Consider the following 230,686-nt stretch of genomic DNA (forward strand, 5'->3'; position numbering starts at 1 on the left):
CCCCTTCCACGGTCAAGGTTTCCGACGACACGGTCATCGTCGGCAACCAGACCGAGGAGGGCAAGCCGCCGATGGCCATGGCCATGGATATCGATGTCGAGGTAGGCCGAGGCAAACTGTCGTTCAGTGGTTTCGGCCTGACTGCCAACCTGTTGGGGCACGTGCATATCGGTGACAACCTCGATACGCGCGGCGAGTTGAGCCTGGCCGATGGTCGCTACCGCGCCTACGGCCAGCGGCTGACCATCCGCCGCGCCCGGCTGCTGTTTGCCGGGCCGATCGACCAGCCCTACCTGGACATCGAAGCGATCCGTCAAGTCGATGACGTGATCGCCGGCATCCGCTTGAGCGGCAACGCCGAGCAACCGACCAGTACGGTGTTTTCCGAGCCTGCCATGAGCCAGGAACAAGCGTTGTCCTACCTGGTGCTTGGCCGTCCGTTGGGGGCATCGGGTGAGGATAGCAACATGTTGGCCGAGGCCGCCTTGGGCCTGGGGCTAGCCGGCAGCGCAGGGATCACGGGTAATGTGGCATCGCGCCTGGGTATCGATGACTTCCAGCTCGATACCGAGGGCTCAGGCAACACCACCAGTGTGGTGGCCAGTGGCAACCTGACCGAGAAACTCAGCCTGCGCTATGGAGTAGGGGTGTTCGAGCCGGCCAACACCATCGCCCTGCGCTACAAGCTCAGCAAGAAGGTGTATGTCGAGGCTGCCAGTGGAGTGGCAAGCTCCCTGGACGTCTTCTACAAACGCGACTTCTAGTCGCCACCGAAGGTTGCCGGCTTGGTCCGACCGAGAGTCGGGTTAAGCAGGTGATTTGGGAATCAACGTACCGTCGCCGCCTCGATGAATTCGTTGGTGGGCGAAGGTGGTGGCGCTGGAGCCGGAGCCGGAGCCGGGGCGCGAACTGGGATGATCAAGTTGGTGTATTCCTCGATCAGCCGGTTTAGGGCCTCGGGCGGTTCGCTTGCCTGGAACTGCATCCGGATCTGCACCTCGTCGGGGTCGCGGCTATCCCCTTGGCGCCCCTGGCCACCGATGGTTACCTTGAAACTGGCCGAGCGGCTTGCGTCGGCTGGGGTCAATGCTCGTTGTGCTTCGGTATTCTGGACGCGAACCGACAGGTCGACCTGCATCCGTTCCAGTGCCAACCCTTTAGGCGACACTAGCGCGAAAAGGGGCACGCGCATCAGGTGCTGCCCATCCATGGCCACCTCGACCATCTTCGCGGTCATCGGCGCGCCCAGCTCTTGGTGATTGCAGTCGAAAAAACGATCGAACAGTTCAATGTACTGTTGCGCGATCATGCTGTTGGCGGCGCTCGCAGCTTCCTGCAGGCCGCGAGTGATTTCGCGCAGGTCAATGGAGGTCATGGGGACAGGGCTCTTGTCCATGGGTTCGACTCATTGGGCCAAGTGGGTCCCCTGAAGAGCATTCAGGGGGATATTTCGCGCCGCGCCGTGACTGCGCTGACAGTAGTCATGCCGTTGGGCTATCGAGCTCTTTCTGAGCCTGAGACGGCGCACTCAAGGCGGGCGATTGCTGCGTGACATCCTTTGCAATAATGGGCTTGGTAGCCGCCTCCGTGAGGAAGTCGATCACCCTCATCATTGCCTCTGGTGGGTCCTGTCGCTTGAGGGTCGTGTTGAAGGCGTAGCGTGCCCGGGTGTCGGTCTTGCGCGTTTGCGAGGACTTATGGCTTACGCTGCCCTTGACGTTGAGCTTGAAGGGGCCCCAGCCCAAGGAGGCGGCGCCTTCTGCGTTCATGTCCCTGGCCGATGTGTCTTCGGACATCTGATTGATGACCAGCTCGAATTCGACGGTGCCGTTTTCGATGGCGATGTTGGGGTGGGTGATCGCCGCCATTAGCGGCACTTGCAGCGTCTTCTTCACCACGCCTTGTGGTTGGCCCTGCTCGTCGACGATGGTTTCGTCATAGTCGAACTGGATGGCGACCGCCTTGCCGTCCTGTACGCAGACTTGCATGAGGAAGTCTGCGTAGGATTTGCTGGCGGTGACCTGAGCCTGAACCATGGCCTGCAACGGGCCCGCGATCATGCGGTCCATGGGCAAGGCATTGATGACAGATCCTATGAGGCTATTGTCTATGGACATGCTGGGTTCTCTTTTTACATTTCAGGTTAAGGGTGGGTATGGGTTGATGAGGCTTCGCTCATCGCAATGGCAAATCCTGGCGACGGATGTTGCCGATCTGGCGCAGGCTCAGACCGTACTTGTCGGCCAACAAGCTGCGCGAGAAGCCGCTGGCGCTTTCTTTCTGAATCTGTTGGTTGCGCAATTGGCGGATAAAATGATCAACCTTGGGGATCTCAAGCGCGACACCTGCAAAGCGCTTGATCAGGGCGTCGAGTGCCTCAGCCGGTAACACGTCAGCAAGCTTGGTTCGATCGCGGTGTTTTGGAATGTACTTAGGCCTACCGCCAAATGCGTAGGTCAGCTGGTACGCGTTTTCTATGCCTATGCACTCAATCAGCGCCTGTAGCGATTGCGGCAATTGGCTGACGTCGATGTGGCTCAAGTCTGGCGTTTCCATATGACGCTCCTTCGAAAATGGTAGGGGTCACCAGCGGCATAACGTCGAGGTGTGGCTAAATTTTCTGTGATAGCCGGCGGGACCCGCTAGGCGCCATTAGGGGTGAGGGTTGTAGTTTCGATTACTAGCTTATGCAGGCAGCGCAGTCTCACCGTGTAGGAAAAACACATGCAAGCGCTCGAGACGTGAGTCTTCCCGGGGAATGAGCGCAACATATGGCACTTTGGGTATTAGCACCTCAGTCGCAGGGGTAGGCACTGAGTAGACTGGCACTGCCCAGGTGTGCCTCTTGAAGACTTCTCAGCCCGGATGGCACGGACCTCCAGTCCACCTGCACGCAGAGCGCGTGCAGAGTCTGCCCGTTACGGGATCCGATAATCCGGTCATCGAAGGTCCGGCGGTAGATCGCCTGGGTTTCGGACACCGGCCGGACCTGGTCGGCGCGCGCCAGGGTCTGCTGCGCAAGTGCTGGCAATGCAGTGGAGGGCACCTCGAATCGCAACGAGGTGTTGCCAGGATTCAGATAGCCAGCCTTTCGAACCCGTTGCCACAACTGTTGCCACTGGCTGCTGCCTGCTTTCTGGCTCAGCGTGTGACCAAGATCAAGCAGTCTTGCGCAAGGCACCTCAGTGGTATTGAAAGCATGCAGTGGCGTGGCGGCCAAGCACAGTATGAGTGTTAGCAGGCGTTTGTTCATGGGGCTCCCCACACGTGTGATGAAGCCATATATTTTCAGCTTGGGGTGCTACCAGGCAGCAGGAAATGCAGCGCCGGGGCGGGCGAACGTTGTATCATCTGCGCGGCTTGAGCTAAGCCATCTGTCCCGGATGTAGCAAGGAACCGTCGATGACACACGTGCAGCGCCTCAAATATTCCCTCCTGATCATTCTGGTGGTCCTTGGGCTGATGATCGGTCTTTCCCATTTGCAAAAAGCGGGTACGATCAGCGAGCAGACCTTTCAGATGCTGGCTATCGCCATTGCCGTGGTCGTGGTGGTGATCAACGGCATACTCCGACGTAAAGTCAGGCGATGACGCTTGCCGGTTCAGTGGCCAGCCCAGCTGCTCAGGCCGAGGTGGATCGCTCCAGTACTGCACGCGCCTGCGGATCAAGGCTGTAGCATTTGTCAGCACCTAGCTGGATCACGCCTTCGGCACATAACCGCTTGAGCACTTCTCGTACGCTGAGAAATGACAACGGTATGTCCAACTGCTCCAGTTGCGCATGCACACCTCGCACGCCAATGCTTCTTCCATTTCGCTCTGCCGCGTGCAGGGCGTCTATCACTTTCAGCCGTATCAGGCTGGTACGCAGCCCGAAGCTGCGCAGCAACTCCCGTATCTGCTCGTTGCCGGTTCGTTCGTCGACCTGCGCGTCCTGCCCAGTCGGGGTGTTGGCTTGCGCCGTGTTGGCTTGCACTGGAGTTGGCGGGTTGTACATGTGAATGCTCCTTTTCTTGGACGAACCCGAACGATGGGTGCCTCTTTGAATAAGACGAATGAGCGCCTGTAATCTGCAATGCAAAGCGAAAAAACCTTCATCAGTTGTTGTGGGCTGAGATAAAGCGGCTTCTTTTCCAGTTCCGCTTGGTCCCTGTACATGAGCGTCAGGCCTGAGCGTAAAGGCCGCCTAAACTCTTCTTGCGTTCGTTCGTTTCACCGGGATGAACCGTATTCGAGGAGTGTCCGTGTCCCCATTTACCTGCTCAAGCCGTTGTGCCGGTCTGGCTGCAGCGCTCATGGTTGCGGCCTTAACCGCACACGCTCGTCCCGTAGCGCCAGATGCCAGCGCCCAGATCCGTCGCACTACCTATGGCGTGCCGCATATCGTGGCCAAGGATGAAAGAGGTCTCGGTTATGGCATTGGCTATGCCTATGCCCAGGACAATCTTTGTCTGCTGGCTGACCAGGTCCTGACGGTCAGCGGTGAGCGCTCGCGCTATTTTGGTGGTCAAGGTCAGACCGTGGACCAGCGCGAGAACCTGGCCAGTGATGTGTTCTTCACCTGGCTCAACGGGCCGGTGCAGGTGCAGGCTTTTCTGGACGCACAGCCCGCTGCCATCCAGGCCCTTTTGGCGGGTTATGCCAGTGGGTTCAATCGAGCACTGGCCGAGCGTCGTCAGCAGGGCCTGCCACCGGAATGTGGAGGGGGGGAGTGGGTGCGCGCCATCACCAGCCAGGACCTGGTCAAGCTTACACGGCGGTTACTTGCAGAAGGTGGGGTCGGGCAGTTCGTCGAAGCCCTGGCCGGCGCGCAGCCGCCCAAGAACGATGCCCGGCAACCCGCCGTCGCTTATGGGAAAGCGCTGGAACAGCAGCAACGGTTTGCCACCCAGCGTGGCAGCAACGCCATTGCAGTGGGTGCCCAGCGTTCGGTCAATGGCCGTGGTTTGCTGTTGGCCAACCCGCATTTCCCATGGGTGGGAGGCATGCGGTTCTACCAGATGCAATTGACCATCCCCGGTAAGCTCGATGTGATGGGTGCAGCATTACCTGGCTTGCCGATGATCAACATCGGCTTCAATCGCCACCTTGCGTGGACCCATACCGTCGACACTTCCAGGCATTTCACCTTGTTTCGCCTGCAACTCGACCCCAAGGACCCAACCCGGTATGTGCTCGACGGCAAGTCACTGCCGCTGACCCGCCAAAGCGTCAGCATCATGGTCAAGGCCCCCGATGGCCGACTGCAAAAAGTCGAGCGTGTTCTGTATAGCTCGTCATTTGGTCCGGTCGTTCAGTGGCCTGGGCGGTTGGACTGGGACAGGCATACGGCTTACAGCTTGCGCGATGCCAACAGTGATAACGCCCGCGTGCTGCAACAGTGGTACCAGATCAATCGTGCCGACAGCGTGGCGGCGCTGACGCGTTCCGTTGAGCAGCTGCATGGTATTCCATGGGTCAACACCGTCGCCGTGGATGAACGTGGCAAGACGACCTACCTGAACCAGTCAGTGGTGCCTTACGTCGACCAGGCATTGCTCGATGCCTGCGGTGGCGAACAGGCAGGCCCGCTGGTAGTGCTCGATGGTTCCCGCAGCCTGTGCAACTGGAAAGTCGACAGCCGCGCAGCCCAACCCGGTACGTTTCCGGCTGAGCTGATGCCCCGTCTGGAGCGCGATGATTTCGTGCAGAACTCCAACGATCCAGCCTGGATGACCAACCCTGCGCAGCCGATGACAGGCTACTCGCCCTTGGTCAGCCGCAGCGATCAGCCTCTGGGCATGCGTGGGCGCTTCGCGTTGGAACGTCTGCAAGGCAGGGCGCTGCTTGGTGTGGAAGATCTGCAGCGCTTGGTGACCGATGACGAAGTCTACCTTGCGCGTTTGCTGCTGCCAGATTTGCTGAGCTGGTGCAAGCGTGCCCCCACTGATGTCCAGCCCGTGTGCCGCAGCCTGGCCAGCTGGAACGGCAAGGCCAACCAGCAGAGCAACATGGGGCTGGTCCACTTTGAAAACATCTACAACGCAATCGAGCAACAACCGCAGGTATGGCGAGTGGCGTTCGATCCCAACGATCCTGTGCATACCCCGCGTGGTCTGGCGGTTGAGCAGGCATCGGTGAGCAAGGTGGTTCATCAGGCGGCCCTTGCCTCACTCCGGCAAGTGGCCGAGGAGGGCATCGACCCGAAGGCGCACTGGGGGCAGGTACAACAGGCCCAAGATGGCACGCCAGTGCCGGGCGGGCCCCAGGCACTTGGCGTGTACAACGCCATGTACAGTGTGCCGATGGGGCAGGGCAAGCGCTTGGTTGTCAGCGGCACCAGCTACCTACAGTTGGTCAGCTTCACCGATGAAGGCCCCAAGGCACGCGGCCTGCTGGCGTTCTCCCAATCGAGCGAGGCGGCCTCGCCCCATGCCAGTGATCAGACCAAGGCGTTCGCCGCCGGTCGGTTGCATGATATCCCGTTCACAGAGAAGCAGATAAAGGCCGATCCAGCGTACCGGGAGGTGATTATCCGTGAGCGAGATGAGCGGCTAGGCGTTCAGTGAGTGTCGGAATGGGAGACAAGCCTTGCTCGTCTCCCGCATAAGCATCAGCCCGGCGCCCGATATTGCGCTCAGGCGGGCTAGCCACTATCGAGCAAATAGCGCTCAAGCACTTAGGGAAATTCGAACGGCGCCAGCTGAAACCCTTGCGCGTCCACTTGCAAGGCCCAGGCACGCTTGTCCCAGTCGCCCAGGACAATACGCCGGGCCGGCTCCCCGTCCACCATCAGCTTGTGAATCGCCGGGCGATGGGTATGGCCGTGCACCAGTGTGCGCACGTCGTGCGCCGCCATGACCTTGGGCACTTCTTCGGGCGTGACGTCAACGATCTCCGTGGATTTCATTCGCGTCTGAGCGCGGCTTTCGCTGCGCAGCTTGCGTGCCAATTTCAGGCGAACTGACAAGGGGAGGTGCCTAAGCAACCAAAGACTCACGGGATTGCGCAGCAATCGCCGCATTTTCATGTAGCCCAGGTCTCGGGTGCACAAGGTGTCGCCGTGCATCAGCAGCACCCGTTCCGCTCCCAGCTCCACCACACAAGGATCGCTCAGCAGCGTGCAACCTGCAGCCTCGCAAAAGGCCTGGCCGATCAGGAAGTCCCGGTTGCCGTGCATCAGGTAGAGCGCAGTGCCGCTGTCGCTGAGCCGTCGCATGGCTTGGCAGATCGACTGCTGAAAGGCGGTCATGGCATCGTCGCCGATCCACGCTTCGAAAAAGTCGCCCAATATGTACAGCGCCTTGGCCTGGCGAGCCCGACCTTCGAGCAAATCAAGAAACGCCCGGGTAATGTCCGGGCGTTCTTCTTGCAGGTGCAGATCGGAGATCAGCAGTATCACTCAATGATCTCGGCTTTCTCGATGATCACGTCGTCCTTTGGTACGTCCTGGTGGCCAGCGCTCGAGCCGGTGGCAACTTTTTCGATGGCGTCGACGACTTCACGGCCTTCGATCACTTCACCGAACACGGCGTAGCCCCAGCCCTGGGTGTTTTTGCCGCTGTGGTTGAGGAAATCGTTGTCAGACGCGTTGATGAAGAATTGTGCCGAGGCAGAGTGCGGGTCCATGGTGCGGGCCATGGCGATGCTGTACTTCTTGTTCTTCAGGCCGTTGTCGGCTTCGTTCTGGATGCTGGCGCGGGTTTTCTTCTGGGACATGCCAGCTTCGAAGCCGCCGCCCTGAATCATGAAGCCTTTAATGACGCGGTGAAAAACGGTGCCGTCGTAGTGGCCGTCCTTGACGTACTGAACGAAGTTTTCGGTCGTCTGCGGCGCTTTCTCGGCGTCCAGCTGCAGGACGATGTCGCCGTGGTTGGTGCTAAGTTTGACTTTGGACATGCTGAAACTCGCTTTTTCAAGGCAATCGAAAATAGGATGCGCTGGGCGCTGATTACTACCAGACGCGGCGTCAGGCGTTGAGGACACATGGCGCGCTTGCGCCATTTTGCCAAGGCTGCGGCAAAAAGGCGTTAGAAATCACGCGAGTTTGGCGGAGCCCGACTGTCGGCAGCTTGACTGCTTCGGCTATGATAGGCCCTTTGATTCATTCGGCCTACCCAGGCCGGCTACGTGCATTCAAGGATCCTATGAGCAAGCCCACTGCCGACAACGCGCCCAACGCCGCTGCCAAAGGCGCCCCCGCTGTCCCTGCGAACTTCCTGCGGCCGATCATCCAGGCCGACCTGGACTCGGGCAAGCACGCCAGCATCGTCACCCGCTTCCCGCCCGAGCCCAATGGCTACCTGCACATCGGCCATGCCAAGTCGATCTGCGTCAATTTCGGCCTGGCCAAGGAGTTTGGAGGTGTCTGTCACCTGCGCTTTGACGACACCAACCCTGCCAAGGAAGACCAGGAGTACATCGATGCCATCCAGCGCGATGTAAAGTGGCTGGGCTTCGACTGGGCCGGCGACGTTCGCTACGCCTCGAGCTACTTCGACCAACTGCACGCCTGGGCCGTCGAGCTGATCAAGCAGGGCAAGGCCTACGTGTGCGACCTCACGCCGGAGCAGGCCAAGGAATACCGCGGCAACCTCAAGGAACCAGGCAAGAACAGCCCGTACCGCGAGCGCAGCGTGGAGGAGAACCTCGACCTGTTCGCGCGCATGAAGGCCGGCGAGTTCAAGGATGGTGAGCGCGTGCTGCGCGCCAAGATCGACATGGCTTCGCCCAACATGAACCTGCGTGACCCGATCCTCTACCGGATTCGCCATGCCCATCACCACCAGACGGGCGATACCTGGTGCATCTACCCGAACTACGACTTCACTCACGGCCAGTCGGATGCCATCGAAGGCATCACCCATTCCATCTGCACGCTGGAGTTCGAAGGACACCGGCCGCTGTACGAGTGGTTCCTGGACAACCTGCCGGTGCCTGCGCATCCGCGCCAGTACGAGTTCAGCCGTCTTAACCTCAACTACACCATCACCTCCAAGCGCAAGCTCAAGCAACTGGTGGACGAGCAACACGTCGAGGGCTGGGACGACCCGCGCATGTCCACCTTGTCGGGCTTCCGCCGCCGTGGCTACACACCGGCGTCGATCCGCAACTTCTGCGAAATGATCGGTACCAACCGCTCGGACGGTGTGGTCGATATGTCCATGCTGGAGTTCTGCATCCGCGACGATCTGGACCGTACTGCACCCCGCGCGATGTGCGTGCTGCGCCCATTGAAGGTGGTGATCACCAACTATCCCGAAGGCCAGACCGAACAGCTCGAACTGCCGCGCCATCCCAAGGAAGACATGGGCGTGCGCGTGCTGCCATTCGCACGTGAGCTGTACATCGACCGCGACGACTTCATGGAAGAGCCGCCCAAGGGTTACAAACGTCTTGAGCCTAACGGCGAAGTGCGCCTGCGCGGTAGCTACGTCATCCGCGCCGATGAGGCGATCAAGGACGCCGAGGGCACCATCGTCGAGCTGCGCTGCTCCTACGATCCGGACACCCTGGGCAAGAACCCCGAAGGCCGCAAGGTCAAGGGGGTGATCCATTGGGTGCCGGCTGAAGGCAGCGTGGAATGCGAAGTCCGGCTGTACGACCGTCTGTTCCGTTCGGCGAACCCTGAGAAGACCGAGGAGGGTGGCACTTTCCTCGACAACATCAACCCTGATTCGCTGCAAGTGCTCAGCGGCTGCCGTGCCGAGCCCTCCCTGGCCCAGGCGCAGCCGGAAGATCGCTTCCAGTTCGAACGCGAAGGCTACTTCTGTGCTGACCTCAAGGACAGCCAGCCGGGCCGCCCGGTATTCAACCGCACCGTCACCCTGCGTGACTCCTGGGGCAGCTGAGGAACCACCGTGCTCACGATCTACAACACCCTGACCAAGACCAAGGAGCCGTTCAAACCGTTGGACGGCAACAACGTGCGCATGTACGTCTGCGGCATGACCGTCTACGACTACTGCCACCTGGGCCATGGTCGCAGCATGGTGGCTTTCGACCTGGCCACCCGCTGGTTGCGCAAGAGCGGCTACAACCTGACGTACGTGCGCAACATCACTGACATCGATGACAAGATCATCAACCGGGCCAACGAGAACGGCGAAACCTTCGACGCACTCACCGCCCGTATGATCGATGCGATGCACGAGGACGAACGCCGTCTCAACATCCTGCCTCCGGACCAGGAACCGCGCGCCACCGATCACATTGCCGGCATGCATGCCATGATCCAGACCTTGATCGACAAAGGTTATGCGTATGCGCCTGGCAACGGTGATGTCTACTACCGCGTCGGCAAGTTCGTGGGTTACGGCAAGCTCTCGCGCAAAAAGATCGAAGACTTGCGTATTGGTGCGCGAATCGAGGTTGGCGAGGCCAAGCAGGATCCGCTGGACTTCGTCCTGTGGAAAGGCGTCAAGCCGGGCGAGCCCAGCTGGGAGTCGCCCTGGGGGCCTGGCCGCCCTGGTTGGCACATCGAATGCTCGGTCATGTCCACGTGCTGCCTGGGTGAGAGTTTCGACATCCATGGCGGCGGCAGCGACCTTGAGTTCCCGCATCATGAGAACGAAATTGCCCAGAGCGAAGCTGCAACAGGCAAGCCGTACGCCAACGCCTGGATGCACTGCGGCATGATCCGCATCAACGGCGAGAAGATGTCCAAGTCGCTGAACAACTTCTTCACCATTCGCGACGTGTTGGAAAAGTATCACCCTGAAGTGGTGCGCTATCTGCTGGTGGCCAGCCACTACCGCAGCGCGATCAACTACTCAGAGGACAGTCTTCGCGACGCCAAGGGTGCACTGGAGCGGTTCTACCATGCTTTGCGTGGCTTGCCTCGTGTACCGGCCAGCGGCGGGGAGGCCTTCGTCGAGCGTTTCACTGCTGCGATGAACGACGACTTCGGTACGCCTGAAGCCTGCGCCGTGTTGTTCGATCTGGTTCGCGAGATCAACCGCCTGCGCGAGAGCGACGTGTCGGCCGCGGCTGGCTTGGCGGGGCGTTTGCGTGAGCTGGGTGACGTGCTGGGTGTGTTGCAGCTGGAGGCCGATGACTTCCTGCGTGCAGGCGCTGAAGGGAAGGTGGACGCTGCTCAGGTCGAGGGTTTGATCCAGGCGCGCTTGCAGGCGCGGGCGGACAAGAACTGGGGTGAGTCCGATCGCATTCGTGACCAGTTGACGGCCATGGGTGTGGTGCTTGAAGACAGCAAGGGCGGGACAACCTGGCGGTTGGCGGACTGATCTGGGGGGAGGGCGAGCGGATTGGGTTGCTTGCAACCCATGTCCAGCCCGCCTGTAACTCGGCGATGGCCAAGCGATTACCGTCGTCCCTGTCCTTGCCCTTACCGCAATATGCTTTCTGCGTTTGCTTCTAAGCGCGCGTTAGTTCAGGCGCCGCAGATCGCGACTTCAGGAGGCCGAGCGCAGGGCTTGCGGAGGGAGGTGACAGGCATGGATGCCTGTCAAGCGCTGGGCCCCAGGATGGGGCCTGCAGCGCGGTCCTCCCGGGAGCAAGCCCGGAGCGAGGGGACCCCGGAGCGCAGCGCAGGGGCCGGATGATAGGAGCAGGCGGTTTTTGCTCACTTTTTGACAAGACAAAAAGTGAGCCGCCGTAAGGGCGGAAAGGTGACTGCGCGCCACCCGCGCCAATGAATACCAACTTGCTGTATGCGCCCACGCTCTTGAGTTTGAAGTTTGAAGTTTGAAGTTTGAAGTTTGAAGTTTTAAGTTTGAAGTTTTATTGCTGAGTGTGGGTATTGAAAGAGAGCATACTCTATTTGCGATGGCGACGCTTAATCACCTTTTCGCCATTACGTGAACTGACCCCCGAATGTTGGACACCTATCTCACCGGAGGGTGTTCCATGACGAAATACAACCTGGCGCTCAAACAGGCACTCATCGAAGAGTGCCTTTCTGCTCCTAGCATTCATGAAGTGGCGCTAAAGCATGACCTCAGTCCATCGATGCTACGTCGGTGGGTAAAGGGCTATGAAAAACACGGCGCAGCCGGTTTAAGTGCCAAGTACAGCCGCTACGATGCCCAGTTCAAATTGAAGGTTTTGCAGTGCATTGAGCAAGAAGGATTGTCTGCCCAGCAAGCCTGCATCCAGTTTGATATTCGTGGTCCAAGTAGCATCAGGCAGTGGAAAAGGTTGTATGATCAAGGCGGAGTTGAAGCACTTCATCCGCATCATACCCGAGAGTTGAGCATGCCCCGTAAGCCATCGAAAAAAACCAGCGCAAGTCCTCCTACCGCTTCGGATAGCGACCTGACACCCGAGCAAATGCTCGAAGAGCTGGAATATCTGCGTGCGGAGAATGCTTATCTAAAAAAGCTCGATGCCTTGATCCAAGCGGACCCTCGCACTGCGCAGGCGAGAAAACGAAGGCTGTCCAGGGATTGAGGCACGGGCATCGACTCGCTCTGCTGTTACGTGCTGCCGGGCTTGCACGTAGTACCTTTTATTACCAAAGCAAGGTGTTGTTGACTGACAAGCATGCAGCTTTGAAAGAGAGTATCAACAACGTCTATCACGAGCATAAAGGACGGTATGGCTATCGCCGGATCACTGAGACCCTCAAGCACAACGGTCGGATGATTAATCACAAGAAGGTGCAGCGACTGATGCAGCTGATGGGTCTCCAGTCGCTGGTCAGGGCGAAGAAATATCGCTCGTACCGAGGCTCAGAGGGACTGGTTGCGCCTGATCTGCTCAGGCGAGAATTCAAGGCAGGAGCCCCTAATCAGAAATGGGCAACCGACGTGACAGAGTTCAAAGTGAAGGGGCAGAAGCTGTTTCTTTCGCCGTTGATGGACCTGTATAACGGCGAAATCCTCGCTTATCAGATTAACCGGCGCCCGGAGTTCAAGATGGTCTCGGCAATGCTTGAGCAAGCCTTTGAGCGGCTGAATCCAGGTGATAAACCGATATTGCACTCCGATCAAGGATGGCAGTACAGGCAGCCCACTTACCGGCATATGCTGGCCGAGAAGAACATTGAGCAGAGTATGTCGCGTAAGGGCAACTGCCTAGACAACGCCGCAATGGAAAGCTTTTTCGGCACACTCAAGAGCGAATATTTTTACCTGGAGTCGTTTGAAAATGTCGAGCAGTTGGCTTCAGGACTTGATGATTACATCGCTTACTACAACCAAAAACGCATCAGCCTCAGACTTAATGGCCTGAGTCCGATACAATTTCGGACCCACGCGCTGGCCCCATAGCGCTCACTGTCCAACTTTTGGGGGTCAGTTCAACGGCGAGTCACTTTTTGTCAAACGCGACAAAAAGTAACCAAAAAACGCTGTGCTCCATTCATACGGCCCCTACGCTACGCTTCGGGGTTCCCTCACTCCGGTCTTGCTCCCGGGAGGACCGCGCTGTAGGCCCCATCCTGGGGCCCAGCGCTTGACAGGCATCCATGCCTGTCACCTCCCTCCGCAAGACCTGCGTTCGGCCTTCTGAAGTCGCGAAGATCAAGATCAAGATCAAGATCAAGATCAACAGAAGCACAAACAGAAACAGTAACCTGTTTTAACTTTGAATAGAGGTGTCTGGTTACGCTTGATAGTTATAGTCGGAACAGTATTCACGATATCTGCTGACGTATATAGCACTTAAGTGCGACATTGCCAGGGCGCCTGACAGGCCGCAATGGGTTGCGAGACAGCCCCGGCAATCTATGCTGCGAAGCTAAATTCCAGAGGCCGCACCGCAGCCCACCGTTGCTCTTTGTACCGGGAAAAACACCGACAGCCACCTTGTCAGTCCTCAAGCCACTGCGGGCTGTTGAAATTATTCAACCGGCAATCCTCTTCAGCGCAATCAACCGCCGCCACGGGCGAGCCGAGCAAGGCTCTCTGCAAACTGCGCTCCCCAGCGTTCCAGGCTTGCTCAAGCAGTGGCAGGATGGCGCGGGGCAGCACGCTGAACATCGGTTGCCAATACCCACCTTGGCGGACCATGGCGGCACTGTTGGCCGTCAAAGCGGCGCGCCGCAGGTCGTTGACTAACATCTGATCGATCCGTGGCGCATCGCAGGCGAGCACCACCACCCATCCGTGCCGCGCTACCGCCAACCCGGCAAGCACGCCAGCCAGTGGGCCAGGGAAGCCGGCCTCGGTATCACTCACGCATTGCTCGGCGTACCGCTGGTACACCTGCTGATTGCGATTGCACGAAACGATCAGGTCATCACTGAGCCCCCGAGCCACCGCGTGAACGTGAGCAATCAGAGGACGGCCTTGCCAGTCGATCAGCCCTTTGTCACGGCCACCCATGCGTTGGCCACGGCCACCGGCGAGCATGAGGACAGAGCAAGGGGGCAGTGTAGCAGGCATGAAAAAGGGTTCCGGGCAGTCAATGCCCGAAACCCTCCCACTTCACGCTCCGCTTGTCCAGTCAGTGACTGCGCGTGGCTGGCTCGTGGCCAGGCTCCAGTGGCCGTCGGCGCCCGGACAAACGCATCACCACGACGAAGAACACCGGTACGAAGACCACCGCCAGTGTGGCACTCAACATACCGCCAATGACCCCCGTACCGATGGCCTGCTGGCTTGCCGAGCTGGCACCGGTGGCGATGGCCAGCGGCACCACCCCAAGGATGAAAGCCAGGGACGTCATCACGATGGGCCGCAGGCGCAGACGTGCAGCCTCGATGGCTGCCTGGGTGGCATCCATTCCCTGGTCCACCAGGCCCTTGGCGAACTCGATGATCAGGATGGCGTTCTTTGCCGAAAGCCCGATCAAGGTGATCAAACCCACCTTGAAAAACACGTCGTTGGGCATGCCGCGTAACGTGACGGCCAGGACTGCACCCAGAATGCCCAGGGGCACCACCAGTAGTACGGCTGTGGGGATCGACCAACTTTCATACAATGCCGCCAGGCACAGGAACACCACCAACAGCGACAGGGCCATGAGTAGCGGCGCCTGGCTGCCCGAGAGCCTTTCCTGCAGCGACAATCCGGTCCATTCCAGCCCCACGCCGGGCGGCAGCTGCGCCACGATTCGCTCGATCTCGGCCATGGCCTGACCGGAGCTTTGTCCGGCTGCCGGCTCACCCGAAATGGACACCGCTGGGTAACCGTTGTAACGCGTCAACTGGACTGGACCGCTGACCCATCGGGGCTGGACGAAGGCGCCAAGCGGCACCATCTTGCCGGCGCTGTTGCGCACGTGAATCTTCAGCAAGTCTTCCACCTGGCTGCGCTGATCGCCCTCAGCTTGCACCACCACCCGCTGCATGCGGCCTTGGTTTGGAAAGTCATTGACGTAGCTCGAACCCACGGCTACGTCCAGCACCGAGCCGATATCGGCGAACGAGACCCCCAGCGCGTTGGCCTGACGGCGGTCGATCTCCAGCTCCACTTGCGGGCTTTCGGCCAGGGACGCCTCGCGCACGTTGGTCAGTAGCGGGCTCTTGCTCGCCTTGGCCAGCAGCTCGTCACGTGCAGCCATCAGTTGGGCATGACCCAGCCCACCCCGGTCCTGCAGGCGGAACTCGAAGCCGGTGGACTCGCCCAGGCCGTCAATCGGCGGCGGCAGTACGGCGAAGGCGATGGCGTCCTTGAGCTGTGTGAATGCCATGTTCGCGCGATCGGCAATGGACTGAGCACTGTCATCGGCGCCACGTTCAGACCAGTCCTTCAGGGTCGTGAAGGCCAACGCCGCATTCTGGCCACTGCCGGAGAAACTGAAACCCAGAATTACCGTGGTATTGCCCACGCCAGCTTCACCGCCGTTGTGCGCTTCGATCTGAGCCGCCACCTGCTCGGTCCGCATGCGGCTAGCGCCTGGCGGCAGTTGGATATCGGTGAGGGTGTAACCCTGATCTTCGGTGGGCAGGAAGGCAGTGGGCAACTGACTGAAGCCGTAGCCCAACACGCCCAGCAGCACGGCGTACACCAGCAGGTAGATCCCGCTGCGGCGAAGTGCTTGGGACACCCAGCCCTCATAGCCCTTGCTCATGCCCTCGAAGCGCCGATTGAACCAGCCGAAGAAACCGCCGCGCTGATGATGCTCGCCTTGGTTCACAGGCTTGAGCAACGTCGCGCACAGCGCCGGCGTCAGGCTCAGGGCAAGGAAGGCCGAGAACAGAATGGAAACTGCCATGGACACCGAAAACTGCTGGTAGATCACGCCGACCGAGCCCTTCATGAAGGCCATGGGCAGGAACACGGCTACCAGCACCAGCGTGATGCCGATGATCGCCCCGCTGATCTGGCCCATGGCCTTGCGTGTGGCTTCCCGGGGCGCCAGGCCTTCTTCAGCCATGATTCGCTCAACGTTCTCGACCACCACAATGGCGTCATCCACCAGAATGCCAATGGCCAGAACCATGCCGAACAGGGTCAGCACGTTGACCGAAAAGCCCAGTAACAGCATCACGCCGAACGTACCCATCAGCGCCACGGGCACCACGAGTGTGGGAATCAAGGTATAACGCAGGTTCTGCAGGAACAGGAACATCACCGCGAACACCAGCACCATCGCTTCGAACAGCGTGCTGATGACCTGCTGTATGGAGACCTTGACGAACGGCGAGGTGTCGTAGGGAATATCGTACTTCACACCCTCCGGGAAGTAGCGCGCCAGATCCTTCATCTTGGCGCGCACCAGTGTGGCCGTCTCCATGGCGTTGGCACCCGGGGCCAGCTGCACGCTGAATGCGGTGGCCGGCTTGCCATTCAGGCGCGTGCCGTACTGATACTCCTGGGCACCGATTTCTACCCGTGCTACATCACCGATGGTCACCACCGAACCGTCGGCATTGGCCCGCAGTACAATGGCGGCAAACGCTTCTGGTGTGGTCAGTTGGCCCTTGACCACCACGTTGGCGGTGATCTCCTGGGTAGCGGGGCTGGGCAGGTCGCCGATGCTGCCGGGCGCTACCTGCGCATTCTGGGCGCTGATGGCTTCGGCCACGTCGTTGGGAGTGAGGTTCAGGCCGACCAGCTTGGCTGGGTCGATCCAGATGCGCATGGCGCGCTCGGAGCCATACAGCTGCGCCTTGCCGACCCCCTTGATGCGCCGGATCTCGTTCATCACGTTGCGCGCCAGGATGTCGGACAACGCGGTCTCGTCGAATTTCCCGTCCTCGGAGGTGAGCGTGCCCAGCAGCAGGAAGCCAGTGGACACCTTTTCCACCTGCAACCCTTGTTGGGTAACCGGGCGTGGCAGGCGCGACTCGACCACTTTCAAGCGGTTCTGCACGTCGACCTGGGCCAGGTCGGGCACGGTGCCCGGCTCGAAGGTGGCGGTGATGGTGGCGCTGCCCAGGCTGCTCTGCGACTCGAAGTACAGCAGGTTGTCGGCGCCGTTGAGCTCCTGCTCGATCAGGCTGACCACGCTTTCATCCATGGTTGCCGCCGAGGCGCCAGGGTATACGGCGTAGATCTCTACCTGCGGTGGCGCAACGTTGGGGTACTGCGCCACAGGCAACTGAGGAATGGCCAGGGCGCCAGCCAGCAGGATGAACAGCGCCACCACCCAAGCGAAAATAGGGCGGTCAATGAAGAATTGCGGCATCGATCAAGCCCTCACTGGCCAGTGTGCTGGGTGACGGAGGTGGCCTGGGGCGCGGGGTCGATCTGCACGCGTTCGCCTGCCTTGGCATGTTGCAGGCCTTCGACCACCACCTGGTCACCGGCAGCCAGGCCGTCGCGTACTACCCAGCGGTCGCCCTGTACGCTGCCTAGGACCACCTGCCGCTCGCTGACTTGCGACTGAGCATCCACGACCAGCACCTTCGGCACGCCTGCACTGTCACGCAGGATCGCCCGTTGCGGGACACTCAGGCCTTGCGCTTGCACGGCCTGGGCCAGGCGCACGCGCACATAGCTGCCTGGCAGCAAGTCGAGGTTGGGGTTGGGGAACTCGCTGCGCAGGGTGATCTGATTGGTCGAAGGGTCGACCTGGATGTCGGAAAACAACAGCTTGCCTGGCAGCGGGTAGGCACTGCCGTCGTCCTCGATCAAGGTGACACTGGCCTGGTCTGCGTCGACCCGTTGAAGCTGGCCGGCACGCAAGGCCTTGCGCAGCGCCGTGATCTCACGGGTCGACTGGGTGACGTCGACATGAATGGGGTCCAGTTGCTCGATGGTCGCCAGCGGCGTGGCTTCGTTCTGCCCGACCAATGCGCCTTCGGTCACCTGGGCGCGGCCAATGCGGCCAGCGATGGGGGCGGTGACGGTGGCGTATCCCAGGTTCAGAAGGGCTCGTTGTACGGCTGCCTTGGCCTCGGCCACCGCTGCGTTGGCTTGCAGCAGGCTGGCCTTGGCGTTGTCGTATTCCTGGCCGCTGACGGCCTTGTCGTTGACCAACTCGCGGTATCGCTGCTCTTGCAGGCGAGCCTGATAACGGGTGGCGTCGGCTCTGGCCAGTGCCGCCTGAGCGCTGTCCAGGTCGGCCTTGAAGGGTGCCGGATCGATCTGGAACAACACATCGCCCTGCTTGACGTCGCTACCTTCGCGGTAGACCCGTTTGAGCACCACGCCGGCCACCCGAGCCCGTACCTGAGCGGTACGCGGCGCCAGAATGCGGCCGTTTAGCTCGCTGGTAATGGCCAACTGTTGCAGTTGCAGCGTCTCGACGCGCACATGCGGGACCGGGGCTTGCTGTTCGGGTTCGTCGCTAGCGCTACAGCCGCCAAGGCTCGAGCCTACAAGCGCCAGAAGCGCCATGCGGCGCAGGGTAACAGTGAGTGTGTCGGACATTGGGATCTTCCGCTGATGATCTGCGCTATGCTACGGCACCCGGGTCATGGTTGGCTGTTAACAGCTGTACGGGGAGTGTGAAAAAGTGTGAAGCGATGGGTTGTGCACCGTGATGTTTCTATAAGCTTGGGCCACTATAACGCAGCGCTCACCTGGCCATGCCGAGCCGGCGTGCTGCAAGTCCCTATATCTGCCTGCCAAGCGACCCATGCCCACTATACTTCTGGTCGAAGACGACAGCGCCCTGGCCGAGCTCATCGCCAGTTACCTGCAACGCAACGAATTCGTGGTCCGGGTCATCGCCCGGGGTGACCGCGTGCTGGACGAATATCGCCGGGACAAACCCGACCTGGTGATTCTCGACCTGATGCTCCCAGGCCTGGACGGCCTGCAGGTGTGTCGCCAATTGCGTCAGCAGTCCCAATGCCTGCCGATCCTGATGCTCACCGCCCGCGATGACAGCCATGACCAGGTGCTGGGGCTGGAAATGGGTGCTGACGACTACGTCACCAAGCCGTGCGAGCCACGGGTGTTGCTGGCACGAGTGCGCACCTTGCTGCGCCGCAGCGGTAACGAACCCAGGCTGGACCATGACCTGATCGTGGTGGGTGGGTTGTGCATCGACCTGGCCGAGCGCACCGTCACCTGGCGCGGCGAGCCTGTCGACCTGTCGGCCGGGGAATTCAACCTGCTGGTCGTGCTGGCGCGCAATGCCGGGGTGGTGCTCAATCGCGACCGCATTCTTCAACAGCTGCGCGGTATCGAGTTCAACGGCACCGACCGTTCGGTGGACGTGGCCATTTCCAAACTGCGTCGCAAGTTCGACGACAACGCAGGCGAAGCACGCAAGATCAAGACGGTCTGGGGCAAAGGCTATCTGTTCAGCCGTGTCGAGTGGGAGTAAGCCGCGATGTTCAAGATCCTGGTGCGGCTGTATCTGCTGATCATCGTGGCCTATGCCGGAGCCTTGCTGTTCATACCCGACACCATCGTGGGGCTGTTTCAGGAACGCTTCATGGCCTACAACCTCAGCCAGACCAAAGGTGTGCAGACGCTGATCGTGAGTCAGTTTCACCAGGCGCCCCAGTCCCAGTGGCCTGCCGTGGCACAGGCGCTTGCCGACGATTTCGCGCCCTTGCAGGTACAGCTGCTGCGTATTGACCAGGCCCGCTTGGATGAAACGGAGCGCGCACGACTGGCACAGGGGGAGTCGGCAGTGCGCCTGGCCCAATGGGGCTACTACGAAACCCTGCTGGCGCCATTGGACAGCCATTGGCTGGTACGCCTGGATTCGCCGCCCGATCCTTTGGACATCAACGTCCTGTCCTGGGGCGTGACGGTGTTGATCGGGGCCGCGATGCTCGGTTGCCTGTTGCTCTGGGTATGGCCGCACTGGCGTGACTTGGAGCGCTTGAAGGAAACTGCCCGGCGCCTGGGCCAAGGGCAGATGTCCGAACGCACGCATATCTCGGCGCATTCGAACATTGGCGAACTGGCCAGGGTGTTCGACACCATGGCAAGCGACCTTGAACGCCATGTCAATCAGCAGCGCGAGTTGCTCAATGCCGTGTCCCACGAGCTGCGCACGCCTCTGACGCGCCTGGATTTCGGTTTGGTGCTGCTATTTGACGAAGTGCCGCCGGCCAGCCGCAAGCGTTTGCTGGAGCTGGTCGGGCATGTGCGAGAGCTGGACGAACTGGTGTTGGAGTTGCTGTCTTACAGCCGTTTGTACAATGCCGACCAGGCGCGCGAGCGGGTGGAGGTGTCGTTGCTCGAGCTGGTGGACAGCGTGCTAGGCAGCTTTGCCGAGGAGTTGGACGGGCGTGGCATCCAGTGGGAGGTGCATGCCGACGCCGAGTTGCCACGCTTTGTGCTCGATCCGCGTCTGACGGCCCGAGCGGTGCAGAACCTGGTGCGCAATGCCATGCGCTACTGCGAGCAGCGCCTGGTGCTGCGCTTGCGCCTGGAGCCCGACGGAGCATGCCTGCTGACGGTAGAGGATGACGGCATTGGCATCCCCATCGAGGAGCGTGAGCGAATCTTCCAGCCGTTCTATCGCCTGGACCGCAGCCGTGACCGCAGCACGGGTGGGTTCGGCTTGGGGTTGGCGATCAGCAGGCGGGCCATTGAGGGGCAGGGCGGGACCTTGACGGTTGCCCAGTCCCCATTGGGCGGAGCGCAGTTCCGTATTCGCTTGCCCGCCGGGACGGTGACCTGATGCCTGATAGTAAGCCTCTTCTTTTAACCGGCGGGATCTTGTAGCGTGTCGGGTCGTCATTCAGGGAGCTGAACATGCAAGGCAAGGCCCGCAAGATCGTCCAGGCCATTCTCTACGAGGCCATCGCCGTGGCGTGCGTCGCTCCCGCCCTGGAACTGGCGTTCGGGGCGGGGATGGCGCAGTCAACCGTGCTGTCGGTACTGATGTCAGGCGTCGCCATGAGCTGGAACATGCTCTACAACTGGGTGTTCGAGCGCTGGGAGGCGCGCCAGCCTCAGCGCAAGCGCACGCTCTTGCGCCGCTTGCTGCATGCGCTTGGCTTCGAGGGTGGCCTGGTGGTGATACTGCTGCCGCTGGTGGCTTATTGGTTGCAAGTCAGCCTGCTGGCAGCGCTTTTGACCAATCTGGCCCTGTTCGCCTTTTTCTTCGTCTACGCCTTCGTGTTCCAGTGGGGCTTCGACAAGGTTTTCGACGTGCCGTTGTCGGCGCAGCAGGCCAAGTGTTGACGTGCGGCCAGCCCTCGGGCTACCGTTCGGCGCATGAACCGCTATCAGCCTGCCTTCGCCAGCATTATTACCGCCATCATTGGATTGGCGGGCTAGCGCGAGCATGCACCGAACCCGCCCTGGAGGCGGGTTTTTTTCATCTGACTCCTGGGCACCGTTAACCGGCCAAGGAGTCGACGATGTCCAACCTGTGTTCCGCCCCGCGAGCAATCACCCCTCAGCAACTGCTGTCCGAGCAGGTTCGGCGTATCTTGGCCGCGCCCGTCTATGACCTGGCCATCGAAACGCCGCTGCAAGAGGCCGCAGGGTTGTCCGACAGGCTGGGTAATCGGGTACTGCTCAAACGCGAAGACCTGCAACCCACATTCTCGTTCAAGATCCGTGGGGCGTACACGCGACTATCGAGGTTGACAACCCGCCAGCGTCAGGCCGGCGTAGTGACCGCTTCGGCGGGCAATCACGCTCAGGGCGTGGCCATGGCCGCCGCGCACCTGGGCATGACGGCCACGATCGTCATGCCGTCCACGACGCCTTCGCTCAAAGTACAGGGCGTGCGCGCCCGCGGGGGACGGGTGGTGCTGCACGGTGACAGCTTCCCCCATGCCCTGGCCCATGCCTTGAAGCTGGCCGACCTGGAAGGAGCCACATTCGTGCCACCTTTCGATGACCCGGATGTGATCGCGGGTCAAGGCACGGTCGGCATGGAGATTCTTCGGCAGTGCCCTGGGCCGCTGCATGCCGTTTTCGTGCCGGTTGGCGGGGGTGGCTTGATTGCCGGAATCGCAGCCTATATCAAATACCTGCGCCCCGAAGTCAAGCTGATCGGGGTAGAACCGGAAGATGCCAACTGCCTGCAGGCCGCCCTGCAAGCTGGCGAGCGAGTGGTGCTCCCGCATGTGGGCACCTTCGCCGATGGTGTGGCCGTGGCCCAGGTGGGCGCCCACTGCTTCGAGCTATGCCAGCATTTTGTGGACGAGGTGCTGACGGTCAGCAGCGACGCGCTGTGTGCCGCGATCAAGGACATCTACGATGACACCCGCTCGATCACCGAGCCGTCGGGCGCTCTGGCAGTTGCCGGCATGAAGCAGTACGTGGACCGCGAGGGTATTGGCGGGCAGACACTGGTGGCTATCGATTCAGGAGCCAACATCAACTTCGATCGGTTGAGGCATGTGGCAGAGCGCGCCGAACTGGGTGAACAACGCGAAGCGGTGATTGCGGTGACCATCCCTGATCAGCCCGGTAGCTTCCGGGCGTTCTGCCAAGCATTGGGCAAGCGCCAGATCACGGAATTCAACTACCGCTGCCAGCCGGGCAAACCTGCGCGTCTGTTTGTTGGAATGCAGACGCACCCCGTGCAGGACCCGCGCGATCAGCTGTTGAGCGGTTTAAAAGCACAAGGCTATGACGTTGTGGACCTGACTGACAATGAACTGGCCAAGCTGCACGTGCGCCACACCGTGGGTGGGCCTTTGGCGCCTGGCAGTCACGAGCAGGTGCTGCGTTACGAGTTTCCAGAGCGCCCCGGGGCATTGCTGGCGTTTCTAGAGCGCCTGGGCCAGCGCTGGAACATCAGCCTGTTCCATTACCGCAACCACGGTGCAGCCCATGCGCGGGTGTTCGCTGCGCTGCAAGTGCCTGCCGATGAGCGTGCCGGGTTATTCGTGGCGCTCGACCAGATGGATTATCGCTACTGGGACGAAACGGATAACCCGGCTTATCGGCTGTTCCTCGGCTGAGGCGGCGGTTCATCGCTCGCGCATGAAGAAACCGGCCACGAACTTGCGGAAGGTTTCAGGGCTCTTGAAGTCGGCATACCGTTTGAAGTTCTCGGTATCCGGCTCGGGCCCGATGGGTTGTTCAAGCAGCGATATGGACAGAACACGGTCTTGGTCGGACGTCATCACCAGTTCATCCATGAGCTGCCCGCCAACCACCGGGCGGCGCATCTGCACCTTGACGCCCTTGCTGGCCATCCAGTCCACCAGCGATACCAGTGCCTTGAGCGGTTCGCGTTCTTCATCGCGATAGACCGGAAACAGATGGCCCCGCGACAGCACCGGTACGCTGGCCACGTGGATCAGCTCAAAGAAGTGACTGCCGGGAGTCGTAGGTGAATAGAGTGCCAGCGTCAGCAGCGGGCCGCAGGTGCGCTGACCACCCCAGTACAGATGGTGGCCCTGGAAATCGAAACCGTCTTCGCTTCGGTAGTGAAAGACCTTGCGGCCCTTGATCTGGTCGATGCAGTCGAGCAGTAGCCCATGACGCCGGTGGTTGCCAAAGATCGTGGCCTCACGCAGACGCGCCTTGAGCATCATCATGTGCTTCATGTCCAGGCGCGTTTCCAGGTAGTTGCTGGCCGGTACCCGTTCCACCAGCGGATAGCGACTGGCCACAGCACGCAGTTGAGCGAATTGCCCGGTCAGGTCCTGCTTCAAATGCGTGGCGTAAAGGTTCAGGCCGCTGGTCTCGATCCACGTCAGCAACAAGGCCAGCAACCGCTGTTGTTCGCGGCGCTCACCTGTCCCGTTAGTGCTTGTGCTTGCGCCCGTGCGAAAATCGCCGATCAGCCGCAACGGCGTATCGGGGGGCAGCCAGGCCACCGGCTGGACAGGTGCCTGTGCACGCTCGGCCGCTTCCTGTTCATCCTTGGTAAAGGGGCAGCCTGGGGCATGTTCGGCCGTGCCAGGGTTGTTCTTGAGAAACAACGTACCGGTGTTGCCATTGAGGGTGACATTGAGCACAGGCAGGGCATCGGTGCGGCAATCGCAGGCCAGCCACTGGTTAGCGTTGCGCACCTTCATCAGCATCTGGTTGGCCTGCAGCAGGCGGGGCCCGGTCAAGCCGCCGGTGGCAAAGTCCACCAGCAGCGCGTCTTCGGCGGGCGTCAGGCTGCGCACCTGGGCGGCGGTCTTGTCGATGATACGCATTGAGCGGCTCCGTGCTATGAGCTTCAAGCTTCCAGCAAAGCGGTGCCGCTTTCAACCGTCAGAAGATGTAGTCGGTGGTCAGGAAACTCGACCGCCGATTGCGGATGATGTCACTGAACAAGGCCTTGTTGTCGTCCTCAAAGCGCGTGGCCACCAGGGTGCGTATGGAAAAGACCCTCAAGGCATCGTGCACCGAAAGAGTACCCTCGGCGCTGTTCTTGCGGCCATTGAACGGATAGGTGTCCGGGCCTCGCTGGCATTGGGTATTGATGTTGATGCGACCGACCTGGTTGGCGAAGATGTCGATCAGGCTGCCGACGGTGGCAGGATCGTTGCCGAACAGGCTCAGCTGCTGGCCATAGTCCGAGTCCAGAACGTAGTCGATGACCGTCTGCAGATCGCGGTAAGGGACGATCGGCACAACCGGCCCGAACTGTTCTTCCTGGTACACGCGCATCTGCGCCGACACCGGATACAGCAGGGCTGGATAGAAGAACGAACCCCGGCTGCGTCCCCCGTGTTCGTTGATCACCCGTGCTCCCTTGTCGGTCGCATCGTGCACCAGGCCGTCCAGGTAATCGATCTTGCCGGGTTCGGGCAGCGGTGTCAGGGCCACGCCAGCCTCCCAGGGCATGCCCGGCTTGAGTGTGGTGAGCTTGCGCGTGAACTTGTCGAGAAATGCATCGACCACATCTTCATGGACGAACAGAATCTTGAGCGCCGTGCAACGCTGGCCGTTGAACGACAACGCGCCGGTCAGGGCCTGCTCGACGGCGTTGTCCAGATCCACCTGGGGCAGCACGATGCCGGGGTTCTTCGCATCCAGGCCCAGTGCCGCGCGCAGCCGATGTGGCCGTGGGTGCAGCTTCTTGAGATCGCTGGCAGCCTTGTGGGTGCCGATGAAGGCGAAGACGTCGACCTTGCCGCTGGCCATCACTGCGCTGACGGTCTCGCGGCCCTTGCCGTAGATGACATTGATGACACCAGGCGGGAAGCTGTCGCGGAAGGCTTCGAGCAGCGGGCGGATCAGCAGCACGCCAAACTTGGCGGGCTTGAACACCACGGTGTTGCCCATGATCAAGGCCGGAATCAGGGTGGTGAAGGTTTCGTTGAGGGGGTAGTTGTACGGACCCATGCACAGCGCCACGCCCAAAGGCGCGCGGCGTATCTGGCCCAGGGTGCCCTGTTCGAGCTCGAAGCGGCTGGAGCGTCTGTCCAGGTCCTTCAGGGCATTGATGGTTTCATTGATGTAGTCGCAGGTGCGGTCGAATTCCTTTTCCGAATCCGCGAGGTTCTTGCCGATTTCCCACATCAGTAGCTTGACCACGGCCTGACGCTGCTCGCGCATGCGCGCCAGGAACGCTTCCACATGGCCAATGCGCTCTGCCACCCGCATGTTCGGCCATGCTCCGCGCCCCTTGTCATAGGCTTGAACTGCAGCGTCCAGTGCGGTCATGGCCGTGTCGGCGTCGAGCAGCGGAGCATGGCCCAGCACCACTTGTTGCTCCTGGCCGTTGTCCTTGAGCCAAACGGGGCTACGGACTGTAGCCAACGGCCCGTCCCAATGGCGCAGTTCACCGCCCACAAGGTAGTCACGTTGTTCAAGCGGAGCTCCCAGTTGCCACGCTTGCGGTACGTCGGCGACGTTGGGGTAAAGGTTGTCGAGCAAGGATTCCATGAAACTGCACCTCACAGTGGCCGAGAAGGGTCTAGCACAGTGAAACGGTTCAGCGACGAGCATGCGCCTGACACGGTCAGAATACCAGCGCACAGCAAGCGCTTTAGCAGTGCGCCGGTCGCCCGGCGCGTGATCATGGTGTCACAGGTCGAGCTCGAATAGACCCTCTGCAGGTTGTTCCAACAAGGCTTGCCGGCCTGGCCCTGCATTATCGATCACGGCCAACCGGCGCCAGAACTCCCGGCGCGCTCGCTCGGGGTAGGTGAGGAACGGCTCAGCCTCCAGCAGCGCCCTGAGGTCGCGCCGGTATTGCAATGGCAAGCGGCGCCACAGCGCAAATTCAGCTGGGCCGGCCTGTTCGAAGAAGTCGGTGTAGTCGGCCTCATTCACCAACAGGTCCACGTCGTGGATTTCGTTGTACGCTTCGATCTGGCTCAGTATCGGCCCTGCCAGCCATCTGCTTTCCATAGACAGCGGGTCGGCTACCTGAACGGGCAGGGCGAAGCCGTCGGGTAGCTGCACGAACTGGTTATCCGTCAGGTCGACGGTGAGCGGCTCCGTCAATTGCGCTAACCCCTGTGGCAACTCGGTCAGCGAGCATCCCGACAGGAAAAGCGATCTGATACCGGGATGCAGGCGCAGGTCGGGTGCCACCAGCAGCGGATTTTCACTCAGATCGAGTACAGCCAGACCGGGGTACCGTTGTAGGGTGGTCTGGTCCGTAGCGTCCCACGTGATGCGGTTGCGGTCCACGTCCAGCCAACGCAGGCGCTGGCCGAAGGCCAGGCGAGGCAGGTGGTCGAAGCGGCAATCGCCGAGCAGTAACCGCCTGAGATTCGGGAACCGCTGGTGGAAGGCCGCAGGCAGCTGGCTGAGTGCGGGGTTCCCGCGCAGAGACAGGTGCTCGATGTGATTGAAATCATCGGTCAGGGGCAAGCTGGCCAAGTCTTCATGCGTCAGGTCCAGCTCGGAGAGTTCGAGGCTGTATAGACGACCGCCGCCATCGAGCACCGTGCGCGAGACCCGTCGCCAGGCGTTGATGACAGGGCGCACGGCAAGGTGGCGCTGATGTGGGCGCAGGGGGTTGGGGGCGGCCCATTGGGCCAGATCACGGCGCAAGTTCTCAAGACGGGCTTGCAGGTCGCGCAGGCGCTGGGTGGGAGTGCTTATGTCATGCAGGTTGTCCTCGTCCTCCCCTTCATTGAGCCAGTCGGCAAACTCTGCGTCGGTCGCAGTGGGATAAAGACGCCGGTAGGCTGCGCTCAATGAGCTGGTCTGGCGTGGCGCTGCCGGCAGTGGCTCAAGCGGCTGCCCGCCACGCAACCAGCCTCGTGTGGCCAGGCGCTGGCTGCGCTGCCCATAAAGCCTGGGTGCGAGGTTGGCACGGTTTGCCTTGGCCCATGTCATCACCCGGTGGCGAAGATGGGCGCCATCCGTATGTTCGATACCCAGCAGTTCGCGACGGCCGCGAGGCAGTGCCTGTTCGATGGCCTGGCAAATATCGATACTCACCACCCCGGGCGCAGGACGCTCTCCAAGGAATCCTTCATAGCCCTGGCTTGATTTGATCACACGAACGAGCTGACCTACGCCGGTATGAGCCAGGATCGGGCCGTCAGGGTTACCGGCGCGCAATTCCAGACGTATATCGGCGGCCCAGTCCGGCATGGCATCAAGCGCGCTGAATAGCAGACGCTGGGTGTCGGCATTGGCCAGCGCCGGCTGGACCAGCCCCTCCAGCGCCCGCACCAGGGGTAGCTCGCTGTGCACCTGTTCGACCGACTGGCGAATGCTGGCAGGCAGTGCCCCTTCCTGCTCCCAGACCAGCGCTTGGCCAGCCTCCAACCGGCCCAGCAGTTGCCTGGCCAACGGCGGCGTGAGGCGCGGGTAGGTCGATAGCAAGCGGTCCACGCCAGGGGCGTGCGACATGCTTGGGCTGTAGCGCTGCTCGAACCACTGCGACGCGTCTTGTGCGTTCATCGAAGGGCATTCGGCGCTAATGCGCAGCCGTTGCAGAACATCCAGCAGCAACGGCGGCGCCGGTTGCCCGCGAAGGTGCAGGTCTCGCAGGCTGTCGGCGTCAATGCCAGTCACATCGCACGCTTGCTGGATGTGCTCTGCTGTAAATGCCTCGAACGGCTCACCCAGGCGCTTTACCAGCGTTGCCAGCGGCCAATCGCCTGGCTGCTCGTGCTGGGCGCGCCAGGCGCCTTGACCATTGTGCTCAAGGGGTGGCTGCCAGGCATCTGCCCGCTCGGGGTGGACGATCTGCCAACGCGACAGTGAAGGCTCCAGCCGCTGCTCATAGAGGTGTCCGTCCATCTTGATGAAGTACCGGCCGTCATGCAGGTACTGGCCCAGCGCGTTGGGCCGCAACTGCGTTGGCAGCGCTTCATTGGAACGGTAGGGGGCCAAGTCCTGGTTCCAGAGCCTGAATGTGCCATCGCTGCCACGTACCTCTTGCAGCGCCTTACCGCGCAGTTTGCCGAACAGTCGTGGCAACGCGTGTCCTGCTGCGGCGAAACCGCCTAGCAACGCAAGGTTGATCCCAACCGATTCGATGTGCTCTAGCGCCAGATGACGATCGCCGGCTTCCCAGGCTTCATAACCTTCGAACGCTTCGTCCAGGAGCTGGCAAGCAGTGACGGCCAACATGAAGGTGCCCACCGCAGGTACGAAAAAGCTGGCGATGTTGAGCAGGTCCCAGCCGCGACCTTCCCACGTCGCCAGACGTTGGGCCCTGGCGTTGGCGTCAAACTGTGCGGTGGGAACGGCAAGCAGACTGGCTTCGTGCTGCAGACGTGCCCAGTGCCGGGCATAGCAGTCGCTAAATGGGTCCCCCTCGATGGCTTGACGGGCCGGGCGCAGGTCAGCGTCCACGCCGCGTTCCCAGGGGCTATCGATTGGGGTATTGCCAGTCGCGTCCAGGTTTTGCTGGAGCATATCGAAGAAGTGGCCGCGTTGGTCTTGGGCTACATATCCTGCAAACGCTTCACGCGCTGCTGGCTCGAGCAGCAAGATGACCAGCGCTTCATGCACGGCTGCGAGGTCCTTGCAGCTGCGCAACGCAGGCTCGTGGCTGGGCAGGTACACACCTAGACCGGCCTGGCCCAGGTCGATCAGCATGACTTCGTACAGGACGGTGCCGAACAGGCTCAGCCGCCAGCATGGCAAAGGCTCGCCCTGCAACAGGCGGTCAAGGTCATCGCGGGCGCTGCCGCTGATCAAGTGCCTAAGCACGGCCAGATCCGCCGCCATCTGCAGGCGAGCTTTGAACACCTGCAACATGTGCGTTTTTACCGCCGGGCTGTCGAAATACCTTTGCAGATGAGCCTGGTAGGCACTTCCCAAATCCAGCGCTCGCATCATGACGGCGAAAGCGGCTGGCGTGAGGGGCAACGGAGTTACTTGGTAGCGCTCCGAGTCAATGGGAAATTGTGCATTCGGCACTTGCATGCCAATCGGCGCGGTGCCTGTCACCGTGACGGGCGTGATGTGAATATCCTTGCTCAGGGCGATTGCACTCTGGGAAGAGAAAACTTCATCCTCGGCAAAGTTCTGCAGTGCAGTCCTTACGATGTTTTCCCGTTGGTGGCTATAGACATAGCGCAGGCCGACCCATTGCCAGGTTTGCTCGACGCGCAGCAACTCGCAGGCTTTCAAGTCCACATTCAAACCTTGCGCCTGCAAGCCCTGCTGCACGGCACGCTCTGCGAATTCTGCAACTTGTTCCAGACCGCGCATCGCTCGACCCAGCGCTGCCTGCGCGCTGACCAATCGCCGATGACTGGCGGCAACGGTTTCCCTCAGATCCGGTGGGGCATTGCAGAACCAGTCTTGGGTTTCCCAAGGGGGTTGTTGCGAGTGCTTGAGGGCCTGCCATTGACGCGCGGTGGCCCGTGCCGCCCAATGTGGCAAAGTTTTCGGTGACACTGAGTTGCTTTCAGACATGTGGCGCGAGCTCCTTTTTTTGAGGGGCTATCACACGTCATGGGTATTTGATGCGGTGGTACTCGGTTATTACCAGGCGCTATAACTCATAGCTTGGCCCAATCGGGATCAGGCTGCGCCATGGATTATTGGCGCCATAAAACATATGGCTTTTATGGAGGCTCGCTGCTTGCCAAACACTTTGATAGCACCTTAAATTGTTACTGAATATGAAACCTCGAGTAATGCAATGCTCTATTAATCAATAGGTTGGTCGTGCTTCGGCTTTTTTATATGTCTGCAAGAATGCAAAACTTACAGTGGACGTCGAATCTGATGAAACAGACGCTCTGGGCAGTGGCTCGTCGCTCACTGTCACCCTCCCAGCGATATCGGTTACGGCACTTGGCAACCCAGGCACGTGAGATTGCCGCCCGTGCCTGCGTCTGGCGTTGGGAAATCAGTCGGTTTCGCCTGCAACACGAAAGTGCCCATGACATCCTTTATGTAGGCCGCAAACAGCAGCGCGACATGGCCAAGTTGCTGATGAGCGGACTGTCCAGCCCCCGCTCTTCAGTGATCAGCCCTGTACCAAACGCCCGACGTCCAGTGGTAATGGTCAGCGAAGTTCCTACCGCAGGTGCTCTGACGGTGCCTCACTACGTGAGTGCCGTCGTGCCGTTGGGGCGCCCCCTAGAAGACATAACCGCGCGCTATGACAGCGAGTTGCGCCGCAGCATTCGCAAACACCGGCCCCTTTATCACATGCGCCAGGCGGTGTCTGACGAGGACATCGAGATGGCGGACCGGGAGTTCCTGCGCCCCTATGCCACAGCCCGCAAGGGCCTTCTTGCGTCGCAAATACCGACCGATGAAGTCTTCAGGATCGCCAAGCAGGTCGGCAGGCTCGACCTCATCGTGCAGGGTGAACACGTGATCGGTTGTCACCTGGGTTGTGAAGTGGTTCGCGCCGGCAAGCGCTACTGGAGCACTTTGCGTTTCGGCTATTGCGAGGCGGTGTTCTCCGATGCCAAGCGTCTGCGTGAAGTCAACTCGATTACGACTTACATGGCGCTGGAGTGGGCGCTTGGGCAGGGCTTCGATTACTACGACATTGGCCTGTGTCTGGCGCGGCCCGACGACGGGCTGTTGAGGTGGAAGCGTCGCAGAGGCGGCGACATCGACTCGTTGGGTAACCATGCCCACCTCTTCGTGCGCCTGCCCAAATCCGGCATCGCCCACTTTCTATGGGAGACGCCATTGTTCGCAGTCGAAAGTGACAAGCTTACGCTGCACCTTGGCGTGCCTGACGACGCGAGCGTGCAGGCGCTGGCCAGCCGTTATCACGAAATGGTCTTTGGCGGGCTCAGCAAGATCTACTTGTATGGTGCCGCGGGGGCGGGCGATCAGCTGGTCACGGCGCTCAAGCAGCGTTATGCAGGCCTGCCATCAGCGCCGGCAATGGAGATCATCACCTGTACCTGAGTGCGGTACAGGCAACGCACGGGCCAAGCGGCCACCTTAATCGACAATTTCGCGTGGAGACGTTCAATGGCAGGTGATAGCTTGCAGCCCAGCACTTTGCCCGCGGCCCCGTCGTCGCGCTCATGGACCCTGGCTGCTTATCAGTACATGTTGCGAAAGCGCCTGCTCAGGCAGGCCTCGCCAGATATCAGGAGCATTGCCGAGCGTTCGTGGGACATTGCGCCGGGTGAAATGTCCATTACCCCGCCCGCGATATTTTTGCCAGGCCAGCTCGAGCGCGTCACGGGTTGGGAAGGCAAGCGGTTCTATCCCTTCGTGCACCCGCGCTCGACCATGGAAGGCGGCATCCGGACCGCGCATGGGCCGACCCGCGGCTATTTGTGCAGGGACGTGTGGTTGATCGACGGCGCGTTGTACAAGGGCAAGGCTGCCCAGTGGCTGTCGCACCGGCATAGCGCGTTTGCGCCCCTGAGCGTTGAGCATGAGATCGATCGCGGGGCCATCTACTGCACGCATAACGGCAATGCGTGGTTCGGCACCTGGTTGATGGAGGATTGCCCGACCTACGCGCTGGCCTGCAACGAGGGCATGCCCGTCACCACCGCGCCCTCCGTGAAATACCCGATCTTCACCCAGGCCCCTGCCTATGAAGCATGGCTTGGCATGCAGCCGCATCGCCTGCGCACGGCGTTCTTCCGCGAACTGGTGCTGTTCGATGACCAGAGCAATAACCGTGACCGTCATGCCCGGTATCGGGCAATGGGCGACAAGCTTCGTGCGCATGTGGCCCACGCCTCGCACCCAGGTGTATTTCTGCTGCGCGGCGGCGATGGCGACCTGCGCTTGCTGCGCAACGAACTGGCACTGGCTGAACACTTGCGCCTCACCCGGGGGTTTCGCGTCGTCGATCCGTTGAAAAGCGACGTGCCTTCGATCGTCGCAGCCTGCGCCGGGGCGCATGTGGTCATCGGGGTGGAGGGGAGCCAATTGGTTCACGGCGTGAACGTGCTGGAGGCGGGCGGGTGCCTGCTGACCCTTCAGCCGCCGAACCGCTTCGTCAGCTACTACAAGTACCTCACCGACCGCGACCATCAGCACTTCGGTTTCGTGGTTGGCTTGCCCGACGGGGACGGCTTTCGTATCGACATCCAGGAAGTGGAGCGAACGCTGGACCTGTTCCCGTCTCCGGCGGTGTAATATCGGCCGATTCCAAGGAATGGGGGCAAAGCGACGATGCTTGAGGTATCTCGGTTCTGGCGTGATCCGGCACTGCCCTTCGTCGAGGCGCGTGTGGTGGGAGACGGGCGCCAGGTGTGCCACGCATCCCACTCCCACGAGAGCTTTTCGCTCGGGGTGATCACCGGCGGGCGCAGTACTTACGTCAGCGGTAACCAACAGTTCGAGGTTGCGGCCGGCAGCACCGTGTTAATCAATCCGGGCGTGATTCACGCGTGCAATCATGTGTCGGGTCTGCCGTGGTCGTACATCATGCTGTTCATCGACACGCCGTGGCTGGCATCGGTAGGTTTTACCTGGCCGAGCCAACGATACAGCGCAGCCCCGGGCCTGTATCAGCAGGTGCTATCGGTGTGCGCCACGCTGTTTGACCCTGATGCGGCCGAGCGTGAGCAAGGCCTTATATCGATGCTGTGCGACCTGCCCAGCTTCCTTGACCATGAACCGGCGCCCGAGGCTGCGCTCAACCCGCGCCTTGAGGCGGCCGCAGCGTTCATTCGCGCCCACCGGAGCGATCCGCTAACGCTGCAAGACATTGCCACGGCCTGCGGGTTGTCGCGTGCCTACCTGATCCGTGCCTTTGGCAAGCGCTTCGGCCTGACGCCGCACAGTTACCTGCTCGATCAGCGTGTGCAATTGGCCCGGTCGCACTTGCGCCACGGACAATCGATCGCCGAGGCTGCCCAGCACGCGGGCTTTGCCGACCAGTCCCACTTGCAGCGGGCATTCAAGCGGCATCTGGCGGCCACCCCCGGGCATTATCGGTAAACCGCAGAGTCTATATGACCAGCCCTACTGCGCTGGCGACCAACAACGCAGCAAGCGTACGATTCAATAGGCGCAGCGGGCGCGGGCTCTGCAGGTGCCGGCCTGCAACGCTTCCCGCCCAAGCCCAGCAGGCCACGGACACGAAGCATATCGGTGCGTATATCCCTGTAAAGACCCACAGCGCCTGTTGCTCGCCTGCTGTATAGGCGCCCACCCCGGCCACTGCGGCAAGCCACGCCTTGGGGTTCAACCACTGCATGGTTGCCCCGCACCAGGCTGAAGGGGGCGCGCAGGTATGAGTGGCGCCCAGTGCGCCGTCGTCGCTGGCGAGTCGCAAGGCCATGTAAAGCAGAAACAGCACGCCCCCGGCCTGGAGCACGCCCTGTAGCGGCGCCCAATGTGCCAGTAGCTGATGCAGGCCGTTGCCCACCAGCAGCAGGAGCGCGCAAAAACCCAGTGTCGCGCCTGCTGCGTGGCCCAGGCTTGCGGGTAGGCCGTGTCGAACGCCGCTGGCCAGGGCCACTACATTAACCGGGCCTGGCGAAATGGAGGCCGCCAGTGCGAAGGCTGCCATGGACAATGCTAGATTCATGGGAAAGTACTCACGGGTGATGTGCCGGGCATCATCCAGCCACAACGTCAGTCCGGTATTGAACAAAAGTGCCCACCCGGCGCCGGGGAACGCACCGGCTGCACGCGGGGATAGGCTGCTAACGGTTTGTAATAGTTTTGCGCTTACCGGAAAACCTGCTGTGCTTGTAGGATCATCTTCCCTAATTGTTATTCAGGTCACTATGAGCACCTTCGCGGAGCCTCCCAGTCCCCGGCCTTGCTGGCCACATCGTTCAATCCCCTCAATCTCTACGAGTATTCGCTGATGGAATGGCTGGCTGATCCGACGGCCTGGCTAGGCCTGCTCACGCTTATCGTCCTGGAATTGGTGCTGGGTATCGACAACCTAGTGTTCATCGCGATCCTGGCTGACAAGCTTCCCCCTCATCAGCGCGACCGCGCCCGCATCATCGGCCTGAGCCTGGCGCTGATCATGCGCCTGGGTCTGCTGGCGAGTATTTCCTGGATGGTCACGCTTACGGCGCCTTTGTTCGAGGTGTTCGACAAGAGTTTCTCGGGGCGTGACCTGATCATGCTCTTTGGTGGTGTGTTCCTGCTGTTCAAAGCGACCATGGAATTGCATGAGCGGCTCGAGGGCCATGTCGCCCAGACCAGCGGCCCCGTACGTCACGCGGCCTTCTGGCCAATCGTTGCGCAGATCGTGGTGCTCGATGCGGTCTTCTCCCTGGATGCGGTGATCACCGCCGTGGGCATGGTCGAACACCTGTCCATCATGATGATCGCGGTGATTTTCTCCATCGGTATCATGATCGTGGCCAGCAAGCCGCTGACCCGGTTCGTCAATGCCCACCCGACGGTCATCATGTTGTGCCTGGGCTTTTTGATGATGATCGGTTTCAGCCTGACCGCAGAAGGCCTGGGCTTCCACATCCCCAAAGGCTATCTGTATGCAGCGATCGGCTTCTCGATTCTGATCGAGCTGTTCAACCAGCTGGCCAGGGCGCGGCGCAAGCGCAGCCTGCAGCAGCATCGGCCTTTGCGTGAGCGTACGGCGCATGCGGTATTGCGTCTACTCGGCGGTCGTCGCGTCGAAGCTGACGAAGTCGGGGAAGAGATCGCCGACATGGTAGAGGGCAATGGCGAACAGGTGCTGTTCGATCGCCGCGAGCGGGTCATGATCAGCGGCGTGCTGAACTTGGCCGAGCGCCCGATCCGGACAGTCATGACCGTGCGCTCGGAAGTCGACGTGATTGATCTGGCTCAACCGCCCGACGCCATCACACACGCCTTGATCAGTTCGCCTTACTCGCGACTGCCGCTGATTCGTGATGGTCGGGTGGACGAGCCATTAGGCTTCGTGCACAAGAAAGAGATGCTCAAGGAACTGCTGTCGGGCAATCAGCCTGACCTGGAGGGCATGGCCCGCGCCCCGTTGAACCTGCTGGACAGTTTCAGCATCCTCAATGCCCTCGAACAGATGCGTAGCCAGTCCACCCACATTGCTTTCGTGGTCAACGAGTTCGGGGATTTCACAGGCGTGCTGACCATGACCGATATTCTCGAATCCATCGCTGGTGAGCTACCTGACGCCAGTGAAGTCGAAGGGCCTGGGATCATTCAGGACAGCGAGGGCTTTGTCGTCAGTGGCGCAGTGAACCTGACCCAGGTGCAGGCTCGAACGGGCTTCGCTGCTCGTGCGACCGAGGACTACCAGACCCTGGCGGGCCTGGTGATGAGCTTGCTCGATCGCCTTCCGGTGGTAGGCGATCGTATTGCCTGGAACGGCTGGACGCTGATCGTCGAGGCTGTGGAAGAGCGCCGGGTACGTCAGGTGCGGCTTAAACCGAACGCCGACGGTGACGCAGCATGTGCTTGAACCCTTCGATGACCAGCACTACCACGGCAGCCCAGATGGGCAGGTAAGTGAGCCATTGGTCTGGACCGATGGTTTCGCCCAACAGCAAGGCTACGCCGACCAGCAGGACCGGCTCGACGTAGCTGAGCAGTCCAAACAGGCTAAACGGCAATAGCCTGCTGGCCAGGACATAAGCGATCAACGCAGACGCGCTGATCGCTCCCAGCACGGGGATCAGTACATAAAGGCCTGGATGGGCCTGCATGTCGGCGCTGGAGAGCGGCCCTTGCACCACGAAATAGATGGCCCAAGGCAACAGCAGGCACATGTCGCACCACAGCCCGCCTAGATGATCCGTGCCGCAGCGGCGCCTTAGCACGAAATAGATCGGGTAGCCGATAACCACCACCAGGGTTTCCCAGGCGAAACTGCCGTGCTGATACAGTTCATGGCCCACCCCAAGTGCTGCACAGCCCACTGCAATCTTCTGCAAGTGCGACAATCGTTCGCCGTAGACCAATCGGCCCGTGAGCACCATGGCCAGGGGCAACATGAAGTAACCCATCGACACTTCCAGGCTGCGTCCATGCAGCGGCGCCCACAGGAACAGCCACAGTTGCACGCCCATCAGCCAGGACGTACCCACCATACCCAGCAGCAGCTGGGGTGTACGGCTGACCCTGCGCAGCAATTCGCCCACCTTTGCCCAGTCCTTGGACACCAGCATGAACAGCGTCAGGCAAGGCAGTGTGAGCAGCGTGCGCCAACCGAAGATTTCCTCGCCGTCCAGTGGCTTGAGCAGCGATGTATAAAAGTACATCACGGCGAACAGGCAGGACGCCGTGACCGATGTAACAATCCCTTTTGACACAAGTGCCTCGTATACAGGAGATGAGCGTTGAGATCAGCCGCGCATGATCTCAGGGGGCGTGCGTTGCGGCAACCGCGAAGCGGCAGGCTGCGCCGCCAGCGTCTGCAGAAACTCGGCGGCAGGCATTGGCTTGGCGTAAAGATAACCCTGCTGGAAGTGAACCCCGTGCTGCTCGAGGTAATCGCGCTGAACTAGCGTTTCGACGCCTTCGGCCACGATGCCGAGCCCCAACTTGACCGATAGTTCGATGATGGTTTCGAGAACGGCAACGGACAACGCGTCCCCGCCGATCAGGGCAACGAAGCTCTGATCTATCTTCAGGTAATCCACCTTGAATTGCCTGAGGTAATTGAGGCTCGACTGGCCCGTGCCGAAATCATCGAGGGCGATCATTACACCGATCTCATGCAACTGCTCAAACAACTCAAGCGTCGTGGGCGAGGGTTCGAGCAACTTGCGTTCGGTCAACTCCAGCGTGAGGATGACCCGACCCGGTGGGAAGTGGGCCAGGAATGCGCGGCAATCATCCAAAAGCTCAAGGCTGCGGCAGTGGTCGGCCGTGATTTTGATGCCGATGTGGAATCCGTCATCCATCAGGGCGGCGTAGGGCGCCAGGCTGCTCGCCGTTTGCTTGATCAACGAATGGGTCATCGCCACGATCTGGCCGCTGTGCTCGGCATAGGGAATGAACAGGTCGGGCCTTACCAGGCCTTCGCTCGGGTGATTCCAGCGCATAAGCACTTCCACACCGGCCCAGCGGTAGTCCCCTCGACGAACCACCGGTTGGAAATAGGGCAGGAACTCGTCGGCTTCCAGCGCCCTGCGCAGTTCGGCACGCGGCGAGGTAGCCCGCCGGATCTGCCAGTGGCAGGCAACGCCGGCAAGAACGCCCAGCACCGCCAGCAAGCCTAGAAGCGCCAGATAGTGACTGCGCCAAAGCCGGCTCGACTGGGGCGCCATGTAGCCGCCTTCAACGCTGAACGGATAGTGTGCAGACGCGATGAACACAGGGGCGCTTATCGCAACCGGGGCTGGCCCCTGGTGAACAATGCCGTCTCGGCCCATCCAGGCGTTTCCCACGCGCAGGTACAGCGCATGGCCTGCACCGAGCAGTCGCAGCGCCATCAGCAGATGATCGCCATCGACCGTGGTGATCGCCGCACGGTCTTTGTCACTGGCGCGATAGACCAGCAGCGGGTGCCCAGGTGTAACGGAATTACCGTCCATCAACCACAGGTGCCCATCGACATAGTCGCTGGCTGTCACTGGTTCATCGAACGCGCCGAACAATGAACTGCAGTACAGCCGATCTTGCTTGACCAGGTTGGTCGAGCGAATGAAGGCGTTACGGGTGACTTCGCCACGTAACAGCAGCTGCGCCTCGGCGCAAGGTGTACCCGCCGAGGGCAGCAACGCGATTGCAGTACGTGAGGCCCCATCGAGGATGCGCTCGACGTGCTCGATGACCTGCTGGGCAGACGCTCGGCTGCCAGCTTGCAGATCACGCTCGATCTGCCAGTTCATCACGGCGATGCCGCATGCGATAGGGAATGCGCCGACCATCCAGGGCAGCAGGGTTCGCCAGCCGAAGCCTGAGCGCGATTTTCTAGAAAGGGGCATAGTGGCAACTGATCGAGGGAGACGCTACAAAGCATAGCCCTGTGCCCAGGGGCGAGGAACAAATGCGGGACAAAACAAATTACGCTGTGTAGAATCGATTTACGAAAAAAACAATAAGGCTCCTTTGTTTCGGAGGAGTCACACCTGCTGAGTACGGGTCCTATGACATACCCTGGCTTCAGATTGATCATCGGCGACTTCCTCGCGCGCAGTGTGCGGGGCATTCCGTGCTCCCCGCCAGCGCTGTTCGACATCCCAGGCAAACATTGAATTCGCTGCAGATGAGGACACGCACATGGCTGATATTTTCGACAATCCTATGGGCTTGATGGGCTTCGAGTTCATCGAACTGGCTTCGCCTACCCCCGGTGTTCTGGAGCCTGTATTCCAGATGTTGGGCTTCACCAAGGTGGCCACCCACCGCTCCAAGGATGTGCACCTGTATCGACAGGGCGACATCAACCTGATCCTGAACAATGAACCCAGAAGCGTAGCGTCGTATTTCGCCGCCGAACATGGCCCGTCTATCTGCGGTATGGCGTTCCGTGTGCGCAACGCTCACGACGCTTACGCCCGCGCTCTCGAGCTGGGCGCTCAGCCGGTCGATATCGAAACAGGTCCCATGGAATTACGTCTTCCGGCGATCAAGGGCATTGGCGGTGCACCGCTTTATCTGATCGACCGTTTCGAGGAAGGCAGCTCGATCTATGACATCGACTTCAATTTCATTGACGGCGTGGATCGCCACCCGACCGGTGCGGGCCTGAAGGTCATCGACCACCTGACCCATAACGTGTATCGCGGGCGCATGGCCTATTGGGCCGGCTTCTACGAGAAGTTGTTCAACTTCCGCGAAATACGCTACTTCGACATCAAGGGCGAATACACGGGTTTGACCTCAAAGGCCATGACTGCGCCCGACGGCATGATCCGGATTCCGCTCAATGAAGAATCCTCCAAGGGAGCGGGGCAAATCGAAGAGTTCCTGATGCAGTTCAACGGTGAAGGCATCCAGCATGTCGCATTTTCGACCGACGACCTGGTCAAGACCTGGGATGCTCTCAAGGGTCTGGGTATGCGTTTCATGACCCCGCCACCGCAGACCTACTACGAAATGCTTCCCGAGCGCCTGCCAGATCATGGTGAGCCGGTGGATCAGCTTCAGGCACGTGGCATTTTGCTGGACGGAGCAGCACAAGCCGGGGACAAGCGACTGTTGTTGCAGATTTTCTCTGAAACGCTGCTGGGGCCGGTGTTCTTCGAGTTCATCCAGCGCAAGGGTGACGATGGTTTCGGCGAAGGCAACTTCAAGGCGCTGTTCGAGTCCATCGAGCGTGACCAGGTGCGCCGGGGCGTGCTGAGCGTGGAGTAATGGCCGGCTGTGCCGTCATCGTCCTGGGCGATCGACGGCACCGTCTCGCTGCCTGACGCGCATCTTGCCCAACACCACGTAAATCACCGACCCCGTCATGAGCCCCACCAGCATCAAGGAAGGGAGCACGTTGAACGCGGCCGTGCGGATTTCCTGGGCGATGTAACCCTCGGGATAGCCACCCACCACCCGGTAAGGGTAATGAGTGGATGCCAGTTCATGGGTGAATTCGGCGACAGAAGGCCTTTCACCGTGCAGGCTATCGCCATCCTTCCATACGGCGTGCTTGTCAAACTCCAGCACGAGTGTGAGTCCGTCTTTGAAAGCGTCAAGTTCAGAGCGTAATTGCATCGGATAGCTTGTTGCGATCACGCCTGTTTTCTCACCTTGCAAGTGCATGTTCATCAACAGATAGCCCTGCGCATCCAGCATTTGGTGATCGAATGTCAAGAACTCCCCCGTCGAGGCGATTTCAGTCAGCACTTCAAGCGAGTCCGATGCGGAGTTGCAATAGGCCTTGCCGTCCTCGATAACTGCGAGCGACCTGAGCATTGAACGGCTGGTCACTTGGTCGACCAGGGCGCCTTTGATCCTACTGCAAGGCTGACCTGCTAGTGGCAGCGTGCTCATGGCGACTTCATGTACACGGTCCAGGGCTTGATCGACGCTGAAAACCGCCTCGCGCACCGACACTTCAGCGTTCTCTTCTAGCTTGGCCTCCTGCTGATAGTTAATGACCAGCAGTCCCGAAAAGACAGGTACCAGACCTACTGCCATCAGCAGTACCAACTCAAGCAGGCTACGTCCCGCATGCACGAACTTGTCCATTGATAACCGTTCCTCAAGCCTCGCGCTGCCCAGGATGGGCGGCTGGTTTGATCCTAGGTCGTTGTTAAAAGCGGCACTGTAGGGGGAGAGCCGTGAAAGTGTGGGATTTGGTTAGGCTTGGCGTAGCTGTCATCCGTTTATCTAAACGGTATCGCAGCCGATCGACGCGCTCGCATCGGCGCATCCGGGGCAGGGAGGTCATCGTGTGGCGTTGGCCTATGCTAACGTGACACGGCGCATGAGCCCTGTGCGTAGGCCCACATCCAGACCACAGCCTTTGCTTTATGACGGAGAATCACATTGGTCGGCAAAAAAGGATCTAGAGCCCCAACCGCATCGGTCGCAAGGGAGCTGTCCAAACGCACACTCTCGGGCGATTTGAAGGAACAGGTGATCCGCTTCGATTGGTCGCAAACGGCGCTAGGGGCCTTGCCACACTGGCCTGCCTGCCTGCGCATCGCCGTTGACACCATGTGTCACTCACCGTTTCCGTGTGCCGTGGTGTGGGGCAATCAGCTAACGGTCATCCCCAATGACGCCTACGTGGCGCTTAAGGGATCGCCAGGCACGTTGGGTGCGCGTTTCGATACGCTGTGGCACGACCAGTGGGAGAGTCTGGGCCCGTATGTGTTCGACGCGCTAGCGGGCCGTTCCAGTTTTATCGAAGATCCGCCAGTGCGCATCGATCACGCTGAAGGACCTTGGTGCGCCTTGGGTTATACCCCCTTGAACGATGAGCTAGGGGAGGTTGCAGGGTTTGTCCATACGATCATCGAGACCGCTGCGAACAAGGAGGGGCGTGAGCATTGGCGAAGCCAGGCCAAGTCTTTGGAGAGACAGATTGCATCTCATGTCAGTGAGCTGGAAAGAATCTGGCAGCTGTCAAACGACGCCATGATGACGGTCACCCCCGACTTCAAGCTACATAATGCCAATCCCACCTGGCTACGCATTCTAGGATGGGAGCTGGAGCAGGTGCAGCTCTTGCCCATCCTGTCCCTGGTCCATCCTGCAGACCTTGCGCAGGTCCAGCGAGCGATTGAATCGCTGCTGCGTTGCAACGACACCAGCCAGATCGAGACACGCCTGCGGCACCGTGAGGGTCACTACCACTGGTTCAGCTGGAGTGCGCGAGTAGGTGCAAGGTTGGTGACCATCGTAGGGCGAGACATTACCGGCGCACGCGAAGACGCCATGCGCCAGTCCCGCATGTTGATGCGTAACACCGAGCGCATGGAGGCGGTGGGCCAGCTGGCCGGCGGGATGGGCAACGAGATGAACAATCTGCTGGCAGGCATTGGGGGTGGGCTTGAGTTACTGCAGCTGCGGCTCCAGGAAGGGCGCCTGGAACGTATCGAGGAGTATGTGAAGCTTTCTCGTGATTCGGTGCTGCGCGCCATGGAACTAACCCATCGCCTACTTGCTTTCTCTCGTGATCGGCCGTCGGCGCCGAGGCCGTTTCACCTCAATCGTCAACTGCGCCTGAGCGAGCCGCTGCTGCTGAGTGCTCTGGGCCCCGAGATGCACATTGACTGGCAACTGGACGTCGCATCCTGGGTCGTGTCCTTGGACGTTGCGGCGTTGGAAAACGCATTGCTGTGCCTGTGCGCCAATGCGCGCGAGGCATGCCTTGGCAAGGGCACCGTGACAGTTCGGAGCGTCAACGAACGGCTAAGCGTGCCTTTTCCGGATGAAACAGGGCTGCCTGCGGGTGACTATGTGGCCGTGCATGTCGTCGATGAAGGTCATGGCATGCCGGCCAGCGACGTGGCCAGGGCTTTCGAACCTTTCTTCACCAGCAAGCCTCCAGGTCGGGGTGCTGGGCTGGGGCTGTCGATGGTCTATGGTTTCGTACGTCAATCGGGTGGCTATGTGTGGATCGAGTCTGCGGTGGGCGAGGGGACCAGGGTTAGCATGCTGTTCCCCCGCTGTTTTGAGGCCGTTCACGAAGCGCCCGTCGGCCGCAAAAGCCCGGGTCGGGTAGGGAGCGGTGAGCGTGTATTGCTTGTAGACGATGAATTGAACCTGCGTACGGTGATGCGCGAATATTTGCTTGAATCTGGCTTCGATGTAACCGAGGCCGCAGATGCCAATAGCGCTCTGCAGCGCTTTCGCCAGGATGAGCCGTTCGATCTGGTGGTTACCGACATCGGGTTACCCGGCAGCTTCAGTGGCAGGCAAGTGGCCAGGGCCATGCGCATGCTCAAGCCAGAACAAAAAATCCTGTTCATCACAGGCTATGCCCTGCAAGAGATCGAATCCGAATCCATTCAACTGCCCGGAACAGCGCTTCTGCGCAAGCCCTTCCAGCTGGCGCAGCTGGTGGAGCAGGTACTGGAGATGATCGACAGCTGACACAGGGCCGCCGCATGCCTAAAGGTCTTTCTGCAGATAAGGATCATCCGGGTTCTGACGCTCGAGTTCGGCGAGCAGCACCTGCACATTCTGCAACTGCCCGGACTCTTTCCAGTACTCGATCAGCAGGACTCTGGCTTGCCGATTGGCGGGCGTCCTGCTCAGAATGGCTTCCAACTGCCTTTGGGCCGCATCCAGTTGCTCAAGATCATGCAGGGTCTTGGCAAGGCTCAGACGATACTCGGCATTGTCCGGCTCCAGTTCCACCGCCCGTGACAGCGCCAACAGTGCGTATTCCTGCTGGTCGTGACGAATCAGCCAACGGCCGAGCTCATGCTGCAAGAACGCCGAATCGGGGGTTACTGCCAGCGCATCGGCCAGCACCTGACGTGAAGCATCCTGCGCCCCTTGGCGCTCAAGCAAGGTCACCTTCAACGCCACGGCATCAAGGTTACTGTCATCGCCTGCCAATGCCCGCTCGATGGCAGCGCCCGCCTTGACATACTCGTCCTCGTGCAGGTACAGGCGGGCAAGCTGGACCTGAGCATCGACGTCCTGGGGCTGGGCGAGCAGAACCTGTTCCTGCGCTTGAATGGCTTCGTGCAAGGCGCGGATGTAAAGGCCCATGCTGTCAGGGGCCACGTCCAGCAGCGCCCCTACGGCTGCAAAACGAACGCTCTGCTCGCTGTCTTCGAGCAGGGGGCCAAGTATCAGGCTCCGCTGAGGCCCAGGCAGCAGGCGGCTGATCGCGGACACGGCGGCGCGGCGTACAATGGCATCGGCATGATTCAGGTCTGCCTCGGCCAGCTTGAAGGCCTGCGCAGATGGGTAATTGGGCAGTTCGGCATACAGGGCCGCTCGGCGGATGGCCGGTAGGTCACGGCGCTGCAGCTGTTGGTACAAGACCCGTGCAGCGCCGGGCTGACCGTCATGGGCCTGGCGCAGTGCCTTCACGTAGCTGTGCGGGGGCAGGGCTGGCTGTTCAGGCTCCACGTCGCGCCACAGATAGCCGAACAGCGCTGACAGCATCATCAACGGCAGCAGTGCAATCAGGTAGCGGGTACGTCTTGGCATCGGACGGTCCGTGTGTCAGGAGTGGCAAAGCTTGGGCCAGCCTACGGGCAAATGCAACCGAGGCTGGGCACGCACGTGGCGGGCTGGGCTTGAAACCCCCAGGCTTGAGAAAAAAAACCCCGCAGAACTGAATCGGCGGGGCAAACGGTCGGTCATGGACCCACCAAAGGAGCCTGTGGTGCTGCTCAGTGCGAACTGGCCACCGTGTCGGGTTGCCAGCCGCCACCGAGTGCCTTGTAGATCGAAACGATTCCTCGATAGAGGTCCACCTCGCCAAGCGCCTGCGCATCTTCCGCACTGAGGCGCTCGCGCTCGGCATCGAGCAGCACCAGGTAATCGACTGACCCCTCGCGGTAGCGGATCGACGCCAGGTCGGCCGCCTTGCGGCTGGCTTCGCTCTGACGCATCAGCGACAGCAGGCGCTGCTGGATCTTGTCGTAGTCGCTGAACGCGTTGGCCGACTCTTCCAGCGCCAACAGCACCTGCTGCTCATAATTGGCCAGCGCGCCTTGCGCGTCGGCCTTGGCGCCGCGCAGGCGTGCCCTCACGCTACCCAGGTCAAACGCCGCCCAGGTAATGCTGGGGCCCAAGCCCCAGGCGCCCGCTGCCGAGGAGCCGAGCTGAGAGCCGCGCGCTGCGGTGAAGCCCAGGAAACCGCTCAGGCTCACCCGGGGAAACAGATCTGCCGTCGCCACCCCGACGTTGGCGGTGGCCGCAGCAAGCTGGCGTTCGGCGCTGCGGATGTCCGGGCGGCGGCGCAGCAGTTCACCCGGATCGCCTACAGGCAGGGCCTTGGCGATGGCGGGCAGGGCCCTGGGCGAAAGGTCCACACCGATTGCGTCAGGCCGACGGCCCAGCAAGGTGGCGATGCGATGCCGCGACCTGGCCTGTTGAGCCTGCAACTGCGGCACACTGGCTTCAACCCCTGCCAGGCGCGCGTCGGCCCGCACCACGTCCAGTTCATTACCCACCCCGGCATCGCGCAACGTTTCAGTGATGGTACGTGACTGTTGCTGCGTCTTGAGGTTCGCCAAGGCAATGTGTTCACGCAGTTGTGCGCCGCGCAGCTGGCCATAAGCGTCGACCAGCTCGGCGATGAGACTGACCTGAAGTTGCTGAAGGTCGGCCACCGCTGCTGCTTCCTGAGCCTGGCTGGCTTCGATCTGTCGGGAAATTCGCCCGAACAAGTCGACTTCCCACGCCATGTCCAGGCCCAGGTCATAGCGCTCGGCATTGACCCGGTGGTCGGTCTGGCCAGGCACCTGGCCTTTGCCCACTTCACTGCTGGCACGGCTTGTCACGACCGGGAACTGATCGTTTTCGGCATCGTCCCGAATTGCCCTAGCGGACTTAAGCCGTGCGAAAGCGACCTGTAGATCTCGGTTGCCCTCTAACGAGGCCTGCACCAGTTGGTTCAGGGTCGGGTCGTCGAACTGTTTCCACCACAGGCTCTCGAAACGGGTGCGGTCATAGGCCTTGGCCTGGGCGTCGACCTCCAGCTGGGCTGGGGCAGTGGCCGGAGCCTGGTAATCGGGTCCCACCGCGCAAGCCGCCAGGGCCAGGCTGAGCAGGCTCGGTGTCAGGTGTTTGAACAGGTTCATGCAGGGTTCTCCAGCGGATGGACGCGCTCGGCTTTGCGGGCCTGGCGTCGCTCGACAAAACGGCGGATCAGGAAGAAGAACACCGGCGTCAGGAACAGCCCGAACACCGTGACGCCGATCATTCCGGAGAACACCGCCACGCCCATGGCATGTCGCATCTCCGAGCCCGCGCCCGAGCTGAACACCAGTGGTACGACACCCATGATGAACGCGATGGACGTCATCAGGATGGGGCGCAAGCGCAGACGGCAGGCTTCGAGCACCGCAGCCAGGGGATCGAGGCCTTTGGCCTGCTCGTCCTTGGCGAACTCGACGATCAGGATGGCGTTCTTGCAGGCAAGCCCCACCAGGACGATGAGCCCGATCTGGGTGAAGATGTTGTTGTCGCCTCCCGAGACAATGACCCCGGTGATGGCCGAGAGCAGCGTCATCGGCACGATCAGGATCACGGCCAAGGGCAGGCTCCAGCTCTCGTACTGGGCGGCCAGTACCAGGAACGCCAACAGCACGCACAGCGGGAACACGAACAGCGCAGTGTTGCCCGAGAGGATCTGCTGGTAGGTCAGGTCCGTCCACTCGAAGGTCATGCCGTTGGGCAGTTCCTGCTTCAGAAGTTTCTCGATGGCCGCTTCCGCCTGGCCTGAACTGTACCCAGGCGCCGCTGCGCCATTGATTTCCGCGGTGATGAAGCCGTTATAGTGCATCACGCGGTCGGGCCCGGAGGTGTCGGTAACCTTGAGGAACGTGGCCAGTGGGATCATCTCGCCCCGGTTGTTGCGCACCTTCAGTTGGCCGATCTGCTCGGCGTCGAGTCGGAACTGCTGCTCGGCCTGCACGTTGACCTGGTAGGTACGTCCGAACCGGTTGAAGTCGTTGGTGTACAGCGACCCCAGGTACACCTGCAGGGTGTCGAAGATATCGTTGATGGCCACGCCGTGGGTCTTGGCTTTCTCGCGATCAATGGCCGCGTCGACCTGCGGCACATTGACCTGGTAGCTGGTGAACAGCCCCGCAAGCTCAGGCACCTCATGGCTCTTGGCAATGATGTTCTGGGTTTCCTTGTACAGCGCTTCGTAACCCAGGTTGCCACGGTCCTCAATCTGCAGGCGGAAGCCACCGATGGTACCCAGACCTTGCACGGGCGGCGGCGGGAAGATCGCGATGTAAGCGTCCTGAATGTCCGCGAACTGGGCGTTCAACGCCGCGGCGATGGCAGCTGCCGACTGGCTGGGGTCCTTGCGTTCGTCGAAGGGCTTGAGGGGAGTGAACACGATGCCGCTGTTGGGGCTGTTGGTGAAGCCGTTGATCGAAAGGCCCGGGAACGCGACAGAGTCCGCCACGCCCGGTTGCTTGAGGGCAATCTCGCTCATGCGCTTGATTACCGCTTCGGTGCGGTCAAGGCTGGCGGCATCTGGCAGCTGGGCGAAAGCCACCAGGTATTGCTTGTCCTGGGCAGGTACGAAACCCGTTGGCGTGGAGGAGAACCCCAGGTAGGTCAGGCCCATCAAACCGGCATAGACGAACAAGGCGATGCCACTGGAGCGGATCACTCGGCGAACGCCGCCTACGTAGCGATGGCTGGCGCGGTCGAAGAAGCGGTTGAACGGGGCAAAAAGCCAGCTGCCCAGCAACTTGTCCAGCAGCCGCGAGAACGTGTCCCGGGGTGCATGGTGGTCTTTGAGCAACACCGCTGCCAAGGCAGGGGACAGTGTCAGCGAGTTGAACGCCGAAATCACCGTAGAGATCGCAATGGTCAGGGCAAACTGCTTGTAGAACTGCCCGGTCAGCCCCGAGATGAACGCTGCAGGGACGAACACCGCGCACAACACCAAGGCGGTGGCGATAATCGGGCCTGTCACCTCGCTCATGGCTTTTTGCGTGGCCTCGAGCGGTTTGAGGCCCAGCCCGATGTTGCGCTCGACGTTTTCCACCACCACGATGGCGTCATCGACCACGATGCCGATTGCCAACACCAACCCGAACAAGGAAAGGGCGTTGAGCGAGAAGCCGAACAGGTGCATCACGGCAAAGGTGCCGATCAGCGATACCGGCACGGCCAGCAACGGAATGATCGATGCACGCCAGGTCTGCAGGAACAGGATGACCACCAGCACGACTAACACCAGTGCTTCGAACAGCGTGTGCACCACCGCCTCGATCGAGCCGCGCACGAACACGGTGGGGTCGTAGACGATGCTGTAGTCCATGCCTTCGGGGAAGTCTTTCTTCAATTCCGCCATCTTCGCGCGCACTTCATCGGAGATGTCGATGGCGTTCGAGCCTGGGCGCTGGAAGATCGGGATGGCCACGGCGGGCTGGTTGTTGAGCAGCGAACGCAGGGCATACTGGCTGGAACCCAGTTCGACGCGAGCGATATCCTTCAGGCGCGTGATTTCACCGTCCGCACCGGCCCGGATGATGATGTTCTCGAATTCTTCCTCATTGACCAGGCGACCCTGGGTGTTGATCGAGAGCTGGAAGCTGGTGGAGCCTGGTGCGGGCGGAGCGCCCAGCTGTCCCGCAGCCACCTGGCGGTTCTGCTCGCGAATCGCGGTCACCACATCGGTGGCCGTCAGGTTGCGCGAGGCGGTCTTGTTAGGGTCCAGCCACACGCGCAAGGAATAGTCGCCCATGCCAAACAGTTGCACATCACCCACACCGCCCAGCCGCGCCAGCTCGTCCTTGATGTTCAAGATGGCGTAGTTGGACAGGTAGAGCATGTCATAACGGTTGTCCGGTGAGGTCAGGTGCACGACCATGGTCAGGTCGGGCGAGGCCTTGTCCACCGTGATACCGATACGGGTCACTTCCTCGGGCAGCTTGGGCTGCGTGCGGGTCACACGGTTCTGCACCTGTACCTGGGCATTGTCCAGATCGGTCCCCAGGGCGAAGGTGATGGTCAGGGTCAGCTTGCCATCGGCGGTGGACTGCGAAGACATGTAGAGCATGTTCTCGACCCCGGTGATGGCTTGCTCCAGGGGCGCGGCGACGGTTTCGCCGATGACCTTGGGGTTGGCACCCGGGAAGTTGGCGCGCACGACGACCGTGGGCGGTACGACTTCGGGGTATTCGCTAATGGGCAACTGGAACAGCGATATGGAGCCGGCGATCAGCAGCACCAGTGACAGCACCGCCGCGAAGATGGGCCGGGTGATGAAGAATTTGGAGAAGTTCATCGGTGGGGTTCCTCAACCGCGCGGCGCAGGGGCGCTGGCGCCCTGGTTGGTGGTGCCGGCCACTTTGGCCGTGCCGGTGCTCGCTTCCAGCGCCTGACGTTGCTGGGCGAGTGCGGCCAGTGTCTGCTCGCTGGCCATGGGCGCTTCTTCAGGGGTGACCTGGGAGCCTGGGCGCACCCGCTGCAGGCCCCTGACGACGATGCGATCGTCCTTGGCTAGCCCGCTGCGCACGATGCGCAAGCCCTCGAGCTTTGGCCCCAGCTCGACAGCGCGGTAAGCCGCCTTGTTGTCCTTGTCCATGACCAGCACGAACTTCTTGCCAAGATCGGTGCCCACCGCTTCATCGTTGATCAGCACAGCATCGTACTGTGCGCTGCCGACCAGTTTCAGGCGTGCATACAGGCCAGGGGTGAATTCACCGCGCTTGTTGTCGAACACGGCCCGTCCACGAATGGTGCCGGTGCGTGGGTTGACCTGGTTGTCGACGAAGTTCATCTGCCCCAGGTGCGGGTTGCCAGTCTCGTTGGTCAGGCCCAGGTAGACCGGTGTGCTTTGCCCGCGCTGGCCTTGGCGGGCCAGCTGCGTGTACTTGAGGTAAACGCGTTCGTCAGCATCGAAATAGGCGTACACCTTGTCGGTGGAGACCACGCTGGTCAGAGGCGTGACATCGGCAGTGACGATGTTGCCGGCGGTGAACTGCGCGCGGCTCACGCGGCCGTTGATAGGGGAGGTGACCCGGGTGAAGCTCAGGTTCAGACGTGCCAGGTCAAGTTGCGCCTGGATGGCATCTACGCCGGCGCGTGCTTCGGCCGCAGCGCTGTTGCGTGATTCTGCCAGTTCGGCGGAGATGGCATTGCTGTCTCGTAGCCGCTCGCCCCGGCGGGCTTCGTTGGCGCTTCGGATGGCACTGGCCTTGGCTTGTTGCAGCTGGGCCTCAAGGCGGCGGACCTCGGCCTGGAACGGCCGTGGGTCGATCTGGAACAGCAGGTCACCTTTGCGCACCTGGGCGCCTTCGGTGAACGCCACCTGGTCGATCTGACCCGAGACACGGGGGCGCACCTCGACGGTTTCCGGCGCTTCCAAGCGCCCGGTGAACTCGTCCCATTCGTTGATCGGCTGCTCGATCACCTTGGCCACGGTGACCTTTGGAGCCGCCGGGGCCTGCGCGGCATCGGGGGTTTTGCTGCAAGCGCCGAGCGCTACCACTGCAAGGGCTGCAAGTGGGACGCCGAAAGGTTTGAGTGACTGCTCCATGGAGAACTCCGCCAATATATTAGGAATGGGCGGAGTGTGAGTGTGTTGCGCGCGGGGAACGAATCGAATGGGCTGAAGGTTAATATCATGGCGAATGATATGAACCCGTCGCTTATCGCCTTCTGGCGATAAGACAGCTGCTCAGCGATGGGGCGCTACAGGCGCCCCCAACAGCTCAGGGCTGGCTTGCACCCTTGCCGGTTGTGCCTTCCGAGCCAGTGCCGTCCATGCCTGGTAAATCCTGGTTGTCGTTCTGCTGGGCTGGCGGGCTGTCTGGATCGTTGCCCTGTAGCCTTGGATCCGTATCACGGGGCATAGGCTTTTCAATCGGGTTGAGCGTGCTGTCTGCGCCTGGCTTGGGTGCCTGGTTGTGTGGGTCATCCGGGTAAGTAGGCCCGGTCCCGGCAGCGAGGGCCAGGGGTGAGGCGAGCAGGGCAAGCAGCAGGATGCAGGGGCGATTCATGGCAATCTCCTTAGCGACGGGCAGGGCAGGTTCGTAACCTTTTGGCCTTGCCCGGCAGTTCAAAGTGCCAGCACCCCGATCAACGGTCACACCACCAGCGACAGCGCCATGATGAACACGATGCCGACCACTGACAGCAGGGTCTCCATCATGCTCCAGGTTTTGAAGGTCTCGGCCACGGTCATGTTGAAGTACTGCTTGACCAGCCAGAACCCGGCATCGTTGACATGGGACAGGATCAGCGACCCGGCACCGGTCGCCAGCACCAGCAGTTCACGGTTCACCCCAGGCACCAGGTCGATTACAGGTGCCACGATCCCTGCGCCGGTGATGGTCGCCACTGTGGCAGACCCTGTGGCGATTCGAATGACCGCAGCGACCAGCCAGGCCAGCAGAATCGGCGAGATCTCGGCTTGCACAGCCATTTGCCCGATCACGTTGCCAACGCCAGTATCGACCAGCATTTGCTTGAAGCCGCCGCCGGCGCCAACAATCAGGACGATCGCAGCCGTGGGCGCGAGGCTGTGATCGAGCATCTTCATGATCTGTTGGCGATTGAAACCGCGCGCCGAGCCAAAGGTGTAGAACGCCAGCAGCAAGGCGGCGAGCAATGCAGTGATAGGGTGCCCGATCAGGTCCATCCATTGGCGCACGATGTGCTCGGCAGGCAGCACCACGTCGGCGAAGGTCTTGAGCAGCATCAGTACCACCGGCAGCAACACGGTAATCAAGGTGACGCTGAAGCTCGGCAGGTTGGCCTGGTCCGATTCCTTGGCGATCTGGTCCATCAGCTCCTGGGAAGGGTGCCCGGGGATGTAGCGCGAGATGAAGTTGCCAAACAGGGGGCCGGCGATGATGGCCGTGGGCAGGGCCACGATCAGGCCATAGAAGATGGTCTTGCCGATGTCGGCGTGGAAGATGCCGATGGCCAGCAACGGCCCTGGGTGCGGCGGTACCAGGCCGTGCACGACCGACAGGCCTGCCAGCAAGGGGATGCCGATCTTGATGAGCGAAACCCCGGAACGCCGCGCGACGATGAAGACCAGAGGGATGAGCAGGACGAAACCGATCTCGAAGAACAGCGGAATGCCCACCAGGAAGGCAGCGAACATCATCGCCCAGTGCACGTTCTTCTTGCCAAAGGCCCTGATCAGGGTTTGAGCGATCTGGTCAGCCCCGCCCGAATCGGCCATCAGCTTGCCCAGCATCGTCCCCAGTGCGAGCACGATGCCGACGAACCCCAGCACGCCTCCGAAGCCGTCCTGGAACGACTTCATGACCTTGGCTACCGGCATGCCAGAGGTCAGGCCAAGGAAACCGGCAGCCAGGGTGAGGGCGACGAAGGGGTGCACCTTGAAATGGGTGATAAGCAGAATCAGCCCGACGATGGTAACCAACGCGTCGAGGAGCAGGAAGGTATCAGTAGCCAGTCCGAACATGGTGTGTAGGCCTCGGTCTTATCGTTGTTTTTGGCGGAGCTTGGTGGGTAAGTCGTTGGTAAGACAGCGCTGTCTTGGCGATGCGAAGTGCGAGCAGGCTCAGGCAGTCTGCGCAACACTGTGCTCGGCGCAGCGCTTGAGCCAGCCGTCTACCGCCTCGGCGAGCGCAACGATCGGCTGGGTGGCATCCAGTGTCAGGGTAAGCGGTTCATCGTAGGGTGGCTCAAGGGCGGCGAACTGGCTCTGGATGAGGCTGGCCGGCATGAAATGCCCTGGTCGCGCCAGAACCCGTTGCTTAGCCTGGTCAGGGGTGAGCTCAAGAAAGACGAACATCAGCCCAGGCATCGCGCAACGCAGCGTGTCGCGGTAGCTGCGCTTGAGTGCGGAACAGGTGAGAATCGGTCGAGTGCCGGCCTGACTTATCGCTTGCATTTCCTCGCCCAGACGGACCAGCCAACCAGCACGGTCATTGTCATCCAGCGGAATACCGGCGCTCATCTTGTCGATATTGGCCTGCGGGTGAAAAGCGTCACCTTCGATCAGGTGCCCGCCGCTGGAAGCGGCGATGGCCGATGCGATGCAGCTCTTGCCGCAGCCGGCCACACCCATGACCACGATGGCGGGCAGTGGAGAATTCATCTGTACCTCCTGCAGGGTGGGACAGCGCTGTCTTAAGCTCGGGCAGCGCGATCTCCCCAATGTTATTGATCTTGTGCTTACGCAGTATGGACGCCGTGCGGCAATCACCTGAGGGCAACGTGCAAACAGCCGTTGCCTACGTCCTGAGACAGCGCTACCTTAGAGGCCGTTCCCAGTCCTTGCAAGTAGTAAAATTACAACATTATGGCCCGCATTGGTTCGCGCACTACTGGTCGTCCCACCCTGGCTGAAGTCGCCAGAATGTCCGGGGTTTCCCCCATAACTGCATCCCGAGCCTTGCGCGGCGTCACGACCGTGGCCCCTGAACTCGCTGCCAAGGTCATGGCTGCGGCCACGACCCTTGGCTACGTGGCCAATCCCGCCGCCCGGGCGTTGGCGTCTGCCCGCAGCCACTCGGTCGTGGTGCTCATACCGTCACTGTCCAACCAATTGTTCATCGACACCCTCGAAGCCATCCATGATGTGATGCGCCCACGTGGGCTGGAGGTGCTGATCGGCAACTACCACTACGATACCGCCGAGGAAGAAAACCTCATCCGCAACTATCTGGCCTATCAGCCCTGTGGGATGCTGCTGACGGGTTTCGAACGCACTGACGCTTCACGTCAGATGCTCGCGGCCAGTGGCGTCCCCTGCGTTCACATGATGGAACTGGATGGGGATGCCGACGCGTTGGCGGTAGGCTTTTCCCAGCACCAAGCGGGCCGGGCCGCGGCTCAACACCTGATCGAACGTGGTTGCACACGGCCTGGATTCATTGCGGCACAGCTCGATCCCCGGGTCATGCAGCGGGCCGAGGGCTTTCGCCAAGCGCTGGCAGAAGCTGGGTTGCATGCGGCCGAGCGAGAGGTCCTGACCCCAGCACCGTCGTCCATTGCACTTGGCGGTGAGCTGTTCAGCCGTCTGATCAGGCAGGCGCCGGCGGTGGACGGCATCTTCTTTTGCAACGATGACCTCGCCCAGGGTGCGGTGCTTCAAGCGCTGCGCCAGGGCATCAATGTCCCGCAGCAGGTTGCCATGGTTGGCTTCAACGATCTGCCGGCTTCGGCGCACATGGTGCCCAGGCTTACTTCCATTCGCACGCCAAGGGCTGCGGTGGGGCGGGTCGCCGCCCAGGCATTGTTGACGCTGCTCGATGGCAAAGCCGTGACGCCAGCCCGGCAGGACCTGGGGTTTGAGTTGATGGTGCGAGAAAGCTCCTGAGATTCAACACCCAAGTGATGCAACCGCTTCAGTTCCGCTCTGGTGGTTTGGGCATCGTCTCCAAAGTGGCAATCAGGTCTTGCAGCAGCACTTGCAGGGTGTCCTGGAGTACGCGACGCAAGTCGTCTACAGGACCACCTGCTGCAAGCGCCTGCTCGAGCGCTTCGCAGTCGGCAACCAGGTGACGTACCTTGAGCATTTTGGCCCCACCCTTGATACGGTGAGCCAACGCCTTGAGTGCGCCATCCGGGGCTTGCCCGTCAAGCGTACGCAGCGTTGCAAGGTCTTCGGCCACGCTTTGCGACAACTGCTCGATCAGATGCCGGATCAAATCGTCGTCGTCGCGGGTCAGGTGACGTAATTCGGCCAGGTTCAAGCCAACGGGCCGGGCAGGTGCAGGGGCCGCTTGCGGCTTGCCAGCTGACTGGGGCAGGTGTGCCTTGAGGCCGTGCAGGCCGATAGGCTTGAACAGGCAGTCATTCATTCCGCTGGCCAGGCATCGCTCCCGCTCCTCGGCCTGGGCATTGGCGGTCACCCCCAGAATCATTACGGGCGACAATCCTTGCCGGCGTTCTTGAGCACGGATACGGCGGGCCAGTTCGTGACCGTCCATCACAGGCATGCTGCAGTCGGTGATCACCACGTCAAAGTGCGCTTCACGCCACAGTTGCAGCGCGATTTCGCCGTTCTGCGCCTGGGTCACCCGATGTCCCAGTGCGCGCAACTGGCGGTCAAGCAACAGCAGGTTGGCCGGATAGTCGTCCACGACCAGAATGTTCATCGTGCAAACGTCAAGGTCCGTGCCTGAGTCCTGCTTGTCGGCACTGAGCTCAGGGGCGCACTGGGGCAGGGCCATCACGATCTGTACCTTGGTGCCCACGCCTTCGACACTTTGCAGCGTCAGCGTACCGCCCATGAGCTCGGCAAGAGCCCGGCTAATGACAAGACCCAGCCCGGTGCCCTGGCGCGCACGGGGCCCGTCGACCTGAACGAATGCATTGAACAGACGCGCCTGGTCCGCAGAACTTATGCCAATACCCGAGTCGCGCACACAAAGCTCGACGCACTGGCGTTCTCCTTGCAACGACGTGTGCATCGAGGTGTGGACTTCACCACGGTCGGTGAACTTGATCGCATTGCTGATCAAATTCGACAGCACCTGCTTCAGGCGCGCAGCATCTACCTGAACCCACACCGGTTCGGTGGGTAGGTCACAGGCAAGCTCAAGGCCCTTGGCCCTCGCATTGCCCTCGAAGACGCGAACGGTAGCGCGCACCAGGTCCACCAGGTCGGTGGGGGTCGGCTGCAAACTGATGTGGCCTGATTCGATCCTGGAAATATCAAGAATATCGCCTATCAGCGCTAGCAGACCCAGTGCTGACTCATGCGCGGTCTCGAGCATGTGGGTATCGCATCGACCGTCGCGACTGTCCTCGAGTGCCAATTCCAACAAGCCGATCACGGCATTCATGGGGGTGCGTATCTCGTGGCTCATGGTGGTCAGGAACGTGCTTTTCATGAGGCTGGCCTGCTCGGCTTCATCCTTGGCATGGCGAAGCTGCTCCAGCAAGCCACGACTCAGCGCCAGTTGTGTCTGCAGGGCGCGCTCGGCTTCGACTCGCTTCTGGATCAGTTTGCGCAGGTAGCTGTTCCAGAAGACGACACCTGCGATCAGCAACGCCGCAAGGACCAATACCTGTAGCGCCAGTTCTCGGTAGTTGCGCCATGGGCTGTCGCTGACCACGGTGCTGGTCCTCCAGCGATTGATCAACTGCTCGAGTTCTTCGGGCGCTATGCTCAGTAAGGCTTTGTCCAGGATCGATTGCAATTGTGGCTGATCGGCCGCGACGGCAAACGCCGCAACGGCCGGATCTTCGTCAAGGATGCTTGCGATCTGAAGTCGGTTCTTGAAGACGTGACTGATGTAGTACGCCGCATTGATATGGCTGCTCAAAGCGGCATCGGCACTGCGATTGACCACAGCCTCCATCAGGTCCAGGGGGTTGTCGACTTCGACAAGCCGGGCCTGGGGGTAGCGATGTTGCAGCATGGCGCGCTGCGGAGAGCTGCGAATCAACGCGATTCGTTGCGGTTCAAAGCGCTGGATACCGGCCTGCAACGGGTAATCGGTGCGGGTAACGAGCACGCGCGGGCTGATCAGGTAGGGCCGTGTGTAGCGCACGTGCTTGGACCGTTCGGCGCCGTAACCCAACGCGCCGATCATCATTGCGTCGCCTTGGTCCAGGCGGTCGATCATGGACTGGGCGGACTCGGCTTGCCTGGCATGAAATTGCAGCCCGGTCCTCAGGGTAATTTGTTTGAGCAGGTCCAGGGTTATGCCACTGGGCCGCTGCTGGTCATCGTAGAACGTCAAGGGCGCCAAGGCCGGATTGATCAACACGTCTACGACCGGGTGAGCCGTGATCCAGGCTTGCTCCTCGTCGGTCAGTACACTCAGGTGGCGCTGTAACAAAAGACTGGTGTTGCTGTTGCTCCAGCGCTTGAGGATGGCCAGGCGCTCGCTTTCGCCAATCCGGCGCAGTGCCTTATCGAGCAGTTGACGCAGTGCATCGTTATCGCGTGCCACTGCAAAGGCAAACGCTTCAGGAACAATCGGTGAGAAGTGATCGATCCGCAGTGCGCCTCTGAATGTCTTGCCAATCAGATAGTCCGTGCTGATAGCATCGCCCAGGTAGGCGTCGGCTTCGCCCATTGCCACGGCGGCCAGACCCGCCTGGGTGGAGCGATACAAATTCAGCTGCGCTGCCGGATAAAGGGCGCGGGCACGATTGGCGGGCAGATAATGGTCAACCATGGCCAGACGCAGCCCTGCAAGGTCGTGGGCAGGTGCAAGGCGCTGGCCTTCCCGGGTCACGATCACCGGCAGGTCATCGGCGTACGCTGTAGTCAAGCTCAACCCGGCGTCTGCAGCTTCAAAGCTGTTGGAGCTGCCCAGCACGTCCACGCGTCCTTCATGCAGCGCCTCTATGGCCTGATAGCGGCTATCGAAACGTTTGACTTCAACGGCTATACCCAACAACTCTGCGATGATGCCGACGTAATCTGCCGTCAGGCCTTCGTAGTCATTGGGACTGACATTGATATCGAATGGCGGATAGTCGGGCCGGGAGGTGCCCAACACCAAGCGCTTGCGGGCGTCCAGCCACTGGCGCTCGGCCGTTTGCAGATTCAAAGGCTGCGTGGCACTTACCGAACGGGCCAGCAAACTGCGCGTCTCGCTGGCCAGCGACTGCGCGACGGCGCACGCCAGCATCATCAGCAGGACGGTGCTCGTCAGCACGCGTTTGATCGTCATGCGCCGCTCAGTAGACGTGGTTACGCTTGGCGAGATCGACCATCTCCACCAGTGACTCGGTCTTGAGCCTTTCCATGATCCGGCCGCGGTAGGTGCTGATGGTTTTGGCGCTGAGGTTCATGCAGCTGCCGATGTTCTTGTTGCTTTCTCCACGCGCCAGGCGCCTGAGGACTTCCATTTCGCGGTTGGAAAGGCTCGCCAAGCGCACCGGCTCGCTTTCCAGCGAATTGCTGTTGACCGACATCTGCGGGAACGTCGAATAGCCTTTTACAAGGGCCTTGAGCGCGAACAGCAAGGCTTCGTGATCTTCCTCCTTGGTCACGAATGCGCCGATGCCTGCGTCCAGACAGCGGCGTACATACAAGTCAGTTGCCTGGCCGGTGAGGACCATGATTTTGGGCACCTGATCGAGCGATTGCAGGCGTTTGATGACTTCCATCCCATCCAGCCCAGGCAAACCGATGTCCAGAATCACCACGTCCGGTTTCAGCTCGCGTGCCACTTGCGCGACTTCACTGCCATTGCCCACTTCTGCGATCACATTGAAACGTTCATGTTCGAGCAGCATGCGCAAAGATAAGCGGACGATGGGGTGGTCCTCCACGATCAGCACGTTGGTCATTAGGAAAACTCCTGTTCAGATGTGGTCCAGCTCCTGAGGTACTCAGGAATACTTCTGTAAGCGGGTTGTCATAAGCGCAGCACGATACGACCATTACCGAACTTTGGTAATGCCGAGTATATGAGGTGTTGAATTACCCTCAAGGGGCTGTTGAGAATTCCTACAAAAAGGAGGCCGATTCAGCGGCGTTTGGCCTATTGTTGGCCGCCGAACCGTAAGATCAGCTACACGCTGTGTGTACTTTACTTACGCGTAGTGACGATGCAGGGTGCTCTGCCAACGACTTGCCAACCCGTGCGGGTCGAGCTGCAAGCATGCCCTGGCAGTTGGGGCATCGGCCTTGCAAACGTTCCTGCGCACACTCTCGGCAATAGGTGCACTCGAAGGAGCAGATGAAAGCATCGAGGCTGTCACCGGGCAGAGCGGCATCACAGCACTCGCAGTTGGGGCGCAATTCCAGCATAAGCGTGATTCCTGTCGGTACTGTCTGTACGCAGTGTGTTCCGACCAGAACTGGCTTGCAAGCTAGACGCGGTACAGGTGCGCATGCCCCGCACGGTAAAGGGCCGATTCGGCGAACGGCGTATCGCCCAGTACTCGGCCCACCAGAATCAACGCGGTGCGGCGATAACCTTTGACAGTGGCGCGCTCGACGATGTCGTCCAGTGTGCCTCGCACCCAATCCTGGTCCGGCCAAGTGGCGCGGTAAACCACGGCAATGGGGCAGTCGCCACCGTAGTGAGGCAGTAGCTGTTCGACGATGCGTGCCAGGTGCTTCACCCCCAGGTGAATGACTAGCGTCGTGCCATGGCGCGCAAGCGCCTCCAGCTGCTCGCCGGCTGGCATGGGCGAGCTGTCTGCGAAGCGGGTCAGGATCACGCTCTGGGCGACGTCGGGCAAGGTCAGTTCGCATCCCAGTAACGCGGCGCTGGCAGCCACGGCGGTGACGCCTGGCACAATCTGATAGTCGATGCCAAGACGCTGCAGATGGCGGATCTGTTCACCGATGGCGCCATAAAGGCTCGGATCACCGCTGTGCACACGCGCGACATCCTTGCCCTGCGCATGGGCGCACTCGATGGCGTCGATGATCTGCTCGAGGTGCAGTTCTGCGCTGTTGATCAGGGTATCGGCGCAGTGGCCTTCCAGAACGGCAAGGGGGACCAGAGAGCCGGCATAGATGATGACAGGGCAGGTGCGAATCAGGCGCTGCCCCTTGACCGTGATCAGCTCGGGGTCGCCGGGGCCGGCGCCGATGAAGTAAACCGTCATGGTATTCCTGAATGATTGACAAAGGTGAGCGGGATCAGTGAGCGATGGCCAGGGTCGCAGGGCCCAGCGTTCGACGCGTGACCAGCAGTTGCGGGTCGCCATTGTACTGGTCAGCCATGGCCAGCGCTGCACTCTCTGCCACGCCCCAGCACCCGCTGTGCGCATAGGCGACGGCTGAGCGATGGCTCAGATGCGTTTCGAAGCGATTCAAGTGCGGTGCAGGGTAGAACACCAAGGGCAGCGCCAGGTGGCTGGCCAGTGCATGCAGCCCTGGCTCGTACGCCTTGAGATCGATGCTGGCGATACCGTGAAGGTGCGTAGGGTCCAGGCCTCGCTGGGCGAGGCCTTGTTCGAGCAAGGTCAACAAGCTGTCCATCGGGCAACCCCTGCGGCAGCCAAACCCTGCGTAGAACGGCTTCACTCTGGTCGGCTGAAGCGGCGATACAGCGCTGCGCTGATCAGGCCAAGGGCAAGCCAGAATGCTGCATTGGTGAGCCAGGACGCCAGCTGGAACTGAGTCTCCAGCGCCGCTGGAGCCAAACTCTGGTGCATTTCAGGCTGAGGAGCACCCATCACGTGCGGCAGCAGCAGGACGATGACGCCCACCCCCTTCAAGGCCCAGTGGCGGGCAAATACCAGCAGTGCCAGGCCCACGGCCGTGGCACCCGCAGCGCCAGCCCACCAGACCTGGCGTTGCGCCAGGTCCGCCGCAGCGGTGCCCGGCAGCTCCGGCGGCAGCCCGAGCGTGGGCGCCAGGCAGAACACGGCGAAACCGGCCAGGCCCCAGGCAGCACCACTGGCCGTGGTGCGCGGTTGGCGCAGGCTGTACAAGCCAGCCAGTATCAAAGCGAACCCCACCGCCACGACCAGGTTGCCGCCGGTGGTCGAGAGCGTGCGCTGCCAACCCTCTTCGGGTGACCAGGCCTCGTCACTGTGCTCATGGGCAGCCTCGGTACCTTGGGCATGGGCATGTGCCGGGGCCGATGCCTCGTATGTCTCCGCTTCCAGGATCAGCGGGCTGACCCACAAACTTTGCAGCACGGTCAGCAGCAGTGCCGCCAGCAGTCCGCTGAAGCCCGCCGTACGGGCAATGTGCGTGATCATGGGCGGCAACTCAGTGGCAGGGGAAGGCGGCGCTGTGACGGGTGTCATGCGCAGCGTTGTGAACGGCTTCGATGTGCGAGAAACCGGCAAAGTAGACCAGGCACAAGCCCAGCAGGGTGGCGCTTACAGCGACGACAATGCGCTGGCTGAGAGATACGGGGGCAACGATGCTGGTAACGTGCGGGCGGGTTGGGACGGGCATTGGCGCCTTCCTCTGCGTGTTGGGGACGGGCAGGCGCGGCAGCTGCAGGCGATACCCGCAGGAATGCGACAGCGCCCGCCCACCGCGGGGTGTTGATGGACGCCAGGCCGGTCTCCGGGCTTGCGAGGAGGAGTGTATCTCCTGGGCAGCGTCACCTTCCCATGCCGAATTTCCTGGCACAGTGGTAAAGACGCCTCACTCGCTTACCGTTGCGGGGGCAGCACCGGAATAGTCAAAGCCTGCCTGACAGGCCTGTGACGCACCGATTTCCCGTTTCACCCTCTTGGGGCACCTGACGCAATGCGATAGAAAAGCACGAGCGCTGCGCTGCGTCAAATGCACAGGCGAGGCGGCCAAGCGCTCGATCATTGCTGAGCGAAGGCGATTAGCCGCTCACCATCGAGCCGATACCGCAGCCACTCGTTCTGCGGTTGCGCCCCTAGTGCGTCATAAAACCCAATGGCCGGCTCGTTCCAATCCAGCACACTCCATTCCAGACGGCCGCAGCCTTGGGCAACCGCCTGCTTGGCAATGTGCCTGAGCAACTGACGTCCGGCGCCATCGCCACGGTCGTTTGGGGTGATGTAGAGGTCTTCCAGGTAGATGCCATTGCGCCCAAGCCAGGTCGAGTAACTGTAGAAGTAAATGGCAAAACCAATCGCACGGCCCTCACGTTCGGCCATCAGGCAATGAACGGTGCTGCCTGCGTCGAACAGGCTGCGCTCGATGTCCTGGGGAGTGGCCAGCACTTCGTCGCGGGCGCGCTCGTACTCGGCCAATTCGGTAATGAAATCCAGGATCTGTTGGGCGTCAGTGCGTAGGGCAGGGCGAATTACAAGACTCATCGAGCGCTTATCCTTTATCGGCTGCGAGTGGTACAGCTATGTGTATCTGCAAAATTCTCTGTATCTGTACTGCAAGGGTGAAGCGTGCACTGGGCTAGTGTGAACCCTTTCCTGAACCCAGTGGAATACCCGTCATGCTCGCCTCGCTCGACCTGCTGATCGCCTTCGTCCTGTTCGCATTCGTTTCTTCCATCACTCCTGGGCCCAACAACACCATGCTATTGGCTTCGGGCGTGAATTTCGGTGTGCGCCGCTCGGTGCCACATGCGCTGGGCGTCAGCGTAGGGTTCATGGTCATGGTGCTTGCCGTCGGCCTGGGCCTGGGAGAGGTGTTCAAGGCTTGGCCTGCGCTCTACACCGTACTGCGCTATGCCGGAGCGGGCTATCTGCTGTACCTGGCTTGGAAAATCGCCACCTCAGGGCCGGTTGGCACCGCTTCTACGGCAGAGCCCAAGCCTATTGGCTTCTGGGCCGCGGCTGCTTTCCAATGGGTCAACCCGAAGGCCTGGGTCATGGCCATCGGCGCAATAACGACCTATACCCCGGCGCAAGGCTACGTCGCTAACGTGCTGGTCATCTCCGCCTTGTTCGCTTTGGTGAACCTACCCAGCGTGGGGGTATGGGTCATGTTCGGCAGTGCGCTGCGCGGCCTGCTGCAGAACCCGCGCTGGCTGATGCTGTTCAATGTCCTGATGGCTGCACTGCTGGTCATTTCTCTCTACCCGCTGCTGTTTGTAGAATCGGCGTTTCACCCTTGATGCAGAAGGCAGCGCCCATCATGCAACTGACACCGTGGTCCCACGACTGTAGCGAAGGGTTCACCCTGCGCGGCTGGCGCAGCGAGCCTACAGGGCGACCCCTGCTGCACGTTCTGCACGGCAACGGGTTCTGCTCGCTGGCCTATCAACCGTTGCTGATGCACCTGGGCCAGCACTTCGATCTTTGGCTCAGCGACGTCCAGGGGCACGGGGACAGTGACCACGGCGGCCCATTCCGTGGCTGGAACCGCACGGCAGCGCTGGCCGCCGAAGCCTTCAGCGCACAGGTGGCTGAGTATGGCAACGTACCCCGGCTTGCCATCGGTCATAGCTTCGGTGGAGTGCTCACCGGGTTGCTGCTGGCCAATGAGCCGCAGCTGTTCGAGCGCGCGGTGCTACTCGACCCGGTGATCTTCAGCCGGCGCATGCTGTTTTCGATGAAGCTGGCCGCCTGCTTCGGGTTGAATCGGCACCATGCGCTGGCGCGCAAAACGGCTCGCAGGCGCAGCACCTGGCCGGACCGCCCCTCAGCCATGACTTCCTTGCAAGGGCGGGGCATTTTCAAAGGCTGGACCGACGCGGCATTGCAGGCCTACGTGGCGCACGCGATCGCCGAAGGCGAAGGGGGTGTAATGCTCAAGTGCCGTCCAAGCCGCGAAGTGGACATTTTCAGTACCTATCCGTCCCACCTGTGGTCGAGCCTGGCGCGTATCAGCGTGCCGACGCGTGTGGTGTACGGCAGCCAGACCTACCCTTATGTACAGGCCTCGGCGATCCGGCTGGCAGCGCTCAACCCTCATGTCAGTGCGCAGCAGGTCGCTGGCGGACACTGTTTCATGCAGGAAAATCCTGAGGCTGCGGCGCAGGAGGTGCTGGCTTTCCTCCGATCCAGCGTCCTACCCATAGAACACGCTGGACCGTTCCAGGTAGCTAGCCCGTGAGTCGATGCAACGTTATGGTGGCACCCGCACGTTGAGGAGCGCACGATGAAGGCGATTTTGAATACCCATTCCAACCCTGCCGGGCACTGGGTCGGCGATGGCTTTCCGGTCCGCAGCCTGTTCACCTATGACAACGACGTCAGTCGCACCAGCCCGTTTCTGCTTCTCGATTACGCCGGCCCCCACACCTTTGCCTCCACCTCGGCGCGCCGCGGGGTCGGAGCTCACCCACACCGGGGTTTCGAGACGGTCACGATCGTTTACCAGGGCGAACTCGAGCACCGCGACTCCACTGGCGCTGGCGGGGTCATAGGACCGGGTGACGTTCAGTGGATGACCGCTGCAGACGGCATCGTTCATGAAGAGTTTCATTCACCTGGGTTCGCCCGCAGCGGCGGCGTGCTGGAGTCGGTGCAACTATGGGTGAACCTTCCGGCCCGGTTCAAGCGCGCGCCGGCCGGCTATCAGACTCTGGCCAGCGCCGATATCCCCACGGTGGACTTGGGTGCGGGCGTGGGCAGCCTGCGTGTGATCGCAGGAGAGTATCAAGGCGCGAGCGGCCCGGCTCGCACTTTTACGGCAATGGACGTGTGGGACCTGGACCTTGAGGCCGGCGCCAAACTGGTGCTGCCCGTCCCGGCAGGCCGCACGGCTGCAGTGGTGAGCCTCCAAGGCGGTGTGCGGCTGAACCAGGTCTGTGAGGCTGGCCCGTGCTCGGTGACGATATTGGCCCGTGAAGGCGCCGACGTGCTGCTTGAAGCCCCGCAGCACGCTCGTGTGCTGGTGCTGAGCGGCGAGCCTATCGACGAGCCGGTGGTGGCATACGGCCCCTTCGTGATGAACACGCGGGATGAAATCATCGAGTCCATCGAAGGGTTCAAGTCAGGTAAGTTTGGCCGGATGCCCTGAACGCGCACCGTCCCAGTGCGCTGACCACCATCCGTCGCACCGATTCGATACGACTCGAACTACCCAGCACTCGGCGTGTTCTTCAACTAAGGTGCAGATGGAACCCAGCACTTCGATACCGCATCGTTGCATGCGCCCCGACAGGTTCCTCTTCCTGTGATCCTGTGCCTGACACCCAGGCCTATTCACCCACAGCTAATCCAAAGAGGGCTCTGCCATGTCTCTGATAGGCGTATCGACACTGGAACTGCGACAGATGATCGAGCAGGCCTGCTTGCCAGATCGGTGTGAAATCAGCTGCGCCGACGGCGCACACCTGACCATCCGCCTTGGAAATGGTCAGGATCTGACACAGGCCGTCACGCTTTGTGATGTCCCGCTCAGCAGCCTCAACAGCAGCAGGGACCTGGTCAATCTGGTCGGCCAATTACACGCAATGCGCGACGGCGCTCCCGTGTACTCGAAGAAGTTGGCCTGACAGCGCGGCGCAACCGACGCTTCTAACCGGCCGTCACTGCAGTTCGAGCAGAAGGTTGAGCCCGCCGTCGCCGCACTTGCCCTGGTCTCTGACAACGCCATGGTAACTGCGTCCGTCCCAGATGAATGCGACACTGTGCGCTCGGTGTACCTTGTTGGGCAGGGGTGGGCAGATGTGCAGGCGCAGTGCAGGCCGCCCTTGAAGGTTGAGCGGTGCGAGCTGGCACTGGCACTCGACACTTTGCGCCACGGGTCCGAACAGGGTATCGCGGACGTAGTCAAGTTGTACCGATGCATTAGGAGCGCGGCCTGGCATTCTCATGGTCGCTGCTCTCTGACCGTGGTACGTGCTGGGGCATGTCGATTTGTCATGACGATCTCCTTTAGGGAAGAAACTTGAGGAGGCTGCAGGCTGCATGGGAGTTCAATCCTGCTTCATGCGTTCAATTCGATTGCGTTGGTGTTCAGGCGCCTGCCTTGCGAAACGTCAGGTTGATGCGGCGCGGGCCCATGCGCGGATGCACGCCAGGCTTGATGGGCAGTACACCATGAAAGCGTAGACGGTCTTCACCACCCCACACCAGCACATCGCCATGATTCAAGGCAATACGCTGGGTTCTGTCTGAACGTTGCAATCCACCCATCAGGAATACGGCAGGCAAACCCAGCGAGAGGGACACGATGGGTTGGCTGAAATCCTTTTCGTCGCGGTCCTGATGCAGGCTCAGGCGAATACCTGGTTGGTAATGATTGATCAGGCACGCATCCGGTACGAAGCCCTCGAATCCTGCACGCGCAGCGCACTGCGTGGCCAAGGTCAGCAGTACGGGCGGCATCGCCGGCCAGGGTCTACCAGACAGCGGGTCCACGGGGCTGTATCGGTAACCGCGTTCGTCACTGATCCAACCCAGTGCGCCGCAGTTGGTCAGGCCCACGGCCATGTTCAACCCGCCAGGGGTACGCATGTGCCGCCAGGGCGCGCAACGCAGTATCGGGCGAAGCGCATCCAGCACATGCTCGACATCTTCCAGCGCGACACCAGGCAACAGTACTGTGCAGGGTGCCAGGTGCTGCGGTTGGGCCCCGAACAGGTCCAGATCGGATTGGATCATCAGTCTGAGTATTCCAGTTGGCCTGTTACCCAGCAGAGGAAAGCTGGAGTTCATGGGTGTTCACTATCAGTGAGCCACCAATTAATTCAAAACGTTTCTGAACGCCATCCGTCTGTTAATGGTCTTCATCGTGCCGTTGCCGCGGTAGCCGATTGATGATGAGGATTACACATGTCTGAGCACGTACCGGACAACCCCCGCAGGGACTTCCTGCGCAAGACTCTGACCTTGATACCAGTGGTAACGGTGGCCAGTACCGGCATTGGCCTGGGCAGTGCCACCGCACTGGCCGAGCCGGTACGCCAGCCTGAGCAGCCCGAATCCAAGCCCGCTGGCACTGCCTACCATCCTGTGTTCTTCACCCCAGAGGAGTTCGCTTTTGTCCAAGCAGCGGTCAGCCGTCTCATTCCAGCCGACGAGCTGGGGCCTGGGGCCCTCGAGGCCGGCGCTGCGCAGTATATCGACCGCCAGATGGGCACTGCTTACGCCAGTGGCGGGCTGTGGTACATGCAAGGTCCGTTCAAGGCCGATGCGGCGCCAGAGCTTGGCTATCAATTGCAACTGACCCCGCAACAAATTTACCGCCTAGGTATCGCGGGTGTTCACCAATGGTGCCTGGCCAACGGTAACAAAGCCTTCCACGCGCGCAGCCCCGAGCAGCAGGACAAGGTGCTGGCGCAGCTGGAATCTGGCGAGCTGACTTTGCAGGACGTGCCGGCCAAGGCCTTTTTCAGCCTGCTGCTGCAGAACACGCGCGAAGGCTTTTTCTGCGATCCGGTGCACGGCGGCAACCAGGGCATGGTCGGCTGGAAGCTCATCGGCTTTCCCGGAGCGCGCGCCGACTTCATGGATTGGGCCGAGCGCAACGAGCGCTACCCGTTCCCCCCTGTATCCATTCGCGGCGAGAGGGCCTGAGCCATGGCCAATGCATTGAAGAAGGTCGACGCCGTGATCGTCGGCTTTGGCTGGACGGGGGCCATCATGGCCAAGGAGCTGACCGAGGCCGGCCTGCACGTGGTTGCGCTGGAGCGCGGGCCCATGCAGGACACGTACCCTGACGGCAGTTATCCGCAAGTCATCGACGAGCTGACCTACAGCGTGCGCAAGAAACTGTTCGTGGACCTTTCCAAGGAAACGGTGACCATACGCCATACCGTCAACGATGTAGCGCTGCCGTACCGCCAGCTGGGCGCGTTCTTGCCTGGCAAGGGGGTGGGCGGTGCCGGTTTGCACTGGTCGGGGGTGCACTTTCGTGTCGACCCGATGGAGCTGCGCATGCGCAGCCACTACGAAGAGCGCTACGGCAAATCGTTCATTCCCCAGGACATGACCATTCAGGATTTCGGCGTCAGCTACGAAGAACTGGAACCCTACTTCGACTTTGCCGAGAAGGTGTTCGGCACCTCTGGCCAGGCCTGGACGGTCAAGGGTGAGCTGGTCGGGCAGGGCAAGGGCGGCAACCCGTTTGCCCCAGACCGCTCCAATCCGTTCCCGCTGCCCTCGCAGAAGAACGTGGTGTCGGCCCAGGTTTTCCAGAAGGCCACCGCGTCGTTGGGCTATCACCCTTACAACCTGCCCTCGGCCAACACATCCGGCCCTTACACCAACCCGTATGGCGCTCAGATGGGACCGTGCAATTTCTGCGGCTTCTGCAGCGGCTACGTGTGCTACATGTATTCCAAAGCGTCGCCCAACGTGAACATCCTGCCAGCGTTGCGCCAGGTGGAGCACTTCGAGCTAAGGCCCAATGCCCATGTGCTGAAGGTGAACCTGGACGACAGCAAGCAGCGTGCGACCGGCGTGACCTATATCGACGCCCAGGGCCGTGAAGTCGAACAGCCGGCTGACCTGGTGATCCTGTCGGCCTTTCAGTTCAACAATGTCCGCCTGATGCTGCTTTCTGGCATCGGCAAGCCCTACGACCCGGTCAAGAATGAGGGTGTGGTCGGGCGCAATTTCGCCTATCAGAACATGGGCACCGTCAAGGCCTTCTTCGACAGGGACTTGCACACCAACAACTTCATCGGCGCCGGTGGCAATGGCGTGGCGATCGACGACTTCAACGCCGACAATTTCGACCATGGCCCCCACGGCTTCGTCGGTGGCTCGCCGATGTGGGTCAACCAGGCAGGGACGCGGCCCATCGCAGGTGTAGGCAACCCCCCGGGCACCCCCGCCTGGGGCAGCGCCTGGAAAAAGGCCACGGCCGACTACTACACCCACCAGATCTCCATGGATGCGCACGGCGCACACCAGTCTTACCGCGGCAATTACCTGGACCTGGACCCAACCTACCGTGATGCCTATGGCCTGCCGCTGCTGCGCATGACCTTCGATTGGCAGGAAAACGACATCCGCATGAATCAGTTCATGGTCGGCAAGCTCAGCGCCATCGCCAAGGCCATGAACCCCAAGGCCATTGCGGTGCTGGGCAAGCAAGTGAACGAGCATTTCAATACTGCCACCTACCAGACCACTCACCTCAACGGTGGGGCGATCATGGGGACTGACCCTAAAACCAGCGCCTTGAACCGCTATTTGCAGTGCTGGGATGTGCACAACGTGTTCGTGCCTGGGGCCTCGGCATTCCCGCAGGGGCTTGGCTACAACCCGACCGGCCTGGTCGCTGCGCTGACCTACTGGTCGGCGCGGGCCATTCGTGAACGGTACCTGAAGAACCCCGGCCCCCTGGTGGCGGTGTAAGGAGCGATGAGCATGAACAGAATGTTAATCGCCACCGTCCTGATCGGTGTAGGCATGACGGCGCAGGCAGCGCAGGACGAGCCGGCGCTGGTCAGCCAGGGTGAGTACCTGGCGCGGGCAGGAGACTGTGTGGCGTGCCACACGGCCAAAGACGGCAAGCCGTTCGCAGGTGGACTGCCGATGGAAACGCCGATCGGCACGATTTACTCGACCAACATCACCCCTTCATCCGAGGGCATTGGTCATTACAGTTTCGAAGATTTCGACCGTGCCCTGCGCCATGGGGTCCGCAAGGATGGCAGTACGCTGTACCCGGCCATGCCATACCCGTCCTATGCCCGGTTGACCGAACCCGACATGCAGGCGTTGTACGCCTACTTCATGAAAGGCGTGGCCCCCGTGCAGGAGCCGAACAAGGACACGGACATTCCTTGGCCCTTGAGCATGCGTTGGCCGTTGTCGATCTGGCGCGGTGTATTCGCCCCGGACCCTGAACCCTGGCAGCCATTGCCCGAGCGGGATCCGGTGGTTGATCGCGGAGCTTACCTGGTCGAAGGCCTGGGCCACTGCGGTGCCTGCCATACCCCAAGGGCACTGACCATGCAGGAAAAAGCGTTAAGTGCAGAGGAGGGCGATGCCTTCCTGGCCGGCAGCGCGCCGCTCGAAGGTTGGGTGGCGAAGAATCTGCGAGGCGATCACAAGGATGGCCTGGGCAGTTGGAGCGAGGCGCAACTGGTGCAGTTTCTCAAGACTGGCCGCAGCGACACCAGTGCCGTGTTCGGTGGCATGAGCGATGTGGTGGAGCACAGCATGCAGTACATGAGCGACGCCGACCTGACGGCCATCGCGCGCTACTTGAAGACCTTGCCGCCCAGCAATCCGAATGACACGCCCCACGTCTATGACCGGCAAGTAGCGGATGCGCTGTGGAAGGGCGACGACAGCAAGCCTGGGGCTGGGGCGTATATCGACAATTGCGCCGCCTGCCACCGTACCGATGGCAAGGGATACACGCGCGTCTTTCCAGCGCTTGCCGGTAACCCGGTGGTGCAGACCCAGGATGCTACCTCGTTGATCCATTTGATCCTCAAGGGCGGGACCCTGCCTGCGACCCGCACTGCGCCCTCGACCTTCACCATGCCGGCCTATGGCTGGCGCCTGAGCGATCAGGAGGTGACTGACGTGGTCAACTTCATCCGCACCAGTTGGGGTAACCAGGGGGAGCCTATCGAGGTCAAGGCGGTGAAAAAGCTGCGCACAAGCGACATGAAGCAGACATCGGGTGATGATCTGGGGCAGGTGACTGAGCATTAAAATCCGGCAAGCCGGTCGACCCTCAAATCGCGCTTGCGAGGTGAGGGTCAAGACGGTATCTACCCGGAAACAAGCGGCACGGAGGATTCCCGATCAACGGTGGATTGACGCGCAAAGGTGTTTTTGTTCTAGTGAAACCGGTTTCATCATGATCACAACAACCATAAGGTCCCATCATGAGCCCAGCACCCGCGCCAGTGCGCGACCGTGTCACCATCAGCGAGGTGGCCCGTGTCGCAGGCGTCTCGAAGGCCACCGTTTCCCGGTACATCGGGGGCGATCGCCAATTGCTGGCCGATGCCACTGCCCAGCGCCTGGGCGAGGTGATCGAGCAGCTTGGCTATCGGCCGAACCAGATGGCGCGCGGGCTCAAGCGCGGGCAGACACGGCTGATCGGCATGTTGGTCGCCGATATTCTCAACCCCTATTCGGTCGCCGTTATGCACGGCGTGGAGACGGCGTGCCGCCAGCATGGCTACAGCCTGGTCGTGTGCAACACCAACCGCGATGACGAGCAAGAGCGCCACCACCTGCGCGCCTTGCAGTCTTACAACGTGGAAGGACTGATCGTGAACACCCTGGGCCACCACCCGGGTGAGTTGCTTACCGTCATGCGCGACCTGCCCATCGTGCTGGTCGACCGGCAGTTGCCTGAGCTCAACGCCGACCTGGTCGGCCTGGACAATGCGCACGCGATGCAGCAGGGTATCGAGCATCTACACGCCCGTGGTTACCGAAACATTCTCGCCGTTACCGAGCCGTTGGACGGTACCAGCTCGCGAGCCGAGCGCGTCCAGGCGTTGACAGCCCTTGTCCAAACCCGTGCTGACATGCAGTGCCAGGTGGTGCCAACCGACCCTGGATTGACGCAAGCGCTCACCCGCTTCCTGGGGAGCGACGGCACCCGTCCCAAGGCACTTTTCACCCTCAATGGCGTTGCGACGCTGGCGGTGACCACCGCATTGCGCGAGGCCGGGCATGCGCTGTTCGGTGAGGTCGGGGTGATCGCATTGGACGACCTTGACTGGTACCCCTTGGTTGGCAACGGCATCACGGCCCTGGCGCAGCCCACCGAACGCATCGGTATGGCAGCCTTCGAACACTTGCTCAGTCGCCTGCACGGTGAACAAGGCGCCGCCCGGCGCATCGATTTCAAAGCGTCGCTGATCATACGAGGTTCCACCCACCCACGCTGAACACAACGGCGGCCTGCGGCTTGCCCGCGATGCCTGCCGTTTAAAAATGAAACCGGTTTCATAGGACAATAACAATGCATGCAAATCCTGTTTCCATCAGCCTGTCCAGCTACGGCGCAGACTTCGTCCGACAACGCGGTCAGGAGCAGTTCATCGATCTGCTGGCCAGCGCCGGGGCAAGCCGCGTGGAGTTACGTGAGGAGTTGTTCTCATGTCAGCCCGACCCGACTGCCCTGGGTGCATTCATCGCCGGTGCAGGGCTGCAGTGTCTGTACTCCACGCCGCTGGAGCTCTGGTGCGCCCAAGGGGTCCTCGCGCCCGAGTTGAAGGCCAAGCTGCGCATCGCCAAGGCACTTGGAGCTGTGGCGGTGAAGGTGTCCCTGGGGCATTACCGGGGTGACGTCGACATGCGGGCATTGCGGGCGCTGCTGACCGAGGACGGCCCGGTATTGCTGGTCGAGAACGACCAGACTGAGCACGGTGGGCGGATAACGCCGCTCGTGGGTTTCTTCGAACAGGCACAGGCGTGCGGTGTGCGGGTCGGCATGACGTTCGACATCGGCAACTGGCAGTGGCTGGACGAGCCTGTGCTGGAGGCCGCCAACCGGCTTGGACGTTGGGTGGAGTACGTGCATTGCAAGGCAGTGATACGCCATGCCACCGGGCGCCTGGCTGCCGCGGCACCTCAGGCGCCCGACCTTGGGCACTGGCAGCAGATACTGGCCCATTTCACACCTGGGGTGGTACGCACGGTCGAATACCCGCTGCTCGGCGAAGACTTGTTGACCGTAACGCGCAGCCATGTACGTCAACTGTCCGCACTGGGTGCGCGCCATGACACACGGGAGCTGAGCCATGCCTGATCATGACGTGTTGTGCTTCGGCGAGACCATGGCCATGTTCGTGGCCGATGATGTGGGGGATCTCGCACAGGTCGAGCGGTTCGGCAAACGCATCGCCGGCGCCGACAGCAATGTCGCCATCGGGTTGTCGCGCCTTGGCTTTGGCGTGCGCTGGATCAGCCGGGTAGGCAACGACTCGCTGGGGCGCTTCGTGCTCGACAGCTTGCGTGCAGAAGGGCTCGACTGCGCGGATGTGCAGGTTGACCCCACTCACCCTACGGGTTTTCAACTGAAGGCGCGCTGCGATGATGGCAGTGATCCGGTCGTCGAGTATTTCCGGCGTGGCTCGGCAGCCAGCCACATGAGTGCTTCGATGCTGGATCCTGCCTGGCTGAGCGCGGGCCACCTGCATGTAACCGGCATTCCGCTGGCGCTGTCGGATGGCTGTCGGACGCTGGCCCAGGCGTTGGTCAGCCAGATGCGCACAGCCGGTCGCACCATCTCATTCGACCCCAACCTGCGCCCGACGCTATGGCCCGACAAGCAGCGCATGATCGAGGAGATCAACGCCATTGCTGCCCAGGCCAACTGGGTGTTGCCGGGGCTGGAGGAGGGGCGTCTGCTCACGGGTCGTCAGACACCTGCCGAGATCGCCGGCTTTTACCTGGACCTTGGTGTGGACCTGGTGGTGATCAAGCTGGGCGAGGCGGGCGCCTATTACCGCAGCGCCAACGACGAGGGCCAGGTCGCGGCCGTACCCGCGCCATGGGTGGTCGACACCGTGGGCGCTGGCGATGCCTTCGCCGTCGGTGTGCTCAGCGCCTTGCTCGAAGGCCAGCCCGTCGAGCACGCCGTTGCCCGTGGCAATTGGTGCGGCAGCCGCGCCGTGCAGTCGCGCGGTGACATGGAGGGCTTGCCGCGCCGGCAGGACCTGACGGCATACGAATTCCCACATAACCCTGAAATATGCACGGCCTGAATCACCTGTCGCACAAAAACAACAAGCTCAGGAGAAACTCACCATGAAACGTACAAGCCTGGCGCCACGCCGCTGGTGGTACATCATCCCCATCGTGTTCATCACCTACAGCCTTGCCTACCTGGACCGTGCCAACTACGGCTTCGCAGCAGCATCGGGCATGGCCGAAGACCTGCACATCACCCCTGTGCTGTCCTCCCTACTGGGTGCGCTGTTCTTTCTGGGCTACTTCTTCTTCCAGGTGCCGGGTGCTATCTATGCCGAAAAGCGCAGCGTCAAGAAGCTTATCTTCGTCTGCCTGATCCTGTGGGGTGGGCTGGCCACGCTGACCGGCATGGTCAGCAACGTGTACATGTTGATCGGCATCCGTTTTCTGCTGGGCGTGGTGGAGGCGGCGGTGATGCCGGCCATGCTGGTCTACCTGTGCCATTGGTTCACCCGTGCGGAACGCTCGCGTGCCAACACCTTCCTGATGCTGGGCAACCCAGTGACCATCCTGTGGATGTCGGTGGTATCGGGCTACCTGATCAAGCATTTCGACTGGCGCTGGATGTTCATCATCGAAGGCTTGCCGGCGGTGATCTGGGCGTTTTGCTGGTGGCGCCTGGTCGATGACCGGCCTGCGCAGGTTTCCTGGCTGAGCGAGCAGGAGAAAAATGATCTGCAACAGGCACTGGCAGCAGAGCAGCAGGGCATCAAGCCGGTCAAGAACTATCGTGAGGCGTTTCGCTCGCCGCAGGTGATCATCCTGTCACTGCAGTATTTCTGCTGGAGCATTGGCGTATATGGCTTCGTGCTGTGGCTGCCCTCGATCCTCAAACAGGCGGCCAACGTCGACATCGTCGAGGCCGGCTGGCTGGCCTCGGTGCCTTACCTGGCGGCGGTGATTGCCATGGTGGGCGTCTCCTGGGCCTCTGATCGGATGCAACGGCGCAAGCGCTTCGTGTGGCCACCGCTGCTGGTGGCAGCGCTCGCTTTCTACGGTTCCTACGCATTGGGGACCGAGCACTTCTGGTTGTCGTACGCCCTGCTGGTGGTCGCCGGGGCCTGCATGTATGCCCCCTACGGTCCGTTCTTCGCAATCGTGCCCGAGATTCTGCCGGCCAACGTGGCCGGTGGCGCCATGGCCTTGATCAACAGCATGGGCGCGCTGGGCTCATTCGGTGGCTCGTGGCTGGTGGGATACCTCAACGGCGCCACGGGTAGCCCCGCAGCGTCGTACCTGTTCATGTGTGGCGCGCTGCTGTGTGCCGTCGCCCTGACCGCAGCGCTGAACAACTCAACCACCTCCGGGCGCGCCAAGACGCCTTGCCTGCGTCCGGCCACCCCCTTCAGGAACCCAACATGAAAAAACGCATCGTGTTGTACAAGGCGTTGTCCCACGACTTGCTCGCGCGCCTTCAGGCCGCGGCAGAGGTCACCACCGTCGACCTGGCCCGCCCCGATGGGATGGCGCGCTTGCGTGATGCGCTGCCCGGCGCCCACGGCCTGCTAGGCGCCAGTTTGCGCCTGGATGCCAGCCTGCTCGACCTGGCGCCCGAGCTTGAGGTCATTTCCAGTGTGTCGGTGGGCGTGGACAACTACGACATCACCGACCTTGATCGACGCGGCATCGTGCTCACCAACACGCCCGATGTGTTGACCGAAACCACGGCCGACACTGGCTTCGCACTGATCCTGGCCACGGCCAGGCGGGTGGTGGAACTGGCCAACTGGGTGCGCGATGGTCATTGGCAATCAAGCCTTGGCCCTGCGCAGTTCGGCAGCGACGTACACGGCAAGACGCTGGGCATCGTCGGCATGGGGCGTATCGGCGAAGCACTGGCGCGGCGGGCGGCCGCGGGTTTCGGCATGCAGGTGATCTACCACAGCCAGCGACCCAAGCCTGACGTCGAGGCCCGCTACGGGGCCAGACGCGTTGCGCTGGACGCGCTATTGGCACAGGCAGATTTCGTCTGCCTCACCGTCCCGTTGAGCGCAGCTACCGAGGGGCTGATCGGGCGCAAGGAACTGGCGCTGATGAAACCTGCGGCCATCCTGATCAATATCTCCCGAGGGCGTGTCGTGGACGAACAGGCGCTGATCGATGCCCTCGAAACACGGCGCATCCGCGGCGCGGGCCTGGATGTGTTCGTTCAGGAGCCATTGGCGGTCGACTCGCCTTTGCTGCGGCTGGCTAACGTGGTGGCCACCCCGCACATAGGTTCGGCCACCGAAGAAACCCGGCAAGCGATGGCGCGTTGCGCCGTGGACAACATGCTCGCCGCGCTGGCGGGTAGACGCCCAGCCAACGCGGTCAACGGCTGATGCGCCGCCGCTGAGGATGGTCGATCAGCGGCAGTTGCCGGCTTTGCGGTAGCCCGCTGCCTGGGCTTCTACCTCGGTCGCGAAAGCGACCTGGTTCTTGGGCGCGACCTGGTGATAGCCCGGGCACCCGGCAGACAAGTGATACACGTGGCTGTTGCGGTTGCCCAGCACGGCGCCCACGGGGGCTTGGCTTGCTACGGTGGTACGGGCAGGCGCCGCCAGCGACGGCTGCACGCCATCGCCCGTGGGGGTGTAGTTCAGGGTCCACTTGCGTTCGCCCGTGACGAACGGGTTGGCGTGGCCCATGATGGCGGAAATGCGTCTGTCGCGCTCTTTTTCCCAGGCTGAAACGGGGTGCTGGCGGTCCCATGCCATCAGCAGCTGTTGCTGTTGGCGCGACATGTTCAGGCGGTAGCGATCGAACATGTAGAACGTGGTACGGGCGACCAGGCCCTTGACTTCATCTCTGGGCTCGGCCGCGCGCTGGGCAAAATCCACCTTGGTCGTGCACTGGCCATATTCGCCCTGGTTGCCACTGACCATGCCGTAGTTGAAATTGCTGCGGTCACCGTTGACCTCCCCGACGGCAGGGTAGAGGTTGAAGAGGTCGGCCTCCATGGCGCGGAATACCGGGTCGCTGTCCACGCAGTGTTCCCGGCCGCCGTTTTTCCAGCACTGGCGTTGGTTGCCGAAGGTATGGGCCGGCACGATGTGCTCCCACTCGGTGCGCTCGGCGCGGTTTTGCTGTTTGCGGGTCTGGTAGCCGCACGAAGCCGCGTCGATCCGTCCGCCTGACTTGCCTACCCATGTCCATTGGCAGCCGCAATACAGCTCGCCCATGGCGCTCTTGCCCTGGTCCATGTAGACCTGCTGCTTTGCCACGACCTTGGCTTCAGCAAAAGTGGAGGGCGGGTTTGCCCAAACAGGACAACTTAGAATCAGAAGCAGATAAAGGGCGTAACGCAATGATTTCATGGGTAAACAACACGCAGATTACAGGGGCGTGCATTGTAGTACTTCTACCCAGAGCAGACAGCACGCATTGACCACCACGCGTAGGAAAACGGGTGGCCAATGGTCGCAGGGAAGGCGTGATGCTATTTGTAACCCGTGACTGCATGGGGCACGTAGGGTGCCTCGAGTCGAGCGGTCTCCTCAGCCGTCAGGCGCAGGTCGATGGCGGCCAAGGCGTCGTCCAGGTGGGCAGGCTTGGACGCACCGACGATGGGTGAGCTGACCCCTTGCTTGCCCAGTACCCAGGCAAGCGCCACTTGGGCCATCGGCACGCCACGCTCCTGGGCAATCTGTTCGACCACGTCGATGACGCGTCCGTCTTGCGCCTCGGTTTTCTCGAAGAATGACTGCCCGGACAGATCGGTACGGGTCCGTTCGGTCTGCTGCCCGTTGGGGCGGGTCAGGCGACCACGTGCCATGGGGCTCCAAGGCATGAGCCCGACGCCCTGATCCAGGCACAGGGGAATCATTTCGCGCTCTTCTTCACGGTACAGCAGGTTCAGGAAGTTCTGCATCGACACGAAACGGCTCCAGCCGTTGCTGGCGGCTACCTGCTGCGCCTTGGCAAATTGCCAGGCATACATTGACGAAGCGCCGATATAGCGGGCCTTGCCCGCCCTGACCACGTCATTGAGCGCTTCCATGGTCTCTTCGATGGGTGTGGTGTAGTCCCAGCGGTGGATCTGGTACAGGTCGACGTAGTCGGTGCCCAAACGCGACAGGCTGGCGTCGATACTGGTCATGATCGCCTTGCGCGACAACCCTTGCTCATTGGGGCGGCTGCCGCCCTGCCACATGTTGGCCGGGTAGAAAACCTTGGTGGCGATCACCGTCTCGTCACGCCGGGTGAATTCCTTGAGCAGTTTGCCGAGGATCACCTCTGAGGTGCCCGCGGAATAGCTATTGGCCGTGTCGAAAAAATTGATGCCCTGCTCGACGGCATGGCGAATGATGGGCCTGCTCGCGTCTTCGCCCAGTGTCCAGGGGTGCGTGCCGGCATCCGGCTCGCCGAAGGTCATGCAGCCCAGGCACAACCTGGAAATGTCCAACCCGGTGGTACCCAATTTCACGTATTGCATCAGTGTGTCCTCGTCAGCCTTTGAATAGGTGCAGCGTACCCGCGTTGGCCATGCGGGCAAATTCCGTGTTGCTGCAAGTGGGACCTGCAGGAATTCACAAGCGCAACAGGGGCTTGATCTGCTGCTGCAGGAAATCGGTCACTGCCTTTATCCGCGGCGTGGCGCGCACGTCTTCATGCACCGCCAGCCAGATCTCGATACTCATGGTCTGCTCAGGCTGGCCAGCGACGGTCAACCCGTGCTCTTGGGCCATGAAGGCGGGCAGGCAAGCGATGCCTATGCTTCCGGCACACGCCTGGGCCTGGATGCGCAAGTCGTTGCTCAGCAAGGCGAAGGGTTGCTCGCCCGCCTGGCGGTTGAGCCACTGTTGCTGCGGTGAATGGGCCTGGGAGGCGTCATAGCCAATGTACCGGCGTGCCGAACCGCTGGCTTGGTAATCGGCACTGGCATACAAACGATAGTCCAGGTGCCCGAGCAGGCTGACCACCAGGGTCGGCTCGGTGGGCCGTGACAGGACGATGCTGATGTCGGCCTCGCGCCTGGCCAGGGATGCCCGAGATTTGCTGCCCACCAGCCGCAGGCGCAGTTGGGGGTAGTGCTTGTAAAGGTCCCCCAGGCGCCTTGCGATGATGCTGCCCAGCAAGGCGGGCGGTGCCGAGAGGATCACTTCACCTTCTACCGTTTGTTGACCGGCGCTGGCAAAGTGTTCGAGGGCGAAGGACGATGCGGCCATCTGACCGGCCAACTCGCCCACGCGCTCGCCATCCTCGGTGAGCACATAGGCCCGTGCGCGGCGGTCGACCAGCTTCAGGTTGAGCGAAGCCTCGAGGGATGCGATCCGCCGAGCGACGGTAGCGTGGTCGACTGACAGTACCCTGGCGGCGGCAGACAGCGACCCGGTCGCGCAGAAGGTCGAGAAATGGCGTAAGTCTTCCCAATCGAACATGAGCGGGCTCGGCAGTTATAGGTCTGAGAGGGCCAGACACCGTCTTGGATACCAGCCCGTGCGGGAATGTAGCCTTGGCTCAAGCGCCGCCTTTCATGCGCCGTGCGACAACATAGAGCCCCAGCCCCAGCAGCGCCATGGCGGCGCCGATGTAACCTGTACTGGTCCAGCCCAACCCCGCCGTGATCGCCATGCCTCCCAACCATGGGCCCAGGGCGTTGGCCAAGTTGAAGGCGGCATGGTTCGAGGCCGCTGCAAGGCTTGGGGCTTCGTGAGCGATGTCCATCAGGCGGATTTGCAAGGGCGCTGCCAGGGCGATCATGGTACCCACCAGGCCGATGCCCAGCAGCAGGCTCCACAGGTTCGCGGCGGCAAAGGTGAAGAACAGCAGGACCAACACCGACCACGCCAGCACCAGCCCCACGGCGCGGAACTGCAAGCGGTCGAACAATTTGCCGCCGACGATATTGCCGACAATGCCGCCCACGCCGAAGGCTGCCAGGCCAAACGGAATCCACTGCGGCGCCACGCGGGTCACTTCGAGCATGGTCGGGGCCAGGTAGCTGAACACGCAGAACATCCCGGCAAAGCCGATGGACGCAATGCCCAGCGCCATCCAGACCTGGGGCAAGGTGAAGGCCTTGAGCTCCTTGCGCGGGTCACTGCGCACCTCATCATGACGCTGGGGCACGAAGCGCCACACCATGGCGATGGTGCACACGGCGATCAGCCCGACCAGCACGAATGCCGAACGCCAGCCAAAGTACTGGCCCAGAAAGGTGGCGATCGGGTTGCCCAGCAACATGGCCAAGGTAAGCCCCATCATGACCCGAGCCACGGCGCCTGCGCGCTGGTTGTTGGCCACCATGCTCGAGGCCACGACTGCGGCAATGCCAAAGTACGCACCGTGGGGCAGGCCGCTGATGAAGCGAAACGCGATCAGCCCGCCAAATGAAGGTGCGAAGGCGGTGGCCAGGTTACCCAGCGCGTACAGGCCCATCAGCAACAGCAGCATGTGCTTGCGCAGGATCTTGGCGCCAAGGATGGCCAAGGTGGGTGCGCCCACCATGACCCCCAGCGCGTAGGCGCTGATGGCATGTCCGACCTGGGGTTCGCTCAGGTTCAGGTTACTGGCGATATCCGGCATCAGGCCCATGATGGCGAACTCACCGGTGCCAATGGCGAAGCTGCCCAGCGCCATGGCGGCTTCCATTTTTACGACCGTGCTTTTGCTGGGCAACGGGGAGGGTTCTAAAACTGACATCTGGCTCCTTGAAACATGCTGAAACGTTCAAGGGATGATAATGGCAACGCGAACGGTGCGTCGAGCCGCGCCGACTCGCTCGCCGACGCAATCAGCGGTCTTCTAACGGGCGCAAAAGTAGGGCGAATGCGAGGTGGAGTACAGATGTACTCCCTAGCGTTAGCGATCTAGATATTGACTCTGTCCGGCAAAGTCGATGAAGCGCTGGCTGGCCAGCGATAGGTACTCACCCGACCGCCAGCACAGCCGGAAACTCATCTGCTGGGCAGGCTCGAACGGCACACCGACGATACCTGGCGTTCGTAATTGCACGGAGCGCAACAATGTGGCCACGCCCATGTTGTCCAGTGCAGCCTGGACCACCAACGAGACGAAATTGCTCTGCAATGCCACTTGGTAGGTAATGCCGTGTTCGGCAAAGAAGGCGTCGAGCAACTGGCGCTGCACGAATGTACGGTCGAACACCACCATGTCGGTGCTGCGCAGGTCTTCGGCAGTCAGGCTTGCCTTGCCGGCGTAGGGGTGATCCGGGTGCATGCAGGCCAGCATCTCGTCGCTGCCCAACAGGATCGATTCCTTATCCGCGGGCACGCGGCGGGACTCGAGCAGCGCCAGGTCGATTTCTCGTTGCTCTAGGCGCTGGCCAATGTCTTCGGCGCTGCCCTCGAACACGGTCATGGCGATGCCGGGATAAAGCCTGCGAAAGGCGTTCATCAACCCGGGCACATAGTGCAGGCCGAACATGGGCGGGATCCCCAGCCGCACTTCGCCGCGTTTGAGGTCGGCCATGTCACGCAGTGCCTGGCGGGCCACGTCCATCTCCCGCAAGGCTGATGCGATGCGGGGCAAAAATTGCTCGCCTTCCACGGTCAGTACCACCTTGCGCGTGGTGCGGTTGAACAAACTGACGCCCAGTTCTTCTTCAAGGCGGGTCACGGCCATGCTCAGCGCAGGCTGGGCGATATGCAGGTGCTGAGCGGCCTTGGTGAAGCTGCCTTGGCGGACTATTTCGACGCAACAACGCAGCGCCTTGAGATTCATTTAGGGCATTCCAGGATTGATAACGTTCTGTGATGCTCAGCATCATAACAATATATTTACTATTATTAACGCCAAGGCCTACGATGCGCGGCACTGAGACATCCTGCAACATCTCAGTCACGCAGCCAGCCGGCTGCATCCTCCCTGGATCTTGAGGTAGTACATTAAATGGCCAAGGCCGCCGATGTCGTTGTGCAATGCCTGGAAAACGAAGGTGTCGAGTATGTGTTCGGCATTCCCGGTGAAGAAAACCTCGACCTGCTCGAATCCCTGCGCAAGTCGAAGATCAAGCTGGTACTGACCCGCCATGAACAGTCTGCAGGCTTCATGGCTGCCACCTACGGTCGCCTGACCGGCAAGACCGGCGTCAGCCTTTCCACCCTGGGCCCCGGTGCCACCAACCTGGTCACCGCCAGCGCCTATGCCTACCTGGGCGGCATGCCGATGATGATGATCACCGGGCAGAAGCCGATCAAGAAGTCCAAGCAGGGCCGTTTCCAGATCATCGACGTATGCGGCATGATGGACCCCATCACCAAGTACACCCATCAGTTCGCCTCGGCCGACAACATCCCGGCCCGCATGCGCGAAGCCTTCCGCCTGGCCGAGGAAGAAAAGCCGGGTGCCGTGCACCTGGAACTGCCTGAAGACATCGCCGCCGAGCAGACCGACGCCCTGCCTATTCCGCGCAGCCTGCACCGTCGTCCGCTGGCCGAGCACGTGGCCATCGAAGCGGCTGTGGAAAAACTGCAAAAGGCTCGCAGCCCGATTCTGGTGATCGGTGCCGGTGCCAACCGCAAGATGACGGCCAAGGTGCTCAAGCAGCTGATCGACAAGACCGGCATCCCGTTCATCACCACCCAGATGGGCAAGGGCGTGGTCGACGAGCGTCACCCGCGCTTCCTGGGCAACGCGGCGTTGTCGTCCGGTGATTTCGTGCACCGTGCGATCGAAGCGGCCGACCTGATCATCAACATCGGCCACGACGTGATCGAGAAGCCGCCGTTCTTCATGGTCCGTGGCGGCACCGAAGTCATCCACATCAGCTTCCGCTCCGCCGAAGTCGATGCCGTGTACTTCCCTCAGGTCGAAGTGATCGGCGACATCGCCAACGCCGTGTGGCAGATCAGCGAACAACTGACCGACACCGCGCACTGGGACTTCACCCGCCTGATGGCCATTCGTGAAGCCAACGAGGCGCAGATTGCCGAAGGCGGCGACGACGACCGCTTCCCGGTCTATCCACAGCGCCTGGTGGCCGATATCCGCCGTGTACTGCCTTCCGAGGGCATCGTGGCCCTGGACAACGGCATCTACAAGATCTGGTTTGCCCGCAATTACAAGGCGCACAAGCCCAACACCGTGTTGCTGGACAACGCCCTGGCGACCATGGGTGCCGGCTTGCCGTCGGCCATGGCCTCGCACCTGGTCTATCCGGACCGCCCGGTGATTTCGGTGTGCGGCGACGGCGGCTTCATGATGAACAGCCAGGAACTGGAAACCGCTGTGCGTCTGGGCATGCACATCACCGTGGTGATTCTGCGTGACGATGGCTACGGCATGATCCGCTGGAAGCAGGCCAACATGGGCTTCACCGACTTCGGCCTGGACTATGGCAACCCAGACTTCGTCAAGTACGCCGAAGCCTACGGCGCCACCGGCCACCGTGTCGAAAGCGCTGAGGGCCTGTTGCCACTGCTGGAGCACTGCATCACTACCCCAGGCGTTCATGTGATCGACTGCCCGGTCGACTACAGCGAAAACGACCGCATTCTCAACAGCGAGCTGCGTGAGCGAGCGCTGGCGATCTGAAGCGTACCCACACGCTGTGGCTGATCGCTGAGTCGTTCATCCTGTTGCATCGACCAGATGCAACAGGCGGTGTAGATGTAATCTCCCGCTGTATGCGGCGGCCGCAATGGCCGCCGTGCTTTGAGCGTCTTCAGTCCTGGGGTTCAAGCAGGCCACGAAGGCTCATCACGATGGTACTCATGTCATAGGGTTTGCGCGTGACCGGAATGTGCTTCAAGTGCGCGGGAATACTGATGCCATCGCCATAACCGGTTGCGAACAGGAAAGGGATGCGCCGACGTACCAATGCCTCGGCCACGGCAATGGACGTACCTCTTCCCAGGTTCACATCGAGAATGGCGGCGTCGGGTGAGTGCCGCTCCAATATCTGCAAGGCTTCCTGTTCGGAACTGGCCGTGATGACGTGCTCGATTTGGGCATCGTTGAGGATTTGCTCGAGGCCGATGGCAATGACCAACTGATCCTCCAGAATCATCACGCTCAGGCCAGGTCGTGCGGCGAATGCGTCTGTCGAATCGATCAGGGGCGAGGCAGCAGCAGGCGCAGGCTCGGATTCCGCGACCGCCAGGTGCCGGGCTGGCAGCGTGAACAAGCCCTGAACCCCTTCAGGATAGTATTCCACGCTACTGGTACCGCCTAGATCGAACGGGATGCTGCGCTCGATGAGGACCGACCCGAAACCTCGACGCCTGGGCACCTGCACCGGCGGGCCACCGCTTTCCTGCCAGATAATGGCGCAGGCGCCCGCAGCGTCGATTGCCCAGCTGACGCACAGCCGCCCTCCTGGGCATGACAGCGCACCGTACTTGGCGGCGTTGGTCGCCAGTTCGTGCAGCACCAGGGCCATTACCGAGTAGGCCCTGGCATCGAGAATTACGTTGGGGCCTTGCATGACGATGTCGGCGATCGCCGTGCGATAAGGCGACAGTTCGGCATCGAGCAACATCGCCAGGCGCCCACCACCGTCACCCCGCACGACCTGGTCGTGGGCCAGCGACAGGGCCTGGATGCGGCCTTGCAGGGTGCTCACGTAACCCTTGAGCGTCTGGCCCTCGGCCGTGGGATGGGCGACCAGTGCACCAATCAGTGACAGAATATTCTTGACCCTGTGGTTGAGCTCCTCATTGAGTACCCGCTGGCGAACCTCGGCCTTGGAGCGCTCGCTGGCCAGCAGTTCGCTGTTGTGCAGCAACACCTCGACGATGGCAGTCCGAATGGCGTCTCCGAACTGCCGATCCTGCTCCGACCAGGGCGCAGATTGCTGGTGCACGGTCTGTTTCCATATGGAAAAACTCGTGCGCGGCGTCAACCGATCGCCCATCGCGCCACTGGTATAGGTCTTGTTAGGGTCGCCCGCCCAGTCGAGGGTCTGCACCACTTCCTTGCGAAAGAACATGATGTAGTCCTGCGGGCGCTGCGAAATGGGGATGAGCAGCACGCCCGATACGTCGCTGAAGTAGGCCTGGGCCGCCGGATGGGCCTGGGACAGGCTGTTCGATGCCCATGTTCTGCCCTCGGCCACGCTCTCGGCAAAGCGCAACAATTCAGGCACGCAGGTTCGGGGCGGAACGCTACCGGCACTCGACCAACGCCCTTGCAGCGAGATGCCGATGCCATCGCACGGGATCAGCGACATCAGCCTTGGCAGCCGGTCTTCGAAGAAGCTGTGCATGTCGGCGGCATGGTTGGCATCGCGCAGCATGAGGTCGAGCGTGTCGTGCACCTGCACGGCCGCTTCGAGTTGTTGCCGGCTGCGCAATGTTTCGATGTGCAGGGCAAAGAACTCGCCGAACATCTCGGCCGCCACTCGCCGGCCCATGGTCAGGTTGCGCGGCGAATAGTGGTGGCAGGCAATCAACCCCCACAGCGCGCCATTGACAATGATCGAGATGGACATGGTGGCACCCACGCCCATGTTCTGCAGGTATTCGCAGTGGATTGGGGAGACGCTGCGCAGGTGCGCATAGGACAGGTCCAATGGCTCGCCCGAAGGGTCCAGCACAGGCTCCAGGGCCACTGCCTCGAACTGCACGTCAGGGATGACACGGATCGGGTTGCGCAGGTACAAGGCGCGTGCCTGCTGCGGGATGTCCGAAGCGGGAAAATACTGCCCCAGGAAGCTCTCCAGCGTACTGCGCTTGGCCTCGGCAATCACTTTGCCGGCGCCATCGGTGCCCAGTTGGTAGATCATCACCCGGTCGTAGCCCAGTACTGCACGGACAAACCGTGCGGCATCGCGGAACAGGCGGTCGGTCTGGTCGATTTCACGCAACTGCGCGATCAATGTGCGCGCAAGTTCGATGGGTTCTGCAACGTTTTGGCCGGCAGGCTCGAATTCCAGGATGGTGCTGCCCTTGAAGCGGTGCGCCGATACATCCACACGCCTGCCATCGGGCAGGGCGACTGCAAAGCTCAACGCCGGGCGCGAGCCTTCGCGTATCCGGGCCAGGGCATTACGCAAGGTATGGGCGAGCTCCCCGCCAATTACCTCATCGAGTTTAAGGCCATTGAACGGCAGCGCCGCCCCCAGTAACTGCGGCGCATTGACCGAGTGGCGCAAGATCACGGTTGCGGTGGCGTCGCAGGCCAGCAAGCAGCCATGGGGCTGGATGCTGCCAGGAATCTGAATGGGTTCGCGGTCGCAATTACTCAGGTTTACCTGTGGGTCGAGGGTCATTAGCCATGCCTGTAGATGATGTAGAGGCTGCCTGCGCGGCCGCCGCCGTCAGCCTAGCAGCACACCCGCGTACGGCATAGCCGGTGAGTGCCCCGGATAGCAGTTTTGTGGGTGCCGGTCGTCTGCACCAGGTGCCCGCCCTTGTGCATGACAGGCTTCGGTGGTTTCATGCGGCCCGTGATTGTGAAGGTAAACGCGCATGAGTCGTCCGCTTTTCATCGCCATGGATGGGCCCAAGGGCACTGGCAAGACCACGCTGCTCGAAGCACTCACCCAGGCGTTGCGAGCCCAGGGCAACAAGGTGGTCAGGCTGTGTGAGCGCAACAATGATCCACAACGCGCGCAGACCATGGCATTGGTCAATCAGCTGGCCAGGCAGCCTTCGCCAGCGCTTGAGTGGCAGGTCTGCGAACAACTGGCTGAAAGTCGCGCCTGGATCACCCGGCACGTACTGCCGCGTCAACCTGGCGACAGCATTGTCCTGATCGACCGTTGGTACCCCTCGGACGCAGCGTTTCGCCGAACCGTGCCGTTCGATCAGGTGTTGCGGTTGAACATCGAACACGGCGTGCAGGTGCCTGACCTGCACATTGCGGTGCTCACCACGGCGCAAACGTCCTGGGCGAGGGCGGCGGCACGCCGCCGGGGCCTGGGCAGCACGGTGATGCATACCTTGCAGGAGCAGATCGCAAGCACCCAGGCGTTCAGCCGTGCTGCAAACGAGCACGGCTGGTTGCTCTGTCTGAATGAAGGCACCGTGACGGCTGCAGTAGAGCAGTTGATGGAGGCCGTCACCCCGCTGTTGCACGCTTGAACGCGACATTCAAGCCGCCGTGCTCAGAAGCCTTCCAACACGATCTTGCCCCTGGCCTTGCCGCTCTCGATGACCGCGTGCGCCCGTTTCAGGTTGCTTGCATTGATGGCACCGAAATGTTCACCCAACGTTGTCTTGAGCACACCGCTGTCGACCATCTGGCTGATGCGGGTAAGCAGTTGGTGCTGCTTGATCATGTCGGGCGTCTGATAGAGCGAGCGGGTGAACATCAGCTCCCAGTGCAGCGACAAGGATTTGCGCTTGAGTGGGACCACATCCAGCTGGGCTGGGTCATCGATCAAGGCAAGCTGCCCTTGCGGGCGCAGGACCTCGATCAGTTGCTCAAGGTAGGTGTCGGTATGGGTCAGGCTGATGACGTGATCGACCGCTTCGATACCGTGTGCGCTGAGCTGGGCGGCCAGTGGGGCCGTGTGGTCGATGACCAGGTGCGCGCCCAGGTCTTTCACCCAGGCTTGGGTCTGGGCCCTGGATGCGGTAGCGATCACGGTCAACCCGGTCAATTGGCGGGCCAATTGCACCAGGACCGAACCCACCCCACCAGCAGCGCCGATGATCAGCAGGTGCTGACCCTGACCGCCGTTTTCTTCGAGGCGCAGGCGGTCGAACAGCAGCTCCCACGCCGTGATGGACGTCAGTGGCAGCGCGGCGGCGCTGGCAGCATCCAGGCTGGACGGCTTGCGCCCGACGATGCGCTCGTCTACCAGATGGAATTCGCTGTAGCAGCCGGGGCGGTCGATGGCGCCGGCGTAGAACACCTCATCCCCTGGCTGGAACAGCGTCACCTGCTCACCTACCTCGCGGACAATGCCGACCGCATCCCAGCCCAGCACTTGTGGCTGATCACCGCCACGGCTGGCGCGAATCTTGGTATCGACCGGGTTGACTGCGATGGCCTTGACTTCGACCAGCAGGTCTCGCGCACCGGGGGACGGTTTGGGCAGGTCTGCATCATAGAGCGATTGAGGGTCTTGCAGCGGCAAGCCGGGCTGCGAGTAAACGACAGATTTCATGGGGCAGGGCCTTGAGTGAAAAGGTACCTGCCTAGGCTATTCCTATCGTTTGCGAAGAAAAACAGGCGTAGAGGATTAATACTTTCTTTTCAGGAGTGAAAACGGGAGGGTAGTCGATGCGCGAAGATTCAAACCTGAGGCCTGCATTGGCTCTAAGTTGTGAGGGGCCCGGCCTGACGGCGACGGGCTGCGAAGCAGCCCTGAAGCGGTGCATGGCACAACGCTTGCCGTCGGGGGGGGGCTAGGTCGTGCGACGTGCGCGGTCAGAAATCGACCGACGCACTTAGAGACAGCGTACGTGGCGCACCGAGTACCAGATAGTTCGAGCCTGGATACCCGCCAGCGGAAGCCCAATAGTCACGACCGGCCACGTTGTCCAGACGCGCACGCAGGGTCACGTCCTTCTCGTCGACTTTGAAGCCATAGCGGGCCCCCAGGTCCAGCCGCGTCCATGAAGGGATCTCGAGGTTATTGGCATTGTTGATGTACTGACGGCCGGTGTAGACCACTCGGCTGGTCAGGGTCAGGCCGTTCACACCTGGCACGTCCCATTCGCCACCGATGTTGGCCTGGGTCTTGGGCACGCCGATGGCCTGGTTGCCGTCGTCCTGACCGTTCTGGGTCTTGGTGAGCTCAGCATCGAGGAGGGTGACGCCGCCGAGCAGACGCACGCCGGGCGTCGGCTCGCCGAACACCGACAACTCGATCCCGCGGTTGCGTTGTTCGCCGCCTTCTTTGAAGACCTGGTCCTCGACGATGCCGACCGGCTTGCGCGTCTCGAACACCGCCAGGCTGCCACCGAGGCCACCACCGTCATACTTCACGCCCACTTCGGTCTGTTTGGCCACGTAGGGCGCCAGGGAGGCGCCGGCATTGAGCACCGGCGCTCTGGAGCCGTCAGGCAGGGTAGTGGTGGCGCCGGCGGTATCGCCCTTGGTCAAGCCCTCGATGTAGTTGGCGTATACCGAGAACTGCTCGTTGATTTGATACACCGCGCCGGCAACCGGCGTGGTTTCATAGCGTTTGTACTTGGATGTCTTGTCGCCGGAATTGTAGTCGTAACCTGTCACGTCCAGCCCTTGCCGACGAGCCCCCAGAGTGATCAGCAACTGATCATTGAAGAACCCTAGAGTGTCAGCGATGGCCAGGCTTTGGGTACGGGTTCTCGCGGTCACATGTGGGTCGGACATGTCGCCACTGAAACTGGTGTTGTCGGGCTTGGCGACATACACCGGGTCATAGAGATCGTTGGCAAAACCACCGAAATTACCCGCCCAGGCATTGCGGTCCTTGTTGTCGAACATCGAGCCGGACAGCACCCACTGATGCGATACCGGACCTGTTTGCAGGGTGTAGCGCATGCCTACCTCACCGGTGGCCACGGTCTCTTCCCGGTAGTTGTCGAAGCGCGTCGAACGGGTCACGCCATTGGCGTCGGAGGAGGGGTTGGCCAGCACGTTCTTCTCTTCCCCCTTGCGCATGCCGATGGCAGCCCAGGTGGTGAGTGCATCGGAGAGGTCATACTCGGCACGGAAGGTGCCGAATGTTTGCTTCTCCTTGGAGTACGTCCAGGGCTGGCCGTAGTTTTTGTCGGCATCCGGCGGGCTGGGTACGCGGCCTGTAGGGGTGACGCTGGGCAGCGGGTTGTCGATGAAATGGTACTGGTGGCCGATGTCGGCCGAAAGCCGCAGACGCTCGCCTTGGTAGTCCAGGCCCAGGGCGAACATGTCCAGGGAGCGGTCCTGGTCCTGTACCGCCGTCTCCCCGTCGCGCTTGGCCACGTTCACGCGAACGCCAAAACGGTCTTGCTCCCCGAAGCGCCGCGCCACGTCGGCCGAAACGGTACCGAAGTCCCGGTTTTCAACGCCAGCGGTCAGCCGGGTGAGGGGCTCGTTCGGGGCGCGCTTGGGCAGGATGTTGATGGCGCCGCCGATGCCGGTGCCGCCGGGGGCAGCGCCGTTGAGGAAGGCATTGGCCCCGCGGAATACCTCGACCCGCTCGATGAACTCCGCCGCCACATATTGACGCGGCAGCAGGCCATAGAGGCCGTTGTAGGCGATGTCATCGGAATACAGCGGGAAGCCGCGCATGACATAGAGTTCCTGGAAGTTGCCGAAGCCACGGGCGACTCTCACGGAAGGGTCGTTCTGCAGAATGTCTGCGACGCTGTGCGCCTGCTGGTCCTGGATCAGTTGATTGGTATAGGAGGTGGATGTGAAGGGCGTCTCCATGTAGTCCTTGTTGCCCAGGATGCCAACGCGCCCACCGCGGGCTACCTGGCCCCCTTCATATTCGGGTACCAAGCCATCCCTGGAGGCGTCGGCGCTGGCCGAGACTGCGGTTTCTTCAAGCTCCAGAACCGTACCGGTGGCGCCGGCCGCATTCACGGGCTGTGCGACCGGCACCGGTATTTCCAGTGCGTTCTGGGCAAAAGCGAGCGGTGACGCCACGCTCGCGACCAACCCCAGGGGCAACCAGACGACAGTGTGCAACGCAGGCTTGCGGGCAAAATTCGGGAAGGGCATGTGAGAACCTGATCAAGGAATTGGGACGACAGGAAGTGGCCTTGCAGCAAAGCGCAAAATTATAGCGAGTGGGAATCGTTATCGCTAAGCTTTTGTTTGCAACTCCGGAATCAAGTTGTAACTCGATGATTGCTCACGGATCTCGTGGGTGCCGGCCACTACCGGGTGCGGGTGGTCGTCAGGGCGGGTGACCAACTGCGATGGCCACAGCGCGGGCAGGCAATGACGTCATGAAGTTGGTGCTGTACCGGCAGACCACAACTGACGCAGCAATACAAACCTGCTGAAGGTGGGGCGTCGAATTCCAGGCGGTGTTCAGGTGGCAGCACTGACAGTCCCGGCTGAGTGTCTTCGGCTTCGTAGAAGTAGAGGCTCAGTTCGCCGTCGGTCTCAAGCAAACCCAACCGCACCTGGCCCAGGTGCTCCACCCCTTGCTGGCGCAGCTCCATGAACAACTCGTTGGAGGATATGTTTAGGTTGCGCAACGAGTGAATTTCGTACTGCCCGTCCTTGACGACAGTGATCGGGAGGCCGTCGATCCAGGCTTCGCACGTCTTACTCCGGCGCATCAGGTAGATCGTACCGCGATACAGGAGCAGTAGCGTGACGAACACCAGGGCCACTGGCAGCAATGGCACATCTTCGTAGAAGGTCACGTCGCCAGCGGCCGAACCCAGGGTGAGGATAACGACCAGTTCGAAGCGCGAAAGCTGCTTGATGCCACGCCTGCCGCTGAACTTCAGAAACAGAAACACGGCGAGAAAGGCCGCAACCACGCGCATCATCACTTCCATTAGAAACGTGACGGGCAAGTCACCCAGCAGCATCCTGTGCAGATCGAATGACTCCATCAAGCGCCCTCCATCGCCACCTTGTGATCAATTGACCTGAGGGTAATACCCACGGTTCAGCTTGGGCGTCGCCATGGGCCGAGCAAGGGAGGGTGGCATTTAAAGGAGGGGGATTTTCGAGCGGGCAAAAGAAAGCCCGCTGCTAGTCGGGCTTAAGTCTTTCTCATGGGGATGAGTTGATAATCCACTTGGCAACGTGAAAATTCGGTGAAATAAAAGTCCCCATTGTGTAGAGCGCTAATTTTTGCGGCAAAGCCGATGAACGGTCAGATTGTGAGATGACCCTCAAGGCAGTTGCGCCCGTGGCCATTCCAGATTCTGGACCAACGTCCGCAATCGCTGCTTGTCCTCTTCCAACGACAATGCCTGCTCCGCCCGCTTGAGCAACAAATCCACATGCGCGATGCATGCTTGGCCAAAACGATCAGGCGCGATGCGAGCCAGGCTCCCCAGGGCTTTTACCAAACGGATGTCCACTTCCAGCAAGCCAGCACCGTCCCGTGCAATCAGGGTGAAGAAGTCATCAAACATGTCGTCGACCGTTAAACCGCGCACATGCACGTTCTGAAACTGGCCATCGGTCGTAGTATTCGGCGCTTGCCGTGCCCATGTGGAAAAGCAGCGTACTCCACGGCCTATGACGTCGATAACCGTGCCAGAGTCGTTGGTCGCAGGAGACAGCGCGCGTGAAGCTATCTCTGCCAGCACCGAGAGCCCGAAGCGCGGGTCCTGGCCATAGGTGCGCCGTGCCCCGAGCGTCACTGCAGCCAGAATCTCAGCTTCAAGTTCTGCGGTATTGCCTGCCTGAACGCTGCACACGGCGCGTGCCAGTACCGTACCGTGATGCACGAAACTGCCCGGCAGCACTTCCAGGTAGATTACGGCATTGTACTTGTCGGCTGCGTGGGCGAGAGCGCTGACATCGACGTGTTGTACATAACCGATGTCATCGCAGGGAATCGGCACTGCGTCCGGGTCAACCTGCGTAGCATCCGTGTAGGGTTGTGCCCCCAGGTAAGGCCACTGCGCGCGGCGCTTGAGCGCTGTAATGGCCGCGTCCTCCACGCGGTCGATGGTTTCCCCGACGCGGCCAAGTTTGGACAAGTGATCGATCCAGCGCAGCAGGGTGTACACGATCAGTACGATCATCACCAAGGTCACTGCAAACAACACCACACGGCCCTGGGCACCGTAAATGCCCGTACTCAGGGCAATGATGCCCACCAGGCTGAACAGAAAAGAGCCAATGAACGTCGCCAGGGCGTTCTGAGTAGTGGCGTCCTCCATTACCAGGCTGGTCGCGCGTGGTGTCACGCCACTGCTGGCGGCGCTGTAGGCCGATACCATGGTGCTGAGCGAAAACGTGGTCACCGCCAGCATGCTGGAGGCGATGATGCCCAGGATCTTGTCGACCGAGTCCGCCCCGACTTTCGCCGGCAACGACGCCGGCACCATGTCGCGCAAGGCAATGGCCAGCAGCGCGGTGAGTACACCGATCAGGGAAAACAGGCTGGCGCGAAACCATAGCCTTTTCGTCGTTTGCGCAAGTGCCCAACGCCAGCGAGCGATCATGGTGGTCAATCTTCCTCAGTAGGTAGGCCGCGTGCAGGATGAAGCACTGCGGCATCGCCACGATTGAGTTCAAGTGGGTGCAGATAGTTTCGCGACCCGTGTTCGGGTTTTGCAAACGAGACGGAACGACGGCAGCGCTGCGGTATCCTTATACAAGGCGCTGGATTTGTATAAGTCCGAGCGCTCGACGTTATCCATCAAGCCCGATGCAGGCCGCGCCTGCCGGATGGAGTATTAGCCATGAACCTAGAGCAACTGAAGCAACTGGCCACTGCCGGCACCGTCAACGAACTCGAACTGCTGTCGCTCGAAGGCGGCTTTTACGTACTGCGTGCGTTGACGGCCGACGGTCCGCAGACGTTCAGCGATGCCCAGGGGCAGGCGGTGCGCCTGCGGTCGATGACGGAGCTGCGCGTGCTACTGGCCGATGTGCCGCCTGTGCCATGCATGCTGGTGCAGCATGTGGTGCATGACGAGATGTGCGGCCAGCGCGATGGTCCCCTGGCGCCGCTGCGCGTGCCCGTGACGCTGGCAGAGCAGTGGTAGCTCAGCCGGTGCAAACGATAGACAAGAGCCGCCTGCAAGCCTGGCAAGCCCTGTCGCAGTTCTTTCTGGACACCGAACTGACAGAGTCGAGCCTGGCGTGGGTGGCAAGGGTCATGGCCCAGAGCCCCTACAGGCTTGATCAATTGCACAGCATTCTGTGGCATGAATTGTATCCGGCATTGCATTGGAACCTCAGGTCCATGGCCGGCGAGTGGGCAGGCTGGACGGATGAGTTCTTGGTCGAGCACGTTAAGGTGCGGCCGTTCGCGCCGGCAGTTGCGCGCTGCGGGGCGGTGGGTGATGAGATCGCACAGTGTTGGGAACGGACGGTAGCAAAGCTTTCCGTACAGGGGCTAGGCCGCGCCGAGTAACCGCAGCAACTGGGCGTGCTCCCAAGTGCTCATCAACGCGACCGGGTCGGTGCCGTAGTGGTGATGGGCGCTGAATGAGTAAGCACGGCCGTCGGGGCTGAAACAGCTGATGAGGTGATCTAACGCACCGGCTTCATTGCGCACGGTGAGTATCCAGCCGTCTGCTTGCACGGTCATGGATCCACAGGCTATTTCTGTCCAGCCTGGTTCGCTTACGCGCTGTAAGTTCCGGATCCCGAGGGCGATATCGCGCAGTATCTGGTAGACCTCACGAGTTGCCAGGGAAGGTGTCGTCACGCTGATGGTCCGTACTCGATTGGGTTGCAAGTCAGTTAGCCCATGGTACTTGAGCCAGCCAGTAGTCTGAGAGACTACAACACCCGTTATGTGCGCGGGGTAGTTTTTTGATAGCCTCCTATCTTTCTGGAGGAATCGTATGACAGCCGATAGCCGATCAAAACTTGCCGCCCGCTATGGTACCGAAGAGGTATCGCCGCTCACCCAATGCAATGCAGTGATCGAGCAGTTGCTCGACCATCGCAGCGTACGGGCATTTGCGGACCAATCGCTGCCTGACGGTACGTTGGACACCTTGATCGCCGCTGCCCAGTCTGCGTCCACCTCTTCGAACCTTCAGGTCTGGAGCGTGGTGGCCGTTCAAGATCCCGGCCGCAAGCAACGGCTGTCGGTGCTGGCGGGCAATCAGGCTTATATTCACCAGGCGCCGCTGTTTCTGGTCTGGCTTGCCGACTTGTCACGGGTGTCGCGCATTGGCCAGCAGCATGGGGTGGCACTAGAAGCGCTGCCTTATCTTGAAAGCTTATTGCTAGGCACCATCGATGCAGCCCTCGCTGCGCAGAACGCGGTCGTTGCCTTGGAGTCCCTGGGACTGGGGAGCGTTTACATAGGCGGCATTCGTAACGACATCGAAGGGGTGACCGCGGAGTTGGACTTGCCTGCTCATGTCTATCCCGTGTTTGGCTTGTGTGTCGGCTATCCCTCTGTGGATCGGCCCGCGAAGGTCAAGCCGCGGCTACCGCAGGAAGTTGTACTGCACCATGAGACGTATTCGACCGCTCAGGAGCAGAGCTTGCTGTCCTGTTACGACGAGCGCCTGGGGGCCTTCTACCAGCGTGAAGGCATGAAGGCCTTGGGGTGGTCGGAACAGATCGTCAGCCGGCTGCGGAGCGTTGCCAGCTTGCATGGGCGGGAAGCGCTGTTTGATGAGTTGAAGCGGATGGGGTTCGGGTTGCGGTGAGGCGGTATCAACCGACCGATCACCGCGCACCTTCGTTTAGAGGGACTCTAATGAATAGCTATCTTCAGGAAGTTGTGGACTTGCACCACCTGATCGAAGCACGGTTTGCCCGGGGCGAGGGTTCGGTTGAAGCGATGATGCAGCACTTCATTGCGGATTTTTCGATGGTTTCACCCGGAGGGCTGCAGTTCGAGCTGCGGGATGTAGAGCAGCTTTTTAATCGGAACGCGGGCAGTCAGCCGGGGCTGAGTATCGAGCTCAGGGATTTAGAGACCCTGCATCAATGGGCTGATGGTGCGATGGTCAGGTATCGGGAGATACATAGAGCCGAAGGTAAGAGCGAGACGGTACGGGTATCGACGGCATTGTTGGTATCGATAGAGGATCGGGTGAAGTGGCGTCATTTGCATGAGACATGGGCGTTATGATCGCTCGCGGTCGCCAGCAATCTTTTTGAATGCTTGAGGAGGCAGGCGGCAGCGGGATGGCGTCTGCCGCTTGGTCTGACCACGTGAGGCCGCTACCGGCCTGCACTCGAAAAAATGACACTCCCGCCTGCCGTCCGGCAGACCCTGTTTTCACCAGGGTGGCCTGATGCACCGATCCCCGTACAAAATTGCGAATCGATTCATTGCACTTTCCAAGCGTGCGCTGCTGAGCCCCCAGTTCCCTTGATGTTTCTCAGACCCAGCCAGATCAGCTGGGTAGTTGCTTCATCGTTCGGGAGATGACCCCAAACGCCGAGGGTATCCTCGTTAGTTTCCGCAGCCGTCAGGCCTCACCGAGCTGCTCTGGCAGCTCTTTAGAGATTTGGGGCAGGTCACGCAGGTATATCTTTTGGTTGGTATACACGCACCTCTTGCTAATGTGATGCCCGAACAAAAAATTTCCGACACCCAGATTGTAAGAAATTGCCGATTAAGTGTGACGGGATGGAAATAATACTCGCCTAGTGTATGACAGGAAATCGTTTCACTGGGGATATTTTTATTGATATGGGTCAGCTCAGCGGTAGTGCTAGGGCTGCATTTTTCTGAATGCAGTTTTGGTGCTTTGGCATGCCGGTTCGGAGGCTTGTGGGCATTTAAGTAATGAGATGTAGGAATATTCCCTTTTTTTTAAAGGGGCTAGCGCAGCAAGAAAAGATGCGCCATGTTTGTCAGTGAAGCACTTCCGGGTAGTGCTGCTGGTCAAACGTTATCTCGAAATTCACTCAATTATATTTGATCCGTTTTGTTGGGGTTGGGTGGCGCTTTTCAGAGAGCGCTGGTCCCTCCAGGAATCCCGGTTTGCAGGAGGCGGCATGGCTTCAAATAGTTTTCAAAATGAGGTGCCAAAGGCACGAGTCAATATCAAGCTAGATCTGCATACAGGCGGCGCCCAGCGCAAGGTGGAACTTCCGCTGAAGCTCATGCTGATGGGGGACTACAGCAACGGCAAGGAGCAGCGTCCGCTGTCAGAGCGGCCGAAAGTCAATATCAACAAAAATAATTTCGACAGTGTGCTGTCCGACCTATCTCCGAGTCTCAAGCTTGTTGTTGAAGATAAGCTGTCGGGCGACGGCGGCGAGACACCGGTCGAACTGAGTTTTCAGCGCATGAAGGACTTCGAGCCAGAGCAGGTTGCTCGGCAGATCCCCCAGTTGCGTGCACTGTTGGCGATGCGAAACCTGCTGCGTGAGTTGAAGGCCAATCTTCTGGACAACGCAACGTTCCGAGCTGAACTGGAGCGGATTCTTAAAGATGAAGCGCTAAGTGACGAGCTGCTTAAGGAACTCGCTGCCCTTGCACCGCAAAGCAAGCGCTAGAAAACCATCATCTCGACAGACGGGAAGCTAATAAATGTCCGAAGAACAATCTTCTGCGCAATCGCGTGGCGCCACTGTGCAGGTGGAAGAGAGCCAGAGCGTCTATCACGCGCTGTGTGAAAGAATAAATCTTGAGCCGCTTGGTCAGATGGGCGGTATCGAGGTGTTCCAAAGTGTCGATGCATTGTCAGAAGCCACAGCTAATGAGCGCGTGACTGCATCGGTGAGCGTTTTTCTGGACCGCCTCAAGCAAGTCTCTCCGAGGGTGGAGAAACTGGACAGGGCTCTGCTAGATGAGCACATCGCCTCGATTGATGCTCAGATCAGCAGCCAGCTGGATGCGGTCATGCATCATCCGGATTTTCAGCGGGTCGAATCAATCTGGCGTGGCGCGAAGTCGTTGATTGATCAAACGGATTTTCGTCAGAACGTTCGGATAGAGCTGCTGGATATCAGCAAAGAGCATTTGATGCAGGACTTTGAGGACGCGCCTGAGATCGCTCAAAGCGGAATGTATCTGCATACCTATACTCAGGAATACGATACGCCTGGCGGTGAGCCTATCGCGGCGGCGGTTTCGAATTACGAATTTGGACGAGGGGCGCAAGATATCGCGCTGTTGCGCAATGTTTCGAAAGTGGCAGCCGCGGCGCATATGCCCTTCTTGTGCTCGGTTGGCCCGGCGTTCTTCGGCAAGGACACCATGGAAGAAGTTGCTGCGATCAAGGATATCGGCAACTACATGGATCGCGCTGAATACATTAAATGGCATGCCTTTGCGCAAAGCGATGACGCCCGATACGTGGGGCCGACGATGCCCCGTGTGTTGGGGCGCCTGCCTTATGGGCCTGACACAAACCCGGTGCGACTCTTTAATTATGTGGAACAGGTTAAGGGGCCGGACCACAGCAAATACCTGTGGGTGAGTTCGACATTTGCATTCGCAGCCAACATGGTCAAAAGCTTTATCGCCAATGGCTGGTGCGTTCAGATACGAGGGCCGCAGTCCGGTGGCGCTGTCAAGAACTTGCCGATCCATTTATACGACATGGGGACAGGTAGTCAAGTTAAAATCCCTTCGGAAGTGATGATCCCGGAGACCCGAGAGTTTGAGTTTGCCAATCTGGGCTTGATTCCGCTCTCCTATTACAAGAATCGTGACTACGCATGTTTCTTCTCAGCCAACTCAGCGCACAAGCCGGCCATCTATGACACAGCGGAGGCCACGGCCAATAGCCGTATCAATTCACGGTTGCCGTATGTGTTCTTGCTTTCACGTATTGCTCATTATTTGAAACTGATCCAGCGGGAGAATATCGGTACCACCAAAGACCGACGCCTGTTGGAGTTGGAACTCAATAGGTGGGTCAGTGGCTTGGTCACCGAGATGACCGATCCAGGCGATGACCTGCAAGCCTCTCACCCGCTGAGACAAGCAAAAGTAGTTGTCGAAGACATTGATGACAACCCGGGCTTCTTCAGGGTCAAGTTGTTTGCTGTGCCGCATTTCCAGGTTGAGGGTATGGACATCAACCTCTCCTTGGTTTCGCAGATGCCCAAAGCAAAATCTTGATTGCGGTTGCAGGAGTGTATGACGTGAAGATCGATCGGCCTTTATGGGCGTCTGGAGTGGTGTTGTCTGCGCAGCAATTTCAGCAGCAGGCCCGCTTTGAATCGTGGACAAATCAGAGTATTGCTTCACTGGCCCTGGTTCACCCCTGGGGCATTCGCCATGTAGCGTTTGATGCAGAGGCGCTGAGGTTGGGCAAGCTGATGGCCACTCGGCTTCAGTTGTGCCTGCCAGACGGTACTTTGATTGACACCGATCGGTTGGATCGACTGCCCGGTGCTCTGGAACTCTCTCGGGTATTGCCCGGTGATATCCAGAAGACCACGGTTGTGCTCGCTTTGCCCCTGGAACAGGCCCATGGTAACAACTGCCTGTTTGAGGGCAACAGCGCCGAGCGGCCCGTCAGGTATCACCAGAAATGGCGTGATACCAAGGATCTCTACACTGGTGAAATACAGTCAATCAGCGTGCTCGAACAGGCGCTGAGCTTGCGCCTGGCTGACGACGATAATGCCGATTACTTGACCTGCCCGGTGGCTCGTTTGCTGCGTGATGGCCGGGATGGGTGGGTAATTGATGATACCTACATCCCGCCCTTGTTGAGGTTTGATGCTCATGCCGGGTTGTTGCTTCAGCTCGACAACTTGCTGACCCAGCTGTCCGCCAAGCGTGAGCGGTTGATGGGGATGCGTCGAGAGAGCAACCAGCGCATGGCGGATTTCGCTGTTGCGGATGTCACCTTGTTCTGGTTACTCAATGCGCTTAACACGTATCAGCCGGTGCTGGCTGACCTGAAAGCGCAGCCTGGTCGGCATCCGGAACAGGTGTATCAGCAGTTGGTGAAGTTCGCAGGTGGTCTGCTGACCTTCTCGTTAGACCAGCACATAGAGGACATACCTGCCTATCAGCACGCAGATCTGGAGGCGGTTTTACCGCCGTTGATGCGTACCCTTTCTACATTGATGGAGGCGAGCCTGCCCTCACGTGTGCTGGCCTTGTCCCTGGAGGCACGCAGTGCAAACCGTTGGCAGGTTTCCCTGAGCGATCCACGCTTGCTTGAGCCAGAAGGTGCTGACTTCTATCTCTCGGTTCGCTGCCGGCTGCCGGCCGTTCAAAATCAAAGCCAGTTCCCCCGGCTGTGCAAGGTCGGTTCCCCCAATGATGTGGACCATCTCGTCAATGCGGCGCTCGATGGCGTTCCTCTTAAACCTTTGAGCCATGTGCCGGCGGCAATACCGTTGCGGCTGGAGAATCAGTACTTCGCACTCGACCTCAGTCATGCAAAAGGGCGTGCGATGTTGGCTGATGGGGTCTGTGCGCTCTATGTCCCGAGTGTGTTTCAGGATGTCCAACTCGAATTGTTCGCGGTGCTGCGCTCATGAATCGTGCGACACAAAAGCGCGCCGCAGTCACGGTGGATATCGACGCGCTGCTACAGGATACCTATCTGTTGGTGGTCGAGTTGCGACACGGTACCGAGGCGCACCCCAGTCCAGAGCTGTGGTCACGCTGCGTTGCCGATGTGGAACATGTGCGCGCCACGCTTCAAGAGGGCGGCCTGGATCGCCGTAGTATCGAGCTGATCAGCCATGCGCAATGTGCCCTTCTGGACGAGACGGTACTTGCTTGCGCCGAGGGCAGAGCCCATGAGGACTGGGCGATGGAGACCTTGCAGGCAAAGTTCTTCAGCAGTCACCAGGCGGGTGAGTCGCTCTACGAAGATATGCGCACTGCGCTGCGCGAAGCTTCTGTGCACCCTCACGTACTCACGGTCTTTCAGCGGGTGCTGATGCTTGGCTTCCTCGGCCGCTATCGAGATGCCAATCACCCGGAGCGGCAGCAGTTGTTGACTGCCATCTCTGTCAAGGTGCCACCTCTGGTCACAAGCCAATCACTGGTCATCCCGCTAGACACTGGTCCACGGATGCCGATCTGGGGATGGCTGCGCGCTCCGCTGGTTCACATCGTGATGGCCGCTGCCCTGCTGGTCGGCGCCTGGTGGGGGCTTGATAACGCGTTAGGTGAGGCAGTGGCCTCACTCTTGCCGGTGCAGGAGTGAGCGTAATGCCGCAGAGACACAAACAAGGGCTTTGGCTATGGGCCGGTGCGCTGTCCTTGTTGTTGATTGCCATCTTGCCGCTGGCTGCAGGGGTTCAAGCCATCGCGGCTCTGCTAGTCAGTGCGTTGGTGGCGGTGGGTTGGCGCCGCCTATCACGTGCTAGCGGTAAACGCAGCGGTGTCAGCCTGCCTGCTGGATCGTATCGTCATCCCGTTGTTCTGGTGGTCGGTGATTGCCTGGCTGAGCTGTTTGAGGACTCGTCTGCCGAGCAGTTGGTTCCACGAGTAACTGGGGGGGGGTGTTACGTGCCAGTGCCCGACCTTTCGAAGGTGCCCGCAACCGTAGCCGAACTCTTGCTGGAGCGGCCAGAGTGGGATGGGCAGCTCAGCGTCATGTGGGTCGTAACCCCCAGTGCCCATACTGACGGCGCAGTGCTTGCGAACCAGATTCGAAGCTTGTGCCATCAGCTCGCGATACTGCGCAAGCGAGGTATACCGCTTCCGCTGCTGATTGTGAGCTATTTCCAGAGTGCGGCTGGGCTTTCGCCCTGGTTCAGTTGGGAGGCTGAAGAGTCGAGTGTGCGGGTACGAGAGGCGGGTGAGTGCCTGAGTCTGTCCGAATGGCAGCGCAGGGGCAAAGATCCTGAGCACCAGGCTGATCGACTACGCATCACGGTGCAGTTGAACGCTGCCGTCGGTTGGCTGAACGAAGCGTGCTTGCCGGAAATAGACATAGGAAATCCCCGTCAGCAGATCGAAACTGCGCTCACCCTTGCGGTTGCATTTGTTCCCAGGGCTGAGGGGGCGCGTGACGGCAGTCTTTGGCACCGTTGGCTCCAGCAGCGGACCGGCCTTTCCTACATTCGTGATGGGGCTAATCACGCAAGCGCGTCGTTACCCTTTCCTGATGCACTGCTTCATTTGCTGCCCGGCAGGGCTCCGTACAGTCCGCGTAGCAGGGCCGTGGTGATTGGGGTCTGGTTGTTGGGGCTAGCGGCGTGCGTCGCATTGATCAGCTCGGCGAGGCAAAACACGCTCCTGATACGTCAGGTCACCGATGATTTGCGGCGTTACAGCACCGCTTCGCTGAGCCCCGATTCGGCCAACGTATCGCAGCGCCAGGAGGCAATGATGGTGCTTCGCCAGGATGCGCAGCGCCTGGATCACTACTACCGCCAGGGCGAGCCGTGGTCACTTGGTCTCGGGCTGTATCAAGGCGAAAGATTACGTCCTTCACTGCTGGCTGCGATCAACGGCCACCGCATGCCGACCGTGCCTCAAGGCGTGCCTGACAAGCCACGCACGGTTCGCCTGGACAGCTTGTCGCTGTTCAACAGTGGCAGCGCGCAGTTGAAGCCAGAGTCGACCAAGTTCCTGGTGAATGCGTTTGCGGGCATCAAGGCACAGCCAGGCTGGTTGATCGTGATCACAGGCCACACGGATGCGACGGGCAGTGACGAACAGAACCTGCGCTTGTCGCGAGCACGCGCCGCTGCGGTTCACGACTGGATTCAACACATGGGTGACATACCCAGCAACTGCTTCGCAGTACAAGGCTTGGGGGCGAGTGAGCCCGTTGCAAGCAACGACACGGAACAAGGACGGTCGGCCAATCGCCGAGTTGAAATTCGCCTGGTGCCGGAAGCGGGGGCTTGTCAGTCCTCGGCTACGGTCTCGGGATTGCAACCCCTGTCGCACTTCGCGACGCCCAACGTTTGAAATGAGGAACTTCTAAATGGCTATTCCTGTTTATCTGTGGCTGAAAGACGACGGCGGGGCCGATATCAAAGGCTCGGTGGATGTAAAAGGCCGCGAAGGTAGTGTTGAAGTCGTCGGTCAAGATCATGATCTGTATATCCCAACCGATAACAATACCGGCAAATTAACCGGTACGCGTATCCATACACCTTTTGTTTTCACCAAGGAGATAGACGCCTCTTCTCCTTACCTCTACAAGGCCGTGACGACCGGGCAGACGCTTAAAGAAGCGGAATTCAAATGGTACAAAATCAATGATGCCGGGCAGGAGGTGGAGTATTTCAACACCAAACTGGAAAACGTCAAGGTCGTGAAAGTTGCTCCAAAAATGCACGACGTCAAAGATCCAGCGAAAGAGAAACACAATCACTTGGAATTGGTCGAGTTGCGCTACGAGAAGATCACTTGGGCTTTCAAGGATGGAAACATCATCCATTCGGATTCCTGGAATGAACGCCCTAGCGCCGCTGCCGCTGGATAAAACCTGGCTTTCAGCCCAAGTTGGTTGACAGCTCCCAGTGTCTTGGGTTGAGCGTCCGTGCGCGGGCGTTCAGCCAAATACACCTCAGATAGTCAGATGCGCTCGCACTTGTGGCGACATGCCGATCATTGACGACAAGGATGCCCTGTATGGCACACGATCCTACACGCCTGCTTCGCCGGCTGAACGCCTATTGTACCCAGGCACTCACGGCAGCAGCTTCACTTTGCCAGGCACGTGGGCACAGTCATATCACCGTTGAACACTGGCTGTTGAAACTGTTTGAACAAGGCGAGGGCGATCTCGTGGTCATCGCCCGCCGATACGAGTGGGATATGGATGCCATCTGGCAGGGACTGCTTGACCACTTCAACACATTGCCGCGCAGCGTTCTCAGCAAACCTCAGCTGAGCGGTGAAGTGCAGCAGCTGATTACCAATGGCTGGTTGCTGGCATCGCTGGATCGCGACTGCGAGCAGTTGCGATCCGTTCACTTGCTGGGGGCACTGTTTGAAGCGCCAAACTTGCTTAAGTGTTCAGCCGCTTGGCCTGCATTGAGCATCGGTCCTACGCAATCGGAGCAGGTGAAAGCGCTGCTTGAATTCGATTCGGAAGAACGTCAGTCAGAGCAGAGTTCATTGTTCAAGCCAGAAGTGCGAGGAGAGTCTGAGGCTGTGGGCGGCACAGGTGGTGATTCGGCATTACTCGCCATCTTGGATCAGTTCAGCCATGACGTTACTGCCAAGGCTGCAGCAGGGCAGATTGATCCGGTGTTCGGCCGCGACGATGAGATCCGTCAGGTGATCGATGTGCTGAGCCGTCGGCGCAAGAACAACCCTATTCTGGTAGGCGATCCAGGTGTTGGCAAAACCGCGCTGGTCGAGGGGCTGGCTTTACGCATCGCCAGCGGCGAAGTCCCGGATAGCCTGAAACCGGTGTGCATCCGTACGCTGGACCTGGGGCTGCTCCAGGCGGGTGCCGGGGTCAAAGGCGAGTTTGAGCAACGGCTGAAAAATGTGATCGACGCTGTTCAGCGGTCAGAGACTCCGGTGCTGCTGTTCATTGATGAAGCCCACACCTTGATCGGCGCTGGCAACCAGGCTGGGGGCGCAGACGCGGCGAATCTGCTGAAGCCGGCGTTGGCGCGTGGCGAGCTGCGCACCATCGCTGCCACCACCTGGAGTGAATACAAGCAGTACTTCGAGCGCGATGCGGCGCTGGAGCGTCGCTTCCAGATGATCAAGGTCGATGAGCCGGATGATGCCAATGCCTGTGTGATGCTGCGAGGGCTCAAAGCGCGATATGCCAGCTACCACGGCGTACATGTTCAAGACGCCGCAGTGCAGGCGGCGGTCAGCTTGTCCCGGCGCTTTCTGACGGGGCGCCGCCTGCCAGACAAAGCCGTTGATCTGGTTGATACCGCCTGCGCCCGCGTTCGCATGAGTCTGGATTGTGAGCCTCACGCACTGGTTCAGCTGAAGTCGCAACAGTCAGCGCTGATCGCCGAGCGGATGGCGCTGGAAGACGACGCACAGCTTACCGGTAATTCGGATGAATCTCGCTTGGCGAAGATCACTGCCCAATTGGTGCAGCTGGAGAGTCAGCAAGCCGCGTTGGTGCTGCAATACCAGCAAGAGCTCGACCTTACCCATCAGCTGCTAGAGGCTCGCCAGGCCGAGCAGGTCGATACAACTGTCTGCGCTCGGCTACAAGAGCAGCTCAACTACGTGCAGGGCAGTCGGCCACTGCTGTCACTCGACGTATGCGCCCGCAGTGTGGCTGAAGTGATCGCCGACTGGACGGGCGTGCCTCTCGGCAGCTTGCTGAAGGACGAACATGCCAGCTTGTTGAACCTGGAAGATCAGTTGGCCGAGCGTGTTGTTGGACAAGACGCCGCGCTACTTGCAATTGCCCAACGATTGCGCGCCGCACGAACGGGCCTCACTGACGACAAAGCACCGATGGGCGTGTTCCTGCTGGTCGGGACCAGTGGTATCGGCAAGACAGAGACGGCCCACGCATTAGCCAGCAGCCTGTTCGGTGGCGAGAAGTCTTTGATCACGCTGAATATGTCGGAGTACCAGGAGGCGCACACCGTCAGCCAACTCAAGGGTTCGCCGCCGGGTTATGTCGGCTACGGCCAAGGCGGCGTACTCACTGAAGCCGTTCGCCAGCGTCCCTATAGCGTCGTGTTGCTGGATGAAGTCGAGAAGGCTCACCGTGATGTGCTCAACCTGTTCTATCAGGTATTTGATCGCGGCCTCATGCGTGATGGAGAAGGAAGGGAGATCGATTTCCGCAACACCGTCATCTTGATGACTTCCAATCTGGGCAGCGACTTGCTGCAAGGCAGTGTCGAGCGGCAGCCAGACATTGAGGAAGCGGCACTGCACGAGCTACTGCGTCCCGTGCTACGCGAACACTTCCAGCCTGCGCTGTTGGCGCGCTTCCAGACCTTGATCTTCCGCCCGTTGGGGGGCGATGCACTCAAACGCATAGTCGCCATCAAGCTCGATCAAGTGGCCAAACGCTTGCTGCGTCATTACGGCTTGCGATGTGAGGTTGATGACTCGCTCTACGAGGCGCTGGTCGCCGCCTGCCTTTTGCCAGATACCGGCGCTCGCAACATCGATAGCTTGCTCAACCAGCAGATCCTGCCGGTGCTCAGCCAGCAGTTGCTGCAGCGCCAAGCCCTCGGTCAGCCAACACAAGCCGTGACGCTTGGGTACTGCGAAGACACCGGCATCAGCTTGATCTTTGCGGATGAACACGATCCCGCGCTGCTGGCTACCGAGAGGGCTTGATCATGGCGAAGCCAATAACGGGTTTCACCCATAACCGCTATCAGCTAGAAGTTGAAGACCTTACGGCCGAGCTCGATGTGCTGTCATTCAAAGGCGAGGAATGGCTAAGCCAGCCATTCAAGTACACCGTTGCATTCACTTCCCAGGAGCAGGATATCGAGGCGGCGCAGATCCTCGGTAAGGATGCCAGCTTCCATCTGGGCAAGTCTGAACTGACCACTCAGCTTCCAATGCCTGACGGGACATCACGCACAGTGCATGGCGTGATCACGGGTTTCAAGCGTGTCTCCGGCTCCCGGGACGAAGCCCGCTACCAAGTCACACTTGAAGCGCACCTGGCATTGCTCGGACGTGGCAAGCAGTACCGGATCTATCAGCATCAATCGGTTCCGGAAATTGTTGAAAGTATCCTGCGCAGTCGCCACCAACTGCAAGGGCAGCACTTCGTGTTCGACCTGGCGCGCGAATATCCCAAGCGAGAACAGGTCATGCAGTACGGTGAGAGCGATCTGACTTTCATTAGTCGTCTGCTGGCGGAAGTCGGCATCTGGTATCGCTTCTCCCACGACGATCGGCTTTACATTGATGTGGTCGAGTTTCACGACCACCAAAGGCATTACCAGTTTGGCGTCAAGTTACCGCATCGACCTCTGTCGGGCTTGACCAGCAATGGGCAGGACGGCGTATGGGCGCTGCAGGTTGAGCATCAGGTGGTGGAGCAGCATATCAACGTGCGCGCCTACCACCATCGGGACGCGGCTGCCTTTCTGGACGGTGATGTTGATCACAGCCGGGGGGCCACAACGACTTATGGCGAGGGGTATCACTACGGAGAGCCTTATACCGCGCTGGGTGACGCCATTGACCAGGATGAAGACCTGCTCAGCGAAAGCGGGTACTTCTATGCGCGCCTGAATCATGAACGCTTTCTCAATGACCAGACCCGTTGCACCGGCATCAGCAGCAGTGTATCGCTCGCCCCAGGGCAAGTGCTGACGGTCTCTGACGGGGCGCCACAGGTCTTCGAACCTGGCGTGGTCATCACCCATTTGACCGTCGAGGCAGCACGCGACCGTAGTTTGGAAGTCACGTTCGACGCGATTCCCTACTCAGAGACGATAGGCTTTCGGCCAAGATTGCTGGGCAAGCCACAGATCGCCGGTACGGTGCCGGCGCGGGTCACCAGTACGCAAAAGAACGATCCTTACGGCCATATCGACATGGAGGGACGTTACCGGGTCAATTTCCTGTTCGACCGGGACACGTGGCGAGCAGGCGAGGAGAGTGTCTGGCTCCGACTGGCACGCCCCTACGCCGGTGACACCCATGGCCTGCACCTGCCGTTGATCTGCGGTACTGAAGTGGCGGTGGCGTTCGAGCAAGGTGACCCGGACCGGCCCTACATCGCCCATGCCTTGCACGACAGCGAACATCCCGACCACGTGACGCTGCGCAACTACAAACGCAATGTGTTGCGGACCCCGGCCAATAACAAGTTGCGCCTGGACGATACGCGTGGACAGGAGCACGTCAAGCTCAGTACCGAGCACAGTGGCAAGAGCCAGCTTAACTTGGGGCATTTGGTGGATTCGAGTAATCAGACGCGTGGTGAAGGCTTTGAATTGCGCACCGATGCTTGGGGAGCGATTCGTGGCGGCAAGGGAATTTTCATTAGTGCTGACAAACAAGCCAATGCTGCGGGCGACGTGCTCACTATGGACCGCGCCAGCACCCTGCTAGAGAGTGCGAAGCAACAATTGGCCCAATGGAGCCAAATTGCTCAGACCCATCGCAGCCGCCAGCCTGATGTCGATGCGCTGAGCCGGTTCGAGGCTGAGGCAAAAAACCTCAAAGGCTCTGCAATTCTTCTTAGTGCACCTGATGGTATTGGTGCAGTGACGCCGGCAAGCTTGCTCTTGAAAAGTGGTGAAGCACTCTGTGCTCAAACTGACGAAGAACTCAACTTGGCTGCAGGCAAGCGGCTGTTTGCCCACTCCGGTGAGGGCATCTTGTTGTTGGCGCAACTGCAAGGCATGCGCCTGGTTTCCGGCAAAGGCCCCTTAGAAATCGAGTCCCATGGCGACTTGCTCAATCTGATTGCCCAGCAAGACATCACCGTCCAGTCCGTGGAGGGTCATATGCAATTGACCGCCAAGAAGGGCATTACGCTCGGCTGTGGCGGCGGTTACATCCGTATTACAGATCAAGGTGAAATCCAGATTCATAGCCCGGGACTAATCAGTCTCAAGGGCAAACATCGATTTAACCCCCCGGCGGGTGAGTCCTTCGAACTGCCTGAGTTGCCGGGAGCTGTATGTAAGGAATGCTTGAAGAGGGCGCAAGCCGCTGCACAGGGCTTCGTACTCAGGGAGGCCCAAGTATGAACACACAAGCGTGCACCACGTGGCTCAATCTTCTGCTGTGCGCGTGCGAGCAGGCACAGATCACCTATCTGCATGTGATCATCGATCAAGCTGGTTGCGAGTCACCGATGCGCCCCAGTGTGCTTAGCGTGGACCCGCCGCTGGATTGTTACTCCCTGTTCACTGGGCTGCCTGAGGAAGGTGCCGAGGATCTGGCCCCTCTGCTGGTGCGGGTTGATTTGTCACAACCACTCCAGAAGCAATGGCTTCTCGGTTTGCTGAACGCCACCCAAGGCCTGCCAGTGTTATTGATCCTGGTGTCTGATTGGCCCTTTCCGATACTCGCAGAGCATCTTGGTCGCTGCACTGAGGCACTCAACGGAGGGTGCCTGGGCCTACTGCGTTACTACGATCCGCGGCTTTTTCTCCTGCTGTTCAGTCACGTACTGACGCCCGAGCAGCAGCAAGCATGGTTACAGCCCGCCTTGTTCTGGAGTTGGCTTGACCGCGATGGCCTGCCCCAGCACTTGCTTGGAACAGCCCAAAGTTCAGGGGGCGATGACTCATTTACGCCACTTGAACTCAGTGACAGTCAGATCGACGTGCTTTGTTGTGCCAGTGATGCTACCGCAGCAATGGCCAGTCTCGCTGCAGAACTTCCTGGCGAATGGGGAGCGGAACAGCGCTTTCGCGTGTGCTACCGCGGGATGTTAGCTGCCAGTTCGGCGGGCCTGCTGACAACCGCTCAGCGCGAGGCACATACCCTGGAATACCTGCGCCAGACCTGGGTAAGCGAGCCTGCAATTGCGGGAAAACCCTGATGGCAAGGCGTTAGCGGATGGGCGGCAGAGTGGCGATGCTAGCTAGTCTCCTGCCCGCCCAGGCGGTTGTTCCCGCGCGTTGTATCAAGACCCCATTGCATGGCCAGGAGCCTAAATAATGCCCAAAACAAGTAAAGCCCGCGTCTGGCTTCCGCCCCATTTCCCTGTGCAAGGTCGCCTGCCCCAGCGTGTCGAGCAGGTGCGGCACAACCAATGGCTACGGGATCAGCCAGCGCGTGACCACCAGGATCGTCGATGTCTAGTTGCCGGCTACCGATTGCCGCCGCCGTGTAGCAGGACCTTGCATATCAGCCTGTTCTTCGACGGCACCGGTAACAACCTGAACAACGATTTGTTCGAATCTGCCGTGCCGCACCCGACTAACATTGCACGCTTGTTCCGCGCCGCTATCGGCGCGGGCCATGCCGGCGGCACAGCGCATCGCAGCGTTGGCACGAGCGGCCTGACCGACGCGCCGGGTACTGGCAACGGCGATTACTTCAAGTACTACATGCCTGGAGTGGGCACGCCGTTTCCCGAGGTAGGCGACCTGGACTACACCACCGAAGGCCTGGCCTTCGCACGACGTGGCGAGGAGCGGATTAACTGGGGCCTGCTGATGATCATCGATGCGCTGCGTCGGGCGCTCGGGCTGCCGCGTTTGGACAATGCGGCGCTCAAAACAGCCGTCGAAGCCATGGGAACGTGGCGCGGCACCGAGTGGATCAAAGGCCGGTCGAATCGACGCAAGAAGTTTTACGAACAACTAAGTGCCATAGAGCGGACCTTGGAGATCGCTCTAGAGGGTACTTCGGCATCTCAGCCCAAGCTGTTGGGGGTGCGGTTGTACGTTTATGGATTTTCGCGGGGCGCGGCCTCGGCGCGGGCGTTCGTCAACTGGCTTAATGAGTTGTTGGCGCCAGCGGAATCGACACCGGTGCTCGTCGTTGGGGAACATAAGCTGCCAATCAGCGTGGAATACCTTGGGCTGCTGGACACGGTGGTGTCGGTGGGGCTGGCCGATATCGTACCGGGGGCGACCGGGCATATGGGCTGGGGCGATGGTAGTCAGGCGCTGCCTTCCGGGGCGCTGCTCAAGCGTTGCCTGCATATCGTCGCCAGCCATGAGCAGCGGTTGAGCTTTCCGCTGGACTCTATCCGCCGGGAGGATGGCAGCTACCCAGCAAACAGCGTGGAGGTGATCTACCCCGGAGTGCATTCAGATCAGGGGGGAGGGTATCCGCCGGGTGATCAAGGGAAGGCAGTTGGCCCTAATGATCGCCTATTGCTTTCGCAGATCGCGTTGAATGATTTGTATGCTGACGCGTTTGCTCACGGGGCGCCGCTAAAAGTTCCACCGAGTGCACAGCCAGTGGGCCAACAACATGAAACTTGGCGGGCGATGGAACCTGATGTTGTATTGCAATTCGGTGCTGAACCGTTATTAGTCGATCGCTTCAACGCTTGGCGTCAAGTGACTCTCAACTTGACTCCTTCCCCTCATCCACTTTCGTCCGAGCAAATCGAACGCTACCAAGTCTCATCGGCTCCAGTACCCCTGGAAGAGGCATTACGCGCCCAACTCGCCTGGATCACAGCATGGCGCATTGATCGCTACGCCTTCGCCAGCCTCAAGACTACACAGTTCTATCGCAACGCCAGTGATACGCACGGTACGGAGGATGCCCGCAGACGTGCTGAGGCAGAGCGGGAGCAACAGCAGGCGATGGTCCAAGCCCGGCGCCTGCAACAAATAGCCCGCGAGCGTAAAGGCGCTCCGAGTATGCCGCTGGAGCCTGGCATCCCAGATTTCGACCCAGACAGTGCACAATCCCAATTGCGGGAGGCCGCTGAAGAGTTTGAAAAAAGCTATCGAAATCTGGATAGCGACCCTTACCTGACGGTCTTGCGTATAGCGAAGGAAGTAAATCCCACCGCCTGGTTGATCTATCGCAATAGTGCCGAAACCCGGGCCGAGCGAGAGCGAGTCAAGGCAGCTGGGCGTGCAAAAGTCAGCCAGCTATTCCCTCCACCGCCAGGTGAGCGCAACCATCTTACAGAGCGCTCTCGCGGTAATGTCGAAGAGCACCGTAATAGCCAAAAGCCTGAAGGACTTTTGCGGGCCCTGTTCGATGACCAAGTACATGACTCGCGTGCCTGGTTTCTGCACGCCGTGCTCAACAATCGCTACCTGGGTGTGAGTTTGTCGGCAGGGCGTGAACCCTGGGGCAGTTACTTCAACGAACGAATGGTGTTTTTTGGTGAAGCTGATCGAAGGGACCTGGCATTGATAGTCAGGGCTGAAGGGGAGCCAGCGCCTGCAGTCAGCATCGCCCAGATTTCTGGGTATACCCTGAAATTACCTGTGGAGAGCGCTCAGCAAATGGCGCAGCTCCAACAACGCATCACAGCAGTCTGGGATGCCCATTACGCTACGGCGAGCGAGGTGGGCAATGAGCTTGGCTGACAGCGGCGTTCAGCAATTCAAAACAGCACGTGCAGGCAAGTTCATGCGGCGCCATCTACTGAACATCACATTCGGCGGTGTGGTGATGTGCGTAGGCGTTACGACAGCCAGTGCGAGCAGCATTTATGGCGTCAACCACACTCACTGGGCGATCAACCGACTCAGTGTCGATGGCCGTTCAGCCGTTGACATTATTGGTCCATATCAAGGCGGAGGTGGTGGCTGCTGTTACGTCGCACCAGCCCGCTGGTCTCAGGGGCTGACGGTGCGGGTTGACTGGGAAACGGGTGCGGGAAGCTCGGGAGATTTTCCTGGAACCGGAGACTGGGCCAAAGTTGTGGCTTGGGAGAAGAAGATCCTGGCGCAAAAGCGCAGGCATAGCAAAGTCGTCCCCGTCCCGGATTACACCGACCAGAGAGTCTGCGGCATCACCGTACATTTCCTTCCCTGTGATGAGCTTCAGGTCACCACTTCCTGTTACGGCTACGGCAGCCCCGAGTACCCGATTAAAACTCCGCTGCATTTACCGGAGCCGCAGTCATGCCCTGCCAAAAGCAGTGACCAGGTGGAGGAGCAGTAATGCACGCGTTGAGTCGAAAGGCTGACAGCTTGCGAGAAGCAGGCGGCGAAATGCTCGAAGGGCACAGAGGCGTGCAGCAAGTCAAAGCGAAACGTGCAGGCAAGCTCATGCGGCGCCATGTATTGAACATTGCTCTTGGCAGTTTGGCGATGTTCTTGGGCGGAACGGCCAGTGCGAGCAGTATTTATGGCGTTAATCACACCCACTGGGCAATCAACCGGTTCAGTGTCGATGGTCGTTCAGCCGTTGACATCATTGGCCCATATCAAGGCGGGGGTGGAGGCTGCTGCTACGGCGCACCAGAACACTGGCATCCAGGCCTGACGGTACGGGTTGACTGGGAAACGGGTGCCGGTAGTGCAAGAGATTTTCCTGGATACGGAGATTGGCCCAAGTTTTTGGCTTGGGAGAAGAAAATCCTGGCGCAAAAGCGCAGGCACAGCAAAGTTGTTGCTGTCCCGGACTATACCGGCCAAGAAGTTTGCGGCATCACCGTGCATTTCCTGCCCTGCGATGAAATTCAGGTCACTACCTCCTGTTACGCCTACGACAGTCCCGAGTATCCGATCAAAACCCCGCTGCAATTGCCGGAGCCGCAGTCATGTCCTGCCAATAGCACTGACCAGAAGGAGCAACAGTAATGCACGCATTCATTCGAAAGGGTGACAGCTTGCGTGAGGCAGGTGGTGAGGTGCTCGAAGGGCACTATCTGTGTGACGGCGAGCCGATTGCCTGCAAGGGGGACGCTGTGCGCTGCAACCTGCATGGGCTGACGGTGATTGCCGAAGGCAGTGACCTCATCGAGCTCGATGGTTGCCCGGTGGCACTGCACGCTCACCGCTGTGCTTGCGGCTGTAGCCTGGTCAGTTCCACGCCCGATACCTTGGCTGCTTCATGAAGAGGATTCCGGAGTTTGCACCCTATCCATTGGCGCGTGAGACTCGTTATTCGCGCTGGTTTGCAGGGGCAGTCGGGTTGTTGGCATTGCTCGGCATTGCAAGTGTCCTGCCTCCTTCCCTTGTTGCACCGCACCTTGTCGCCTTTACGGTGGGAGGCATGTTGCTCAGCGGGTTACTGGCATTCTTGATTCATGTGCTCTATTTCCGCTTCAACCGCCACAACGCCCAGTGCTATGGCGAAGCGGTGGAGCGGGAACAGCAGGCATGGTGGTTACAGCATCGCCAGAAAGTTGCGATGGTCGAGTCGGTTCTGCTGAGTGCTTCATGCGGTAGCCCGGAGGATCTGGATGGCTTGCTAGACCCTTCGAAACAGCCATCCGTGGCACGGGAGACGGGTGAAGGCTTGGTGCTTCGTTTGCTCCAGGTATTTGGACACGACGCGAAACAGCGCGAGCAAGAGCTGGCAACACTGCTCGCCCTGAAGTGGGGAGCACAGCGTAGCACCGATCAGAGCTTGACCCCATCAAGCTGCTATTGGCATGGCTCGCAGGCAGCATGGCGTGCATTCGTCGAGCAGATCGCGCAGTGCTGTCCAGACGTGCACCTGCCTGAATATCCTCAGATATGGGATGGGATTCTTAGCCTTGACGCGATCATCGATCAGTTGCAAGGGGCTCCTGATGGTGCACGTGTGCTCTGTGCCGGTTGTCAGAGTTCCTCACCTGATCGGGCAAGTTCTTTGCCGGCAGGTGAGGCCGCAGTGCTATGGCTACTTGGCGCTGAAGGAGACGTGGCCTTTTTTCGTGGCGAGTGGTTCTCGCAGGCAGACGAGGACCTGGCGACCGTTGCCGAGCGGGCTGTCGAGCAAAGCCTGCTAGAGGCACCGGCGCAGACCTGTATAGCGTTTTCTCAGCCTCATGTGCCTGATCTAGCCGCAATCGGCTGGGATGCCAAAACCAACGCTCAGGACGCCAACTTTGGCGCGTTGGAACAACTGGAAGCTATGGTCGTGCAGACCCTTGCCGCTTGGTATGTCCAGCAGCATGGCGTGCCCTGCGCATGGCTGGCTTCAGACCCTCATTTCACCTTGACCCTTGGAATTGTGCGGCCCCATGAATCAGGTAGCTGAATCACAAAAAGTATCTGCTTGGCAAACGGCTGTTTTGCTCGCTGTAACGGTGGCTGTAATAGTCACCGCCTGCGGGGTAGCCTGGTGGTTCTGGGTAGGGCACCCCCGCAGTCGGGCTTCTCTCATGGACCTTATCTTCAAAGGCCTCATCTTTTGGGGACTGCTTTTCGTGACCGCAGTGCTCGTATGGCAGGCAGTGCTGCACGGTATCCGAGGCCTTGTGCATCGTCCCGGGGTGCAACCGTCTGATCTGGAGGTCGAAACTTGGCCCCCAGATGTGAGTGCGCAGATCCAGCAGCACTTGCGTGAGCATCATGGTCAGTTCTGGCGGCGTCGGGTCCGGTTTTATGTAGTCATTGGTGAGCCGGCCGAAGTCGAAGCGGTCGCGCCCGGTCTGACGCATCAGCTGTGGCTGATGGGAAAGGATACGGTTCTGCTCTGGGGGGGCAGTGTGCAGACTGCTCTTGATCAAACGTTGATAGAACAATGGTGCACGCTAGGCCAAAGAGGTGGGCTGCATGGCACCCTCTGGGTGGTGAACAGAGCTCAATGTACCGATAGCGAGTCTTTGGGCTTTGCTTTCAATCGGTTGCAGGGACTTGCCCGGCTCTCAGGTTGGAAGGTATCCGTTCATGTATGGCAGATCTGCGAGAGCGAATGGTCACAGCCAGCCCGCGACGTGCGGGCGGTAGGCTGCCTATTACCATCGCGATTTTCTCCAGTCCAATTGGCTGAGCGTCTGCGTAACTTGCAACAGCCGCTGCGCGAACAGGGTTTGGCGCAGATGCAGGTCCAGATAGCGCATGACTTTCTTCTGCGGCTTGCGCGTGGCCTGCAAATTGACGGCGCTGCACGATGGTATCGGCTGATTGAGTCCCTCTCAGGCAGAACCACACGTGGTATCCAGGTCCGTGGCGTGTGGTTCAGCTTGCCAGTTCAGAGGTCAGGATCTGCGACGACAATCGAACACCGCTGGCCCGAAGACCCAGCATGGTCCGGGATCCTCAACGATCGCTCCGTGCTAGCCCGCCGACTGGGTTGGCACCCAGCTAGAATCGCCTACGTTTCTGCGCTAGGCCTTGCTTCCATCTGGGGCATTGGCTTGCTGTTGTCCTTCGCCAGCAACCGTACCGAGGTCGGTCAGATCGCGGCGGCGTATAGCACGTTGCAGCAGCCCGTAGCAGGCACCGACACCAAACAGGCACTGGGCGAGTTGGTACGCGAACTCTCCCGCCTGGACTACCGATCAGAACACGGCGCACAGTGGTATCAGCGTTTTGGCCTGAACCGGTCGCACGAGCTACGTGACGCGGTGTGGCCGCTCTATACGCAAGCCAATAACCAGCTGCTTCGTGATCCCGCAGTCTCTGAACTAGAAAAACGGCTCAAAGTGTTGGTCAACTTGCCTCCTGCGAGCCCTCAGCGCGCCAAGCGGGCACAGCAGACGTATGACTACCTCAAAGCCTATCTGATGCTGGCACGCCCGGAAAAAGCCGATGCCGCGTTCTTGGCCCAGACTTTGGGCACTGCCGATCCGGCACTGTGGACGTTCTACGGCCAGCACCTGCCTGAGCACCCTGACTGGGCGATCAAGGCCAATCTCAGGCTGATCGCCCAAACACGCCAGGTGCTACTGCGCGAACTGGGGCAGCGAAACGCTGAAAGCAGCCTGTACCAACAAGTGCTCGACACTGCGGCGAATCACTACCCAGCATTGGGTTTGCAACAGATGGTCGACGACACCGATGCAAGCGCCCTGTTCACCAGTGCAGAACAGGTCCCCGGTGTATTCACCCGCCAAGCCTGGGAAGGGCAGGTTCGTGCAGCCATTGAAGAGGCAGCGCAGACTCGGCGCGAAGAGATCGACTGGGTACTCAGCGACAACCCCAACGACATCGGCAGTGAACTGAGCCCCGACCAACTCAGGGAGCGGTTGACCGCACGCTACTTCCAGGATTACAGCAGTGCATGGCTGGGCTTTCTCAACAGCCTGCGCTGGCGACAGGGCTACGGCTTGAGCGATGTGATTGCTCAGTTGACGCTGATGAGTGATGTACGCCAGTCACCACTGATTGCCTTGATGAACACATTGAGCTACCAGGGCCAAGCCGGCGTCCGTGGCCAGGCCCTGGCCGATTCCCTGATTGAATCCGCACAGAAGTTGGTGGGGCAAAAAGCAGCGCCGATCATCGATCAACTTCCCCAAACACCCAGCGGCCCGCTCGACAGTACCTTTGGCCCTTTGATGGCGTTGCTGGGCAAGGAGTCTGGAGGCCGATCAGTCGATGGCCGCCTGAGCCTGCAAGCCTTCCTCACCCGAGTCACCGGCGTGCGCTTGAAGCTGCAACAGGTGGTCAATGCACCCGATCCCGAGGCGATGATTCAGACCTTGGCGCAGACGGTATTTCAAGGCAAAGGCGCGGACCTGACCGATACCCAGGCCTACGGCAACCTGATCGCCGCCAGCCTCGGCGCCGACTGGGGGCCAGCGGCCAATACGCTGTTCGTGCAGCCGCTGGATCAGGCCTGGCAACAGATTCTGCAGCCGTCCTCGGTCGGCCTCAACCGGGCCTGGCAGCGCGCGATCGTCGATGAGTGGCAGGGCGCCTTCAGCGGTCGTTATCCCTTCGCGGCCACCAGCAGCGATGCCTCTTTACCCATGCTGGGGCAGATGATCCGCGCCGACTCCGGGCGCATCGAACAGTTTCTGGCGCAGCAACTCACGGGTCTTCTGCGCAAGGAAGGCAACCGCTGGGTGGCCGATTCGCGGCAAGGTCAGGGGCTGCGTTTCAACCCGGACTTTCTAACAGCGATCAACCAGCTCAGCCAGCTGGCCGATGTGCTGTATACCGATGGCGGTATGGGCTTGAGCTTCGAGCTGCAAGGCAAGCCTGTGCGTGATGTGGTGCAGACCACCTTCGTACTCAATGGTGAGAAGCATCACTACTTCAACCAGCGAGAAAGCTGGCAACGCTTTCGCTGGCCCGGGCAGGGCGACCATCCCGGCATCAGCCTGACGTGGAGCAGCGTCCATACCGGCGAGCGCCTGTTTGCGGACTACCAGGGTAGTTGGGGGCTGATTCGTTTGCTGGAGCAGGCCAATGTCACGGCGCTGGACGACGGCGACAGTCGTTTTCGGATAGTGCTCGATGCGCCAGATGGCCTGGCCCTGACCTGGCACTTGCGCACGGAGTTGGGCGAAGGGCCGCTGGCACTGCTCAAGTTGCGCGGGTTCAGTTTGCCGCGAGAGATCTTTCTGGCAGATGGCCGAGACACCCCGCAGTACACGCAGAACGGGGGCTTCGAATGAGTCTGAAAAGCCTTGTCGAAAGCTGTTTGCCCGCCAGCGAGCCGCTGGTCATTGCCCGTAAACACAGCGAATGTTGGGAGCCTTGGCTAATGCCCATCAGCGGTGATGTAGCTGTGGGAAAGGATCCGGGCTACGACGACGATTTCCAGCGCATGCGCGAAGAGGTCAACAAACTCTCCGGGGCGGATGTGGACCTTGTGGCGCAACTGGCGCAGAAGCTGCTCCAGCAGTCCTGCAAGGACCTACGCGTTGCCACCTACTATCTGTGGGCACGCTTGCACCGGGATGGTGAGGCCGGTCTGGCTGATGGCCTGAGTTTGCTGGCGGCGCTGATGGAACGCTATGCCTGCGACATCCTGCCGGTGCGCCCCAATAGCCGCAAGATGGCTTTGGAGTGGCTTGCCGGCAGCAGGGTCCTGGCAAGCCTGTCGCTGTACCCTCAGGTCGTCAAGGCTGAAAGCGAGCGAACGGTGGCAGCATTGGTGTGGCTGGAGCGCGGCTTCAGCCATTGGCCCGAAGACCAGCGGCCACAACTGGACGCCTTGTACGGCGCCCTTAACACCCGACTCGCCGTGTCGGGAGGTGTGGATGCAATCGTCCCGCAGACCGGCAGTGATTCACCGCTGAGAAGTAGCGCCCCTGGCCCGAGCGTATCACCCATCAAGTCCGGTCGCGATTTGCTGGACAGTGGCCGGGGCCTGGCCAGCTACCTGCGTGAACAACCCGAAGGGTGGTTGGCAGCGCATAGGCTGATGAAGAGCTTGCGCTGGGACACCGTGCATCAGGTACCGCCGCAAAATGCCCAGGGGATTACCCGCCTGGCACCGCCTCGCGGCGAGTATCGCGCGCAGCTCAAGCGCTTGCACCTGCAGCAAAGCTGGAGCGAGTTGATTGATCAAGTCGAGCAAATGTATGCCGAAGGCGTCAATCACTTCTGGCTGGATCTGCAATGGTATCTCCATCAGGCCTTGGGCAAATCGGCTGAGCCCTACAAAACCTGGGCAGATATGGTCAAACACGATCTGGCCATGCTGCTGCACCGGCTGCCGGGCGTGGAGCTACTGTGTTGGAGCGATGGCTCGCCATTCGCTGATGAGGCCACGCGTGAGTGGATCAACCAGCAGGTCAGCGCAAACCGCCCAGATCAATGGCTGCCCGCAGCGGCCCCCGCACTGTCGGCGGCTGCCTGCGAAATACTCGCCTTGGAACCCGAGGCACTGGCGCAAGCGGATGCTGACGGTGTCGAGCAGGCGCTGGCTTGGCTGGCAAGCCGGCCCGATGTGCAGACCGGGCGTCAGCGTTGGTTACTGCGCTTGCTGATGGCGCGCGTGGCCGAGCAGTGCGGCAAGGCCGAGCTGGCCATTCATTTGTTCACTGAGCTGGACGCTGCCGCGCAACGCCACACCTTTGCCGACTGGGAGCCGGACCTGCTGTTCGAGGTCAAGGCGCGTTTACTCAAGCTGCTGCGTTTGAAGGCCCAGCGCAACGACGCTGACCGGCCTGTGTTGGCGCGGCAAATGGAACATCAGTTGGCAGCCCTCGTATCCCTTGACCCGGTACGAGCTGCAGTGCTGTGCAGCTAATTCACTTTGATCAGGAATCTGTTTTGACTACGGACAACCCAACCCTGCGTTACTTCGACGCTGAAATGCGCTACCTGCGCGAAGCGGGCAAGGAGTTTGCCCAGGCATTTCCGGACCGTGCGGCGCAGCTCAACCTGGATAAACCCGGCGCCGAAGACCCCTTCGTGGAGCGGTTGTTCGAAGGTTTTGCGTTTTTGATGGGGCGCCTGCGCGAGAAACTGGACGATGACCTGCCTGAGCTGACGGAGGGGCTGGTAAGCCTGCTATGGCCCCATTATTTGCGCACCATCCCATCGCTGGCCATCGTCGAACTGATGCCAGATGTCAGTCAGATGAAGGGCTGCGAGCAGGTCGCAAAAGGCTTTCAGGTGCTGTCACAGCCGGTGGGGCAGCACCGTACCCGTTGCCGCTACTCCACCACGCAGGATTTGACGCTACGGCCGCTCCATCTGGAAACCGTGCGACTTGACCATGAGCCAGATGGGCGTGCAGCTCTGCGCCTACGCTTCGCGCGTGGAGCACTGGCCAACTGGGATCAACTCGACCTCGCGCATATCCCGTTGTATCTGAGTGGCGACGCGGCGCTTGCCAGTGTGCTGCATCAGGCGCTGACATTGAACGTGCAGGCGCTGCATGTGCGCTTGCCAGGCACGGCGCAGCGCAAGGCATTTGCGGGGCACTTCAAGCCAAAGGGGTTTGCGGACGATGATCGCCTTTGGCCTAAAGGCGATAGCGCCTTCAGTGGTTATCAGTTGTTGCTGGAGTACTTCACGTTCCGTGAGAAATTCATGTTCGTCACGCTGTGTGGCCTCGATTCGCTCGCGTTGCCCCCAGACGCCCCATGGTTCGAGCTTGAAGTCGTGCTCAGTGAGACCTGGTCGCATACGTTCACGCCCACACAAGAGCACATTCGTCTGCACGCGGTTCCCGTGATCAACCTGTTTGCACTGGAGGCGGACCCGCTCACCCTGGACCCGTTGCAGAATGAATACTTGCTTCGCCCAATGCGCTTGCAGGACGGGCATACAGAGATCTACTCGGTAGACAAGGTTTCTGGATCGAAGGACAGCGTGCGTCAGGACTACGTGCCTTTCAGTAGCTTTCGCCACAAAGGGGGCATGCTTCGCGATGAGGCCCCTGAGCGCTACTTCCATACCCGCTTGAGGCGCGGCGCCAATGGTTTGCATGACACTTGGCTGATTCTTGGCGGGGAGGGCTTTGACAAAGATGTATTGCTCAACCGCAAAAGCCTGTCATTGCGCCTGACGGGTACCAATGGCCAGCTGCCGCGCAAAGCCTTGCGCAGCACCTTGCTCGATGCTGCGGCGCAGTCCACTCAGGCAGGCTTGCGTGTACGCAACCTGACCGCGCCGACGCTGCCTTGCTACCCGCCGAACCGCGATCGTTTCCACTGGCGAGTGCTCAGTCATCTGGGATCGAATTTTCTGCCGATGCTCAACAGCGCTGAAGTACTGCGTGGCACGTTGGCTTTGTATGAGTGGACGGGCAGCGAAACGAATCGCCGCCGTCTTGAGGCCATTGTCGACGTCAAGCATCACCTGATCCAGCGCTTCGAAAAAGGCTTCTTGCTGCGAGGTGTGGATATCGAGGTGACGGTCGATAGCAACGGCTTTTCAGGGGAGGGGGACATCTGCCTGTTCGGTGAAATGCTCAGCCGGTTCTTCGCCCTGTACGCGGACATTCACTTGTGCACTCAACTGACGATGATTCTGCAACCGACGGGGAGGTGCCTGCGATGGAACGAACATCACAGTCAGCGTATTCCCGGTTGAAGGCCGAAGGCATTCTGCACGTGCTGGCTGAACAGGTTTCAACCGCTAACGTCTACCGCTTCTGCCAGGTGCTGGAGCAGGTGTTGGCTGAACAACCACCGTTGGGCAGCACTGCACACCCCGGCGATGACCGGGTCAGGTTCCGGCCAGACCCTGGAATGGGATTTCCAGCAGGTGAGTTGAAGGCCATTGAAATCGACGAGTCTGCTCCAGACCGACCGCTGACCGTGCGAACCCGGCTGCTGGGTTTGTATGGCGTCGACTCTCCTTTGCCCACAGGCTATCTGGATGATATCGCTCAGCGGCGCGAAGGCCATGAGGCACTGGAGCACTTCCTCGATATCTTCAACCATCGGCTATTTACCCAGTTCTACCGGATCTGGCGCAAGTACTCCTACCCGGCAACGTTCGAGCCGGGCGGGCGAGATGCCACTTCACAGTGTTTGTTGGGCTTGATCGGGCTGGGTATTCCCGGTACGGCAGCGCGCATCGCCACACCGATGTCACGTTTTCTGGCCCTTCTCAGTGTGATGCGCCTGCCCACGCGCAACGCGGAGGGGATCGGTGCTTTGGTGAAGTTGCTGGCGCCGCATACGGATACGCACGTGACCGGGCATTGGCCGCAGAGCGTTTTGCTTGAGCAGCCTGCCAGTCTTGCACCCGAGCGTCCGGTGAGGTTGGGCCAGGGCATGCCATTGGGTGCTGTCGGGCACGACGCTAACAGCCAACTGCGCCTTTTGCTGTGTACCGAGGATGTGGATGAAGCGCGTGAGTGGCTTCCGGGTGGCCGGCTGCTGACCGATTTGCGGGTTTTGCTTGAGGTGTATCTGGGGTGGCGTTGCACAGCGCTGCTGCAACTCTCTATTCCACGCGAGATCGTGCCGGCTCCTGTACTAGGACGCACCAGGTCGATGCTTGGCATGACCGCGGTGTTGAGGCAGACAGAGGACGTACAGGCATCGGCTCAATACAACGCGATCACAATCAACCTGGGCCGATATCAAGGTCTGCAACCGAATCCTTGCAGGAAGGAGGTACAGCATGTTGCGTACCGTTTTTAATTGCTTCACCGCATCAACGTTGCTTGCTGTTTTGAGTGGGTGTGGCCTTGCACAAACGGTGGCAGACGGCACGGCGTCCACTGCCCAGATGATCTTCTACAAGCAAGTCAAAACGCTGCACCTGGATCTCAACGGCCGGACAGCGATTAATACCGATGGCGCAGAGATGAGCGGGCTGTCGGTGCCAGTATTGGTGCGGATCTACCAGCTCAAGGGCAGCAAGGCACTGGAGAATGCCTCCTATGACGAACTGGTAAGCCAAGGTGAGCGAGTGCTTCGCGATGATCTGCTCGATGAGCGCGTCGTGGTGATAAAGCCCGGCGAGGCGGCGCAGCTGAGTACACCTCTACAAAGCGACGCTCGGTATGTTGCGGTGGTAGCGCTATTCCGAAGTCCAGACGTTATCGAAAATACGTGGCGCGTTGTCTTGCAGCGGGGCGACCTCGAACCGGATCAGGCCAGGGTGCTCGAACTGGGCGATAACCGACTGACGCTCCGACAGCGCGCGGAGGGCTGACTGCATGCCTGAAACCAGTCCTTCTCTTTACGAAATGCTGTTGCAGAACTTCCGCGGTGAGCTAGCGCTGAGCCAGGTGAATGAAGATGACCAGTTGACCCTCTCGGTGCTGGACAACATTCAACGAATTCTCAACAGCCGTGCAGGTTCACTCTCGCATCTGCCCGACTATGGTTTGCCAGATATGGGCACGGTGCTGCAAGGGCTACCGGCTTCAGCCCATGGCTTGATGAACAACATCGCCCGAACGTTGCGCCGTTATGAGCCACGGCTGGCGCAGGTGAGCGTGCATCTGATGCCTCAGTCCCGCCCTGGTCATCTTGACTATGCCCTTGACGTACTCATCAAGGGCGGCGGCAGGGCGTTCTTTGGGACCACGCTCGGGGTCGAAGGCAGGGTTGTGGTGCGTCACCTCAAGCAGGAAGGCTACCTTCCCGTGCAATGGAACTGACAGGGGGCCAGATGACGACGCTTTTTGAGATGCGTGTCCGCCTGGGTGGTAATCCGGGCAACTTCGATGAGTTCAAGAGGCTGCACGGTGAGTTGGCAAAGCTCAATCACCCTGCCTGCCCAGACGTGGACTGGGCAAAAGTCGAGGGGCTGTGCCTGCGGCTATTCGAGCTGAACGGGGTTGAACTGCAGACCGCGGTGGCTTTTGTGCTTGCGCGTAGCTACCGCACGGGGTTGGCGGGCTTGACTGAAGGCGTGGCGCTGCTCGGGACACTGAGCGATGAGTGGCCGCACTTGTGGCCAGTGCAGGCGTCAGCTCGTATCGATCTCCTGGCTTGGCTGTTTGCTCAATTGCATCCGTGGGTACGCCGGGTGGAGTGGGGCACGTCAAACTCGGCAGTGCTGAGCAATCTGGTTGCCGAGCTGAACCGGCTGGAGCATCGCTTGGAACGCCTCGGTCATGCGCCATTGGTGTCGCTGCAGGTCTTGCGCAATCAGATAGTCAGCCTTCTGCAACGCGTGTCGGCAAGCCGAGCGGCGCCAATGCCGCTTGCGCTGCAATCCTGGGCGACGGTTGCTGAGCCTTCCATTACGCCTCACATGGCTGCTGTCGTTTCTGCGCCTGCGGCTTATACATTCGTTGTCGAGCCTTCGGTGCACAAGCGTGTCGTATTGCCATGGTTGCTGACATTGATGGTCACGATTGCGTCCTTGGGGTGGTTGGGCTGGCAAGAGTGGGCAGCCAGGCAAGCAGAAGAACTCCCTACGCCTGATCCTATCCAACTCGACAGCTTGACCCTGTTCGATCCCGGCAGCGCTGAACTCAAACCCGGCTCAACCAAGCTGTTGATCAATGCTCTGGTCGGAATCAAGGCTCAACCAGGCTGGCTGATCGTTATTTCCGGACATGCGGATGCGCGGGGGGATGCTGCCAGGAATCTAGATCTTTCTCGTGCCCGCGCCTCTGCTGTTCGCGACTGGATGCAGCGCATGGGCGATATTCCAGACAGTTGCTTCGCTGTCCAAGGTGTCGCAGCCAGTCAGCCGGTCAGCAGCAATGACACCCTCAATGGTCGCGCAGAGAATCGTCGGGTGGACATTCGCCTGGTACCTCAGCGAGATGCATGCGGTGAGCTGGGGGCGGTAGGGCGTTCGATTCGGGAAAAGGAGCCTGCGTGATGGCTAATCCAGGCCATTTAGCAACTAGACTCGCAGGCGCGTAACGTGCACAAGGATGTACCGGACATCCTGGAGTCAGCGGGCACTCTAGATCGCTGGGGCCGCTGCGCGGCCCGTCGCGGTGCAAGACCGCTCCTACAGGGACCGCGTAACCCTGAGCCGGGCGCTGCGTCTAGGGTGACTGTCTTGCCCCTTACAGGAAACCCACCGGCCCGCGTGTAGGAGCGGTCTTGTACCGCGATGGGGACGCGCAGCGGCCCCCGACGGTGTAAAACGCGAAGCTAACCCCGCAACACGGCACCCAAGCCTGCCAGCGCCTCAGTTGCGATCCAACCACACCGTCTGCACATTGGTGAACTCACGCACGCCAAAATGCGACAGTTCACGCCCGAACCCGCTTTTCTTCACCCCGCCGAAGGCGACACGGGGGTCGGAAGCGCAGTAGCCATTGATGAACACCGCACCGGTCTCCAGCGCCGACGTCATGCGCTCGGCCAAGGCATAGTCGGCGGTGTAGATGGTCGAGGCCAGACCAAACTCACTGTCGTTGGCCAACGCCACGGCATGGTCGGCATCCCGCGCGGTGGTGATCGCCGCAACCGGGCCGAACAGTTCCTGCCTGAAGGCTGTCATCTGCGGCGTCACATCCCCCAGCACGGTCGGTGCGTAAACGTTGGCCACCCCCTCGACCTTGTGACCGCCGAGCAACAACGTAGCGCCCTCGGCAAGGCTGGCCTGCACCTGGCCATCGAGCTCGTCGCGCAAATCGTAGCGGGCCATGGGTCCGATATAGGTCGCCTCTTCAAGCGGGTTGCCCACCTTCAAGGCCTGCGTTGCTTCAACGAACTTGCGCGTGAAGGCCTCGGCGATGCTCTGCTCGACGATAAAGCGCTTGGCGGCCGCGCACACTTGCCCGGTGTTCTGGTATCGCCCGATCACTGCTGCCTGCACGGCTGCATCCAGATCGGCATCGGCCAGCACGATAAAAGGGTCCGAGCCGCCCAGTTCCAGTACGCACTTCTTCAGCGCAGCACCGGCTTGAGCACCGATCGCCATGCCGGCGCGCACGCTGCCGGTCAAGGTCACCGCGGCAATGCGCGGGTCGTTGATGGCGCGAGTCACACCTTCCGGTGTCACGTTGAGCACCTCGAACACACCCTGCGGGACGCCCGCATCCTTGAACAGCTTGTCCAGCAGGTAGGCGCTGCCCATCACATTGGGGGCATGCTTGAGCACGTAGGTATTACCCGCCAGAATCGCCGGTACCGCGCCGCGCAGCACCTGCCAGATGGGGAAGTTCCAAGGCATCACGGCCAGGATCGGGCCCAACGGGCGGTATTCGATGCGGGCTTTTTCGACCTGGGTCGCTTCAGGCGCGAGCATCGCGGGGCCGTGCTCGGCGTACCAGCGGCATAGCCCCACGCACTTGCTGACTTCACCCCGGGCCTGGGTGATGGGTTTGCCGATTTCGCGGCTGATCATCTGGGCAAACGTCTCTGCCTGAGTCTCCAGGGCAGTGGCGAGCGCCAGGAGGTGCTCGCTGCGCTGATCGGCCGACAGCCGGCTCCACTGGCCGTAGCCATGCTTGGCCCGCGTTAGCGCAGCTTCGAGCGCGGCATCGGTGTCGAACGGGTAGGCGCCGATCTGTTCGCCGGTATACGGGTCAAGGGAGATGGCGTGGGTCTGGCTGCTGATCGCATTCATGGCGGGACAATCTCGCTGTAGGTATGCAGTGGGCTCAGACTAGTGGGCTAGGGCTTTAATGAAAACTGAATAATAATGAGCCACTCATTCACGTTTGGAGAAAGCCGTGGACCTGATACAACTTGAGATGTTCAAGGCAGTCGCCGAGCAAGGCAGCATCAGTGCAGCGGCGCAGCATATCCACCGGGTGCCCTCCAACCTGACCACGCGCATCAAGCAACTGGAAGAGGACTTGGGCGTGGACCTGTTCATTCGCGAAAAAAGCCGCCTGCGCTTGTCCCCGGCCGGCTGGAATTTTCTGGAGTACACCCGGCGCATCCTCGACTTGGTCCAGGAGGCGCGCAGCACGGTGGCAGGGGAGGACCCACAGGGCACATTCGCCCTCGGCTCGCTCGAAAGCACCGCGGCGGTGCGGATCCCGGCCGTGCTGGCAGCCTACAACCAGCGCTATCCCAAGGTGGACCTGGATCTGTCCACGGGACCATCCGGCACCATGCTCGAGGGTGTTCTGTCGGGTCGGCTGGTGGCCGCGTTCATCGACGGGCCGGTCTTGCACCCGACCTTGGAGGGGATGCCGGTCTTTGAAGAAGAGATGGTGATCATCGCGCCCCTCAACCACGCGCCCGTGACCCGGGCGCAAGACGTGAACGGCGAAAACATCTACGCCTTTCGCGCCAACTGCTCGTACCGGCACCATTTCGAGAACTGGTTCGTCAACGATCAGGCCGTCCCACGCAAGATCCACGAAATGGAGTCCTACCATGGCATGTTGGCGTGCGTCAGCGCCGGTGCAGGCTTGGCCATGATGCCGCGAACCATGCTGGAAAATATGCCGGGGTGCAGTACGGTCAGTGCCTGGCCGATGTCAGAAGACTTCCGTTACCTCAAGACCTGGCTGGTCTGGCGCCGTGGAACGGTCTCGCGCAGCTTGTCAACGTTCGTGAATCTACTTGAAGAAAGTATCTCATCTACGTGATTCAAAATGATTTTGAACGATTCTTACAGCGACCAGTCTAGGCATCCGTTGCCGGCTCGATGCGTTGGACCACTATGCCAGGGCCTTGGATATGGAAAGCGGTCTAGCGCGCCTATCCAGCCCAATCCAAGTAGTAAACGGCTAAGGAACACGAGAAGTGATAGCAATCTACTTCCAAGTTCCTATACAACTGACCATAATCCGGCAATTATTACATCGTGTGACCGAAACATGAGATTCGGTTACCAAAAATTTCGAGAGGTCAAAGCCCCAGGCCGTCCGGTCGATGCTCAGCAGGCTGATGCAACCGACTGACCCAGGGTCCAGACTTCCAGCTGTCGCACTTACCATCAGGAGATGTCATAGATGAAATCCCGTATCGCTGCTTCGTTGGCTGCCGCCGTGCTGGCCTTCGCCGGGGCGAACCTGGCCCAGGCTGCTCAGGTTTCCGGCGCTGTCGGTGTTACCAGCCAAGGCGACATGACCTACCGTGCAGGCTTGTCCTTCGACTGGGACAAGCAGTGGTTCGAAACCAGTGTTGGTCACCTGACCGGCTACTGGGACGCGGGCTACACCTATTGGGAAGGCGGTGACGCCAGCGGTGCCCACTCGCTGTCCTTCAGCCCGGTGTTCACCTATGAGTTCAGCGGCTTCACCTACACCCCCTACATCGAAGCGGGTATCGGTATCGCGGCATTTTCCAAGACCCGTGTCGGCGACCAGCGCCTGGGCTCGTCCTTCAACTTCGAAGACCGTATTGGCCTGGGCTTGAAGTTGCCGTCGGAGCAGAAGGTCGGCATCCGCGCCATCCATTACTCCAACGCCGGCATCCGCCAGCCCAACGACGGCATCGAGTCGTACTCGCTTTTCTACAGCAAAGGCTTCTGATGACCAGCCCGGCTCGGCGGCTGCGTTGCCGCCGAGCCGGTCGAGTGCCTGTCAGAAGGTGTAGGCCACCCCGGCCTGCACCGTACGCGGCGCGCCGGGATAGGCGTAGGTGTTGAACGAGCCTTCGTCATAGCCCTTGTTGAACAGGTTCTTCACATCCAGGTTCAGGCGTACGTGCTCGTTGACCTTGTAGAAGCTCAGCAAGTCCACCACGCTGTAGCGCTCCATGGTGTAGGTGGTGGTTGCGGTCTGGCCGGCGCGGTCATCCACGTACTTCACCCCTACGCCCACCCCGAGCCCCTTGGCCAAACCGTCCTGAAACTCGTAGGTGTTCAGCAGGCTGAAGGTATTGCGCGGGATATTGGCAAGGCGCGTACCGCTGGGCAGGCTGGTGTCCTTGGTGACTTCGGCGTCGACATAGGAATAGCCACCGATGACGCGCCATTCGGGGGTCAGGTTGCCTGCCACATTGATATCCAGCCCGCGGCTGCGCACTTGGCCTGCGGCCACCTTGAAGGTGTTGGTAGGGTCGCCTGGATCGTTGGCCAGGACATTTTCCTTGATGATGTGATAGACCGCGGCATCCGCGCTCAGCTGGCCATCGAGCGACGCCCACTTCAACCCCAGCTCATAAGACTTGCCCTTTTCCGGATCGAAGCCGCCACCGCTGGCGGGCGTGCCGGTGTTGGGCTTGAACGAGCGCGCGGTATTGGCGTACACCGCTAATGTATCGGTCAGGTCGTAGATCAGCCCAACGCGCGGCGTGACGCCATTTTCCCCTTTGCTGAAGTCGCGGTTGGTGGGCATCTTGTCGTCGTAGTCATGCTCGAAGCGCTCCAGGCGTACCCCGGCCAGCGCCTTGAGACGTTCGGTCAGGGCCACTTGGTCCTGAATGAAGAACGCCCAGGTTTGCAGGTTCTCCTTGTCCCAGGTGGTGGTGCGCGTCAAGGCAGGGCGAGGCTGGCCCAGTACCGGGTGATAGATATCGATGGGGTAGGTGCCATCGCGCGCCGAGGAGCGCTGGATGATGGAGTTGTAATCGTAGTTCTCGTATTCGACGCCGGTCAGCAAGGTGTGGCTGAACGCGCCTGTGTCGAAGTGCCCCGTCAGGTTCAGTTGCCAGTCCCGGTCGGTCCACTGCAGCTTGCGCCAGTTGAAGTTGCGCTCCAGGGTGCGACCATCGGCCGGGGCCTTGTTGGCTTCCACGGCATTGCCCTGCAGGCTGCCATCGAGGAACTGGAAGCCGCCAGCCAGCGTCCAGTCCTGGTTGAGCAGATGCTCGAAGCGTACCTGGGCCATGTTGTTGTCGTTGTGCAGCAGGTTGTCACTGCCCTTCTCCCAGATGTAGGTGTCCCGCGAGGCGCTGCGCGGTTGGCTGGCGTAGCGGGTCAGGCCGCGATCAAGGGGGTGGTTGTTGCGCATGAAGTCGCCTTCGAACACCACCTTGGTGCTGTCGTTGACCTGCCAGCTGAGTACTGGCGCTACGTCATAGCGCTCGCCCTGCACATCGTCACGGAAGCTGTCGCCGCCTTCGCCCAGCACATTGAGCCGGTAGGCCACGGAGCCATCCTCGTTCAGCGGCCCGGTGGCATCGAGGGTAGCGCGGTGCATGCCTTGGTCGTCGAACTGACTGCCCAGGGTCACTTTAGGGTCTGGTAGGGGTTGCTTGCTGACCACGTTGAAGGTGCCCCCCGGATCGCCACGGCCATACAGGCTGCTGGCCGGGCCGCGGATGACTTCCAGGCGCTCGACCGTGTTGGCGTCGGGCGCGTTGGGGTAGCCACGGTTGATCGGGAACCCGTTGCGGTAGAACTCGCCAGTGGTAAAGCCGCGCACCGTGAAGGTGGTAAGGCCCTGGCCGCCGAAGTTGTTGGCACGGCCTACGCCGCCGGCATAGTCGAGCCCGTCCTGCAGGCGCGTGGCGCCCGTATCCTGCAGGACATCCTTGGGCACCACGCTGACCGACTGAGGCGTCTCGTGCAGTGCCGTGTCAGTGCGCGTGGCGCTGGCCGAGCGACTGGCCTTGTACCCCTCGACCGGGCCATTGGCCCGCTCGGCGTCGGCACTGCCGGTAATGCTCAAGGCTTGAAGTTCGATTTGCGCGGTGTCGGGCGGGGAGGCCGGGTCGGCAAACGCCAGGGGGGAAACGGCGTGAAGTACACAAAGCGAGACGAACGTGCGACGCATCGACAGTACGATCCTAAGTAGGGCGCTGAGGTTGGAGGTTTAACCGCGCCGCGAAAAATACTACGAATCATTATCAAATGCATCTGTTTAGGTTTACACCTGTGCTCTGTATGCGCAGACGGTAATGAACAGGTCGCTAGCCAGCTGTCATCCATTTGGTCAGGCCATTACGGCCGCTTACGCCTAGCTTGGCAGCGGCGCGTTTTAGATAGGTCTCAACAGAACTGTTCTTTACATTCAACCGCTGGGCCAGCTCAGGGACAGTGCAGCCGCCGAGCAAGCCCATGCACACCTCCTGTTCGCGCACCGAGAGCTTGACCGACGCCTGAAGCAGGCGCCTGCCGAAGGCTTGCTGCAGTCTGCCGACCTCCGCGTCATCCAGCGCCTGGCCGATCACTTCGGCGCCGTCATGGCCGAGCAATTGGCCGTGATGTTCCACGAGCGGCAGCAAGGTGCTCGAGAGGCTTTTGAGCTGCGACAGCTCTGCCAGCGAAAAGCGTCGCTCGCTGGGCAACCGGTAGGCACTGATCACCCACCGCTTGCTGCCGCTGCAGGACACCAGGTGGCATTGATGGGCCCGCCGCAGGTTACGCGGATTGCTACCGTCGGGCGCCTTGAACTCGATGAGCAACGGGTCGTGCATCCGCTCGATCGACTGCAGCAGGGGATGAGGCGCGCGTGAACCCACCTGCCTGGCATGCACACCGGCGCGGCCGAGCACTTCGACGCGGCTGTCCGTCAGCTGCGGTGCATCGAGGGTCCATTCACTGATCTCCAACCCGTCGATGCTGACTTGATCCTGTACCAGGCGAAGCATCTGTTCGGCGAAACAGGCGCCTCCGGTCTGCGCGATCAATTCACCCAGTTGCAGGTAGAGTTGAGGGTCTGGGCGGTAGTCGGAGCGAGCGTTCAACATCATGTCGATGGGTTCCTGAGGCCTGCTGGAGTTGCGTCTGCCCGTGCAACCACATTGCAGCCGGGCAGGGTGTATGGGCGTATTCAAGCCCGCTGGCTGGGAAGCGTCTGTAGTGGGATTCAGGGACAGAAAATGCCAGCAAAAGGTGATAGGCGCAGGTCAACTGAAGCGCGGGGGAACGCTATGAAACGGGCTATATGCCAGCAAATTGGCGTCAGAACGGTGGCTCATGGGACCTGAATGCAGCGAATACGGTATGCCGTGAGCCATCGTCGCCGGCCCCGTGTAGGTAATCTCCTACAAGGATTTCAGCAGCTCGCGTTGCTTCCAGGGCTGTCCGGGTTTAATGGGCCATACACAGCAGGCGCCCGGTGTTTGAATCCCACGCTGACCCCTCAGAAGGACCTGACCGATCATGCCTGCCGCCAACCTTTTCGACCTGACCGTTGCCCAGCGGGATATCTGGCTGGAGCAACTCAGCCAAGGCTCGTCCCCGCTGTACAACATTGGCGCCTATGTCGCGCTGGAGGGGCAGGTGGACAGGACCAGGCTGGCGCAGGCACTGGATCATCTGGCTAGCCTGCACGATGCCTTGCGCACCACCTGGGTGCAGGACGGTGGCTTGGCACAGCAGCGTTTCGCCACCCAACTGCCCGTGAAATTGATGTGGGACGACCTGCAGGCTGAGGCCCACCCCGCCGATGCCGCCCTGAACCTTCTCGACGCCTGGATGCGCAGCCCTATTGCACTGGAGCAAGGGCCACTGTGGGAGGCCAGGCTGATCAGGCTGAGCCCCCACGAGCACCTGCTGGCCTTGCGCGCCCATCACCTGGTGCTCGATGGGTGGGGCGTGGACCAGTGGTTCAAGCAACTGGCCGACCTCTACCACAAGCTCGAAGACCACCAGCCGTTGCCCGCCAGTGCGCCCTCGTACTGCGCCTACATCGAGGATGACGCCCGCTATCAGGCTTCGGCACGTTATCAGCGAGACCGTGACTACTGGCTGGCCAGGCTTGCCCAACTGCCCGACCCCCTGCTGCGGCCTACCCAGTCGGCCTTGTCGCCGGAGGGCCCGCCTAGCCATACGTATGACCTGGCGGTTGCGCCTGACCTGATGCGCAACCTGCGAGCGCTGGCCAACACCCTGGACGTGTCGCCGTTGCCCGTGTTGCTGGCGGCACTGCACGTCTGCGTCTGCCGCACGTGGCAGCGCGATCAGTGGATGGTCGGCTTGCCGGTGCGCAACCGGGCCAACGCACAGTTCAAGGCGACCCTGGGATTGTTCACCCAGGTCAGCCCGCTGCGCATGGACTTTGGCAGGAACCTGTCCTTCGCGGGCCTGATTCAAGCCATTGCCGCTACGCTCAAGCAGGACTTTCGTCATCAGCGCTACCCGCTGAGCGCGCTCAAGCGCGACCTCGCCGCGCAACATGAAGGGCGCACGCAGTTGTTCGAACTGCTGGTGTCGTTCGAAGAAGACAGCAACGCACTGCGAATCGGCGATGCAGCAGGTGCGACGGTCATGATCTGCAATGGCCATGAACCCTCACCCTTGAGCATCCATCTGCGCTGCAACACCCACGCAGGCACGGCGCGCCTGCACCTGGTGCACAGCCGCGCCTGGTTCAGCGACGAACAAGCCGAGGCCATTGGCGCACGGTTGCTGCACGTGCTGGAGCAGGGGCTGGCCCAACCCCAGGCCCTGGTATCGGCCTTCGACATGCTGACTGCACCCGAGCATCAACGCCTCAAAGCATGGAACCTGACAGCCCTGCCGGCGACCGACACTGCGCCTTGCCTGATTCAGCAACGCATCGAGCTGCAAGCCCGCACTCGTCCGCAAGCCCTGGCAGCCTGTTTCGGCGACCAAACCTTGAGCTACGGTGAGCTTGACCACCGCGCAAGCGCCCTGGCCCAACACCTCGGCAGCCTGGGCGTGGGCCCTGAACGGCGCGTGGCGGTGGCCGCCCAGCGAGGGCTGGAGACCCTGGTTGGGCTGCTGGCGGTGCTCAAGGCAGGCGGTGCCTACGTGCCGATCGATCCGGCTCACCCGGCAGAGCGTATCGCTTACCTGTTGCAGGACAGCGCCCCGCACGTGGTCCTGACCCTTTCGCGGTTCGCACCGCGCCTGCCCAAGCACGGCAGACCACAGATCGAACTGGACAACCCGTCGTGGCCCACCAAGCCCGTAGCCAGCTTCTCATTCGCACCGCAAACGAGTACGGATTTGGTCTACGTCATCTATACCTCTGGCTCCACCGGCCAACCCAAGGGGGTGATGGTCGAGCAACGCATGTTGGCCAACCTGGTGGACTGGCACTGCACCCAATTTGCGCTTGGCCCAGGTCGCCATCAGTCCAGCGTGGCCGGCTTTGGCTTCGACGCCATGGCCTGGGAGGTCTGGCCAGCGCTGTGCAGTGGCGCCACTTTGCACCTGGCCCCCGTGCGCGAGGGCGCCGAAGACGTGCACGCCTTGCTCGCCTGGTGGCGGGCGCAACCGCTTCACGTCAGCTTCTTGCCCACGCCGATTGCGGAGCTCGCCTTCGCCCAGGGGATGCCTCATCCAACGTTGCAAACCCTTCTGGTGGGCGGTGACCGCCTGCGACGACTGGGCCCAGAGCTGACGTACAAAGTGATCAACAACTATGGCCCGACCGAAGCCACGGTGGTGGCCACGTCAGGCCAGGTGCAGCCGGGTGGGCCATTGCACATCGGCGTCCCGATTGCCAACACCCAGGTGTATGTGCTGGACGGCCAGGGCCAGCTGCTGCCGCCCGGCGCGGCCGGCGAGCTGTACATCGGTGGCCAGGGCGTGGCCAGGGGCTACCTCAACCAGCCGCAACTGAGCGCCGAGCGCTTCGTACAAGACCCGTTCAGTAGCGCGCCTGGTGCCCAGCTTTACCGGACCGGTGACTGGGTGCGCTGGTTGCCCGACGGCACGCTTGAGTACCTGGGCCGCAACGATGACCAAGTGAAGATCCGCGGCATGCGGGTGGAGCTTGCAGAGATCGAAGCCGCCTTGAGCCGTCACCCGGCGGTGAGCGACGGCGTGGTCATGCTGTGCGAGGGTCAGCTGCATGCCTGGTTCACGGCGACCCATCCGGTCATTCCCAGGGCCTTGCACGATCATCTGCGCGACAGCCTGCCTGTCGCCCTGCTGCCGGTCGCCTACATGCAGGTCGCCCACTGGCCCTTGACTGCCAATGGCAAGCTCGACCGGCGCGCGTTGCCTCCAGCCAATGACACGGCCATGGTGCGGCATGAGCACGAGCCGCCAGAAGGGGAGATGGAGCAACGCTTGGCCGCGCTCTGGACCCAGTTGCTGCATATCGAGCGCATCGGCCGCTACGATCACTTCTTCGAACTGGGCGGGCATTCGCTGCTGGCTGTCCAACTGATCGAGGGCATGCGCCAACAAGGGCTGCAGGTCGATGTCCAGGTGCTGTTCGGGCAGTCAACCCTGGCAGCGGTCGCCGCCAGCACCAGGGCCACCGAGTGCGTGCAGACCCCCGCGCCTTGCATTGCGTCGGGTTGCCAGCGCATCGAGCCCGGTATGCTGCCTTTGGCCACGCTGGGTCAGGCAGCGCTCGACCGCATCGTAGCAAGGGTGCCGGGTGGCGCGGCCAATGTGCAGGAAATCTACCCCTTGGCGCCCTTGCAGCAGGGGCTGCTGTACCATCACCTGACGGACACGGTCGACCCGTACCAGCAACAGGCTGTGTTCTCGTTCGCCACCGAGCAACAGATGCATAACTTCGCCGCTGCGTTGCAGCATGTGGTGGAGCGCCACGACATCCTGCGCACAAGCTTGGCCTGGGAAGGGCTGGAGACGCCGCATCAGGTGGTCTGGCGCCATGCCCGCCTGCCGGTCGAACGATGGCAGGGGCCTGAAGGTCAATGGCGTGAGCACTATCATCCCAGCCGGCGCCCGCTCAGTCTGGACAAGGCCCCGATGCTGGCGCTGGTGTGCATGGATGCACCTGAACAGGGCCGTTGGCTGGCGCTGCTGCGGTTTCACCATCTGGTCAATGACGCGGTGTCGTTGCAAGTGCTACTGGGTGAGCTGGAGGCCTGGATGGCAGGGCAGGGCGCGCAATTGCCAGCGCCTGTGCCGTACCGGGATTACGTGGCGCTCACTAACCGCGCCGAGCGCCAGGCCGCCCACCGGGCATTCTTCACCGAGCAATTGGCGGGTTTGGAGCCGCAGCAGCCCTTGGCAGGCTGGGGCGGGGCGGCGCTCGATCAGGCCGACCTCGAGAACGCCAGCCGTGACCTGCCCGCCGCCACGGTTGCCGGCCTGCGCACCCTGGCAAGGGCGCATGGCGCCAGCCTTGCGAGCCTGCTGCACCTGGCATGGGCCCATGCACTCGGTAGCCTGGGTGGGCGCGACCAGGTGGTCGTGGGCACGGTATTGCTGGGGCGCAGCATGGCCGGCACCGGCGCCGACCGGGCGCTGGGGATGTTCATCAACAGCTTGCCACTGCGCATCAACCTCAATGGCTGCACGCCAGCGCAGGCGTTGACGGACACCCATGCTCGCCTGGCGGCGCTGCTGGCCCATGAAGATGCGCCGCTGATCCTTGCCCAGCAATGCAGCGGTCTGCCGGCCGGCAGCGCACTGTTCGATAGCCTGGTGAACTACCGCCAGGGTGCCGTGCCATTGGGCGAGGTCATGCCGGGTGTCGCGCTGGTCGAAGCCAGTGAAGTGACAAGCCATGGCTTGGTATTGACGGTGGATGACCCGGGAGACTGTCTGCAATTGGCCGTGCGCGCCCCGCGTGCGCTCGGGGCGCAGCGTATGCTGGACTACCTGGACACGGCGCTTGAGCAGATCGGCCAGGCATTGTCGGCCCCGGCGTCCGGTATGCTCCAGCAGCTATGCCCGGTGCCTGCACGGGAGCTGGCGTTGATGCTCGAGTACTTCAACGCCACCGAAGATCCCACCAGCCCTGTTCACCACACCCTGCCAGCGCTGTTCGAAGCCCAGGTGCAACGTACGCCCTGGGCCATCGCCCTGCAGGCCGACGGCCAGAGCCTGGGCTACCAGACGCTGAACGAACAGGCCAACCGCCTGGCGCACTACCTGATCGGCCTGGGCGTGACACCTGACAGCCGCGTGGCGGTGTGCATCGAGCGAGGTGTCAGCCTGATGATCGCATTGCTCGGGGTGCTCAAGGCAGGCGGCGCCTACGTGCCGCTGGACCCCGAATACCCGGAAGAACGGCTGCGCTTCATGTTGCAGGACTGCAACCCGGTCACGGTGCTGGTGCACGGGGCCACGGCAGGGCTGTTCGCGCCGCTGCAACAGCCCACCCTGAACCTGGACCGCTGTGATGTGACCGAGCGCCCCTGCACCGACCCTCAGGTGCCAGGCCTCGGCCCACAGCACCTGGCCTATGTGATGTACACCTCAGGTTCCACCGGCACGCCCAAGGGCGTGATGATCGAGCATCGCGGCCTGTGCAACCTGATGCACTGGGGTTCGCAGATCCGGGCCCCACGCGCGGGTGACGCATTGCTACAGCGCGCCCCGTGCACGTTCGACGGCTCGGTCTGGGAGTTGTTCTGGCCGTTGACCGCGGGCTTGCGCCTGGTCCTGGCTCGCCCTGGCGGGCACCGGGATCCTGGCTATCTGGTGGAGCTGATCAAGGCGCAGCAGGTCAGCATCGTCAAGTTCGTCCCGGCGCTGTTGCAGCAGTTCCTCGATCAGCCAGGTGTGCAGGGGTGCACCCGCCTCACCGACATCTTCTGCGGAGGCGGCGACCTCACCCCAGCGTTGCTGCAAAGCCTTCGCGAGCGCTTGCCCTGGGTTTGCGTGCATAACGTGTATGGTCCCACCGAGGCCACAGTCGACAGTACCGCCTGGTCGTTGCCGGCCCATGCGCCATTGCCGGTGCAGGCACCGCCCATCGGCCGTCCGATCCCCAACACCCGCGTGTACGTGCTCGATGAACACGACCGCCCGGTACCGCTGGGTGGCGTGGGCCAGTTGCATATCGGTGGAGTCGGCGTCGCGCGCGGCTACCTGGGCCTGCCTGAGCTTCAAGCCGAGTGCTTCATCCCCAGCCCCTTCGTCGACGGCGACCGGCTCTACCGTACAGGCGATCTGGTGCGCTATCGAGAAAACGGCGACCTTGAGTTCATGGGCCGCAACGACTTCCAGGTCAAGCTGCGCGGCCTGCGTGTGGAGCTGGGTGAAATCGAAGCCTCGCTTACCGCCCACCCGGCGGTTGCGCAGGCGGTGGTGCTGATGCGCGAGGAGCGCCTGGTGGCCTACTTCACCCTGTGCGACGACCAGCCCGCGCCGGCCCTCGAAGCCCTGCGCGGTCACCTGCTGGCCTGCATGCCGGAGTACATGGTGCCCCAGGCCTTCGTGCGCCTGGCGCAGTTGCCCTTGAGCGCCAACGGCAAGCTGGATCGACGCGCCTTGCCCGAGCCCGGCGCCGATGCGGTCATCAGCCGCGCCTACCGCGCACCCGAAGGCGAGCTGGAAGCGGCCATGGCAGCCATCTGGGCCGAGTTGCTCAAGATCGAACAAGTGGGCCGTGACGACAACTTCTTCGAGCTGGGCGGGCATTCATTATTGGCCGTGAGCCTGGTGGCGCGCCTGCGCCAGGCCGGGCTGCATGTCGATGCCAGGGCGCTGTTCACCCAGCCCACGCTCTCGGGGCTCGCCGCCAGTACCCAGGCGCAGCCTGAACAGGCCGTCATCGCGCCTACCACCATCCCAAGCCTGGGCAAACGCAGGCGCCTTTGACGCCAGGCCCGGGGCCAGCCGGTCCCGGCAATCGTTTGCGCAGTTGTCCCCACTTCCCATGTCAGACCGGCCGGTCGCGTTGCTTTAGCGTGTCGGCCATCAACCCTTCCAGGCAAAGCAGGATGCTTACCGATGCACTTCAGCGAACTGATCAACGCACTTTCCACCCGTCCCATCCGTCTGCAGCGTGAAGATCAGGACCTGATTGTCCTGGGTGACGATCAGACGCTGGACGACCCGTTGTGGGAGGCGTTGGCCCGGCACAAGCCGGCTTTGCTGGAGATGCTTGCAAGTCAGGATGACGATTGGCTCAGCCCAGCATTTCGGGTCACCCCGGACATGCTGCCATTGGTCAGCCTTGACCAGGTGGCCATCGACCGTATCGTCGAGAGCGTGCCGGGCGGCGCCGCCAACGTACAGGACATCTACCCGCTGGCCCCCCTGCAGCAGGGCATGCTGTACCACCACCTCTCGGCCCAGGACGGCGACCCCTACTTGTCGCAGGTGCAATTGCGCTTGGCCAGCAAGGCGCACCTCGATGCCTTCGCCGATGCCCTGCAAGCGGTCATCCAGCGCCATGACATCCTGCGCACTGCCGTGCATTGGGAATACCTGGACGAGCCCGTGCAGGTGGTGTGGCGCGAAGCGGCCCTGGTGCGTGAAGCGTTGCCGTTCAAGGGCCATGACGCACTGGCCGAGCTGTGCGAGCGCCTCGCCCCACGCCGGTATCGACTGGACCTGCGCCAGGCGCCCCTGATGCACCTGGCCCATGCCCAGGGTGAAGGGCAGACGTGGGTGGCGCTGCTGACCTTCCATCACATGATCATGGATCACACGGCGCTGGATATCGTGCGCCGGGAAATTCAGGCGCACCTGGCCGGTACTGCCGCCCAATTGCCCGCGCCGACGCCGTTCCGCAACCTCCTGGCGGCGGCGCGCCAGGCCCTGGACGAACAGGCCCATACCCAGTTCTTCGAGCACATGCTGGCCGATATCGACGAGCCGACCCTGGCCTTCGGTGCCCAGGCAAGCCCCGAGCAGCGCCTGCAGCAAGCGCGGGTGACCTTGCCGACACCCCTGGCTCGGCGCCTGCGCCAGCAAGCCCGGCAGCAGGGGGTCAGCCCAGCCAGTGTCCTGCACCTGGGCTTCGCCCGTTGGGTGGGGCAGCTGGCCGGGCGTCAGGCAGTGGTGTTCGGCAGCGTATTGCTGGGCCGCATGACCGCCGGGGAGGGTGCTGAGCAAGCCTTGGGAATGTTCATCAACACGCTGCCGCTGCGTATCGACCTGGCAGAGGTGGGGGTCAAGGACGGCTTGTTGCACACCCACCGTCGCCTGACCGGCCTGCTGGCCCACGAGCAGGCGTCCCTGGCCCTGGCCCAGCGCTGCAGCGGTGTGGCGGCGCCCACGGCCCTGTTCAACAGTATGCTCAATTACCGTCACAGCGACGCCGGCGATGCCGCCGAGATCATTCCTGTGGCGCCGGGCATCGACATTGTCGGCGCCGAAGAGCGTACCGATTACCCGTTGACGGTGAGCGTCGACGACCTGGGCGATGACCTGCGCCTGACCGTGCAGAGCCTGCCTCAGTGGGATGCCGCACGCTTGTGCCAGCAGTTCCAGCAGGTGCTCGCCAATCTCGTGCACGCCCTGGAGCATGCGCCCGACACGCGCTTGCTGCACGTGGCCGTGCTGCCAACGCAGGAATTCGATCAGGTGGTGCGCCGCTTCAACGATACCGCCTGCACTTATCGCCAGGGCGACACCGTGCACGCACGGATCGAAGCGCGTGCGCGCATGGCGCCAGACGCCATCGCGTTGCGTCAGGACGGCCAGGCACTGAGCTACGCCGCGCTCAACCAGCAGGCCAATCAGCTGGCCCACCGGCTGCTGGTAGAAGGTGTGGAGCCAGGCCAGCGCGTCGCCCTGTGCCTGCCGCGCAATGCCAACAGGCTGGTCGGCATGCTCGCGGTGCTCAAGGCCGGTGCGGCCTACGTGCCGGTCGATCCCGCTTACCCCGCAGACCGCATTGCCTACTTGCTGACCGACAGCGCACCCGCCTGGGTGCTGACCGAGTCCAGCATCGAGGGCCTGCCCACGGGCGTACCGCGCATGGACCTGGACCAGCCCCATGCCGACGCCCCTACGCACGACCCTGTAGTCACGGGTCTGGATGATCGGCAACTGGCCTACCTCGTCTACACCTCTGGCTCGACCGGCCAGCCCAAGGGTGTGATGGTCGAACACCATGCCCTGGCCAACCTGGTGGACTGGCACTGCCAGGCCTTCGACCTGGACGAGCACGGCCATGCCTCGAGCGTGGCCGGATTCGGTTTCGATGCCCTGGCCTGGGAGGTATGGCCCTGCCTGTGCGCCGGGGCAACATTGCACCTGCCGCCGGCCGATCTTGGCAATGAGCATGTGGAGGCCCTGCTCGACTGGTGGCTGGAGCAGCCGCTGACGGTGAGTTTCCTGCCAACGCCGGTGGCCGAGCACGCGCTGCGCCGCGAGCGCCAGCACCCGACCTTGCGCACCCTGCTGGTGGGCGGCGATCGCCTGCGCCACTTCGAGCGCGACCCAGGCTTTGCGTTGGTCAACAACTACGGCCCTACTGAAACCACGGTGGTCGCCACCTCTGGAGAACTGCGCCCTGGCGGTGGCCTCCATATCGGCACCCCGATCGCCAACACCCAGGTCTACGTGCTGGACGCCGGCCTGCAACCGGTGCCCGTGGGCGTCGTAGGCGAGCTGTACATCGGGGGTGCCCAGGTGGCGCGGGGCTACTTCAACCGCCCCGAACTGACGCAATCGCACTTCATCAAGGATCCGTTCAGCGATGATCCCCAGGCACGCCTGTACCGCAGCGGTGACCTGGTCCGCTGGAACACCGACGGCACGCTGGACTACCTCGGGCGCAATGACGATCAGGTGAAGATTCGCGGCGTGCGCGTCGAGCTGGGTGAAATCGAGGCTGCGCTCAAGAGCCAGTCCGGTGTCGAAGACGCCGTGGTGTTGGTGCGCGACGGCCGGCTGCTGGGTTGGTACACCCAAACCCAACCCCTTGAGCCGCGGGCGCTGCGCGAGGCCTTGCAAGCCTGCCTGCCCGCGCAACTGGTGCCAGCGGGACTGACCTGCCTCGATGCGCTGCCGCTGACCCGCCATGGCAAGCTCGACCGCCGTGCGTTGCCAACGCCGGACACCGCCAGCCTTGCGGCCAGCGCGTTCGAAGCCCCGCACACCCCGACCGAAACGGCCATGGCCGCGATCTGGGCCGAGGTGCTGCAGGTCGACCGGGTAGGGCGCCATGACAACTTCTTCGAGCTGGGTGGGCACTCGTTGCTGGCGGTCACGCTGGTCGAACGTCTGCGCCGGGCTTCGCTGGTGGTGGACGTGCGCGTGCTGTTCGCCCAGCCCACTGTCGCCGCGCTCGCCGCTGTGGTCGGCGATAGCCCGGCCCTGCAGGTGCCGGCCAATCGCGTGCCGACGGGCGCGCAGCGCATTACGCCAGACATGCTCAGCCTGATCACGCTCGAGCAACCCGTGATCGACCGCATCGTTGCCCAAGTGCCAGGCGGCGCGGCCAACGTTCAGGAAATCTACCCACTGGCGCCGTTGCAACAGGGCGTGCTCTACCATCACCTGAGCGCAGAGCAGGGCGACCCCTACCTTCTGCAGACATGCCTGGCATTCGACAGCATCGAGCGCCTGCTGGCCTGGGCCGGGGCCCTGCAACAGGTCATCGATCGACATGACATTCTGCGCACCGCCGTAGTGAGTCATGGCTTGCCGCAGCCGCTGCAGGTGGTGTGGCGCAAGGCCGAGCTGGGCGTCTTTGAGGTGACCGACCTGGCCGAGGGTTCGAGCACCTCGCGCATCGACCAGTTGCAGGCGCGCTTCGATGCCCGCCATCACCGCATGGACCTGAGCCAGGCACCCCTGGCGCGGCTGCACTACAGCCTGGACCCTGACAATCACCAGGTGGTGGCCGTGTTGCTGTTCCATCATCTGGCACTGGACCATACGGCCCTGGACGTGGTGCTGTTCGAGATGCGCGCTTTGCTGTTCGGGCAAGGGCATACCCTGCCGCCGGCCGTGCCGTACCGCAATTACGTTGCCCAGGCCTGCCTGGGCGATGAAAGCGCCCACGAGGCCTTCTTCAAGACCTTGCTGGCCGATGTCGATGAGCCCACCCTGCCGCTTGGTCATGCCGACGTGCAAGGCGACGGTGCTGGCATCGAGCACGCCCTGCTGCCGCTCGACCACGGCCTGGCCCAGGGTCTGCGTGCCCAGGCCAGGCGCCTGGGGGTGAGCGCTGCAAGCCTGATGCACGTGGCCTGGGCCCGTGTGCTGGGGGTGCTGGCCAACCGCAGCGATGTGGTGTTCGGCACGGTGCTCATGGGGCGCTCGCAAGCAGGCGAAGGCGCCGACCGCGCGCTGGGCATGTTCATCAACACCCTGCCACTGCGCGTCGATACTGCCGCCGGGGTAGAGCAGGGCGTGCTGGCCACGCACCGCCACTTGTCGGCGCTGCTGGCCCACGAGCATGCGTCATTGGCACTGGCCCAGCGCTGCAGCGGCGTGGCCGCCGGTACGCCATTGTTCAGCGCATTGCTCAATTACCGCCACAGCACCGACCCGGCAGCCCAGGCAAATGATGGGCTGTGGGAGGGCGTACAACTGCTGGGGGCAGAAGAGCGCAGCAACTACCCGCTCACCCTCAGCGTCAACGACCTGGGAGATGGCTTTACCTTCAACGTGCTGGCGTTGATCGACATCGGCGCGGCGCGGGTTGCCGGGTGGATGGCAATGGCCGTGGCGCAGTTGGTTCGGGCGTTGGAGCACGAGCCGCAGGTCAGCGTTCAGCGCCTGTCCATACTGGACGACGGGGCGCGCGAGCAGGTACTGGGCGGCTTCAACGGGACCGCACAAGCCTACCCCCAAGGCCAGACCGTTCATGGCTTGATCGAGGCCCAGGCTGCCGCGGTGCCCGATGCCACAGCGGTGTGCCAGGGCGCTTTGACCCTGACCTACGCCCAGCTCAACCGACGCGCGAACGCGTTGGCCCATCGACTGATCGCAGAGGGCGTAGGCAAGGGTGAGCGCGTCGCCTTGTGCCTGGATCGCACGCTGGACCGTATCGTCGCCCTGCTGGCCGTACTCAAGGCCGGGGCCGCCTATGTGCCCGTGGACCCGGCTTATCCGGCCAGCCGTATCGCCTACCTGCTCGAAGACAGCGCACCGACCCTGGTACTGGCCCAGACCGATATCGGCGGCCTGCCGCCGCACATGCGCCGCCTCGACCTCGACCAGCCGGATGCGGGCCTGAGCCGTGCCGACAACCCGCACGTGGCGGGGCTGACTGCCACTGACCTGGCGTACCTGGTGTACACCTCAGGTTCCACCGGCCAGCCCAAAGGCGTCATGGTCGAGCACCAGACAGTGACCAACCTTGTCCACTGGCACTGCCAGGCATTTGCCGTGCAGGGGGGCACACGCACCTCCAGCGTGGCTGGTTTCGGTTTCGACGCCATGGCCTGGGAAGTCTGGCCAGCCCTGTGCGCGGGGGCCACGCTGCACCTGCCGCCGGCCTGCCTGGGCAATGAGCAGGTCGAGGCGTTGCTGGGCTGGTGGCTCGAACAACCCCTGGCGGTCAGCTTCCTGCCGACGCCTGTGGCTGAACAGGCGCTGCGCCGCCCACACCAGCACGCCACGTTGCGCACCCTGCTGGTGGGCGGCGATCGCCTGGGTCAGTTCAAGCAGGACCCAGGATTCACCGTGGTCAACAACTACGGCCCCACCGAATGCACTGTGGTCGCCACCTCGGGTGCGTTGACACCCGGCGCAGCCCTGCACATCGGCATGCCCATTGCCAATACCCGTGTCTACGTGCTCGATGCCCTGGGCCAGCCTGTGCCGGTCGGGGTCACCGGCGAGCTCTACATCGGTGGCGCGCAAGTGGCGCGAGGCTATTTCAACCGGCCAGACCTGACCGCAGAACGCTTCCTGCGTGACCCGTTCAGCCGCCTGCCCAACGCCCGGATGTACCGCAGCGGCGACCTGGTGCGCTGGAACGGCGATGGCACGCTTGACTACCTGGGCCGTAACGACGACCAGGTCAAGGTGCGTGGCGTCCGGGTGGAGCTGGGTGAAATCGAGGCCGCGCTCAGGGGGCAAGCCGGTGTCGGCGATGCTGTGGTGCTGGTGCGCGGCGAACGCTTGCTGGCCTGGTTCACCGAGACGTCTGCCGTCCAGGTGAGCGACCTGCGCCAGGGCTTGCAGGCGTGCTTGCCGGGTCAGCTGATGCCTCAGGCCTTTATCCGCATTCAGGCGCTGCCCCTGACCAGCCACGGCAAGCTCGACCGTCGCGCGCTGCCCGAGCCACAGCCCCATGACCTGGTGCAGCAGGGGTACGAGGCCCCGCTGGGTGAAACCGAGGCCATCATCGCCCAGGTCTGGGCCAACGTGCTGGGCCTGGAGCAAGTCGGCCGGCACGACAATTTCTTCGAACTGGGCGGGCATTCGCTGTTGGCCGTGAGCCTGATCGAGCGGCTGCGCGAACAAGGCCTGGCCCTGGATGTGCGCGTTTTGTTCGCGCAACCGACGGTGGCGGCACTGGCCGGGGCGCTGGGCACAGCCCGTCAGGTACGCATCCCTGCCAACGGTATCCCGGCCCACTGCGCCCGCATCACCCCGACCATGCTGCCCTTGTTGACGCTGGAGCAGGCTGCGCTGGACCGCATCGTCGCTGCAGTCCCCGGCGGCGCGGCCAACATCCAGGATATCTACCCACTGGCGCCGCTGCAGGAGGGCATTCTCTATCACCATCTCAGTGCAGACGGTGTCGACCCTTACCTGCTGCAATGGCGAGTTGCCTTCGATTCGCTGCAAAGGCTGCATGCCTTTGCCCAGGCCCTCGACCAGGTGGTGGCCCGCCACGACGTGTTGCGCACGGCGGTGCTCTGGGATGGCTTGCCCCAGCCGGTGCAGGTTGTACTGCGCTCGGCGAACCTGGCGTTGATCGAGGTGACAGAAAAGGACGCGATGCTCGACGGCCAACGCATCGAGCTTGCCTCGGCGCCGCTGATCCGGCTGTTGCATGTGCATGATGCGGCAGGGGTGCAGGTCGTGCTGCAGTTCCACCACATCGTGCTCGACCACACCGCCATGAAAGTGGTGCTGGCAGAGATTCGCGATCACTTGCACGGCCAGACGCCGGCAGGGGCGCCGGTGCCTTACCGCAACTATGTGGCCCAGGCTCTGCTGGGTATCAGCGAGGCCGAGCATGAGGCGTTTTTCAGGACCGAACTGGGCGATGTCGAAGAGCCGACGCTGCCCTATGGGCTTGCCGATCTGCAGCACCAAGCCAGTGATTTCGAGCTCGCCAGTACCGAATTGGCCCCTGAGCAGTATCAACGGCTGCGGGCTCTGGCCCGCCAGTGCGGGGTGAGCGCCGCAAGCCTGGTGCACCTGGCCTGGGCGCGGTGGGTCGCGGCCACCAGTGGCAAGGACGACGTGGTCTTCGGCACCGTGCTGCTCGGGCGGCTGCAAGGCGGCGAGGGCGCCGACAGGGCATTGGGCATGTTCATCAACACCCTGCCGCTGCGCCTGGACCTGGCAGGGCTCGACGTACGGGCAGCGCTACAGCTGACCCACCAGCGCCTGGCTGCGCTGCTGGTCCACGAACACGCCTCGCTGGCGCTGGCCCAGCGCTGTAGCGGCGTGGCTGCACCCACACCGCTGTTTAGCGCGATGCTCAACTACCGTCACGGCGCGACCGAGCAAGAGCAGCAGGCGCGCGACCAGGCCCTTGAGGGTATCGAAGTGCTGCCGGCCGGTGGGCATGGCAACTACCCGATCAGCGTCAACGTCGACGACCTGGGCTCAGGGCTGCGCATCACCGCTCAGGTGTGCAGGCCCATTGGCGCACGGCCGCTGTGCGAGCAATTGACGCATCTGCTGGTCGAGCTGCTGGATGCGCTTGAACGGCGTCCGGCCCTACCGGTGCACAGCGTGTCACTGCTTGACCCTGCGGCGCGCGCAGCGGTGCTGGGTAACCACCGCGCCTGCCCACATGACCTGACGCAGACCCTGCACGGTCTTTTCGAAGCACAGGCCCGGCGCAGCCCACAGGCCATAGCGCTGGTGGCCGAAGAGGGCGAGCTGAGTTACGCCGAGCTCGATCGACAGGCTAACGGCCTGGCTCACCATCTGCTGTCGCTGGGCGTACAGCCTGACGACCGCGTCGCGATCTGCCTTGAGCGCAGTGCCGCGCTGGTGGTTGGCCTGCTGGGCATCCTCAAGGCCGGCGCGGCCTATGTGCCGATCGACCCTGGCTACCCCGCCGAGCGCATCGGTCACATGCTGCGCGACAGTGACCCACGCGCGGTGCTGGTGCATCGCGCCATCGGCGAGCTGGCGCTGCCCACCCAGGCGCCCAGGGTGGACATGGACGCCGCTCAATGGGGGGAGCAAGCGCATCTGGCTCCCCTGGTGCCAGGGCTCACTGCACGCAACCTGGCCTACGTGATCTACACCTCCGGCTCCACTGGGCTACCCAAGGGCGTCATGGTCGAGCACCGCAACGTGGTGAACCTGGTGCACTGGAGCCAAGGGCAGTGGCCGCTCGCTGCGACCCAGGCTGTACTGCACAAGACGCCGATCAGCTTCGACGCCTCGGTGTGGGAGCTGTTCTGGCCGCTGTGCAGCGGCTTGCGCCTGGTGCTTGCCCGCCCGTTGGGCGAGCGCGACCCGGACTATCTGGCGCGGTTGATCCAGGCACAGGAGGTAGGCGTGGTGCAGTTCGTGCCTGCGCTGCTGCAGCAGTTCCTCGACCACCCTGGCAGCCGCCTGTGTTCAGGGTTGACGGACATCGTGTGTGGGGGCGGGGAGCTGACCTGTGCGCTGGCCAGCCAAGTGCGCGAGCAGTTGCCCCAGGTGCGTCTGCACAACGTCTACGGCCCCACCGAGACCACGGTCGATTGCAGCGTCTGGACACTGCAGCCCACTGCCGCCATCCCCGTCGCTGGCCTGCCCATCGGAAGCCCGGTGGACAACACCCGCTTGTATGTACTCGATGCACACGACCAGCCAGTGCCGCCCGGCGTTGCCGGGCACCTGCACATAGGCGGTGCTGGCGTTAGCCGCGGGTACCTGGGCTTGCCCGAGCAGCAATCGGAGCGGTTCCTCGATAACCCCTTCGTCGAGGGCGAGCGGCTTTACCGCAGTGGCGACCTGGTGCGCCTGAATGCTCAGGGCGAGCTGGTCTTCCTCGGCCGCCTCGACCAGCAGATCAAGCTGCGCGGCCTGCGGATCGAACCCGGCGAGATCGAAACCTGCCTGCAGCGCTTGCCTGGTGTGGACTCCGTGGTAGTGCTCGCGGTGGACGGCACCCGGCTGGCTGCCTGGTACACCGGTGACCCGCAGGCTCCCGAGGCACTGCGCCAGGGCTTGCTCGAGCACTTGCCCGAGCACATGGTGCCCGCGGTGTTCATTCACCTGGATCGCTTGCCGTTGACGCCCAATGGCAAGCTTGACCGCAAAGCCCTGCCCACCCCGGACAGCGTGGTGCAGGCACGGGCCTTCGAGGCGCCGGTAGGTGATACCGAAGCCCTGCTGGCCCGCCTGTGGGGCGAATTGCTGGCGGTGCCGCAGGTAGGCCGACACGATAATTTCTTCGAATTGGGTGGCCACTCGCTGTTGGCCGTCACCCTGACCGCTCGGCTGCGCCTTGAAGGCTTGGAGGTCGATGTGCGCACCTTGTTCGGCCAGCCGACCGTAGCGGCCCTGGCGGCCACGCTCACGGCCAGCCGCCAGGTCCAGGTGCCCGAAAACCGCATCCCGGCGAACTGCTCGCACATCACACCCGACATGCTCAGCCTGATCGAGCTGGACCAGGCCGCCATCGGGCGGATCGTCTCGCAGGTGCCGGGCGGTGCGCCCAACGTGCAGGACATCTACCCCCTGGCGCCGTTGCAGGAAGGCATCCTCTACCATCACCTGTCGGCCGAGCATGACCCCTATGTGCTGCACACGCGCCTGCGTTTCAGTTCCAAGCAACGGCTGCAGGCCTTCGCCGCTGCACTGGACCAGGTCATCGCCCGCCACGATGTATTGCGCACGGCGATCTTCTGGGAAGGGCTGCCGCAAGCGGTGCAGGTGGTGGTGCGCCAGGCTCGCCTGAGCGTGGACGCCGTAGCTGACCTGTCGGCCACTGCCACCCTTGACCTGGCACGGGCCCCGCTGCTGCGACTGGTGTACAGCCAGGGGCAGGACGGCATCGAGGCCAGCTTGCACTTCCACCACATCGTGTTGGACCACACGGCGCTGGAGGTGGTGGGCGAAGAGCTGACGGCCCTGCTTAGTGGTGCCCCCGTACCGGCTCATGCTGCGGTGCCTTACCGCAATTACGTGGCCCAGGCCAGGCTAGGGGTCGATCAGCTCGCCCATGAGGCGTTCTTCACCGCGCAGCTGGGTGACATCGACGAGCCGACCTTGCCCTATGGCCTGGATGACGTGCAAGGCGACGGTCGCGACCTGGATGAGGCCAAGCAGGTCTTGCCCGAGGCCCTGTCTGCCGGCTTGCGCCAACAGGCGCGGCGCCTGGGCATCAGCGCTGCTTCGTTGTTCCATTTGGCCTGGGCCCGCCTGCTCGGGGCTGCCAGTGGCAGATCGTGCGTGGTGTTCGGCACCGTGCTGCTGGGGCGCCTGCAGGGCGGTGAAGGGTCCGAACGGGCGCTGGGCATGTTCATCAACACCTTGCCATTGCGCGTGGACCTGGAGGCCATCGGCCTGGTGGATGCGGCCAAGGCCGTGCATCAGCGGCTCAGCGACCTGTTGGCCCATGAGCATGCTTCGCTTGCGCTGGCACAGCGTTGCAGTGGCGTCGCGGCGCCGCAGCCGTTGTTCAGCGCCATGCTCAACTACCGCCATGGCACCCAACCCGGCGCCGATCGCGGCGAAGGCTGGGCGGGCATCGAGGTGGTGGACGGGCAGGAGCGCACCAACTATCCCCTGAGCCTGAACGTGGATGATCTGGGCGACGCGTTCCGACTGGTGGCCACCGTACCTGCGCAGATCGGCGCGCAGCGCATCTGTGGGCAGGTGCAACAGGTGCTGCAAGCGCTGCTGAGCGGGCTTGAACACACCCCGACGCTGCCCGTGCAGCAATTGCCCGTGCTCGAGAGCCATGAGCGTGAGCGCGTGCTGGCAGGTTTTAACGCTACCGAAAAGGCCTACGGGCTCGATCACACGCTGCATCGACTGATCGAGGATCAGGTACAGCGCACCCCGCAGGCCGTCGCCGTCAGTGCCGAGGAGGGCGAGCTGACCTTCGAGCAGCTCAACGCCCAGGCCAACCGCCTGGCTCACCACCTGATCGCGCTGGGTGTGAAACCCGACGATCGCGTGGCGATCTGTGTCGAACGCGGCTTGTCGATGATGGTGGGCTTGCTCGGGATCCTGAAGGCAGGCGGCGCTTATGTGCCGGTCGATCCGGACTACCCGGCAGAACGTATCCGCCACATGCTCACCGACAGCGCGCCGGTAGCGGTACTGGTGCACGCGGCGACCCGGCAGGTGCCTGAGCATGGCGTCGTGATCGATCTGGACGCGCCTTTGAGCCTTGAACTGCCTGCCCGCAACCCTGAGGTGCCGGGGCTCACCGCGCAGCACCTGGCGTACGTCATCTACACCTCTGGCTCTACCGGCCTTCCCAAAGGGGTGATGAACGAGCACGCCGGCGTGGTCAACCGCCTGCTGTGGATGCAGGACGCCTACGCGCTGGATGCTGACGACGTCGTGCTGCAAAAGACCCCGTTCAGCTTCGACGTTTCGGTTTGGGAGTTGCTGTGGCCCTTGCAGACCGGTGCAAAACTGGTCATGGCCAGGCCCGGTGGTCATCGCGACCCGCAGTACCTGCAACAGGCCATCGAAGCCGAAGGCGTCAGCACACTGCACTTCGTGCCGTCGATGCTGGACGTGTTCTTGTCCGCCATGGAATCAGGCTGGTCCGCACCTTCGCTCAAGCGGGTGGTGTGCAGCGGCGAAGCATTGCCGGGCAGCCTGGTGCGTCGCTTCCACCAGCAACTGCCAGACGTGGAGCTGCACAACCTCTACGGCCCGACCGAGGCCGCAGTGGATGTGAGTGCCTGGCACTGTGTGACCGCACCCGACAACACCCCCATCGGCAAACCCATCGCCAACACCACCCTCTACGTACTGGACGAGCAAGGCCAGCCGGTGCCGCAGGGCGTGGCGGGTGAGCTGTACATCGGTGGCGTACAGGTCGCCCGCGGTTACCTGAACCGACCCGAGCTGACCGCCGAGCGCTTCGTGGATGACCCCTTCGGCCAGCGCCCAGGCGGGCGGCTGTACCGCACAGGCGACCTGGCACGGCACCTGCCGGACGGCAACCTCGAATACCTGGGCCGTAACGACGACCAGGTGAAGTTGCGCGGTCTGCGTATCGAATTGGGTGAAATCCAAGCAGCCATGACGGCTGTCGAGGGCATCAAGGAGACCGTGGTGGTCGCTCGCGACCAGCGCTTGATTGCCTACTACACCGGCGCCCAGCAACCAGTGGACGAGCTTCGCGCGGTCTTGCTGCGTCAATTGCCGGACTTCATGGTGCCGGCGCTGTTCATGCACCTGCAGGCCTTGCCGCTGAGCCCCAACGGCAAGCTCGACCGCAAGGCCTTGCCTGCCCCTGACGTGATCCAGGAACGCGCCTTCGAAGCACCACTGGGCGAGACCGAAACCTTGCTGGCCGCGCTCTGGGCCGACCTGTTGGGCGTGGACCGCGTGGGCCGACAGGACAACTTCTTCGAGCTGGGCGGCCATTCGCTGCTGGCGGTCACCCTGACGGCGCGCCTGCGGGAACGCGGGCTGCAAGCCGACATTCGAGTGTTGTTCGGTCAGCCGACGTTGCAAGCCCTGGCTGCCGCGCTGGGTAGTCAGCGCAGCGTCGTCGTGCCGGAAAACCTGATCACGCCTGACTGCACCCGTATCACACCTGAGCTGTTGCCGCTGGCGGACCTTTCGCAAGCGGCCATCGACACGCTGGTGGCGCAGATACCCGGCGGGGTCGAGAACATCCAGGACATCTATGGCCTGGCGCCCTTGCAGCAGGGCATTCTTTATCACCACCTGACCTGCGAAGACCGCGACCCCTATGTGCTGCAGGCCCGCTTCAGCTTCCCCGACCAGGCGCAGCTGGACGCTTTTGCCGCTGCCCTGGACGTGGTCATCGCTCGCCATGACATCCTGCGCACCAGCATCCATTGGCACGCCCTCGAAGAACCCGTGCAGGTGGTATGGCGCAACACCCCTGCGCTGGCCAGCCAACTTGCCATCGCTGGCGAGGGGCTGAAGCTCACCCAGGCGCCGCTGGTGCGCCTGGTGCAAGCGTCCTCTGGGCAACAGGTGCAGGCAACGCTGCTCATCCACCACATCATCCTCGACCATGCGGCGGTCGAGCAGCTGGTGGCGGAAATCACCACGGTGCTGCAAGGCCAGCCGGTGCTGCACGCCAGCACGCCCTACCGTAACTACGTGGCCCAGGCACGCCTTGGCGCCGATCCGCAGGCAGACGAAACGCTGTTCCGTGAGTTGTTGGGCGACATCGACGAGCCAACTGTCGTGTTCGGCCTGCACAACGCCGATACAGGTACGGGCGAGGTGTTCGAGACGCGCCAGTGGATCGAAGGCGAGGTGGTCGTGCAGTTGCGCGAACAAGCGCGCCGACTGGGCGTGAGCCTGGCCAGCCTGGTGCACCAGGGGTGGGCGCAGGTGTTGGCGCAGCTCAGCGGCCGCGAGGAGGTGGTGTTCGGCACTGTCCTGCTCGGCCGCCTGCAGGGCGGCGCAGGCGCCGAGCGTGCCTTGGGCATGTTCATCAATACCTTGCCGCTGCGCGTCAGCGCAGGCGCGGCGGGTGTCGCCGATGGCGTGCGCCTGACCCATCAGCGCCTTGCCAGCCTGCTGGCCCACGAGCAGGCATCCTTGGCCTTGGCCCAGCGCTGCAGTGCGGTGCCGGCTTCACAAGCACTGTTCACCAGCCTGCTGAACTTCCGCCACAGCGCACCGGCCCAGCAGGGCTTGAGCCAGGCCTGGAACGGCATCGAGCAGGTGGCGGCGGTGGAGCGCAGCAACTATCCGCTGGTGGTCAACGTAGACGATGTGGGCGATGCAATGGCACTTACCGTGCAGGCCGTGGCCCAGGTCGATGGCCAGCAGGTCTGCACGCTGCTGGCCCATGCGCTGGGCCAACTGGCGCAGGCCTTGGAACAGGCGCCCGGTACCCCGTTGTGGCAGGTTTCGCAGCTACCGGCTGGCGAACGCGAACGGGTGCTCCACGGCTTCAACGCCACCGCGCGCGACTATCCACGGGACCAACCGCTACATGCATTGTTCAGCGCACAGGCTCACCGTGCGCCCAGTGCCTGCGCCGTGGTGCATGGCGAGCAGCAATGGACGTATGCCCAGCTCGAACGGCATGCCAACCGTCTCGCGCACTACCTGCTGGACCTGGGCGTGATGCCGGGGGACAGCGTGGCGCTGCTGTTACCGCGTAGCTTCGACCTGTTGGCGGCGCAACTGGCCGTCAGTGCCTGCGGCGCCGTCTACGTGCCGCTGGACAGTTATGCGCCCGTGGAGCGCCAGGCCTATATGGTGCAAGACAGCGGGGCAGCCGTGCTGCTGACGTTGAGCCACGAGCCCGCGCCGCCCTGTGCCGTACGCATCGACCTGGACCGCTGTGATCTGACCGATCAGCCGGCCCAGGCGCCGCACACCGAGGTTTCAGCCCAGCGCGCGGCCTACGTGATGTATACCTCCGGCTCCACCGGGGCGGCAAAGGGCGTGCAGGTGCCCCATCTGGCCATTGCCCGTTTGGTCATCAACAACGGTTTTGCGGCGTTCACCGCCCAGGACCGTGTCGCCTTCGCCTCGAACCCGGCATTCGACGCCAGCACCCTCGAAGTGTGGGCGCCGCTGCTCAACGGCGGCGTGGTGGTGGTCATCGATCAGGATCAGGTGCTGGCGCGCGACAAGCTGCGCGTTGCATTGCTGAACCAGCAGGTGAGCGTGTTGTGGCTCACCGCCGGCCTGTTCCATCAATTTGCCGAAGCCTTGCTGCCAGCCTTTGCACGCCTGCGCTACCTGATGGTCGGTGGTGACGTGCTGGACCCGCATGTCGTGGCCCGGGTGCTGCGTGACGGTGCCCCGGCACACCTGCTAAACGGCTACGGGCCAACCGAAGCCACGACCTTTACCACCACCTTCGAGATGACCCGTGTCGAGGCGGGCAGCCTGCCCATAGGCCGGCCGATCGGCAACACCCGCTGCTACGTGCTGGACACTCACCAGCAACTTCTGCCCGTGGGGGCCGTCGGCGAGTTGTACATCGGCGGTGACGGTGTAGCCCTGGGTTACCTGGGCCAGCCCGCGCTGACGGCCGAGCGCTTCATCGCCGATCCGTTCAGCGGCCGGCCGCAGGATCGGCTGTACCGCAGTGGCGACCTGGTGGCCTGGCAACCAGACGGCACCCTGCGCTACCTGGGCCGCGCCGACCAGCAGGTCAAGCTGCGTGGTTTCCGCATCGAGCTGGGTGAAATCGAGACGCGCCTGGCCGAATGCGACGGCGTGCGGGAAGCCGTCGTGCTGCTGCGCGAAGATCAGCCGGGCGACAAACGGCTGGTGGCCTACTTCACTGCCCACGCTGCTGCGCCCCTGATCGCCGACCTGCACGCCAGGTTGCAGACGCAGTTGCCCGACTACATGCTGCCGGCCGCGTACGTCCAGCTTCAGGCATTGCCCCTCACGGCCAATGGCAAGCTTGATCGCCGTGGCTTGCCGGCGCCTGGTCTCGACGCGGTGCTGACCCGTGGCTTCGAACCCCCGCAGGGCGAGGTCGAGGTGGCCTTGGCGAGCCTCTGGGCCGAGGTGCTGAAGGTCGAGCGCGTCGGTCGGCATGATCACTTCTTCGAACTGGGCGGGCACTCGCTGCTGGCCGTGACCCTGGTCGAACGGATGCGCAAGGCCGGCCTGGGCGCCGACGTGCGTGTGCTGTTCGCCCAGCCCACCCTGGCAGCCCTGGCCGCCGCCGTGGGCCAGGACCGCGACCTGCAAGTGCCTGACAACCGCGTGCCAGCGCACGTCGAGCGCATCACGCCGCAGATGCTCAGCCTGATCGCGCTTGATCAGGGCAGCATCGACCACATCGTGGCCAGCGTGCCTGGTGGGGCGGCCAACGTGCAGGAAATCTACCCCCTGGCCCCGCTGCAGCAAGGCATTCTGTTCCATCACCTGAGTGCCGAGCAGGGCGACCCGTACCTGCTGCAATCGCGCCTGGCCTTCGACAGCCTGGCGCATCTGCAGCACTGGGTAGCGGCGTTGCAACAGGTGATCGACCGCCACGACATTCTGCGCACCGCCGTGATCAGCGAAGGCCTGGCGCAACCGGTGCAGGTGGTATGGCGTAAAGCGCAGATGGCAGTCAGCGCCATCGACGGGCTGGACGAGGCCGACGTGCTGCACGCCTTGCAGGCCCGCTTCGATGCCCGCCAGCAGCGCCTGGACCTGGCGCAGGCGCCGATGATGCGCATGGTATACGCGCCCGATCCGCGCAATCTGCGCGTGGTGGCCATTTTGCAGTTCCACCACCTGGCCCTGGACCACACCGCCATGGAAGTCATCGCCAGCGAGATGCAGGCGCTGATGACCGGGCAGGGGGACACCCTGGCGGCGCCGGCGCCGTATCGAAACTACGTGGCCCAGGCCCGGCTCGGTGCCGACGAGGCGGGGCACGAGGCGTTCTTCCGGCAGATGCTGGGCGATGTGGACGAACCGACCTTGCCGCTGGGCCTGGCCGACGTGCAAGGCGAGGGGCATGCCATCGAGGAGGCGCGCCTGGGCGTCGATGCCCGCGTGGCCGGAGGGTTGCGTGAGCAAGCGCGGCACCTGGGGGTGAGCGTCGCCAGCCTGGCGCACCTGGCCTGGGCGCGGGTGCTGGGCGCACTGGCCAACCGCAGTGACGTGGTCTTCGGCACCGTGTTGATGGGCCGTCTGCACGGCGGCGAAGGGGCCGACCGGGCGCTGGGGGTGTTCATCAATACCTTGCCGCTGCGTATCGACCTGTCCGTGCCGCTGGTCGAAGCCGTGCGCACCACTCACCAGCGTCTGAGCGCGCTGCTGATGCACGAACACGCGCCCCTGGCGCTGGCCCAGCGCTGCAGTGGGGTGGCCGGCTCGCTACCGCTGTTCAGTGCCTTGTTCAACTACCGCCACAGCAGCGCCGCGGACGGCAGCCACACCGGGGCCATGCAGGGCGTGCGTCTGCTCGGGGGCGAAGAGCGCAGCAACTACCCGCTGACCTTGAGCGTCGATGATCTGGGCGAAGCCTTCAGCTTGAGTGTGCTGGCCCAGGCCGGGATTGACGCTGCGCAGGTGGCCAGTGCCATGAACCAGGTGTTGACGGGCCTTGTGGCCACGCTTGAGCAGTTGCGTCAGCCAGGCGCAGCCTCTGGAACGGGCCTGCCGGTGGCCCTGCTGCCGGTGCTTGGCGCTCCAGCGCAGGCGCAGCTGTTGCACGCCTTCAACGCCACCCACAAAGCCTACCCTCAAGGGCAGACCGTGCATGGGCTGATCGAAGCCCAGGCGGACCGCGCGCCACAAGGGGCTGCGCTGGTGCAGGACGGATGTGTGCTGAGCTACGGCGAACTCAACCGCAGCGCCAACCGCCTGGCGCATTTCCTGATTCAACAGGGCGTAGGCCTGGGCGACCGCGTTGCCCTGTGCTTGCCGCGCAACCCGCAGCGGCTCATTGGCCTGCTGGCCGTGCTCAAGTGCGGGGCGGCCTATATACCGATCGACCCGGCTTATCCCGATGAGCGCATCGCCTACCTGCTCGGTGACAGCGCCCCGAAAACGGTGCTGGTCGATCATGTCAACCAAGGCCGGATGGGCCCTGTGCATTGCACAGTCGTGGACCAGGACGGCTGGCAGGGCGAATCGCACGTCAATCCCTGCGTGGCCGGGCTCGATGCGCACCAGCTGGCCTATGTGGTCTACACCTCCGGCTCCACCGGACAACCCAAGGGGGTGATGGTCGAACATGCCACCCTGGCCAACCTGGTGCATTGGCACTGCGATGCCTTTGGCGTAGGGGCAGGAACCCACACCAGCACCGTTGCAGGCTTCGGCTTCGACGCCGTGGCCTGGGAAGTCTGGCCGGCCCTGTGCGCCGGGGCCGTGTTGCACGTGCCCCCGGCGCACATCGGCGCAGAACACGTGGATGAGCTGCTCGACTGGTGGCTGCAACAACCGCTGGCGGTAAGCTTCCTGCCTACCCCGGTGGCCGAGCAGGCGCTACGCCGCGAGCACCAGCACCCGACCTTGCAGACCTTGCTGATCGGCGGTGACCGTCTGCGTCAGTTCGAGCGTGATCCAGGCTTCACGGTGGTCAATAACTACGGGCCGACCGAAGCCACGGTGGTTGCCACCGCCGGGGCCCTGACCGCGGGCGCGCCGCTGCACATCGGCAAGCCGATCGCCAACACCCGCGTCTACGTGCTCGATGCCCATCGCCAACTGGTGCCATTGGGCGCGGTGGGCGAGTTGTACATCGGTGGGGCAGGTGTAGCACGCGGCTACTTCGACCGTGAGACCTTGACCCACGAGCGCTTCCTGCCCGACCCGTACAGTCACCAGGCCAATGCGCGCATGTACCGCAGCGGTGACCTGGTGCGCTGGCGAGCGGACGGCACCCTGGAGTACCTGGGCCGCAACGATGACCAGGTCAAGGTGCGCGGCGTGCGTGTGGAACTGGGCGAGATCGAATGCACGCTGGCTGCCCAGCCAGGGGTTGGCGATGCCGTGGTGCTGGTACGTGATGACCGGCTGTTGGCCTGGTTCACCGAAACCGCGCCGGTCAACGTGGACACGCTGCGTCAGGCCATGCTGGCCAGCCTACCCATGCACCTGGTGCCGCAGGCCTTCACACGTCTGGATGTGCTGCCCTTGACCAGCCACGGCAAGCTCGACCGCAGGGCGCTGCCCGAGCCTGCCATGCTGCACCGGGCCGGCGAGGACCATGAGCCACCCCAAGGCCCGGTAGAAACCGCGCTGGCCCAGGCCTGGGCTGATCTGCTCGGCGTCGAGCAGGTCGGTCGTCACGACAACTTCTTCGAGCTGGGCGGGCACTCCTTGCTGGCCGTCAACCTGACCGCGCGGCTGCGCCGAGAAGGGCTGCAGGTCGATGTCCGTACCTTGTTCGGCAAGCCGACCATCGCGGCGCTGGCCAGTACCCTGGGCCAGGCGCGCGCGGTCACGGTGCCGGCCAACCTGATCGCCCCCGGCTGCGAACAGATCACCCCGGCGATGCTGCCGTTGATTACGCTCGATGAGGGCGCCATCGCGCGCATCGTCGCCCAGGTGCCAGGCGGCACCGGCAACGTCCAGGACATCTATCCACTGGCGCCGTTGCAGGAAGGCATTCTCTATCACCATGTCAGTGCCGACGGCCACGACCCCTATGTGCTGGAGTCCCGCTTCGTCTTCGATACCCGTGGGCATCTGGACAACTTCGTGGCGGCATTGAACAAGGTCATCGCCCGACACGATGTGCTGCGCACGGCCATTTTCTGGCAGGGCTTGCCCCAACCTGTGCAGGTGGTGCTGCGCCAAGCTTCGCTGGCCGTGCTATCGGCGCAGGACGCCGTGGGCGGGCCACCACCGGCGTTCGACCTTGGCCAGGCACCGCTGATGCGCCTGGTCGTCGGCCCGGTAGGCACTGACCAGCAGGTGCAGGCCACGTTGCAGTTCCATCACATCGTGATGGACCACACGGCCATGGAGGTGGTGGCACAGGAGCTGATCGCCTACCTGCAGGGCGATGACGCGCCTGACCAGGCGCCGGTGCCTTACCGCAATTATGTGGCCCAGGCGCGTCTGGGCATGAGCCAGGACGAGCACGAAGCGTTCTTCCGGGCGCAGCTGGGCGCGGTTGATGAACCCACCTTGCCGTTTGGCCTGAGTGATGTGCAGGGCAATGGCCAGGCGCTGGAAGACGCCACGCTGTGGCTTGATGATGCACTGGCCGACCGTTTGCGCAGCCAGGCACGCCGCCTGGGCATCAGCGCCGCAAGCCTGTTCCACCTGGGCTGGGCGCGTCTGTTGAGTGCAGCCACAGGGCGGGGCACGGTGGTGTTCGGCACCGTGCTGCTGGGCCGTCTGCAGGGCGGCGAAGGGGCCGAACGGGCCTTGGGCATGTTCATCAATACCTTGCCGCTGCGCATCGACCTGGCGGGTATGCCCGTCGAGGCCGCGGCACGGGCGGCCCACCGCCAGCTCAGCGAACTGCTGGCCCACGAGCATGCCTCGTTGGCCCTGGCCCAACGCTGCAGTGGCGTGGCCGCGCCGCAGCCGCTGTTCAGCGCCATGCTCAACTACCGGCACAGCACCCAGGCCAGCGCCAGCCAGAAAGCGGCGAGCGCAGGCATTACCATCGGCCAAAGCCAGGAACGCAGCAACTACCCTCTGGGGTTGAACGTGGACGATGTGGGCCAAGCCTTCCGCCTGGTGGCCACGACCACGGCTGCGGTGGGTGCAGCGCGTATCTGCGGGCAGATGCAGCACGTGTTGCAGGCGCTGGTGACGGCGCTTGAGCAAGCCCCTGATCGAGGCGTGCAGCACTTGCCAGTGCTGGAAGCCGCAGAGCGCGAGCGGGTAGTGGCAGCGTTCAACGCCACGGCCAGGGACTACGACCTGGACCACACCTTGCACGGGCTGATCGAAGCCCAGGTACGACGCACGCCGACGGCGGTGGCGGTCAGCGCCGAGGAAGGCGAGCTGACCTTCGAGCAGCTCGACGCCCAGGCCAACCGCCTGGCTCATCACCTGATCGGGCTGGGTGTGAAGCCCGATGATCGCGTGGCGATCTGCGTCGAACGCGGTTTGTCGATGATGGTGGGCCTGCTCGGGATCCTGAAGGCGGGCGGCGCTTATGTGCCGGTCGACCCGGACTACCCGGCAGCGCGTGTGCGTCACATGCTGACCGACAGCGCGCCCGTGGCCGTGCTGGTGCATGGCGCAACCCGCCATGTGCCGGAACACCCGGTCCTGATCGATCTGGATGCACCCGTCTGGCAACATTGCCCGGCTATCGCTGCGTCGGTGACCGGGCTGACCCCTCGGCATCTGGCCTATGTGATCTATACCTCGGGCTCAACCGGCTTGCCCAAAGGGGTGATGAACGAGCACGCCGGCGTGGTCAACCGCCTGCTGTGGATGCAGGACGCCTACGCGCTGGATGCTGGCGACGTCGTGCTGCAGAAGACCCCGTTCAGCTTCGACGTTTCGGTTTGGGAGTTGCTGTGGCCCTTGCAGACCGGTGCAAAACTGGTCATGGCCCGGCCCGGTGGGCATCGCGACCCGCAGTACCTGCAACGGGCCATCGAAGCCGAAGGCGTCAGCACGCTGCACTTCGTGCCGTCGATGCTGGACGTGTTCTTGTCCGCCATGGAATCAGGCTGGTCCTCGCCTTCGCTCAAGCGGGTGGTGTGCAGCGGCGAAGCATTGCCGGGCAGCCTGGTGCGTCGCTTCCACCAGCAACTGCCAGACGTGGAGCTGCACAACCTCTACGGCCCGACCGAGGCCGCAGTGGACGTGAGTGCCTGGCACTGTGTGACCGCACCCGACAACACCCCCATCGGCAAACCCATCGCCAATACCACCCTGTACGTACTGGACGAGCAAGGCCAGCCGGTGCCCCAAGGCGTGGCGGGTGAGCTGTACATCGGTGGCGTACAGGTCGCCCGCGGGTACCTGAACCGACCCGAGCTGACCGCCGAGCGCTTCGTCGATGACCCCTTCGGCCAGCGCCCAGGCGGGCGGCTGTACCGCACCGGCGACCTGGCACGGCACCTGGCGGACGGCAACCTCGAATACCTGGGCCGTAACGACGACCAGGTGAAGGTGCGCGGTCTGCGTATCGAATTGGGTGAAATCCAAGCAGCCATGACGGCTGTCGCGGGCATCAAGGAGGCCGTGGTCATCGCCCGCGACCAGCGCTTGATTGCCTACTACACCGGTGCCCAGCAACCGGTAGACGCGCTTCGCGCAGCCTTGCTGCGTCAATTGCCGGACTTCATGGTGCCGGCGCTGTTCATGCACCTGCAGGCCTTGCCGCTGAGCCCCAACGGCAAGCTCGACCGCAAGGCCTTGCCTGAACCCGACGCACTGCCGGAGCGCCCGTTCGAAGCGCCCGAAGGGCCAACCGAAACCCTGATGGCTGCACTGTGGTGCGAGCTGCTGGAGGTAGAGCGGGTAGGGCGGCACGACAACTTCTTCGAACTGGGCGGGCACTCGCTGCTGGCCGTCACCCTGACCTCCAGGCTGCGCGAAGCAGGCCTTGAGGCCGACGTGCGGGCCCTGTTCGACCAACCGACACTGGCAGGCTACGCAGCCATCACAGACAGAATGGAGATCGTCCTGTGAGCATCAACCAATTACTGGCCACACTGGCCGACCACGATGTGCAGCTGGCGCTCAAGGATGGCCAACTGGTGGTGCAGGGCAACCGACAGGCACTGACCGACGGCGCCCTGGTGGCCCAGTTGCGGGCCCACAAACCGGCGCTGGTGAGCCTGATCGAGCGCGGCGAGTACGTGGCCCGCAAGCACGGCCCGGTGGCGGTGCCGCCCAACCTCATCGCACCTGGTAGCACCCACATCCACGCGGCGATGCTCAACCTGGTGACCCTGGACCAGGCCACCGTGGATCAAGTGGTCGCGGCCATCCCGGGCGGGGCGGCCAACGTGCAGGACATCTACCCGCTGGCGCCCCTGCAGCAGGGCATGCTGTTCCACCATGCCAGCGCCGAAGGCCACGACCCGTATGTGATGCAGGCGCGCTTCGCCTTTGCCAGCCAAGCACGCTTCGACGCTTTCGCGCAGGCGCTGCGCGGCGTCATCGCCCGCCATGACATATTGCGCACGTCGGTGCACTGGGAAGGCCTGGCCCAACCCCTGCAGGTGGTCTGGCGGCACGCCGAGCTGGCGGTGCTGACACTGGCAGACCCGGCGACCGAACGGGACTGGATCGACCTGACCCAGGCACCCCTGATCCGCCTGCTGCGCGAGCCCACCCAGCCCGACGGCACGCTGCATGCCACCTTGCAGTTCCACCACATCGCCCTGGACCACAGTGCACTGGACGTGGTGCGGCAGGAGCTGATCGCCTTTCTGACCGGCAACGGCGAGCAGCTTGGGGCGGCGGTACCGTTTCGCGACTACGTGGCTCAAGCCGTGCTTGGCGTCAGCCAGGCCGAGCACGAAGCTTTTTTCCGCGACATGCTCGGCGACATCGACGAGCCGTCCCTGGCCTACGGGCTTGCCCAGGTACAGGGGGGCGACCCGGTGCATGAGGAGCACCAACTCGACTTGCCGCTGGCGCTGTGCCAGGGTTTGCGCAGCCATGCCCGCACCCTGGGGGTAAGCGTTGCCAGCCTGTTCCACCTGGCCTGGGGGCGCGTGCTGGGCGGGCTGACCGGGCACGATCAGGTGGTGTTCGGCACGGTGCTGATGGGGCGCCTGCTTGGCGCGCAAGGTACCGACCGGGCCTTGGGCATCTTCATCAATACCTTGCCATTGCGGGTGGACCTGGCGGCAGCGAACCTTGAAAGCGCTATCCACGCGACCCACAAGCGCCTGACGGCCTTGATGCGCCACGAACACGCGCCACTGGCGCTGGCCCAACGGTGCAGCGGCGTGGCCGCACCCGCGCCGCTGTTCAATAGCCTGCTCAATTACCGGCACAGCGCCGTCGGCCCGGCTGAGCCGCGCCGGGCAGCATTGGCCGGCATCGATATCATCGACTCGGTCGAAGCCACCAACTACCCGTTGACCTTGAGTGTCGACGATTTGGGCGAGGGGTTGCGCCTGACCTTGCTGGCCGATGCGCAGGTACCGGCGCCACGTGTTTGCGCCTATCTGCAGCAGACTCTTGAGAGCCTGTTGCGCGCGCCGCAGACGGCGGTACTCGACCTGCCCATGTTGCCGGAGGCCGAGCGTCAATGGCTGCTGGACAACTTCAATGCCTGCCACGGCGACTATGACCAGCAGCATACGCTGCACCAGCGTATCGAGCAGCGCGCCCAGCACTGCCCGGATGCGGTGGCGGTAACCTTTGGCGAACGTCAGTTGAACTATGGCCAGCTCAACCTGCAGGCCAATGCCCTGGCCCATCACCTGATCGCCCTGGAGGTGCGACCGGATGACCGCGTGGCAGTGCTGGCCCGGCGCGGCCTGGAGACGCTGGTGGGCTTGTTGGCGGTGCTCAAGGCAGGCGCAGGCTACGTGCCTGTCGATGCTGCCCATCCTGACGAGCGGGTGCGCTACCTGCTTGAGGACAGCGCCCCGGTGGCGGTACTGACGCAGCGGGCGCTGCTGCCACGGGTCGGTCATAGTGAACGGCCGGTGCTGCTGCTGGACCAGCCTGACTGGCCGACCCGTAACGACGACCCTGTTGTCAAAGGCCTCACCCCTCGGCACCTGGCCTATGTGATCTACACCTCCGGCTCGACCGGTGAGCCCAAAGGGGTGATGGTCGAGCACCTGACGGTGAACAATCTGGTGGACTGGCATTGCCGCGCTTTCGGCCTGGGCCCGGGTCGGCATACTTCAAGCCTTGCCGGGTTCGGTTTCGATGCGATGGCTTGGGAAATCTGGCCGGCACTGTGCGCCGGCGCAACCGTGCACCTGGCGCCGACGAGCGGCGCCAGCGACGACCTGGACGCCATGCTGGCCTGGTGGCAGGCGCAGCCGCTGGATGTGAGCTTCTTGCCCACGCCCGTGGCCGAATACGCCTTCAACCACCACCTGGAACACCCCACGCTGCGTACCCTGCTGATTGGCGGTGACCGCTTGCGCCAGTTCAACCGTACCCAGCGCTTCACCGTGGTGAACAATTATGGCCCCACCGAAACCACGGTCGTGGCGAGCTCCGGCGCCGTGCAGGCCGGCTGCGCCCTGCACATTGGCAAACCGGTGGACAATGCCCGGCTCTACGTGCTCGACGCGCGCCGGCAACCGGTGCCGCTGGGCGTGCCTGGCGAGCTGTACATCGGCGGGGCCGGGGTTGCCCGTGGTTACCTGAACCGCCCGCAACTGACAGCCGAGCGCTTCGTGCAAGACCCGTTCGCAACCTCGGCCAGTGCCCGCATGTACCGCTCGGGCGACTTGGTGCGCTGGCTTGCCGACGGCTCCCTGGAGTACCTGGGCCGCAACGATGACCAGGTCAAGATCCGCGGCTTGCGCATCGAGCCCGGCGAGATCGAGAGCCGCCTGGCGGCCCTGGCAGGTATCGACGAGGCGGTGGTCATCGCCCGCGAAGATCAGCCGGGGCACCCACGCCTGGTGGCTTACTACACGGCCAAACCCGACGTGGTACCGCTCGAACCTGACGGTCTGCGCGCGCAATTGCAGGCCCACCTGCCTGAATACATGGTCCCGGTAGCCTTCATCGCCTTGCCAGCGCTACCCCTGACCGCCAACGGCAAACTTGACCGGCGCGCACTGCCGGCACCGGAGCGCTCAGCGCTTTTCGAGGTGGGTTTCGAAGCGCCGGTGGGCGAGCTCGAGCAGGCCCTGGCCCAGCTGTGGGCAGAGCTGCTGCACGTGGAGCGGGTCGGGCGGCATGACGACTTCTTCCGCCTGGGTGGGCATTCGCTGTTGGCCATGCGCATGGTTTCCCAGGTGCGCGTACGCCTGGGGGCTGAGCTGAGCCTGGCGGCACTGTTTGCCGCCCCGCAACTGGCCAGCGTGGCCAGGCACCTGGAGGAGGCTGGGCGCAGCGAGGTGCCGCCCATCGTGGCGGTAGCGCCGGGGCAGCCCCTGCCCATGTCCTTCGCCCAGCAGCGCTTGTGGTTCCTGGCACAGCTGGAGGGTGGCAGCCAGGCCTACAACATACCCCTGGCCCTTGGCCTGCGCGGTGCGCTGGATGTCGATGCGCTGGAAGCAGCCCTGCTGCGCCTGCTGGAGCGCCACCCGGTGCTGCGCAGCCAGTTCAAGGCCGTGGCGGACAGCGCCGAGGTGGTCATTTGCCCCGTGCCGCAGAGGGGCTGGTTGCAACGCGAGGCAGTAACGCCCGAGGCCTTGCCCGCCCGGCTTCAGGTGCTTGCCCGGACCCCCTTCGACCTGGCCTGCGGGCCCCTGGTGCAGGCGCACGTGTTGCGCCTGGGCGAGCAGCACCACGTACTGGCCATGACCGTGCACCATATCGTGGCCGATGGTTGGTCCCTGGGCGTGATGACCCACGAGTTGAACCTGCTCTACGCCGCATTGCGTGAGGGCCGGGATGACCCGCTGCCCGCGCTGGCCCTGCAGTACACCGATTACGCCCTGTGGCAGCGTCGATGGCTGACGGGCGAACGCCTGCAACAGCAGCTCGATTACTGGCACCAGACGCTGGAGGGCGCCCCGGCGCTGATCAGCCTGCCCACCGACCGGCCACGCCCGGCGCGTCAGGACCTGGCCGGTGCCAGCGTGCCGGTGCACCTGTCGCCGCGTCTGTCGGCGGCGCTGCGCACTTTGTCCCATCAACACGGTGCGACCCTGTACATGACAGTGCTGGCAGCCTGGTCAGCGCTGCTGGCGCGCCTGGCCGGACAGCCTGAGGTGATAATCGGCTGCCCGGTCGCAGGACGCGGGCGCGCCGAACTCGAACCCTTGGTCGGGCTGTTCGTCAATACGCTGGCCGTGCGCATCGACCCAAGTGCAGCACCGACCGCACAGGCCTTGATGGGCCAGGTACGCGACCGGGTTCTGCAGGCCCAGGCCCACCAGGACGTGCCGTTCGAACACGTGGTGGAAGTGCTGCGCCCGGCGCGCAGCCTGAGCCATACGCCCGTGTTCCAGGTCAGCTTGAACTGGCAGGCAACCGAGGGTGCAGCGCTGGCGTTGGCCGGCTTGCATCTGGAGGCCGTCAACCAGGCCAGCGCCGTGGCCAAGTTCGACCTGACTTTGAACCTGGGAGAACAGGGCGACTGCCTGATTGGCAGCCTGGACTACGCCACAGCGCTGTTCGATGAGGCGACGGTGTGCCGCTACCTGGGTTACTTCGAGCGGCTGCTCTGGGCGATGACGGCCGATGACCAGCAACCCTTGGCCCAGGTGGACCTGTTGGACGCCTGCGAGCGTGATCACCTGTTATTCGCGCTGAACCAGACGCAAACCGCCTGCCCCCGTGAGTGCAGCGTGACGCACCTGTTCGAGCGACGCGCGGCCGAGCACCCCGCGGCCATCGCCGCTGTGCATGGCGAGCAGGTCCTGCGTTATGGCGAGCTCAACCGTCAGGCCAACCGCCTGGCACGGTACCTGGTTGACCAGGGCGTTAGGCCAGATGCGCAGGTGGCGCTGCTGCTGCCGCGCTCGTTCTCGTTGCTGGTGGCCCAGTTGGCCGTGCTCAAATGTGCTGCCAGCTATGTGCCGCTTGACCTGCACGCACCTGCCGAACGCCAGGCGTTCATGGTGCAGGACTGTCAGGCCAGCCTGGTGCTGACAGTGACCACGGTCAACGCACACCTGGACGCCCGACGCATCGACCTCGATGCCTTGCAGCTTGCAGGCTGGACGGATGATGACCTGGGCCTGGCAGCGACCGCCGACAGCACCGCCTACGTGATGTACACCTCCGGCACCACCGGCCAACCCAAGGGTGTGTGCGTGCCGCACCGTGGCATCGTGCGGCTGGTGGTGGACAACGGCTATGTCGAACTGGGCCCCAATGACCGCCTGGGCTTGGTCTCCAATCCGGCGTTCGATGCCAGCACCTTCGAGGTCTGGGGTGCGTTGCTCAACGGCGGCCAGGTGCATGTGATCGACCACGCCACCCTGGTCGACCCTGAGCGTTTTGCCTGCGCGCTGCATGACCAGGCCATTACGGTGCTGTTCCTGACCACTGCGCTGTTCAACCAGTATGTGCAGCTGATGCCCCAGGCACTGGCCGGGCTGCGGGTGCTGATCAGCGGCGGTGAGCGGGCCGAGCCGGCCGCGTTCCGCGCACTTTTGACCCAGGCACCTGACCTGCGCCTGATCAATGCCTATGGCCCTACCGAAACCACCACCTTCGCTGTCACCTGCGAAGTTCAGGCGCTAGCGCCGGATGCAAACCAGGTCCCTATTGGTCGCCCCATCGGCAACACTCAGGTGTACGTGCTTGATGCGTGGCAGCGCCCGGTGCCACAGGGCGTGGTCGGTGAATTGTATGTGGGCGGTGACGGTGTGGCCCTGGGTTATCTGAATCGGCCCGACCTGACCGCACAGCGCTTCGTCGAAGACCCGTTTGGCCAGCAGGCGGGTGCACGTCTTTACCGTACCGGCGACCTGGTGCGCTGGAATACCGACGGCCAGCTCGAATGCCTGGGGCGTAACGACGATCAGGTGAAAATCCGCGGCTTCCGCATTGAGCCAGGCGAAATCGAGCAAGTGCTGGCGCAGGCACCCGGCATCGGGGAGGTGCTGGTCATGGCCATCGAGCAGGCCCACGGGCCCCACCGACTGGTCGCCTGGTACACGCGCCGTAGCGAGGAACTCGATGGCACGGGGCTGCGCGATTACCTGCGCGTCCGACTACCCGACTACATGGTGCCTTCGGCATTCGTGCCTCTGGCGCGGATGCCGCTGAACAACAACGGCAAGGTCGATCGGACGGCGCTGCCGGCCCCGGGGCTACAGGATCTGTCGACGGTGGCGTTCGAGGCCCCTAGGGCTGGGCATGAGTCAGACCTGGCGCGAATCTGGGCCGATCTGCTTGGGCTCAACACCGTCGGCCGGCAGGACCGTTTCTTCGAGCAGGGCGGGCACTCCTTGCTGGCCATGCGCATGCTGGCCCAGGTGCGCGAACAGATGGGCTGCGAACTGGCGTTGGCCGACCTGTTCGCCGACGACTGCCTGGCCGCGGTGGCGGCCACCTTGCAGGCCAGCGTGCAGGCCTTACCCGCTCTGGAGCCGATGCCACGTGAAGGGCGCCTGCCGCTTTCCCTGGCCCAGCAGCGCCTGTGGTTCCTGACCCAGATGGGGGACGCCAGTGCTGCGTATCACATTCCGGTAGCGCTGCACCTGCAAGGGCGCCTGCACCGCCAGGCGCTGGAACGCAGCCTGCGGGCGCTGGTGGCCCGTCATGAAAGCCTGCGCAGCCACTTCCATGAGCATGACGGGGAACCGTATGTGGCGCTGGCAACCGATACCGGCGCCTTCACCGTGCAGTGGCACCAGGCCTGCGGGCTGGATACGCCTGCGTTGCAAGCCTGGGCCCGCGCCGAGGCGGCGCGGCCCTTTGCCCTAGACCAGGATTTGCCGGTGCGCGCTCATGTGCTTGAGCTCAGTGATGACCGCCACGCGCTGCTACTGGTCGTTCACCACCTGGTGGCCGATGGCTGGTCCCTGGGCATTCTGATTGGCGAGCTGGCGGCGCTCTACCAGGCTTTCGCTACAGGCGCTCCCGACCCGCTGCCCGCGCTTGGGGTGCAGTACCTCGATTATGCCCAGTGGCAGCAGCGCTGGCTCAACGGTTCGGCGCTGCATGCCCAGGCCGACTATTGGCGCAAGCAGCTCCACGGCTCGCCTGCGCTGCTCACTCTGCCGTGGGACCGGCCTCGTCCGGAGCGCCAGCAATACGCCGGCGACAGCGTCCAGGTGCAGCTCGACCTGCCGTTAAGCGAAGCCCTGAAGGCTGTGTGCACACGCCATGGCGTCACACCGTTCATGCTGTTCACGGCAGCGTGGGCAGCACTGCTCGCTCGGCTGTCCGGGCAGCAGGATGTAGTCATCGGCTCGCCGGTCGCCAATCGACGGCAGAGCCAGGTCCAGGGAATGGTAGGCATGTTCGTCAATGCCCTGGCCCTGCGCCTTGACCTCTCGGGCCGCCCGCAGGTGTCTGCGTTGTTGGCCCAGGCCAAGGCCGTGGTGCTGGAGGCCCAGGCCCATCAGGATGTTCCGTTCGAACAGGTGGTGGAGCTGTTGCGCCCGCGTCGAAGCCTTGGGCATACGCCGCTGTATCAGGCAACACTGGACTGGGATGCCAACACCGGGCACCGGGCCCCTGCGTTTGCGGACTTGCACGTCAGCGCCATGGCTGCCGAGGCCGCAGTGGCCAAGTTCGACCTGAGCTTGAGCATGGGTGAGCGGGCCGGCTGCTTTGCCGGTGGCATCGTGTATGCCACCGCGCTGTTCGACCGCGCCACAATCGAACGCTTCGCCGGTTACCTGCAGCGCGTACTGCAAGCCTTTGCGACCAGCGACCAGGCCACCGTCGCGGACATCGACCTGTTGGCTGCCGAAGAGCGTACGCAGGTGCTGCACGCTTTCAACGCGACCGACACCGACTATGAGCTGGACTGTACCCTGCACACGCTGATCGAGGCCCAGGCGCAGCGTACCCCGCAGGCGGTCGCCGTCAGCGCCGAGGAGGGCGTGCTGACCTTAGAGCAGCTCAACGCTCAGGCCAACCGCCTGGCCCACTATCTGATCGCGCTAGGTGTGAAACCCGATGATCGTGTGGCGATCTGCGTGGAGCGCGGCTTGTCGATGATGGTGGGCTTGCTCGGGATCCTGAAGGCAGGCGGCGCTTATGTGCCGGTCGATCCGGACTACCCGGCAGAACGTATCCGCCACATGCTCACCGACAGCGCGCCGGTAGCGGTACTGGTGCACGCGGCGACCCGGCAGGTGCCTGAGCATGGCGTCGTGATCGATCTGGACGCGCCTTTGAGCCTTGAACTGCCTGCCCGCAACCCTGAGGTGCCGGGGCTCACCGCGCAGCACCTGGCGTACGTCATCTACACCTCAGGCTCTACCGGCCTGCCCAAAGGGGTGATGAACGAGCACGCCGGCGTGGTCAACCGCCTGCTGTGGATGCAGGATGCCTATGCCCTGGAGCCTGGCGACGTCGTGCTGCAAAAGACCCCGTTCAGCTTCGACGTTTCGGTTTGGGAATTGCTGTGGCCCTTGCAAACCGGTGCAAAACTGGTCATGGCCCGGCCCGGTGGTCATCGCGACCCGCAGTACCTGCAACAGGCCATCGAAGCCCAAGGTGTCAGCACGCTGCACTTCGTGCCGTCGATGCTGGACGTATTCCTCTCGGCCATTGAATCAGGCTGGTCCGCACCTTCGCTCAAGCGCGTGGTGTGCAGCGGCGAAGCATTGCCAGGCAGCCTAGTGCGTCGTTTCCACCAGCAACTGCCAGGCGTAGAGCTGCACAACCTCTATGGCCCGACCGAAGCCGCGGTGGATGTGAGTGCCTGGCGCTGCGTGAGCGCACCCGACAACACCCCAATCGGCAAACCCATCGCCAATACCGCCCTGTACGTGCTGGACGAGCAAGGCCAACCGGTGCCGCAGGGCGTGGCCGGTGAGCTATACATCGGTGGCGTACAGGTGGCCCGCGGTTACCTGAACCGACCCGAACTGACCGCCGAGCGCTTCGTGGATGACCCCTTCGGCCAGCGCCCAGGCGGGCGGCTGTACCGTACGGGCGACCTGGCGCGGCACCTGGCGGACGGCAACCTTGAATACCTGGGCCGTAACGACGATCAGGTCAAGCTTCATGGGCTGCGCATCGAACTGGGTGAAATCCAGGCGGCGATGACGGCCGTGGACACCGTCAAGGAAGCGGTCGTGCTCGCCTGCGACCAGCACCTGGTTGCGTACTACACGGGCCAGCGTCTGGCCCCCGAGGCGTTGCGGGCCATCTTGATGGCGCGCTTGCCCGCGTTCATGGTTCCGGCGCAATTCATCCACTTGGCCGCGCTTCCGCTGGGCCCTAACGGCAAGCTTGATCGCAAGGCGTTGCCAGCGCCCGAAGTGCAGCAGCGCCCCTTCGAAGCCCCTTGCGGGGACGTCGAGCAGCTAGTCGCGAGCCTTTGGCGCGAGTTGCTCGAGGTCGATGAGGTGGGCCGCCATGACAACTTCTTCGAGTTGGGCGGTCACTCGCTGGCCGCCATTCGCCTGGTGGACCGCCTGCACAAAGCCGGGGTGCCCGCGGCGCTCAATGACGTCTTCCAGCGCCCAACGGTGGCAATGCTCGCCAGGCTGGTGGAACGGCAGGCGCCCGCGGTACCGACCGTCATCACGGTCCGGCCGGGTACTGCCCAGGCGCCGCTGTTCCTTGTGCATGAATTTTCCGGGCTGGACTTCTACTTCCCCGTGCTTGCCCAGCAGATAGGGGGCGACTTTGCCATTCACGGCCTGCCAGGCGTACCCCACGGCGCCCCGCAGCCGCGCACGCTGGAGTGCCTGGCGCGCTACCAGATCACGCAGATGCGCACCGTACAACCCCATGGGCCGTACCGTCTGGCCGGGTGGTCGTTCGGCGGTGTGCTGGCCTTGGAGATGGCCAATCAGCTGCGCGGCGCCGATGAACAGGTGGCGTTCGTGGGGTTGATCGACACCTACGCACCGCGCCTGGCCGACCAGGGCAAGGCACGCTGGGAAGGCCCGTATGCCTTGGAGCGGCAGTTGCTGCTCAACTGCACGGCGTACTGGCAAACCAAGGGTGAGGCAGGCGACGCCAAGCGGGCGCTGCTCGCGCGCCTGGAGCAGGACCAGGCCGACTTCGCGACCCTGGTGGCAAGCTGCCGTGAGCACGAGGTGCTTTACGGCCTATGGGCCAGCATGACGGACGCGGACCTGCGGCATTATTTCTGCCGCGAACTCGCCCATGGCCATGCGTTGGCCCATTACCGCCCAGCGTCCGTGGATGTTCCGGTGCACCTGCTCTGCGCCGCAGAGGCTGACGAGGTGCCAGAGGGCCTTGGCTGGCGTACGGCGTTGCCGACCCAGGTACTGGTGACCCACACCGTTCCGGGGGACCACCGCAGCCTGATGCAGGCGCCTCACGTGACTACCGTTGGCCAGGTGCTGACGCAGGTCCTGGCAACGGCTGCCATCACGCCTGTACCACCGCCCTTGGCCCCCGTGGCCATCCAGACCGGCGCTGCCGGACACGCGCCCGTGTTCTGCATGGCCGGTGCCGGCGACAGTGTGACCAGCTTCATCGGCTTGGCCGAGGCCTTGGGCGCACAGTGGCCCGTGCAGGGCTTGCAGGCCCGAGGCCTGGATGGCCTGTCGCTGCCGCACAGCTGCGTCGAGGCTGCAGCAGCGTGCCATGTGCAGGCGATCGAAGCGGCCTACCCCGAGGGCCCGCTGAACTTGGTGGGGCACTCGTTCGGAGGCTGGGTGGCCCATGCCATGGCCGCGCGCTTTGAGGCCAAAGGGCGTCAAGTGCGGTCCTTGACGTTGATCGACAGCGAAGGCCCAGGCCCGGGGAGCACCTGCGGCCAGCCCCATACCTTCACCCAGACGCTGCTGCGCCTGATCGATGCGTTGGAAATGTCCACCGGCAAACGCCTTGGTCTGGACCGGGTGGCGTTTGCACAGGCCAGCGACGATCAGCAACAGCACCAGCTGCACGCGGCCATGGTGCGTTCAGGGCTGCTGCCTGCCAGGTCCAGTACGCGTGTGCTCGACGGCACGGTGCGCACCTTTGGGGCGGCGCTGCGCACGGCCTACCACCCCGAGCTGCCGTACACCGGCCCGGCAGGGCTGGTGCTGGTGGACGATCCGGGACTCGACGCTGAAGGTAATGCTGCCGAGCACCGTCTCATGCAGCAACGCTGGGAACAGTTGTTGCCTGAACTGAAGGTGTGGAAGGCGCCGGGCGACCATTTCAGCATCCTCAAGGTGCCGCATGTGTTCAGCCTGGCAGCCTGGTGGCATGACGGTCAGGCACTTGCTCAGGCCCAGGTCGCTCAGTAGCCGGTTACCTGGCAGCAGGTGGGCGAGCCCGCCGTTGCCAGGTCTCGGAGCAGTCTTGTCAAACAAAGGAATGACGTGTGTCCATGGATAAAACCAAACTGCGCAAATGGGGCATCGGGCTGGGCCTTGCCGTGATGGCGAGTATCGGCCTGTATGCGGTTCAGGCCCCAGCCAAGGCACCGCAGTACATCACCGCCCAGGTCGAGCGCGCCGACATCGAGAATGCGGTACTGGCTACCGGGGTGCTCGAAGGGATCAAACAGGTGGATGTGGGTGCCCAGGTATCCGGTCAGCTGAAATCGCTCAAGGTGAAGCTGGGCGACAAGGTGACCGAAGGCCAGTGGCTGGCCGAGATAGACCCGCTGGTGCTGCGCAACACCTTGCGCCAGGCGGAGGTGGACGAGCAGAAGCTGCAGGCCCAGCGCCGATCGGCCCTGGCCGAGCTCAAGCAGGCCAAAGGGGTCTATGAACGCTATCGGGCGCTGCAGGTCGATGCCTCGGTGTCGCGCCAGGAATATGAAAAGGCCGAGGCCGACTATCAGGTCCAGCAGGCCGCCGTGGGCTCGCTCGATGCGCAGATCCGCAGCGCCCAGGTGGAAATCGACACGGCCCGGGTCAACCTGGGCTATACCCGCATCAGCGCACCGATCACAGGCCACGTGGTGGGCATCGTCACCCAGGAAGGGCAGACGGTGATCGCCAACCAGCTGGCACCGGTGCTGCTCAAGCTGGCCAACCTGGACACCATGACCGTCAAGGCACAAGTCTCGGAAGCGGATGTGATTCACATCACGCCGGGCCAGGAGGTGTATTTCACCATCCTGGGGGAAGACAAACGCTATTACGCCAAGCTGCGCGGCACCGAGCCTGCCCCTCAGCACTATGCCCAAAGCGACAAGGCAGAGGGCGGGGCCGGCAAGCCAACGGGCGCTGTGTTCTACAACGCCTTGTTCGAAGTGCCCAACCCTGATCACCGCCTGCGCATCGCCATGACGGCGCAAGTGCACATCGTACTCGACACCGCGCAGCAGGTGCTGACCGTGCCAGTGGCAGCACTGGGTGGGCGCGAGGCCGACGGCAGCTTCGCCGTGCGGGTGCTCGATGACAAGGGCTTTGCCGAGCAGCGCAAAGTGGTGGTGGGGATCAACAACAACGTTCGGGTACAGATCGAGCAGGGTCTGAACGAAGGTGACCGTGTGGTGATTGGCGAGCCGATTACCGGCGATTCGGGAGCCTGAACATGAACATGAATGTGCAACCGACCGCCCCCCTGAGCCAGGCAACAGGGCAGGGGGAGCCCTTGCTTTGCCTGAAGGGCGTTACCCGTAGTTTCCAGGCCGGCGAGCGGGCTTTTCTCGCCCTCAAGGGTATCGACCTGCAAATCCACCGTGGTGAGCTGGTGGCCATCATCGGCGCCTCGGGCTCGGGCAAGTCCACGCTGATGAACATCCTCGGCTGCCTGGACAATGCCAGCGCTGGCAGTTACCGGGTCGATGGTCAGCAAACTCGGGACCTTGATGCCGATGCTTTAGCCGCTCTGCGCCGCGATCACTTCGGGTTCATCTTCCAGCGCTACCACTTGCTGCCGCACCTGGACGCCCTGCACAACGTCGAGATCCCTGCCGTGTACGCCGGCATGGACCTGCAACGCCGCCATGAGCGGGCGCAGACGCTGCTGAGCCGGCTGGGGCTGGGCGAGCACTTGCGCCACCGTCCCAGCCAGCTGTCCGGAGGCCAGCAGCAGCGGGTGAGCATATGCCGGGCCCTGATGAATGGCGGCCAGGTGATCCTGGCAGACGAACCCACAGGCGCGCTGGACAGCGCCAGCGGCAAGGAAGTCATGAAGATCCTGCTGGAGCTGCACGCCGCGGGCCACACCGTGATCCTGGTCACCCATGACCCGCAGGTGGCCGCACATGCCGGCCGCATCATCGAAGTCAGCGACGGTGAGATCGTCAGCGACCGGCGCAAAGCCCCTGAAACGGTGCCTGCACGGGCCGTTGCCCCAACGCCGGCTCGGCCAGGTGGGCATCGCCTGTTGGCAAGCCTGGGCATGTTCCGCGAGGCGTTCAAGATGGCCTGGCTGGCCTTGGTGTCACACCGCATGCGCACCTTGCTGACCATGCTGGGGATCATCATCGGCATCACCTCGGTGGTGTCTATTTCAGCTATCGGCGAGGGGGCCAAGGGGTATGTACTCAAGGACATCCAGGCCATCGGCAGCAACACCATCGATGTGTATTCGGGGAGCAACTTCGGCGACAGCCGGGCCAGGAACATCGAAACCTTGGTGCCGGCGGATGTGGCAGCGCTCAACGCCTTGTATTACGTCGACAGCGCAACGCCTGTGATCGGCCAGGGCACGCTGGTGCGCTACCGCAACCTGGACGTGGATGTGCAGCTCAATGGCGTCAGCGAGCACTACTTCCAGGTGCGCAACATCCCACTGGCAGCGGGCATCGTGTTCAGTGCCGAAGATGCGCGGCGCCAGGCCCAGGTGGTGGTCATCGACCATAACACCCGCGAACGCCTGTTCGGCCCGGCCATCGACCCCCTTGGGCAAGTGATCCTGGTCGGTAACCTGCCCTGTACCGTGATCGGCGTCACGGCCCGCAACAAGAACCTGTTCGTGGCCAGCAACCAGCTGAACATCTGGGTGCCGTACCAGACTGCCGCCGGGCGGGTGCTGGGACAACGTCACCTGGACAGCATCAGCGTGCGGATCAAGGATGGGGTGCCCAGCACGCGGGTCGAGGAGGAGGTGAGCCGGGTACTGCTGCAGCGCCACGGCAGCAAGGACTTCTTCACCAACAACCTGGACAGCATCATGCAGACCGTGCAGAAGACCAGCCGCTCGCTGACCTTGCTGCTGTCGCTGATCGCGGTGATCTCGCTGGTGGTGGGCGGCATCGGGGTGATGAACATCATGCTGGTATCGGTGACCGAACGTACCCGGGAAATCGGCATACGCATGGCCGTCGGGGCCCGTCAGGTCGACATCCGCCAGCAGTTCCTGGTCGAAGCGGTCATGGTCTGCCTGTTGGGCGGGTTAGTGGGCGTGGGCCTGTCCTACGCGGTGGGCTACCTGTTCGAACTGTTCGTCAAGCAATGGGAAATGGTGTTTTCCCCGGCCTCGATCGTGATGGCGTTCGCCTGCTCGACCTTGATCGGGGTGGTGTTCGGCTTCATGCCGGCGCGCAATGCGGCCCGACTGGACCCCATCGAAGCGCTGGCACGGGACTGAGCCGCCTGCAATGCCGTTGGACCGGAGCCTGGCCTAGGCGTACATCCAGCGCATCAGCGAATGCCGCCCGCCGATGCCCAGCTTGATCACGGCCCGGCGCAGGTAGCTTTCGACGGTGTTCACGCGCAGGCCAAGCCGTTCGGCCTGCTCAGGGGCCGTTTGACCGGCCAGTAGCCCCAGGCAGACCTGGCGCTCGCGTTCGGAAAGCTTGAGACCTGTCTGGGCCAGGCGCTGGATGAACCGCTGCTCCAGGCTTTCGTGGCTATTGCGCTGCGCGGTGGGTTGCAGGGCACGCAGGTGTTTCTCCAGCATCGGCAGCACCAGGGGTGTAATGGCCTCGAGCCTGTTGCGCTCCAGGGCGGAGAAGCCGTAGGTGGTGTCGGCGCGCAGTACGCGGATCTCGACCCGCGCGTCGCTGGTGCGGATACGGTGCAGGCGCGATGGGTCGCCCGAGGCGGTGGCAGTGGCTTGATCGCACGAGAACACGGTTTCGTCGAGCACGGTGGTTTCGCTCGGCGAGCGTGGCAGCTGGCGGATCTGCGTGGCGTCAATGCACAGGTGAGCCTGAATCAGGTCATGCAACAGGCGGGGGAACTGGCGGCTGCCGGTGCTGGCAATGATCTTGCCGATCTGCGGATAAATGGAATTGATGCTCATCGAATCGTCCTTGAGGCCAGGGCAGAAACCCGGCAGTGGTGCAAGCCCTCATCCTGGGCCGGCATCGGTGCGTGACAGGTATGCTAGTACAACGAGCGAGTCCTGGCTAAATCAAGGCTCGATGATGCCATATTGATATTGTTTTGTGGGCGCCATGCCGATCAGCGGGTTTGCTATCATGCCGCCTCCCTGACTAGCACAAGGCCCCATTTCCATGCCCCTGAGCGCCGAACAGATTGCCGAGTTTCGTGAGTTTGCCGAGCAGTTGGCCGATGCTGCGAGCGCGGCCATCACGCCGTACTTTCGTGCAAGCCTGGAGGTCGAGGACAAAGGCGGTCGCTTGTACGACCCGGTCACCGTCGCCGACAAGGCGGCCGAGGACGCGATGCGCGAGCGGATCCAGGCGCGCTATCCAGACCATGGCATTCTCGGTGAAGAGGCGGGCGTGGCCGTGGGCAGCAGCCCGTTGACCTGGGTGCTCGACCCGATCGACGGCACCCGTGCCTTCATCACCGGCCTGCCGTTGTGGGGCACGCTGATCGCGCTCAACGACGGTACCCGGCCAGTCGTGGGGGTGATGAACCAGCCCTTTACCGGCGAACGGTTCATCGGCACGCCCGAAGGTGCCTGGTCGGGCACGCGAGCGCTCAAGACCCGCGCCTGCAAGGAACTGGCAGCGGCCACGCTGATGTGCACCACCCCTGACATGTTCGATACGCCTGCGCGCAAGGCTGCGTTCGAGCACGTGGCCAGCCAGGCGCGGCTGATGCGCTACGGTGGCGATTGCTACGCCTATTGCATGCTGGCGTCGGGCTTTGTGGATGTCATCGTCGAAGCCAGCTTGCAGCCCTATGACGTGCAGGCGCTCATGCCCATCATCGAGGGCGCAGGTGGGGTGATCACCGCCTGGGATGGCAGCAGCGCGCAGCAGGGCGGTTGCGTGGTGGCCTGTGGTGACCCGGCCTTGCATGCCCAGGTCGTGGAACTGCTGCGCGGCGCGATGTAATTCAGGTCACTGCACGGACTGGCGCTTGCCGCACTTTTTTGGCTTTCGGGGCTCTATGCTAGGCCCAGGCCGCCGCGATCCCCGCGGTGGCCGCCGAAAACGAAGCGGTGCCGATGGTAGTGTGCAGTTGCTCCACGATAGTTCGCCTGCTGTTGGCAGGCTCCCTGGCCAGCCTGTGCGCCTGCACCCAGCAGCAGGGGCGCGACATCGTCAACCAGCTGGGCGAAGGCAAACCCAGCGAGCTGTTCCAGACCAGTGTGGACCGCCTGGCCACCTTGTCGATGCGCGACAACCTGCAAAGCCTCTACCTGCTGATGAACAAGCTGTACCTGCGCAATCCCAACCAGTTGCAACGTTCAGGCTACCTGGACGCGGCCACGGCCGAGCGCCAGATCCGCCTGGCCATCGAGCAGCGCCAGCCCCTGGCGCAACTGGGCAATCGACGCGACCTGGCTGCCTTGAGTTATGCCTTGAGCCCGGAGTTTCGCGGTGATCGAGTGGGTGCGTTCATCTACGCCATCGGCAGTATGCTGATCACCGCCCACGGTGGGCGCACCGCGTTCTACATGACCGACACCCTCGACCCGTTGTTCATCAACAACGCCGCGCGCAACATCGAAAAAGCCACCTGGATGCTGAGCCAGCGGCAGGACGCCAACGGTGTGTTGTTGCTGTTCTCCAATGAAATTTCGGAGGAGGGCAGCAACCTGAGTTTTGCCGTGGAATTCGGCAAGGTGGTGGCCCGCCTCGACCTGCTGGCCGAGCTGCTCGACGAGCGCTACCGCCGTATCGGCCTCAATTATGCGCAAAGCCTGCTGCTGATGAATTTCCTGCCGGTACAGTGACCTGCTGCGCCTGGAGCAGGGCCTGGATGGCCTTGCGGTAACGCTGCCCGGCCAGGCTCATGCTGTTGTTGTGTGTCGCACCTGGCACCAGCAACAGCGTCTTGGGCTCGCGCGCGGCCTCGAACAGCTGCTGGCTGAAACGCGAGGGCACGTAGCGGTCGTCCAGGCCATGGACCAGCAGCACCGGCAGGTCGATGTCGCCGATCTTGCCCAGCGAGTCGAATTTCTGCGACAGCAGCCAGCGCACCGGCAGCGATGTATTGGCGACCACCCCTGCCACATCGCCCAACGAGGTGAACGTGGACTCCAGGATCAGCCCTCGCGCCGGGGCGCTGGTGCTGGTGTCTCTGGCCTCACGGGTGAGCGTGCGCGCCAAGTCGACCGCTACGGCGCCACCCAGGGAGTGCCCATAGATCAGGCGTTTGCTCGCATCAGGTTGCAGTTGGGCGAAACGCTCCCAAGCAACGCGAGCGTCCTCGTACACGGTGGCTTCCGAGGGCAAGTCGCCTCGACTACGACCAAAGCCTCGATAGTCCACTGCCAGTACCGAATAGCCCATGGCGTGCAGTTGTTCGATGCGAAACAGCTGGCCAGTGAGGTTCCAGCGCACACCGTGCAGGTAAAGAATGGCCGGGGCATCGGCGCGTTTTGCGGGCCACCACCAGGCATGCAGGCTCTGGTTCTCGGCGAAGGTACGCGGGCGCAGGTCCAGCTCCTGAACACCGCCGGGAAGGCCATGGAACCAGCTGGCCTGGCCGGGCTCGATGCGAAACACCAGCTCGCGTTCCTTGTGCTGCAGGACCGAGCACCCGGCGGGCAGGGCGAGCACCAAGGTGGCAGCGCACAGCCAGCTGAACCAACGGCGGCGTAGGGCGGAGAACAACCGGGTAGACATACGGAGTTTGGGGGTCTCGAAAGTGGTCAAGGCGCGGGAGCGTACAAGAAGCGTGGCGTAGTTCTATCAAATGCTGCAGGTCATATGTAAGAAATATTACCCGCCGGCGGGTCAGCTTCTTTGCAAGCTGTTTCCAGCGCGAGCGTGCGCACCCTGCGCCGATTGCGCAAGCGCCCCGCAAGCAGGTAGCGTGGCCCGACACCCTCCTGACGAAGGCTTTGTTTTGGACTCGATAACCCAAGCCGTTCTCGGCGCTGCGTTGCAAGGCACATTGTTGGGGCGCATTCAGGGCCGTCGGGCCCTGGTCTACGGCGGTGCGCTGGCCACACTGCCGGACCTGGACGTGATCATCCGCTATGCCGACCCGGTCTCGCAGATGACCTACCACCGTGGCTTTTCCCACTCAGTGTTCGTGCTGACCGCGCTGGCAGCGCTTCTGGCATGGCTGGTGAACAGGGCCTGGCCGGACAAAGGCTATACGCTGTCCCGCTTATTCCTGACGTTCTGGCTGGTGTTGGTGACCCACCCTGTGCTCGACGCGTTCACCGTGTACGGCACCCAGCTGCTCTGGCCCTTGCACGTGACCCCGCAAAGCTGGGCGGCCGTGTTCATCATCGATCCTGTGTATACCGTGCCGTTGCTGGTGGCGGTGGCCTACGCCGCCGTGCGTGGCACCCATGCCCGCGCACTACGGTTCATGGCCGTGGCGCTGGTTTTGAGCACCGCGTACCTGGGCTTGGGCCTTGCCAGCCGTACCCTGGCGGAACACCGTTTCCAGGCCGCGCTCGATGCCAAGGGCGTGACTGTGAGCGAGGTTCGGGCAGTGCCCATGGCGTTCAACAGCCTGGTCTGGCGGGTCTTGGCCAAAGCGCCGGACGGCGTCTATTACGAAGGGGTCAGTAGCCTGTTGGACCGCCAGTCGCCAGAGATGCTGCGCCTGAACCGCAACCTGTCATTGGCCCAGGTGCTGGCAAACGATCCGCTGCACCAGCGGCTGCGCTGGTTCACCGACGACTGGCTGCGCTACGACCAGGTCGGCGACCGGCTGGTGGTGACCGACCTGCGCATGGGTACGCCAGGCAACTACACGTTCCGCTTCGACATGGCCCGGCAGGGCGAGCAGGGCCGCTGGCAGACGCAGCAGCCGGCCGTGCACACCGTCAGCGGCCCGCGCGATCTGTTCGACGGGCAGGCACTGGGGTTGATCTGGCGCCGCATCGTCTTCCAGCAACCCCCGCTGCCCTTGGCCGCCTGGACCGCACGCATTGCAACGCCAGGGCAAGGCCAGGTGGAGTAGCCACCCATGCGCTCAGGCGGGCTGGACCTGGTGAAGTGGGTCGCGATGCTGGCGATGCTCGCTGACCACCTGCGCTTTCTCTGGCCGCAGGCCCATGACCTGTTCGTGGTTGGCCGACTGGCGTTTCCGCTCTTTTGCCTGGTCATGGCCATGAACGTGGTGCGGCGCGGGCCTGACACGCTGCTCGATCGCCACCACGGGCGGTACCTGGGGCTGATGCTGCTGTTCACGGTGCTGTCCGAGCCCGCTTACCGCTGGCTGGACAGCGGCTCGACCACGTTCAGCATCATGCCGACGCTGTTGTTGGGCCTGCTGCTGGCCTGGGGCGTGCAGCATACCCAGTTGGCAACGCGGCTGCTGGGGCTGGTCGCGCTGGGCGCAGGTTGGGCTGCCAGCCCGTACCTGATGTACGGCCTGCCAGGGGTGCTGCTACCCGCCGCCTGCGTGCTTGGCCACCGCTACGGGGGCCGAATGTGGCTTGTGCCGTGCCTGTCGGCGGTTGCCGGCAACTTGACCAACAGCTGGTTGATGACGCACCTGAGCGCCCCCTTCACCTGGGTCACACTGACGGTTGCCGCCGTGGCCATCCCGGTCGGCAACGGCCTGTTGCACAGCCGATGGCGTCGCGTGCCGGCAGTGGGTCGCTGGGGCTATGGGTTCTACCCGCTGCACCTTTTGCTGATCAAAGCTGCGGGCATTGTTCAGCTGTGACACACCTGTTCCACCTTTGACCCAAGGTTGACGCAACTGTGTCGAGCATTCGCCCGTATCCGGCCCCTGCTCACTGACGGCCAAAGGCTCTACCGCGGTATCTCCGGCCGTCAGCCGGCGGTTTGGCACAGCCGTTGCTCTTGCCTGGAATGACGCTCGTCGCAGCGTCGCCATAACAAGAACGGAGAACAGCGCATGAATCGATCAGGCCCCCAACGCCTTGCACTCGGCTGCCTGGCCCTGGCCCTCAGTTGGACACCCCTGGCCTTTGCCGCCGGTGTCGATGGGCAACGCATCATTGATGCGGACAAAGAGCCCGGCAACTGGATGAGCCATGGCCGCACGTACGACGAGCAACGCTTCAGCCCCCTCAAGACTATCGACCAGAGCAACGTCAGCCAGCTAGGGCTGGCGTGGAGCTACAAGCTCGACCTGGACCGCGGTGTGGAGGCGACTCCCATCGTGGTCGATGGGGTGATGTACACCACGGGGCCGTTCTCGGTGGTGTACGCGCTGGATGCGCGCAACGGCCAGCTGCTGTGGAAGTACGACCCGCAGTCCGACCGCAACCGTGCGGGCGAGGCCTGCTGCGATGCGGTCAACCGGGGCGTGGCCGTGTGGCAGGGCAAGGTCTACGTCGGTGTGCTCGACGGTCGCCTGGAGGCCATCGACGCCAAGACCGGCAAGCGGGTGTGGTCGGTCGACACCCGCGCCGATACCACGCGCAGCTACACCATCACCGGTGCGCCGCGGGTGGTCAACGGCAAGGTGGTGATTGGCAATGGCGGCGCCGAATTCGGCGTGCGTGGCTATGTGACCGCCTACGACGCCGAAACCGGCCGCCAGGCATGGCGGTTCTACACCGTACCGGGCGACCCGAAGCTGCCGCCTGAGGACAAGGCCATGCAGATCGCCAGCAAGACCTGGCACGGGGATGCCTACGTCGAGTGGGGCGGCGGCGGGACAGCCTGGGATTCCTTCGCCTATGACCCGCAGTTGAACCTGCTGTACATCGGCGTGGGCAACGGCGCGATGTGGGACCCCAAATGGCGCAGCCAGGCCAAGGGCGACAACCTGTTCCTGTCCTCGATCGTGGCGGTGAATGCCGATACCGGCGAGTACGCCTGGCACTACCAGACCACGCCCGGCGACGCCTGGGACTTCACGGCCACCCAACACATGATCCTGGCCGAGCTGCCCATCGACGGCAAGCCGCGCAAGGTGCTGATGCAGGCGCCCAAGAATGGCTTCTTCTACGTGCTGGACCGGGAAACCGGCGAGTTGCTGTCGGCCAAGAACATCGTGCCGGTGAACTGGGCCAAGGGCATCGACATGAAGACCGGCCGGCCCATCGTCGATGACGAGGCGGCGGCCTACTGGAAGGACGGCAAGCGCAAGCTGGTGACCCCGGCGTTCTGGGGGGCGCACGACTGGCACCCGATGTCGTACAACCCGCAGACGGGGCTGGTGTACATCCCGGCCCACATCATGTCCGCCTACTACGAGCACGTGCCCGAAGCGCCCAAGCGCAACCCGTTCAAAAGCGTCTATCAGCTGGGGCTGCGTACCGGCATGATGCCCGAAGGCGCCGAAGGGCTGCTGGACATGGCCAAGACCTGGTCAGGCAAACTGATCGCCTGGGACCCGGTCAAGCAGGCGCCTGCCTGGGAAGTGCCGTACATCACCATCTTCAATGGCGGCACCTTGAGTACGGCCGGCAACCTGGTGTTCGAAGGCAGCGCCGACGGCCGGGTCATTGCCTATGCCGCCGAAACCGGCAAGAAGCTGTGGGAAGCGCCTGCGGCCAGCGGCGTGATGGCCGCACCGATCACCTATGCCGTCGACGGCGAACAATACGTCACCTTCATGGCGGGCTGGGGCGGCGCGTTTTCCACGTTCGCTGGGGCACTCTCGTTGCGTGCAGGCGTGCAGCCCTACGCACAGGTGCTGACCTACAAGCTGGGCGGCACGGCCAAGCTGCGCGAGCCGGCCCCGCCTGCCGATGCGCCCAAGCCGCCGCCATTGACGGCCAACGCCGAGACGGTCGCCGCAGGCGCTGCGCTGTACGACGGCAACTGCTCCCAGTGCCACGGCATTCATGCGGTCAGCGGCGGGGTACTGCCGGACCTGCGCAAGCTCAGCGCCGACAAGCACCAGATGTTCCTCGGAATTCTCTACGGCGGCAGGGTGCCCGATGGCATGCCCTCGTTCGCCGACAACCTCAACCCCGAGCAGGTCGAGCAGGTCCATCAGTACCTGATCAAGCGTGCCCACGACTTGCAGGAGGAAGGCGAGGTCTGGAAGCGGTTCAGCGCCCGTCCGGCAAGCCCTTCATCGCTGGCTGACAATGCACCACAGGAGTGAAATGCCCATGAACGATTCGGTCTACCAGAACTTCATCGACAACCGGTTCGAACCCGGTGAAGCCTTGCTTGAGGTCCATAACCCGGCCAACGGCCAGTTGCTCGGTCGCGTGCCTGAGTCTTCGCAGGCGCAGGTCGACCAGGCCGTGAGCGCGGCACGCCGGGCTCAGAAGGCCTGGGCAGCCCGGCCTGCGCAGGAACGCGCGGGCTACCTGCGTGCTATCGCGAGCCGGATACGGGCCAATGCCGACCAGCTGGCCCGGACCATTACCCTGGAAGGCGGCAAGGTCCCGGCTCTGGCCCAGGTGGAAGTCGGCTTCACGGCCGATTATCTGGACTACATGGCCGAGTGGGCGCGGCGCCTGGAAGGTGAGGTGTTGACCAGCGACCGTCAGGCCGAGCATGTGTTTCTCATGCGCAAACCGGTGGGCGTGGTGGCAGGCATTCTGCCGTGGAACTTCCCGTTCTTCCTGATCGCCCGCAAGATGGCGCCGGCGCTCATCACCGGCAACACCATCGTGGTCAAGCCCAGTGAGGAAACCCCGATCAACTGCTACGCGTTCGCCCGGCTGGTGGCCGAAACCGGCCTGCCACCCGGGGTGTTCAACGTGGTCGGCGGCACAGGCGCCGCCGTGGGCCACGGCCTGTCCAGTCACCCCGGCGTGGATATGGTGAGTTTCACCGGCAGCGTGGCGACCGGTGCACGGATCATGGCAGCGGCGGCGCCGAACATCACCAAGCTGAACTTGGAGCTGGGCGGCAAGGCGCCTGCCATCGTGTTGGCCGATGCCGACCTGGACCTGGCAGTGAACGCGATCGTCGCCTCGCGGGTGATCAACACCGGACAGGTGTGCAACTGCGCAGAGCGCGTGTACGTGGCGCGCCAGGTGGCCGATCGGTTCATCGATCAGGTGGCCCAGGCGATGGCCGCCACGCGCTATGGGGACCCATCGACGCAGGAGGACCTGCACATGGGGCCGCTGATCAACCAGGCCGGCCTGGACAAGGTGGCGCAGATGGTGCGCACCGCCCAGGCCCAGGGCGCGCAGGTGGTCACGGGCGGGCAGGTGGCCGACCTTGGCAGCGGTTTTCATTATCAGCCCACCGTGCTGGCAGGCTGCGCGGGCGACATGGAGATCATGCGCAAGGAAATCTTCGGGCCGGTATTACCGATCCAGGTGGTGGAGGACCTGGACGAAGCCATTGCCCTGGCCAACGACAGCGAGTACGGGCTGACCTCGTCGCTCTATACCCGCGATCTGAACGCCGCGCTCAAGGCATGCCGGGAAATCGACTTTGGCGAGACCTACATCAACCGCGAAAACTTCGAGGCCATGCAAGGCTTCCACGCCGGGGCCCGCAAGTCGGGCATTGGTGGGGCGGACGGTAAGCATGGGCTCTATGAGTACACGCGCACGCAGGTGGTCTACATCCAGGGTTGAAGCTCGGCAGTTGCCAGTGCCCCGCCGTCACGGCAGGGCACTGGGCTCAGTGGCCCTGGCGATTGGGTTGCACGATGCCGTGGCGCCTGATCTTGCGGTACAACGTGGAGCGCGAGATGCCAGCGGCCTGGGCGGCGGCGCTCATGTTCCACTGGGTACGGCGCAACAGCGTTAGCAGATGGTCGGCTTCAGCCTCCTCGACCTGCTGCCCAAGCTGCGGCGTTGCGCAGATTGTCCTGCTCGGTTCGACCTGCCCAAGCTGCAACTCGGCGGGCAGGTCGGCCAGTTCGATGCACCCGCCTTCTGCCAGGGCCGCGCCCTGGCGCAGGGCATTGAGCAGTTGGCGAATGTTACCCGGCCAGGAGTAGGCCAGCAGGGCGGCGTGTGCAGGTGCTGACAGGTTCAGCCCTGGTGCCAGACGTGCCAGCAGACCCTCGATCACGTGCGCCCGGTCACTGCGCTCGCGCAGCGCCGGCAGCGTGATGCGCATGCCACAGAGCCGGTAGTAGAGGTCCTCGCGGAACTGGTGGCTGGCGATTCTGGCAGTCAGGTCCTGGTGCGTCGCCGATATCACCTGAATATCCAGCCTCACTGGGGTGGCCGCCCCCAGCGCCACCAGCTCCCGTTCCGCCAGCACCCTTAGCAGACGGGTTTGCAGATCGGCCGGCATGTCGCCTATTTCATCGAGAAACAGCGTGCCGCCGTTGGCCTGTTCCAGCTTGCCTTTCATGCCCTTGCGGTCCGCCCCGGTGAAGCTGCCGGGCCGGTAGCCGAACAACTCGCTTTCGATCAGTGCTTCGGGAATGGCAGCGCAATTGAGCGCCACGAAAGGCCGGGCGCTTCGGGCGCTTGCCTGGTGCAGGGCGCGAGCGAACGCTTCCTTGCCAGTGCCGGTTTCACCGCTGAGCAGCAGCGCGATGTCCTTGTCCAGCACCTTGCGCAGGCGCGCGACGGCGTGCTGCAGCTGCGGGTCGCCGCCGGCCAGCTGGTCGAGTGTCGGATGCGCGTTGGCAGAGGCCGCCAGTGCAGCCGGGGCACAAGGGCGATAAGCGCGCGGCACGCGCAGGCCAACCTCAAGGCCCGTGACCTGGCACGCATCGTACAGCTGCGTGCCCCGGGCACCGCCCTGGGTCAGGGCCAGCAACTGGTCGATGTCGGCACTCAACACCTGCTCGATACGCAGGCCGAGCAGGGCATGGGGGTTGCTGTTGAACGCGGCCCGGTTGGCCCCGACGATACGGCCACCCTCGTCGAGGGCCAGCAGTTGCTCGGCTGCCAGGTCCGCATCGCCGTCGCAGGGCTTGACCGCGAGGGTCAGGCAGTCGCGGTAACGCTGGCGAAAGTGCGCGTTTTCGATCAGCCGCGCGTACAGCGTCACCAATTGCAAGGTCAGGTGCTGGGCCTGCTTGGGCCCATCGTTGTACAAGCAGGTCGCGTTCAGGCAACCCAGCAGGTGGTTATGGCTGTCGAAAATCGGCGAGACCGAGCAACTGAGCCGGGCATTGCTGGCCAGGAAATGTTCCTGACGGTGAATGGTCAGCGCCTGTTGTGAGGCCAGCGCGGTGCCGATGCCGTTGGTGCCGGCGATGGACTCGTCCCAGCGCGCCCCCACCACCAGCCCGGACCCGGTGAAGTGCCCGGCGTCGGCAGGCAGGCGGGCATCAAGCGTGACCCCCGCCGCATCGCTGAGCAAAACGGCAAAACCTGCATCCGCCACCCGCCGGGCCAAGCCACTCACGCCCTGGCTGGCGAGGGTCAGGTAAGCCTGGTGCTGGGCTTGCAACTGGCGGATTTCGGCGGCACTGAGCATGTTGTCCGTCGGGTGGACACTCGGGTCCAGGCGGTGCTGGGTGACACTGCGGTACCAGGATTCGGCGATCACCGCTTCCGGGACCAGGCCGCGGTGGCCGAAATGACTGTCGACGAAGGCCGCCAGTTCCGAGGCAGGGTTATGAGCGGGCATGGGCGCTCCACAGTTATTGTTATCAGGGGTGAAGATAACCCTAGCTGATGGCGCGCTGCCAGCCCAGACGCGCGGCCAGGGCGCTCAGTGGATCAGTTCGAGTGCCTCGGCGGTGGTGAGCGGCCGCTTCATGCGTTGCGACAGCTGCATCATGGCTGAGGCATAACCCTTGGCAACCACGGCCTGTACCTGATCCGCCAGGCACTGCAGCGCAATGAAATCCCCGCTTTCCGGGGCGCCGACGAAGGTGATGGCGTCCCACTGCCGAGCGTGGCCGAGCACTTCGAACCGCTGCCCATGGTGATAGGTCCAGAAAAACGGCACGTCGGCGTAGCGGCGCTGCTGGCCCAGCATGTTTGCCGCGGCGATGACGCCGTGTTGCTGTGCCAGCCGCCAGTGTTCGATGCGCACCGATTGGCCGGCGAGTGGGAAGCTGGCCATGTCACCCGCCGCCCACAGGCCTTCGGCCACCTGCATTTCACCGTTGACCGGCACGCCATGGTCGTCGGCCAGCGACACCCCATTGAGAAAAGCCGTGGCCGGGGCTACCCCCGTTCCCAGCAGCACCACCTGGCAGTCCACGCGCTCGCCGCTGCCAAGCACGACCGCTTCGACCTGATCTACGCCTTCGATCGCCTTCACCTCGGCCGGGCCATGGAAAGTGACGCCCTTGCGCTCGTGCAAGGCCCGAATCGCCCGGCCGATGCGCTCGCCCAGCTGCTTGACCAGCGGGACATCGTGCCGTCCGATTACATGGACCTGGGCACCGTATTCGCTCAACGCCGAGGCCGCTTCCAGGCCGATGAAACTGTCGCCCACGATCACAACCGGTTTACCCGGTTCCACGGCATCGAGCAGTTGCGCCGCGTCCGCGCGCGCGCGCAGCGTGAAGACGCCAGGCAGGTCACGCCCCGGGATATCCGGGCGCTGGGCCTTGGCGCCCGTGGCGAGCAGACAGGCGTCATAGTCAATGCGTTGGCCGTCGGCCAGCAGAAGCTGGCGTTTCTGGGCATTGAGCGAGCGGACCTTGGCGTGCCGACGCTCCAGTTGCCCCATCCGCAGGTCATCAGGCTCCAGCAGCATCGGCACCTCATCCGGGGCCATCTGGCCTGCGAGCACGAATTTGCTCAGGGCCGTGCGGTCGTAGGCCGGCTGGCGCTCCTGGTCGATCCACACCAGGCGACCATTGAAACCCTGGCGGAGCAACGTGGCCACGGCGGCACTGCCTGCCGCACCGGCTCCCAGCACCACGAAACACCGCGCATCGCTGTGCCGGGGCGGGCGCGCCTTGGGCAAAGGGCGGTCGTCCACCCACACCTGGTCATCCTTGACCCAGGCCTTGTAGCGGCGCAGGTCGGTCAGGGCAGGGGGCTCGCACACGGCCCCCTCGTCCACGGCGAACGCGGCCTTGTGCCATGGGCAAATCAGCAAGCCGCCGCAGACGCGGCCCTCATCCAGCGGCGCGCCTGCATGAGGACAGTTGCCCTGAAAAGCACGCACCTGATCGCCCTGACGGACGATGATCAGCTCTTCGCTACCGGCTTCCACGCGCAGGGGGGTGTGTTCATCGAGGTCGGCCAGGCGGGCCACGGCGTGTTCGGTCATGGTGAATTCTCCAAAGGGGGGCCTCTGGAAGGGTTCGACGCCGATTTGCCCGGTCGGGCTGCGTCGAGCTGACGACTGGAGCGCAGTACGGGGCACAAGGGATGGTCAACCTTGCTCGCACGGGACCGAATGACCCGTACGAGCAAGCGCCGTTGGCGCGACCGTCAGTCGGCTGTGGCAGGTGCGGGCGTAAGGGTACGGGTGGCGCGCAGGGCCACCAGGCTACCCACCACGATCAGCGCCGCCAGGGCGTAGAGGGCAGCGTCGGTCGAGCCGGTCTGGTCCTTGATGAACCCGACCAGATAAGGGCTGAGAAAGCCCGCCATTTGGCCGACCGAGTTGATCAGGGCCAGGCCCGCCACGGCCGCACCCGCGCTGAGCAAGGCCGTGGGCATCGGCCAGAACATCGGCAGGCCGGTGAGGGCGCCCATGGTGGCGATGGACAGGCCAAGGATGGCGATCGCCGGAGTAGCCGCGAAATTCACCGCCATCAGCAGGCCCACAGCGCCCATCAGCATTGGCACTACCAAGTGCCAGCGGCGCTCGTTGCGAAGGTCCGCCGAGCGCCCGCACAGGATCATGAAAACCCCGGCCAGCAAGTAGGGAATGGCGCTCAACCAGCCAATGAGCAGGGGGTTGTCGAAGCCCATGTTCTTGATGATCGAAGGCAGCCAGAAGTTGATGGCGTACACACCGCTCTGGATGCAGAAGTAGATGAAGCCGAAGGTCCAGATCAGCGGGTTGGCCAGCACGGCCAGAACGCTGTCGCCCGTGGTGGGCGGCTTGCTGTCGGCATCGGCCTGCAGGTCGGCGGCGATCAGCCGGCGTTCATCATCGCTCAGCCAGGCCGCTTTCTGGTAGCCATCGCTGAGCAGGAACACCGCCAGCACGCCGAGCGCAACGGTCGGCAGCCCTTGAATCAGGAACATCCATTGCCAGCCGGCAAGGCCATGTTGCCCGGCTGCAAAGTGCTCGAGGATCCAGCCGGAGAACGGGCTGCCCAACAGGCCCGAGACCGGGATCGCGGACATGAACAAGGCCATGATGCGGCCACGGCGCGCACCGGGGAACCAGCGCGAGAGGTACAGCACCACGCCTGGGAAGAAGCCTGCCTCGGCGGCACCTGTGAGCAGGCGCAGGGCATAGAACTCGGTGGGGGTCGTCACGAACAGCAGACAGGTGGACAAGCTGCCCCAGGCAATCATCATCAAGGCGATCCAGCGCCGTGGGCCGAAGCGGTTGAGCGCCAGGTTGCTCGGAAGGCCGCACAGGACGTAGCCGATGAAGAAGATGCCGGCACCGAGGCCGTAGACGGTTTCGCTGAACTTGAGCGCGTCGAGCATCTGCAGCTTGGCGAAGCCGACGTTGACGCGGTCGAGGTAGTTGAACAGGTAGCAGATGAAAATGAACGGAATCAACCGCAAGGTGATGCGCCGGTACAGCGCATTGCGGGTGGTGTCCGTGCCTTGGTCAGGGGCGGGGCTGTGTGCCATGATCGGGTTCTCTGTTGTTATGGTTGTCACCGCGTCGCCTGTTCCGGCGCTCGCCTGAACGAGTCTCGGGGACGGCGGCGTGGCTGTCTTTGTGCTTTTGCACAGGCCATGGGCCTTGCTGCTGTGCCCGAGCCCAACCGCACGCCCCCAAGGACCGTTGAATGTTCGAACTCGACCACGACCTGGCACAGGATATCGTAGACCGCGCCATGGCCATTCTGCCCTGCAACGTCAACGTCATGGACAGCCAGGGCCTGATCCTGGGCAGCGGCGAGCCGGAGCGTATCAACACACGGCACGAAGGCGCCCAGCTGGTGCTCGCCAATGGCCGTATCGTGGAGCTCGACCAGGAGGCGGCACGCTGCCTGAAGGGGGTGCAGCCGGGGGTGAACCTGCCGCTGATGCTCGACGACCGCCTGATGGGCGTCTTGGGGCTGACGGGTGATCCGCAGCAGGTTCGGGTGTATGCCGAGCTGGTGCGCATGACCGCCGAAATGCTGCTGGCCCAGCGTCACCTGCAGGCCGACCAGCAGTGGCGCAAGCAGCGCTGCGACGATTTGCTGGCCTTGCTGCTGGGCGGGACCGGCGACGCCTCACGGCTGCTGGACGAGGCACGCCAACTGGGCCTGAAACCGCAGCTACCACGCATTCCCTGCCTGTTCGAGCTGGCCAGCGGGCCCGATGCCGAAGCGCTGGCAAGCTGGCTGATGAGCCGCTACCCCGACAGTTGGTGCGTGAGCCCAGCGCGCCACTCGCTGCTGTGGTGTCGCCCGGCAGGCGTGGCGCTGGAGGCATCACGGCTGGTCGAGCGCATCGAGCGGCACGGTTGGGCAGTGGAGCGCTCGGCCATGGGTACCGCCGCGCAGGGTCTTGAGCAGTTGCGCCGCGGCTACCGGCGTGTGCGCGACCTGCTGGCCTATGGGCGTGAGGTGGTGCCCCAGGAACGGCTGCTGAGCTTGCAGCGCTATCGCCTGCCAGCCTTGCTCTGGCGCCATCGCAACGATGAGGCGCTGGACGAACTGCTCGAGCCGTTGCTGCGCATTCAGGCCCGCGACAGCAGTGGGCAATTGCTGGCTACGCTGCGCGCCTGGTGTGCCCATGATGGTCAGAGCCAGGCGTGTGCCGAGGCGCTGGGTATTCACCGCAATAGCCTACGTTACAGGCTTGAACGCATCGCCGAGCTGGGCGAGGTGGATCCGATGCGCCTGGAGGGCATGCTCAGTTTGTACCTGGGGCTGCAGTTGCTGCCCATCCGATAGCCGTAGCCGGCTGGGCACTGTCGCCTGGCGCTGGCATCTGCCCAAACAATCCGTCGGGCGGTTTGTGCATTTGACCGACGCCGCTTCGCGGGCCAGCTGTCAGCATGCCGCTACCCGGACAGGAGAATCATCATGAAGATCGTCATCGCGCCTGACTCGTTCAAGGACAGCCTCGAGGCGGCAGACGTGGCGCGCGCCATCGCTGCTGGCCTGGCCGAAGCACTGCCCGACGCCCAGTTGGTCGAGTGCCCCATGGCCGATGGTGGCGAAGGCACGATGCAGGCCATTCTTGCCGCCAGCGACGGCGAGCTGCGCCGGCTTACCGTGTGCGGCCCCTTGGGCACACCTGTGTCGGCGGGCTGGGGCTGGCTGCCCCAGAGCCGCACCGCAATCATCGAAATGGCGCAGGCCAGCGGCCTGCAACAGGTGCCCACCGGGCAGCGCGACGCCTGCCGCAGTTGCACCTGGGGCACCGGTGAGCTGGTCGCCGCGGCGCTCGACGCCGGCGCGCAGCGCGTGGTGCTGGCGATCGGCGGCAGTGCCACCAATGATGCGGGCAGTGGCATGCTGCGCGCCCTGGGCCTGCGTCTGCTGGATGCAGACAATCAGCCACTGGCCGAGGGTGGCCTTGCCCTGGCCGGCCTGGCACGGATCGATGCCAGCGGGCTGGACCCGCGCCTGGCGCACGTAAATTTCGAAGTGGCGGCTGATGTGGACAACCCGCTGTGCGGCCCCCAGGGCGCATCGGCCATCTTCGGGCCACAGAAGGGGGCCAACCCGCAACAGGTTCAGGCCCTCGACCAGGCGCTGGGTCACTTCGCCGACCACTGCGCCCGCTTGCTGGGCCAGGATGTGCGTGATTACCCAGGCTGCGGCGCCGCCGGGGGCATGGGCTTTGCGGCCAGGGCCTTCATGGGTGCCCAGTTCCGGGCCGGCGTGGAAGTGGTGGCCGAACTGGCCGGCCTGCAAGCCCATGTCAGGGACGCGGACCTGGTGGTGACCGGGGAGGGCCGTTTTGATGCCCAGACCCTGCGCGGCAAGACGCCGATGGGGGTGGCCCGGGTCGCCAAGCGTCATGGCGTGCCGGTGGTTGTGCTGGCGGGCATGCTCGGCGAGGGCTATCAGCAGCTGTACGCCCATGGGGTAGATGCCGCCTTTGCGCTGGTGGACGGCCCCATGACGTTGGAACAGGCCTGCCGCGACACCTCCCGCCTGCTGCAAGCCCGCGCCTGTGACATCGGTCGGCTCTGGGCTTGGGTCAAGCGCGTCTGAGCAGATGAAGCGCGCAGCTCAGGGTGCCAGCACCGGCAGGGGTGTGCTGGGCAACAGGGCCAGGTCGCCGAAACGCTGCGTCGAATCGATGTAGCGCAGCGCCGACTTGGCGTCCTTCCAGCCTACGTAGCTCATGAGCGACTTGAGCTCCCAGCCATTGGCGCTGGCCCAGGTGGCGAAGCCGCGACGCAGTGAGTGACCGGTATACAGCGCAGCTGGCACCTGGGCGCGGGTCAACATGCGCCGCAGCAGGCCCACCAGGCTGTTGCTGTTGAGCGGCTGGTCACCGAGATTGCCCCAGCGGTCGAGCTTGCGGAACACCGGGCCGTGGGCGATGCCGGCCACTTGCAGCCATTGCAGGTAGGCCGTTACCGGGCAGAGGGCCTTCAGGGCCGGGGTGCGGTGCTGCACGCCAAGTGCCTCGCGGTCGCCTTTGCTGCGCGGCACAAACAGCGTGATGCCCACGCCCGCTTCGGCCTGTATGTGCTCGACCCGCAAGCGCGCCAGTTCATCGCCGCGAAAGCCACGCCAGAACCCCAACAGCAGCAGCGCCGTGTCGCGCCGGGCGCGGCGCAGCCCGGCCATGTCGTGGTTCGCCTGGGCTTGGCGGGCTTCTTCCTCGAAGCAGGTCACGGCCGTTTGCACATGTTGCAGCAGCAATGGCGCTGCCTGCTTGGGCGGGGTGGGGTGCAGCGTGCGGATGCCGCGCAGGACCTGGCGCACCACCGGTGCTTTGGTGGGGTCGGGGAAGCCTTGGCTGATGTGCCACTGGCTGAGGGCCGCCAAGCGCTGGCGCAGGGTACTGACCGCATGCTGCTGGGCGTGGTCGGCCAGGTACCGGGCGATGCTTTCGGCAGTGGCCGGCAGAAAACCGCCCCATTGCGTCTCGAAATGATCCACCGCCGCCTGGTAGCTGCGGCGGGTGTTGTCACGCGTGGCGGCGCGCAGGTAGCGCTCGATATCGGTCATGGTGCGGGCGTCGGCGGATGGATGCAGTGGTGCCACCTTAAACCTTGAGGCCTGTCGGTACCAAGGGTTTGCCAGGGTTTGCACGCTCTTCTTCGCGTCAGTGCAACGCGGCCAGGGGCTGCGCCTGATGCTTGAACGGCACGTAGTCACGCAGCTGCGCGGCGGACAGGGGCCGGCTGAAATGATAGCCCTGAGCAACGTCGCACCCCGCCAGGCGCAGGCACACGACCTGCTCGCGGGTTTCCACGCCTTCGGCCACCACCACCAGGCCCAGGCGTTTGGCCAGGATGATGGTGGAGGCCACGATGGGGCTGTCGTCCGGACTGTTGGACAGCGAGGCGATCAAGGATCGATCAATCTTCAGTTTGCTCAGAGGCAGTGCATGCAGATGGGCGAAGCCTGCGTAGCCTCGGCCAAAGTCGTCCAGGCTGATCCCGATGCCTGCCTGGCGCAGCCGGTGTAGATGCGCGATCGCCGGGCCCTCAGGGTCGAGGATGGTGGTTTCGGTGATCTCAAGCTCCAGATGCTCGGGGACAATGCCGTGCTCGCTCAGTTGGTCGAGCAGGCGCACAGTGAAGTCAGGCTGACGCAACTGCAAGGCAGACACGTTGACGGCAAGGCGCACCTGGCGGCTTTCCCTGTGCCAGGCCGACAAGGCCTCGCAGGCCAGGCGAAGGACTTCCCAGCCCAACTCGACAATGAAGCCGCTGCGTTCGGCCAGGGCGATGAAACGGTCGGGGTAGAGCAGGCCGAACTCGGGATGCTGCCAACGTACAAGCGCTTCAAAGCCTGCGACCTTGTGGTCATCGAGGCCGATCTGCGGCTGGTAGTGCAAGACGAATTGCCTGCCCGCCAGTGCAGCGCCAAACGCCTGCTCCAGGGAAAATGCCTGGATATCGGCCACGTTCAGGGAGGGGTCGAAATAGCGGTACTGCGCGCGGCCGGCCTGCTTGGCCGAATACATGGCCGCATCGGCGCTGCGCACCAGGCTGTCGATGTCCTGGCCATCGCGCGGGCAGATGCTGACCCCGATACTGGGACTGGTGTTGACCTCTTGTCCTTCCAGGGCATACGTGGCAGAAAGCCTGCGGGCCAGTTCGCGTACCCAGGCATCGATCTGCTCCTCGCTGCGCTCGCCTGCGAGCAGTACGACGAACTCATCGCCGCCAAAGCGCGAGGCTTCATCGCCCGGTTCGAGCAAGCGCTGGATACGGCCGGCCACAGCCTGCAGCAACAGGTCACCGACTTTATGGCCCAGCGAATCATTGATGGACTTGAAACGGTCCATGTCGATGAAGAGGATGGCCACCAGTTGCCGCCTGCCACGCTGATGGACGAGCGCGGCACCTGCCACTTCGACGAATTGACGGCGGTTGTGCAGGCCGCTGAGATGATCGGTGGCGGCGGCATGGCTGCTGCGCCGGTGTGCATCTTCCAGGCGCCCGATCAGTTGCTGGTTGATCTGCTGGGCGTGCTCCAGCGCCGTGAAGGCTTCCTGGCGCTTGCGCAGCAGGCGCAGGGTCCAGGCCAGGCTGGCCAGGATCATCAGTGTCATGCCCAGTGTCAGCCAGAACTGCCGGGCACAGGCCGCGTCGATGGGCCCGGTGATCTCGTTCTCGCGCTGGCTGATGACAAGGGTAAAACCGTGCTCGGGCCGATGCCTGAAGACGCTCTGGTAAGGATCACCTTCCAAGTACTGGGTCAGCACGCCCGCAGGGGTGCCATCGGTTGGCAGTGCCGGCTGCAAGGCAGCTGTGATCGGCAACAAGCCGCGATTACCGAGGCGCAGGCGTTCCGTGCCGTCGGCCTGCAACACACTCACGCGGGTAGAATCGCCCAGATCCACCTGTTGCAGCAATTGCGCCAAGGGGTGGGCGGCAAGCTGCACTGCAACCAACGTGTCGCATGCCTCGGGCTGCTCAGGCACGGGCATGAGGACCTTGGAGGAAGTCGCACACGCTTTACCTTCGGCAGCGGCGTGCGCACGGTCGAGCCATTGGCTGACGTTTTCGGCGAGCACGTTGGCCAGCCGCTGATGTTCGTTGCCACGGTTGGTCAGAGCATCCTGGCGAGCGGTGGCTTTCTGAGCAACATGCACCCCCCACAGAAAGGTCAGCGTAGCAGCGCACAGCAGCAGGATCAGCAGCCTGAGCAGGGTCGCCGAGGAAAGTGAACGTCGTATCAATTGCAGTGTTTCCCGGCCTTGTGTGAGGCCCGGACATTACGGCAGCAACATGACAGCGCCATGACTGGTGGCAAATAGCCTGTAGTGATGGCTGAACCAAAGATGACAGCGGCGGGTCAAGTCGGGTATACCTTGCCGCTACCAAGGGGAGCCCGATAACGGGCTGAGAAACCGCTGAGCCAGGTGCAGCGCGGTGACCCTTCGAACCTGATCCGGATAATGCCGGCGAAGGGATGGGGTGCTATAGCGCCTGCCTTCCCGCCGGTCTCAAGGCGAGACCCGATTCATGACCATTGCCCAGGTCTCGCTGTCACCTTCACCAAGGACAGCGCCATGACCGAAGGTTTCACCCAGACCCTGCGCCGCCAGAGCGAGACGACATGGGCCGCCGCCACCGGCCATCGTTTCGTGACCCAACTGTGTGACGGCAGCCTGCCTGACCCCATCATGGTCGACTACCTGGTCCAGGATCATCGCTTCCTGGACAGCTTCCTGATGTTGCTGGGCGCCGCCATCGCCACGGCCGACACCTTCGAGGCGCGCCTGCGCCTGGGGCGATTCGCGGGCATGATCAGCAGCGAGGAGAACACTTACTTCCTGCGGGCGTTCCAGGCGCTGGGTGTCAGCCCGGCGCAGCGTGATGAGCCGATGGACACGGTGCCCACGGCGGCGTTCAAAGCCATCATGCGCGAAGCGGCTGCCACCCGCTCGTACGCCGCCGCGCTGGCAGTGCTGAGCGTCGCCGAAGGTCTTTACCTGGACTGGGCGCTGCGCGCGCCCAAACCCCTGCCGTCGCGTTTCATCCACGCTGAATGGATCACCTTGCACGACAATCCGGATTTCCAGGCGTTCGTGGCGTTCCTGCACGCCGAACTGGACCGCGTCGGCCCTCTGCATGCCGCGGTGGCGCAGGACTTTCACCAGCGCACCGTCGCGTTGGAGCTGGCCTTCTTCGACGCCATCTACCCGCAGGCGCAATGAACATGGACATCTTCGATCGGCTCAAGCAGGCCGCTGCACCGCAGTGGCGCGGTTACGTCGACCATGCCTTCGTGCAGCAGATGGGCGATGGCACGTTGAGCGAAGCCGCGTTTCGGTCCTACCTGGTGCAGGACTATCTCTTCCTCATTCAGTTTGCCCGCGCCTGGGCGTTGGCGGCGTACAAGAGCAGGCGACCGACCGATATCCGTGCCGCACAGGCGGGGCTGGCGGCGATCCTCGACGAAACCGACCTGCACGTGCGTCTATGCGCACGCTGGGGGCTGAGCCAGGCTGACATCGAGGCGGCCCCCGAGCACCCGGCCACCGTGGCGTACACCCGGTATGTACTGGACTGCGGTGCCGCTGGCGACTTGCTGGAGTTGCACGTGGCGCTGGCGCCCTGCGTGATCGGCTACGCCGAGATCGGGCAGTCCCTGGCCGCACGCATCGGCAATCTGGACCCGCATCCCTACCGCGAGTGGATCGGCGAATACGCCGGTGCCGGCTACCAGGCCGTTGCAGCAGCTGCACGCACGCACCTGGATTCGTTGGCGGCGCGCAGCATGACGGATCAGCGGTTTGCCGAACTGGTCGCGATCTTTGCCCAGGCCTCGGGGCTGGAGGCCGATTTCTGGCAGATGGGGCTGGACATGGCGTGACTAGGCAGCCGCATGCCTGGATCGCCACTATCCCCGTGTGCCGTTGGCTGGCAAGCTGTAGTGGAAAAGGGGGCACGCGGATGACCGCCGCAACTGGCCCGCAGCGCTCGAAGACGATCCAGGACGAGGAAGGACAGCATGAACATCATCAACGCACGGCTGCGTGGCAAGCCTGGCCTGTACCGCATCGAACTGGCCGGTCAGCGCATTGGCGCGATCACTGCGCAGAACGAGGGTGTGCTGCCCGTGGCCGGCGCCGATCTGGATGCCGCCCAGAACCTGGTGGTCCCCCCTTTCGTCGAGCCGCACATCCACCTCGACGCGACCCTGACGGCCGGGCAGCCTGAGTGGAACATGAGCGGCACGCTGTTCGAGGGGATCGAGCGCTGGGCCCAGCGCAAGCAGAGCACCACCCATGAGGACATCAAGACCCGGGCCAAGACCACCCTCCAGATGCTGGTCGATCATGGCATCCAGCATGTGCGCACCCATGTGGATGTAACCGAGCCGGGACTGGTGGCACTCAAGGCCATGGTCGAGGTGCGCGATGAAGTGCGTGATCTGGTCGATCTGCAGATCGTTGCCTTTCCCCAGGAGGGTATCGAATCGTACCCCGATGGCCGCACATTGATGACCGAGGCGGTGGCCATCGGCGCCGATGTGGTGGGCGGTATTCCCCATTTCGAGAACACCCGTGAACAGGGTGTGGCGTCGATCCAGTTCCTGATGGATTTGGCAGAACGCACCGGCTGCCTGGTGGACGTGCACTGCGACGAGACGGACGATCCGCAGTCACGGTTCCTGGAAGTACTGGCCGAACACGCTCGGGTCCGGCAGATGGGGGCGAGGGTGACCGCCAGCCACACGGTGGCCATGGGTTCGTACGACAATGCCTACTGCTCGAAGCTGTTTCGGCTGTTGAAGCTGTCCGGCATCAACTTCGTGTCATGCCCTACCGAGAGCATTCATCTGCAAGGGCGCTTTGATACCTATCCGAAGCGCCGTGGGGTCACCCGTGTCGCCGAACTCGACCGTGCTGGCATGAACGTGTGCTTCGGCCAGGACTCGATCGTCGATCCGTGGTATCCCCTGGGCAACGGCAATATCCTGCGCGTGCTCGAGGCGGGCCTGCACATTTGCCACATGCTGGGCTATCAGGACCTGCAGCGCTGCCTGGACCTGATCACCGACAACAGTGCCCGCGCCTTGAACCTGGGTGAGCGCTATGGCATCGAGACCGGTCGCCCTGCGAACCTGCTGCTGCTCTCGGCCCCGGACGACTACGAGATGGTGCGCAGCCAGGGCCACGCGCTGGTGTCGGTGCGCAACGGAAAGGTACTGATGCGGCGCCGGCCTGCGCAAGTACAACGCGAGTTCTGAATCCGGCGCTTTCAGGCGGCGATGGCCGCCAGCACACAATCGGCGATCTGCGCATCCTGAACGGCAACGCCGGTCAGGTCAGCCAACGTGATCTGGTCGTCGGACTCCCGGCCACGGGCTCGGCTTGCCAGCAGCGCGCCAAGTTCGACCAGTTGGCTTGCGGTCACCAGGCCTTTGCCGATCGCATGGGACACTTCGCCATATTGGGCGCACTGGGTGATCGAGTCGACGACCAAGCGATCGGCCCTGGTGACCAGCCCAGGGTCCAGCTCTTGCTTGCCAGGGCCGTCCGCACCGACAGCAGTGATGTGAGTGCCCGGTTGTATCCAGTGGGCCTGCAACAGCGGCTCGCGCGAAGGTGTGGCGCTGACGATGAGGTTGGCAAGGCCCGCCAGTTCCGCGGCGTCGTGTGTACTGCGCACGGTAAAACCAAGATCCCGCGCCATCGTCACGTAAGCGCCTAGTCCTTCGGCGTGACGCCCCCAGACGATCACCTGGCGGCAGTCGGTGACGCTGCGCAACTGCTCCAATTGCATGCTGGCCTGCATGCCTGTGCCCAGGATGCCGATGGCCTTGACCTGTGAGGGCGCGAGCAGCCGGGCCGCGATCCGTCCCGCCAGTGCCGTGCGCATCGCCGTGAGCCAGCCTTGGTCCTGGAGCAGGGCCAGCGGCTGGCCGGTGTGGGCCGAGAACACCATCATCAGCCCGTCGTTGCTGGGCAAACCGTTGGACGGGTTGTCATAGAAGCCGGTGGACACCTTGACGGTAAAGGTGGGGCTGCCCACTTTGTAGGCAGACTTGATGCAGCAATCCCCGTTGCTCTCGGCGAAGGTAAACGCCTGCACAGGCGGTACCTGAACGTTGCCCGCGGAATAGGCGATAAAGCCCTCTTCGATGGCGCTGAGCGCCCGCTCGGTGTCGAGGCTCGCGAGGATCTGAGGCTTGGTGATCAGCTTCATTTGACGGCCTCGAGGAAGGTATCCAGGGCGATGTTCCGCCCACACAGCACCACAGCTACGCGTTTGCCTAGGTACCGGTCCGCGCATTTTTTCATGGCGGCCACTGCGACAGCTGCCGCGCCTTCGATGATCCACCGCTCGCTGCTGGCGATGTCGCGCATGGCGGCGCGTATTTGCGCTTCGCTGACCAATACAGTATCGGTGAGCAAGGCCTGGCACAGGGGCAGGGTGATGGCGCCTGGCTCGACGCCGCCTGCCGTGCCGTCGGACAGCGTGGGACTGGCAGGTACGTCGATGATCCTGCCGGCCTTGAGCGACTGCTCAAGGGCCGGGTCGTTCTCGGGCCAGCAGCCGATGATGTCGACACCCGGTGCCAGGGTACGCAGGGCAGCGCCAATGCCGGCGATCATGCCGCCACCACCCACCGCGACGAATACGGCGTCCAGGTCTGGCGCCTGCTCGAACAGTTCCATGCCGATGGTGCCCTGGCCGGCGATCACCTGCAGATCGTTGTAGGGCGATACGAAGGGCACGCCCTTGGCCTGGGCTTGCCTGGCCGCCTCCAGCTCCGCGCTCAAGGGATCGGTCGGCAGGCAGATCACTTCAGCGCCGAGGTTACGCATGGCTTCGACCTTATAGGTTGACGCCGTAGTGGTGGTGTAAAGGGTCACCGGAACCCCGGCGGTTTTGCCGGCCAGGGCCAGTGCCTGGCCATGGTTGCCAGACGAGGCGGCGATGACGCCATGCTCACGTGCACTCACAGGCAAAAGCCTGACTTTATTACTGGCCCCGCGAAACTTGAACGAACCGGTAGGTTGCAGGTGTTCGCACTTGAGCCATACGTCCACGCCGGTGGTTGCTGACAGGAGCTGGCTGCGCGTCAGCGGGGTTGTGCTTACCGCTGGCCGCAAGGCGGCATGAGCGTGCTTGATCGCCTCGAACAGAGCGTCGAGGTCGGGTTGGCAGACGGTTGGCGGTGCAAGGTCGGACATGGCGCTTAAGGCTCCGTATGGAATTAGTGTCTACGGTAGACGTATTGTCCATGCTCGTGCAAACACTTCTTTCAGCCTGGGTCAATCCTGGCGCTCAAAATCGTCATCCCTTGAGCGCCTTGAGGTATTTGTAAACCGTCGCACGCCCCATGTTCAGCACATTGGCCACATAGTCCACGCCGCTTCGGCCTTCGAACGCACCCTCGGCGTGCAACGCCTGCACCAGACTGCGCTTGTCTCCCATCTGCATTGTCTGGAGGGACAAATGGCGCGCCTTGAGCCAAGCATGCATGAAGGTATTGATGCGCTCCTGCCAGTCATCGCGAAACAGCGCCTGAGGCTGCTCGACCAGGCGACCCATTTGAAAGAACGCCTCCAGCGCATGACGGGCGTTTTCGAGCACCGACAGGTCCAGGTTGATGCACATCAGGTGCCGAGCATCACCCTGCTCATCTCGCAAGACCGTACTGATGGAGCGGACCTTCTGACCGTTCCAGTTCAACTTCTCATAAGGGCCCAACTTGGCGCCGCCGAGCAGATCGTCCAGGTCCTCGGCAATGGCCGAGTCATCTCCCAGGCTGCGCTTGGAGATGTTGTTGGCGATATGCACCACCGTCTGGGTGCGCAGGTCATGGATGACGACTTCGGCATGGGGATACAGCAACAGGGCAATGCTTTCGGCGATTGCCTGGTAGTTCTCGAGCGACATGCGGGCCACTGTGCATTTTAAGGAAGCGCTTATGTTGGCTCCGAGTGCCCGCTCGCACAAGGCGCCGTATACCGAGCAAGCACCCTGTACACGCCAAGACCGGCTGGTGGCGACCAGAACCGGCCCAAAATCGGTCTAACATTCGATAAGCCGTGATTATTCCATGTGAGATTGCACTTGTTTTAGCAGTGCCGAACCAGCAGAATTGGTACGTAATTACATAGTACGTACCACATTACGAAATCGTAGGAGCATGCATGGCACGTGGCGGCATCAACAAGGTGGTTGTGCAACAGGCCAGGCAGGCTTTGATTGCAAGAGGGGAGAACCCCAGCATCGATGCCATCCGCATCGAGCTGGGCAATACAGGCTCGAAAACCACGATTCACCGCTACCTCAAGGAGCTCAACGGACAGCAGCCAATGCCCTCCGAAGGCGGCGCGCCGATCAGTGAGGTATTGAGTCGCCTGGTAGGTCAGTTGGCGACGCAACTGCAAGACGAAGCGGATTTGGTGATCGAGCGGGCAGAAAGCGCCTTCACCGAGCAGCGCGAGGCGCTCGAAGCGGCCTTGGCGGGAGCTGAGCAGGCGCTTGCAGCGGCTGACCAACAGCACGAAATCGATGCAGCGGCCTTGCGTGAGGAGTCAGAGAAACTCAACAGCACGCTAAGCACGCTACAGGCTGAGCAGCTGCGCAGCGCCAGCCTCAACCAGTCCCTGGGGGAACTGCAAGTACGCCTGGCGGATAAGGATGAGCAGGTCAAATCCCTGGAAGACAAGCACCGACACGCCCGCGATGCGCTTGAGCACTACCGCACGGCTAGTCGCGAGCAGCGCGAGCACGAGCAGCGTCGTCACGAAGCTCAGTTGCAGCAGATGCAGGTTGAAGTACGGCAGTTACAGCAGGCCATGATCGTCAAGCAAGACGAGCTCACTCGCCTGCATCGAGATAACGAGCGTCTGCTAGGGGAGAATCGCCAGGCGAGCAGCGAACGGCGGGCTCAGGAACAGCTGCTTGAGCAGCGCGACGCCCAGATCCAGGGCTTGCGCACGATGCTGGCACAGGCCCAGGGGAGCAGCGACGAGCTGCGCCGCCAATTGGCTATACAGGCCAAAGCGCTGGAGGACAGCAAGGTCTTGTGCCGGGATCAGGCGCTAAAGCTTGAGACGCTGAAGCGGGAGCTGACAGAGAACCAGGCGTCGTTGCGCCTGTGTCAGGATCAGCTAAGGGATGGAGAAGATAAATAAAACTTTCTGGCGCAACGGCTTTCTTCCCTAGACAGCCATTTGGAGAAGACCGCATGAGCGAACGAGGCACAACCCACGGCACGCAGCACGGCCCTCACTCGACCGACGAAGCCGATAAACCGGATGATCTTGGCTTTGACCCTGATTCTCCCGACCTCGATGATCCTCAGGTAGACCCCCAAGGCCCCGCCAAACCACCAAGGGATGTAGAGAAAAACACCTGAAGGACATGCACCAAGCAAAAGGCCCTGATCGATACGATCAGGGCCTTTTTTTATCAGGCGTCCGCGTCCGGGTAGGTTTTCCCGGTGCTGGCCAGCGGACGTCAGGCTTGTGCCTGTTTTTCCACTTCAGCCTGCTTGGCCGCCTCGACACCCTTGGCAGAGAGCTTGATCGGGTAGTTGAGCGTCATCTCATGTTCAGCATCCACACTTACGCTACCGTCGTGGATCAGGCCATCGTCCTGCAGCGATTTGAGCATGCCGGCCACAGCTTTTTCGCCGCGGTAGTTGTCCAGCAATTCCTTGCCCAGACCATGGGGGTGAGCATGGTTGAGTCGGGTCAGGATTTCGCTTTTCAGTGCGTCGTTACTCATGCGCGCCTCACTTGCCATGCTGGGTTTGCAGTGCCTTGGCTTCTTGCAGGTGTTTCTCAAGAGTTGGCAGGGTCTTGGCAGCGAATGCCTTGAGCTCAGCCTTGTCGGAAGAAGTGGCTTCTTTCTTGAACAGTTCGACGGTCTTCTCGTGAGCATCAACCTGATTGTTCACGTAAGACTTGTCGAAGGACTCGTCACGCCATTCCAGAATCACTTTTTTCACCTTGTCGGTGATGGCCGCATCATCGGGCACCGAGATGTCCAGTTTCTTGGCAATTTCTGCCAGCTCCTGGTTGGCCTTGGTGTGGTCGGTGACCATGTGCTGGGCAAAGGTCTTGATCTCGGCGTTCTGGCTTTTTTCCAGAGCAAGGTTGCCGGTCACGATTTCTGCGATGCCGGCTTCGGTAGCCGCGTCTACGAAGTCGTCCGAGCTGGCAGCAAAGGCGTGAACCGAGGCCATGCCCAGCACCATGGAAAGGCCGACGCGCTTGATGAAGAGATTGCTCATGTTTCACTCCTTAAACGATGGCGCGACATCAGTGTCGCGTACTGTTGAGGGCGCGCGCGGGCCAAAGGTTTCATCTTTTTTGCATCAACAGGGTGTGGCAGTGGTCAACAGCGTTGACCAAGCACGTGCAGGGGATGTGCATGCGAAGCGCCAGGCAGACCGATGAAGAAAGAGCCCTTGCGCTGGCGGGCCAGGGACGAGCGGTGGCCCTGTTTCGCCTGGTGCTGGCGTTCATGCTGGTGGTCATGACCACGTTCGCAGCCGTTGAGGGCTGGCGAATCTGGCGTGATTACCGGGACGCGTTCCACAATGCCGCGAACATGGTGACCAATCTGGCCCAGGCCACCGCCCAGCATGCCGAGGATGCCATTCGCCAGGTCGATTCCATCAGTGCGGCGCTGGTGGAGCGCGTGCAAGGCGATGGGTTCGAGCACTTGGATCGCAAGCGCATGCATGGGTTGCTCAGCCAACAGGTGCGCATCATTCCTCAACTCCACGGCCTGTTCATTTACGACAGCCATGGTCGCTGGCTCGTCACTGACCGCTCGGCAACGCCGCCGGCCGCTAACAATGGCGACCGTGATTACTTCATCTACCACCGCGACCATCCCGATAGCGCCATTCGCATCGGTGCAGTGGTACGCAGCCGCTCGACGGGCGATCTGATCGTACCTATTTCTCGGCGCCTGAATTACCCGGATGGGCGTTTTGCGGGCGTACTGCTTGGGACCATCAAGGTCGACTGGTTCGTGCGTTACTACGGCGAATTCAAGATCGACGAACGTGGTGCGCTGGTGCTGGCCAAGCGCGACGGTACGATCCTGGTGCGGCGCCCATTCGTCGAACCGCTGCTTGAGCGTAATCTGGCCAACAGCGATATTTTCAAGCACCACTTGCCCTATGCAGCCCAAGGGTTGGTCGAAGCGGTGGCCGTCGTCGATGGTACACCGCGCCTGTACGCTTACCGAGCCTTGGCCAGCTATCCGCTGGTGGTCGAAGCGGGCCTGTCACGCGAGTCAATCATCGCCCCCTGGCGCCAGGATGCGATCAAATCGCTGGTGGTGTTACTGGTGCTGGTCATGGTCCTTGCGTTGTTCGGTTGGGTGGTCCTGCGCCAGGTGCGCGAACGCATCGTGATCGAGCGCGCCTTGCACCAGGCCCACCAGACCCTCAAGACCCTTGCCTTGACAGACAGCCTGACCGGGTTGGGTAATCGTCGCAGGCTGGACGCGGTGTTCGAGCCCGAGCTGCGCAGGGCTCGGCGCCAGGCGTATCCGGTGTGCGTGGTGATGCTCGACTTGGATCATTTCAAGGCCTACAACGACCGTTACGGACATGCGGCAGGCGATCAGTGCTTGCAACGCTTCGGCGAACTGCTGCGCCAAGCCGCCCAGCGTCCGGCAGATCTGGCCGTACGCTACGGGGGCGAGGAGTTTACCTTGCTGTTACCCGACACGGATGTACGCGGAGCGAAGGCGTTTGTCGAGACGCTGCAGCAAGCTCTGCGCAAGGAGATGCTGGTGCATGCGGGCAGTCCACTGGGGATCGTCTCTTTCAGTGCGGGTATTGCGGTGGCAGAACCCACGCGCAGTGAACAGAGTCCACAGCAACTGCTCGAAGCCGCAGATGCGGCACTGTATGAAGCCAAGCGCCAGGGACGGGACCGCTACGCGGTCGCTGACCCTTGAGAACCGCATGGGGATGCAGGCAGCCCGGCCAGCCCTGGCGGGCATCGACTTCATGCCTGAAGCTGCCAACGTACCGAACTGACGCCCTTCTCCAGGCTGACCCGGCTGACCAGCCGCTCCAACTGGGCGGGCGCCTGTGAGGTACCCAGCAACTGGGCACGCACTTCCAGGCGGGCCGGGTCTGGCAAGTCCTCGCTGTGCAAGGACTGCAGGCGCAGTTCAGGCTCGCCGAGGCTATGCAGCATCAAGCTGCGTACCTGAATCTCATCCTGGGCTCGACAGACAATACGCACCTCGAACTGCTGTTCTACCTCCGTGGCGGGCACCACCTCCTGGCGGTCCAGGCGTTGGGCGATATCCCGTAGCAAGATGTTGGCGCACAGCACGACCACCGCGCCCAGGGCTGCTTCGAGCAGCAGCCCCAGGCTGCACAGCACGCCGATGGCAGCGGTGCACCACAGCGTTGCCGCGGTGTTCAGCCCCCGCACATTGAAGCCGTCACGCATGATGACGCCGCCGCCCAGGAAACCGATACCCGACACCACATAGGCCGCCACCCGGGAGGCGTCGGTAGGCGCCATGCCTGGAACCGCCTGGGTCATCAGTACGAACAGACAGGCACCCGTGCTGACCAGGCCGTTGGTGCGCAGGCCAGTCAAGCGCTGACGCAATTGGCGTTCGGCGCCGATCAAAGCCCCTAGCAGCAGGGCGGTGCTGACACGCAGCAGAAATACTTTCCAATCCATTACGAACCTCTTCCACGGGCACAGGCCCGCTCTAACGCCATCACTCAAGAAAGCGCGGTGGTAAAAACCAGAGATGCGAAAGGACCACAGGGGGGAAGGAGGGGGCGATGCTGTGCATCGGCTGCCTCGGCAACTCGGCCAGGCAGCGTGGGAGACTGCCGGGCTAGCGCGCCGCGTGGGCCTGTCGCAAGCGACTGGGGCTAGTGTCCAATGCAGGGCTCCTATTGGTGAATGCAAAAGTGCGGCGCGGACGATAAGCCCGACCCTCGATCAGGTCAAGGGTAAAAACATGACAATGGCTTAATCCGGAAATGCCTGACAAGCCTGCCGGTACGATGGAAAAATTCACGGCCAATGGTTAACCTTTTGCCTTTTCTGAACCGTTGCGGGCTGATCCATGCTGTTCAATATCCTCGTCCTGCTTGGCACACTGGTGGCCATGGAGGGTGTCGGCACCTTGGCGCACAAATACATCATGCATGGCTGGGGCTGGTGGCTGCATCGCTCGCACCACGAACCCCACTTGGGCGTGCTCGAAACCAACGACGTGTACCTGCTGGCACTGGCGGTGATTTCGCTGGCACTGGTGGCGGTCGGCAAAGCCGGGCATGCGCCATTGCAGTGGGTCGGAGGCGGGGTGGCGGCTTACGGCGCGCTGTACGTGATTGCGCATGATGGCTTTTTTCACCGTCACTGGCCCTGCACGGTGCGCCCGGTGGGGCGCTACCTGACGCGCCTGCACCGCGCGCATCGGCTGCACCACGCCGTCAAAGGGCGCAAGGGTAGCGTGTCGTTCGGTTTTTTCTACGCGCCACCCTTGAAGCGGCTGGTGCGCGAGCTGCGGCGCAACAGGGGCTCTGCTCTCTGAGGTCTCAAGCGCACAGACGCCTTTGCTGATCGAGTCGCCTCCACCATACTGCCTGCCCGGCATACATTGCACTGTCTGGACCTGCGCAGTAGCATGCGCGCTTTTCAGCCCAGGACTCGCCCTTCATGCCGTATCAGCAAGGTCTGCTTGCCACGCCCGTGCCGGTGCACGCGCGTCACCTGTTCTTCTCCATCGAGTCAACCGAGGCCGTGCCTGCGGCCCTCGATGCCTTGCTGGGCCATGTCGACGGCCTGCGCGTGACACTGGGTGTGGGTGCCCCTTTGGCAAAAGCCCTGAACGCCCAGATCGAAGGCCTGACCCCGTTCCCGCTACTGGACGCCGCGGTCGAGAACCCCAGTACCCAGCACGCGCTGTGGCTGTGGTTGCGGGGTGACGAACGCGGGGACCTGTATCTGCAGGCCCAGGCGCTGGAGCGTCTATTGAGCCCAGCCTTTGCGCTGGTTGATCACGTCGATGGCTTCCTCCACCGAGGCGGCCGGGATCTGACGGGCTACGAAGACGGCACGGAAAACCCCAGCGGCGACGACGCCATCGAAGCCGCCATCCTGGGTGAGGGTGCGCCTGGCTTGCAGGGGTCGAGCTTCGCCGCGTTCCAGCTGTGGAAGCACGACATGCACTACTTCAAATCGCTGCCACAGCAGGTGCAGGACAACATCATCGGCCGGCGCCTGAGCGATAACGAGGAACTGGATGATGCGCCTGAGTCCGCCCATGTGAAGCGTACTGCCCAGGAAAGCTACGCACCCGAGGCTTTCATGGTGCGTCGCTCGGTTTCCTGGGCTGATACCCGCGGTGCAGGGCTGGCGTTCGTGGCGCTGGGTACGTCTTTCACCTCGTTCGAGGTTCAGCTGCGCCGCATGAGCGGGCTGGAGGACGGTGTGATCGATGCTCTGTATCAGTTCACGCGCCCGCTGACCGGGGGCTACTACTGGTGCCCGCCGATGGCGCAGGGTTCGCTGGACTTGCGCCTGTTGTTGCAGCCCGAGGCTTAAACATCCAGATACACAAGATGATCGCAAGACGGCTCCCACGAACTAGCATTGGATATTTCCGCTCTGTTACGGAGATTTCCTATGTATGGACGTCGGGATGTCCTACGTGCGGGCGCTGCGATCGGTCTGCTGGCCACCAGCCCCTGGCTGAGCGCAGCTACAACGGCGAGCCTGCTGTCGCGGCCGATTCCGTCAACGGGTGAGCCACTGCCGGTGATCGGCGCCGGCACGTCAGGCAGCTTCGAAGTCGAGGCCGGCTCAGCGGACTACCGGCAGCTGTATCAGGTGCTTGACGCCTTCTTCAAAGGTGGCGGTCGGGTCATCGACACCTCTCCCAACTATGGCGGCGCCGACAGCATCCTGGGTCAACTGCTCGCCGAAGGCGGGTGGCACCGCCAGTGCTTCATTGCCACCAAGATCGCCGCCAACAGCCGCGCAGATGCCCAGGCCCAATGGGACGGCACGCTGCGCAGCCTGCGCACGGACAAGGTGGACCTGCTACAAGTGCACAATTTGCGCGACTGGCAACAGCAGTTGCCCTATGCACGTGAACTCAAGCAACAGGGCAAGACGCGCTATGTGGGCATCACCCACTATCTGGACTCGGGACACGACGAGGTGGCCGCGATCGTGCGCAGCCAGGCTCTGGACTTCATCCAGATCAATTACGCAGTCAATGCCCCGGGCGCTGCGCGTGAGCTTCTTCCCTTGTGCCGTGACAAGGGCGTGGCGGTGCTGATCAACCGCGCCTTCGATGACGGTCGTCTGTTCGCGGCGGTCAAGGATCGCGCCCTTCCAGAATGGGCGCAGGAACAGGGCATCGGTAGCTGGGCCCAGTTGTTCCTGAAGTTCGCACTCAGCCACCCGGCAGTCACCGCCGTGATACCGGCCACTGGCCGACTGGATCGTCAGTTGGACCAGCTCAAGGCAGGGCAGGGTCCGATGCTTACCCAGGCGCAGCAGCAAGCGCTGATCAAACAGTTCGCCTGACACCATGGTGACGCGGCGACAGCGCCTGCAGCAGATGCTGGACATGCGGCCTGGGGAAGCGCCAGCGGTTCTGGCAGGCAGCCTACTGTTCTTCATGCTGTTCACGGGGTATTTCATGCTCCGGCCCGTGCGAGAAACCATGGGCGTTGCCGGTGGCGTCGAAAACCTGCAATGGCTGTTCACCGGTACCTTCATCGCCACGTTGGTTTGCCTGCCTGTGTTTGGTTGGATGGCCTCCCGTGTACGGCGCCGGCACATATTGCCTTGGACCTATGGCTTCTTCATCTGCAACCTGCTCGCCTTTGCCGCGCTATTGGCACGCCATCCCGACGGGCCTTGGGTGGCGCGGGCGTTCTATATCTGGTTGTCGGTATTCAATCTGCTGAGTATCTCGTTGGCCTGGAGCGTACTTGCCGACCTGTTCAGCACCGAGCAAGGCAAGCGCCTGTTCGGCGTACTGGCAGCAGGGGCGAGTGTGGGCGGGTTGTGCGGGCCGCTGCTCGGCACGCTGCTGGTTGCGCCCCTTGGACACCCCGGTTTGTTGACGCTCGCGGCCGTGTTGCTGCTGGGCAGCGTACTGGCCGCCTGGGTGTTGCAGCGTTGGCGCACGAATAATCCACTCCCGACCCGCGATCCCCCTTGCGATGGCCGCGCACTGGGCGGCAATCCGTTTTCCGGTGCAACGGCGGTAATACGCACGCCGTACCTGCTCGGTATTGCTCTGTTCGTCGTGCTGCTGGCCAGTGTCAGCACATTCCTCTATTTCGAACAGGCTCGCATTGTCAGTGAAACCTTCACCGACCGTACTCGGCAGACGCAGGTGTTCGGCGCAATAGATGCAGTCGTTCAGGCACTGGCCATTCTCACGCAGCTGTTTTTCACCGGTCGGCTCGCTCGACGCCTGGGGGTGCGGGTGTTGCTGGTGGCAGTGCCGCTGGCCATGGCTGCCGGGTTCATGTGCCTGGCCTTGTCGCCTGTCTTCGCCCTGTTCGTCATCGTGATGGTCGTACGGCGGGCCGGCGAGTATGCCCTGGTTCGGCCTGGCCGCGAGATGCTGTTCACCGTGGTCAGCGCCGAAGACAAGTACAAGGCCAAGAACTTCATCGACACCGTGGTCTACCGAGGCGGGGATGCGGTCAGCGGCTGGATAAAGCGGGCCCTGGACCTGATGGGGGATCATCCACAGGTGGCCATGCTAATCGGAGCACTACTTGCCGTCTGCTGGGCCGCAACCGGTCATTGGCTCGGTGGCCAGCAAGGTCGACGCGACGAAAGCCATCGCCGCTGACAGGTACGCCAACTATTGGGCTGACCCTTCTTTAACGCCGTTTGTCAGAAGCCTTCTCGATAATGCGAATCCTCGCGCATGGGTGTACTCCCAAGTCATGTACGGCATTGGCGCCGTGCATTCCGAAGTCATAAGAGGTTTCAGATCATGGCCACTAAAGACAACAGCCGTAGCGGTAACCAGCAGGGCAGCCAGGGCGGTAGCAAAAATTCGGGCAACTTCGCCAATGACCGTGAGAAGGCTTCCGAAGCCGGCAAAAAGGGGGGGCAAGCAAGCCACTCCAGCGAGTCGGGCCGCAAAGGCGGCAAGTCGTAAGTGAAGATTCGCAGTGCCAGGCTAGCCTGGCACTGTGATTCTTCGATTAAGGAGCCAGCCATGCGCACATTCCCACTGATCACTCTCATGGGCGCCTTGACTCTCGTCGGCGGTTGTTTTGACCGCGACAACAATCACCCCGGCAAGGACTCCGATGCCAGCAAGCCGTCCTTGCAGATGCAAAAACCTGACGAACAAACCGCACCCCGTCCTGCGCCAGCCCCGGAGTCGATGCCAGGGCAGAAAGCCAACCAATAATACGCGCACGAGGAATACGCCATGACGGTCATGACCTGCCAGACCGCCGCGATGGTCCAAGCCCCATCTATCGCTCCCAGCCTGAAAGATCGCTATCACGCCCTGCTCGAGGGCCATGACACCAGTAGCCGGGCCTGGCTCGATAGCCAGCTGGCTCAGGCCCGGAGCATGCCTGACGACCTGCCGGATGACCCAGCGCAACTCGACGCCTGGAGCTTGCAGCACGCTGCCGGTGTGGCCGAGGGATACAAGGCGTACCTGGAGCAGCGCAAGCAGGGCGGCCCGCGGCGCTATTTCGCCAACCGCGCCCAGGCGTTGTGGTTCCTGCAGCAAGTCGAACCGACCAAGGTGGTGGACGGCGCCTGGCTGTTCAGTACCCTGCGCCAATGGCGAGATCCACGCTACCACGGCCTGATCCGTACCTACCTCGAGGAGCTGGGCAGCGGTGACCCTCGCTGCAATCACGTGCTGATCTACCAGCGCCTGATGAGCCGGCTCGGCTGCCTGGAGCGTCCGGACCTGGACGATTCCCGCTACCTGCAGGCGTCCTTGCAATTGGCCCTTGGCGAGTATGGCCAGGACTATTTACCTGAAGTGATCGGTTACAACCTTGGCTACGAACAACCGCCTTTGCACCTGTTGATCACAACTTACGAATTGGCTGAGCTGGGCATCGACGGATTTTACTTCCAGCTGCACGTCACCATCGACAATGCAGCCAGCGGTCATGCCCATCTGTCGCTCCAGGCCCTGCGCCAGTTGTGCCCGGCTGATGACGTGGCAGGCTTTTATGAGCGGGTCCGTCGGGGCTACCGTCTCAACGATCTAGGGATCAGCACCCCTGCGCTCATCGCAAGTTTCGACTTGGAAGCTGAGCTGCTCCAGGCCCTGGAGCACAAGCGCAATTTTGGGCAGTTCATGCACTCGGACCACTGCCGCCTGCAAAAACGCACCATCAACCAATGGCTGGCCGAGCCAGGCGCCATGCCGGCCTTTCTTGACGCCATGCAGGCCCAGGGTTGGATTCGCCGCGGCGAAGCCCCTGAGCAAAGCCGCTGGTGGACGCTGATCGAGGGGCCGACCGCGCCCATGTATGGTGTATTTACCGCCTACGAGAAGCAGCTGTGGCACGATTGGATCGCCGCAGGTTCACAATCGCGCATTCGCCGTGTGTTACCCGGCAGCTGGGAGGCCGTCCTGCAGTTGCAGGACCAGGCGCCGGTTACCCAGCGGCAGCGCCCTGCGCACCACGATATTGATACGTTGATCTGTGCCATGTCCGGCAATAAACATGCGACGCCCGAAGGACTGGCCGCGACTCAGGCTTACATACAGGCCACTGGCCTGCTCCAGGAAGGATCTCACTGATGCCCCTCGATTCACCACAGACAGCCGCTGACCAAGCCCTGCTGCAGCTGGGAAAGCGCCTTCGCGCTGATGGTTACCACTTTACCTGCGTGACGCCGGCGACCCATGCATTGGTTAATGCGCGACCAGGCGCAGAGAAGGCTTGCACCGTCCGGGATGTATTCGGTTGGAGCCGGCCATTTGCCGGCTCGATGCTTTCGGCCGATGAGCTGGACTTGATGAAGACCGCTGGCGTGGTGAAGTCTCATCGAGACTTATTGGCCAGTACCATTCGTTGGTCGAGCCTCGACGGGCTGCTACTGGTGCACTCGGCCTACCCTACGCAGGCCAGCGATGCGGTGTTCTTCGGCCCCGACAGTTACCGGTTCGCTCATGTCATCCAGGATCACCTGCAATCGACGCCCAAGCGCATAGAGCGTGCAGTGGACATTGGCTGTGGCACAGGGGTGGGCGCACTGGTGATTGCCCGTGCAGCGCAGCATGCGCAGGTGACCGCCGTGGATATCAACCCCAAGGCACTGCGTTTCACTTCGGTCAATACAGCGCTCGCTGACATCGATAATGTGTCTGTGCAGCAAAGCGATATTCTGCAAGATGTGACAGGTGAGTTCGACCTGATCGTGGCCAATCCGCCCTACATGCTTGACGATGGGGAACGCACGTATCGGCATGGCGGAGGTTCACTTGGGGCGGAGCTTTCGCGACGCATCATCGAACAGAGCCTTGAGCGACTGAGCGTGGGCGGATCACTGTTGCTGTATACCGGCGTTGCTATCGTCGAGGGGCAAGACGCTCTGCTCGAAGGCGTTCGCGAGCAGCTGGCAGGCCCTGAATTTTCCTGGGTCTATCGAGAGATCGACCCTGACGTGTTCGGCGAGCAGTTGTTGGAGCCGGGGTATGAGCGGGTGGAACGTATCGCCGCGGTAGCGCTGACGGTTACGCGCAATCGTTGAGACCGGAGTGTTATCGACACGCCTGGACCATCGTGGCATTAAGCGGCTGCCGTAGCAGACCTGCCTGTGCAGACACATCCTTGACCTAACCACCGGTTCAATGAGAATAGCGGGATCGACAACCGTTTCTCCAAGGACCGTAGCCATGATGCTGGCCCCGCTGTTCCCCCGTGTAGCCCTGGAAGACACGCTGTTCGTCTTTGCCCTGGAGGCAGAGGCGGGCGGTCTGTTCGGGCATCTGAATACGGTCTTCACCGGTATTGGCAAGGTGAACGCGGCCATCGCGCTCACCCGCGCTGTGACTACGCGCAGGCCCAGGCTCATCGTCAATCTCGGCTCGGCAGGCAGCCGGCTGCATGGCAAGGGCAGCCTGGTGTGCTGCACACGGTTCGTCCAGCGCGACATGGACGTCACGCCTCTGGGGTTTGCGCGCTACGAAACGCCGCTTTCCGACATCCCTGTCGTACTTGAACATGGGCTGGCCATTGCGGGGCTGCCTATCGAAACCTGTGGCACAGGCGATAATTTCGAGATCAGCCACGGTGATGCGCCCTATGACGTGGTCGACATGGAGGCCTATGCGCTGGCGCTTGTCGCACGATCCGAGGACATCCCGTTCGTGTGCCTGAAATACATCTCCGACGATGCCGGGAGCGATGCAGCCACCGACTGGTCCGTGCAGGTGCACTTGGCGGCAGAAGCCTTCAAGCGGGTGCTCTTCAACCCTGGTTGAATTTCGCCTGATGGCTGTGTGAGCCACCGGGCGCTGCGGTTAAACCTTTGTCGATATGGCGCAGTCACTTGAGGTATCAGCAGATCACTCAGGGAGCATGTCAATGGCCAGGGCAATCTGGAAAGGCGCCATCAGTTTCGGTTTGGTACACATACCGGTGGCGCTCAATTCTGCCGTCAGCAGTGAACGCGTTGATTTCGACTGGCTGGACAAGCGCAGCATGGACCCAGTGGGCTACAAGCGCATCAACAAAGTCACCGGCAAGGACATCGACAAGGAAAACATCGTCAAGGGCGTAGAGTACGAGAAGGGCCGCTATGTGGTGATCAGTGAACAGGAGATCCGCAAGGCCCGCCCGGAGGCCACTCAGACGATCGACATCTTTTCATTCGTGGACGCAGGGGAAATTCCCCTTCAACACTTCGACACCCCTTATTACCTGAGCCCTGACCGGCGCGGCGGCAAGGTCTATGCGCTGTTGCGCGAAACGCTGGCCACCACCGGGAAAGTGGCTTTGGCGACAGTCGTGCTCCACACACGCCAGCACCTGGCCCTTATCCGACCCCTGGATGAAGCCCTGGTAATGATCACGTTGCGCTGGCCGGATGAGGTGCGTGGGCTCGATACCCTTGAACTGGACACGACTGTGACCAAGGCCAAAGTGGACAAACGGGAACTGGACATGGCCAAGCGTCTGGTTCAAGACATGGCCGGCAGCTGGTCACCGGACGAGTATCACGACGCGTTTCGGGACACGATCATGGAGCTGGTGGCCGAGAAAGCCAGCAAAGGCAAGATCGAGACGGTGGAGAAGGGCGAGGACAGCAGCGGCGAGAAGAGTGCAGATATCATCGACCTCACCGAGCTGCTCAAGCGCAGCCTCGGCGGCAAAAGCACGGCGCCTCCCAAGAAGAAACCGACTACGGCCAAGAAGCCCGCCAAACGTACGCGCAAGGCTTCCTGAGTACACTCACACCTGCTAGGCCTGCAGGTGCTCCTGCAGGCCGGCCAGGTAATCGCCAAACCCTTCGCGTGCTCGACACTCGCGTCGGCTGCTGGTCGCAACACTGTGCCCGGCAGACCAACTGATCTGCACCCCCAGTGCTTCCAGGTCTCGCACCAGGCGAACATCCTCATGGGCCGCCAGAGGCTGGAAGCCGTCGACACGCTGATACGCCTGGGCGCTCACACCGAGATTGGCTCCATGAATATGACGATGACCGTCACGTGCCTCGTAGCGGCTCAGGTAGAGCTTGCGCAACGCAGCGGTCTGCCAGGGCTGCCAGTGGCTCACATGGACCGTACCGCAGACGACTTCAGCGCCGCATTCGAGCTGTGACGTCAGCCAGTGGGCAGGAACCTGGCTGTCGGCGTCTGTGCAGGCGAGCCATGTGGCACCGCGCGCGAGCATCCATTCGGCACCTGCCCGCCGAGCCATACCGACGTTGCCCGACTCGACCTCTAGGGTGTGCACCCCATGACGCCGAGCCACGGCGGCAGTGCCGTCGCTACAGCGATCGAGCACCACCAGAATCTCCACCTGGTGACCGCCCGCAGTAGCGTGTTGTGCGGCAGCCGAGGCCGCCTTCAGGCATCGACCCAGACGCCGGGCTTCGTTGTGGGCCGGAATGACGATGCCGATCATATGCACGTCTCGTCCAGGTCTACCACGCTGGGCTGGTTCGACCAGTAGGCCATGATGAAGTCGGCTTCGTCGTGGCAGAACACCGGGTACAACGGCAGGTGTTTGGACAGCATTCGGTGCACCTCGCGCCCGTCCTGGGGGCACCCGGCAATCGGGTGCTTCCAGTGACACGCCAGCAGGCCGCCGTCGTAGGACAAGCTGGCGACAGCCTGTTCGATTACCTGCAACCAGTCGGTGGGATCAAGGTAGTAGCCCACTTCGCTGAGCACGATCAGATCGAAACGCCCGCCTGGCCAGTCGGCAGGCAGGCGGGCGCGTTCGACCTGTGCGTGGCGGACATCGGCCAGGCGATCGGTGGCCAAGCCCACGGCCTTCGGGTCGAGGTCCTGGCACACCAGCTCGGCACAGCGCTCGGCCAGCAGCACACTGAGTTCGCCATTGGCGCAGGCGGGCTCGAACACCCGTTCGTAACACTGCCGGGGGAGGCTTGCCATGACCAGGTCGCGCTTGCGTTTTTCATACCAGCGGGTACGAAAAGCCCAAGGGTCTTCGTTGGCGGCATACAGGTCGGCAAAATATTGGGCATCGATACTCATGGCGAATCCTTTTACAAGAAGACCAGTTCGAAGGGCTGTAGCACGCAGTCCAGCAGGTTGGGGCGTAGCACCGGCGGTGTACAACCGTCAGGCTCGAACTGGCTGACGTGTGCAGCAATGGCTTTACGCTTGCGTGCCACCTGGCCCTCATTGAGTTGCAAGCGGTGCGCGCGCTCCCAGGGAAGACGTGGATCGTCAGGTTGTCCCCAGTGCCATGCCCATACTGGGACTTCCACCAGCTGGGCTTTACGCGCTAGCGCTGCCTGTGCCCCGGCCCGGCCTACGGCCTCGTGATCGCAGTGGCCGTCACCTCGCCAGGTCGTCATCAGCACATCCTCAGGGCGCAGTAGCTGAGTCAGATGGCTGACCAGAAAGGCTTCCTCCCTGGCCAGTTGACTGTCCTTCAGGTGCAGGCGGCGCCAATCGATACGCTTGGGGTCCAGCCCGAGTTGCTCGATGGCCTTGCGGCTTTCTTGCGGCCGGTCGCGACGCAAACGATGCTCTGTCCAGCGGGTCGAGCCGGGATGGCTGCCTTCGCCGTCGGTCGCCGAGATCAGCACCAGGTCCTCTTCACGCCCGGCAAAATCGGTTAGCAGACCGCCGGCCATGAGAATCTCGTCATCCGGATGGGGTGCGATCAGCACCAGGCGCCGACCAGGCGGGCAGAGCTGGTGTGCATTGAGCCAAGTGGCCCGGGCCAGATGGGCCGAGTGCTGCCACGCTGACCAGGGCGTACCGTCATTGGACTGGATCAGGTCTTCACTCATAGCTGCCATGCTCCGGAAGAAAGCTGTGCGGTCTGTGCACCGAGGGCTGCAAGGTCTCGTTCGGCGTGACTTTGGCGAATGAACACCGGCAGGTCTGCGCTCAAGCGCGCAAAGTGGGCATTACGGCAGAACGGGGTTGCACCCAATGCGCGGCCCACATGACGCATGACGTGTTCCACGGCGTATTCGACCTGGGCGCGCACGCGTTGCACGATCAGGCAGGCATCGGCGCTTGGGTTGCGATCGATCCAGGCAGCACATTCACGCAATGCCGCACCAGCGCCGCACAGGGCGGCATCTACAGCGCCCAGGTGTGCGTCTGCGTGGGGGTCTGGTTTGGGTTTGCGGCAGTGCTCGCGCAGGTATTCGGCCAGCGCCTCGGCCGCCCCATACCAGCAGGCGGCTATGCCTGCGCCGCCGTGCCAGAAGCCCGGCCTGGACAAATATTGGCCCGCCGCGCCGACCTGTACACCAGGTGTGTCGTTGAATTCGACCTCGACACTGGCAGTGCTGGCCATGCCCACAGCCTGCCAGTGCTCGATATTGAGGCCCAAGGTTGGGTCGGCCAAGCGGATGGCAACCAGCTGTGGCTGACCCGACTCGTCCCAGGCGGTGATCAATGCCTGGTCGATTTGCAAGGCGCCCGAACACCACGCTTTCTTTCCGCCCAGGCGGACACGGCCCCCGTCTCGGGAGGTGATGACGGCACGAGCATCCGGGGGCTCTGCGGCCCACACGCCCCAGAGCCCGTCAGACGAAAGATGGCCAGCACCACACTCGGCCAGGATCGCCAAAGCGTCTGTATGCCCTTCATAGAGCTTGGCCAATACCAGGTCACAGCCGGCGACCCGCGACAAGGTCTGCCAACGCTCAAGCGTATTGCCGTGGCCCGGCCTAGGCAGAATATCCAGGCAATGGGCCTGCAAAGCTTTCATCAGTTCAAGTAACTGGGTGTCGACATTGAGCGGCTGCAGCCGCTCGTCATAGGTGCGCAACAAGCGGTCCAACTGGGTGAGGTCATAGTCCTGAGGCATGCTCATGCGCGTAACTCCCTGTCGCGTTGGGCGTCGCCCATCATGTGAGCCCAAGTTGTTTGCGCATCCGCGCCGTGATGGATTGACGGGTCTTGCTCATATCGGCCCAAGGGTCTTGGGTATCGGCCAGTCGCTCACCTATTGTGGCGATGGTCCACTGATTGGCGCCCTTGAGCTGTGCCAGTTCTTCACGCCAGACCGGCACCGACACCGGCAAGCCCTCGCGAGCGCGCAGCGAGTAAGCACACACCGTGGTTGCGCCTTTGCCATTGCGCAGGTAGTCGATGAAGATGCGGCCTACTCGGTTCTTGGGACCAGACACTGCAGTGAGTCGATCAGGGAACAGTTTTGCCAGGTAGCTGACGATGGCGTGGCTGAAGTCCTTAACTTCGTCCCAGCTCGCTTTTCTCGTTAGCGGGACAACCAGGTGGATACCTTTGCCCCCGCTGGTCTTGATGAACACCTTCAGACCCAGTTCGTCCAGCAGGGTCAGGGTCAGCTGTGTGGCCTCCAGCATTGCCTTCCACGGCAGGGCCGGGTCAGGGTCCAGGTCGAGCACGAAACGGTCTGGCCGGTCGAACTGCGTGTCGGTGGCGTTCCAGGTGTGCAGTTCAAGCATGTTCATCTGTACGGCGCCCAGCAAGGTGTCAGGGCGGTTGATGACCATCGCGGCCTGGCCGGCTTCCTCTTTGCCGTACGTACGCACGTTTGGGATGTGCAGCTGGCCCGCGTTTTTCTGGAAAAACAGTTCCCCAGCGAGGCCGTCTGGCGCACGCACGAGCGCAACCGGCCGATTCTTGAGGTGGGGCAAGATCCATTGGCTGACCTGGGCGTAGTATTCGACGACGTCACGCTTGGTCATGCCAGAGGTAGGGTCGATCACGCGATCAGGGTGGGTCAGGCGCAGATCACCCAGCGTCTCGGTGCTCTTGGCCGCCTTGCGTTGATGGACGGTCTTGCTCGGCATGGCACGCTCCAGGTCGATATCGGTCGCCGGTTTGTCGTCGCGCAAACCGTGGAATACCGCGTGGCGTACTACGCCGTCACGGGTCATCTGGGCAAAGGCGATCTCGGCCAGTAACTTGGGCTCTAGCCAATGTATCCCTCGGGCTTCGGCGCCAGTGGGGGGGTTGGCTACGGTAGGCTGGGCGGTTTGTAGGGGTTCGAGTTGTGCGTGCAATGTGTCAAGGGTGGTGGCACTGAACCCGGTGCCCACCTTGCCGGCGTAACGCAGCATGCCTGCGTCGTCGTGCAGGGCCAATAGCAAGGCGCCGAACCCACTGCGGCTGCCCTTGGGGTCGGTGTAGCCCACCACTACAAACTCCTGCCGCCGCTTGCACTTGAGCTTGATCCAGTCGGCACTGCGCGTGCCGGAATAGCTGCTGTCGGCACGCTTGCCGATCAAGCCTTCAAGGCCCAGCTTACAGGCGCTCTCGAGCAACGCTTCAACCGGCTCGTCGAAGTCCGCGGAATACTTGAGGTTGTCAGCAGTGTTGTGCTCAAGCAAGCGCTCCAACGCGTCACGTCGCTGCTGCAAGGGTAGGGCGCGCAGATCTTGACCGCCCAGAAACGGCAGGTCGAAGACGTAATAGGTGATTTGTTCGTCATGCGCGGTATCGAATGCGTTCTGTAAGGCCTGGAAGTCTGCAACCCCCTGGTCGTCATTGACGACCATCTCGCCATCGAGCCACGCAGAGTCCACACCCAGCGCGCGTAGCGCAGCGATTTGACCCGGCATCTTCGCGCTCCAGTCATGGCCATTGCGGGTATAGAGCCGCACATCATCGCCCTCGATGCGCGCGAGGATGCGGTAACCGTCGTACTTCACCTCATACCGCCAGTCCCCCGAAGGGGGTGAGTCGACCAACGTGGCCAACTGCGGCTGCACATGTTCTGGCAACTTAGCGGGCTTGGACTTGGCGGCTTGCTTGGTCGGGGCGGGCTTGCCTTTGCCGGGTTTGGCCGTTTTGGCGGATTGCTTGGCAACCAAAGTGCGGTCGCTGATCACGCTGTCGGGCTGGTCCTCGACAATGCTGTACTGCGCCTCGCTGCGGGCCTGGCTGTCATTCGACTTGACCAGCATCCATTGCTCTTTCTTGCCAGCCAGGCGTGTGCGGAACAGGTTCCACATGCCCGCGAGCTTCTCGCCTTGCAGGCGAAAGCGCAGTTTGCCTTTTTTGTAACCCTCATGGGGGTCACCATCAGGTTCCCAGACTCCACGGTCCCAGACGATGACATCGCCCCCACCGTAGTGACCTTCCGGAATGTGGCCTTCGAAGGTGGCGTAATCGAGCGGATGGTCTTCGACATGCACGGCCAGGCGTTTGACTTTCGGATCCAGGGAAGGCCCCTTTGGAATCGCCCAACTTTTGAGCGTGCCGTCCAGCTCCAGCCGGAAGTCATAGTGCAGATGACTGGCGTCATGTTTCTGGATGCAGAACTGTAACGCATGAGCCGCTTTGCTGCGGCCGGATTTGCCGCTTGGCTCGGGCGTGGCGTTGAAATCGCGCTTGCGCGCGTATTCCTCGAGTGGCTTGGCCATGGGGGGCTCCGGAACCTGCGCTGTGTTGATCTTGGGAGGCGGGGAACGGCGCAGGAGTTCAAAAAACCGCCAATAGCCGCGTAAAACTCTGAATCTTCCTGGGTGCTGAGCAGTCGACTTTGGGTAAGCCAACTGATGGAGAGGCGTAATGTCCAGACCCGATGAACCCAAAGCCTATACCCCGACCGAGATCGATGACATCGAGGATCGTATGGGCAGTGTGCATGAGCTGAACTTCAGTGATCGCCTTGATGACCGTCAGGGGCGGGTAGGTGATGAGCGACCAGAAAGTGAAGTGGAGCAGGAATTCCCAGAAGAGCGCGTGCGCCAGAGCGGCTTGACCGGCGGCGAGGCGCTGACCGACAGCCTGCATGAGGACGGTGTTACCGATGATGATCTGAGCCCTGACACGTTGCTGGACGAGACCGGTGCTCGAGATCCCCATGAGCCTGGATACGGCGGTCCTGCCGATCAGGCGCTGACCGAAGTAGACGCGATCGAGATCGGCGGCGGTCGAGGCCTCGACGAAGCAGAACTGGCCCGCACCAACCCGCTTGACGGGAAACCGTGGACTGACGATGCAATCGAAGAAGACGAAAGGAGCTGATCATGAGCGAATTACGCTGCGCTTGTACCGAGTGTTCCTGCACGGTGAGCACCTTGCCGCAGAACGGCAAGGCCTACTGCTGCGAAGCGTGTGCGACCGGGCACCGTAACGGCGAGCCATGCCGTATGCCTGACTGCACCTGCGGCAAGGTTGAGCAGAAAAAGGAAACCAGTGTGGACAATGCGCTGGATGAGACTTTCCCAGCGAGCGATCCTATTTCGCCATGAGGGGTGTTGAGTCGGGTCTGCCTGGGCAGACCCGGCCTGTTCAACCTCTCTTAAACCGTCTCAGAGAGTGAGTGAATTCCATAGAAGCGGCCTTGACGAGGCGCTCCAGCAAGGGGACTGTGCTGAGCTTGGAGCAGCAGTAGTTTTGTGACTTACTCACCAACCGCCCCCCTTTACGTTGGTGCTGGCGTATCTTGCCGGCGCATGGTCTTAGCGCGCTTTTCCAGCACCAAGTAGGTGATGACCGCCAACACCAGCGGTATCAAGTAGTACAAGGTTCGATAGGCCAGTAAGGCTGCAACCAGGCTGCCTTGTGGAATCTGCCCTTGAAGCAGGCCCAGGAATACGGTCTCCAGCACACCAAGCCCAGCCGGAATGTGAGCCACCACCCCGGCCACGCAACTGATCAGCAGAACCCCCAGGATGGAGGGATAGAACGCCTGCTCAGGCAACAGCCAGAAGATCAGCAGCGCCATCATTGCCCAGTTGCTGGCGCCCAAGGCCACCTGGCACAGTGCAAGCCGCAGCGAAGGCAACGTCAGTTCATGCTCGCGCCAGCGCCAGGTACGTTTTTTGGCAAAAGCGCAGGCCAGCAGGTAGCCGATCGAAATGGCCAACAGCGCGAAGCCAATGAGCTGCAGCCCAGTGGTGCCGACCGCCCAGTTTGCCGGCAACTCGACCAGTCGCATGGCAAACACGCTGCCTGCCAGCAGCATGTAGCCCATCCAATTGGTCAATAGCCCCAAAGTGAGAATGCGTGTGATGGTTGGGATGTCCAACCCAAGCCTGCCGTATAACCGATAGCGCAACGCAACCCCGCCCACCCAGGTGGTGAAGTTGAGGTTGAAGGCGTAGCACACGAAGGCGATCGGCAGTACTTGCCGTACCGGCAATTTGTGACCGGTATAGGCACGGGCCAGAAGGTCGTAGCTGGCAAAGATCAAGAAGCTCATCAGTGCCATGACCAACCCGACGGCCAATGTGCCGGGTTTGTAGGCCAACAGCGATTCACGCACCTCGTTCCAATCCAGGTTGCGCGCCAACGTGAACAGCAACGCCGGGATCAGGATAAGGAACAGGACGGTGAACAGACGCTTGGCCCACACTTGCCAACGCTTTCGTTCCATCAGGTGTTGCCCTCGTGCAGGTTGCCTTGGGTTTCTACCGCTTGCCCAGGCGTTTTCAGGCGCTTGCGATGCGCAGGCAGCCAACCGGCAATGCGTGGGAAGTGGCGTATGACGTGGAAGCTCAAGAAGATCAGTGGCGCCCGCCACCAGTAGCCGCGAATCATTCGCTCCAGGGTGACCGTCTTGCACTGTTCGCTGGCCAGCGACTGCAGGTGGTCATGTAGCTGCTGATTGAAGGCACGGCTGCGGATGAACAGGTTGGCTTCAAGGTTGAACGACAGGCTCAGCGGGTCGAGGTTGCTCGAACCGACCGTGGACCATTCGTCATCCACCAGTGCGACCTTCCCGTGCAGGGGGCGCCGGCAATACTCATGGATCCGCACCCCGTCGCGAAGCAGGTAGTTGTAGAGCAGGCGAGCCAGGGTACGCACCCACCACATGTCCGGCTCACCCTGCATGATGAGGGTCACTTCAACCCCGCGACGCGCGGCGTTACGCAACTCGCGCAACAGGCGATAGCCTGGGAAAAAATAGGCATTGGCTACCACGATGCGCTTGCGCGCGCCACGCAGCGCTTCGAGGTAATAGGCTTCGATAGCTGTGCTGCGCTGGCCGTTGTCTCGCTCTACCATCACAGCGGTGATGTCGCCAGTGGGGTCGGTGACAGGGCGCACCTCGCTTGGGGGCTCGAGCACCGGCGACATCAATCGACGGCTGACGGCATGCACCTGCGCGACCACTGGCCCGGTTACCTCAACGGCGTAGTCCTGCTTGGCCATTGGCCCATAGTCGCCGAGATGATCGGCGCTGTAGTTGATGCCGCCAATGAACGCACGCTCCCCGTCGATCACGACGATCTTGCGATGCAGCCGGCGGAACAGGTTGGTGCGCAGGCCCGCCAGACGAGGCTGGGGGTCGAACAGGTGAAACCTTACTCCCGCCTCGGTCATCGCCGCGATGAACTCGGCTGACAGGTCAGCGGTGCCGTACCCGTCGGCAACCACTTCGACACGGACCCCGCGTTGCGCTGCCTCGATCAGCGCACGCTGCAACTGATGGCCTACCTTGTCCTCGTAGATGATGAATGTCTCGAGCAGGATTTCATTGCGCGCCTGGCCCATGGCCTCGAAGACCCGCGGGTAGAACGCCTCACCATTGATCAACAGCTCGACGCTGTTGCCATCGACCCAAGGTCTTTTCACACGTTGATCTCCGCTGCCAGGGGGGCGTGGTCGGACAGGTGCGACCACGGATAGTTGGATAAAACCTTTGCAGCATGCGGCATGGCATTGCGCACGTAGATCCGGTCAAGCCGAAGCAGCGGCAGGCGTGCCGGAAAACTGCGGGCTGGCGAGCCGAAACGCTCCCCGAATGCCTCTATCAAGCGCTGCGACAGCACGGCATCTGCTTTGAGACGCCAGTCGTTGAAATCCCCGGCGATAATTACCGGCGCCTTGGCGGGCAGGCGGTCGAGCAACTCGAACAGCAGACTCACCTGCTTCTGCCGGTGTGCCTCCCGTAGCCCCAAGTGCACGCAGATCGCATGTACTTCGTCATGGCCGGGTACTTCCAGTTGACAGTGCAGCAGGCCTCGCTGTTCATTTCCCTCCACCGAGACGTCGAGGTTTTCCGAACGCACGATCGGAAATTTGGAGAGCAAGGCGTTGCCGTGATCGCCATGGGGATAAACGGCGTTGCGCCCATAGGCAAATTGCGGCCACATGCTGTCTGCCAGAAATTCGTACTGGGGCGCCTGCGGCCAGGCAGGGTGGCTGATCGCATGCTGTTGGTGGCTGCCATGCACTTCCTGAAGAAACACCAGGTCGGCGCCCGTGGCACGTACCGCATCGCGCAGCTCCGGCAGGATGAAGCGGCGATTGAAGAAGGTGAAGCCTTTGTGCACGTTGAGCGTCAGCACGTTCAGGCGGTGCACGGCGGTGATTTTGTCGATGATGCAGCTTGGCGCGGGGAGTGTAGGGTTCACAGTTCAACCTCCGGCTCGGCGCCCGGCTCTGTCATCAGCTCGTGGTCCAGGTGCATCTTTTCCAGCAATCGGCGCGCGTCGTAAGGGGCGTGGACTTTCTGGTCGTTATCGAAATAGCAGTACACGTCCCGGGTTGAGCGCCGGGGGGGAGGGCCCTGTACGATCAGGTGTGCATCGTCGGCCTGACTCCCCTCACGCCACTGTTCGATCCGTTTCTTCCAGCGGCGCAGTGCGCTGACGGTATAACCGCTGCTGTAGAGTTCGACGTCGCCATGCAGGCGCATGTACATGAAATCTGCGGTGACGTCCTCCACGTAAGGCCACTTGCCCGCACTGTCGGCAACCACCAGAGCGACGTTGTGCTGGCGCAGCAGTTGCACGAAGCGCTCGCACAGGAAACTTTCGTGACGAATTTCTACGGCATGGCGTAGCGGCGCATTGCCGCGTATCTGCGTGCCGCCGTTACCTTGCAGGCGTTGCTCGCAGGCACTGGCGCTGCGTCTGGCAGCGGCGCGGTCACGCGGCAGCGATTGCAGAAATGCACCGAATCGCTCAGCGTCGAAACGCATGTTGGCAGGGAACTGCCATAAGAATGGGCCGAGCTTGTTACCGAGAAGGAGCGGCCCGGAGGCGAAGAAATTGGCCAATGGCGTATCGATGTCCTTGAGTCTGCGGATGTGGGTGATGTATCGCGGTGCCTTGACCGCGAACACGAAGTCATCGGGTGTGGCGTCATGCCAGGCTTGATAGCGTTCGGGCGTTTGCAGGCTGTAAAACGAGCCGTTGATCTCGATGGTATTGACTGCCCTCGACGCGAAGGCCAGTTCGTCGTCCTGGCGCAGCCCCTTGGGGTAGAAGTCCTTGCGCCAGGGACCGTATCGCCATCCTGAAATGCCAATGCGTACCTCGCTCACGCTGCCTCCTATCGCATCTCCATTCCATTCATCATTGCGACCAGTGCAGCGGCAGGAGGGTTCAGGCGCAGTTGATCAGTGGTGGCGAGCAGGGCTGGAATTGAACTTTGCGGGCAGGCTTGATGCCACTTTTAGACAGGCAGGGTGGTGACCAACGCTCTGTATCGACACTTCTTGGAGGTGCACATGGCCCGACACATCATCCATTTCACCGGCCCTATCAACTCGTCTACCTGCGGCAATCTGATCAACACCTGCACCAAGGCCGTGAACCAGGGGGCCGAGGTGGTGCAGTTGAATGTCGCCACGATGGGCGGCGAGTGCAGCTACGGGTTTACCCTGTACAACTACCTGCGGACCTTGCCGGTCAGTGTGCATACCCACAACCTGGGCACGGTCGAGTCAATGGGCAACATCCTGTTCCTGGCCGGCGAGCACCGCACCGCATGCACTCACAGCAAGTTCCTCTTCCACCCCTTTCACTGGACGCTGCACGGCTCCATCGACCACTCACGCATGGCCGAATATGCCATGAGCCTGGATTATGACTTGCGCCTGTACGCGCAGATTGTGGCGCAGCGCACCGAGGGCGCAGCACAGGCACTTGACGTGCCGCGCTACTTGATGGCGGCCCCGCGAATCCTTGGCCCACAAGAAGCCCTGGACAGCGGGATGATTCATGCAATCGACGACTTGCCGATAGAGGCGGGCGACTGCCAATGGAGCGTGCACGCTTAGAGCGGCACGCTCGTTTTTGAATGAGCAGCCAGTAAAAGTGGGCGTTAGCGCACAGACGCTGCGGTAGCTGCGTCGCACTCGAGCAAAGAGCGAATCAATTTCTTGATGTCTTGCTTGAGCGCGCTGACATGCTCGAAATGGGCGAACTGGTAGTCAGCGATCTCATGCAAGGCGCAGGGCTGCGGTGCTTCGTCGAATTCGGCCTCGAAGACATAATGCATGCGTTGTGGCGTTTCGTGGCGCATCAGCAGCGTGAAATTGTGGGCCTGCAGGCCTGTCTCTTCCAGCAGTTCGCGCTGGGCTGCCTCAAGCGGCGTCTCCCCAGGTTCTACCTTGCCTCCTGGCAGCGTCCAAGGGGCATTTGGCTTGCGAACCCACAGCCATTTATGAGCGTGTTTGCCATGCCGACAGATGATGGTTGCGCGGGGCTTGGCGGATTTCATGGGTACTCCGGCGAATCACATTCCTATGAGGAGTTAGTCGCCGAGCACCGTGCAAAAGTCATAAAACTGTAACAATTGACCGACGAACGGTCAGTAGGGTACCGAACCGTGGAGGCTCTCGATGGCCTCTACCAACTCGTCGTAGCCGACAGGCTTGTTCAGATGGCGATCAAAGCCAGACTGCTTCGACCGATGCTGATCAGCGCTCGCCCCATATCCGGTAAGGGCAATGGCCGGGGTATGCTGCAGGTGCTTGATGTCTCGCAAAGCTTTTATCAGGGCATGGCCATCCATGACTGGCATGCCGATGTCAGACAGAATGACGTCATAGTCCGTTTGCCGTGCTGCTTCGAGCGCCTGGCGGGGGTCAGCGAACGCGCTCACCTGCGCGCACTCCATTTCCAGGAGCTGTTGCATGACGTCGAGCACCTCGGGTGAGTCATCCACCAGCAGTACATGCAAGCCATCGAGCCGGCCCATGCGTTCAGTTTGCTGGCAGGCCAGTTGCTCGCCTTTACCGCTTGGAGACAAGGGCAGAGTGACGGTGAACGTACAGCCCTGACCAAGACCGGCAGAGTACGCGCATACGCTTCCGCCGTGGGCCTCCACCAATTGACGGACCAGCGATAGCCCAATGCCCAGGCCCTCTCGCGCCGCATGCCCGAGCGGCGAAGCCGCCTGGCTGAACAGGTCGAAAATGTGTTCCAGGCTATCTGCCGTAAGGCCGATGCCTTGGTCGATCACGCTGAGCGAAACCTGCGTGTCATCATGGCTCAGCGACAACCGGATGGTGCTGCCGGGTGAGCTGAACTTCAGGGCGTTGTTGAGCAGGTTCCAGATCACTTGCTCCAGGCGTGTGCTATCCCCGTCGATGAACAGCGGCAAGCCGTCTGCAGGCAGTTCCAGCACAACCGCCGAGTCAGGCTGCTCGCTGATGACCACCGCGTGGATACCCTCGATGATGGCAACCACGTCTACCGCTTCGGTCTTGAGCTTGAGCTTGCCGGTACGGATACGGGCAACGTCCAGCAGGTCGTCGATGATACGCGCCTGGCTGGCCACGGCCTCGCGAATGGTACCCACCGCCTTGCTCGCAGCGGCGACGTGGGCGATCGAAGGCAGACGACGCAGGATCTCGGCGTTGAGCTGTATCAGGTTAAGGGGGTGTTTGAGTTCGTGGGACATGATGGCGAAGAACTCATCCTTCATGTGGCTGCTGCTTTGCGACTCGGCCAGTTGCTTGCTCTGCTCATCGTGCAGGCGCTTGTGCCCGGTCATGTCCCGAGCAATCTTGACGAAGCCACGCAATGAGTTGCCCTTCAAGCGCGAGATTTCACCACTGGCATAGAAGCGGCTCCCGTCCTTGCGCATGTGCCAGCGCTCATCCTGACTACGGCCGTTGGCGCGCGCCGTCTGCAATTCCTGCTCGGGGATGCCGTTCTGGCGGTCTTCCTCAGTGAAGATGAGCTGGTAATGTTGGCCCTCGACATGGGCCTTTTCATGGCCGAAGATCAATGCAGCACCTGTATTCCAGTCAGTGATCAGGCCCTGCTCATCCAACAGGATGATGGCGAAGTCGTGGGTACTTTCAGCGACCACTCGCATGCGCTCTTCGCCAAGTCGCACACGCTCTTCGGCCGCGCGGCTCTTGCTGATGTCAATGAAGGTGAGCACGGCGCCGTCGATCTTCTGTTCGCTTGAACGGTAGGGCAGCAACCGGGCCAGGTACCAGTGGTAGGCCTGGCCCCCGATTTCCCGCTCGATGATGTGCTCGCCATTGACCACGGCGCGCGCATCATCGGCCAGGGCGGGGTAGTCCAGGCGATGAGTGATGTCCAGCAGGGAGCGCCCTGTATCCACCGGCAGCATGTTGAACAGATCGGTCGCACGTGGGGTGAACCAGCGAATGTGCAGGTTGCGGTCGACGAACACGGCGGCGATGTCGGTGCTGGCGATCAAGTTGCGCAGGTAGTCATTGACCTTGTCGGTCTCCTCGACCTTGCTCTTGAGCTCGTAATTGACGGTCAACAGTTCTTCGTTGATTGACTGCAGCTCTTCCTTGCTGGTTTCCAGTTCTTCGCTGGCCGAGCGAAGCTCTTCGTTGATTGTCTGCATCTCTTCGTTGGAGGCCGTGAGTTCTTCACTGGATAGCTCCGACTGCTCAATGGTCTCCTGCAATTGCACGCGCATGCGCTGCAACTCTCGCTCCAGGTTGTTCAGCACCATGCTGTCGGTCTGGCGAATGGCATCGACTAACGGCAATGACGGATCGGGCGCACGCTCTTCGAACACCACCAGCAGGTATTCGCCGGCCGTTTGCTCATCCTTATGCGGTTGCACGGTAATTTCGACCTGGCAGCGCTGACCATCCTCGCCTAGGTCCACAGGGCGAGAGGTGACCGCATGGGTGCCCTGGCGCGCCTGGAACAAGGTGCTGCGAAGCGCCAGTCGCAAGCTGGGCAGTACCAGGTTGAGCACGTTGCGGCTCAACTCACCGCTGCCCAATTGCATGTAGCGCCCGACACCTTCGCTCAGATGAAGGAGGGTACCCTCACCGTCGATGATCAGACTCGGCGGGGTTCGGCGGGCCAGTGCACGATGGTGCACCTCAGCGTAAGAGGGCTTGCGCTGGGCTCTGCTTTTGGCGGTGGCCGGTTGCTTCAGAGCGCCTAGATCACTCCCGTGCAACTGACGCCCCGGACGCGTGCCGGCATGGGCGACCTCGCGTGCCCGGTAGATGCGATTACGCTTGTCCACCACCGCGAACAGATCGCCAGCCAGTTCAGCCGATTCGGAAGAGCCCAGAAACAGGTAGCCACCCGGGCGCAGGGCGAAATGGAACATGCGCAGGATGTCCCGCTGGATTTCACGGTCCAGGTATATCAGCAGATTGCGACAGACGATCAAGCCCAATTGCGAGAAAGGCGGGTCGGACAGCAGGTTATGCCGTGCGAACAGCACTTTCTCTCGTATTTCCTTACGCACGCGATAGTGCTGGTCTTCTTTGGCGAAAAACTGGCGCAGACGCGAGGGTGGCACATCGGTGATGATGGACTCTGGATAAAGGCCGGTGCGGGCATGGCCAATGGCACGCTCGTCGAGGTCTGTGGCGAACACCTGCACCTTGTTGGCGCGCTGGTCCAAGGCCAACTGCTCGCACGTCAGCATGGCCAGGCTGTAAGACTCCTCTCCCGTCGAACAGCCCGCGGACCAGATGCGAATTTCGGCTGGGTTATCGCCTTGGTCCGGCTCATTTGCCAGCTGGGGCATGACGATACGCTCAAGCGCCTCGAACGCCTCGCGGTCGCGGAAAAAATTAGTAACCCCGATCAGCATGTCCGCCAGCAACGCTGCCGATTCATCCTCATGGGTTTCAAGGTAGTGCAGGTAGGCTCGAAGATCGGCCTGTCCCGTGACATGCAGACGTCGCTCGATACGCCGCAGCACAGTGGCGCGCTTGTAATGCTGGAAATCATGACCAGTGGCGCTGCGCAATTGCAGCAAGATGTCTTCCAGCACAGGTTCGCACGCCTGGGGGTCACCGGCTCGGGTACCCAGCGCCGGCGGTAGGCTATCGTCTTCGATACGTGGCAGATTGACCTGGCGCGCGTTGTGCCACAGCTCCATCAGCTTTTGGGCAAGCTCTGCCGCCGGGAGCACGACGTCGACCAGACCCGTCTCGATGGCCGCCCGGGGCATGCTGTCAAACTGAGCATCGTCCGGGCTCTGTACCAGGGTGAGGCCGCCTTGTTCCTTGACACGTGCCAGGCCTACGGCGCCGTCCGCGCCCGTACCGGAAAGGACCACGCAAAAGGCATGATCCTTATGCACGTCGGCCAGGTCGCGGAAGAACAGGTCGATGGCCACATGGTCACCGCGCCGCCTGTTGGCCGGCGCTACTCGCAGGTAGCCATCATTGGTCGATAGCCGATTGGCAGGAGAGATGACATACACATGGTTGCGTTCAATCGGCACCGGTTCCGTTACCTGGCTCACCGGCATGCTGGTTGTCTCCTGAATGATCCGATCAGCGACACTCTGATGGTCTGGAGACAGGTGCAGCACGATGACGAACGCCATGCCTGAGTCTGCGGGCATCTGCCTGAACAGGGTACAGATGGCTTCGATGCCCCCCGCTGAGGCACCAATACCCACCACAGGGAAATTGAGATGGCTAGGACTGAGGTTCGAGGGATGCGGCGCGGCGGGCTGGTTAACGGTCGACTTCATGGCGGTGCCCTGTACAGACCTGACAGACAGCCCATCGACACGTCGCGGGGCAAGAGGAGCGCCATTATAGGCAACGCGCACGGATATTCGCGAGTGCCTTGATGCGACGCTAATGACTGGTCCACAAGTGTTCGGCCAGATAATCTTTTCGCGCCACCGGTCTGCAACCCATGCCATGGGACTGAGTAGCCTGTTATCGCGCGGGTTCCGATGAAGGGCACGGCTTGATGTCGTGCGCATTTCCAGAACCGCAAGGAGATACGAAATGGCTCGTGATCAGAAATCGACCGGTCAACGTGGCGGCACCAAGGAAACCAATCCAGGCAATTTCGCCAACGACCGCGAAAAGGCCTCCCGCGCTGGGCAGAAAGGGGGCCAAGTTTCAGGTGGGAACTTTGCCAATGACCGTGAGCGCGCCTCGCAGGCTGGACGCAAGGGTGGTCAGAACAGCCACGGCGGCGGGCGCAATGTAACGAGCGAAGCACGCGGCTGACCTTGTCGTGGGTGCCCGCCGAGGCCGTGCTGGGCACCCGTCGGGGGGCAACGACGCATATCCGATTGAATCTTTAGCGCTGCGCTGCACTCCATCGCAGGGTCATCCACGCAAAAGAGGAGGGTGCAGCGATGCCTAGTCCCCAGTTATACATCATCGATTACCGGCTCCATGGCGAGCCACGCACCTTCATCATTCGTCTGGAACGTCTGGATAATGCCGAGGCCTGGCACTGGGCGAGCTGTGATGCCGGCATCGGCATCATCCCCAAATTCGGGCGCGAGAAGATCCGCAAGGTCAGCCGGCCTATGGCTGAGCGCTACGGCGTCACGGATGTGACTTGGCGCCTATCAGGCAGTAAGCCCGGACAGTCTCTAGAAGACCCTGCCACCACCGCCTGATTGCGCAACCTCTTCCATTACCTGATTACACACCCGCCTCAGGGTCGCTGGCAGGTACGCCTGGACGATTTTGATCGTCATCGGTCAGGCCCGGGTCAGTGTCGGGGTCGTCGACTCTATCATTGCGCTGCTCTTGTTCAAGCTCGGGCCAGTCGTCCTGGACATTGCCGCCACCCATCATAAGGTTCTGGATCACTGCATGCGCCTCCGTTGGTTTGGAAAAAAGGCCCGCCCCGAAGGCGGGCCAACACAGGAGTGAGAGGAACAGCCATTGCCAGACCCCTCACTTTTTCAGAGCGCCACTGCAGGGGTAGAAGTCCCTCTGCGCAGGCGCGGGTCTGACCAACGGTGCTATCCGGCCGAGTACTTGACGGCAGCAGCGGTCCGCGAGCTGACGTTGAGTGCCTTGAGCAGTGACGAAACGTGGATGCGCACCGTGAAGGGCGAGATGTCCAGGGCTTTGGCTATCTCCTTGTTGGTCTTGCCTTGTGCGATCAAACGCAACACATCTTGTTGGCGTTGAGTCAGGTGCTCGGTACCCGCGTCAGCATTGGCGACCGGCAGCAAGCCGGAAGGCAGGTAACGCACCATCACTTCCCCTGCTCGAACGGCGAGGATGGCGGCGCCCATTTGCTCGGCGCTCAGGCTTTTGCCGATGAAACCATCCACGCCGCAGGCCATGACCTGGTCGATGATGACCGGATCGTCCACCATCGAGACGACGATCAAGGTCGTGCGCGCCAGTTGGCGTTTCAACTGGGCAAGGCGGTTGACAGAATCCAGGCCCGGAAAACGCAGGTCTAGGATCAGGGTGTCGAGGGCCTCGCCAACGCTGGCAATCTGCAATACCTCATCCAGGCTACCGGCCTCGGCCACGCAGGCGCTTGGCAGCACACGGCAGACGGTACGCACCATGGCTTCCCTGAACAGCGGATGGTCGTCCGCCACGATTATTCGACTGGTCACGCTTGGCAACTCCCTTTGGCCGCAGGTCGATCAGGCCATGTTAACGTAGCAGCCCTGGCACGTGCGTGCTGCCCCGTGATGGGAGCAAAGGCACCTGATGATAAGGATTACGGCCATGGTCATGGATAAAAATAACGAGCTCGACCAAGCGAACTTGCGTCTGATTGTTGGCAGTTGCGCGTTCGCCTATGTGGCGATGCTGGTATTTCTGCTGGACCGCTCTGCCGCGCTCTACGTGCCGGTGGTTGTCTATATCTTCGTCTTTCTCTTGGTATCGGTGCTTTTGCGCCAGGCCGTCGCACGCTGGCCCGGGCATTATCCGTGGCGCCGGGTGCTGGGCATGGTGCACGACTACACAGGCACCTGCTTCGGCTTGGTGGTCGGCGGTGAAGCGGCGCTGCCGCTGTATGCCGTGATGGTGTGGGTCAACCTGGGCAACGGCATGCGTTTCGGCTCTCGGTACCTGGCCATTGCGACCGGGCTGGCGCTGGTCGCGCTGGTAGTGGTGTACCGGCTGACGCCTTACTGGCAGGCCAACCCTTTTCTGGTGCTGATGTTGCTGACCACCAGTACCGTGATACCCGTCTATGCGCACTTGCTGCTCGAACGCACGCGCCGAGCTTCGGAGCAGGCCGCTGCAGCTAATCGCGAGAAGTCCCGCTTTCTGGCCCAGGCGAGCCACGACCTGCGCCAACCCATTCACTCCATCAGTCTGTTCACGGCGTGTTTGCGCGAGGCGCGGCTGGGCGAGGAGGAACGCAGGCTGGTGGACAGCATTGACCGATCGTTGCTGAACGTGTCCCAGCTGTTTCGGTCGATTCTGGACCTGTACACCCTGGATAACGGGCGGGTGCAGCCGCGCTACGAAACCTTTGCTCTGGGCGATTTTCTCGAAGCCCTTGCTCGTGAGCATGCCGAGGCTGCTCGCTGGGCGAGGGTGGAGATACGCGTGCGGCCTTGCCCCTACTGGACGCGTGCGGACCGCGGCATATTGACGACCATGGTCCAGAACGTCCTGTCCAATAGCCTTAAATACGCATCGGGACGGCCACTGTTGATAGGTGTACGGCGCTGCCGGGATGGGCTTGCCATCATGGTCTGTGACCAGGGACGAGGCATCGAACCTGCACACCAGACGCTGGTGTTCGAAGAGTTCTACCGG

The 230,686-nt window shown here is 62.2% G+C and carries 167 protein-coding genes, 3 pseudogenes and 2 riboswitches (2 of these 172 cut by a window edge); of the genes and pseudogenes, 93 read left to right on the forward strand and 77 right to left on the reverse strand.

Annotated features, from left to right (window positions below; genetic code table 11):
- Nucleotides 1–764 carry the 3' end of a translocation/assembly module TamB domain-containing protein gene (locus tag CWR53_RS09780; RefSeq protein WP_100851378.1) on the forward strand. Its footprint begins 2,911 nt before the window's first position, so the window shows 764 of its 3,675 coding nt (coding positions 2,912–3,675); the start codon falls outside the window, past its left edge; its stop codon occupies nucleotides 762–764.
- A gap of 62 nt (nucleotides 765–826) precedes the next feature.
- On the opposite strand, the gene CWR53_RS09785 is transcribed toward CWR53_RS09780, so the two are convergent.
- The 4 genes from CWR53_RS09785 to CWR53_RS09800 all read right to left on the reverse strand — a co-directional run bounded on the left by CWR53_RS09785 (nucleotide 827) and on the right by CWR53_RS09800 (nucleotide 3,253).
- Nucleotides 827–1,396: a DUF2589 domain-containing protein gene (locus CWR53_RS09785; protein WP_058605159.1), complete on the reverse strand. Its 570-nt coding sequence runs from the start codon at nucleotides 1,394–1,396 to the stop codon at nucleotides 827–829.
- An 85-nt stretch (nucleotides 1,397–1,481) separates the two neighbouring features.
- Nucleotides 1,482–2,117 carry a DUF2589 domain-containing protein gene (locus CWR53_RS09790; protein WP_058605160.1) on the reverse strand — a complete coding sequence of 212 codons (636 nt, stop codon included), beginning with the start codon at nucleotides 2,115–2,117 and terminating at the stop codon, nucleotides 1,482–1,484.
- A 58-nt stretch (nucleotides 2,118–2,175) separates the two neighbouring features.
- Nucleotides 2,176–2,556 (reverse strand): Mor transcription activator family protein, encoded by a 381-nt coding sequence (locus CWR53_RS09795; RefSeq protein ID WP_058605161.1) that lies wholly within the window; start codon nucleotides 2,554–2,556, stop codon nucleotides 2,176–2,178.
- 238 nt (nucleotides 2,557–2,794) lie between these two features.
- Nucleotides 2,795–3,253 carry a hypothetical protein gene (locus tag CWR53_RS09800; RefSeq protein ID WP_058605162.1) on the reverse strand — a complete coding sequence of 153 codons (459 nt, stop codon included), beginning with the start codon at nucleotides 3,251–3,253 and terminating at the stop codon, nucleotides 2,795–2,797.
- Between the two features lie 149 nt (nucleotides 3,254–3,402).
- Between CWR53_RS09800 and CWR53_RS09805 the strand changes: the two genes are divergently transcribed.
- Nucleotides 3,403–3,591, forward strand: coding sequence for a hypothetical protein (locus CWR53_RS09805; protein WP_023533551.1), 189 nt, complete (start codon nucleotides 3,403–3,405; stop codon nucleotides 3,589–3,591).
- Between the two features lie 31 nt (nucleotides 3,592–3,622).
- On the opposite strand, the gene CWR53_RS09810 is transcribed toward CWR53_RS09805, so the two are convergent.
- A complete protein-coding gene (locus CWR53_RS09810; RefSeq protein ID WP_100851379.1) occupies nucleotides 3,623–3,997 on the reverse strand; it encodes a fe2+ zn2+ uptake regulation protein in 375 nt (124 codons plus the stop codon).
- 298 nt (nucleotides 3,998–4,295) lie between these two features.
- Here CWR53_RS09810 and CWR53_RS09815 point away from each other — a divergent pair, with 298 nt between their 5' ends.
- On the forward strand, nucleotides 4,296–6,548 hold the full coding sequence (locus tag CWR53_RS09815; protein ID WP_258313237.1) for an acylase: 2,253 nt from the start codon (nucleotides 4,296–4,298) through the stop codon (nucleotides 6,546–6,548).
- Between the two features lie 110 nt (nucleotides 6,549–6,658).
- Here the strand turns inward: CWR53_RS09815 and CWR53_RS09820 are convergent, their stop codons facing one another.
- Together CWR53_RS09820 and CWR53_RS09825 are read right to left on the reverse strand one after the other, a co-directional pair.
- Nucleotides 6,659–7,381 (reverse strand): UDP-2,3-diacylglucosamine diphosphatase, encoded by a 723-nt coding sequence (locus CWR53_RS09820; protein ID WP_058605165.1) that lies wholly within the window; start codon nucleotides 7,379–7,381, stop codon nucleotides 6,659–6,661.
- Complete coding sequence (locus CWR53_RS09825) at nucleotides 7,378–7,878, reverse strand: peptidylprolyl isomerase (RefSeq protein ID WP_100851381.1); 501 nt, start codon at nucleotides 7,876–7,878, stop codon at nucleotides 7,378–7,380. Before CWR53_RS09825 ends, CWR53_RS09820 begins: the two co-directional genes overlap by 4 nt.
- A 248-nt stretch (nucleotides 7,879–8,126) precedes the next feature.
- On the opposite strand from CWR53_RS09825, the gene CWR53_RS09830 reads away from it, so the two are divergent.
- From CWR53_RS09830 to CWR53_RS09840, 3 genes are all read left to right on the forward strand, one after another.
- The gene (locus CWR53_RS09830; RefSeq protein WP_058605166.1) at nucleotides 8,127–9,830 is read left to right on the forward strand and encodes a glutamine--tRNA ligase/YqeY domain fusion protein; all 1,704 of its coding nucleotides are present in this window, start codon (nucleotides 8,127–8,129) and stop codon (nucleotides 9,828–9,830) included.
- 9 nt (nucleotides 9,831–9,839) lie between these two features.
- Nucleotides 9,840–11,222 carry a cysteine--tRNA ligase gene (gene cysS / locus CWR53_RS09835; protein ID WP_058605167.1) on the forward strand — a complete coding sequence of 461 codons (1,383 nt, stop codon included), beginning with the start codon at nucleotides 9,840–9,842 and terminating at the stop codon, nucleotides 11,220–11,222.
- Nucleotides 11,223–11,844: 622 nt separating this feature from the next.
- A protein-coding gene (locus tag CWR53_RS09840; protein ID WP_100850704.1) for an IS3 family transposase occupies nucleotides 11,845–13,208 on the forward strand; the annotation gives its coding sequence in 2 pieces (ribosomal slippage) (nucleotides 11,845–12,310 and nucleotides 12,310–13,208; 1,365 coding nt in all).
- A gap of 540 nt (nucleotides 13,209–13,748) precedes the next feature.
- Here the strand turns inward: CWR53_RS09840 and mobA are convergent.
- From mobA to CWR53_RS09855, 3 genes are all read right to left on the reverse strand, one after another.
- Nucleotides 13,749–14,324 carry a molybdenum cofactor guanylyltransferase MobA gene (gene mobA / locus CWR53_RS09845; RefSeq protein WP_058605033.1) on the reverse strand — a complete coding sequence of 192 codons (576 nt, stop codon included), beginning with the start codon at nucleotides 14,322–14,324 and terminating at the stop codon, nucleotides 13,749–13,751.
- A 61-nt stretch (nucleotides 14,325–14,385) separates the two neighbouring features.
- Nucleotides 14,386–17,514, reverse strand: coding sequence for an efflux RND transporter permease subunit (locus CWR53_RS09850; protein WP_100851382.1), 3,129 nt, complete (start codon nucleotides 17,512–17,514; stop codon nucleotides 14,386–14,388).
- 11 nt (nucleotides 17,515–17,525) lie between these two features.
- Nucleotides 17,526–18,701, reverse strand: a complete 1,176-nt coding sequence (locus tag CWR53_RS09855; RefSeq protein WP_100851383.1) for an efflux RND transporter periplasmic adaptor subunit — start codon at nucleotides 18,699–18,701, stop codon at nucleotides 17,526–17,528.
- Between the two features lie 208 nt (nucleotides 18,702–18,909).
- Between CWR53_RS09855 and CWR53_RS09860 the strand changes: the two genes are divergently transcribed.
- From CWR53_RS09860 to ilvA, 4 genes are all read left to right on the forward strand, one after another.
- Complete coding sequence (locus tag CWR53_RS09860) at nucleotides 18,910–19,605, forward strand: response regulator (RefSeq protein ID WP_100851384.1); 696 nt, start codon at nucleotides 18,910–18,912, stop codon at nucleotides 19,603–19,605.
- 6 nt (nucleotides 19,606–19,611) lie between these two features.
- Nucleotides 19,612–20,919 carry an ATP-binding protein gene (locus tag CWR53_RS09865; RefSeq protein ID WP_100851385.1) on the forward strand — a complete coding sequence of 436 codons (1,308 nt, stop codon included), beginning with the start codon at nucleotides 19,612–19,614 and terminating at the stop codon, nucleotides 20,917–20,919.
- A gap of 74 nt (nucleotides 20,920–20,993) precedes the next feature.
- Entirely contained in the window at nucleotides 20,994–21,425 is a 432-nt protein-coding gene (locus tag CWR53_RS09870) for a PACE efflux transporter (protein ID WP_023535716.1), read from the forward strand.
- Nucleotides 21,426–21,604: 179 nt separating this feature from the next.
- The gene (gene ilvA / locus CWR53_RS09875; protein ID WP_100851386.1) at nucleotides 21,605–23,164 is read left to right on the forward strand and encodes a threonine ammonia-lyase, biosynthetic; all 1,560 of its coding nucleotides are present in this window, start codon (nucleotides 21,605–21,607) and stop codon (nucleotides 23,162–23,164) included.
- 9 nt (nucleotides 23,165–23,173) lie between these two features.
- Here the strand turns inward: ilvA and CWR53_RS09880 are convergent, their stop codons facing one another.
- The 3 genes from CWR53_RS09880 to CWR53_RS09890 form a co-directional block, all read right to left on the reverse strand.
- Nucleotides 23,174–24,355, reverse strand: a complete 1,182-nt coding sequence (locus CWR53_RS09880; RefSeq protein ID WP_100851387.1) for a hypothetical protein — start codon at nucleotides 24,353–24,355, stop codon at nucleotides 23,174–23,176.
- A gap of 58 nt (nucleotides 24,356–24,413) precedes the next feature.
- Entirely contained in the window at nucleotides 24,414–26,033 is a 1,620-nt protein-coding gene (locus CWR53_RS09885; protein ID WP_100851388.1) for an NADP-dependent glyceraldehyde-3-phosphate dehydrogenase, read from the reverse strand.
- Between the two features lie 141 nt (nucleotides 26,034–26,174).
- Complete coding sequence (locus tag CWR53_RS09890; RefSeq protein WP_100851389.1) at nucleotides 26,175–29,984, reverse strand: dermonecrotic toxin domain-containing protein; 3,810 nt, start codon at nucleotides 29,982–29,984, stop codon at nucleotides 26,175–26,177.
- Between the two features lie 315 nt (nucleotides 29,985–30,299).
- Between CWR53_RS09890 and CWR53_RS09895 the strand changes: the two genes are divergently transcribed.
- The 3 genes from CWR53_RS09895 to CWR53_RS09905 all read left to right on the forward strand — a co-directional run bounded on the left by CWR53_RS09895 (nucleotide 30,300) and on the right by CWR53_RS09905 (nucleotide 33,452).
- Nucleotides 30,300–31,448: a hypothetical protein gene (locus tag CWR53_RS09895; protein ID WP_100851390.1), complete on the forward strand. Its 1,149-nt coding sequence runs from the start codon at nucleotides 30,300–30,302 to the stop codon at nucleotides 31,446–31,448.
- A gap of 66 nt (nucleotides 31,449–31,514) precedes the next feature.
- A complete protein-coding gene (locus CWR53_RS09900; RefSeq protein WP_100851391.1) occupies nucleotides 31,515–32,645 on the forward strand; it encodes a glycosyltransferase 61 family protein in 1,131 nt (376 codons plus the stop codon).
- Nucleotides 32,646–32,681: 36 nt separating this feature from the next.
- Nucleotides 32,682–33,452, forward strand: a complete 771-nt coding sequence (locus CWR53_RS09905; RefSeq protein ID WP_100851392.1) for an AraC family transcriptional regulator — start codon at nucleotides 32,682–32,684, stop codon at nucleotides 33,450–33,452.
- Nucleotides 33,453–33,462: 10 nt separating this feature from the next.
- On the opposite strand, the gene CWR53_RS09910 is transcribed toward CWR53_RS09905, so the two are convergent.
- Complete coding sequence (locus CWR53_RS09910; RefSeq protein ID WP_058605039.1) at nucleotides 33,463–34,044, reverse strand: LysE family translocator; 582 nt, start codon at nucleotides 34,042–34,044, stop codon at nucleotides 33,463–33,465.
- 285 nt (nucleotides 34,045–34,329) lie between these two features.
- On the opposite strand from CWR53_RS09910, the gene CWR53_RS09915 reads away from it, so the two are divergent.
- Entirely contained in the window at nucleotides 34,330–35,901 is a 1,572-nt protein-coding gene (locus CWR53_RS09915) for a TerC family protein (RefSeq protein ID WP_058605038.1), read from the forward strand.
- Here the strand turns inward: CWR53_RS09915 and rarD are convergent.
- Together rarD and CWR53_RS09925 are read right to left on the reverse strand one after the other, a co-directional pair.
- Nucleotides 35,864–36,751: an EamA family transporter RarD gene (rarD, locus tag CWR53_RS09920; RefSeq protein ID WP_100851393.1), complete on the reverse strand. Its 888-nt coding sequence runs from the start codon at nucleotides 36,749–36,751 to the stop codon at nucleotides 35,864–35,866. The two genes, CWR53_RS09915 and rarD, sit on opposite strands and share 38 nt — an antisense overlap.
- A 33-nt stretch (nucleotides 36,752–36,784) precedes the next feature.
- Entirely contained in the window at nucleotides 36,785–38,371 is a 1,587-nt protein-coding gene (locus tag CWR53_RS09925) for an EAL domain-containing protein (protein ID WP_100851394.1), read from the reverse strand.
- 295 nt (nucleotides 38,372–38,666) lie between these two features.
- Between CWR53_RS09925 and hppD the strand changes: the two genes are divergently transcribed.
- Entirely contained in the window at nucleotides 38,667–39,743 is a 1,077-nt protein-coding gene (hppD, locus tag CWR53_RS09930) for a 4-hydroxyphenylpyruvate dioxygenase (RefSeq protein ID WP_100851395.1), read from the forward strand.
- A gap of 15 nt (nucleotides 39,744–39,758) precedes the next feature.
- Here hppD and CWR53_RS09935 read toward each other — a convergent pair whose 3' ends face one another.
- Complete coding sequence (locus CWR53_RS09935; protein WP_100851396.1) at nucleotides 39,759–40,571, reverse strand: CSS-motif domain-containing protein; 813 nt, start codon at nucleotides 40,569–40,571, stop codon at nucleotides 39,759–39,761.
- A gap of 300 nt (nucleotides 40,572–40,871) precedes the next feature.
- On the opposite strand from CWR53_RS09935, the gene CWR53_RS09940 reads away from it, so the two are divergent.
- The gene (locus tag CWR53_RS09940; protein WP_100851397.1) at nucleotides 40,872–42,926 is read left to right on the forward strand and encodes a PAS domain-containing sensor histidine kinase; all 2,055 of its coding nucleotides are present in this window, start codon (nucleotides 40,872–40,874) and stop codon (nucleotides 42,924–42,926) included.
- Nucleotides 42,927–42,944: 18 nt separating this feature from the next.
- Here CWR53_RS09940 and CWR53_RS09945 read toward each other — a convergent pair whose 3' ends face one another.
- The 7 genes from CWR53_RS09945 to CWR53_RS09975 form a co-directional block, all read right to left on the reverse strand.
- Nucleotides 42,945–44,000, reverse strand: a complete 1,056-nt coding sequence (locus CWR53_RS09945; RefSeq protein WP_100851398.1) for a hypothetical protein — start codon at nucleotides 43,998–44,000, stop codon at nucleotides 42,945–42,947.
- Nucleotides 44,001–44,185: 185 nt separating this feature from the next.
- Entirely contained in the window at nucleotides 44,186–45,601 is a 1,416-nt protein-coding gene (locus tag CWR53_RS09950; RefSeq protein WP_100851399.1) for an efflux transporter outer membrane subunit, read from the reverse strand.
- Nucleotides 45,598–48,777: an efflux RND transporter permease subunit gene (locus CWR53_RS09955; protein WP_078478594.1), complete on the reverse strand. Its 3,180-nt coding sequence runs from the start codon at nucleotides 48,775–48,777 to the stop codon at nucleotides 45,598–45,600. Before CWR53_RS09955 ends, CWR53_RS09950 begins: the two co-directional genes overlap by 4 nt.
- A gap of 12 nt (nucleotides 48,778–48,789) precedes the next feature.
- Entirely contained in the window at nucleotides 48,790–50,031 is a 1,242-nt protein-coding gene (gene mexE / locus CWR53_RS09960) for a multidrug efflux RND transporter periplasmic adaptor subunit MexE (RefSeq protein ID WP_058637755.1), read from the reverse strand.
- Between the two features lie 175 nt (nucleotides 50,032–50,206).
- On the reverse strand, nucleotides 50,207–50,494 hold the full coding sequence (locus tag CWR53_RS09965; protein WP_100851400.1) for a hypothetical protein: 288 nt from the start codon (nucleotides 50,492–50,494) through the stop codon (nucleotides 50,207–50,209).
- Between the two features lie 86 nt (nucleotides 50,495–50,580).
- A complete protein-coding gene (locus tag CWR53_RS09970) occupies nucleotides 50,581–51,933 on the reverse strand; it encodes a GntP family permease (protein WP_027914937.1) in 1,353 nt (450 codons plus the stop codon).
- 99 nt (nucleotides 51,934–52,032) lie between these two features.
- Nucleotides 52,033–52,572 carry a gluconokinase gene (locus CWR53_RS09975; RefSeq protein ID WP_100851401.1) on the reverse strand — a complete coding sequence of 180 codons (540 nt, stop codon included), beginning with the start codon at nucleotides 52,570–52,572 and terminating at the stop codon, nucleotides 52,033–52,035.
- Between the two features lie 204 nt (nucleotides 52,573–52,776).
- Between CWR53_RS09975 and CWR53_RS09980 the strand changes: the two genes are divergently transcribed.
- The gene (locus CWR53_RS09980; protein ID WP_058637753.1) at nucleotides 52,777–53,796 is read left to right on the forward strand and encodes a LacI family DNA-binding transcriptional regulator; all 1,020 of its coding nucleotides are present in this window, start codon (nucleotides 52,777–52,779) and stop codon (nucleotides 53,794–53,796) included.
- A 28-nt stretch (nucleotides 53,797–53,824) separates the two neighbouring features.
- Here CWR53_RS09980 and CWR53_RS09985 read toward each other — a convergent pair whose 3' ends face one another.
- From CWR53_RS09985 to CWR53_RS10020, 8 genes are all read right to left on the reverse strand, one after another.
- Nucleotides 53,825–57,106 (reverse strand): transporter substrate-binding domain-containing protein, encoded by a 3,282-nt coding sequence (locus CWR53_RS09985; RefSeq protein ID WP_100852617.1) that lies wholly within the window; start codon nucleotides 57,104–57,106, stop codon nucleotides 53,825–53,827.
- A gap of 13 nt (nucleotides 57,107–57,119) precedes the next feature.
- A complete protein-coding gene (locus tag CWR53_RS09990; RefSeq protein ID WP_100851402.1) occupies nucleotides 57,120–57,734 on the reverse strand; it encodes a response regulator transcription factor in 615 nt (204 codons plus the stop codon).
- 220 nt (nucleotides 57,735–57,954) lie between these two features.
- Nucleotides 57,955–58,197 carry a DUF1272 domain-containing protein gene (locus CWR53_RS09995; protein WP_081322865.1) on the reverse strand — a complete coding sequence of 81 codons (243 nt, stop codon included), beginning with the start codon at nucleotides 58,195–58,197 and terminating at the stop codon, nucleotides 57,955–57,957.
- Nucleotides 58,198–58,259: 62 nt separating this feature from the next.
- Nucleotides 58,260–59,006 (reverse strand): precorrin-4 C(11)-methyltransferase, encoded by a 747-nt coding sequence (gene cobM / locus CWR53_RS10000; protein WP_100851403.1) that lies wholly within the window; start codon nucleotides 59,004–59,006, stop codon nucleotides 58,260–58,262.
- A gap of 34 nt (nucleotides 59,007–59,040) precedes the next feature.
- The gene (locus tag CWR53_RS10005; RefSeq protein WP_375335476.1) at nucleotides 59,041–59,382 is read right to left on the reverse strand and encodes a cobalamin biosynthesis protein; all 342 of its coding nucleotides are present in this window, start codon (nucleotides 59,380–59,382) and stop codon (nucleotides 59,041–59,043) included.
- Nucleotides 59,383–59,423: 41 nt separating this feature from the next.
- Nucleotides 59,424–60,110, reverse strand: a complete 687-nt coding sequence (locus CWR53_RS10010; protein WP_100851405.1) for a CbtA family protein — start codon at nucleotides 60,108–60,110, stop codon at nucleotides 59,424–59,426.
- Between the two features lie 10 nt (nucleotides 60,111–60,120).
- Nucleotides 60,121–60,312 carry a CbtB-domain containing protein gene (locus CWR53_RS10015; RefSeq protein WP_100851406.1) on the reverse strand — a complete coding sequence of 64 codons (192 nt, stop codon included), beginning with the start codon at nucleotides 60,310–60,312 and terminating at the stop codon, nucleotides 60,121–60,123.
- A gap of 87 nt (nucleotides 60,313–60,399) precedes the next feature.
- Nucleotides 60,400–60,623, reverse strand: a riboswitch (cobalamin riboswitch).
- A gap of 54 nt (nucleotides 60,624–60,677) precedes the next feature.
- Nucleotides 60,678–61,157 (reverse strand): GNAT family N-acetyltransferase, encoded by a 480-nt coding sequence (locus tag CWR53_RS10020; protein ID WP_058605007.1) that lies wholly within the window; start codon nucleotides 61,155–61,157, stop codon nucleotides 60,678–60,680.
- Between the two features lie 134 nt (nucleotides 61,158–61,291).
- Between CWR53_RS10020 and CWR53_RS10025 the strand changes: the two genes are divergently transcribed.
- From CWR53_RS10025 to CWR53_RS10040, 4 genes are all read left to right on the forward strand, one after another.
- The gene (locus CWR53_RS10025; protein WP_100851407.1) at nucleotides 61,292–61,915 is read left to right on the forward strand and encodes a LysE family translocator; all 624 of its coding nucleotides are present in this window, start codon (nucleotides 61,292–61,294) and stop codon (nucleotides 61,913–61,915) included.
- A 20-nt stretch (nucleotides 61,916–61,935) separates the two neighbouring features.
- Nucleotides 61,936–62,856: an alpha/beta fold hydrolase gene (locus CWR53_RS10030; protein ID WP_100852618.1), complete on the forward strand. Its 921-nt coding sequence runs from the start codon at nucleotides 61,936–61,938 to the stop codon at nucleotides 62,854–62,856.
- Between the two features lie 45 nt (nucleotides 62,857–62,901).
- Entirely contained in the window at nucleotides 62,902–63,765 is an 864-nt protein-coding gene (locus CWR53_RS10035) for a pirin family protein (protein WP_100851408.1), read from the forward strand.
- Nucleotides 63,766–63,982: 217 nt separating this feature from the next.
- A complete protein-coding gene (locus tag CWR53_RS10040; RefSeq protein ID WP_058605004.1) occupies nucleotides 63,983–64,243 on the forward strand; it encodes a DUF1652 domain-containing protein in 261 nt (86 codons plus the stop codon).
- A 33-nt stretch (nucleotides 64,244–64,276) separates the two neighbouring features.
- Here CWR53_RS10040 and CWR53_RS10045 read toward each other — a convergent pair whose 3' ends face one another.
- Nucleotides 64,277–64,564: a hypothetical protein gene (locus tag CWR53_RS10045; RefSeq protein WP_049695925.1), complete on the reverse strand. Its 288-nt coding sequence runs from the start codon at nucleotides 64,562–64,564 to the stop codon at nucleotides 64,277–64,279.
- Nucleotides 64,565–64,706: 142 nt separating this feature from the next.
- A complete protein-coding gene (gene alkB, locus CWR53_RS10050) occupies nucleotides 64,707–65,354 on the reverse strand; it encodes a DNA oxidative demethylase AlkB (protein ID WP_058605003.1) in 648 nt (215 codons plus the stop codon).
- A 171-nt stretch (nucleotides 65,355–65,525) separates the two neighbouring features.
- On the opposite strand from alkB, the gene CWR53_RS10055 reads away from it, so the two are divergent.
- The 8 genes from CWR53_RS10055 to CWR53_RS10090 all read left to right on the forward strand — a co-directional run bounded on the left by CWR53_RS10055 (nucleotide 65,526) and on the right by CWR53_RS10090 (nucleotide 74,695).
- Nucleotides 65,526–66,269, forward strand: coding sequence for a gluconate 2-dehydrogenase subunit 3 family protein (locus CWR53_RS10055; protein WP_100851409.1), 744 nt, complete (start codon nucleotides 65,526–65,528; stop codon nucleotides 66,267–66,269).
- 3 nt (nucleotides 66,270–66,272) lie between these two features.
- A complete protein-coding gene (locus tag CWR53_RS10060) occupies nucleotides 66,273–68,057 on the forward strand; it encodes a GMC family oxidoreductase (protein ID WP_058605001.1) in 1,785 nt (594 codons plus the stop codon).
- A gap of 12 nt (nucleotides 68,058–68,069) precedes the next feature.
- On the forward strand, nucleotides 68,070–69,371 hold the full coding sequence (locus CWR53_RS10065; RefSeq protein ID WP_100851410.1) for a cytochrome c: 1,302 nt from the start codon (nucleotides 68,070–68,072) through the stop codon (nucleotides 69,369–69,371).
- A 176-nt stretch (nucleotides 69,372–69,547) separates the two neighbouring features.
- Nucleotides 69,548–70,567, forward strand: a complete 1,020-nt coding sequence (locus tag CWR53_RS10070) for a LacI family DNA-binding transcriptional regulator (protein WP_100851411.1) — start codon at nucleotides 69,548–69,550, stop codon at nucleotides 70,565–70,567.
- Nucleotides 70,568–70,641: 74 nt separating this feature from the next.
- Nucleotides 70,642–71,430, forward strand: a complete 789-nt coding sequence (locus tag CWR53_RS10075) for a sugar phosphate isomerase/epimerase (RefSeq protein WP_100851412.1) — start codon at nucleotides 70,642–70,644, stop codon at nucleotides 71,428–71,430.
- Entirely contained in the window at nucleotides 71,423–72,388 is a 966-nt protein-coding gene (locus tag CWR53_RS10080; protein ID WP_100851413.1) for a sugar kinase, read from the forward strand. The genes CWR53_RS10075 and CWR53_RS10080 overlap by 8 nt, the downstream gene beginning before the upstream one ends.
- A 43-nt stretch (nucleotides 72,389–72,431) precedes the next feature.
- Nucleotides 72,432–73,736: an MFS transporter gene (locus tag CWR53_RS10085; protein WP_100851414.1), complete on the forward strand. Its 1,305-nt coding sequence runs from the start codon at nucleotides 72,432–72,434 to the stop codon at nucleotides 73,734–73,736.
- Nucleotides 73,733–74,695, forward strand: a complete 963-nt coding sequence (locus tag CWR53_RS10090) for a D-glycerate dehydrogenase (RefSeq protein ID WP_100851415.1) — start codon at nucleotides 73,733–73,735, stop codon at nucleotides 74,693–74,695. Before CWR53_RS10085 ends, CWR53_RS10090 begins: the two co-directional genes overlap by 4 nt.
- Nucleotides 74,696–74,719: 24 nt before the next feature.
- Here CWR53_RS10090 and CWR53_RS10095 read toward each other — a convergent pair whose 3' ends face one another.
- From CWR53_RS10095 to CWR53_RS10115, 5 genes are all read right to left on the reverse strand, one after another.
- Nucleotides 74,720–75,670 carry an endonuclease gene (locus CWR53_RS10095; RefSeq protein ID WP_058604994.1) on the reverse strand — a complete coding sequence of 317 codons (951 nt, stop codon included), beginning with the start codon at nucleotides 75,668–75,670 and terminating at the stop codon, nucleotides 74,720–74,722.
- A 122-nt stretch (nucleotides 75,671–75,792) separates the two neighbouring features.
- Nucleotides 75,793–76,788 carry an aldo/keto reductase gene (locus CWR53_RS10100; RefSeq protein WP_100851416.1) on the reverse strand — a complete coding sequence of 332 codons (996 nt, stop codon included), beginning with the start codon at nucleotides 76,786–76,788 and terminating at the stop codon, nucleotides 75,793–75,795.
- A gap of 94 nt (nucleotides 76,789–76,882) precedes the next feature.
- Complete coding sequence (locus tag CWR53_RS10105) at nucleotides 76,883–77,734, reverse strand: LysR family transcriptional regulator (RefSeq protein WP_100851417.1); 852 nt, start codon at nucleotides 77,732–77,734, stop codon at nucleotides 76,883–76,885.
- Between the two features lie 79 nt (nucleotides 77,735–77,813).
- Nucleotides 77,814–78,998 carry an MFS transporter gene (locus tag CWR53_RS10110; protein WP_178091303.1) on the reverse strand — a complete coding sequence of 395 codons (1,185 nt, stop codon included), beginning with the start codon at nucleotides 78,996–78,998 and terminating at the stop codon, nucleotides 77,814–77,816.
- A 159-nt stretch (nucleotides 78,999–79,157) separates the two neighbouring features.
- Nucleotides 79,158–80,039: a LysR family transcriptional regulator gene (locus CWR53_RS10115; protein ID WP_058604991.1), complete on the reverse strand. Its 882-nt coding sequence runs from the start codon at nucleotides 80,037–80,039 to the stop codon at nucleotides 79,158–79,160.
- A gap of 168 nt (nucleotides 80,040–80,207) precedes the next feature.
- Here CWR53_RS10115 and CWR53_RS10120 point away from each other — a divergent pair, with 168 nt between their 5' ends.
- A complete protein-coding gene (locus CWR53_RS10120) occupies nucleotides 80,208–81,851 on the forward strand; it encodes an acetolactate synthase large subunit (protein WP_058604990.1) in 1,644 nt (547 codons plus the stop codon).
- 130 nt (nucleotides 81,852–81,981) lie between these two features.
- Here CWR53_RS10120 and CWR53_RS10125 read toward each other — a convergent pair whose 3' ends face one another.
- A complete protein-coding gene (locus CWR53_RS10125) occupies nucleotides 81,982–84,528 on the reverse strand; it encodes an HWE histidine kinase domain-containing protein (RefSeq protein WP_100851418.1) in 2,547 nt (848 codons plus the stop codon).
- Nucleotides 84,529–84,727: 199 nt separating this feature from the next.
- Here CWR53_RS10125 and CWR53_RS10130 point away from each other — a divergent pair, with 199 nt between their 5' ends.
- A complete protein-coding gene (locus CWR53_RS10130) occupies nucleotides 84,728–85,342 on the forward strand; it encodes a thymidylate kinase (protein WP_100851419.1) in 615 nt (204 codons plus the stop codon).
- Between the two features lie 23 nt (nucleotides 85,343–85,365).
- On the opposite strand, the gene CWR53_RS10135 is transcribed toward CWR53_RS10130, so the two are convergent.
- The 4 genes from CWR53_RS10135 to CWR53_RS10150 all read right to left on the reverse strand — a co-directional run bounded on the left by CWR53_RS10135 (nucleotide 85,366) and on the right by CWR53_RS10150 (nucleotide 91,321).
- Nucleotides 85,366–86,373: a zinc-binding alcohol dehydrogenase family protein gene (locus CWR53_RS10135; protein ID WP_100851420.1), complete on the reverse strand. Its 1,008-nt coding sequence runs from the start codon at nucleotides 86,371–86,373 to the stop codon at nucleotides 85,366–85,368.
- Nucleotides 86,374–86,636: 263 nt separating this feature from the next.
- Entirely contained in the window at nucleotides 86,637–88,898 is a 2,262-nt protein-coding gene (locus CWR53_RS10140) for a TonB-dependent siderophore receptor (RefSeq protein ID WP_100851421.1), read from the reverse strand.
- A gap of 158 nt (nucleotides 88,899–89,056) precedes the next feature.
- Nucleotides 89,057–89,749, reverse strand: coding sequence for a DUF421 domain-containing protein (locus tag CWR53_RS10145; RefSeq protein ID WP_100851422.1), 693 nt, complete (start codon nucleotides 89,747–89,749; stop codon nucleotides 89,057–89,059).
- 285 nt (nucleotides 89,750–90,034) lie between these two features.
- Nucleotides 90,035–91,321, reverse strand: a complete 1,287-nt coding sequence (locus CWR53_RS10150) for a DUF2254 domain-containing protein (RefSeq protein WP_100851423.1) — start codon at nucleotides 91,319–91,321, stop codon at nucleotides 90,035–90,037.
- 240 nt (nucleotides 91,322–91,561) lie between these two features.
- On the opposite strand from CWR53_RS10150, the gene CWR53_RS10155 reads away from it, so the two are divergent.
- Nucleotides 91,562–91,867 (forward strand): DUF6482 family protein, encoded by a 306-nt coding sequence (locus CWR53_RS10155; RefSeq protein ID WP_100851424.1) that lies wholly within the window; start codon nucleotides 91,562–91,564, stop codon nucleotides 91,865–91,867.
- An 8-nt stretch (nucleotides 91,868–91,875) separates the two neighbouring features.
- Nucleotides 91,876–92,238, forward strand: a complete 363-nt coding sequence (locus tag CWR53_RS10160; protein WP_138031814.1) for a hypothetical protein — start codon at nucleotides 91,876–91,878, stop codon at nucleotides 92,236–92,238.
- Here CWR53_RS10160 and CWR53_RS23165 read toward each other — a convergent pair.
- Nucleotides 92,221–92,415: a hypothetical protein gene (locus CWR53_RS23165; protein ID WP_258313222.1), complete on the reverse strand. Its 195-nt coding sequence runs from the start codon at nucleotides 92,413–92,415 to the stop codon at nucleotides 92,221–92,223. The genes CWR53_RS10160 and CWR53_RS23165 overlap by 18 nt on opposite strands.
- A gap of 259 nt (nucleotides 92,416–92,674) precedes the next feature.
- Here CWR53_RS23165 and CWR53_RS10170 point away from each other — a divergent pair, with 259 nt between their 5' ends.
- Together CWR53_RS10170 and CWR53_RS10175 are read left to right on the forward strand one after the other, a co-directional pair.
- On the forward strand, nucleotides 92,675–93,496 hold the full coding sequence (locus tag CWR53_RS10170) for an NADPH-dependent oxidoreductase (protein ID WP_100851427.1): 822 nt from the start codon (nucleotides 92,675–92,677) through the stop codon (nucleotides 93,494–93,496).
- A gap of 50 nt (nucleotides 93,497–93,546) precedes the next feature.
- Entirely contained in the window at nucleotides 93,547–93,924 is a 378-nt protein-coding gene (locus CWR53_RS10175) for a nuclear transport factor 2 family protein (RefSeq protein WP_100851428.1), read from the forward strand.
- A 150-nt stretch (nucleotides 93,925–94,074) separates the two neighbouring features.
- On the opposite strand, the pseudogene CWR53_RS23170 reads toward CWR53_RS10175, so the two are convergent.
- A pseudogene (locus tag CWR53_RS23170) lies at nucleotides 94,075–94,229 on the reverse strand (IS256 family transposase); the annotation flags it as partial.
- A 570-nt stretch (nucleotides 94,230–94,799) separates the two neighbouring features.
- Between CWR53_RS23170 and tssB the strand changes: the two are divergent.
- The 4 genes from tssB to tssL are packed head-to-tail and all read left to right on the forward strand — an operon-like array spanning nucleotide 94,800 to nucleotide 98,932.
- Entirely contained in the window at nucleotides 94,800–95,303 is a 504-nt protein-coding gene (gene tssB, locus CWR53_RS10185; RefSeq protein ID WP_100851429.1) for a type VI secretion system contractile sheath small subunit, read from the forward strand.
- A 34-nt stretch (nucleotides 95,304–95,337) separates the two neighbouring features.
- Nucleotides 95,338–96,876, forward strand: a complete 1,539-nt coding sequence (gene tssC / locus CWR53_RS10190) for a type VI secretion system contractile sheath large subunit (RefSeq protein ID WP_100851430.1) — start codon at nucleotides 95,338–95,340, stop codon at nucleotides 96,874–96,876.
- Between the two features lie 23 nt (nucleotides 96,877–96,899).
- Nucleotides 96,900–98,255: a type VI secretion system baseplate subunit TssK gene (tssK, locus tag CWR53_RS10195; RefSeq protein WP_100851431.1), complete on the forward strand. Its 1,356-nt coding sequence runs from the start codon at nucleotides 96,900–96,902 to the stop codon at nucleotides 98,253–98,255.
- Nucleotides 98,252–98,932: a type VI secretion system protein TssL, short form gene (gene tssL, locus CWR53_RS10200; RefSeq protein WP_100851432.1), complete on the forward strand. Its 681-nt coding sequence runs from the start codon at nucleotides 98,252–98,254 to the stop codon at nucleotides 98,930–98,932. The genes tssK and tssL overlap by 4 nt, the downstream gene beginning before the upstream one ends.
- 662 nt (nucleotides 98,933–99,594) lie before the next feature.
- Here tssL and CWR53_RS23175 read toward each other — a convergent pair.
- Nucleotides 99,595–99,759: a hypothetical protein gene (locus CWR53_RS23175; protein ID WP_241493110.1), complete on the reverse strand. Its 165-nt coding sequence runs from the start codon at nucleotides 99,757–99,759 to the stop codon at nucleotides 99,595–99,597.
- Nucleotides 99,760–99,993: 234 nt separating this feature from the next.
- Between CWR53_RS23175 and CWR53_RS23180 the strand changes: the two genes are divergently transcribed.
- The 10 genes from CWR53_RS23180 to CWR53_RS10250 all read left to right on the forward strand — a co-directional run bounded on the left by CWR53_RS23180 (nucleotide 99,994) and on the right by CWR53_RS10250 (nucleotide 112,233).
- Complete coding sequence (locus CWR53_RS23180) at nucleotides 99,994–100,650, forward strand: OmpA family protein (protein WP_241493109.1); 657 nt, start codon at nucleotides 99,994–99,996, stop codon at nucleotides 100,648–100,650.
- A gap of 16 nt (nucleotides 100,651–100,666) precedes the next feature.
- The gene (locus tag CWR53_RS10210; protein ID WP_012315100.1) at nucleotides 100,667–101,170 is read left to right on the forward strand and encodes an Hcp family type VI secretion system effector; all 504 of its coding nucleotides are present in this window, start codon (nucleotides 100,667–100,669) and stop codon (nucleotides 101,168–101,170) included.
- Between the two features lie 149 nt (nucleotides 101,171–101,319).
- On the forward strand, nucleotides 101,320–103,974 hold the full coding sequence (tssH, locus tag CWR53_RS10215) for a type VI secretion system ATPase TssH (RefSeq protein WP_058604974.1): 2,655 nt from the start codon (nucleotides 101,320–101,322) through the stop codon (nucleotides 103,972–103,974).
- 2 nt (nucleotides 103,975–103,976) lie between these two features.
- Complete coding sequence (locus CWR53_RS10220) at nucleotides 103,977–106,358, forward strand: type VI secretion system Vgr family protein (protein ID WP_375335477.1); 2,382 nt, start codon at nucleotides 103,977–103,979, stop codon at nucleotides 106,356–106,358.
- Nucleotides 106,355–107,158, forward strand: coding sequence for a DUF4123 domain-containing protein (locus CWR53_RS10225; RefSeq protein ID WP_100851433.1), 804 nt, complete (start codon nucleotides 106,355–106,357; stop codon nucleotides 107,156–107,158). Before CWR53_RS10220 ends, CWR53_RS10225 begins: the two co-directional genes overlap by 4 nt.
- 118 nt (nucleotides 107,159–107,276) lie before the next feature.
- Nucleotides 107,277–109,625 carry a DUF2235 domain-containing protein gene (locus CWR53_RS10230; protein ID WP_100851434.1) on the forward strand — a complete coding sequence of 783 codons (2,349 nt, stop codon included), beginning with the start codon at nucleotides 107,277–107,279 and terminating at the stop codon, nucleotides 109,623–109,625.
- A gap of 85 nt (nucleotides 109,626–109,710) precedes the next feature.
- Nucleotides 109,711–110,205 (forward strand): DUF3304 domain-containing protein, encoded by a 495-nt coding sequence (locus CWR53_RS10235; RefSeq protein WP_258313238.1) that lies wholly within the window; start codon nucleotides 109,711–109,713, stop codon nucleotides 110,203–110,205.
- A gap of 149 nt (nucleotides 110,206–110,354) precedes the next feature.
- On the forward strand, nucleotides 110,355–110,846 hold the full coding sequence (locus CWR53_RS10240) for a DUF3304 domain-containing protein (RefSeq protein ID WP_258313239.1): 492 nt from the start codon (nucleotides 110,355–110,357) through the stop codon (nucleotides 110,844–110,846).
- Entirely contained in the window at nucleotides 110,846–111,103 is a 258-nt protein-coding gene (locus CWR53_RS10245; RefSeq protein WP_100851435.1) for a PAAR domain-containing protein, read from the forward strand. Before CWR53_RS10240 ends, CWR53_RS10245 begins: the two co-directional genes overlap by 1 nt.
- On the forward strand, nucleotides 111,100–112,233 hold the full coding sequence (locus tag CWR53_RS10250; RefSeq protein WP_100851436.1) for a hypothetical protein: 1,134 nt from the start codon (nucleotides 111,100–111,102) through the stop codon (nucleotides 112,231–112,233). Before CWR53_RS10245 ends, CWR53_RS10250 begins: the two co-directional genes overlap by 4 nt.
- A 1-nt stretch (nucleotide 112,234) precedes the next feature.
- On the opposite strand, the gene CWR53_RS23185 is transcribed toward CWR53_RS10250, so the two are convergent.
- A complete protein-coding gene (locus CWR53_RS23185; RefSeq protein WP_197844954.1) occupies nucleotides 112,235–112,720 on the reverse strand; it encodes a hypothetical protein in 486 nt (161 codons plus the stop codon).
- A gap of 615 nt (nucleotides 112,721–113,335) precedes the next feature.
- Here CWR53_RS23185 and CWR53_RS10255 point away from each other — a divergent pair.
- The 7 genes from CWR53_RS10255 to CWR53_RS10285 are packed head-to-tail and all read left to right on the forward strand — an operon-like array spanning nucleotide 113,336 to nucleotide 122,126.
- Nucleotides 113,336–115,543: an ImcF-related family protein gene (locus CWR53_RS10255; protein WP_258313223.1), complete on the forward strand. Its 2,208-nt coding sequence runs from the start codon at nucleotides 113,336–113,338 to the stop codon at nucleotides 115,541–115,543.
- On the forward strand, nucleotides 115,540–117,126 hold the full coding sequence (tssA, locus tag CWR53_RS10260; RefSeq protein ID WP_100851437.1) for a type VI secretion system protein TssA: 1,587 nt from the start codon (nucleotides 115,540–115,542) through the stop codon (nucleotides 117,124–117,126). The genes CWR53_RS10255 and tssA overlap by 4 nt, the downstream gene beginning before the upstream one ends.
- A 23-nt stretch (nucleotides 117,127–117,149) precedes the next feature.
- Nucleotides 117,150–118,919, forward strand: coding sequence for a type VI secretion system baseplate subunit TssF (gene tssF, locus CWR53_RS10265; protein WP_100851438.1), 1,770 nt, complete (start codon nucleotides 117,150–117,152; stop codon nucleotides 118,917–118,919).
- Entirely contained in the window at nucleotides 118,883–119,980 is a 1,098-nt protein-coding gene (tssG, locus tag CWR53_RS10270; protein ID WP_100851439.1) for a type VI secretion system baseplate subunit TssG, read from the forward strand. The genes tssF and tssG overlap by 37 nt, the downstream gene beginning before the upstream one ends.
- Complete coding sequence (tssJ, locus tag CWR53_RS10275; protein WP_100851440.1) at nucleotides 119,961–120,497, forward strand: type VI secretion system lipoprotein TssJ; 537 nt, start codon at nucleotides 119,961–119,963, stop codon at nucleotides 120,495–120,497. The genes tssG and tssJ overlap by 20 nt, the downstream gene beginning before the upstream one ends.
- A gap of 4 nt (nucleotides 120,498–120,501) precedes the next feature.
- The gene (tssE, locus tag CWR53_RS10280; RefSeq protein ID WP_058604544.1) at nucleotides 120,502–120,948 is read left to right on the forward strand and encodes a type VI secretion system baseplate subunit TssE; all 447 of its coding nucleotides are present in this window, start codon (nucleotides 120,502–120,504) and stop codon (nucleotides 120,946–120,948) included.
- Between the two features lie 11 nt (nucleotides 120,949–120,959).
- Complete coding sequence (locus CWR53_RS10285; protein ID WP_100852623.1) at nucleotides 120,960–122,126, forward strand: OmpA family protein; 1,167 nt, start codon at nucleotides 120,960–120,962, stop codon at nucleotides 122,124–122,126.
- 318 nt (nucleotides 122,127–122,444) lie between these two features.
- Here the strand turns inward: CWR53_RS10285 and CWR53_RS10290 are convergent, their stop codons facing one another.
- Complete coding sequence (locus CWR53_RS10290; protein WP_100851441.1) at nucleotides 122,445–123,830, reverse strand: aldehyde dehydrogenase family protein; 1,386 nt, start codon at nucleotides 123,828–123,830, stop codon at nucleotides 122,445–122,447.
- Nucleotides 123,831–123,936: 106 nt separating this feature from the next.
- Between CWR53_RS10290 and CWR53_RS10295 the strand changes: the two genes are divergently transcribed.
- Both CWR53_RS10295 and CWR53_RS10300 read left to right on the forward strand, forming a co-directional pair.
- Complete coding sequence (locus CWR53_RS10295; RefSeq protein WP_058639239.1) at nucleotides 123,937–124,806, forward strand: LysR family transcriptional regulator; 870 nt, start codon at nucleotides 123,937–123,939, stop codon at nucleotides 124,804–124,806.
- Between the two features lie 366 nt (nucleotides 124,807–125,172).
- Complete coding sequence (locus tag CWR53_RS10300) at nucleotides 125,173–125,694, forward strand: acyloxyacyl hydrolase (protein ID WP_058604547.1); 522 nt, start codon at nucleotides 125,173–125,175, stop codon at nucleotides 125,692–125,694.
- 51 nt (nucleotides 125,695–125,745) lie between these two features.
- Here the strand turns inward: CWR53_RS10300 and CWR53_RS10305 are convergent, their stop codons facing one another.
- The gene (locus CWR53_RS10305; protein ID WP_100851442.1) at nucleotides 125,746–127,881 is read right to left on the reverse strand and encodes a TonB-dependent siderophore receptor; all 2,136 of its coding nucleotides are present in this window, start codon (nucleotides 127,879–127,881) and stop codon (nucleotides 125,746–125,748) included.
- A 136-nt stretch (nucleotides 127,882–128,017) separates the two neighbouring features.
- A complete protein-coding gene (locus tag CWR53_RS10310; RefSeq protein WP_100851443.1) occupies nucleotides 128,018–128,800 on the reverse strand; it encodes a helix-turn-helix transcriptional regulator in 783 nt (260 codons plus the stop codon).
- 412 nt (nucleotides 128,801–129,212) lie between these two features.
- Here CWR53_RS10310 and CWR53_RS10315 point away from each other — a divergent pair, with 412 nt between their 5' ends.
- The 5 genes and pseudogenes from CWR53_RS10315 (at nucleotide 129,213) to CWR53_RS10335 (ending at nucleotide 172,598) form a co-directional block, all read left to right on the forward strand.
- Nucleotides 129,213–135,554: a non-ribosomal peptide synthetase gene (locus CWR53_RS10315; RefSeq protein WP_100851444.1), complete on the forward strand. Its 6,342-nt coding sequence runs from the start codon at nucleotides 129,213–129,215 to the stop codon at nucleotides 135,552–135,554.
- A gap of 132 nt (nucleotides 135,555–135,686) precedes the next feature.
- Nucleotides 135,687–158,039, forward strand: a complete 22,353-nt coding sequence (locus CWR53_RS10320) for a non-ribosomal peptide synthetase (protein ID WP_100851445.1) — start codon at nucleotides 135,687–135,689, stop codon at nucleotides 158,037–158,039.
- Nucleotides 158,040–158,239: 200 nt separating this feature from the next.
- Nucleotides 158,240–169,354, forward strand: a pseudogene (locus CWR53_RS10325) (amino acid adenylation domain-containing protein); the annotation flags it as partial.
- An 83-nt stretch (nucleotides 169,355–169,437) separates the two neighbouring features.
- On the forward strand, nucleotides 169,438–170,592 hold the full coding sequence (gene macA, locus CWR53_RS10330) for a macrolide transporter subunit MacA (protein ID WP_100851447.1): 1,155 nt from the start codon (nucleotides 169,438–169,440) through the stop codon (nucleotides 170,590–170,592).
- Between the two features lie 8 nt (nucleotides 170,593–170,600).
- Nucleotides 170,601–172,598: a MacB family efflux pump subunit gene (locus CWR53_RS10335; RefSeq protein ID WP_375335492.1), complete on the forward strand. Its 1,998-nt coding sequence runs from the start codon at nucleotides 170,601–170,603 to the stop codon at nucleotides 172,596–172,598.
- A gap of 33 nt (nucleotides 172,599–172,631) precedes the next feature.
- Here CWR53_RS10335 and CWR53_RS10340 read toward each other — a convergent pair whose 3' ends face one another.
- Nucleotides 172,632–173,255, reverse strand: coding sequence for a helix-turn-helix transcriptional regulator (locus CWR53_RS10340; protein ID WP_220458341.1), 624 nt, complete (start codon nucleotides 173,253–173,255; stop codon nucleotides 172,632–172,634).
- 214 nt (nucleotides 173,256–173,469) lie between these two features.
- On the opposite strand from CWR53_RS10340, the gene hisN reads away from it, so the two are divergent.
- Nucleotides 173,470–174,261, forward strand: coding sequence for a histidinol-phosphatase (hisN, locus tag CWR53_RS10345; RefSeq protein WP_058604555.1), 792 nt, complete (start codon nucleotides 173,470–173,472; stop codon nucleotides 174,259–174,261).
- 113 nt (nucleotides 174,262–174,374) lie between these two features.
- Nucleotides 174,375–175,106, forward strand: a complete 732-nt coding sequence (locus tag CWR53_RS10350) for a hypothetical protein (protein WP_058639248.1) — start codon at nucleotides 174,375–174,377, stop codon at nucleotides 175,104–175,106.
- Here CWR53_RS10350 and CWR53_RS10355 read toward each other — a convergent pair.
- Nucleotides 175,057–176,001, reverse strand: a complete 945-nt coding sequence (locus tag CWR53_RS10355; protein ID WP_100851449.1) for an alpha/beta hydrolase — start codon at nucleotides 175,999–176,001, stop codon at nucleotides 175,057–175,059. The two genes, CWR53_RS10350 and CWR53_RS10355, sit on opposite strands and share 50 nt — an antisense overlap.
- Before the next feature lie 223 nt (nucleotides 176,002–176,224).
- Between CWR53_RS10355 and CWR53_RS10360 the strand changes: the two genes are divergently transcribed.
- The 4 genes from CWR53_RS10360 to aldA all read left to right on the forward strand — a co-directional run bounded on the left by CWR53_RS10360 (nucleotide 176,225) and on the right by aldA (nucleotide 181,814).
- Nucleotides 176,225–177,298, forward strand: a complete 1,074-nt coding sequence (locus CWR53_RS10360) for a metal-dependent hydrolase (protein ID WP_100851450.1) — start codon at nucleotides 176,225–176,227, stop codon at nucleotides 177,296–177,298.
- 6 nt (nucleotides 177,299–177,304) lie between these two features.
- On the forward strand, nucleotides 177,305–178,009 hold the full coding sequence (locus CWR53_RS10365; protein WP_100851451.1) for a TraX family protein: 705 nt from the start codon (nucleotides 177,305–177,307) through the stop codon (nucleotides 178,007–178,009).
- A 195-nt stretch (nucleotides 178,010–178,204) separates the two neighbouring features.
- Complete coding sequence (locus CWR53_RS10370) at nucleotides 178,205–180,373, forward strand: PQQ-dependent dehydrogenase, methanol/ethanol family (RefSeq protein ID WP_100851452.1); 2,169 nt, start codon at nucleotides 178,205–178,207, stop codon at nucleotides 180,371–180,373.
- Nucleotides 180,374–180,380: 7 nt separating this feature from the next.
- Nucleotides 180,381–181,814: an aldehyde dehydrogenase gene (gene aldA / locus CWR53_RS10375; protein ID WP_100852625.1), complete on the forward strand. Its 1,434-nt coding sequence runs from the start codon at nucleotides 180,381–180,383 to the stop codon at nucleotides 181,812–181,814.
- A gap of 46 nt (nucleotides 181,815–181,860) precedes the next feature.
- Here aldA and CWR53_RS10380 read toward each other — a convergent pair whose 3' ends face one another.
- From CWR53_RS10380 to CWR53_RS10390, 3 genes are all read right to left on the reverse strand, one after another.
- Nucleotides 181,861–183,777 carry a sigma-54-dependent Fis family transcriptional regulator gene (locus tag CWR53_RS10380; protein ID WP_100851453.1) on the reverse strand — a complete coding sequence of 639 codons (1,917 nt, stop codon included), beginning with the start codon at nucleotides 183,775–183,777 and terminating at the stop codon, nucleotides 181,861–181,863.
- 84 nt (nucleotides 183,778–183,861) lie between these two features.
- A complete protein-coding gene (locus CWR53_RS10385) occupies nucleotides 183,862–185,382 on the reverse strand; it encodes an FAD-dependent oxidoreductase (RefSeq protein ID WP_100851454.1) in 1,521 nt (506 codons plus the stop codon).
- Nucleotides 185,383–185,546: 164 nt separating this feature from the next.
- Nucleotides 185,547–186,875 (reverse strand): MFS transporter, encoded by a 1,329-nt coding sequence (locus CWR53_RS10390; protein WP_058604562.1) that lies wholly within the window; start codon nucleotides 186,873–186,875, stop codon nucleotides 185,547–185,549.
- Nucleotides 186,876–187,036: 161 nt separating this feature from the next.
- Between CWR53_RS10390 and CWR53_RS10395 the strand changes: the two genes are divergently transcribed.
- Together CWR53_RS10395 and CWR53_RS10400 are read left to right on the forward strand one after the other, a co-directional pair.
- Nucleotides 187,037–188,134, forward strand: a complete 1,098-nt coding sequence (locus tag CWR53_RS10395) for a sugar diacid recognition domain-containing protein (protein ID WP_100851455.1) — start codon at nucleotides 187,037–187,039, stop codon at nucleotides 188,132–188,134.
- Between the two features lie 132 nt (nucleotides 188,135–188,266).
- Nucleotides 188,267–189,406 (forward strand): glycerate kinase, encoded by a 1,140-nt coding sequence (locus CWR53_RS10400; RefSeq protein ID WP_100851456.1) that lies wholly within the window; start codon nucleotides 188,267–188,269, stop codon nucleotides 189,404–189,406.
- 18 nt (nucleotides 189,407–189,424) lie between these two features.
- Here CWR53_RS10400 and CWR53_RS10405 read toward each other — a convergent pair whose 3' ends face one another.
- Both CWR53_RS10405 and CWR53_RS10410 read right to left on the reverse strand, forming a co-directional pair.
- The gene (locus tag CWR53_RS10405) at nucleotides 189,425–190,411 is read right to left on the reverse strand and encodes a site-specific integrase (protein WP_138031815.1); all 987 of its coding nucleotides are present in this window, start codon (nucleotides 190,409–190,411) and stop codon (nucleotides 189,425–189,427) included.
- A 61-nt stretch (nucleotides 190,412–190,472) separates the two neighbouring features.
- Nucleotides 190,473–192,560 (reverse strand): bifunctional diguanylate cyclase/phosphodiesterase, encoded by a 2,088-nt coding sequence (locus CWR53_RS10410; protein ID WP_100851458.1) that lies wholly within the window; start codon nucleotides 192,558–192,560, stop codon nucleotides 190,473–190,475.
- Nucleotides 192,561–192,694: 134 nt separating this feature from the next.
- A riboswitch (TPP riboswitch) is annotated at nucleotides 192,695–192,811 on the forward strand.
- An 82-nt stretch (nucleotides 192,812–192,893) separates the two neighbouring features.
- Between CWR53_RS10410 and CWR53_RS10415 the strand changes: the two genes are divergently transcribed.
- The 3 genes from CWR53_RS10415 to codA all read left to right on the forward strand — a co-directional run bounded on the left by CWR53_RS10415 (nucleotide 192,894) and on the right by codA (nucleotide 195,580).
- A complete protein-coding gene (locus tag CWR53_RS10415; protein WP_058604565.1) occupies nucleotides 192,894–193,541 on the forward strand; it encodes a TenA family protein in 648 nt (215 codons plus the stop codon).
- A complete protein-coding gene (gene tenA, locus CWR53_RS10420) occupies nucleotides 193,538–194,200 on the forward strand; it encodes a thiaminase II (protein ID WP_100851459.1) in 663 nt (220 codons plus the stop codon). The genes CWR53_RS10415 and tenA overlap by 4 nt, the downstream gene beginning before the upstream one ends.
- A gap of 138 nt (nucleotides 194,201–194,338) precedes the next feature.
- Complete coding sequence (gene codA, locus CWR53_RS10425; protein ID WP_100851460.1) at nucleotides 194,339–195,580, forward strand: cytosine deaminase; 1,242 nt, start codon at nucleotides 194,339–194,341, stop codon at nucleotides 195,578–195,580.
- A gap of 11 nt (nucleotides 195,581–195,591) precedes the next feature.
- Here codA and CWR53_RS10430 read toward each other — a convergent pair whose 3' ends face one another.
- The 3 genes from CWR53_RS10430 to CWR53_RS10440 all read right to left on the reverse strand — a co-directional run bounded on the left by CWR53_RS10430 (nucleotide 195,592) and on the right by CWR53_RS10440 (nucleotide 198,240).
- Nucleotides 195,592–196,539, reverse strand: coding sequence for an ornithine cyclodeaminase family protein (locus CWR53_RS10430; protein WP_100851461.1), 948 nt, complete (start codon nucleotides 196,537–196,539; stop codon nucleotides 195,592–195,594).
- On the reverse strand, nucleotides 196,536–197,531 hold the full coding sequence (locus CWR53_RS10435) for a threonine/serine dehydratase (protein WP_100851462.1): 996 nt from the start codon (nucleotides 197,529–197,531) through the stop codon (nucleotides 196,536–196,538). The genes CWR53_RS10430 and CWR53_RS10435 overlap by 4 nt, the downstream gene beginning before the upstream one ends.
- A 103-nt stretch (nucleotides 197,532–197,634) precedes the next feature.
- Entirely contained in the window at nucleotides 197,635–198,240 is a 606-nt protein-coding gene (locus CWR53_RS10440) for a transcriptional regulator (RefSeq protein WP_100851463.1), read from the reverse strand.
- 257 nt (nucleotides 198,241–198,497) lie between these two features.
- On the opposite strand from CWR53_RS10440, the gene CWR53_RS10445 reads away from it, so the two are divergent.
- Nucleotides 198,498–199,487, forward strand: coding sequence for a DNA-binding protein (locus CWR53_RS10445; RefSeq protein WP_100851464.1), 990 nt, complete (start codon nucleotides 198,498–198,500; stop codon nucleotides 199,485–199,487).
- A gap of 53 nt (nucleotides 199,488–199,540) precedes the next feature.
- Nucleotides 199,541–199,711, forward strand: coding sequence for a DUF6021 family protein (locus CWR53_RS22960; protein ID WP_181405475.1), 171 nt, complete (start codon nucleotides 199,541–199,543; stop codon nucleotides 199,709–199,711).
- Nucleotides 199,712–199,812: 101 nt separating this feature from the next.
- Here CWR53_RS22960 and CWR53_RS10450 read toward each other — a convergent pair whose 3' ends face one another.
- The gene (locus tag CWR53_RS10450; protein WP_058604664.1) at nucleotides 199,813–200,082 is read right to left on the reverse strand and encodes a hypothetical protein; all 270 of its coding nucleotides are present in this window, start codon (nucleotides 200,080–200,082) and stop codon (nucleotides 199,813–199,815) included.
- Nucleotides 200,083–200,089: 7 nt separating this feature from the next.
- On the reverse strand, nucleotides 200,090–200,590 hold the full coding sequence (locus tag CWR53_RS10455; RefSeq protein WP_058604572.1) for a DUF4142 domain-containing protein: 501 nt from the start codon (nucleotides 200,588–200,590) through the stop codon (nucleotides 200,090–200,092).
- Nucleotides 200,591–200,730: 140 nt separating this feature from the next.
- Between CWR53_RS10455 and CWR53_RS10460 the strand changes: the two genes are divergently transcribed.
- Nucleotides 200,731–202,278, forward strand: coding sequence for a sensor domain-containing diguanylate cyclase (locus CWR53_RS10460; RefSeq protein ID WP_078478632.1), 1,548 nt, complete (start codon nucleotides 200,731–200,733; stop codon nucleotides 202,276–202,278).
- Between the two features lie 50 nt (nucleotides 202,279–202,328).
- On the opposite strand, the gene CWR53_RS10465 is transcribed toward CWR53_RS10460, so the two are convergent.
- The gene (locus CWR53_RS10465) at nucleotides 202,329–203,024 is read right to left on the reverse strand and encodes an MgtC/SapB family protein (RefSeq protein WP_058604574.1); all 696 of its coding nucleotides are present in this window, start codon (nucleotides 203,022–203,024) and stop codon (nucleotides 202,329–202,331) included.
- A gap of 397 nt (nucleotides 203,025–203,421) precedes the next feature.
- On the opposite strand from CWR53_RS10465, the gene CWR53_RS10470 reads away from it, so the two are divergent.
- From CWR53_RS10470 to CWR53_RS10515, 10 genes are all read left to right on the forward strand, one after another.
- On the forward strand, nucleotides 203,422–203,892 hold the full coding sequence (locus CWR53_RS10470) for a sterol desaturase family protein (RefSeq protein WP_058604575.1): 471 nt from the start codon (nucleotides 203,422–203,424) through the stop codon (nucleotides 203,890–203,892).
- A gap of 125 nt (nucleotides 203,893–204,017) precedes the next feature.
- The gene (locus CWR53_RS10475) at nucleotides 204,018–204,905 is read left to right on the forward strand and encodes a Dyp-type peroxidase (RefSeq protein WP_058604576.1); all 888 of its coding nucleotides are present in this window, start codon (nucleotides 204,018–204,020) and stop codon (nucleotides 204,903–204,905) included.
- A gap of 81 nt (nucleotides 204,906–204,986) precedes the next feature.
- Complete coding sequence (locus CWR53_RS10480) at nucleotides 204,987–205,895, forward strand: aldo/keto reductase (protein WP_058604577.1); 909 nt, start codon at nucleotides 204,987–204,989, stop codon at nucleotides 205,893–205,895.
- A 4-nt stretch (nucleotides 205,896–205,899) separates the two neighbouring features.
- Entirely contained in the window at nucleotides 205,900–207,183 is a 1,284-nt protein-coding gene (locus CWR53_RS10485) for an NTP/NDP exchange transporter (protein ID WP_100851465.1), read from the forward strand.
- Nucleotides 207,184–207,330: 147 nt separating this feature from the next.
- Entirely contained in the window at nucleotides 207,331–207,498 is a 168-nt protein-coding gene (locus CWR53_RS10490; protein WP_058604579.1) for a general stress protein, read from the forward strand.
- A gap of 60 nt (nucleotides 207,499–207,558) precedes the next feature.
- Nucleotides 207,559–207,756, forward strand: coding sequence for a hypothetical protein (locus CWR53_RS10495; RefSeq protein ID WP_100851466.1), 198 nt, complete (start codon nucleotides 207,559–207,561; stop codon nucleotides 207,754–207,756).
- A gap of 21 nt (nucleotides 207,757–207,777) precedes the next feature.
- A complete protein-coding gene (locus tag CWR53_RS10500) occupies nucleotides 207,778–209,124 on the forward strand; it encodes an iron-containing redox enzyme family protein (RefSeq protein ID WP_100851467.1) in 1,347 nt (448 codons plus the stop codon).
- A complete protein-coding gene (locus CWR53_RS10505; RefSeq protein ID WP_100851468.1) occupies nucleotides 209,124–210,077 on the forward strand; it encodes a class I SAM-dependent methyltransferase in 954 nt (317 codons plus the stop codon). The genes CWR53_RS10500 and CWR53_RS10505 overlap by 1 nt, the downstream gene beginning before the upstream one ends.
- Before the next feature lie 145 nt (nucleotides 210,078–210,222).
- On the forward strand, nucleotides 210,223–210,810 hold the full coding sequence (locus CWR53_RS10510) for a nucleosidase (RefSeq protein WP_100851469.1): 588 nt from the start codon (nucleotides 210,223–210,225) through the stop codon (nucleotides 210,808–210,810).
- 103 nt (nucleotides 210,811–210,913) lie between these two features.
- The gene (locus CWR53_RS10515) at nucleotides 210,914–211,774 is read left to right on the forward strand and encodes a Ku protein (RefSeq protein ID WP_058604584.1); all 861 of its coding nucleotides are present in this window, start codon (nucleotides 210,914–210,916) and stop codon (nucleotides 211,772–211,774) included.
- 15 nt (nucleotides 211,775–211,789) lie between these two features.
- Here the strand turns inward: CWR53_RS10515 and CWR53_RS10520 are convergent, their stop codons facing one another.
- Genes CWR53_RS10520 through ligD form a run of 5 tightly spaced genes read right to left on the reverse strand, consistent with a single transcriptional unit; the run spans nucleotide 211,790 to nucleotide 217,394 of the window.
- Nucleotides 211,790–212,455: a glycosyltransferase family 2 protein gene (locus tag CWR53_RS10520; RefSeq protein WP_058604585.1), complete on the reverse strand. Its 666-nt coding sequence runs from the start codon at nucleotides 212,453–212,455 to the stop codon at nucleotides 211,790–211,792.
- Nucleotides 212,452–213,051: a bifunctional 2-polyprenyl-6-hydroxyphenol methylase/3-demethylubiquinol 3-O-methyltransferase UbiG gene (locus CWR53_RS10525; protein WP_058604586.1), complete on the reverse strand. Its 600-nt coding sequence runs from the start codon at nucleotides 213,049–213,051 to the stop codon at nucleotides 212,452–212,454. The genes CWR53_RS10520 and CWR53_RS10525 overlap by 4 nt, the downstream gene beginning before the upstream one ends.
- A gap of 11 nt (nucleotides 213,052–213,062) precedes the next feature.
- Complete coding sequence (locus CWR53_RS10530; protein WP_058604587.1) at nucleotides 213,063–213,818, reverse strand: PIG-L deacetylase family protein; 756 nt, start codon at nucleotides 213,816–213,818, stop codon at nucleotides 213,063–213,065.
- On the reverse strand, nucleotides 213,815–214,858 hold the full coding sequence (locus tag CWR53_RS10535) for an acyl-CoA dehydrogenase family protein (protein WP_100851470.1): 1,044 nt from the start codon (nucleotides 214,856–214,858) through the stop codon (nucleotides 213,815–213,817). Before CWR53_RS10535 ends, CWR53_RS10530 begins: the two co-directional genes overlap by 4 nt.
- 34 nt (nucleotides 214,859–214,892) lie before the next feature.
- Nucleotides 214,893–217,394 carry a DNA ligase D gene (gene ligD, locus CWR53_RS10540; RefSeq protein ID WP_100851471.1) on the reverse strand — a complete coding sequence of 834 codons (2,502 nt, stop codon included), beginning with the start codon at nucleotides 217,392–217,394 and terminating at the stop codon, nucleotides 214,893–214,895.
- A gap of 148 nt (nucleotides 217,395–217,542) precedes the next feature.
- Between ligD and CWR53_RS10545 the strand changes: the two genes are divergently transcribed.
- A complete protein-coding gene (locus tag CWR53_RS10545) occupies nucleotides 217,543–218,001 on the forward strand; it encodes a hypothetical protein (protein ID WP_058604590.1) in 459 nt (152 codons plus the stop codon).
- Nucleotides 218,002–218,003: 2 nt separating this feature from the next.
- A complete protein-coding gene (locus tag CWR53_RS10550) occupies nucleotides 218,004–218,228 on the forward strand; it encodes a metallothionein (RefSeq protein WP_027915593.1) in 225 nt (74 codons plus the stop codon).
- Between the two features lie 173 nt (nucleotides 218,229–218,401).
- Here the strand turns inward: CWR53_RS10550 and CWR53_RS10555 are convergent, their stop codons facing one another.
- The 4 genes from CWR53_RS10555 to CWR53_RS10570 are packed head-to-tail and all read right to left on the reverse strand — an operon-like array spanning nucleotide 218,402 to nucleotide 222,253.
- Nucleotides 218,402–219,355 carry a lysylphosphatidylglycerol synthase domain-containing protein gene (locus tag CWR53_RS10555; protein ID WP_100851472.1) on the reverse strand — a complete coding sequence of 318 codons (954 nt, stop codon included), beginning with the start codon at nucleotides 219,353–219,355 and terminating at the stop codon, nucleotides 218,402–218,404.
- The gene (gene clsB / locus CWR53_RS10560) at nucleotides 219,355–220,557 is read right to left on the reverse strand and encodes a cardiolipin synthase ClsB (protein ID WP_078478621.1); all 1,203 of its coding nucleotides are present in this window, start codon (nucleotides 220,555–220,557) and stop codon (nucleotides 219,355–219,357) included. The genes CWR53_RS10555 and clsB overlap by 1 nt, the downstream gene beginning before the upstream one ends.
- Nucleotides 220,554–221,339 (reverse strand): endonuclease/exonuclease/phosphatase family protein, encoded by a 786-nt coding sequence (locus tag CWR53_RS10565; protein WP_100851473.1) that lies wholly within the window; start codon nucleotides 221,337–221,339, stop codon nucleotides 220,554–220,556. The genes clsB and CWR53_RS10565 overlap by 4 nt, the downstream gene beginning before the upstream one ends.
- Nucleotides 221,336–222,253 (reverse strand): DUF72 domain-containing protein, encoded by a 918-nt coding sequence (locus CWR53_RS10570; protein ID WP_100851474.1) that lies wholly within the window; start codon nucleotides 222,251–222,253, stop codon nucleotides 221,336–221,338. Before CWR53_RS10570 ends, CWR53_RS10565 begins: the two co-directional genes overlap by 4 nt.
- Before the next feature lie 186 nt (nucleotides 222,254–222,439).
- On the opposite strand from CWR53_RS10570, the gene CWR53_RS10575 reads away from it, so the two are divergent.
- Nucleotides 222,440–222,991 carry an ATP-dependent Clp protease proteolytic subunit gene (locus tag CWR53_RS10575; protein ID WP_058604595.1) on the forward strand — a complete coding sequence of 184 codons (552 nt, stop codon included), beginning with the start codon at nucleotides 222,440–222,442 and terminating at the stop codon, nucleotides 222,989–222,991.
- 44 nt (nucleotides 222,992–223,035) lie between these two features.
- Here CWR53_RS10575 and CWR53_RS10580 read toward each other — a convergent pair whose 3' ends face one another.
- Nucleotides 223,036–223,434: an NUDIX hydrolase gene (locus tag CWR53_RS10580; protein WP_058604596.1), complete on the reverse strand. Its 399-nt coding sequence runs from the start codon at nucleotides 223,432–223,434 to the stop codon at nucleotides 223,036–223,038.
- 90 nt (nucleotides 223,435–223,524) lie between these two features.
- Nucleotides 223,525–227,664 (reverse strand): CheR family methyltransferase, encoded by a 4,140-nt coding sequence (locus tag CWR53_RS10585; RefSeq protein ID WP_100851475.1) that lies wholly within the window; start codon nucleotides 227,662–227,664, stop codon nucleotides 223,525–223,527.
- A gap of 319 nt (nucleotides 227,665–227,983) precedes the next feature.
- On the opposite strand from CWR53_RS10585, the pseudogene CWR53_RS10590 reads away from it, so the two are divergent.
- Together CWR53_RS10590 and CWR53_RS10595 are read left to right on the forward strand one after the other, a co-directional pair.
- Nucleotides 227,984–228,157, forward strand: a pseudogene (locus CWR53_RS10590) (general stress protein); the annotation flags it as partial.
- Between the two features lie 131 nt (nucleotides 228,158–228,288).
- Nucleotides 228,289–228,558, forward strand: a complete 270-nt coding sequence (locus tag CWR53_RS10595) for a DUF6555 family protein (RefSeq protein ID WP_027915584.1) — start codon at nucleotides 228,289–228,291, stop codon at nucleotides 228,556–228,558.
- A gap of 25 nt (nucleotides 228,559–228,583) precedes the next feature.
- Here the strand turns inward: CWR53_RS10595 and CWR53_RS22965 are convergent, their stop codons facing one another.
- Together CWR53_RS22965 and CWR53_RS10600 are read right to left on the reverse strand one after the other, a co-directional pair.
- Complete coding sequence (locus CWR53_RS22965) at nucleotides 228,584–228,754, reverse strand: hypothetical protein (RefSeq protein ID WP_181405504.1); 171 nt, start codon at nucleotides 228,752–228,754, stop codon at nucleotides 228,584–228,586.
- Between the two features lie 155 nt (nucleotides 228,755–228,909).
- Nucleotides 228,910–229,524, reverse strand: coding sequence for a response regulator transcription factor (locus CWR53_RS10600; protein ID WP_100851476.1), 615 nt, complete (start codon nucleotides 229,522–229,524; stop codon nucleotides 228,910–228,912).
- Between the two features lie 115 nt (nucleotides 229,525–229,639).
- On the opposite strand from CWR53_RS10600, the gene CWR53_RS10605 reads away from it, so the two are divergent.
- On the forward strand, nucleotides 229,640–230,686 hold the 5' portion of the coding sequence (locus CWR53_RS10605) for a hybrid sensor histidine kinase/response regulator (RefSeq protein ID WP_100851477.1). The gene runs 576 nt beyond the window's last position; 1,047 of the gene's 1,623 nt are visible here — the first part of the coding sequence; the start codon lies at nucleotides 229,640–229,642; its stop codon lies off the right edge, out of view.

Origin of the sequence: Pseudomonas sp. SGAir0191, assembly GCF_002812565.2 — a bacterium.
Taxonomy (GTDB): Bacteria; Pseudomonadota; Gammaproteobacteria; order Pseudomonadales; family Pseudomonadaceae; genus Aquipseudomonas; species Aquipseudomonas parafulva_B.

Bases quoted from the DNA above. Each gene is read 5' to 3' on its own strand.
- CWR53_RS09785 (WP_058605159.1), bottom strand. From the start codon at position 1,396: ATGGACAAGAGCCCTGTCCCCATGACCTCCATTGACCTGCGCGAAATC.
- CWR53_RS09790 (WP_058605160.1), bottom strand. From the start codon at position 2,117: ATGTCCATAGACAATAGCCTCATAGGATCTGTCATCAATGCCTTGCCC.
- CWR53_RS09795 (WP_058605161.1), bottom strand. From the start codon at position 2,556: ATGGAAACGCCAGACTTGAGCCACATCGACGTCAGCCAATTGCCGCAA.
- CWR53_RS09800 (WP_058605162.1), bottom strand. From the start codon at position 3,253: ATGAACAAACGCCTGCTAACACTCATACTGTGCTTGGCCGCCACGCCA.
- CWR53_RS09805 (WP_023533551.1), top strand. From the start codon at position 3,403: ATGACACACGTGCAGCGCCTCAAATATTCCCTCCTGATCATTCTGGTG.
- CWR53_RS09810 (WP_100851379.1), bottom strand. From the start codon at position 3,997: ATGTACAACCCGCCAACTCCAGTGCAAGCCAACACGGCGCAAGCCAAC.
- CWR53_RS09815 (WP_258313237.1), top strand. From the start codon at position 4,296: ATGGTTGCGGCCTTAACCGCACACGCTCGTCCCGTAGCGCCAGATGCC.
- CWR53_RS09825 (WP_100851381.1), bottom strand. From the start codon at position 7,878: ATGTCCAAAGTCAAACTTAGCACCAACCACGGCGACATCGTCCTGCAG.
- CWR53_RS09830 (WP_058605166.1), top strand. From the start codon at position 8,127: ATGAGCAAGCCCACTGCCGACAACGCGCCCAACGCCGCTGCCAAAGGC.
- mobA (WP_058605033.1), bottom strand. From the start codon at position 14,324: ATGCCTGCTACACTGCCCCCTTGCTCTGTCCTCATGCTCGCCGGTGGC.
- CWR53_RS09850 (WP_100851382.1), bottom strand. From the start codon at position 17,514: ATGCCGCAATTCTTCATTGACCGCCCTATTTTCGCTTGGGTGGTGGCG.
- CWR53_RS09855 (WP_100851383.1), bottom strand. From the start codon at position 18,701: ATGTCCGACACACTCACTGTTACCCTGCGCCGCATGGCGCTTCTGGCG.
- CWR53_RS09860 (WP_100851384.1), top strand. From the start codon at position 18,910: ATGCCCACTATACTTCTGGTCGAAGACGACAGCGCCCTGGCCGAGCTC.
- CWR53_RS09865 (WP_100851385.1), top strand. From the start codon at position 19,612: ATGTTCAAGATCCTGGTGCGGCTGTATCTGCTGATCATCGTGGCCTAT.
- CWR53_RS09870 (WP_023535716.1), top strand. From the start codon at position 20,994: ATGCAAGGCAAGGCCCGCAAGATCGTCCAGGCCATTCTCTACGAGGCC.
- ilvA (WP_100851386.1), top strand. From the start codon at position 21,605: ATGTCCAACCTGTGTTCCGCCCCGCGAGCAATCACCCCTCAGCAACTG.
- CWR53_RS09880 (WP_100851387.1), bottom strand. From the start codon at position 24,355: ATGCGTATCATCGACAAGACCGCCGCCCAGGTGCGCAGCCTGACGCCC.
- CWR53_RS09885 (WP_100851388.1), bottom strand. From the start codon at position 26,033: ATGGAATCCTTGCTCGACAACCTTTACCCCAACGTCGCCGACGTACCG.
- CWR53_RS09890 (WP_100851389.1), bottom strand. From the start codon at position 29,984: ATGTCTGAAAGCAACTCAGTGTCACCGAAAACTTTGCCACATTGGGCG.
- CWR53_RS09895 (WP_100851390.1), top strand. From the start codon at position 30,300: ATGAAACAGACGCTCTGGGCAGTGGCTCGTCGCTCACTGTCACCCTCC.
- CWR53_RS09900 (WP_100851391.1), top strand. From the start codon at position 31,515: ATGGCAGGTGATAGCTTGCAGCCCAGCACTTTGCCCGCGGCCCCGTCG.
- CWR53_RS09905 (WP_100851392.1), top strand. From the start codon at position 32,682: ATGCTTGAGGTATCTCGGTTCTGGCGTGATCCGGCACTGCCCTTCGTC.
- CWR53_RS09910 (WP_058605039.1), bottom strand. From the start codon at position 34,044: ATGAATCTAGCATTGTCCATGGCAGCCTTCGCACTGGCGGCCTCCATT.
- CWR53_RS09915 (WP_058605038.1), top strand. From the start codon at position 34,330: ATGGAATGGCTGGCTGATCCGACGGCCTGGCTAGGCCTGCTCACGCTT.
- CWR53_RS09925 (WP_100851394.1), bottom strand. From the start codon at position 38,371: ATGCCCCTTTCTAGAAAATCGCGCTCAGGCTTCGGCTGGCGAACCCTG.
- hppD (WP_100851395.1), top strand. From the start codon at position 38,667: ATGGCTGATATTTTCGACAATCCTATGGGCTTGATGGGCTTCGAGTTC.
- CWR53_RS09935 (WP_100851396.1), bottom strand. From the start codon at position 40,571: ATGGACAAGTTCGTGCATGCGGGACGTAGCCTGCTTGAGTTGGTACTG.
- CWR53_RS09945 (WP_100851398.1), bottom strand. From the start codon at position 44,000: ATGCCAAGACGTACCCGCTACCTGATTGCACTGCTGCCGTTGATGATG.
- CWR53_RS09950 (WP_100851399.1), bottom strand. From the start codon at position 45,601: ATGAACCTGTTCAAACACCTGACACCGAGCCTGCTCAGCCTGGCCCTG.
- CWR53_RS09955 (WP_078478594.1), bottom strand. From the start codon at position 48,777: ATGAACTTCTCCAAATTCTTCATCACCCGGCCCATCTTCGCGGCGGTG.
- mexE (WP_058637755.1), bottom strand. From the start codon at position 50,031: ATGGAGCAGTCACTCAAACCTTTCGGCGTCCCACTTGCAGCCCTTGCA.
- CWR53_RS09965 (WP_100851400.1), bottom strand. From the start codon at position 50,494: ATGAATCGCCCCTGCATCCTGCTGCTTGCCCTGCTCGCCTCACCCCTG.
- CWR53_RS09970 (WP_027914937.1), bottom strand. From the start codon at position 51,933: ATGTTCGGACTGGCTACTGATACCTTCCTGCTCCTCGACGCGTTGGTT.
- CWR53_RS09975 (WP_100851401.1), bottom strand. From the start codon at position 52,572: ATGAATTCTCCACTGCCCGCCATCGTGGTCATGGGTGTGGCCGGCTGC.
- CWR53_RS09980 (WP_058637753.1), top strand. From the start codon at position 52,777: ATGGCCCGCATTGGTTCGCGCACTACTGGTCGTCCCACCCTGGCTGAA.
- CWR53_RS09990 (WP_100851402.1), bottom strand. From the start codon at position 57,734: ATGACCAACGTGCTGATCGTGGAGGACCACCCCATCGTCCGCTTATCT.
- CWR53_RS09995 (WP_081322865.1), bottom strand. From the start codon at position 58,197: ATGCTGGAATTGCGCCCCAACTGCGAGTGCTGTGATGCCGCTCTGCCC.
- cobM (WP_100851403.1), bottom strand. From the start codon at position 59,006: ATGACGGTTTACTTCATCGGCGCCGGCCCCGGCGACCCCGAGCTGATC.
- CWR53_RS10005 (WP_375335476.1), bottom strand. From the start codon at position 59,382: ATGGACAGCTTGTTGACCTTGCTCGAACAAGGCCTCGCCCAGCGAGGC.
- CWR53_RS10010 (WP_100851405.1), bottom strand. From the start codon at position 60,110: ATGATCACGCACATTGCCCGTACGGCGGGCTTCAGCGGACTGCTGGCG.
- CWR53_RS10015 (WP_100851406.1), bottom strand. From the start codon at position 60,312: ATGCCCGTCCCAACCCGCCCGCACGTTACCAGCATCGTTGCCCCCGTA.
- CWR53_RS10020 (WP_058605007.1), bottom strand. From the start codon at position 61,157: ATGAGTCTTGTAATTCGCCCTGCCCTACGCACTGACGCCCAACAGATC.
- CWR53_RS10025 (WP_100851407.1), top strand. From the start codon at position 61,292: ATGCTCGCCTCGCTCGACCTGCTGATCGCCTTCGTCCTGTTCGCATTC.
- CWR53_RS10030 (WP_100852618.1), top strand. From the start codon at position 61,936: ATGCAACTGACACCGTGGTCCCACGACTGTAGCGAAGGGTTCACCCTG.
- CWR53_RS10035 (WP_100851408.1), top strand. From the start codon at position 62,902: ATGAAGGCGATTTTGAATACCCATTCCAACCCTGCCGGGCACTGGGTC.
- CWR53_RS10040 (WP_058605004.1), top strand. From the start codon at position 63,983: ATGTCTCTGATAGGCGTATCGACACTGGAACTGCGACAGATGATCGAG.
- CWR53_RS10045 (WP_049695925.1), bottom strand. From the start codon at position 64,564: ATGAGAATGCCAGGCCGCGCTCCTAATGCATCGGTACAACTTGACTAC.
- alkB (WP_058605003.1), bottom strand. From the start codon at position 65,354: ATGATCCAATCCGATCTGGACCTGTTCGGGGCCCAACCGCAGCACCTG.
- CWR53_RS10055 (WP_100851409.1), top strand. From the start codon at position 65,526: ATGTCTGAGCACGTACCGGACAACCCCCGCAGGGACTTCCTGCGCAAG.
- CWR53_RS10060 (WP_058605001.1), top strand. From the start codon at position 66,273: ATGGCCAATGCATTGAAGAAGGTCGACGCCGTGATCGTCGGCTTTGGC.
- CWR53_RS10065 (WP_100851410.1), top strand. From the start codon at position 68,070: ATGAACAGAATGTTAATCGCCACCGTCCTGATCGGTGTAGGCATGACG.
- CWR53_RS10070 (WP_100851411.1), top strand. From the start codon at position 69,548: ATGAGCCCAGCACCCGCGCCAGTGCGCGACCGTGTCACCATCAGCGAG.
- CWR53_RS10075 (WP_100851412.1), top strand. From the start codon at position 70,642: ATGCATGCAAATCCTGTTTCCATCAGCCTGTCCAGCTACGGCGCAGAC.
- CWR53_RS10080 (WP_100851413.1), top strand. From the start codon at position 71,423: ATGCCTGATCATGACGTGTTGTGCTTCGGCGAGACCATGGCCATGTTC.
- CWR53_RS10085 (WP_100851414.1), top strand. From the start codon at position 72,432: ATGAAACGTACAAGCCTGGCGCCACGCCGCTGGTGGTACATCATCCCC.
- CWR53_RS10090 (WP_100851415.1), top strand. From the start codon at position 73,733: ATGAAAAAACGCATCGTGTTGTACAAGGCGTTGTCCCACGACTTGCTC.
- CWR53_RS10095 (WP_058604994.1), bottom strand. From the start codon at position 75,670: ATGAAATCATTGCGTTACGCCCTTTATCTGCTTCTGATTCTAAGTTGT.
- CWR53_RS10100 (WP_100851416.1), bottom strand. From the start codon at position 76,788: ATGCAATACGTGAAATTGGGTACCACCGGGTTGGACATTTCCAGGTTG.
- CWR53_RS10105 (WP_100851417.1), bottom strand. From the start codon at position 77,734: ATGTTCGATTGGGAAGACTTACGCCATTTCTCGACCTTCTGCGCGACC.
- CWR53_RS10110 (WP_178091303.1), bottom strand. From the start codon at position 78,998: ATGTCAGTTTTAGAACCCTCCCCGTTGCCCAGCAAAAGCACGGTCGTA.
- CWR53_RS10115 (WP_058604991.1), bottom strand. From the start codon at position 80,039: ATGAATCTCAAGGCGCTGCGTTGTTGCGTCGAAATAGTCCGCCAAGGC.
- CWR53_RS10120 (WP_058604990.1), top strand. From the start codon at position 80,208: ATGGCCAAGGCCGCCGATGTCGTTGTGCAATGCCTGGAAAACGAAGGT.
- CWR53_RS10125 (WP_100851418.1), bottom strand. From the start codon at position 84,528: ATGACCCTCGACCCACAGGTAAACCTGAGTAATTGCGACCGCGAACCC.
- CWR53_RS10130 (WP_100851419.1), top strand. From the start codon at position 84,728: ATGAGTCGTCCGCTTTTCATCGCCATGGATGGGCCCAAGGGCACTGGC.
- CWR53_RS10135 (WP_100851420.1), bottom strand. From the start codon at position 86,373: ATGAAATCTGTCGTTTACTCGCAGCCCGGCTTGCCGCTGCAAGACCCT.
- CWR53_RS10140 (WP_100851421.1), bottom strand. From the start codon at position 88,898: ATGCCCTTCCCGAATTTTGCCCGCAAGCCTGCGTTGCACACTGTCGTC.
- CWR53_RS10145 (WP_100851422.1), bottom strand. From the start codon at position 89,749: ATGGAGTCATTCGATCTGCACAGGATGCTGCTGGGTGACTTGCCCGTC.
- CWR53_RS10150 (WP_100851423.1), bottom strand. From the start codon at position 91,321: ATGATCGCTCGCTGGCGTTGGGCACTTGCGCAAACGACGAAAAGGCTA.
- CWR53_RS10155 (WP_100851424.1), top strand. From the start codon at position 91,562: ATGAACCTAGAGCAACTGAAGCAACTGGCCACTGCCGGCACCGTCAAC.
- CWR53_RS23165 (WP_258313222.1), bottom strand. From the start codon at position 92,415: ATGACCGTGCAAGCAGACGGCTGGATACTCACCGTGCGCAATGAAGCC.
- CWR53_RS10170 (WP_100851427.1), top strand. From the start codon at position 92,675: ATGACAGCCGATAGCCGATCAAAACTTGCCGCCCGCTATGGTACCGAA.
- CWR53_RS10175 (WP_100851428.1), top strand. From the start codon at position 93,547: ATGAATAGCTATCTTCAGGAAGTTGTGGACTTGCACCACCTGATCGAA.
- tssB (WP_100851429.1), top strand. From the start codon at position 94,800: ATGGCTTCAAATAGTTTTCAAAATGAGGTGCCAAAGGCACGAGTCAAT.
- tssC (WP_100851430.1), top strand. From the start codon at position 95,338: ATGTCCGAAGAACAATCTTCTGCGCAATCGCGTGGCGCCACTGTGCAG.
- tssL (WP_100851432.1), top strand. From the start codon at position 98,252: ATGAATCGTGCGACACAAAAGCGCGCCGCAGTCACGGTGGATATCGAC.
- CWR53_RS10210 (WP_012315100.1), top strand. From the start codon at position 100,667: ATGGCTATTCCTGTTTATCTGTGGCTGAAAGACGACGGCGGGGCCGAT.
- tssH (WP_058604974.1), top strand. From the start codon at position 101,320: ATGGCACACGATCCTACACGCCTGCTTCGCCGGCTGAACGCCTATTGT.
- CWR53_RS10220 (WP_375335477.1), top strand. From the start codon at position 103,977: ATGGCGAAGCCAATAACGGGTTTCACCCATAACCGCTATCAGCTAGAA.
- CWR53_RS10225 (WP_100851433.1), top strand. From the start codon at position 106,355: ATGAACACACAAGCGTGCACCACGTGGCTCAATCTTCTGCTGTGCGCG.
- CWR53_RS10230 (WP_100851434.1), top strand. From the start codon at position 107,277: ATGCCCAAAACAAGTAAAGCCCGCGTCTGGCTTCCGCCCCATTTCCCT.
- CWR53_RS10235 (WP_258313238.1), top strand. From the start codon at position 109,711: ATGTGCGTAGGCGTTACGACAGCCAGTGCGAGCAGCATTTATGGCGTC.
- CWR53_RS10240 (WP_258313239.1), top strand. From the start codon at position 110,355: ATGTTCTTGGGCGGAACGGCCAGTGCGAGCAGTATTTATGGCGTTAAT.
- CWR53_RS10245 (WP_100851435.1), top strand. From the start codon at position 110,846: ATGCACGCATTCATTCGAAAGGGTGACAGCTTGCGTGAGGCAGGTGGT.
- CWR53_RS10250 (WP_100851436.1), top strand. From the start codon at position 111,100: ATGAAGAGGATTCCGGAGTTTGCACCCTATCCATTGGCGCGTGAGACT.
- tssA (WP_100851437.1), top strand. From the start codon at position 115,540: ATGAGTCTGAAAAGCCTTGTCGAAAGCTGTTTGCCCGCCAGCGAGCCG.
- tssG (WP_100851439.1), top strand. From the start codon at position 118,883: ATGGAACGAACATCACAGTCAGCGTATTCCCGGTTGAAGGCCGAAGGC.
- tssJ (WP_100851440.1), top strand. From the start codon at position 119,961: ATGTTGCGTACCGTTTTTAATTGCTTCACCGCATCAACGTTGCTTGCT.
- tssE (WP_058604544.1), top strand. From the start codon at position 120,502: ATGCCTGAAACCAGTCCTTCTCTTTACGAAATGCTGTTGCAGAACTTC.
- CWR53_RS10285 (WP_100852623.1), top strand. From the start codon at position 120,960: ATGACGACGCTTTTTGAGATGCGTGTCCGCCTGGGTGGTAATCCGGGC.
- CWR53_RS10290 (WP_100851441.1), bottom strand. From the start codon at position 123,830: ATGAATGCGATCAGCAGCCAGACCCACGCCATCTCCCTTGACCCGTAT.
- CWR53_RS10300 (WP_058604547.1), top strand. From the start codon at position 125,173: ATGAAATCCCGTATCGCTGCTTCGTTGGCTGCCGCCGTGCTGGCCTTC.
- CWR53_RS10305 (WP_100851442.1), bottom strand. From the start codon at position 127,881: ATGCGTCGCACGTTCGTCTCGCTTTGTGTACTTCACGCCGTTTCCCCC.
- CWR53_RS10310 (WP_100851443.1), bottom strand. From the start codon at position 128,800: ATGATGTTGAACGCTCGCTCCGACTACCGCCCAGACCCTCAACTCTAC.
- CWR53_RS10315 (WP_100851444.1), top strand. From the start codon at position 129,213: ATGCCTGCCGCCAACCTTTTCGACCTGACCGTTGCCCAGCGGGATATC.
- CWR53_RS10320 (WP_100851445.1), top strand. From the start codon at position 135,687: ATGCACTTCAGCGAACTGATCAACGCACTTTCCACCCGTCCCATCCGT.
- macA (WP_100851447.1), top strand. From the start codon at position 169,438: ATGGATAAAACCAAACTGCGCAAATGGGGCATCGGGCTGGGCCTTGCC.
- CWR53_RS10335 (WP_375335492.1), top strand. From the start codon at position 170,601: ATGAATGTGCAACCGACCGCCCCCCTGAGCCAGGCAACAGGGCAGGGG.
- CWR53_RS10340 (WP_220458341.1), bottom strand. From the start codon at position 173,255: ATGAGCATCAATTCCATTTATCCGCAGATCGGCAAGATCATTGCCAGC.
- hisN (WP_058604555.1), top strand. From the start codon at position 173,470: ATGCCCCTGAGCGCCGAACAGATTGCCGAGTTTCGTGAGTTTGCCGAG.
- CWR53_RS10350 (WP_058639248.1), top strand. From the start codon at position 174,375: ATGGTAGTGTGCAGTTGCTCCACGATAGTTCGCCTGCTGTTGGCAGGC.
- CWR53_RS10355 (WP_100851449.1), bottom strand. From the start codon at position 176,001: ATGTCTACCCGGTTGTTCTCCGCCCTACGCCGCCGTTGGTTCAGCTGG.
- CWR53_RS10365 (WP_100851451.1), top strand. From the start codon at position 177,305: ATGCGCTCAGGCGGGCTGGACCTGGTGAAGTGGGTCGCGATGCTGGCG.
- CWR53_RS10370 (WP_100851452.1), top strand. From the start codon at position 178,205: ATGAATCGATCAGGCCCCCAACGCCTTGCACTCGGCTGCCTGGCCCTG.
- aldA (WP_100852625.1), top strand. From the start codon at position 180,381: ATGAACGATTCGGTCTACCAGAACTTCATCGACAACCGGTTCGAACCC.
- CWR53_RS10380 (WP_100851453.1), bottom strand. From the start codon at position 183,777: ATGCCCGCTCATAACCCTGCCTCGGAACTGGCGGCCTTCGTCGACAGT.
- CWR53_RS10385 (WP_100851454.1), bottom strand. From the start codon at position 185,382: ATGACCGAACACGCCGTGGCCCGCCTGGCCGACCTCGATGAACACACC.
- CWR53_RS10390 (WP_058604562.1), bottom strand. From the start codon at position 186,875: ATGGCACACAGCCCCGCCCCTGACCAAGGCACGGACACCACCCGCAAT.
- CWR53_RS10395 (WP_100851455.1), top strand. From the start codon at position 187,037: ATGTTCGAACTCGACCACGACCTGGCACAGGATATCGTAGACCGCGCC.
- CWR53_RS10400 (WP_100851456.1), top strand. From the start codon at position 188,267: ATGAAGATCGTCATCGCGCCTGACTCGTTCAAGGACAGCCTCGAGGCG.
- CWR53_RS10415 (WP_058604565.1), top strand. From the start codon at position 192,894: ATGACCGAAGGTTTCACCCAGACCCTGCGCCGCCAGAGCGAGACGACA.
- tenA (WP_100851459.1), top strand. From the start codon at position 193,538: ATGAACATGGACATCTTCGATCGGCTCAAGCAGGCCGCTGCACCGCAG.
- codA (WP_100851460.1), top strand. From the start codon at position 194,339: ATGAACATCATCAACGCACGGCTGCGTGGCAAGCCTGGCCTGTACCGC.
- CWR53_RS10430 (WP_100851461.1), bottom strand. From the start codon at position 196,539: ATGAAGCTGATCACCAAGCCTCAGATCCTCGCGAGCCTCGACACCGAG.
- CWR53_RS10435 (WP_100851462.1), bottom strand. From the start codon at position 197,531: ATGTCCGACCTTGCACCGCCAACCGTCTGCCAACCCGACCTCGACGCT.
- CWR53_RS10440 (WP_100851463.1), bottom strand. From the start codon at position 198,240: ATGTCGCTCGAGAACTACCAGGCAATCGCCGAAAGCATTGCCCTGTTG.
- CWR53_RS10445 (WP_100851464.1), top strand. From the start codon at position 198,498: ATGGCACGTGGCGGCATCAACAAGGTGGTTGTGCAACAGGCCAGGCAG.
- CWR53_RS22960 (WP_181405475.1), top strand. From the start codon at position 199,541: ATGAGCGAACGAGGCACAACCCACGGCACGCAGCACGGCCCTCACTCG.
- CWR53_RS10450 (WP_058604664.1), bottom strand. From the start codon at position 200,082: ATGAGTAACGACGCACTGAAAAGCGAAATCCTGACCCGACTCAACCAT.
- CWR53_RS10455 (WP_058604572.1), bottom strand. From the start codon at position 200,590: ATGAGCAATCTCTTCATCAAGCGCGTCGGCCTTTCCATGGTGCTGGGC.
- CWR53_RS10460 (WP_078478632.1), top strand. From the start codon at position 200,731: ATGCGAAGCGCCAGGCAGACCGATGAAGAAAGAGCCCTTGCGCTGGCG.
- CWR53_RS10465 (WP_058604574.1), bottom strand. From the start codon at position 203,024: ATGGATTGGAAAGTATTTCTGCTGCGTGTCAGCACCGCCCTGCTGCTA.
- CWR53_RS10470 (WP_058604575.1), top strand. From the start codon at position 203,422: ATGCTGTTCAATATCCTCGTCCTGCTTGGCACACTGGTGGCCATGGAG.
- CWR53_RS10475 (WP_058604576.1), top strand. From the start codon at position 204,018: ATGCCGTATCAGCAAGGTCTGCTTGCCACGCCCGTGCCGGTGCACGCG.
- CWR53_RS10480 (WP_058604577.1), top strand. From the start codon at position 204,987: ATGTATGGACGTCGGGATGTCCTACGTGCGGGCGCTGCGATCGGTCTG.
- CWR53_RS10485 (WP_100851465.1), top strand. From the start codon at position 205,900: ATGGTGACGCGGCGACAGCGCCTGCAGCAGATGCTGGACATGCGGCCT.
- CWR53_RS10490 (WP_058604579.1), top strand. From the start codon at position 207,331: ATGGCCACTAAAGACAACAGCCGTAGCGGTAACCAGCAGGGCAGCCAG.
- CWR53_RS10495 (WP_100851466.1), top strand. From the start codon at position 207,559: ATGCGCACATTCCCACTGATCACTCTCATGGGCGCCTTGACTCTCGTC.
- CWR53_RS10500 (WP_100851467.1), top strand. From the start codon at position 207,778: ATGACGGTCATGACCTGCCAGACCGCCGCGATGGTCCAAGCCCCATCT.
- CWR53_RS10505 (WP_100851468.1), top strand. From the start codon at position 209,124: ATGCCCCTCGATTCACCACAGACAGCCGCTGACCAAGCCCTGCTGCAG.
- CWR53_RS10510 (WP_100851469.1), top strand. From the start codon at position 210,223: ATGATGCTGGCCCCGCTGTTCCCCCGTGTAGCCCTGGAAGACACGCTG.
- CWR53_RS10515 (WP_058604584.1), top strand. From the start codon at position 210,914: ATGGCCAGGGCAATCTGGAAAGGCGCCATCAGTTTCGGTTTGGTACAC.
- CWR53_RS10520 (WP_058604585.1), bottom strand. From the start codon at position 212,455: ATGATCGGCATCGTCATTCCGGCCCACAACGAAGCCCGGCGTCTGGGT.
- CWR53_RS10525 (WP_058604586.1), bottom strand. From the start codon at position 213,051: ATGAGTATCGATGCCCAATATTTTGCCGACCTGTATGCCGCCAACGAA.
- CWR53_RS10530 (WP_058604587.1), bottom strand. From the start codon at position 213,818: ATGAGTGAAGACCTGATCCAGTCCAATGACGGTACGCCCTGGTCAGCG.
- CWR53_RS10535 (WP_100851470.1), bottom strand. From the start codon at position 214,858: ATGAGCATGCCTCAGGACTATGACCTCACCCAGTTGGACCGCTTGTTG.
- ligD (WP_100851471.1), bottom strand. From the start codon at position 217,394: ATGGCCAAGCCACTCGAGGAATACGCGCGCAAGCGCGATTTCAACGCC.
- CWR53_RS10545 (WP_058604590.1), top strand. From the start codon at position 217,543: ATGTCCAGACCCGATGAACCCAAAGCCTATACCCCGACCGAGATCGAT.
- CWR53_RS10550 (WP_027915593.1), top strand. From the start codon at position 218,004: ATGAGCGAATTACGCTGCGCTTGTACCGAGTGTTCCTGCACGGTGAGC.
- CWR53_RS10555 (WP_100851472.1), bottom strand. From the start codon at position 219,355: ATGGAACGAAAGCGTTGGCAAGTGTGGGCCAAGCGTCTGTTCACCGTC.
- CWR53_RS10575 (WP_058604595.1), top strand. From the start codon at position 222,440: ATGGCCCGACACATCATCCATTTCACCGGCCCTATCAACTCGTCTACC.
- CWR53_RS10580 (WP_058604596.1), bottom strand. From the start codon at position 223,434: ATGAAATCCGCCAAGCCCCGCGCAACCATCATCTGTCGGCATGGCAAA.
- CWR53_RS10585 (WP_100851475.1), bottom strand. From the start codon at position 227,664: ATGAAGTCGACCGTTAACCAGCCCGCCGCGCCGCATCCCTCGAACCTC.
- CWR53_RS10595 (WP_027915584.1), top strand. From the start codon at position 228,289: ATGCCTAGTCCCCAGTTATACATCATCGATTACCGGCTCCATGGCGAG.